239 protein-coding genes, 1 other RNA gene and 13 pseudogenes (1 of these 253 only partly in view) are annotated in these 230686 nt (G+C 44.1%); 225 read left to right on the forward strand and 28 right to left on the reverse strand.

Translation table 11 applies throughout. The features are described from left to right. The 96 genes from hslV to MKZ04_RS04670 all read left to right on the forward strand — a co-directional run. Positions 1-161: the final stretch of an ATP-dependent protease subunit HslV gene (gene hslV / locus MKZ04_RS04195; RefSeq protein WP_020451384.1), read on the forward strand. The gene continues 385 nt to the left of window position 1, outside the view; 161 of the gene's 546 nt are visible here — the last part of the coding sequence; the start codon falls outside the window, past its left edge; it ends in the stop codon at positions 159-161. A gap of 16 nt (positions 162-177) precedes the next feature. Then, positions 178-1581, forward strand: coding sequence for an HslU--HslV peptidase ATPase subunit (gene hslU, locus MKZ04_RS04200; RefSeq protein WP_025811384.1), 1404 nt, complete (start codon positions 178-180; stop codon positions 1579-1581). A 38-nt stretch (positions 1582-1619) separates the two neighbouring features. Further along, the gene (gene codY / locus MKZ04_RS04205; RefSeq protein ID WP_003181756.1) at positions 1620-2399 is read left to right on the forward strand and encodes a GTP-sensing pleiotropic transcriptional regulator CodY; all 780 of its coding nucleotides are present in this window, start codon (positions 1620-1622) and stop codon (positions 2397-2399) included. A gap of 351 nt (positions 2400-2750) precedes the next feature. Next, positions 2751-3140 carry a flagellar basal body rod protein FlgB gene (gene flgB, locus MKZ04_RS04210; RefSeq protein WP_020451387.1) on the forward strand — a complete coding sequence of 130 codons (390 nt, stop codon included), beginning with the start codon at positions 2751-2753 and terminating at the stop codon, positions 3138-3140. Continuing rightward, on the forward strand, positions 3140-3592 hold the full coding sequence (flgC, locus tag MKZ04_RS04215) for a flagellar basal body rod protein FlgC (RefSeq protein WP_025811385.1): 453 nt from the start codon (positions 3140-3142) through the stop codon (positions 3590-3592). The genes flgB and flgC overlap by 1 nt, the downstream gene beginning before the upstream one ends. Positions 3593-3605: 13 nt before the next feature. Then, positions 3606-3923, forward strand: coding sequence for a flagellar hook-basal body complex protein FliE (fliE, locus tag MKZ04_RS04220; protein ID WP_020451389.1), 318 nt, complete (start codon positions 3606-3608; stop codon positions 3921-3923). A 50-nt stretch (positions 3924-3973) separates the two neighbouring features. Next, entirely contained in the window at positions 3974-5575 is a 1602-nt protein-coding gene (gene fliF / locus MKZ04_RS04225; protein ID WP_020451390.1) for a flagellar basal-body MS-ring/collar protein FliF, read from the forward strand. Between the two features lie 13 nt (positions 5576-5588). Next, complete coding sequence (fliG, locus tag MKZ04_RS04230) at positions 5589-6605, forward strand: flagellar motor switch protein FliG (RefSeq protein ID WP_341045359.1); 1017 nt, start codon at positions 5589-5591, stop codon at positions 6603-6605. Beyond that, a complete protein-coding gene (gene fliH / locus MKZ04_RS04235; RefSeq protein ID WP_080131371.1) occupies positions 6589-7356 on the forward strand; it encodes a flagellar assembly protein FliH in 768 nt (255 codons plus the stop codon). The genes fliG and fliH overlap by 17 nt, the downstream gene beginning before the upstream one ends. Then, the gene (fliI, locus tag MKZ04_RS04240; protein WP_065644130.1) at positions 7356-8669 is read left to right on the forward strand and encodes a flagellar protein export ATPase FliI; all 1314 of its coding nucleotides are present in this window, start codon (positions 7356-7358) and stop codon (positions 8667-8669) included. The genes fliH and fliI overlap by 1 nt, the downstream gene beginning before the upstream one ends. 2 nt (positions 8670-8671) lie before the next feature. Further along, a complete protein-coding gene (gene fliJ / locus MKZ04_RS04245; protein ID WP_020451394.1) occupies positions 8672-9115 on the forward strand; it encodes a flagellar export protein FliJ in 444 nt (147 codons plus the stop codon). Between the two features lie 13 nt (positions 9116-9128). Beyond that, positions 9129-9743 carry a MotE family protein gene (locus tag MKZ04_RS04250; protein WP_080131372.1) on the forward strand — a complete coding sequence of 205 codons (615 nt, stop codon included), beginning with the start codon at positions 9129-9131 and terminating at the stop codon, positions 9741-9743. A gap of 1 nt (position 9744) precedes the next feature. Continuing rightward, positions 9745-11127: a flagellar hook-length control protein FliK gene (locus MKZ04_RS04255; RefSeq protein ID WP_080131373.1), complete on the forward strand. Its 1383-nt coding sequence runs from the start codon at positions 9745-9747 to the stop codon at positions 11125-11127. Continuing rightward, a complete protein-coding gene (gene flgD, locus MKZ04_RS04260; protein ID WP_146873486.1) occupies positions 11127-11594 on the forward strand; it encodes a flagellar hook assembly protein FlgD in 468 nt (155 codons plus the stop codon). Before MKZ04_RS04255 ends, flgD begins: the two co-directional genes overlap by 1 nt. A gap of 27 nt (positions 11595-11621) precedes the next feature. Continuing rightward, positions 11622-12422, forward strand: a complete 801-nt coding sequence (flgG, locus tag MKZ04_RS04265) for a flagellar basal body rod protein FlgG (protein WP_025811386.1) — start codon at positions 11622-11624, stop codon at positions 12420-12422. A 42-nt stretch (positions 12423-12464) separates the two neighbouring features. Beyond that, complete coding sequence (locus MKZ04_RS04270) at positions 12465-12680, forward strand: flagellar FlbD family protein (protein WP_003181786.1); 216 nt, start codon at positions 12465-12467, stop codon at positions 12678-12680. Next, the gene (gene fliL / locus MKZ04_RS04275; protein ID WP_020451399.1) at positions 12677-13108 is read left to right on the forward strand and encodes a flagellar basal body-associated protein FliL; all 432 of its coding nucleotides are present in this window, start codon (positions 12677-12679) and stop codon (positions 13106-13108) included. Before MKZ04_RS04270 ends, fliL begins: the two co-directional genes overlap by 4 nt. A 35-nt stretch (positions 13109-13143) precedes the next feature. Continuing rightward, positions 13144-14142 (forward strand): flagellar motor switch protein FliM, encoded by a 999-nt coding sequence (fliM, locus tag MKZ04_RS04280; RefSeq protein ID WP_020451400.1) that lies wholly within the window; start codon positions 13144-13146, stop codon positions 14140-14142. Beyond that, complete coding sequence (gene fliY / locus MKZ04_RS04285; RefSeq protein ID WP_020451401.1) at positions 14132-15268, forward strand: flagellar motor switch phosphatase FliY; 1137 nt, start codon at positions 14132-14134, stop codon at positions 15266-15268. The genes fliM and fliY overlap by 11 nt, the downstream gene beginning before the upstream one ends. A 26-nt stretch (positions 15269-15294) precedes the next feature. After that, entirely contained in the window at positions 15295-15657 is a 363-nt protein-coding gene (locus MKZ04_RS04290) for a response regulator (RefSeq protein WP_003181796.1), read from the forward strand. Positions 15658-15669: 12 nt separating this feature from the next. Further along, entirely contained in the window at positions 15670-16344 is a 675-nt protein-coding gene (gene fliZ, locus MKZ04_RS04295; RefSeq protein WP_146873743.1) for a flagella biosynthesis regulatory protein FliZ, read from the forward strand. Then, positions 16337-17002, forward strand: coding sequence for a flagellar type III secretion system pore protein FliP (fliP, locus tag MKZ04_RS04300; protein WP_020451403.1), 666 nt, complete (start codon positions 16337-16339; stop codon positions 17000-17002). The genes fliZ and fliP overlap by 8 nt, the downstream gene beginning before the upstream one ends. Before the next feature lie 15 nt (positions 17003-17017). Beyond that, positions 17018-17287: a flagellar biosynthesis protein FliQ gene (gene fliQ / locus MKZ04_RS04305; protein ID WP_020451404.1), complete on the forward strand. Its 270-nt coding sequence runs from the start codon at positions 17018-17020 to the stop codon at positions 17285-17287. A 7-nt stretch (positions 17288-17294) separates the two neighbouring features. Further along, positions 17295-18071: a flagellar biosynthetic protein FliR gene (gene fliR / locus MKZ04_RS04310; protein ID WP_020451405.1), complete on the forward strand. Its 777-nt coding sequence runs from the start codon at positions 17295-17297 to the stop codon at positions 18069-18071. Next, positions 18071-19150 carry a flagellar biosynthesis protein FlhB gene (gene flhB / locus MKZ04_RS04315; RefSeq protein ID WP_020451406.1) on the forward strand — a complete coding sequence of 360 codons (1080 nt, stop codon included), beginning with the start codon at positions 18071-18073 and terminating at the stop codon, positions 19148-19150. The genes fliR and flhB overlap by 1 nt, the downstream gene beginning before the upstream one ends. Before the next feature lie 33 nt (positions 19151-19183). Beyond that, the gene (flhA, locus tag MKZ04_RS04320) at positions 19184-21220 is read left to right on the forward strand and encodes a flagellar biosynthesis protein FlhA (RefSeq protein WP_020451407.1); all 2037 of its coding nucleotides are present in this window, start codon (positions 19184-19186) and stop codon (positions 21218-21220) included. Next, positions 21217-22329 (forward strand): flagellar biosynthesis protein FlhF, encoded by a 1113-nt coding sequence (flhF, locus tag MKZ04_RS04325; RefSeq protein ID WP_020451408.1) that lies wholly within the window; start codon positions 21217-21219, stop codon positions 22327-22329. Before flhA ends, flhF begins: the two co-directional genes overlap by 4 nt. Before the next feature lie 2 nt (positions 22330-22331). After that, the gene (locus MKZ04_RS04330) at positions 22332-23219 is read left to right on the forward strand and encodes a MinD/ParA family protein (protein WP_026579734.1); all 888 of its coding nucleotides are present in this window, start codon (positions 22332-22334) and stop codon (positions 23217-23219) included. Next, a complete protein-coding gene (locus MKZ04_RS04335) occupies positions 23216-24289 on the forward strand; it encodes a protein-glutamate methylesterase/protein-glutamine glutaminase (RefSeq protein WP_023857201.1) in 1074 nt (357 codons plus the stop codon). The genes MKZ04_RS04330 and MKZ04_RS04335 overlap by 4 nt, the downstream gene beginning before the upstream one ends. A 5-nt stretch (positions 24290-24294) precedes the next feature. Beyond that, positions 24295-26316: a chemotaxis protein CheA gene (locus tag MKZ04_RS04340; protein ID WP_095290479.1), complete on the forward strand. Its 2022-nt coding sequence runs from the start codon at positions 24295-24297 to the stop codon at positions 26314-26316. Positions 26317-26339: 23 nt separating this feature from the next. Continuing rightward, entirely contained in the window at positions 26340-26816 is a 477-nt protein-coding gene (locus tag MKZ04_RS04345) for a chemotaxis protein CheW (protein ID WP_003181816.1), read from the forward strand. Between the two features lie 10 nt (positions 26817-26826). Beyond that, complete coding sequence (locus tag MKZ04_RS04350; protein ID WP_003181818.1) at positions 26827-27456, forward strand: chemotaxis protein CheC; 630 nt, start codon at positions 26827-26829, stop codon at positions 27454-27456. Continuing rightward, on the forward strand, positions 27453-27959 hold the full coding sequence (locus MKZ04_RS04355; RefSeq protein WP_003181820.1) for a chemotaxis protein CheD: 507 nt from the start codon (positions 27453-27455) through the stop codon (positions 27957-27959). The genes MKZ04_RS04350 and MKZ04_RS04355 overlap by 4 nt, the downstream gene beginning before the upstream one ends. A 22-nt stretch (positions 27960-27981) precedes the next feature. Next, entirely contained in the window at positions 27982-28746 is a 765-nt protein-coding gene (locus MKZ04_RS04360; protein WP_003181822.1) for a FliA/WhiG family RNA polymerase sigma factor, read from the forward strand. Between the two features lie 95 nt (positions 28747-28841). Then, positions 28842-29351 (forward strand): DUF6115 domain-containing protein, encoded by a 510-nt coding sequence (locus MKZ04_RS04365; RefSeq protein WP_023857198.1) that lies wholly within the window; start codon positions 28842-28844, stop codon positions 29349-29351. Positions 29352-29504: 153 nt separating this feature from the next. Continuing rightward, a complete protein-coding gene (gene rpsB / locus MKZ04_RS04370; RefSeq protein ID WP_020451414.1) occupies positions 29505-30245 on the forward strand; it encodes a 30S ribosomal protein S2 in 741 nt (246 codons plus the stop codon). Positions 30246-30345: 100 nt separating this feature from the next. Then, complete coding sequence (tsf, locus tag MKZ04_RS04375) at positions 30346-31227, forward strand: translation elongation factor Ts (RefSeq protein WP_020451415.1); 882 nt, start codon at positions 30346-30348, stop codon at positions 31225-31227. A gap of 149 nt (positions 31228-31376) precedes the next feature. Beyond that, the gene (gene pyrH / locus MKZ04_RS04380; protein ID WP_020451416.1) at positions 31377-32099 is read left to right on the forward strand and encodes a UMP kinase; all 723 of its coding nucleotides are present in this window, start codon (positions 31377-31379) and stop codon (positions 32097-32099) included. Positions 32100-32115: 16 nt separating this feature from the next. Continuing rightward, on the forward strand, positions 32116-32658 hold the full coding sequence (gene frr, locus MKZ04_RS04385; RefSeq protein ID WP_154495759.1) for a ribosome recycling factor: 543 nt from the start codon (positions 32116-32118) through the stop codon (positions 32656-32658). Positions 32659-32787: 129 nt separating this feature from the next. Further along, positions 32788-33570: an isoprenyl transferase gene (locus MKZ04_RS04390; RefSeq protein WP_020451418.1), complete on the forward strand. Its 783-nt coding sequence runs from the start codon at positions 32788-32790 to the stop codon at positions 33568-33570. A gap of 12 nt (positions 33571-33582) precedes the next feature. Beyond that, positions 33583-34386 carry a phosphatidate cytidylyltransferase gene (locus MKZ04_RS04395; RefSeq protein ID WP_341045371.1) on the forward strand — a complete coding sequence of 268 codons (804 nt, stop codon included), beginning with the start codon at positions 33583-33585 and terminating at the stop codon, positions 34384-34386. A 46-nt stretch (positions 34387-34432) separates the two neighbouring features. Then, positions 34433-35584: a 1-deoxy-D-xylulose-5-phosphate reductoisomerase gene (gene dxr, locus MKZ04_RS04400; protein ID WP_026579731.1), complete on the forward strand. Its 1152-nt coding sequence runs from the start codon at positions 34433-34435 to the stop codon at positions 35582-35584. 6 nt (positions 35585-35590) lie between these two features. Next, positions 35591-36856: an RIP metalloprotease RseP gene (gene rseP, locus MKZ04_RS04405; protein ID WP_095323561.1), complete on the forward strand. Its 1266-nt coding sequence runs from the start codon at positions 35591-35593 to the stop codon at positions 36854-36856. Positions 36857-36964: 108 nt separating this feature from the next. After that, positions 36965-38683, forward strand: a complete 1719-nt coding sequence (locus MKZ04_RS04410; RefSeq protein WP_026579729.1) for a proline--tRNA ligase — start codon at positions 36965-36967, stop codon at positions 38681-38683. Positions 38684-38770: 87 nt separating this feature from the next. Next, complete coding sequence (locus tag MKZ04_RS04415; RefSeq protein ID WP_035338759.1) at positions 38771-43087, forward strand: PolC-type DNA polymerase III; 4317 nt, start codon at positions 38771-38773, stop codon at positions 43085-43087. A 391-nt stretch (positions 43088-43478) separates the two neighbouring features. Continuing rightward, a complete protein-coding gene (locus tag MKZ04_RS04420; RefSeq protein WP_341045374.1) occupies positions 43479-45440 on the forward strand; it encodes a glycoside hydrolase family 9 protein in 1962 nt (653 codons plus the stop codon). Positions 45441-45515: 75 nt separating this feature from the next. Continuing rightward, positions 45516-47630 (forward strand): glycoside hydrolase family 48 protein, encoded by a 2115-nt coding sequence (locus tag MKZ04_RS04425; RefSeq protein ID WP_277868612.1) that lies wholly within the window; start codon positions 45516-45518, stop codon positions 47628-47630. Positions 47631-47764: 134 nt separating this feature from the next. Beyond that, the gene (locus MKZ04_RS04430) at positions 47765-49447 is read left to right on the forward strand and encodes a cellulase family glycosylhydrolase (protein ID WP_341045376.1); all 1683 of its coding nucleotides are present in this window, start codon (positions 47765-47767) and stop codon (positions 49445-49447) included. 63 nt (positions 49448-49510) lie between these two features. Continuing rightward, the gene (locus MKZ04_RS04435) at positions 49511-50698 is read left to right on the forward strand and encodes a glycoside hydrolase 5 family protein (protein WP_341045377.1); all 1188 of its coding nucleotides are present in this window, start codon (positions 49511-49513) and stop codon (positions 50696-50698) included. A gap of 192 nt (positions 50699-50890) precedes the next feature. Continuing rightward, entirely contained in the window at positions 50891-51364 is a 474-nt protein-coding gene (gene rimP / locus MKZ04_RS04440) for a ribosome maturation factor RimP (protein ID WP_023857195.1), read from the forward strand. Between the two features lie 31 nt (positions 51365-51395). Further along, entirely contained in the window at positions 51396-52514 is a 1119-nt protein-coding gene (gene nusA / locus MKZ04_RS04445) for a transcription termination factor NusA (RefSeq protein WP_020451429.1), read from the forward strand. A gap of 13 nt (positions 52515-52527) precedes the next feature. After that, a complete protein-coding gene (gene rnpM, locus MKZ04_RS04450) occupies positions 52528-52800 on the forward strand; it encodes an RNase P modulator RnpM (protein ID WP_020451430.1) in 273 nt (90 codons plus the stop codon). Between the two features lie 4 nt (positions 52801-52804). Further along, entirely contained in the window at positions 52805-53107 is a 303-nt protein-coding gene (locus tag MKZ04_RS04455; RefSeq protein ID WP_020451431.1) for a YlxQ family RNA-binding protein, read from the forward strand. 19 nt (positions 53108-53126) lie between these two features. After that, a complete protein-coding gene (gene infB, locus MKZ04_RS04460; protein ID WP_020451432.1) occupies positions 53127-55283 on the forward strand; it encodes a translation initiation factor IF-2 in 2157 nt (718 codons plus the stop codon). Continuing rightward, positions 55280-55558 carry a DUF503 domain-containing protein gene (locus MKZ04_RS04465; protein WP_020451433.1) on the forward strand — a complete coding sequence of 93 codons (279 nt, stop codon included), beginning with the start codon at positions 55280-55282 and terminating at the stop codon, positions 55556-55558. The genes infB and MKZ04_RS04465 overlap by 4 nt, the downstream gene beginning before the upstream one ends. Before the next feature lie 18 nt (positions 55559-55576). Then, positions 55577-55930 (forward strand): 30S ribosome-binding factor RbfA, encoded by a 354-nt coding sequence (rbfA, locus tag MKZ04_RS04470; protein WP_003181873.1) that lies wholly within the window; start codon positions 55577-55579, stop codon positions 55928-55930. Positions 55931-56001: 71 nt separating this feature from the next. Then, positions 56002-56931, forward strand: coding sequence for a tRNA pseudouridine(55) synthase TruB (gene truB / locus MKZ04_RS04475; RefSeq protein WP_265144843.1), 930 nt, complete (start codon positions 56002-56004; stop codon positions 56929-56931). Positions 56932-56946: 15 nt separating this feature from the next. Then, on the forward strand, positions 56947-57906 hold the full coding sequence (ribF, locus tag MKZ04_RS04480) for a bifunctional riboflavin kinase/FAD synthetase (RefSeq protein WP_265144844.1): 960 nt from the start codon (positions 56947-56949) through the stop codon (positions 57904-57906). A gap of 184 nt (positions 57907-58090) precedes the next feature. Next, the gene (rpsO, locus tag MKZ04_RS04485) at positions 58091-58360 is read left to right on the forward strand and encodes a 30S ribosomal protein S15 (protein WP_003181879.1); all 270 of its coding nucleotides are present in this window, start codon (positions 58091-58093) and stop codon (positions 58358-58360) included. Between the two features lie 201 nt (positions 58361-58561). Next, a complete protein-coding gene (gene pnp / locus MKZ04_RS04490) occupies positions 58562-60679 on the forward strand; it encodes a polyribonucleotide nucleotidyltransferase (RefSeq protein WP_020451436.1) in 2118 nt (705 codons plus the stop codon). Positions 60680-60825: 146 nt separating this feature from the next. Continuing rightward, complete coding sequence (locus tag MKZ04_RS04495; RefSeq protein WP_026579722.1) at positions 60826-61788, forward strand: polysaccharide deacetylase family protein; 963 nt, start codon at positions 60826-60828, stop codon at positions 61786-61788. A 36-nt stretch (positions 61789-61824) separates the two neighbouring features. After that, the gene (locus tag MKZ04_RS04500) at positions 61825-63054 is read left to right on the forward strand and encodes a M16 family metallopeptidase (RefSeq protein ID WP_025811414.1); all 1230 of its coding nucleotides are present in this window, start codon (positions 61825-61827) and stop codon (positions 63052-63054) included. A gap of 84 nt (positions 63055-63138) precedes the next feature. Then, positions 63139-63399 carry a YlmC/YmxH family sporulation protein gene (locus MKZ04_RS04505; protein WP_003181887.1) on the forward strand — a complete coding sequence of 87 codons (261 nt, stop codon included), beginning with the start codon at positions 63139-63141 and terminating at the stop codon, positions 63397-63399. Between the two features lie 143 nt (positions 63400-63542). Continuing rightward, complete coding sequence (gene dpaA / locus MKZ04_RS04510; RefSeq protein ID WP_020451439.1) at positions 63543-64442, forward strand: dipicolinic acid synthetase subunit A; 900 nt, start codon at positions 63543-63545, stop codon at positions 64440-64442. Beyond that, positions 64439-65032: a dipicolinate synthase subunit B gene (gene dpaB, locus MKZ04_RS04515; protein WP_025811418.1), complete on the forward strand. Its 594-nt coding sequence runs from the start codon at positions 64439-64441 to the stop codon at positions 65030-65032. The genes dpaA and dpaB overlap by 4 nt, the downstream gene beginning before the upstream one ends. Before the next feature lie 126 nt (positions 65033-65158). Next, entirely contained in the window at positions 65159-66199 is a 1041-nt protein-coding gene (gene asd, locus MKZ04_RS04520; protein ID WP_035338749.1) for an aspartate-semialdehyde dehydrogenase, read from the forward strand. A 90-nt stretch (positions 66200-66289) separates the two neighbouring features. Next, positions 66290-67504: an aspartate kinase gene (gene dapG, locus MKZ04_RS04525; RefSeq protein WP_020451442.1), complete on the forward strand. Its 1215-nt coding sequence runs from the start codon at positions 66290-66292 to the stop codon at positions 67502-67504. A 30-nt stretch (positions 67505-67534) separates the two neighbouring features. Continuing rightward, complete coding sequence (dapA, locus tag MKZ04_RS04530; protein ID WP_020451443.1) at positions 67535-68404, forward strand: 4-hydroxy-tetrahydrodipicolinate synthase; 870 nt, start codon at positions 67535-67537, stop codon at positions 68402-68404. 147 nt (positions 68405-68551) lie between these two features. Next, a complete protein-coding gene (rnjB, locus tag MKZ04_RS04535) occupies positions 68552-70216 on the forward strand; it encodes a ribonuclease J2 (protein ID WP_020451444.1) in 1665 nt (554 codons plus the stop codon). 102 nt (positions 70217-70318) lie between these two features. Beyond that, positions 70319-71065 (forward strand): ClpP family protease, encoded by a 747-nt coding sequence (locus MKZ04_RS04540; protein ID WP_020451445.1) that lies wholly within the window; start codon positions 70319-70321, stop codon positions 71063-71065. Next, positions 71062-71277 (forward strand): YlzJ-like family protein, encoded by a 216-nt coding sequence (locus MKZ04_RS04545; RefSeq protein ID WP_003181904.1) that lies wholly within the window; start codon positions 71062-71064, stop codon positions 71275-71277. The genes MKZ04_RS04540 and MKZ04_RS04545 overlap by 4 nt, the downstream gene beginning before the upstream one ends. Positions 71278-71396: 119 nt before the next feature. Next, positions 71397-73745 carry a DNA translocase FtsK gene (locus tag MKZ04_RS04550; RefSeq protein WP_146873749.1) on the forward strand — a complete coding sequence of 783 codons (2349 nt, stop codon included), beginning with the start codon at positions 71397-71399 and terminating at the stop codon, positions 73743-73745. A gap of 132 nt (positions 73746-73877) precedes the next feature. Further along, entirely contained in the window at positions 73878-74603 is a 726-nt protein-coding gene (locus MKZ04_RS04555) for a GntR family transcriptional regulator (protein WP_020451447.1), read from the forward strand. Between the two features lie 138 nt (positions 74604-74741). Beyond that, positions 74742-75947, forward strand: a complete 1206-nt coding sequence (locus tag MKZ04_RS04560) for an MFS transporter (RefSeq protein WP_149208610.1) — start codon at positions 74742-74744, stop codon at positions 75945-75947. A 139-nt stretch (positions 75948-76086) separates the two neighbouring features. Further along, complete coding sequence (yfmF, locus tag MKZ04_RS04565) at positions 76087-77367, forward strand: EF-P 5-aminopentanol modification-associated protein YfmF (RefSeq protein WP_020451449.1); 1281 nt, start codon at positions 76087-76089, stop codon at positions 77365-77367. Further along, positions 77364-78650: an EF-P 5-aminopentanol modification-associated protein YfmH gene (gene yfmH, locus MKZ04_RS04570; protein ID WP_020451450.1), complete on the forward strand. Its 1287-nt coding sequence runs from the start codon at positions 77364-77366 to the stop codon at positions 78648-78650. Before yfmF ends, yfmH begins: the two co-directional genes overlap by 4 nt. Before the next feature lie 87 nt (positions 78651-78737). Next, the gene (gene ymfI, locus MKZ04_RS04575; RefSeq protein WP_341045386.1) at positions 78738-79469 is read left to right on the forward strand and encodes an elongation factor P 5-aminopentanone reductase; all 732 of its coding nucleotides are present in this window, start codon (positions 78738-78740) and stop codon (positions 79467-79469) included. 70 nt (positions 79470-79539) lie between these two features. Beyond that, positions 79540-79797: a DUF3243 domain-containing protein gene (locus tag MKZ04_RS04580; protein ID WP_020451452.1), complete on the forward strand. Its 258-nt coding sequence runs from the start codon at positions 79540-79542 to the stop codon at positions 79795-79797. Between the two features lie 247 nt (positions 79798-80044). Further along, positions 80045-80836: a YmfK family protein gene (locus MKZ04_RS04585; protein WP_003181917.1), complete on the forward strand. Its 792-nt coding sequence runs from the start codon at positions 80045-80047 to the stop codon at positions 80834-80836. Positions 80837-80853: 17 nt separating this feature from the next. Continuing rightward, on the forward strand, positions 80854-81756 hold the full coding sequence (locus tag MKZ04_RS04590; protein WP_020451454.1) for a helix-turn-helix domain-containing protein: 903 nt from the start codon (positions 80854-80856) through the stop codon (positions 81754-81756). Positions 81757-81822: 66 nt separating this feature from the next. Beyond that, positions 81823-82404 carry a CDP-diacylglycerol--glycerol-3-phosphate 3-phosphatidyltransferase gene (pgsA, locus tag MKZ04_RS04595; RefSeq protein ID WP_003181921.1) on the forward strand — a complete coding sequence of 194 codons (582 nt, stop codon included), beginning with the start codon at positions 81823-81825 and terminating at the stop codon, positions 82402-82404. A gap of 19 nt (positions 82405-82423) precedes the next feature. Next, a complete protein-coding gene (locus tag MKZ04_RS04600) occupies positions 82424-83674 on the forward strand; it encodes a competence/damage-inducible protein A (RefSeq protein ID WP_020451455.1) in 1251 nt (416 codons plus the stop codon). A gap of 168 nt (positions 83675-83842) precedes the next feature. Further along, entirely contained in the window at positions 83843-84889 is a 1047-nt protein-coding gene (gene recA / locus MKZ04_RS04605; protein WP_020451456.1) for a recombinase RecA, read from the forward strand. Between the two features lie 342 nt (positions 84890-85231). Next, the gene (gene rny, locus MKZ04_RS04610; RefSeq protein ID WP_020451457.1) at positions 85232-86791 is read left to right on the forward strand and encodes a ribonuclease Y; all 1560 of its coding nucleotides are present in this window, start codon (positions 85232-85234) and stop codon (positions 86789-86791) included. 86 nt (positions 86792-86877) lie between these two features. Further along, positions 86878-87675, forward strand: a complete 798-nt coding sequence (locus MKZ04_RS04615) for a TIGR00282 family metallophosphoesterase (protein ID WP_341045389.1) — start codon at positions 86878-86880, stop codon at positions 87673-87675. 201 nt (positions 87676-87876) lie between these two features. Then, positions 87877-88137, forward strand: coding sequence for a stage V sporulation protein SpoVS (spoVS, locus tag MKZ04_RS04620; RefSeq protein ID WP_003181955.1), 261 nt, complete (start codon positions 87877-87879; stop codon positions 88135-88137). Between the two features lie 105 nt (positions 88138-88242). After that, the gene (locus MKZ04_RS04625) at positions 88243-89163 is read left to right on the forward strand and encodes a dipeptidase (RefSeq protein ID WP_020451459.1); all 921 of its coding nucleotides are present in this window, start codon (positions 88243-88245) and stop codon (positions 89161-89163) included. A gap of 124 nt (positions 89164-89287) precedes the next feature. After that, positions 89288-90331, forward strand: a complete 1044-nt coding sequence (tdh, locus tag MKZ04_RS04630) for an L-threonine 3-dehydrogenase (protein WP_095290538.1) — start codon at positions 89288-89290, stop codon at positions 90329-90331. A gap of 14 nt (positions 90332-90345) precedes the next feature. Next, the gene (locus MKZ04_RS04635) at positions 90346-91521 is read left to right on the forward strand and encodes a glycine C-acetyltransferase (RefSeq protein WP_020451461.1); all 1176 of its coding nucleotides are present in this window, start codon (positions 90346-90348) and stop codon (positions 91519-91521) included. A gap of 143 nt (positions 91522-91664) precedes the next feature. Further along, positions 91665-93194, forward strand: a complete 1530-nt coding sequence (gene miaB / locus MKZ04_RS04640) for a tRNA (N6-isopentenyl adenosine(37)-C2)-methylthiotransferase MiaB (protein WP_020451462.1) — start codon at positions 91665-91667, stop codon at positions 93192-93194. Between the two features lies 1 nt (position 93195). After that, positions 93196-93627 carry a RicAFT regulatory complex protein RicA family protein gene (locus MKZ04_RS04645; RefSeq protein WP_020451463.1) on the forward strand — a complete coding sequence of 144 codons (432 nt, stop codon included), beginning with the start codon at positions 93196-93198 and terminating at the stop codon, positions 93625-93627. A 243-nt stretch (positions 93628-93870) separates the two neighbouring features. After that, positions 93871-94419 carry an outer spore coat protein CotE gene (gene cotE / locus MKZ04_RS04650; RefSeq protein WP_020451464.1) on the forward strand — a complete coding sequence of 183 codons (549 nt, stop codon included), beginning with the start codon at positions 93871-93873 and terminating at the stop codon, positions 94417-94419. Positions 94420-94529: 110 nt separating this feature from the next. Further along, positions 94530-97139 carry a DNA mismatch repair protein MutS gene (gene mutS, locus MKZ04_RS04655; protein ID WP_341045392.1) on the forward strand — a complete coding sequence of 870 codons (2610 nt, stop codon included), beginning with the start codon at positions 94530-94532 and terminating at the stop codon, positions 97137-97139. Between the two features lie 17 nt (positions 97140-97156). Then, positions 97157-99067 (forward strand): DNA mismatch repair endonuclease MutL, encoded by a 1911-nt coding sequence (gene mutL / locus MKZ04_RS04660; RefSeq protein ID WP_331837443.1) that lies wholly within the window; start codon positions 97157-97159, stop codon positions 99065-99067. A gap of 311 nt (positions 99068-99378) precedes the next feature. Continuing rightward, entirely contained in the window at positions 99379-99660 is a 282-nt protein-coding gene (locus MKZ04_RS04665) for a putative quinol monooxygenase (RefSeq protein ID WP_020451467.1), read from the forward strand. A 407-nt stretch (positions 99661-100067) separates the two neighbouring features. Continuing rightward, the gene (locus MKZ04_RS04670) at positions 100068-100529 is read left to right on the forward strand and encodes an SMI1/KNR4 family protein (RefSeq protein WP_025811450.1); all 462 of its coding nucleotides are present in this window, start codon (positions 100068-100070) and stop codon (positions 100527-100529) included. Between the two features lie 250 nt (positions 100530-100779). Here MKZ04_RS04670 and MKZ04_RS04675 read toward each other — a convergent pair whose 3' ends face one another. After that, positions 100780-101169 (reverse strand): hypothetical protein, encoded by a 390-nt coding sequence (locus tag MKZ04_RS04675; protein WP_020451469.1) that lies wholly within the window; start codon positions 101167-101169, stop codon positions 100780-100782. 192 nt (positions 101170-101361) lie between these two features. On the opposite strand from MKZ04_RS04675, the pseudogene MKZ04_RS04680 reads away from it, so the two are divergent. From MKZ04_RS04680 to MKZ04_RS04745, 14 genes and pseudogenes are all read left to right on the forward strand, one after another. After that, positions 101362-101475 (forward strand): annotated as a pseudogene (locus MKZ04_RS04680) (ArpU family transcriptional regulator); the annotation flags it as partial. A gap of 204 nt (positions 101476-101679) precedes the next feature. Next, positions 101680-102807 (forward strand): Rap family tetratricopeptide repeat protein, encoded by a 1128-nt coding sequence (locus tag MKZ04_RS04685; RefSeq protein ID WP_341045396.1) that lies wholly within the window; start codon positions 101680-101682, stop codon positions 102805-102807. A 329-nt stretch (positions 102808-103136) separates the two neighbouring features. Next, positions 103137-104936: a T7SS effector LXG polymorphic toxin gene (locus MKZ04_RS04690; protein ID WP_081303578.1), complete on the forward strand. Its 1800-nt coding sequence runs from the start codon at positions 103137-103139 to the stop codon at positions 104934-104936. 20 nt (positions 104937-104956) lie between these two features. Then, complete coding sequence (locus tag MKZ04_RS04695) at positions 104957-105289, forward strand: hypothetical protein (RefSeq protein ID WP_059230555.1); 333 nt, start codon at positions 104957-104959, stop codon at positions 105287-105289. A 435-nt stretch (positions 105290-105724) separates the two neighbouring features. Further along, a pseudogene (locus tag MKZ04_RS04700) lies at positions 105725-105991 on the forward strand (sigma-70 family RNA polymerase sigma factor); the annotation flags it as partial. Further along, positions 105987-107098, forward strand: a pseudogene (locus tag MKZ04_RS04705) (phage portal protein); the annotation flags it as partial. The pseudogenes MKZ04_RS04700 and MKZ04_RS04705, both read left to right, overlap by 5 nt. Further along, a pseudogene (locus tag MKZ04_RS04710) lies at positions 107091-108008 on the forward strand (phage head morphogenesis protein). The pseudogenes MKZ04_RS04705 and MKZ04_RS04710, both read left to right, overlap by 8 nt. Before the next feature lie 41 nt (positions 108009-108049). Beyond that, positions 108050-108943 carry a hypothetical protein gene (locus tag MKZ04_RS04715; RefSeq protein WP_146873761.1) on the forward strand — a complete coding sequence of 298 codons (894 nt, stop codon included), beginning with the start codon at positions 108050-108052 and terminating at the stop codon, positions 108941-108943. A 20-nt stretch (positions 108944-108963) separates the two neighbouring features. Further along, a pseudogene (locus MKZ04_RS04720) lies at positions 108964-109890 on the forward strand (XkdF-like putative serine protease domain-containing protein); the annotation flags it as partial. Between the two features lie 72 nt (positions 109891-109962). Continuing rightward, positions 109963-110483, forward strand: a pseudogene (locus MKZ04_RS04725) (transcriptional regulator). Positions 110484-110491: 8 nt separating this feature from the next. Then, positions 110492-110977: pseudogene (locus MKZ04_RS04730) on the forward strand (DNA cytosine methyltransferase); the annotation flags it as partial. Next, positions 110970-111182 (forward strand): annotated as a pseudogene (locus tag MKZ04_RS04735) (hypothetical protein); the annotation flags it as partial. The pseudogenes MKZ04_RS04730 and MKZ04_RS04735, both read left to right, overlap by 8 nt. 15 nt (positions 111183-111197) lie before the next feature. Further along, the gene (locus MKZ04_RS04740; protein ID WP_145624317.1) at positions 111198-111605 is read left to right on the forward strand and encodes a CDI toxin immunity protein; all 408 of its coding nucleotides are present in this window, start codon (positions 111198-111200) and stop codon (positions 111603-111605) included. 381 nt (positions 111606-111986) lie between these two features. Beyond that, complete coding sequence (locus MKZ04_RS04745; protein ID WP_145624319.1) at positions 111987-112616, forward strand: hypothetical protein; 630 nt, start codon at positions 111987-111989, stop codon at positions 112614-112616. A gap of 472 nt (positions 112617-113088) precedes the next feature. Here MKZ04_RS04745 and MKZ04_RS04750 read toward each other — a convergent pair whose 3' ends face one another. Then, positions 113089-114081, reverse strand: a complete 993-nt coding sequence (locus tag MKZ04_RS04750; protein ID WP_026579711.1) for a CobW family GTP-binding protein — start codon at positions 114079-114081, stop codon at positions 113089-113091. Positions 114082-114091: 10 nt separating this feature from the next. Beyond that, positions 114092-114484 carry a (2Fe-2S) ferredoxin domain-containing protein gene (locus tag MKZ04_RS04755; RefSeq protein WP_020451475.1) on the reverse strand — a complete coding sequence of 131 codons (393 nt, stop codon included), beginning with the start codon at positions 114482-114484 and terminating at the stop codon, positions 114092-114094. Between the two features lie 509 nt (positions 114485-114993). Here MKZ04_RS04755 and MKZ04_RS04760 point away from each other — a divergent pair. After that, positions 114994-115480, forward strand: a pseudogene (locus MKZ04_RS04760) (YjdF family protein). A gap of 182 nt (positions 115481-115662) precedes the next feature. Here MKZ04_RS04760 and MKZ04_RS04765 read toward each other — a convergent pair. Next, positions 115663-115773 carry a YjcZ family sporulation protein gene (locus MKZ04_RS04765; RefSeq protein WP_020451477.1) on the reverse strand — a complete coding sequence of 37 codons (111 nt, stop codon included), beginning with the start codon at positions 115771-115773 and terminating at the stop codon, positions 115663-115665. Between the two features lie 235 nt (positions 115774-116008). Here MKZ04_RS04765 and MKZ04_RS04770 point away from each other — a divergent pair, with 235 nt between their 5' ends. The 6 genes from MKZ04_RS04770 to MKZ04_RS04795 all read left to right on the forward strand — a co-directional run bounded on the left by MKZ04_RS04770 (position 116009) and on the right by MKZ04_RS04795 (position 123281). Beyond that, positions 116009-117427 (forward strand): flavin monoamine oxidase family protein, encoded by a 1419-nt coding sequence (locus tag MKZ04_RS04770; RefSeq protein WP_341047067.1) that lies wholly within the window; start codon positions 116009-116011, stop codon positions 117425-117427. A gap of 410 nt (positions 117428-117837) precedes the next feature. Next, on the forward strand, positions 117838-118515 hold the full coding sequence (locus MKZ04_RS04775; RefSeq protein ID WP_341045403.1) for a YoaK family protein: 678 nt from the start codon (positions 117838-117840) through the stop codon (positions 118513-118515). A 127-nt stretch (positions 118516-118642) separates the two neighbouring features. Continuing rightward, positions 118643-120112 carry a potassium/proton antiporter gene (locus MKZ04_RS04780; protein ID WP_035338707.1) on the forward strand — a complete coding sequence of 490 codons (1470 nt, stop codon included), beginning with the start codon at positions 118643-118645 and terminating at the stop codon, positions 120110-120112. Positions 120113-120405: 293 nt separating this feature from the next. After that, positions 120406-121776 carry an MFS transporter gene (locus MKZ04_RS04785; RefSeq protein ID WP_020451481.1) on the forward strand — a complete coding sequence of 457 codons (1371 nt, stop codon included), beginning with the start codon at positions 120406-120408 and terminating at the stop codon, positions 121774-121776. Positions 121777-122177: 401 nt separating this feature from the next. After that, complete coding sequence (locus MKZ04_RS04790) at positions 122178-122690, forward strand: ClbS/DfsB family four-helix bundle protein (protein WP_341047068.1); 513 nt, start codon at positions 122178-122180, stop codon at positions 122688-122690. Positions 122691-122969: 279 nt separating this feature from the next. Continuing rightward, positions 122970-123281, forward strand: a complete 312-nt coding sequence (locus tag MKZ04_RS04795) for a YbjQ family protein (RefSeq protein ID WP_003182008.1) — start codon at positions 122970-122972, stop codon at positions 123279-123281. A gap of 49 nt (positions 123282-123330) precedes the next feature. Here the strand turns inward: MKZ04_RS04795 and MKZ04_RS04800 are convergent, their stop codons facing one another. Together MKZ04_RS04800 and MKZ04_RS04805 are read right to left on the reverse strand one after the other, a co-directional pair. Beyond that, on the reverse strand, positions 123331-123981 hold the full coding sequence (locus MKZ04_RS04800; protein ID WP_020451483.1) for a TVP38/TMEM64 family protein: 651 nt from the start codon (positions 123979-123981) through the stop codon (positions 123331-123333). A 33-nt stretch (positions 123982-124014) separates the two neighbouring features. Then, positions 124015-125031: a serine hydrolase domain-containing protein gene (locus MKZ04_RS04805; protein ID WP_020451484.1), complete on the reverse strand. Its 1017-nt coding sequence runs from the start codon at positions 125029-125031 to the stop codon at positions 124015-124017. 454 nt (positions 125032-125485) lie between these two features. Here MKZ04_RS04805 and yjiC point away from each other — a divergent pair, with 454 nt between their 5' ends. Then, the gene (yjiC, locus tag MKZ04_RS04810; protein ID WP_020451485.1) at positions 125486-126676 is read left to right on the forward strand and encodes a UDP-glycosyltransferase YjiC; all 1191 of its coding nucleotides are present in this window, start codon (positions 125486-125488) and stop codon (positions 126674-126676) included. Positions 126677-126802: 126 nt separating this feature from the next. Beyond that, positions 126803-128380, forward strand: a complete 1578-nt coding sequence (locus MKZ04_RS04815; RefSeq protein ID WP_020451486.1) for an APC family permease — start codon at positions 126803-126805, stop codon at positions 128378-128380. A gap of 44 nt (positions 128381-128424) precedes the next feature. Here the strand turns inward: MKZ04_RS04815 and MKZ04_RS04820 are convergent, their stop codons facing one another. The 3 genes from MKZ04_RS04820 to MKZ04_RS04830 form a co-directional block, all read right to left on the reverse strand. Continuing rightward, a complete protein-coding gene (locus MKZ04_RS04820) occupies positions 128425-128724 on the reverse strand; it encodes a spore coat protein (RefSeq protein WP_020451487.1) in 300 nt (99 codons plus the stop codon). Continuing rightward, entirely contained in the window at positions 128721-128921 is a 201-nt protein-coding gene (locus MKZ04_RS04825) for a spore coat protein (RefSeq protein ID WP_023857660.1), read from the reverse strand. Before MKZ04_RS04825 ends, MKZ04_RS04820 begins: the two co-directional genes overlap by 4 nt. A 111-nt stretch (positions 128922-129032) precedes the next feature. Continuing rightward, entirely contained in the window at positions 129033-130292 is a 1260-nt protein-coding gene (locus MKZ04_RS04830; RefSeq protein WP_341045409.1) for a glycosyl hydrolase family 18 protein, read from the reverse strand. A 181-nt stretch (positions 130293-130473) separates the two neighbouring features. On the opposite strand from MKZ04_RS04830, the gene MKZ04_RS04835 reads away from it, so the two are divergent. From MKZ04_RS04835 to MKZ04_RS04845, 3 genes are all read left to right on the forward strand, one after another. Next, entirely contained in the window at positions 130474-131058 is a 585-nt protein-coding gene (locus MKZ04_RS04835; protein WP_020451490.1) for a TetR/AcrR family transcriptional regulator, read from the forward strand. A gap of 87 nt (positions 131059-131145) precedes the next feature. Continuing rightward, positions 131146-131562 (forward strand): nuclear transport factor 2 family protein, encoded by a 417-nt coding sequence (locus MKZ04_RS04840; RefSeq protein ID WP_020451491.1) that lies wholly within the window; start codon positions 131146-131148, stop codon positions 131560-131562. A 17-nt stretch (positions 131563-131579) separates the two neighbouring features. Beyond that, entirely contained in the window at positions 131580-132431 is an 852-nt protein-coding gene (locus MKZ04_RS04845; protein ID WP_025811475.1) for an NmrA family NAD(P)-binding protein, read from the forward strand. A gap of 54 nt (positions 132432-132485) precedes the next feature. Here MKZ04_RS04845 and MKZ04_RS04850 read toward each other — a convergent pair whose 3' ends face one another. Then, complete coding sequence (locus MKZ04_RS04850) at positions 132486-132791, reverse strand: hypothetical protein (protein WP_020451493.1); 306 nt, start codon at positions 132789-132791, stop codon at positions 132486-132488. Positions 132792-132956: 165 nt separating this feature from the next. Between MKZ04_RS04850 and MKZ04_RS04855 the strand changes: the two genes are divergently transcribed. Continuing rightward, positions 132957-133412 carry an OsmC family protein gene (locus MKZ04_RS04855; protein WP_020451494.1) on the forward strand — a complete coding sequence of 152 codons (456 nt, stop codon included), beginning with the start codon at positions 132957-132959 and terminating at the stop codon, positions 133410-133412. On the opposite strand, the gene erbB is transcribed toward MKZ04_RS04855, so the two are convergent. The 3 genes from erbB to MKZ04_RS04870 all read right to left on the reverse strand — a co-directional run bounded on the left by erbB (position 133409) and on the right by MKZ04_RS04870 (position 134715). Then, positions 133409-133768, reverse strand: a complete 360-nt coding sequence (erbB, locus tag MKZ04_RS04860) for an SMR family multidrug efflux transporter EbrB (RefSeq protein ID WP_020451495.1) — start codon at positions 133766-133768, stop codon at positions 133409-133411. The genes MKZ04_RS04855 and erbB overlap by 4 nt on opposite strands. Before the next feature lie 13 nt (positions 133769-133781). Beyond that, positions 133782-134120, reverse strand: coding sequence for an SMR family multidrug efflux transporter EbrA (gene erbA, locus MKZ04_RS04865; RefSeq protein WP_080131392.1), 339 nt, complete (start codon positions 134118-134120; stop codon positions 133782-133784). Positions 134121-134493: 373 nt separating this feature from the next. Further along, positions 134494-134715 carry a hypothetical protein gene (locus MKZ04_RS04870; RefSeq protein WP_020451497.1) on the reverse strand — a complete coding sequence of 74 codons (222 nt, stop codon included), beginning with the start codon at positions 134713-134715 and terminating at the stop codon, positions 134494-134496. 124 nt (positions 134716-134839) lie between these two features. Between MKZ04_RS04870 and MKZ04_RS04875 the strand changes: the two genes are divergently transcribed. The 8 genes from MKZ04_RS04875 (at position 134840) to MKZ04_RS04910 (ending at position 141514) form a co-directional block, all read left to right on the forward strand. Continuing rightward, positions 134840-135241 (forward strand): YmaF family protein, encoded by a 402-nt coding sequence (locus MKZ04_RS04875; RefSeq protein WP_020451498.1) that lies wholly within the window; start codon positions 134840-134842, stop codon positions 135239-135241. Between the two features lie 101 nt (positions 135242-135342). Continuing rightward, positions 135343-136287, forward strand: coding sequence for a tRNA (adenosine(37)-N6)-dimethylallyltransferase MiaA (gene miaA, locus MKZ04_RS04880; protein ID WP_020451499.1), 945 nt, complete (start codon positions 135343-135345; stop codon positions 136285-136287). 41 nt (positions 136288-136328) lie between these two features. Next, positions 136329-136550: an RNA chaperone Hfq gene (gene hfq, locus MKZ04_RS04885; protein ID WP_020451500.1), complete on the forward strand. Its 222-nt coding sequence runs from the start codon at positions 136329-136331 to the stop codon at positions 136548-136550. A 313-nt stretch (positions 136551-136863) separates the two neighbouring features. Further along, positions 136864-137076 carry a hypothetical protein gene (locus MKZ04_RS04890; protein WP_020451502.1) on the forward strand — a complete coding sequence of 71 codons (213 nt, stop codon included), beginning with the start codon at positions 136864-136866 and terminating at the stop codon, positions 137074-137076. 250 nt (positions 137077-137326) lie between these two features. Then, on the forward strand, positions 137327-137722 hold the full coding sequence (gene nrdI, locus MKZ04_RS04895) for a class Ib ribonucleoside-diphosphate reductase assembly flavoprotein NrdI (protein ID WP_020451503.1): 396 nt from the start codon (positions 137327-137329) through the stop codon (positions 137720-137722). After that, a complete protein-coding gene (gene nrdE, locus MKZ04_RS04900; protein ID WP_020451504.1) occupies positions 137679-139781 on the forward strand; it encodes a class 1b ribonucleoside-diphosphate reductase subunit alpha in 2103 nt (700 codons plus the stop codon). The genes nrdI and nrdE overlap by 44 nt, the downstream gene beginning before the upstream one ends. A gap of 20 nt (positions 139782-139801) precedes the next feature. After that, positions 139802-140779, forward strand: coding sequence for a class 1b ribonucleoside-diphosphate reductase subunit beta (nrdF, locus tag MKZ04_RS04905; RefSeq protein WP_020451505.1), 978 nt, complete (start codon positions 139802-139804; stop codon positions 140777-140779). A 117-nt stretch (positions 140780-140896) separates the two neighbouring features. Then, a complete protein-coding gene (locus MKZ04_RS04910) occupies positions 140897-141514 on the forward strand; it encodes a hypothetical protein (RefSeq protein ID WP_020451506.1) in 618 nt (205 codons plus the stop codon). 18 nt (positions 141515-141532) lie between these two features. On the opposite strand, the gene MKZ04_RS04915 is transcribed toward MKZ04_RS04910, so the two are convergent. Next, positions 141533-142333 (reverse strand): MBL fold metallo-hydrolase, encoded by an 801-nt coding sequence (locus tag MKZ04_RS04915; protein WP_020451507.1) that lies wholly within the window; start codon positions 142331-142333, stop codon positions 141533-141535. 202 nt (positions 142334-142535) lie between these two features. Between MKZ04_RS04915 and sufU the strand changes: the two genes are divergently transcribed. From sufU to MKZ04_RS04935, 4 genes are all read left to right on the forward strand, one after another. Further along, positions 142536-142967: a Fe-S cluster assembly sulfur transfer protein SufU gene (gene sufU, locus MKZ04_RS04920; protein ID WP_020451508.1), complete on the forward strand. Its 432-nt coding sequence runs from the start codon at positions 142536-142538 to the stop codon at positions 142965-142967. A 94-nt stretch (positions 142968-143061) separates the two neighbouring features. Next, positions 143062-143526 (forward strand): Fur family transcriptional regulator, encoded by a 465-nt coding sequence (locus tag MKZ04_RS04925; RefSeq protein WP_026579698.1) that lies wholly within the window; start codon positions 143062-143064, stop codon positions 143524-143526. A 44-nt stretch (positions 143527-143570) separates the two neighbouring features. Further along, positions 143571-144236, forward strand: a complete 666-nt coding sequence (locus tag MKZ04_RS04930; RefSeq protein ID WP_026579697.1) for a GntR family transcriptional regulator — start codon at positions 143571-143573, stop codon at positions 144234-144236. A gap of 7 nt (positions 144237-144243) precedes the next feature. Continuing rightward, a complete protein-coding gene (locus MKZ04_RS04935) occupies positions 144244-145218 on the forward strand; it encodes a DMT family transporter (protein WP_050820876.1) in 975 nt (324 codons plus the stop codon). A gap of 54 nt (positions 145219-145272) precedes the next feature. Here the strand turns inward: MKZ04_RS04935 and MKZ04_RS04940 are convergent, their stop codons facing one another. Further along, a complete protein-coding gene (locus MKZ04_RS04940) occupies positions 145273-146034 on the reverse strand; it encodes an N-acetylmuramoyl-L-alanine amidase (RefSeq protein ID WP_043054316.1) in 762 nt (253 codons plus the stop codon). A 159-nt stretch (positions 146035-146193) separates the two neighbouring features. Between MKZ04_RS04940 and ssrS the strand changes: the two genes are divergently transcribed. After that, positions 146194-146377: non-coding RNA, 6S RNA (gene ssrS / locus MKZ04_RS04945), on the forward strand. A gap of 147 nt (positions 146378-146524) precedes the next feature. Here the strand turns inward: ssrS and MKZ04_RS04950 are convergent. Both MKZ04_RS04950 and MKZ04_RS04955 read right to left on the reverse strand, forming a co-directional pair. Next, on the reverse strand, positions 146525-147010 hold the full coding sequence (locus MKZ04_RS04950) for a DMT family transporter (protein WP_020451514.1): 486 nt from the start codon (positions 147008-147010) through the stop codon (positions 146525-146527). Between the two features lie 21 nt (positions 147011-147031). Then, positions 147032-147481, reverse strand: a complete 450-nt coding sequence (locus MKZ04_RS04955; RefSeq protein WP_023857645.1) for a DMT family transporter — start codon at positions 147479-147481, stop codon at positions 147032-147034. Positions 147482-147923: 442 nt separating this feature from the next. On the opposite strand from MKZ04_RS04955, the pseudogene MKZ04_RS21790 reads away from it, so the two are divergent. The 17 genes and pseudogenes from MKZ04_RS21790 to MKZ04_RS05040 form a co-directional block, all read left to right on the forward strand. Continuing rightward, a pseudogene (locus MKZ04_RS21790) lies at positions 147924-148046 on the forward strand (hypothetical protein); the annotation flags it as partial. 298 nt (positions 148047-148344) lie between these two features. Then, a complete protein-coding gene (locus MKZ04_RS04965) occupies positions 148345-148968 on the forward strand; it encodes a TetR/AcrR family transcriptional regulator (RefSeq protein WP_095290553.1) in 624 nt (207 codons plus the stop codon). A gap of 2 nt (positions 148969-148970) precedes the next feature. Beyond that, the gene (locus MKZ04_RS04970) at positions 148971-149357 is read left to right on the forward strand and encodes an OsmC family protein (RefSeq protein ID WP_020451518.1); all 387 of its coding nucleotides are present in this window, start codon (positions 148971-148973) and stop codon (positions 149355-149357) included. A 32-nt stretch (positions 149358-149389) separates the two neighbouring features. Then, positions 149390-150739, forward strand: a complete 1350-nt coding sequence (locus MKZ04_RS04975) for a cytosine permease (RefSeq protein WP_341045418.1) — start codon at positions 149390-149392, stop codon at positions 150737-150739. Between the two features lie 24 nt (positions 150740-150763). After that, on the forward strand, positions 150764-152869 hold the full coding sequence (locus tag MKZ04_RS04980) for a hydantoinase/oxoprolinase family protein (protein ID WP_080131398.1): 2106 nt from the start codon (positions 150764-150766) through the stop codon (positions 152867-152869). Beyond that, positions 152866-154344 (forward strand): hydantoinase B/oxoprolinase family protein, encoded by a 1479-nt coding sequence (locus tag MKZ04_RS04985; RefSeq protein ID WP_095290557.1) that lies wholly within the window; start codon positions 152866-152868, stop codon positions 154342-154344. Before MKZ04_RS04980 ends, MKZ04_RS04985 begins: the two co-directional genes overlap by 4 nt. Further along, a complete protein-coding gene (locus MKZ04_RS04990) occupies positions 154341-156080 on the forward strand; it encodes a hydantoinase B/oxoprolinase family protein (RefSeq protein WP_103748997.1) in 1740 nt (579 codons plus the stop codon). The genes MKZ04_RS04985 and MKZ04_RS04990 overlap by 4 nt, the downstream gene beginning before the upstream one ends. A gap of 171 nt (positions 156081-156251) precedes the next feature. Continuing rightward, on the forward strand, positions 156252-156686 hold the full coding sequence (locus tag MKZ04_RS04995) for a DUF2243 domain-containing protein (protein WP_020451523.1): 435 nt from the start codon (positions 156252-156254) through the stop codon (positions 156684-156686). Between the two features lie 778 nt (positions 156687-157464). Continuing rightward, entirely contained in the window at positions 157465-158025 is a 561-nt protein-coding gene (locus MKZ04_RS05000) for an SMI1/KNR4 family protein (RefSeq protein ID WP_230459168.1), read from the forward strand. Between the two features lie 158 nt (positions 158026-158183). Then, on the forward strand, positions 158184-160094 hold the full coding sequence (locus MKZ04_RS05005) for a T7SS effector LXG polymorphic toxin (RefSeq protein WP_212791707.1): 1911 nt from the start codon (positions 158184-158186) through the stop codon (positions 160092-160094). Next, positions 160091-160540, forward strand: coding sequence for an SMI1/KNR4 family protein (locus tag MKZ04_RS05010; RefSeq protein ID WP_026579690.1), 450 nt, complete (start codon positions 160091-160093; stop codon positions 160538-160540). The genes MKZ04_RS05005 and MKZ04_RS05010 overlap by 4 nt, the downstream gene beginning before the upstream one ends. A gap of 267 nt (positions 160541-160807) precedes the next feature. Then, the gene (locus MKZ04_RS05015; protein ID WP_026579689.1) at positions 160808-161263 is read left to right on the forward strand and encodes a DUF4274 domain-containing protein; all 456 of its coding nucleotides are present in this window, start codon (positions 160808-160810) and stop codon (positions 161261-161263) included. A gap of 192 nt (positions 161264-161455) precedes the next feature. Beyond that, entirely contained in the window at positions 161456-161842 is a 387-nt protein-coding gene (locus MKZ04_RS05020; protein WP_026579688.1) for an immunity 22 family protein, read from the forward strand. After that, positions 161842-162261, forward strand: a complete 420-nt coding sequence (locus tag MKZ04_RS05025; RefSeq protein ID WP_025811516.1) for an SMI1/KNR4 family protein — start codon at positions 161842-161844, stop codon at positions 162259-162261. Before MKZ04_RS05020 ends, MKZ04_RS05025 begins: the two co-directional genes overlap by 1 nt. Before the next feature lie 205 nt (positions 162262-162466). Next, positions 162467-163720, forward strand: coding sequence for an MFS transporter (locus MKZ04_RS05030; protein WP_035338621.1), 1254 nt, complete (start codon positions 162467-162469; stop codon positions 163718-163720). Between the two features lie 60 nt (positions 163721-163780). Beyond that, positions 163781-164914: a Rap family tetratricopeptide repeat protein gene (locus tag MKZ04_RS05035; RefSeq protein WP_167511155.1), complete on the forward strand. Its 1134-nt coding sequence runs from the start codon at positions 163781-163783 to the stop codon at positions 164912-164914. 518 nt (positions 164915-165432) lie between these two features. Beyond that, complete coding sequence (locus MKZ04_RS05040; protein WP_020451531.1) at positions 165433-165684, forward strand: hypothetical protein; 252 nt, start codon at positions 165433-165435, stop codon at positions 165682-165684. 570 nt (positions 165685-166254) lie between these two features. Here the strand turns inward: MKZ04_RS05040 and MKZ04_RS05045 are convergent. Then, positions 166255-167199, reverse strand: a complete 945-nt coding sequence (locus MKZ04_RS05045) for an urea transporter (protein ID WP_035399870.1) — start codon at positions 167197-167199, stop codon at positions 166255-166257. A 240-nt stretch (positions 167200-167439) separates the two neighbouring features. Here MKZ04_RS05045 and MKZ04_RS05050 point away from each other — a divergent pair, with 240 nt between their 5' ends. The 26 genes and pseudogenes from MKZ04_RS05050 (at position 167440) to MKZ04_RS05180 (ending at position 190111) form a co-directional block, all read left to right on the forward strand. Continuing rightward, complete coding sequence (locus MKZ04_RS05050) at positions 167440-167742, forward strand: urease subunit gamma (protein WP_020451534.1); 303 nt, start codon at positions 167440-167442, stop codon at positions 167740-167742. A 21-nt stretch (positions 167743-167763) separates the two neighbouring features. Continuing rightward, positions 167764-168090 (forward strand): urease subunit beta, encoded by a 327-nt coding sequence (gene ureB, locus MKZ04_RS05055; protein ID WP_020451535.1) that lies wholly within the window; start codon positions 167764-167766, stop codon positions 168088-168090. Further along, positions 168087-169799 carry an urease subunit alpha gene (ureC, locus tag MKZ04_RS05060; RefSeq protein WP_105978853.1) on the forward strand — a complete coding sequence of 571 codons (1713 nt, stop codon included), beginning with the start codon at positions 168087-168089 and terminating at the stop codon, positions 169797-169799. Before ureB ends, ureC begins: the two co-directional genes overlap by 4 nt. A gap of 10 nt (positions 169800-169809) precedes the next feature. After that, on the forward strand, positions 169810-170265 hold the full coding sequence (ureE, locus tag MKZ04_RS05065; RefSeq protein WP_026579681.1) for an urease accessory protein UreE: 456 nt from the start codon (positions 169810-169812) through the stop codon (positions 170263-170265). Beyond that, positions 170258-170941, forward strand: coding sequence for an urease accessory protein UreF (locus MKZ04_RS05070; RefSeq protein WP_026579680.1), 684 nt, complete (start codon positions 170258-170260; stop codon positions 170939-170941). The genes ureE and MKZ04_RS05070 overlap by 8 nt, the downstream gene beginning before the upstream one ends. Positions 170942-170961: 20 nt before the next feature. Further along, a complete protein-coding gene (gene ureG, locus MKZ04_RS05075) occupies positions 170962-171573 on the forward strand; it encodes an urease accessory protein UreG (protein WP_020451539.1) in 612 nt (203 codons plus the stop codon). 1 nt (position 171574) lies between these two features. Beyond that, positions 171575-172399: an urease accessory protein UreD gene (locus MKZ04_RS05080; RefSeq protein ID WP_105980968.1), complete on the forward strand. Its 825-nt coding sequence runs from the start codon at positions 171575-171577 to the stop codon at positions 172397-172399. Between the two features lie 65 nt (positions 172400-172464). Continuing rightward, positions 172465-173157 (forward strand): HoxN/HupN/NixA family nickel/cobalt transporter, encoded by a 693-nt coding sequence (locus tag MKZ04_RS05085; protein WP_341045428.1) that lies wholly within the window; start codon positions 172465-172467, stop codon positions 173155-173157. Between the two features lie 35 nt (positions 173158-173192). Next, on the forward strand, positions 173193-173795 hold the full coding sequence (locus tag MKZ04_RS05090) for a PadR family transcriptional regulator (RefSeq protein ID WP_080131400.1): 603 nt from the start codon (positions 173193-173195) through the stop codon (positions 173793-173795). 449 nt (positions 173796-174244) lie between these two features. Next, positions 174245-174577, forward strand: a complete 333-nt coding sequence (locus MKZ04_RS05095) for a hypothetical protein (RefSeq protein ID WP_023857630.1) — start codon at positions 174245-174247, stop codon at positions 174575-174577. Positions 174578-174663: 86 nt separating this feature from the next. Further along, complete coding sequence (locus tag MKZ04_RS05100) at positions 174664-175362, forward strand: hypothetical protein (RefSeq protein ID WP_023857629.1); 699 nt, start codon at positions 174664-174666, stop codon at positions 175360-175362. A 1039-nt stretch (positions 175363-176401) separates the two neighbouring features. Next, a complete protein-coding gene (locus MKZ04_RS05105) occupies positions 176402-176557 on the forward strand; it encodes a hypothetical protein (protein ID WP_180806805.1) in 156 nt (51 codons plus the stop codon). Positions 176558-176592: 35 nt separating this feature from the next. Continuing rightward, positions 176593-176757 (forward strand): hypothetical protein, encoded by a 165-nt coding sequence (locus MKZ04_RS05110; protein ID WP_341045430.1) that lies wholly within the window; start codon positions 176593-176595, stop codon positions 176755-176757. Between the two features lie 243 nt (positions 176758-177000). Further along, positions 177001-177894, forward strand: coding sequence for a hypothetical protein (locus MKZ04_RS05115; protein WP_341045431.1), 894 nt, complete (start codon positions 177001-177003; stop codon positions 177892-177894). A gap of 15 nt (positions 177895-177909) precedes the next feature. Further along, positions 177910-178155, forward strand: a complete 246-nt coding sequence (locus tag MKZ04_RS05120) for a hypothetical protein (RefSeq protein WP_075754509.1) — start codon at positions 177910-177912, stop codon at positions 178153-178155. Positions 178156-178803: 648 nt separating this feature from the next. Continuing rightward, entirely contained in the window at positions 178804-179769 is a 966-nt protein-coding gene (gene spoVK, locus MKZ04_RS05125; protein ID WP_003182136.1) for a stage V sporulation protein K, read from the forward strand. A 122-nt stretch (positions 179770-179891) separates the two neighbouring features. Further along, positions 179892-181136: a GTPase HflX gene (hflX, locus tag MKZ04_RS05130; protein WP_020451548.1), complete on the forward strand. Its 1245-nt coding sequence runs from the start codon at positions 179892-179894 to the stop codon at positions 181134-181136. An 18-nt stretch (positions 181137-181154) separates the two neighbouring features. Continuing rightward, positions 181155-182420, forward strand: a complete 1266-nt coding sequence (locus MKZ04_RS05135; RefSeq protein ID WP_341045435.1) for a methionine gamma-lyase family protein — start codon at positions 181155-181157, stop codon at positions 182418-182420. A 102-nt stretch (positions 182421-182522) separates the two neighbouring features. Continuing rightward, positions 182523-182930 carry a MerR family transcriptional regulator gene (locus tag MKZ04_RS05140; RefSeq protein ID WP_026579672.1) on the forward strand — a complete coding sequence of 136 codons (408 nt, stop codon included), beginning with the start codon at positions 182523-182525 and terminating at the stop codon, positions 182928-182930. A 56-nt stretch (positions 182931-182986) separates the two neighbouring features. After that, entirely contained in the window at positions 182987-184321 is a 1335-nt protein-coding gene (glnA, locus tag MKZ04_RS05145; RefSeq protein WP_020451550.1) for a type I glutamate--ammonia ligase, read from the forward strand. Positions 184322-184878: 557 nt separating this feature from the next. Then, positions 184879-185133: pseudogene (locus MKZ04_RS05150) on the forward strand (peptidoglycan-binding domain-containing protein); the annotation flags it as partial. 157 nt (positions 185134-185290) lie between these two features. Further along, on the forward strand, positions 185291-185878 hold the full coding sequence (locus tag MKZ04_RS05155; RefSeq protein ID WP_105980972.1) for a hypothetical protein: 588 nt from the start codon (positions 185291-185293) through the stop codon (positions 185876-185878). Between the two features lie 394 nt (positions 185879-186272). Then, positions 186273-186569 (forward strand): annotated as a pseudogene (locus tag MKZ04_RS05165) (type I glutamate--ammonia ligase); the annotation flags it as partial. 356 nt (positions 186570-186925) lie between these two features. Continuing rightward, the gene (locus tag MKZ04_RS05170) at positions 186926-187129 is read left to right on the forward strand and encodes a hypothetical protein (protein WP_023857616.1); all 204 of its coding nucleotides are present in this window, start codon (positions 186926-186928) and stop codon (positions 187127-187129) included. 1076 nt (positions 187130-188205) lie between these two features. Next, on the forward strand, positions 188206-188673 hold the full coding sequence (locus MKZ04_RS05175; protein WP_020451555.1) for a DUF6323 family protein: 468 nt from the start codon (positions 188206-188208) through the stop codon (positions 188671-188673). Position 188674: 1 nt separating this feature from the next. Continuing rightward, entirely contained in the window at positions 188675-190111 is a 1437-nt protein-coding gene (locus tag MKZ04_RS05180) for a DUF6179 domain-containing protein (RefSeq protein WP_025810909.1), read from the forward strand. Between the two features lie 124 nt (positions 190112-190235). Here the strand turns inward: MKZ04_RS05180 and MKZ04_RS05185 are convergent. Then, positions 190236-190552, reverse strand: a pseudogene (locus MKZ04_RS05185) (hypothetical protein). A gap of 460 nt (positions 190553-191012) precedes the next feature. Further along, the gene (locus MKZ04_RS05190; RefSeq protein WP_020451558.1) at positions 191013-191867 is read right to left on the reverse strand and encodes a manganese catalase family protein; all 855 of its coding nucleotides are present in this window, start codon (positions 191865-191867) and stop codon (positions 191013-191015) included. 1305 nt (positions 191868-193172) lie between these two features. Between MKZ04_RS05190 and MKZ04_RS05195 the strand changes: the two genes are divergently transcribed. The 10 genes from MKZ04_RS05195 (at position 193173) to MKZ04_RS05235 (ending at position 200635) form a co-directional block, all read left to right on the forward strand. After that, positions 193173-193661 (forward strand): cation:proton antiporter regulatory subunit, encoded by a 489-nt coding sequence (locus tag MKZ04_RS05195; RefSeq protein ID WP_020451560.1) that lies wholly within the window; start codon positions 193173-193175, stop codon positions 193659-193661. A gap of 16 nt (positions 193662-193677) precedes the next feature. After that, positions 193678-194901, forward strand: a complete 1224-nt coding sequence (locus tag MKZ04_RS05200; protein ID WP_020451561.1) for a cation:proton antiporter — start codon at positions 193678-193680, stop codon at positions 194899-194901. A 1082-nt stretch (positions 194902-195983) separates the two neighbouring features. Next, complete coding sequence (locus MKZ04_RS05205) at positions 195984-196961, forward strand: alpha/beta hydrolase family protein (RefSeq protein WP_341045438.1); 978 nt, start codon at positions 195984-195986, stop codon at positions 196959-196961. Between the two features lie 60 nt (positions 196962-197021). Then, positions 197022-197249 carry a hypothetical protein gene (locus tag MKZ04_RS05210; RefSeq protein ID WP_023857612.1) on the forward strand — a complete coding sequence of 76 codons (228 nt, stop codon included), beginning with the start codon at positions 197022-197024 and terminating at the stop codon, positions 197247-197249. Between the two features lie 289 nt (positions 197250-197538). Next, the gene (locus tag MKZ04_RS21795; protein ID WP_436231765.1) at positions 197539-197784 is read left to right on the forward strand and encodes a DUF7878 domain-containing protein; all 246 of its coding nucleotides are present in this window, start codon (positions 197539-197541) and stop codon (positions 197782-197784) included. A 160-nt stretch (positions 197785-197944) separates the two neighbouring features. Next, positions 197945-198541 (forward strand): SAM-dependent methyltransferase, encoded by a 597-nt coding sequence (locus MKZ04_RS05215; RefSeq protein WP_145654418.1) that lies wholly within the window; start codon positions 197945-197947, stop codon positions 198539-198541. Between the two features lie 105 nt (positions 198542-198646). Beyond that, positions 198647-199129 carry a DUF4944 domain-containing protein gene (locus MKZ04_RS05220; RefSeq protein ID WP_026579661.1) on the forward strand — a complete coding sequence of 161 codons (483 nt, stop codon included), beginning with the start codon at positions 198647-198649 and terminating at the stop codon, positions 199127-199129. A gap of 33 nt (positions 199130-199162) precedes the next feature. Next, positions 199163-199735 (forward strand): GNAT family N-acetyltransferase, encoded by a 573-nt coding sequence (locus MKZ04_RS05225; RefSeq protein ID WP_020451567.1) that lies wholly within the window; start codon positions 199163-199165, stop codon positions 199733-199735. A gap of 130 nt (positions 199736-199865) precedes the next feature. Then, positions 199866-200342 carry a Rok-like winged helix domain-containing protein gene (locus MKZ04_RS05230; RefSeq protein ID WP_020451568.1) on the forward strand — a complete coding sequence of 159 codons (477 nt, stop codon included), beginning with the start codon at positions 199866-199868 and terminating at the stop codon, positions 200340-200342. A 119-nt stretch (positions 200343-200461) separates the two neighbouring features. After that, complete coding sequence (locus tag MKZ04_RS05235) at positions 200462-200635, forward strand: hypothetical protein (protein WP_020451569.1); 174 nt, start codon at positions 200462-200464, stop codon at positions 200633-200635. Between the two features lie 352 nt (positions 200636-200987). Here the strand turns inward: MKZ04_RS05235 and MKZ04_RS05240 are convergent, their stop codons facing one another. After that, on the reverse strand, positions 200988-201608 hold the full coding sequence (locus MKZ04_RS05240; protein ID WP_020451570.1) for a hypothetical protein: 621 nt from the start codon (positions 201606-201608) through the stop codon (positions 200988-200990). 561 nt (positions 201609-202169) lie between these two features. On the opposite strand from MKZ04_RS05240, the gene MKZ04_RS05245 reads away from it, so the two are divergent. The 4 genes from MKZ04_RS05245 to speG all read left to right on the forward strand — a co-directional run bounded on the left by MKZ04_RS05245 (position 202170) and on the right by speG (position 204058). Continuing rightward, positions 202170-202754, forward strand: a complete 585-nt coding sequence (locus tag MKZ04_RS05245; protein WP_020451571.1) for a TetR family transcriptional regulator — start codon at positions 202170-202172, stop codon at positions 202752-202754. 80 nt (positions 202755-202834) lie between these two features. After that, positions 202835-203167: a DMT family transporter gene (locus MKZ04_RS05250; protein ID WP_020451572.1), complete on the forward strand. Its 333-nt coding sequence runs from the start codon at positions 202835-202837 to the stop codon at positions 203165-203167. Positions 203168-203169: 2 nt separating this feature from the next. Further along, positions 203170-203487, forward strand: coding sequence for a DMT family transporter (locus tag MKZ04_RS05255; protein ID WP_020451573.1), 318 nt, complete (start codon positions 203170-203172; stop codon positions 203485-203487). 28 nt (positions 203488-203515) lie between these two features. Continuing rightward, on the forward strand, positions 203516-204058 hold the full coding sequence (gene speG, locus MKZ04_RS05260) for a spermidine N1-acetyltransferase (RefSeq protein WP_020451574.1): 543 nt from the start codon (positions 203516-203518) through the stop codon (positions 204056-204058). A 36-nt stretch (positions 204059-204094) separates the two neighbouring features. On the opposite strand, the gene MKZ04_RS05265 is transcribed toward speG, so the two are convergent. Beyond that, positions 204095-204421 carry a YxeA family protein gene (locus MKZ04_RS05265; RefSeq protein WP_229030014.1) on the reverse strand — a complete coding sequence of 109 codons (327 nt, stop codon included), beginning with the start codon at positions 204419-204421 and terminating at the stop codon, positions 204095-204097. A 209-nt stretch (positions 204422-204630) separates the two neighbouring features. Here MKZ04_RS05265 and MKZ04_RS05270 point away from each other — a divergent pair, with 209 nt between their 5' ends. The 16 genes from MKZ04_RS05270 (at position 204631) to MKZ04_RS05345 (ending at position 216518) form a co-directional block, all read left to right on the forward strand. Beyond that, the gene (locus tag MKZ04_RS05270) at positions 204631-205071 is read left to right on the forward strand and encodes a hypothetical protein (protein ID WP_341045444.1); all 441 of its coding nucleotides are present in this window, start codon (positions 204631-204633) and stop codon (positions 205069-205071) included. 61 nt (positions 205072-205132) lie between these two features. After that, positions 205133-205672 carry a thiol-disulfide oxidoreductase ResA gene (gene resA, locus MKZ04_RS05275; protein ID WP_025809929.1) on the forward strand — a complete coding sequence of 180 codons (540 nt, stop codon included), beginning with the start codon at positions 205133-205135 and terminating at the stop codon, positions 205670-205672. 76 nt (positions 205673-205748) lie between these two features. After that, entirely contained in the window at positions 205749-206612 is an 864-nt protein-coding gene (locus MKZ04_RS05280; RefSeq protein WP_020451578.1) for a manganese catalase family protein, read from the forward strand. Positions 206613-206694: 82 nt separating this feature from the next. Continuing rightward, positions 206695-207495, forward strand: a complete 801-nt coding sequence (locus MKZ04_RS05285; RefSeq protein ID WP_020451579.1) for a DUF2935 domain-containing protein — start codon at positions 206695-206697, stop codon at positions 207493-207495. A 131-nt stretch (positions 207496-207626) separates the two neighbouring features. Next, a complete protein-coding gene (locus MKZ04_RS05290) occupies positions 207627-208121 on the forward strand; it encodes a GNAT family N-acetyltransferase (protein WP_026579655.1) in 495 nt (164 codons plus the stop codon). Between the two features lie 16 nt (positions 208122-208137). After that, positions 208138-208440: a hypothetical protein gene (locus MKZ04_RS05295; RefSeq protein WP_020451581.1), complete on the forward strand. Its 303-nt coding sequence runs from the start codon at positions 208138-208140 to the stop codon at positions 208438-208440. 323 nt (positions 208441-208763) lie between these two features. Continuing rightward, positions 208764-209369, forward strand: coding sequence for a TetR/AcrR family transcriptional regulator (locus MKZ04_RS05300; protein ID WP_023857600.1), 606 nt, complete (start codon positions 208764-208766; stop codon positions 209367-209369). Positions 209370-209584: 215 nt separating this feature from the next. Beyond that, complete coding sequence (locus tag MKZ04_RS05305; protein ID WP_020451583.1) at positions 209585-210040, forward strand: MarR family winged helix-turn-helix transcriptional regulator; 456 nt, start codon at positions 209585-209587, stop codon at positions 210038-210040. A 346-nt stretch (positions 210041-210386) separates the two neighbouring features. Next, a complete protein-coding gene (locus tag MKZ04_RS05310; RefSeq protein ID WP_026579654.1) occupies positions 210387-211325 on the forward strand; it encodes a ring-cleaving dioxygenase in 939 nt (312 codons plus the stop codon). A gap of 21 nt (positions 211326-211346) precedes the next feature. Next, the gene (locus MKZ04_RS05315) at positions 211347-211955 is read left to right on the forward strand and encodes a flavin reductase family protein (RefSeq protein WP_212110215.1); all 609 of its coding nucleotides are present in this window, start codon (positions 211347-211349) and stop codon (positions 211953-211955) included. Positions 211956-212156: 201 nt separating this feature from the next. Continuing rightward, positions 212157-212771 carry an NAD(P)H:quinone oxidoreductase gene (gene wrbA / locus MKZ04_RS05320; protein WP_020451586.1) on the forward strand — a complete coding sequence of 205 codons (615 nt, stop codon included), beginning with the start codon at positions 212157-212159 and terminating at the stop codon, positions 212769-212771. A 309-nt stretch (positions 212772-213080) separates the two neighbouring features. Next, positions 213081-213221 (forward strand): hypothetical protein, encoded by a 141-nt coding sequence (locus MKZ04_RS05325; RefSeq protein WP_023857597.1) that lies wholly within the window; start codon positions 213081-213083, stop codon positions 213219-213221. Next, positions 213214-214047 carry a prohibitin family protein gene (locus MKZ04_RS05330; protein WP_020451587.1) on the forward strand — a complete coding sequence of 278 codons (834 nt, stop codon included), beginning with the start codon at positions 213214-213216 and terminating at the stop codon, positions 214045-214047. Before MKZ04_RS05325 ends, MKZ04_RS05330 begins: the two co-directional genes overlap by 8 nt. A gap of 88 nt (positions 214048-214135) precedes the next feature. Next, the gene (locus tag MKZ04_RS05335) at positions 214136-214897 is read left to right on the forward strand and encodes a hypothetical protein (protein WP_145624234.1); all 762 of its coding nucleotides are present in this window, start codon (positions 214136-214138) and stop codon (positions 214895-214897) included. A 59-nt stretch (positions 214898-214956) separates the two neighbouring features. Continuing rightward, positions 214957-215796 carry a thymidylate synthase gene (locus MKZ04_RS05340; protein ID WP_145624236.1) on the forward strand — a complete coding sequence of 280 codons (840 nt, stop codon included), beginning with the start codon at positions 214957-214959 and terminating at the stop codon, positions 215794-215796. 293 nt (positions 215797-216089) lie between these two features. Then, positions 216090-216518 (forward strand): NucA/NucB deoxyribonuclease domain-containing protein, encoded by a 429-nt coding sequence (locus MKZ04_RS05345; RefSeq protein WP_318601990.1) that lies wholly within the window; start codon positions 216090-216092, stop codon positions 216516-216518. A 199-nt stretch (positions 216519-216717) separates the two neighbouring features. Here the strand turns inward: MKZ04_RS05345 and lexA are convergent, their stop codons facing one another. Next, on the reverse strand, positions 216718-217341 hold the full coding sequence (lexA, locus tag MKZ04_RS05350) for a transcriptional repressor LexA (RefSeq protein ID WP_020451591.1): 624 nt from the start codon (positions 217339-217341) through the stop codon (positions 216718-216720). A 152-nt stretch (positions 217342-217493) separates the two neighbouring features. On the opposite strand from lexA, the gene yneA reads away from it, so the two are divergent. The 6 genes from yneA (at position 217494) to MKZ04_RS05380 (ending at position 221832) form a co-directional block, all read left to right on the forward strand. Next, a complete protein-coding gene (gene yneA / locus MKZ04_RS05355) occupies positions 217494-217805 on the forward strand; it encodes a cell division suppressor protein YneA (RefSeq protein ID WP_020451592.1) in 312 nt (103 codons plus the stop codon). Between the two features lie 18 nt (positions 217806-217823). Further along, positions 217824-218471 (forward strand): YneB family resolvase-like protein, encoded by a 648-nt coding sequence (locus MKZ04_RS05360; protein ID WP_020451593.1) that lies wholly within the window; start codon positions 217824-217826, stop codon positions 218469-218471. A 65-nt stretch (positions 218472-218536) separates the two neighbouring features. Further along, positions 218537-218770 carry a DUF896 domain-containing protein gene (locus MKZ04_RS05365; protein ID WP_020451594.1) on the forward strand — a complete coding sequence of 78 codons (234 nt, stop codon included), beginning with the start codon at positions 218537-218539 and terminating at the stop codon, positions 218768-218770. 163 nt (positions 218771-218933) lie between these two features. Next, positions 218934-220937: a transketolase gene (gene tkt, locus MKZ04_RS05370; RefSeq protein ID WP_105980976.1), complete on the forward strand. Its 2004-nt coding sequence runs from the start codon at positions 218934-218936 to the stop codon at positions 220935-220937. A 154-nt stretch (positions 220938-221091) separates the two neighbouring features. Further along, positions 221092-221529 carry a sporulation inhibitor of replication protein SirA gene (gene sirA, locus MKZ04_RS05375; protein WP_020451596.1) on the forward strand — a complete coding sequence of 146 codons (438 nt, stop codon included), beginning with the start codon at positions 221092-221094 and terminating at the stop codon, positions 221527-221529. Positions 221530-221613: 84 nt separating this feature from the next. After that, the gene (locus MKZ04_RS05380) at positions 221614-221832 is read left to right on the forward strand and encodes a YneF family protein (RefSeq protein ID WP_003182236.1); all 219 of its coding nucleotides are present in this window, start codon (positions 221614-221616) and stop codon (positions 221830-221832) included. Positions 221833-221912: 80 nt separating this feature from the next. On the opposite strand, the gene MKZ04_RS05385 is transcribed toward MKZ04_RS05380, so the two are convergent. Next, on the reverse strand, positions 221913-222074 hold the full coding sequence (locus MKZ04_RS05385; RefSeq protein WP_020451597.1) for an aspartyl-phosphate phosphatase Spo0E family protein: 162 nt from the start codon (positions 222072-222074) through the stop codon (positions 221913-221915). Positions 222075-222316: 242 nt separating this feature from the next. On the opposite strand from MKZ04_RS05385, the gene MKZ04_RS05390 reads away from it, so the two are divergent. From MKZ04_RS05390 to MKZ04_RS05400, 3 genes are all read left to right on the forward strand, one after another. After that, positions 222317-223024, forward strand: coding sequence for a cytochrome c biogenesis protein CcdA (locus tag MKZ04_RS05390; protein WP_020451598.1), 708 nt, complete (start codon positions 222317-222319; stop codon positions 223022-223024). A gap of 83 nt (positions 223025-223107) precedes the next feature. Then, positions 223108-223479: a response regulator gene (locus MKZ04_RS05395; RefSeq protein WP_025809950.1), complete on the forward strand. Its 372-nt coding sequence runs from the start codon at positions 223108-223110 to the stop codon at positions 223477-223479. Positions 223480-223552: 73 nt separating this feature from the next. Then, positions 223553-224047, forward strand: a complete 495-nt coding sequence (locus MKZ04_RS05400; RefSeq protein WP_020451600.1) for a CcdC family protein — start codon at positions 223553-223555, stop codon at positions 224045-224047. A 35-nt stretch (positions 224048-224082) separates the two neighbouring features. Here the strand turns inward: MKZ04_RS05400 and MKZ04_RS05405 are convergent, their stop codons facing one another. From MKZ04_RS05405 to sspO, 4 genes are all read right to left on the reverse strand, one after another. Then, complete coding sequence (locus MKZ04_RS05405; protein ID WP_020451601.1) at positions 224083-224511, reverse strand: DUF2621 family protein; 429 nt, start codon at positions 224509-224511, stop codon at positions 224083-224085. A 204-nt stretch (positions 224512-224715) separates the two neighbouring features. Then, a complete protein-coding gene (locus MKZ04_RS05410; protein WP_020451602.1) occupies positions 224716-225123 on the reverse strand; it encodes an Hsp20/alpha crystallin family protein in 408 nt (135 codons plus the stop codon). Between the two features lie 136 nt (positions 225124-225259). Then, positions 225260-225406 (reverse strand): small acid-soluble spore protein P, encoded by a 147-nt coding sequence (locus MKZ04_RS05415; RefSeq protein WP_003182250.1) that lies wholly within the window; start codon positions 225404-225406, stop codon positions 225260-225262. A gap of 41 nt (positions 225407-225447) precedes the next feature. Further along, positions 225448-225594, reverse strand: coding sequence for a small acid-soluble spore protein O (gene sspO, locus MKZ04_RS05420; RefSeq protein ID WP_020451603.1), 147 nt, complete (start codon positions 225592-225594; stop codon positions 225448-225450). A 234-nt stretch (positions 225595-225828) separates the two neighbouring features. Between sspO and acnA the strand changes: the two genes are divergently transcribed. The 7 genes from acnA (at position 225829) to MKZ04_RS05455 (ending at position 230625) form a co-directional block, all read left to right on the forward strand. Next, a complete protein-coding gene (acnA, locus tag MKZ04_RS05425; RefSeq protein WP_023857591.1) occupies positions 225829-228555 on the forward strand; it encodes an aconitate hydratase AcnA in 2727 nt (908 codons plus the stop codon). Between the two features lie 69 nt (positions 228556-228624). Continuing rightward, positions 228625-229131, forward strand: a complete 507-nt coding sequence (locus MKZ04_RS05430; protein WP_025809953.1) for a redoxin domain-containing protein — start codon at positions 228625-228627, stop codon at positions 229129-229131. Positions 229132-229202: 71 nt separating this feature from the next. Beyond that, on the forward strand, positions 229203-229328 hold the full coding sequence (locus MKZ04_RS05435; RefSeq protein WP_023857590.1) for an FbpB family small basic protein: 126 nt from the start codon (positions 229203-229205) through the stop codon (positions 229326-229328). Between the two features lie 68 nt (positions 229329-229396). Further along, the gene (locus tag MKZ04_RS05440; RefSeq protein ID WP_003182261.1) at positions 229397-229540 is read left to right on the forward strand and encodes an acid-soluble spore protein N; all 144 of its coding nucleotides are present in this window, start codon (positions 229397-229399) and stop codon (positions 229538-229540) included. 25 nt (positions 229541-229565) lie between these two features. After that, positions 229566-229802 carry a small acid-soluble spore protein Tlp gene (gene tlp, locus MKZ04_RS05445; protein ID WP_023857589.1) on the forward strand — a complete coding sequence of 79 codons (237 nt, stop codon included), beginning with the start codon at positions 229566-229568 and terminating at the stop codon, positions 229800-229802. Between the two features lie 104 nt (positions 229803-229906). Beyond that, on the forward strand, positions 229907-230323 hold the full coding sequence (locus MKZ04_RS05450; protein WP_020451607.1) for a YbgC/FadM family acyl-CoA thioesterase: 417 nt from the start codon (positions 229907-229909) through the stop codon (positions 230321-230323). Next, positions 230323-230625, forward strand: coding sequence for a hypothetical protein (locus MKZ04_RS05455; protein WP_075213277.1), 303 nt, complete (start codon positions 230323-230325; stop codon positions 230623-230625). Before MKZ04_RS05450 ends, MKZ04_RS05455 begins: the two co-directional genes overlap by 1 nt. Positions 230626-230686 lie beyond the last annotated feature (61 nt).

The following is a 230686-nucleotide window of genomic DNA, read 5'->3' on the forward strand; positions in this document are numbered from 1 at the left end:
TCGGCTCAGGCGGAAACTATGCCCTGGCAGCCGGAAGGGCGTTGAAACGTCATGCAGGCGGCCAGCTTGACGCAAGAGCGATTGCGAGGGCCTCACTTGAAACCGCGGGCGAAATCTGTGTGTATACGAACGATCAGATCATTGTAGAAGAACTTGAATAGAAAGGATATGAGGCATATGGAAAAAAAGCCGCTGACTCCTAGGCAGATCGTCGAAAGGCTTGATCAATACATCGTCGGCCAGCTCGATGCGAAAAAAGCGGTCGCCGTGGCATTGAGGAACCGCTACAGAAGAAGTCTTCTTGATGAAAAACTGCGCGAAGAAATCGTTCCGAAAAACATATTGATGATGGGTCCGACAGGTGTGGGAAAAACCGAGATTGCAAGGCGAATCGCGAAGCTCGTCGGCGCTCCGTTCGTCAAAATCGAAGCGACGAAGTTCACGGAAGTCGGTTATGTGGGCAGAGATGTTGAATCGATGGTCAGGGATCTTGTGGAAACGTCAATCCGCCTCGTCAAAGAGGAAAAAATGAACGAAGTGAAAGGCATCGCCGAAGAAAACGCAAATAAACGCCTCGTCCGCCTCCTTGTACCGGGAAGGAAAAAACAGTCAGGTGCGAAAAATCCTTTTGAAATGCTTTTTGGCGGAAATCAGGATCAAGAGACGAATGAAGCGGAAAAGCATGAAGACACGGATATCGAAAACAACCGGAAGCGGATTGCACATCAGCTTGCTCTCGGCGAGCTTGAAGACCATTATGTCACCGTGGAGGTGGAGGAGCAGCAGCCATCCATGTTTGATATGCTCCAAGGCTCGGGTATGGAACAGATGGGCATGAACATGCAGGATGCGCTCAGCAGCCTGATGCCGAAAAAGAAAAAGCGCCGCAAGCTGACGGTCAGGGAAGCACGAAAAGTGCTGACGAATGAAGAAGCGGCAAAGCTCATCGATATGGACGAAGCTGCCCAGGAGGCCGTCCTGAGAGCCGAACAGTCGGGAATCATCTTTATCGATGAGATCGATAAAATCGCCAAAAAGAGCGGTGCTTCTTCATCGGCCGACGTCTCAAGAGAGGGCGTGCAGCGCGATATTCTTCCGATTGTAGAAGGCTCTACCGTCATGACAAAGTACGGTGCGGTCAAAACGGATCACGTGCTGTTCATCGCTGCAGGTGCATTCCATATGGCGAAGCCTTCAGATCTAATTCCAGAGCTGCAGGGACGCTTTCCGATCCGCGTTGAGCTTCAAAAGCTGAGCATCGATGATTTTGTGAAAATCTTAACTGAGCCTGACAACGCTCTTCTAAAGCAGTATAAGGCTTTATTGAAGACGGAAGGTATATCTCTTGAATTTTCTGACGATGCTATTCGTAAGATTGCAGAAGTGGCTTATCATGTGAACCAGGACACAGACAATATCGGGGCGAGAAGGCTTCACACCATTTTGGAACGGCTTTTGGAAGAACTGTCATTCGAGGCTCCGGATGTGATGATGGAGGAAGTTGTCATCACGCCTCAATATGTTGAAGAAAAGCTCGGTTCGATCGCTAAGAATAAGGATTTAAGCCAGTTTATTTTATAAACAATTAAATAAGAGTAATTTAGGAGGATCAATTTATTATGGCTTTATTACAAAAAACAAGAAAGATTAATGCAATGCTGCAAAATGCGGCAGGGAAGCCGGTTAATTTTAAAGAAATGGCCGAAACGCTTCGCGATGTGATTGATTCGAACATTTTCGTTGTCAGCCGCAGAGGAAAGCTTCTCGGTTTCTCGATCAACCAGCAGATCGAAAATGACCGGATGAAAAAAATGCTTGAAGAGCGCCAGTTTCCTGAAGACTATACAAAAAGTCTGTTCAACATTCCGGAAACTTCATCCAACCTTGACATTAACAGCGAATATACGGCTTTCCCTGTGGAAAACCGCGATTTGTTCCAAGCGGGTCTGACCACAGTCGTTCCGATCATCGGAGGGGGCGAAAGACTCGGCACCTTGATTCTGTCCCGCCTTCAGGAGAAATTCGAGGATGACGATCTGATCCTTGCCGAATATGGCGCAACGGTCGTAGGAATGGAAATTCTCAGAGAGAAAGCTGAAGAGATCGAAGAGGAAGCACGCAGCAAAGCGGTCGTTCAAATGGCGATCAGTTCATTATCTTACAGTGAGCTTGAAGCAATTGAACATATTTTTGAAGAGCTTGACGGAAATGAAGGTCTGCTTGTCGCAAGTAAAATTGCAGATCGCGTTGGCATCACCCGCTCGGTCATTGTCAATGCGCTGCGCAAACTTGAAAGCGCCGGTGTCATTGAATCAAGGTCATTAGGGATGAAAGGCACATACATTAAAGTCCTGAACAACAAATTTTTAATGGAATTAGAAAAACTAAAGTCTCATTAAAAGACGAAAGCCGCAGAACATGCCGTTCTGCGGCTTTTTTTATTTCACATTTTAAACTATATTATCGTAATTTTTTCATATCAAAAACAACTAAAATGCGGTGCTGAATCAATGCGTTGCTTGAATAAAAAATATACTAACATAATGTTTTGAAACTTTAACAAACGTAACATTACATAGTTCTTATAATCTAGGTCGAAATACCTATTCATAAAATAGATATTTATTACGATTTTTTTTTGCGTCCAGATCATAGACTTTAAGCCTATTATTCCTTACAATAGGCTTATGGTTTTTACAATTCTCGACAAGATTTTGAGACAGATGGAAAAAGATTGGAGGTATTTGGCGATGGATATATTTTCAGGAACAATACATAGACTAGAGGGAGCCTTGAATCAAGCGAACATTAAGCAAAAAGTCATAACGAACAATCTGGCCAATGTAGACACACCGAACTACAAGGCGAAAAAAGTATCCTTCAAAAATGTGCTGAATGAGGAGTCCTCCCGAATTAACGCTATAAAAACAGACTATAGACACATTGACTTCAAAGGGAATGAGTCAAATTATTCAGTTGTGTCGAGAAAGAATACAAGTTATCAGGAAAACGGGAACAACGTGGACGTTGATCAGGAAATGAGTGAAATGGCGAAAAATCAAATCCAGTATCAAGCGCTGGTTGAAAGAATAAGCGGCAAATTCAACTCACTGCGGACCGCGATTACAGGAGGTAAATAATGGGGGTATTCAATAGCATCAACATCTCAGCTTCGGCGTTGACTGCACAGAGAGTCAGAATGGATACCGTTTCATCCAACCTGGCAAACATGGACACAACAAGAGCGAAGCTGGTCGACGGACAGTGGCAGCCGTATAGGAGAAAGCTTGTATCGACGGCTCCGAAAGGCGAATCTTTTTCATCCGTGCTCCAATCATCGATGAATGCATCGGCGAGAGTCGGTGAAGGGGTAAAGGTGACCAAGATCACCGAAGACAAAACACCGTTTAAACTCGTTTATGATCCGACCCATCCCGACGCAAACGAAGACGGATACGTGCAGATGCCGAATGTCGATCCGCTAAAAGAGATGGTTGATTTAATGGGCAGCACAAGGTCATATGAAGCGAATGTCACAGCGATGAACGCGACAAAAGGAATGCTGATGAAAGCACTAGAAATCGGAAAGTAGGGTGATGACACGAATGGTTAATGGAATCTCTCCATTTGGAATTCAACCCGTGCAGGCGGGAACGAATGCAACAAATCAGATTACGAACAAGCAGGACGGTTCAGAGAACCAAGTCAGCTTTTCCAACGTGCTGAAAGATTCTATCAATGCTTTGAATCAATCTCAAAATGAATCTGATAAACTGACAAACGCGCTTGCTCTCGGTCAGGATGTCAACCTTGATGAAGTGATGGTTGCAGCCCAGAAGGCAAATATTACATTGACGGCTGCGACGGAATTCCGCAACAAAGCGGTTGAAGCTTATCAGGAAATCATGAGAATGCAAATGTAAGAAAGGAGTCTGAAAGCGAAGAGAATTAGTGTAACTACCGGGGGAGTAAGATGAATCGTACTTTATTGCAAATCAAAACGAAAATAACAGATTTTTGGAAAAACAGATCAAAGCTGCAGAAGTTTTTGATGATCGGCATCGTCGCTCTGGCAGTGATCCTGTCAATCATCATTGGAATTGTTGCTTCGTCGAATAAAATGGTGCCGCTCTATAAAGACTTGTCAGCTGAAGAAACCGGCCAAATCAAAAAAGTGCTTGATGAAAAAGGTGTTCCATCTGAGGTTGCAGCTGACGGTTCAGTCATTAAAGTTCCGGAAGAAAAAGTCGACGGGCTGAAAGTCGATCTTGCGGCAGAGGGTCTTCCGAAAAGCGGAAGCATCGATTATTCGTTCTTTGGTCAAAATGCCGGTTTCGGTATGACGGACAACGAATTTGACGTATTGAAAGTGAAAGCAACGCAAACCGAGCTTTCCAACCTCATCAAAGGAATAGACGGGATTAAAGATTCAAAGGTCATGATTAACCTGCCGAAGGAATCCGTCTTTGTCGGAGAGGAAAAGCCGGAAGCATCCGCTTCGATTGTTCTTCAGGTGAAGCCCGGCCACACGCTTGATCAAAATGAAATCAACGGCCTTTATCATCTCGTATCGAAAAGCGTGCCGAACCTTGATCCGGAAAACATCGTGATCATGGATCAAAACTCCACGTATTACGATCAAACCGGCAAAGATTCAGGTTCATACGCTGACAGCTACTCTTCACAAAGGCAAGTCAAAGCTCAGATCGAAAAGGACCTGCAGAGACAAATTCAAACCATGCTCGGCACGATGATGGGACAGGATAAAGTAGTTGTATCCGTCACATCCGACATCGACTTCACAAAAGAAAACAGGACGGAAGATCTGGTTGAACCTGTCGACAAAGAAAATATGGAAGGGATCACGGTCAGCGCAGAGCGCGTCAGTGAAACGTATTCCGGACAGGGAGCACAAGCTGGAGGCGTCAACGGAACAGGTGAAAACGATGTAACAAACTATGCGGAGACAGAAGGCGGAACAGGCAACGGAGACTACGAAAAAAGCGAAGAACGAATCAACAATGAAGTCAACAAAATCCATAAAGAAATCGCCGAAAGTCCGTACAAAATCAGAGATCTGGGCGTCCAGGTCATGGTTGAACCGCCTGATGCGAAGAACCCGCAGTCACTGCCTGCTGAAAGAGAAGATGATATTAAAAAAATCCTCTCAACCATTGTGAAAACATCGATCGACAAGAAGTATGAAGAAGAACCGCTGACAGATGAGGATATTGAAAATAAAATCGTTGTTTCTGTCCAATCGTTCGACGGCAAGCAGACAATCGATGAAGGAACGGAAACAGGCGGCATACCGATGTGGATTTACATCGCAGGCGGAGCAGCGCTTGTTGCTGTAATCGGCCTCATCATCTGGCTTGTCAGAAGACGTAAAAATAGAGATGACGAATACGAGGAAGAATGGTATGAAACGCCTCAGGAACCGATTCGTGTTGCTGATGTGAACAATGAAAAAGAGACGGAAGAAACTGTCAGACGAAAACAGCTTGAAAAAATGGCGAAAGATAAGCCTGAAGAATTCGCCAAATTGTTGCGCAGCTGGCTGACCGAGGATTAGGAGGAGTATTGAAATGGCAAAAATGAAACAAGACAGGCTTACAGGCAAACAAAAAGCGGCCATTCTCATGATATCCTTAGGGCTTGATGTGTCAGCTTCCGTTTACAAGCATTTAACAGATGAAGAAATCGAAAGGCTGACGCTTGAAATATCAAATGTCAGAGCTGTATCACCAGAGAAAAAAGATGAAATTATTCAGGAATTTCATGAAACGGCTATTGCTCAAGAATATATATCACAAGGCGGCATTCACTACGCCAAGCAGGTGCTTGACAAAGCGCTCGGCGAAGACAAAGCCGCCCGCATTATCAACAGGTTGACATCGTCTCTTCAAGTCAGACCGTTCGATTTTGCCAGAAAAGCGGATCCCGAGCAGATTCTGAACTTTATCCAGCATGAACATCCGCAGACGATCGCATTGATTCTGTCTTATCTCGATCCCGTGCAATCCGGTCAGATATTGTCAGAACTAAATCAGGATGTGCAGGCAGAGGTTGCAAGACGGATCGCTGTCATGGACAGGACGTCGCCGGAAATCATCAATGAAGTCGAACAGATTCTGGAGCAAAAGCTATCCTCCACATTCACTCAGGACTACACGCAGACCGGCGGCATTGAAGCCGTTGTCGAAGTGTTGAACGGAGTTGACAGAGGTACAGAGAAAACGATCCTTGACTCCCTTGAAATCCAGGATCCTGAGCTTGCCGACGAGATTAAAAAGCGGATGTTCGTCTTTGAAGATATCGTTACGCTTGATAACCGCGCCATTCAAAGGGTTATCCGCGATGTGGAAAACGACGATCTGCTTCTCTCCCTCAAAGTGGCCAGCGAAGAGGTCAAAGACATCGTCTTCAGCAATATGTCGCAGCGTATGGCTGAAACATTTAAAGAAGAAATGGAGTTCATGGGTCCTGTGCGTCTGCGTGACGTAGAAGAAGCTCAATCCAGAATCGTAAGCGTCATCCGAAGACTTGAAGAAGCAGGTGAGATCGTAATCGCCAGAGGCGGAGGAGATGATATCATTGTCTAACATTATTAAACAGCGATTATCATCAATACCGCCAAAAGAAAGGCGGACGATTTCATTAAAGGAAGTCAAACTTCCTGAAACAGAAACTGAACTTGATACCGGACAGGATCCGGAATTCCTCCTCGATCATGCCAGACAGGAAGCAGGGAAAATATACGAAAAAGCGAACGCTGAACTCGAACAGGTCAGACGGCAAATCGAAGAGGAAAGGATAAGCTGGGAAACAGAACGCGAAGCGCTGATAGACCAGGCGAAACAAGAAGGCTTTCAAGCGGGGTTTGAACAGGGAAAGGCCGAGGCCCAAAGCACTTATCAATCCTATTTGGATGAAGCCAACGCCATCGTCGGAGCGGCGAGGCGTGACTATGAAGAAAAAATCGAACAATCTTCCGAAGAAATTGTCGAACTTGCCGTGTCGCTGGCTAAAAAAGTTTGGAATCAAAAGGCTGACGACAAAGAAGCTTTTTCAGCCCTCGTCAAACAGGTGCTGTCCGAAATGAAGGAGTTCGATGACATTGCCGTCTATGTGGATCCGGAGTATTACACAGAGGTTCAAAGCCACAAAAACGAACTTGAGCAGCTCCTCCAATATGGCGCCCATCTCGCGATATACGCCGATGAAAAAGCGTCAAAGGGAACGTGCTATGTTGAAACGGCTTTCGGAAGAATTGATGCAGGAATCGACACTCAATTACAGCAGCTGAAACAAAAACTGCTCAGCCTGCTTGAAACGGCAGGTGTTGTCCAGTGATGCTTGAGCAGCTGCTTGAATGTATAGAAACCGCAGACTCCTACAAACGTTACGGAAAAGTCAAACAAGCGGTCGGCCTGATGATTGAATCCAAAGGACCTGAATGCTCAATCGGCGATGTCTGCAAAATCTATACAAAAGGTGACGGGCCAAAGGCCATCAAAGCTGAGGTCGTCGGCTTCAAAGACCAAAATATTCTTCTGATGCCATATTTGGAAGCGGCCAATATTGCACCCGGCAGCATTGTCGAAGCGACGGGAGAATCGCTCAGAGTCAAAGTCGGCTCCGGCTTGATTGGGCAAGTTGTCGATGCATTCGGCAATCCGCTCGACGGCAGCGCGCTTCCGAAAGGTTTGGCTCAAGTTTCGACAGACCAGGCGCCGCCTAATCCGATGAAAAGGCCGCCAATCAGAGAAAAAATGGCGGTCGGCGTCAGATCAATCGACAGTCTGCTGACCGTCGGAAAAGGACAACGTGTCGGGATATTCGCCGGAAGCGGCGTCGGAAAAAGCACGCTCATGGGCATGATTGCAAGAGAGACGGCCGCAGACTTGAATGTCATCGCTCTTGTCGGAGAGCGGGGCCGCGAAGTCAGGGAGTTCATTGAGAAAGATCTCGGCGAAGAAGGGCTGAAGCGCACGATCGTTGTAGTGGCTACTTCTGACCAGCCGGCATTGATGCGGCTGAAAGCGGCCTATACAGCAACAGCGATTGCCGAGTACTTCCGCGACAAAGGACAAAACGTGATGTTCATGATGGACTCGGTGACAAGGGTTGCCATGGCTCAGAGGGAAATCGGCCTGGCGACGGGCGAACCGCCGACGACGAAAGGTTATACACCCTCAGTGTTCGCTATTTTACCTAAGCTCTTAGAACGAACAGGAACGACGGAAAACGGGTCAATAACTGCTTTCTATACGGTTCTTGTCGACGGTGATGATATGAATGAACCGATCGCCGATACTGTCAGGGGAATCTTGGACGGTCATATCGTTCTTGACCGGAGCCTTGCGAATAAAGGCCAGTTTCCGGCAGTCAACATTTTAAAAAGCATCAGCAGGGTGATGTCAAACATCGCCGGGAAAGATCATATAAGAGCAGCGAACCGGTTCAGGGAAATGCTGTCAACCTATCAAAACTCAGAGGACCTGATCAACATAGGAGCCTATAAAAAAGGGTCTTCCAGAGAAATTGATGAGGCCATACAATTCCACCCTAAGCTGATCAGCTTCCTCAAGCAGGAAGTGGATGAAGCGGCGTCGCTGGAAGAGAGCATTTCTTTATTAAAGAGTCTTACAGGAAGAGAGGATTAAGAATGGCTTATTCATTTAAATTTCAAAAGCTCCTCGAGCTTAAAGAAAATGAAAAAGACCAATCATTCGCTGAATATCAGCACTCAGTTTCCGAATTCGAAAAGGTCGCGGAAAAGCTGTATGAAAGTATGAACCAAAAAGAAACGCTAGAAAAAAACAAGGAAATCAAGATGCAGACAGGAATGAGCGTTCAGGAAATGCGGCATTATCAGCAATTTGTCACAAATCTTGAAACGACTATCTACCATTATCAAAAGCTCGTCATGATGAAGAGAAATGAAATGAATGAAAAACAGCACGATCTGACGGAAAAAAATATCGAGCTGAAAAAATTTGAAAAAATGAAAGAAAAGCAGTTTGAAATGTATTCGCTGCAAAACAAAGCAAATGAGTTAAAGGAAATGGACGATATCTCCATTGCCCAGTACATAACTCAAGGAAGCTAGGGGTAGAAAAACGATGACCGAAGAAAAAAAAGCCGGTAAATTTCAGACATTTTTGTTTGTCATCGTCATTCCGCTGATCTTTTTAATCGTTGCAGCGTTTGTCGGCATGTGGCTTTTGGGCGTCAATTTCCAGGATGCAGCCTCCAAAATCCCCGTTGTTAAAGAGCTTGTGAAAAACGGCGAGGATCAGGACAAAGATCACGCAGCAAAGCAGCAGGAGAACAAAGCAGAAAAGCTCCAAAAGACGATCGATGAACAAAAAAGCGAAATCGAAACGCTGACGAGTGACTTGAAAACGAGTGATCAAGAGATTAAAAGACTGAAACAAAAAATCAGCTCGTTCGAAAAAACGGAAAAAGATGAAAAAGAGCAGAAAGAAAAGAACGCCGAAGGTCAAGGAGACGGAAAAAAAGTCGTCAAAATTTATGAAAGCATGCAAAGCAATAAAGCTGCAAAAATTTTAAGCGAATTAAAAGAAGAAGAGGCAATCAACATTTTAGATTCTTTAAGCAAAAAGAAAGTGACTGAGATCCTCTCCAAAATGTCTCCTGATAAAGCGGCTGTATTCACAGAAAAGCTTGTGAAAAACGAAGCGAAAAATGAAAAGAAAAAAGAAGGGGGGGAATAGCTTGAGGCTTTTTGACGCAATCTCTTTTGATGCCAAGCCTGCGGCGGATACCGCAACTGCAAAAACGAGCAGGACGCCTCTGGGCGGACTCTTTCAAAATGTGCTCCAAAAGGAAAACAGCTCACTTTCCCCTTTTCAAAAGGGAGAAGAACCTTCTCAGGACACGTCATTGGAAGGGCTTTTGCATGAACTGAAGCAATGGCTTTTAAATAATGAAGGCGGCTCCTTCAATGAAGACTGGTTGAATTCCCTCCAGCATGTTGAAGAGCTGAATCCATCTCCGGATGAACTCGCATTGGCAGAACAGCTGTTACAGCAAATAAAAGAGCTGCTTGAAAATGCCGCTCTGCCTGGACAATCAGGCAAAACAGCTGATGCTATTGAAGCTGTGCCTGCTGACGAAAGCGGGACAGAAGAGCCGAAACTGACTGACCTGCAAATTCTTGGTCAGATTCAGCAGCTGCTCGCTGTGATCGTAAATGAAAATCAACCGGCACTCAAAACTTCACAAATCGCAGAAATATTGAAACAAGCGCCGGAATTTCTCGCCGCTCTTCAGACAAAGGCGGGAACAGAAGGGCTGATTGATGAACTTAAACGCCAATTTTTCACAAAAGATCCGGGTGAGTCGCAGCTTTTGTCCATGTCAAACGCTGAGTTGAAAAGCTTGAAAAGTATAATGGAGCAGATGATGAGCGCAAACGCTGAACCGGATCCAAAAGAGTGGAAAATGGCGGAAAGCGAACTAAAGGCAATGCTCATGAGCAAAAAAACCGATGTCTCTCTTTCTGAGAAGCCGTTGTCCTTTGTTTTGAACGGAAGGGAAATTCAAACTGAAGGAAAGCAAGGCCAAAAGGAACAGCCGATTCAGTCCTCTGTACTGGCCAATCATCGGACAGGCGCAGTGCTGATCCAGGGTCTCCAAACCGCGGCGGCAGAGGAATCTTCCGCTCAGCCGAAAAGCTTTTCAGAACAAATTCTCAGCTCATGGAAACAGATGAAGTATACACCGTTCGGCAGATCGACAGGCAGTTTCACGATCCGCCTGAATCCTGAAAATCTTGGCTTTATCACGATCAAACTCGTCAAACAGCACGGGATGTTTTCGAGCAAAATCATCGCATCGACCCAGTCGGCTAAAGAGCTGCTCGAACACAATCTCGCGCACCTTAAACAGGCGCTGCCCAACATGTCTGTACAAATTGACCGCTTCGGTGTGCCGCTTCAAAACGGCGATCAGACCTTCGGACAGCTGGCGGACGAACAGAAAAACCAACATCAGCCGAAGGAAGATCAGCAAAAAGAGCAGGAAAATGAGGATTTTCAGGAGTTTCTGGATGATCTTATCGAGACTCGATCACAGGACAGCGAGGAGGAGATCTAATGTCTGACACTTCAATTGATGCAAGAACTGTTTTAGGAACAACAAACACGAAATCGACGACACCCGATTTTTTATCCGAGGCAAAAAAAGCCGAGAAAGCAGGGAGCGGCTCCAACCTTGGCAAGGATGAATTTTTGAAACTGCTCATGAAACAACTGCAGTACCAAGACCCCTTAAACCCGATGGAAGACCGTGAATTCATTGCGCAAATGGCGACCTTTTCAAGCCTTGAGCAACTAACGAATCTAAACTCAACGATGTCGACGTTCGTCGGACTTCAGGACCCGATGACGATGTATGTCAGCTGGATCGGAAAAGAAGTCACCTATGAAGGCGAAGACAGCGAAGAGAAAACGGCGCTCGTCAAATCAGTTAAAAGCTCAGACGGACAGTATCTGCTTGTCCTTGACGATGGAACCGAAGTCAATCCGTGGAATGTGACGGCGGTAAGCCATTCTGATAAATAAAAACAGACAATTCAGGGAGGAATAATTATGTTACGTTCACTATACTCAGGAATCAGCGGCATGAAAAACTTTCAGACAAAGCTTGATGTCGTGGCAAACAACATTTCGAATGTCAATACGGCAGGCTATAAGAAAAGCCGGATTACGTTTAAAGATATTGTCAGCCAACAGCTTTCCGGTGCGACGTCGTCTACTGCAAACCGCGGCTCTGTCAACGGCCAGCAGGTCGGGCTCGGTGCGACGACCGGATCGATCGATATCATTCACACAAACGCAGCGCCTTCAACAACAGGCCGCCAGCTAGACATGACTATTACAGGAGACGGCTATTTCCGTGTCGGATTGGGAGACGGAGATTATGAAGTGTACTTTACAAGATCCGGGAACTTCTACCGCTCTGATGAAGGTGATCTCGTCACTGCTGACGGGCTGTTCGTCTTAACGCCTGATAACGGGAGAATCAATATTCCGCAAGACGCGCAAAGCTTCAGCATCGGACCTGACGGAACGGTGACTTATGTCGACAAAAACAACGAGAGCCAGCCCGCCGGCCAAATCTCGCTCGCGACATTCAACAATACATCCGGTTTAACAAAAACGGGGGACAACCTTTACCGCGAAACATTGAGTTCTGGAGCTCCGCAAGTCGTTGTGCCTGGAGAAGACGGCTCAGGAAAGATTCAAACGAGTGCGCTTGAAATGTCGAACGTCGACCTTTCAGAAGAGTTTTCCGAAATGATTATCGCGCAGCGCGGCTTCCAGTCCAATGCGAAAATCATTACAACCTCTGATGAAATTCTTCAGGAACTCGTCAATCTGAAGCGATAGGAGGGAAGGAGGCGCCCTCGTAAAGGCGCCTCTTGAAAACACATGATCAAAGTTACGCGATTAAACGGACAGCCTTTTATTCTGAACGCGCTATTCATTGAGCAAATTGAATGTTTTCCGGATACGACAATTACGCTGTCAAACGGAAAAAAGTTTGTTGTCAAAGAAGATGAAGATACAGTTGTGGATACAATCGTGTCATTCTATCAAAAAATCCAAATACTTTCTTGTGACCAAAGAATTGAGGAATCTGAATGAATAAAAAACTTCTAGGAATTATGCTGACGATTATTCTGGCAATTGCTGTGTTAGGAACCGCTGCGTTCTTTGTCATTAAGGGAAGCGCAAGTGAAAAAGATCAAACGAAAGAACCTTCGATCGATGAAGTGGTCGAATCATCAGTTGAAGTCGCCGAAATCACGACAAACTTGAAATCGGACAATGTGGTCCGTTTGTCAATCAAGCTTGAAACCGATTCGAAAGAGGCGAAAGAAGAGCTTGAAAAGCGGGATTTCCAAATTAAAGATTCAGTCATCTCCCTTTTGGCAAACACGAACGCAGATGATCTTGAAGGACAAAAAGGAAAAGAAAAATTTAAAGAGCAGCTGAAAGAAAAGCTGAACACGAACTACATGAAAGAGGGAAAAGTGAAAACTGTATACATTACCTCCTTTAATCTGCAGTAGGAACATAGATGACAGAACCATGGAGGTGAAAACAGATGGCAGGAGAAGTACTCTCCCAAAATGAAATCGATGCACTGCTTTCAGCGATATCGACAGGTGAAATGGACGCCGACGAGCTGAAAAAAGAAGAGTCCGTTAAAAAAGTAAAAGTCTATGACTTTAAACGGGCGCTCCGCTTTTCAAAGGATCAGATCCGCAGCTTGACAAGGATTCACGATAACTTTGCAAGGCTGCTAACGACTTATTTCTCGGCTCAGCTGAGAACCTATATCCAGATCTCGGTCAGCTCGGTTGATCAGGTTCCTTATGAGGAATTCATCAGATCCATTCCGAATATGACGATTCTCAATCTGTTTGAGGTTCGCCCTCTTGAAGGAAGAATCATGATGGAGATCAACCCGACCATCGCCTATACGATGATGGACCGGGTGATGGGCGGGATCGGTTCGAGCCACAACAAAATTGACAGCATGACAGAAATTGAGACGAAAATCATGTCCAATTTATTTGAAAGCTGCCTCTCGAATTATAAAGATGCGTGGGAATCCATCACGGAAATCGAGCCGGAAATGTCCGATTTTGAAGTGAATCCGCAGTTTGTGCAAATGGTATCGCCGAATGAGACGGTCGTTGTCATTTCGCTGAACACGCAAATAGGAGACATAAGCGGGGTTATCAACCTGTGCATCCCGCACGTCGTCCTGGAACCGATCATTCCTAAGCTTTCCGTTCACTACTGGATGCAATCAGACAGAATTGAACCAAAACCGGAGGAAACAAAGTCGATAGAAAAGCGGATTATGACGGCGCGAATTCCAATCGTCGCAGAACTCGGATCATCGGAATTAACCATTGAAGAGTTTTTAAATTTAGAAATTGGAGATTGTATCACTTTGGACAAATCAGTAGCAGAACCTCTTACTGTTTTGGTCGGAGATAAACCGAAATTTCTAGCACAAGCCGGCCGAATGAATCGAAAGACTGCGATTCAAATTCTAGATCACGACATAAGAGGTGAAGAATATGGAGAATAACAATAGGTTATCACAGGATGAAATTGATGCGCTGCTTAAAGGCGGCGATGATACGGCTCAAGAGCAGCCGGAATCAGGGTTGTCCCTGATGGAACAGGATACGATCGGGGAAATCGGAAACATTTCCTTTGGGAGCTCTGCAACAGCTTTGTCCACTTTATTGAATCAAAAAGTCGAAATTACAACACCGACTGTTTCGGTGATTGAAAAAAGCCATTTAAATGATGAGTTCCCGCACCCGTATGTTTCAATCGGTGTGAGCTATACGGAAGGTTTTTCAGGAAACAATCTTCTCGTCATCAAGCAGGAAGATGCCGCGATCATCGCTGATTTGATGATGGGTGGAGACGGGACGAACGCAGATCCGTCGCTTGGCGAAATTCATCTAAGCGCCGTTCAGGAAGCGATGAACCAAATGATGGGTTCCGCAGCGACGTCGATGTCCACCGTCTTCAGCAAGAAGATTGATATTTCTCCGCCGGAAGTTGACCTCCTTGATGTGAATGAAGGGGAAGGAACAGAGCAAATTCCGAAAGAGGACCCGCTCGTCAAAGTATCTTTCAGACTGAAAGTCGGAGAACTGATCGATTCGCATATTATGCAGCTTTATCCGCTGACCTTTGCAAAAGACCTGATCGATGAATTAACGAATCAGGACGGCGGAGAAGAGCCTGTGCAGACTGAAGAGGTAAAGCAGCCGCCCGTACAGGAAAACCCGGCGCCTAGTCCGAGTCCGGCACCTGCTCAGACACAAAGACAGGAGCCTGCGCCTAAACGGCAAGGGACGGCAAAAGTTTCAGAGCCTGTGCAGGTGGCACCGGCAGAGTTTCAATCCTTTGCCCCTCAGACTGACGCGCAGCCGCACCTTCAAAACCTTGACATGCTCATGGATATTCCTTTGTCCGTCACAGTCGAGCTGGGGAGGACAAACCGCAGCGTCAAAGAGGTGCTTGAACTGTCAACCGGCAGTATCATTGAGCTTGACAAACTCGCAGGCGAGCCTGTCGACATCCTGGTCAACCAGCGCGTCGTTGCCAAAGGCGAAGTCGTCGTCATCGATGAAAACTTTGGCGTCAGGGTGACAGACATTTTAAGTCAGGCGGAACGAATCAGCAAATTACGATAATAACAGATTGATTGGAGAGATTAATAATGGCTTACAAGATTTTAGTAGTTGATGATGCAGCATTTATGAGAATGATGATTAAAGACATTTTAGTGAAAAACGGCTTTGAAGTCGTCGCAGAAGCGCAAGACGGAGCGCAGGCTGTTGAAAAATATAAAGAGCATTCACCTGATCTTGTCACAATGGATATCACGATGCCGGAAAAAGACGGAATCACGGCTCTTAAAGAAATCAAGGAAATCGATCCGCAGGCAAAAATCATCATGTGTTCGGCAATGGGCCAGCAATCGATGGTTATCGACGCTATTCAGGCGGGAGCGAAAGACTTTATCGTCAAACCGTTCCAGGCTGACCGCGTCATGGAAGCGATCAATAAAACGCTAAGCTAAAGGGTGTACAACTTGTTTAAGAAACCTCTTATTTTCATAGCCGGCCTTTGTCTATTTGCCTTTCTCGTGCTGCCGTACGCTCCGGCTCTCGCAGAGGAATCGGGGGATCAGACCGTTGACCATCTGTTTGAGCAAAAAGGTGCGGGCAAAGAGAAAGAAAAAGCAAAAGACAAAGACAAAACCGAGGAAAAAAATTCTCTTAAGGAAGAGGCGGAGGCCGAACCCCCGTCTCCTTCCGTTTCCATATTTGATTTTGTGAAAATGATCGGCGCGTTACTGTTTGTCATTTTTCTGATCTACGCTTTGGTCAAATTCATGAATAAACGCAACCGCCTGTTAAAACCCTTCCAGTATGTCGAAAACATCGGCGGAACTTCGCTCGGGCAAAACAAGTCCGTACAGCTGATTAAAGTAGGGAACAGGGTGCTGGTCGTCGGTGTCGGCGATAATATCCAGCTGCTGAAAGAGATCGATGATGAAAAGGAATATAAAGAAATTCTCACGCAGCATGAAGCTGCGATGAACAGCAAGATTGAATGGCAGAAATGGATGGATCAAGTCAAAGTTCCAGGCGTGCAAAAGCAAAGCGGCACGGCATCTTTTTCCGAGTCGTTAAAAGCACAGCTCGCGGAACTGAAACAAAATCGCGCAGAAGGCAGAAAGAAAGGCCAAAATCAACATGAATGAGTTTATGGATTTATTTAATTCAAGCGATGCGGCAAACGTCAGCGCCAGCGTCCGGCTCTTGCTGCTTTTGACAGTATTTTCGATCGCTCCGGGGATCTTGATCCTGATGACGTGTTTCACAAGGGTTGTCATCGTATTGTCCTTTGTCCGGACATCGCTGGCAACACAGTCAATGCCCCCAAACCAGGTGCTGATCGGACTTGCACTGTTTCTGACATTTTTCATTATGGGGCCGACTTTTTCCGAGATTAATAAAGAAGCGCTGACGCCGTTAATGAACAATAAAATCACCTTGGATGAAGCTTACACAAAAGCGGAAACCCCGATCAAAACCTTTATGAGCAAGCATACAAGACAGAAGGATCTGGCTTTATTTATGAATTACGCAAAGATGGAGACGCCTGAATCCATTAAAGATATTCCGCTTTCAACGATGGTTCCCGCGTTTGTCATCTCGGAATTGAAAACCGCGTTTCAAATGGGATTTATGATATTTATACCGTTTCTGATTATCGATATGGTTGTGGCAAGTGTTTTGATGTCGATGGGGATGATGATGCTTCCGCCGGTCATGATTTCACTGCCGTTTAAGATTTTGCTGTTTGTGCTTGTAGATGGCTGGTATTTAATCGTTAAATCTTTGCTGCAAAGCTTTTAGAGTAGGTGCTAATACATGAATTCAGAATTTGTTATATCGATGGCTGAAAGGGCTGTATACGTTACATTGCTTATCAGCGGGCCGCTTTTGGCGCTCGCTCTTCTCGTCGGGCTGATCGTCAGCGTTTTTCAGGCAACCACCCAAATACAGGAACAGACTCTTGCATTCATTCCGAAAATCGTCGCCGTTTTGGTCGGGCTCGTCATTTTCGGCCCGTGGATGCTGTCGACGATTTTATCATTCGCGACTGAGCTGTTCTCTAATTTAAACCGTTTTGCAGGGTAGTTTTAACATGTCAATAATTGAATCATTTCCAGCCTTTTTACTTGTATTTGTCAGAATCACAGCATTCTATGTAACGGTGCCTCTATTTTCTTATCGGTCAATTCCTGCCGTTCATAAAATAGGTTTTGCATTTTTTCTTGCGCTCGTCAGTTTTCAGGCGATTGAAAAGCCTCCTCAGCTTGATGTTGACGGAGTTTACATGATGTTGGCCATGAAGGAAGCGCTGATCGGGCTTCTGCTTGGGCTGATCGCCTACATGATGATCTCGGCCGTTCAAATCGCCGGATCATTCATCGATTTTCAAATGGGATTTGCGGTGGCGAATGTGATCGATCCCCAGACAGGAGCGCAAAGCCCGCTTGTCGGCCAGTTTTTATATACGTTGGCGCTGCTCCTCATGCTGAGCCTGAATGCGCATCATCTCCTGCTTGACGGGATTTATTACAGCTATCAATACATCCCGGTCGATAAGATGGCGCTGTCGTTTGGAAGCGAAGGATTTGCCGAGTTTATTGCAAAGAGCTTCAACACGATGTTTATAACAGCATTTCAATTGTCTGCGCCTGTTGTGGCTTGTTTGTTTTTAGTCGATCTGGCATTGGGGATTGTGGCGAGAACGGTGCCGCAGCTCAACGTGTTTGTCGTCGGGCTTCCTTTGAAAATCGCAATCACCTTTATCATGCTCATCATCTGCATGGCCGTTATGTTCAGCATGATGCAGCACGTCTTCGAATTTGCCATTCGGACAATGAGAGATCTATTAACTTTGCTTGGGGTGGCATGATGAAGCTGACGTTGGATTTGCAATTTTTCGCAGGTGAAAAAACGGAAAAAGCGACGCCGAAAAAACGGCGGGAAAGCAGAAAAAAAGGACAGGTTGCCAAAAGCGCAGATGTCAATACAGCGGTTACGCTTCTTATCGTGTTTTTAGCGTTTTTATTCGTCGGACCTTTTATGAGAGACCGCCTGCTCGCACTGATCGAAAAGTATTACAAAGAGTTGATCACGATGAAGGTGTCAGTCGCCAATATTCCCGGCCTGTTTCAAAGTCTTGTGCTTGAATCGGGCTTCATTATGGCACCGCTTTTGCTGACAGCCGTCGTCTCCGGGGTCTTGAGCAACTATATGCAAGTCGGGTTTTTATTTTCCCCTGAAGCGATCAAGCCTGATTTGAAAAAGCTTGACCCGCTTAAAGGATTCAAGCGGATTTACAGCATCAGAGCGATCGTTGAACTGCTTAAATCGATTTTAAAAATCGTGATTGTCGGCGGCGTGACATTCGCCGTTCTATGGCTGAACTTTGACAAAATTCTCAGAATCCCGGCGCTGTCCGCGGGCGAGGCTTTGTCATATGTCGGCTGGCTCACCTTTTTAATGGGGGTTTCCGCTGCAGTCGCCCTGATTTTTCTCGCGGTGCTCGATTACCTCTATCAAAAATTTGATTATGAAAAAAATATTCGCATGTCAAAACAGGACATTAAAGACGAATACAAAAAAACCGAAGGCGATCCTCTGATTAAGTCGAAGATCAAGCAGAAGCAAAAGGAAATGGCGATGCGCCGCATGATGCAGGATGTGCCAAAAGCGGATGTCATCATCACAAACCCGACCCATTACGCCGTCGCGCTGAAATATGACGAAAACAAAATGGATGCGCCGTTTATCATCGCAAAAGGGGTCGATCTGATGGCTCTGAAAATCAGGCAGATCGCCAAAGAACACGATGTCATGACAGTCGAAAACAGACCTTTGGCGAGGGCGCTTTATGACCAGGTTGAGATCGATCAGGCCGTTCCGGAAGAATTCTTTAAGGCCGTAGCCGAAATCCTGGCGTATGTTTACAAAACAAAGCAAAAAATCTAGTGAATTTTTCAGTTTTAAAAGGAGAGAAACAGCATGTCAGCAAGAGATTTATCAGTTTTATCAGGCGTTGTCCTCATTGTGGCAATGCTTATCATACCCTTTCCACCATGGTTGTTGAGCGTTTTAATTATCGTGAATATTTCTCTTGCGTTAATCGTGCTTCTCACCACAATGAACATGCAAGAACCGCTGCAATTTTCGATATTTCCTTCTTTGCTGCTCCTCTTGACGCTGTTCCGCCTCGGGCTGAATGTATCGACGACACGTTCGATTCTGTCCAACGGAGATGCGGGAAAAGTAGTCGAGACGTTCGGGTCTTTCGTTGTCGGCGGAAACGTTTTGGTCGGTCTCGTTGTCTTTATCATTTTGATCATTATCCAATTTATCGTCATAACGAAAGGGGCGGAACGGGTTTCTGAAGTTGCTGCCAGATTCACGCTCGACGCCATGCCGGGGAAACAGATGAGCATTGATGCCGATTTGAACGCCGGAATGGTGACCGAACAGGAAGCGAAAGTGCGCCGTGAGAAAGTGGCCCGTGAAGCCGACTTCTACGGCGCGATGGACGGTGCGAGCAAATTCGTGAAAGGGGATGCGATCGCAGGGATCATCATCGTCCTCATTAACGTCCTTTTCGGAATTGTCATCGGCATGCTGCAAAAACAAATGAGCATTCAGGAAGCCGCTTCACACTTTACGCTCTTGTCTGTAGGCGACGGGATCGTATCTCAGCTGCCTGCGCTCTTGATCTCAACGGCGACGGGTATCGTCGTCACAAGAGCAGCGTCGGACGGGAACCTCGGACACGATATTACAGGCCAGCTGTTTGCTTATCCAAAGCTTTTGTATGTGACGGCGGGAACGATTTTGCTGCTCGGGATTTTCACACCGATCGGCATTCTCCTGACAGGTCCTCTGGCTCTTCTTCTCGCCATCGGCGGCTATACGCTCTCCAAAGCCGGTGAAGAGAAGGAAAAAGTGGAGGATATCCTTGAGGAAGAAGCTGAAGTGGACGAATTAAAAAGTCCCGAAAGCGTCGTTCATCTGCTCGATATTGATCCGATCGAATTTGAATTCGGCTACGGATTGATTCCGCTTGCAGATGCAAATCAAGGCGGCGACCTTTTAGACAGAATCGTCATGATCAGGCGTCAGCTTGCGCTTGAACTCGGTCTCGTCATTCCGGTCGTCAGAATCAGGGATAACATCGCTCTTCAGCCGAACGAGTACAGGCTCAAAATTAAAGGAAACGAAGTCGCAAAAGGCGAGCTTCTCCTCGATCACTTTTTGGCGATGTCTCCGACAGGCGAAGACGATCAGATCGAAGGAATTGACACGATCGAACCGTCCTTCGGCCTCCCGGCAAAATGGATACCGGAATCTCAGAAAGATCAGGCCGAAATGCTCGGATATACGGTTGTCGATCCGGCTTCAGTCGTGTCGACCCACATTACAGAGCAGGTGAAAAAGCACGCTCATGAACTGATCGGAAGACAGGAAACAAAACAGCTGATCGACCACTTGAAAGAATCTTATCCTGTACTGGTCGAAGAGGTCTCGCCGAATCCGCTGTCTGTCGGTGATATTCAGAAAGTGCTGGCCAAACTTCTGAAAGAAAAAGTATCGATCAGGAACTTGGTGACAATCTTTGAAACACTGGCCGACTACGGAAAGCTGACGACGGATTCAGATATGCTGACCGAGTATGTAAGACAGGCGCTTGCCAAGCAGATCACCGCCCAATATGCGAAGGAAAATGAGACGCTGAAAGTGGTGACGTGTTCGGGCCGCGTCGAAAAGGCCGTGGCGGAAGGAATTCAGCAGACTGAACACGGCAACTTTTTATCTCTTGAACCTGCATTATCCGAAAATATCATTCAATCTGTAGCAAGAGAAATCGAACAGCTCTCATTAAGGCAGGAAGTGCCGATCCTTCTATGTTCACCGCCTGTCAGAATGTATGTCAAACAGCTGTTAGAGCGCTATTTCCCTGATCTGCCGGTTCTTTCTTATAACGAACTGGAAGCCAATGTAGAAGTTCAAAGCATCGGAGTGGTGGATATTCAATGAAAATTAAAAAATTTGTAGCTGGTTCTATGCAGGAAGCCACAAAGCAAATTATACAAGAGCTCGGGAATGACGCCGTAATCTTGAATTCTAAAAAAATTCATACGAGAAAATTTCTCGGCTTTGTGAAAAAAGCCGGGGTTGAAGTGATTGCGGTTGTCGACCAGGACTTTTCCGACGCGAGGAAACCGGAGCGGCAAAAGCCAGTTTTACGTGAACAAAGCCCTTCGCCTGTCCCGCAGCCGGACCACCTCGATTTGGCAAGCCAAGTGAAAGAGCTGAAAGAACTGCTGGAAATGCGGCATCATGAGCAGCCTGTTGATGTGCTGCCTGAGCCGCTGAAAAAGGCGGACCAGCTTCTGGCAAAGCAAGGGGTATCGCCGGCCATCCGTACGAAAGCGCTCGGCCGGTTGATCAGCACTTCTTTAAAAAACGGCGAAGAATGGACGGATGAAAAGGCGCTGGCCCACTTAACAGATGCTTTGGCCGATCTTCTTCCCGATAATCGGGAACAGGACGTGGCGATTCATTCCCAATATGTCGTGCTCTTCGGATCGACCGGAGTCGGCAAAACGACGACATTGGCAAAGCTTGCCGCTTCTTCCGTGCTGGAAAAGCAGAAAAAAATCGCTTTTATCACGACGGATACGTACCGGATTGCAGCGGTTGAACAGCTCAGGACATATGCCGAGCTTCTGAATGCGCCGCTCGAGGTGTGCTACACGAAAGAAGAATTTAAAGCGGCCCAGCAAAAGTTCGCCGATTTTGACCACGTCTTCATCGATACGGCGGGCCGGAATTTCAAAGACGGGCAATATGTCAGGGAGCTGAAGGAAATCATTCCGTTTGAGCGTAAGATACAGGCGTTTCTCGTCATGTCCGCGACGAGCAAGTACGAGGATATGAAGGAGCTCATTAAGCAGTTCTCAAGCATTCCGATCGATCAGTTGATATTCACGAAAGTGGATGAAACCGATTCATTGGGAAGCGTCATGAATCTGCTCGCCGAATCGAGAATCGGCCTCGGCTATATGACAAACGGACAAAATGTTCCGGAAGATATCCGCTACTTGTCAAATGCATCATTTGTCAGACTGCTTACGGGGTGTTGAACATGGATCAGGCAGAAAGCTTACGAAGGCGGATGGGGCAGCGCTTCGCCGAACCGCCCGCCCCTGTCGCTCATCCAAAAGCGAAAACGCTCGCTGTTATGAGTGGAAAAGGAGGCGTCGGGAAGTCGAATATATCGCTGAATACGGCTCTCGCCTTCTTAGAAAAAGGAAAGAGCGTGCTGTTGATCGATCTAGATGTCGGAATGGGGAACATCGATATTTTGATCGGCCGGCAATCGCTCTGCACCGTGATGGATCTCCTTCAGCAAAAAATACCGTTTGAGCGCGCCTTGTCAGCCGGTCCGCGTGGCCTTCAATACATTTCGGGCGGAACGGGACTGGATGCGATGTTCGAATTGAACGGGGAAAACTGGGCGTTCTTTCTGAAAGAATTAACGCGGGCTTTGACAAGCTTCGATTATGTCATATTTGATATGGGAGCAGGGCTGTCGAAAGATCAGCTGCCATTCGTCCTGTCAGCGGATGAAATTCTGGTTGTCACCACGCCGGAGCCGACATCGATTATGGACGCTTACAGCGCGATCAAGCATTTGGCATTAACGGGACGCGATCTTCAGCTGAAAGTCGCTGTCAATCGCTGTACAACCCAAAAAGACGGAATTTCCGCCTTTCTCCGCCTTTCCAACACGGTAAACGCTTTTTTACAGCAAAAGCTTGCATATGCAGGGCCGATTCCTGAGGATCCCCTGGTACCAAGAGCCGTTGTGGAGCAGCAGCCGTTTCTGATGAAGAACCCGCGTTCCAAGCCGAGCAGGGCGGTTTACCTGCTGGCAGAATCGCTGCTTGATAACGGCAGAACGGAAATAGGCGAAAACCGGTCCTTTATCGATAAATTATCTTCATTCCTGAGGAGGGGCAATACATTATGATTCGTGTTCTTGTCGTTGACGACTCTGCTTTTATGAGAAACATGATCACCAAGTTTTTAACATCCAATCACGAGATTGCTGTAGCAGGAACGGCAAGAAACGGCGAGGAAGCGCTCCAAAAAATCAAGGAGCTCCGCCCGGATGTGATCACATTGGATATTGAAATGCCTGTGATGAACGGAAAAGAAACATTGAAAAGGATCATGGCGAGCGATCCGCTTCCGGTTGTTATGGTATCGAGTCTGACGCAGCAGGGGGCTGATATCACGATCGAATGTCTTGAGCTGGGGGCGATCGATTTCGTCGCAAAGCCGTCGGGTTCAATTTCAATTGATTTATATAAAGTAAGAGACATGCTGATTGAGAAAGTGTTGACAGCAGGGCGGGTGAAACTGAAAGGCCGGCCTGTTCCGATTTCAAAACCCGCCATCGAGACGGCAAAGCGGCCGCCGGTGAGCGGCAGCGATTCAGTCAGTGTTCGGGCTGGAAAACAGCTCATCTGCATCGGTACATCGACAGGGGGACCGAGAGCGCTGCAAAGAGTGCTTCCCAAGCTTCCCAAAACGTTGAAGGCGCCTGTTTTTGTCGTTCAGCACATGCCAAAGGGGTTTACAGCCTCATTAGCGAACAGGCTGAACCACCTCTCAGAAGTAACCGTGAAGGAGGCTGAAAACGGTGAGAGAGCGAAAGACGGCTGGGTTTACATTGCCCCCGGAGGGAAAAACATGGCAGTCGGCCTTGAAAAGGGCGAATTGGTGATCACGCTCGATGACCGCGACACAGAGAGCCGTCACAAGCCTTCTGTTGACTATTTGTTCCATTCCCTGGCCTCACTTCGGGAGTTTGAAAAAATCGCCGTCATTATGACGGGGATGGGAAGCGACGGAACAGAAGGCGTAAAAGGCCTTTTGAAACATGGAAGCGGAACGGTGATCGCCGAAGCAGCCGAGTCGTCCGTCGTTTTCGGAATGCCGAAATCGGTCATTAACAACGGGCTTGCAAACGACATCAAGCATGTTGATGAGATTGCCGCAGCCATTATGACGTATATGAAAAAAGAGAGGGCGTGACTCATATGGATATGAATCAATATTTAGACGTCTTTATTGAAGAAAGCAGAGAACATTTGCAAACCTGTAACGAAAAATTGCTCGAACTCGAAAAAAATCCGACAGACCTGCAGCTTGTCCATGATATTTTCAGAGCGGCTCATACTTTGAAAGGGATGAGCGCTACGATGGGCTATGAAGATATGGCTCATTTAACGCACAGTCTGGAAAACGTGCTGGACGCGATCCGTAATGAAGAAATGACCATTACGTCAGAGTGGATGGACGTCATGTTTGAAGCGCTCGATGACCTTGAAGCGATTGTCCTTTCGATCATTGAAGGGGGCGACGGCAAAAGAGACGTTTCAGAAGTCTGCGCCAAGCTTGATGTGACAGGCGCAAACAAGGAGGCGGCCGCATCGGCAGAAGCGCCTGAAGCTGCGTCGTCTGAAACGAAATGGGCCTATGACGAATTTCAGCGGACGGTCATCGCCGAAGCTGAGGAACAAGGCTTTAAATGTTACGAAATCAATGTTGCGTTGAAAGAGGACTGCCTGTTGAAGGGCGTTCGGGTGTACATGGTATTTGAACAGCTGAACGAAATCGGCGAAGTCGTCAAAACGATTCCGGAAACGGAAGTTCTCGAGTCGGAAGATTTTGATTCCGAATTCGTCGTGTGCTTTTTAAGCAAACACGGGGAAGAAGAGATTTTCAACAAAATCAACGGCGTATCTGAAATCGAAAAAATTGAAGTAACCGAGCTGAAAAACGATTTTTCGGCACAGGAAGAAGCCGCGCCTGCAGCGCCTGAAAAAGAAACCGCACCGAAAGACGCGGAGAAAACCCCGGCTAAGCAGCCGGACGGCAAAAAAGAAGCGGCGAAACCTGCAGCAGGCGGCGGAACGAAGACGATCCGCGTCAACATCGACCGCCTCGATTCATTAATGAACCTGTTTGAGGAGCTGGTCATTGACAGAGGGCGCTTAGAGCAGATCGCCAAAGAGCTTGAACACGGCGAATTAACAGATACCGTTGAACGGATGACAAGAATTTCAGGCGACCTGCAATCGATCATCCTCAACATGAGAATGGTTCCGGTAGAAACGGTGTTCAACCGCTTCCCGCGCATGGTCCGCCAGCTGACAAAAGAATTAAATAAAAAGATCGAGCTGTCGATTTTCGGGGCGGAAACCGAGCTTGACAGAACGGTAATAGACGAGATCGGCGACCCGCTTGTCCACCTCTTGAGAAACAGCCTTGATCACGGGATCGAGGCGCCTGAAGTCAGGGTGAAAAATGGTAAGCCTGAAACGGGTCAAGTCCGTCTGAAAGCATATCACAGCGGGAACCACGTCTTTATCGAGGTCGAGGATGACGGAGCCGGCATCAACCGCAAAAAGGTGCTTGAAAAAGCGCTTGAACGCAACGTCATTACCGAACGTGACGCCGAAACGATCGAAGATCATGAAATCGACGCACTCATTTTTGCACCGGGATTCTCAACCGCAGATCAAATCTCGGATATTTCAGGACGCGGGGTCGGCTTGGACGTTGTCAAAAGCAAGCTGGAATCTTTGGGCGGTTCTGTCAGCATCAGGTCGAGCGAAGGCGAAGGTTCGCTTTTCTCCATTCAGCTTCCGCTTACACTGTCGATCATATCCGTGCTGCTAGTCAAACTTGAAAACGAAACGTTTGCGATACCGATTTCTTCTATTATAGAAACGGCTGTCATCGATAAGAAAGATATTCTTCAGACGCACGACCGCGAAGTGATCGATTTCAGGGGCCATATCGTACCGGTGGTTTACCTGAAAGAACAGTTTAATGTTGAGGATTCTTCGGATGATCTTGATCAGCTTCACGCCATCGTCGTGAAAAAAGGAGACAAGCTGACGGCATTTGTTGTCGACTCCTTTATCGGCCAGCAGGAAGTCGTACTAAAATCACTCGGCGATTATTTAACAAACGTCTTTGCCATTTCCGGCGCGACGATTTTGGGAGACGGACAAGTAGCCCTGATCATCGACTGCAACGCCCTTATCAAATAGAAAGCGAAAGGAGAGCGATCCTCTTGACCACACAGACTACCACCGGTGAAAAAATGATTGTGTTCAAAGTAAATCATAAAGAGTATGCCATCTCTGTATCCGAAGTGATGTCCATTGAAAAATGGCAGCAGCCAACAAGGGTGCCGGGAGTGGAACCGTATATTTGCGGCGTCATTAATTTGAGAGGTGTTGTCACGCCTGTCATCGATTTAAGAAAGCGGATTGAAGCGCCTGGAGATACGATTACAGATGAAACGAGAATCATCATCATCACCCATCAGGACATTGAAGTCGGCTGGGTGGTGGACGAGGCGAACGATGTCATCACCGTCGAGGAAGAGGAAATTGAATCGGCTCCCGAAACGGTAGGAAAAGACGGCAGGCAATGGATTAAAGGCATCGTCAAGCAAGGGTCCAGACTTCTCAATCTGATTGACTCTGAAGCTGTTTTAAACCGGAAGTCGAGCCTTGCCGCCGCTTCTGAAAATGTGAAGAAATAAGGAGCCTATGATGAGCGTATTTAACGGAATTAGAGAAGAGCATCTTGATATATTGCGGGAAGTCGGGAATATCGGAGCGGGTCATTCCGCTTCTGCCCTGGCTCTATTGCTGAACAGGAAAATCGAAATGGAAGTGCCGTTTGTCAAGCTGATGTCGTTTGATGAGCTTGTCAACCTATTCGGCGGTGCAGACCTTCCTGTCGCAAGCATCTTTTTGCGCATGGAAGGGGATTTTCCCGGTTCTATGTTCGTGATCATGCCTTTTTCAGAGGCCGAGCAGCTGATCAGGGAGCTTGTCGGCAATCCGGAATTCGAGATTGACAGCATGACGCCGAATGATATCGGAGCCTCCGCCCTGCACGAACTCGGGAATATTATGGCGGGATCTTATTTGACCGCTCTCGCTGATTTGACAAACCGGCAAATGTACCCGAGCGTCCCTGAACTGACGCTTGATATGTTCGGAGCCGTCATCAGCGAAGGGCTGATCGAGCTCAGCCAAGTTGGAGACCAGGTTATCGTGATCGACAACTCCATTTTTGATGAGGAGCACAACCGGAAAGTAAAAGCGCATTTGTTCCTTCTGCCGGACTATGATTCTTTTGAAAAGCTCTTTCATGCATTGGGTGCAGCTCTATGAAAATCTTAGAAAAAGAAACATCGATTATCAGAGTGGGAATTGCCGATGTGAAAATAGTCCGCACTCCCGACAAGATCAGGACATCGGGTCTCGGTTCGTGCGTCGGACTCGTGCTCTATGATTTGGAAGCGAAGACGGCCGGTCTCGTCCACGTCATGCTTCCCGACTCTTCCTTATCCAAGACACCGGACATCAATGTGGCAAAGTACGCGGACACAGCTGTCGAAGCGACGGTCAAGATGCTGCTTGAAGCCGGATGCCGAAAATACGCTTTGAAAGCGAAAATGGCCGGAGGAGCCGAAATGTTTAAATTTAAGATGACAAATGATTTGATGAAAGTCGGGCCAAGAAATGTGCTTGCGATTAAAAAACATCTATCTCTCTTAAACATTCCGATTGTAAGCGAGGATACAGGCGGAAACAGCGGAAGAACGATCGAGTTCGATCCGCAGTCAGCCGAACTTGTCATCCGGACAGTTAAACAAGGTGTAACGACGATTTAATATGCAATATAGGGGGATAAAGATGCAATCCTTGAACTATGAAGATCAGATGCTTTGGTCGCGGTGGAAAGAATGGAAAGATCCTCAGGCAGGCGATGATTTAATCCGCCGCTATATGCCGCTTGTGACATATCATGTCGGCCGGATAGCCGTCGGCTTGCCCAAGTCCGTTCATAAAGACGATTTGGTCAGCCTTGGCATGCTGGGTTTGTATGACGCCCTTGAAAAATTTGATCCGGGAAGGGATTTGAAGTTTGATACATACGCTTCCTTCAGAATCAGAGGCGCTATTATCGATGGCCTTCGCAAAGAAGACTGGCTTCCGAGAACATCCCGTGAAAAAACGAAGAAAGTGGAAGCTGCGATCGAAAAGCTCGAACAGCGCTACTTAAGAAATGTTTCGCCGAGCGAAATCGCCGCTGAGCTGGGAATGAGCGAGCAAGACGTCGTGACCACAATCAATGAAGGTTTCTTTGCGAATCTCCTTTCAATTGATGAGAAGCTTCACGACCATGAAGACGGGGAGAACGTCCAGGTGATGATCAGGGACGACAAAACGAGCACGCCGGAAGAAAAAATGCTCAAAGACGAACTGATCTCCCAGCTTGCGGAAAAAATAAACGAGCTTTCAGAAAAAGAACAGCTCGTGATCAGCTTATTCTATAAAGAAGAGCTGACCCTGACGGAAATCGGACAGGTTTTGAATTTGTCGACTTCCCGCATTTCACAGATTCACTCCAAGGCGCTTTTGAAACTGAAGCATCTGCTGGATAAAGTGGTACAATAACATGTAAGCTGCCGGCATAAAACCGGCAGCATTTTTTAAGCGTCCGACAGGGAAGTCTTTTTTTGATTAAATTTCATGGTTAGCGAGTGAAAAATATGTCAACAATATTATGGCTTGTGAGCTTTACGCTCCACGGTATATTGATTTATTTCGTCATCATTCTGAATGCGAGGCTCAGCGCTTTTAAGGCGGCGGAGAAAGAGCAAAAACAGCTTTTGGAAGAAACCGAGAATACATTGACCGCTTTTTTGATGGAGCTAAAAGACGAAAATGAAAAACTCGTTCGCGAGATTCGGGCGAATGCCGAAGAAGAGCCGCAAAGAGTGCAAACACAGCCTGACATTCCTGCTCAAACCCCCGCCCTTCCGGAAGCGGACGAATCGCGCGATCTGCCGCTTCACATCGAAGCGATGATCAATGAGGTGGAGCAGGAAGAGGATGAGCTCAATCAAAAAGAGCAGGAATCCGTATCCTATGAAGAAGAAGCTCTCGCATTATATGAAAAGGGGCTCTCTCCGGAGGAAATCGCAAGACAGCTGAAAAGCGGGAAAACAGAAATCGAGCTTTTCTTAAAATTTCGCGGAAAGCTGAAAAACGATTCTTGATTGTCGAGAAAGCTTATGTTATATTATTTCTTGGTGTTAATTACACACGCTTAACGATTTATGCAAGCGGTGCTGTGCGGTTCTCGCGTGCAGTCCTGCATAAAAATGACCTAAGCGGAGGAAAAAAACCATTATATTAGGAGGAAATAACACATGTCAGTCATTTCTATGAAGCAATTGCTTGAAGCTGGTGTTCACTTCGGCCACCAAACGCGCCGCTGGAACCCAAAAATGAAGCGTTACATCTTCACGGAGCGTAACGGAATCTACATCATCGATCTTCAAAAAACAGTCAAAAAAGTTGAAGAAGCATACAACTTCACGAAAAACCTTGCAGCTGACGGAGGAAAAATCCTTTTCGTCGGTACGAAAAAGCAAGCTCAAGACTCTGTTAAAGAAGAAGCGGAACGTTCTGGAATGTACTATGTCAACCAACGTTGGCTTGGCGGTACGTTAACAAACTTTGAAACGATCCAAAAGCGTATCAAACGCCTTAAAGATATCGAAAAAATGCAGGAAAACGGCACATTTGACGTACTTCCTAAAAAAGAAGTCGTTCAATTGAAAAAAGAATTAGAGCGTCTTGAAAAATTCCTCGGCGGAATCAAAGAAATGAAAGAGCTTCCTGACGCACTGTTCATCATCGATCCTCGCAAAGAGCGCATCGCGGTTGCAGAAGCGCGCAAGCTGAACATTCCGATCATCGGAATCGTTGACACAAACTGTGATCCTGATGAAATCGATGTTGTCATCCCTGCGAACGATGACGCCATCCGCGCTGTTAAATTGCTGACTTCTAAAATGGCAGATGCCATCCTTGAAGCAAAACAAGGTGAAGAAGTAGCTGAAACAGAAGCGAAAGAAGCAGAAACAACTGAAACAACAACTGCTTAACCTGGTCAAAAGGTGATAAGGGGGTCTGCCTTTTATCACCTTTTTTTTCACCAGATCAACACTTACATATTTTGTTTGATATATAAGGAGGAAATCAAAAATGGCAATTACTGCACAAATGGTAAAAGAGCTTCGTGAAAAAACTGGCGCAGGCATGATGGACTGCAAGAAAGCGTTAACTGAAACTGACGGCAACATGGATAAAGCGATCGATCTTCTAAGAGAAAAAGGAATCGCAAAGGCTGCCAAAAAAGCTGACCGCATCGCGGCTGAAGGTTTGACTTTGATCAAAACCGACGGCAACACAGGCGTTATTCTTGAAGTGAACTCCGAAACGGACTTCGTTGCGAAAAACGAAGGCTTCAAAGAGCTTTTGAACGACCTTGCTGACCACATTCTTGCTGAAAAGCCTGAAAGCGTTGAAGCTGCTATGGCTCAAAAAATGGCTAACGGTTCAACTGTAGAAGAATACATCACAAGCGCGGTTGCTAAAATCGGAGAAAAAATCACGCTTCGCCGCTTCACTGTCCTGACAAAAGGCGATGACGCTGCATTCGGCGCATACCTGCACATGGGCGGAAAAATCGGCGTATTGACTGTCCTTAACGGCACAACTGACGAAGAAACAGCAAGAGACATCGCGATGCACGTTGCAGCTGTAAACCCTCGCTTCATTTCCCGTGACCAAGTGTCAGAAGAAGAAGCGAACCGCGAGCGCGAAATCTTGACTCAGCAGGCGCTTCAAGAAGGAAAGCCTGAAAACATCGTCGCAAAAATGGTTGAAGGCCGCCTGAACAAATACTTCGAAGAAATCTGCCTGCTTGATCAAGCATTCGTTAAAAACCCGGATGAAAAAGTGAAACAGGTCGTTGCTGCGAAAAATGCAACAGTTGAAACATTCGTCCGCTACGAAGTTGGAGAAGGTATCGAAAAACGCCAAGAAAACTTTGCTGAAGAAGTTATGAACCAAGTGAAAAAATAAGATTGAAAAGCCGCTTGCCTTAAAACACACGGCAGGATCTTTTCAAAGAAAATAGGGGACACAATTTGTGTCCCTATTTTTAAAACAGTTTACAAACCTTTTTTTCTCTTGCATAATAAATAACGGCAAGCATGCACTTGGAGGTTATTATGGAAAAACCAAAGTATAATCGTATCGTATTAAAGCTTAGCGGAGAAGCCCTTGCGGGTGAACAGGGAAACGGCATCAACCCTACCGTGATCCAGTCCATCGCCAAACAGGTGAAAGAAATCGCCGAGCTTGATGTTGAAGTGGCGGTCGTCGTCGGCGGCGGCAACCTGTGGCGCGGAAAAACGGGCAGCGATCTCGGAATGGACCGCGCAACAGCGGACTACATGGGAATGCTTGCAACGGTCATGAATTCCCTTGCGCTGCAAGACAGCCTTGAAACGCTCGGCATTCAATCAAGAGTTCAGACATCCATCGAAATGCGGCAGGTCGCTGAGCCATACATAAGAAGAAAAGCGATTCGCCATCTTGAAAAGAAGCGCGTCGTCATCTTCGCTGCCGGTACAGGCAATCCATACTTCTCAACGGATACGACCGCAGCGCTCAGAGCGGCTGAAATCGAAGCCGACGTCATCTTAATGGCTAAAAATAATGTCGACGGTGTATACAATGCCGATCCTCGAACTGACGAAACAGCCGTAAAATATGAAAAATTGTCTTATCTCGATGTGTTAAAAGACGGTTTGGCCGTCATGGATTCAACCGCCTCTTCACTTTGCATGGATAACGACATCCCGCTGATCGTCTTTTCTATTATGGAAGAAGGAAATATTAAAAAAGCCGTTTTAGGCGAACAAATCGGTACAATCGTAAGGGGGAAATAACGTGTCAACTCAAGTGATGAATGAAACAAAAGAACGGATGGAAAAAGCGATAGGCGCTTATCAGCGCGAATTGGCGACTGTACGTGCAGGACGTGCAAATCCGTCTTTGCTGGACAAAGTGACAGTTGAATACTACGGAGCGCAGACGCCTTTAAACCAGATCGCGTCCATTACGGTTCCGGAAGCGCGCATGCTTCTCATCACACCATATGACAAAACAGCGCTCGGCGATATTGAAAAAGCGATTCAAAAAGCCGACCTCGGCATAACTCCGTCAAACGACGGCAACATCATCCGGATCACGATCCCTCCTCTAACTGAGGAGCGCAGAAAAGAGCTTGCCAAGCTCGTGAAAAAATATTCGGAAGATGCTAAAGTCGCGGTCCGCAACATCCGCCGCGATGCCAATGACGATCTGAAAAAACTAGAGAAAAATGGTGAAATGACTGAGGATGAATTGCGCTCTTCAACGGAAGACGTACAAAAGCTGACAGATGAATATGTGTCAAAAATTGATGAGATCACAAAAGATAAAGAGAAAGAAATCATGGAAGTTTAATGAAAAACTCTGTACAATAGATAATAGTGAAAAGACCCTCTCATGTTTACAGGGGGTTTTTTTGTTAATACTGTTGTTATCAAGAACGATATAACAGGAAAGCAACCTTTTGGGTGATGGAGGACTCTCATGCTCAATATACTCAAAAATTGGAAGAATCAGCATTCAGCTGCTTCCAACATGGAATGTTACACAAAAGAAAATATTTTAAAAGGAGAAATTCCTGAACATATCGCCATTATTATGGACGGAAACGGCCGTTGGGCAAAGAAACGGGCGATGCCCCGCATCGCGGGTCATCACGAAGGCATGAAGGTAGTCAGACAGACGACAAAGCTTGCCAATGAGCTCGGTGTCAAAGCGTTGACGCTGTATGCCTTTTCGACGGAAAATTGGAAGCGTCCTAAGTTTGAGGTTGACTTTCTGATGAAGCTGCCTGAAGAGTTCCTGGGAACGTATCTCCCGGAGCTGGTCGAAGAAAATGTCCGGGTCCGCTTGACAGGCGATAGGGAAGGACTGCCGCCCCACACGATCCGCGCGGTTGAAAAAGCCATCCGTGATACGGAGAACAATGACGGACTTATTCTTAATTTTGCATTGAATTACGGGGGACGTGCAGAAATCGTCAGAGCCGCAAAGAGAATTGCCGAAGAAGCGAAAAAAGGCACATTGAATACCGAGGAAATCGACGAAAAGCTATTTTCCGATTATTTAATGACAGAAGCTTTGCAGGACCCTGATTTGCTGATTCGCACAAGCGGCGAGATCAGGCTGAGCAACTTCATGCTTTGGCAGCTTGCCTACAGCGAATTTTTATTTACCGATGTATTGTGGCCTGATTTTAAAGACGTTCACTTGCTTCAGGCTATCGGAGAATATCAGCGTCGCGGGAGAAGGTTTGGCGGAATTTAGAGGATGGTGCAGATGAAACAGAGAATATTGACGGGTGTGATCGCGGCAGTGGTTTTTCTGCCGCTCGTGATTTTCGGCAAGCTGCCGTTCACCCTGCTAGTTTATGCAATAGGTATACTCGCTCTATTTGAACTTTTAAGAATGAAAGGCCTGAAGCTTATCAGCGCTCCGGGTATCATCAGCCTGCTGCTTTTGGCGGTTTTGCTGTATCCAAGCCAATATGCGGAAGACGCGGGGCTGGGCATAACCAAAGGGGAGGTCGTCTTTTTGGCCGTCCTTTTGCTTTTGGCATACACGGTGCTCAGCAAAAACTCGTTTACTTTTGACGAAGCGGCATTCGTGGCGCTGGCAGCAGTTTATATCGGATTCGGGTTTTATTACTTTATTGAAATCAGAAACATCGGACTCAGCTATGTCTTTTTTGCAATCGGCGTCGTCTGGTCAACGGATTCCGGCGCTTATTTTATCGGAAAGGCGTTTGGAAAGCGGAAGCTCTGGCCTGAAATCAGCCCTAACAAAACGGTTGAAGGCTTTTGGGGCGGAATTTTGACAGCGGTCGTTTTTTCCGCGATTTATCAGGCTGCCACAGGTTTTCCGCACGCTTATCTGTTTGTGCTGATCATTACCGTGCTTTTATCAATCGTCGGTCAGATCGGCGATTTGGCCGAGTCTGCGTTCAAAAGGCACTACAAAGTGAAAGACTCGGGCCGGATCCTTCCGGGACACGGCGGAATGCTGGACCGCTTTGACAGCTTTTTATTTGTCATGCCGGTTCTATACTTCCTGCTTGTTCTTTTTCAGCCGTTCGGGCTATGATAGAAAAGGGTACTGATAGCTAGAAAGAAACAGAGGTGCGGCAATTTTGAAGAACATATGTCTATTGGGGGCGACAGGCTCCATAGGAGAACAGACGCTTGATGTGATCAAAGCGCATGACGATAAGTTTCAGCTGACCGCCATGTCTTTCGGAAAAAACGCCGAAAAAGCGGCAGAAATCATTGAAACATTTAAACCGAAGTATGTATCTGTAGGGGATGAGCATACATATGAAGCATTAAAACAGCATTCTTTTTCTTATACCTTTAAAACAGGGATCGGGGAGGAATCTTTAATCGAAGCGGCCGTTAGTCCGGAAGCGGATGTCGTCGTCAATGCTCTCGTCGGCAGCGTCGGTCTTCTGCCGACTTTAAAGGCGATGGAGCATAAAAAAACAGTCGCGCTTGCAAATAAGGAAACTCTCGTGACAGCCGGTCATATAGTGAAAGAACACGCCCAAACATACGATGTCCCGCTCTTGCCAGTCGACAGCGAGCATTCTGCGATTTTCCAGGCGCTCCAGGGGGAAAATCCGAAGCATATTAAACGGCTGATCGTCACGGCTTCAGGCGGCAGCTTCAGGGACAGAACAAGGCAGGAACTTGAAGGGGTCACAGTGGAAGAAGCCCTCAATCATCCAAATTGGTCGATGGGTGCAAAAATCACGATCGATTCGGCTACAATGATGAATAAAGGGCTCGAGGTCATTGAAGCGCACTGGCTGTTTGATCTGCCTTATGACCGGATCGATGTCCTCCTTCACAAAGAAAGCATCATTCATTCAATGGTGGAATTCCACGACCGAAGCGTCATCGCCCAGCTTGGCACACCTGATATGAGAGTGCCGATTCAATACGCGCTCAGTTATCCGGAACGCCTGCCGTTTGATGAAGCCAAATCACTCGAACTCTGGGAAGTCGGACAGCTGAATTTTGCCCAAGCTGATTTTGAAAGGTTCCGCTGCTTACAATTCGCTTATGAATCAGGTAAAATAGGCGGTACAATGCCGACTGTTTTAAACGCGGCCAACGAGGAAGCCGTTGCGGCATTTCTTTCAGGCAGGATTTCCTTTCTCGGGATTGAAGACATCATTGAAAAAGCTTTGGAACGCCATCAGGTGATCGCAAAGCCGAGCCTTCAAGAGATCCGTGAAGTGGACAAAGACGCCAGAAAGTTTGTCCAAACATTACTCACATAAGGTGGTATGTTCGTGAATACTGTGATCGCGTTTATTCTTATTTTTGGAACGCTCGTATTTTTCCATGAGCTTGGTCATCTCATCCTTGCTCAAAGAGCCGGAATACTGTGCCGGGAGTTTGCTATCGGCTTCGGTCCGAAAATCTTTTCTTTTAAGAAAAATGAGACCGTTTATACGATCAGGCTTCTTCCGATCGGCGGCTTTGTCAGAATGGCCGGCGAAGATCCTGAGATGATTGAAGTGAAACCCGGTTATACGGTCGGGCTGTTGTTCGACAGCGAAAACAAAGTCGAAAAGATCATTATCAACCAAAAAGAAAAGTATCCTGACGCATTGGTCATCGAAGTGGAGCAGGCTGACCTGGAGCATCAGATGAGGATTACGGGCTATGAGCACGGCAATGAAGATCATCTCTCATCCTTTTCTGTCAGTGAAACGTCCTTTTTCATCGTAGACGGGGAAGAAGTCCAGATCGCTCCTTACAACCGCCAATTCCATTCAAAAACGGTTTGGCAGCGTATAAAGGCGATTGCGGCCGGCCCGATCATGAACTTTATTTTGGCTTATGTCATTCTCGTAATGCTCGGCCTGATGCAGGGAGTGCCGTCTGACGAGCCGGTGCTCGGCAAGTTGATAGACAACGGACGGGCGGCGGAAGCGGGACTCCAGGAAGGAGACCGCATTCAAACGATCAACGGGGAGAACATGAGATCTTGGACGGATATTGTCAACACGGTCAGGGAACACCCTGAAAAAGAACTGAAAATCGTTGTGATGCGCGACAACGTCAAGGTGACGAAATACGTAACACCTGAAGCAGTCAAGGCAGGGGACGAAACCGTCGGCAGATTCGGCGCTTACAATCCGGTGAAAACAGGAATCCTGACATCAATTTCCTACGGTGCGACCGAAACGGCGACAGTAGCGCAGAGCATCGTGACCAATCTCGGAAAGCTTGTCACGGGACAATTCTCAATCGACATGCTGGCCGGTCCTGTCGGCATTTATGACATGACAGACCAAGTGGCCAAGACAGGCGTTATCAACCTGCTGAAGCTGGCCGCATTTTTAAGCATTAACCTCGGGATCGTCAACCTTCTGCCAATCCCTGCGCTGGACGGCGGCAGACTGTTGTTCCTGTTTATTGAAGCGATCCGCGGAAAGCCGATCAACCGAGAAAAAGAAGCGTTTGTCGTCTTTGTCGGCGTCGCATTTTTGATGCTCTTAATGCTTGTCGTCACATGGAACGATATCCAGCGCTTATTTCTGTAAAACCAATTGCCTTTTTTAAGTGCAGCCAAGCCTTTTAAAAGGCTCTTTTTTAGGGACGCCGTTCCCGACTCAAAAAGTAACCAACTGAAACAAATGAGGTGCGAACGAATGAGACAGAGCAGGACTTTAATTCCTACGCTCCGCGAAGTGCCGGCTGATGCTGAAGCAAAAAGCCATCAGCTTCTTCTCAGAGCGGGGTTTATCAGACAAAACACAAGCGGTGTATACAGCTATATGCCTCTTGCCAATAAAGTCATTCATAAAATCCAGAGCATTGTCCGCCAAGAAATGGAGAAAATCAATGCCGTCGAAATGCTGATGCCGGCGCTCCAGCAGGCGGAAACTTGGCAGGAATCGGGAAGATGGTACACGTACGGTCCTGAGCTCATGAGGCTGAAAGACCGCCACGGCCGCGAATTTGCCCTTGGCGCGACACACGAAGAGGTCATCACAAGCATCGTCAGAGATGAAGTGAAATCGTACAAGCGCCTTCCGCTGACCCTTTACCAGATCCAATCGAAATTCCGCGATGAAAAGCGCCCGCGCTTCGGTCTGTTGAGAGGCCGGGAATTCATCATGAAGGATGCGTATTCCTTCCATTCTTCCGCCGAAAGCCTTGATGAAACGTACAATGATATGTACCAGGCGTATACGAATGTGTTTACGCGCTGCGGCTTGAATTTCAGACCGGTCATTGCAGATTCAGGCGCGATGGGCGGAAAGGATACCCATGAATTTATGGCATTGTCCGATGTCGGTGAAGATACAATTGCGTATTCTGATCAGTCTTCATACGCTGCCAACATCGAAATGGCTGAAGTGAAGGAAGCCGGTGCTGGCGAGAAGGCTGAAATGAAAGAGCTCCAGGAAGTCCACACACCTTCGGTCAAAACGATCGAAGAAGTTGCCGCATTTCTTGGCATATCCCCGTCAGACTGCGTGAAATCAATGCTCATGAAAGCAGACGGACGTTTTGTCCTCGTGTTGACGAGAGGGGATCATGAAGTCAACGATATTAAGGTGAAGAATCTGCTCCAAGCAGAAACGATCGAATTCGCGAGCGCCGAAGAGGTTGCTGAGATAACAGGTACTGAGCCTGGCTTTGTCGGACCGGTGGGGCTTGACAGCGAAATCGAAATCTTTGCAGACTTTGCTGTGAAGGCGATGGCAAACGCAGCAGCAGGAGCGAATAAAACAGATTACCATTATCAAAACGTGAATATCAGCCGGGATGTGCACAATGTGACATTCGCCGATCTCCGCTTGATCCAGGAAGGAGACCCTTCACCGGATGGAAACGGAACGATCCGTTTTGCAAAAGGAATCGAAGTCGGACAAGTTTTTAAACTCGGCACCCGCTATTCTGAAGCGATGGACGCAACATACCTTGACGAAAACGGACGCGCTCAGCCGATGCTGATGGGCTGCTATGGAATCGGGATTTCCCGGACACTTTCGGCCATCGTTGAGCAGCATCATGACGATAAAGGCTTGATCTGGCCGCTGGAAGTGACGCCGTATGACCTGCACATCCTCGCGCTTAACATGAAAAATGACGCGCAGGTTCAGCTTGCCGAAAAGCTGTATGAAGATTTTAAAGCGAACGGCTATGACGTATTGTTTGATGACCGTGCTGAACGGGCCGGCGTTAAATTTGCAGATTCCGATTTGATCGGTCTGCCGATCCGCATCACGGTCGGAAAAAGAGCTGATGAAGGCGTTGTCGAAGTGAAGATCCGCAAAACCGGAGAATCATTTGAAGTCGCCGCTGAAGAGCTTTTGGACTTTATCGAAAAACAAGTCAAGAGCTTATCTTCTCACTCTTAAAGATGTTAAACTAGAGTAAAGGAAGGTACCTCGGGAATCGTCCCAAGGTACCTTCAATTATGATTTTCTTTTAGGGAGGAATCTGTCTTGGAAGACCAGCTTTCTGTCAACAGAAGACAGTTTCAAATTCTTCTGCAGCAGCTGAATGTAACGGAAGATACGATGATCCGTCACCTTGAAGGCGGACAAATCATAAAGCTGACCGTTCATAAAAACAAGAAGACATGGCACTTTCACTTTAAATTGAAAAATGTCCTGCCTTATCAAATCTTCGAACGGTTTCACACCCAGCTGACCCGCACCTTTTCCCATATCGCTCAGGTCACCTGTTCCATCGAGGCGGAAAACCCTTCGATTGACGAGCAGCTTGTTCAGGATTACTGGACGCGCTGCATCCAGGAACTCGATGGTATTTCCCCGCCGATTTTGACGCTTTTGAACGACCAAAAGCCCAAGCTTATGGGGAACAAAATCCTGCTTAAAACGAAAACAGATACAGAAGCATCCGCTTTAAAAAAGAAATACAGCTCACTCATCCAGTCAAGCTACTGCACATTCGGTTTTCCTGAGCTCCAGCTCGACACAGAAATCTTTGTGTCAGATCAAGAGATTCAGAAATTCAGAGAGCAAAAAATGGCCGAAGATCAAGAGAGAGCCCTTCAGGCTTTAATCGAAATGGAAAAGCAGGATAAGGAAGCCCAAGACGATGAAGCGCCGTCAGGCCCTCTTCAGATCGGCTACCAGATTAAAGACTCTGAAGAGATCAGAACGCTTGACAGCATCATGGATGAAGAGCGGAGAATTACGGTGCAAGGCTATGTATTCGACGCTGAAACAAGAGAGCTGAAAAGCGGCAGAACGCTTTGTATCTTTAAGATAACCGACTATACAAACAGCATTCTCGTCAAAATGTTCGCACGTGAAAAAGAGGACGCTGTTTTGATGAAGTCCCTGAAAAAAGGGATGTGGGTAAAGGCGAGAGGAAGCATACAAAACGATACATTCGTCCGCGATTTGGTGATGATCGCCAACGATGTCAATGAAATCAAAGGGAAAACCCGTGAGGATACAGCACCGGAGGACGAAAAACGTGTCGAGCTCCACCTCCATTCACCGATGAGCCAGATGGATGCCGTATCAAGTATCGGCAAGCTTGTCGAACAGGCGAAAAAATGGGGGCATCCGGCTATCGCGCTCACTGATCACGCTGTTGTCCAATCGTTTCCTGATGCATTCGCGGCGAGCAAAAAGCATGGCGTGAAAATGATCTACGGACTTGAAGCCAACCTCGTCGACGACGGCGTGCCGATTGCCTACAATCCGGTGCACCGTCTGCTTGAAGAGGAGACATATGTCGTGTTCGACGTCGAGACGACGGGGCTGTCGGCCGTCTATGATACGATCATCGAGCTGGCCGCCGTAAAAGTAAAAGGCGGGGAGATCATCGAACGCTTTGAAAGGTTTGCAAACCCGCATCGCCCTTTATCGGCTACGATCATCGAGCTGACTGGGATTACCGATGATATGCTGAAAGATGCGCCTGAAGCCGAAGAGGTCATCCGAGATTTTAAAGAATGGGTCGGAGATCACACGCTTGTCGCTCACAATGCAAGCTTTGACATCGGCTTCATCAATGTCGCCTACAAGCGTCTGCTGAATTCGGAGAAAGTGCAGAACCCGGTCATTGACACACTTGAGCTGGGCCGTTTTCTTTATCCGGAATTCAAAAACCACAGGCTGAATACGCTTTGTAAAAAGTTTGACATCGAGCTCACCCAGCACCACAGGGCGATTTATGATACCGAAGCGACGGGCTATCTCCTTGTGAAAATGCTGAAAGACGCGGCCGAAAAAAATATCATGTACCACGATCAGCTGAATGAAAATATGGGGCAGTCCAATGCCTATCAGCGTTCAAGGCCATATCACGCGACCCTTTTGGCAGTTAATGAGACAGGTTTGAAAAACCTTTTCAAACTCGTGTCGCTTTCACATATCCATTATTTTTACAGGGTGCCGAGGATCCCAAGGTCACAGCTTGAAAAGTACAGAGAAGGCCTTTTAATCGGTTCGGCATGCGACAAAGGCGAAGTATTCGAAGGCATGATGCAGAAATCGCCGGAAGAGGTCGAAGACATCGCTTCATTTTATGACTATCTTGAAGTCATGCCGCCTGAAGTCTACCGGCACCTGCTCCAGCTTGAACTCGTCAGGGATGAAAAAGCGTTAAAAGAAATCATCGCCAACATCACAAAGCTCGGCGAGAAACTGAATATTCCGGTAGTAGCTACGGGGAATGTTCATTACCTGAACCCTGAGGATAAAATTTACCGCAAGATTCTGGTTTCCTCACAAGGCGGCGCAAATCCGCTCAACAGGCACGAACTGCCGAACGTTCATTTCCGTTCGACGGATGAAATGCTTGAGGCCTTTTCATTTTTGGGTGAGGAAAAAGCGAAAGAAATCGTCGTCAAGAACACCCGTTTGATCAGCGAGCGAATCGAAGAAATCAAGCCGATCAAAGACGATCTTTACACACCGAAGATCGAAGGCGCAGATGACGAAATCCGCCGCATGAGCTATGAGAAAGCAAAAAGCATTTACGGCGACGACCTTCCGGAAATCGTCGAAAAGCGGATCGAAAAAGAGCTGAAAAGCATTATCGGCCATGGATTCGCCGTCATCTATCTGATCTCTCATAAGCTTGTAAAACGCTCCCTTGATGACGGCTATCTTGTCGGTTCAAGGGGATCGGTCGGTTCTTCCCTTGTCGCAACATTGACGGAAATTACCGAGGTCAACCCGCTGCCGCCGCATTACGTCTGTCCGGATTGCCGCCATTCCGAGTTTTTCAACGATGGATCGGTCGGTTCGGGATTTGATTTGCCTGACAAAGACTGTCCGAAGTGTGGAGCGGCCTACAGAAAAGACGGCCACGACATACCGTTCGAGACGTTTCTGGGGTTTAAAGGGGACAAGGTTCCTGATATCGACTTGAACTTCTCGGGCGAATATCAGCCGCACGCCCACAACTACACGAAAGTCCTGTTCGGAGAGGATAACGTCTACCGTGCGGGAACGATCGGCACAGTCGCCGAAAAAACGGCTTACGGGTATGTCAAAGGGTATGCTAACGACAACAATTTGCATATGCGCGGGGCGGAAATCGACCGCCTTGTCCAAGGCTGTACAGGCGTCAAGCGGACAACAGGGCAGCACCCGGGCGGAATCATCGTTGTGCCTGATTACATGGATATTTACGACTTTTCACCAATCCAGTTTCCGGCGGATGCCACCGATTCCGAATGGAAGACGACGCACTTTGACTTCCATTCCATCCATGACAACCTGCTGAAGCTGGATATTCTCGGACACGATGATCCGACGGTCATCCGTATGCTCCAGGATCTGAGCGGGATTGACCCGAAGACGATTCCGACCGATGATCCCGAAGTGATGAAAATTTTCCAAGGGACAGAATCTTTAGGGGTAACCGAAGAGCAGATCGGCTGTAAAACCGGAACGCTTGGCATCCCTGAATTCGGAACCCGCTTTGTCAGACAGATGCTCGAAGACACCAAGCCGACGACATTTTCCGAGCTCGTTCAGATTTCCGGCCTGTCACACGGTACGGACGTATGGCTCGGCAACGCGCAGGAGCTGATTCACAATAATATTTGTGAACTGAGCGAAGTGATCGGCTGCCGTGATGATATTATGGTGTACTTAATCTACCAGGGGCTTGAGCCATCCCTCGCCTTTAAGATTATGGAATTTGTCCGTAAAGGTAAGGGACTGACACCTGAATGGGAAGAAGAAATGAAGAATAATAATGTTCCGGACTGGTATATCGACTCGTGTAAAAAAATCAAATACATGTTCCCGAAAGCCCACGCTGCGGCATATGTTTTGATGGCGGTCAGAATCGCTTATTTTAAAGTCCATCATCCGCTGCTCTACTACGCAGCATACTTTACGGTGCGGGCCGATGACTTTGATATCGAAACGATGATCAAAGGGTCGACAGCGATTAAAGCCGTCATGGATGACATCAACTCTAAAGGCCTTGACGCTTCTCCGAAAGAGAAAAGTTTGCTCACGGTGCTTGAGCTGGCGCTTGAAATGTGCGAAAGGGGCTTCTCTTTCCAAAAAGTCGACTTATACAGATCGAGCGCTTCCGAATTCATCATTGACGGAAACAGCTTGATTCCGCCGTTTAATTCAATACCGGGGCTTGGAACAAACGCCGCTTTGAATATTGTCAAAGCAAGGGAAGAAGGCGAATTTCTTTCCAAAGAAGATTTGCAAAAAAGAGGCAAGGTGTCAAAAACGATCATGGAATACTTGGAGCGCCACGGCTGTCTCGAGTCGCTCCCAGATCAGAACCAGCTGTCTTTATTTTAAAGGCTGCCGACTTATTCGGCAGTCTCTTTTTTGTTTTCTAACCCAGCGCGTTCTTCGAAGATTCAGAGGCGCGTATAGTGCGGAAAGTTTGTCAGATTGATTGACAATAAAAATACATTAATGTTAATATTTTCAAAATGATATTATTCTATAAAGAAGTTCACTTTTTCAGTGAACAGAAGTTAGTTTCTTGATTAAACAAACAAAGTTCTTCGTTCCTCCGGCAAACATTGAACCTGCGTGAATCTGCAGCACATCTTCAAATTTCAAAAATTCAATCAGTCTCTTCTCCGCTTACCGAAAGACACCATTTGTCCGTCACTAAAGGAGGTGAGTGTCATGTAAACATCGGCTGTTTTGAAGGAAAACAAAATGAGGAGGAAGGAGTCCGTTGAAAGAGAAAGCTTTTTGGAAAATGAAAGCGTTTTTCTTTGTTTTACTGCTTACGTTTGCGATGTTGTTCATGCCGGCTTCCGGCAAGGCGGACATTGCATTTGCGAAAGAGAGCCAAAATTATGCGGAATTGCTGCAAAAATCAATTCTTTTCTATGAGGCGCAGCGCTCCGGAAAGCTTCCGGAAAGCAGCCGTCTGAATTGGAGAGGGGACTCTGCTCTTGAGGATGGAAAAGATGTCGGCCATGATTTGACAGGCGGATGGTATGATGCCGGAGATCACGTGAAGTTCGGCCTTCCAATGGCTTATTCTGCGGCCGTTCTGTCGTGGTCCGTCTATGAGTACCGCGATGCCTATGAAGCGGCCGGACAGCTTGATGCGATATTAGACAATATCAGATGGGCGACAGACTATTTTATTAAAGCGCATACAGATCGTTATGAGTTTTGGGGCCAAGTCGGCAATGGGGCCCAAGATCACGCCTGGTGGGGCCCGGCCGAAGTGATGCCTATGAAGCGGCCGGCCTATAAGATAGATGCAGCCTGTCCCGGGTCAGACCTTGCCGGCGGTACAGCAGCAGCCCTAGCTTCTGCATCAATCATCTTCAAGCCGACAGATGCTTCTTATTCAAATAAACTATTGGCCCATGCCAAGGAATTATACGATTTTGCCGACCGCTACCGCGGCAAATATTCAGACTGCATTACAGACGCGCAGCAATATTATAATTCGTGGAGCGGATATAAAGATGAACTGACATGGGGAGCTGTCTGGCTCTACTTGGCAACCGGCGATCAAAAATATTTGGATAAAGCGCTTGCTTCGGTCTCAGATTGGGGCGATCCCGCAAACTGGCCTTACCGCTGGACGCTTTCCTGGGATGACGTCACTTACGGAGCACAGCTGCTGCTCGCTCGTCTGACGAACGAATCCCGATTCACCGCATCTGTCGAACGCAATCTTGATTATTGGTCGACAGGCTACAATCATAATGGAAGCACAGAGCGTATCACTTATACACCAGGCGGGCTGGCATGGCTTGAGCAGTGGGGATCGCTGCGCTACGCTTCAAACGCCGCTTTTCTCGCTTTTGTTTATTCAGATTGGGTAAAAGATGCCGGCAAAGCAAAAAGGTATCGGGATTTTGCGGTTCAGCAAATGAACTATATGCTTGGGGATAATCCGCAACAGCGCAGCTTTATCGTCGGGTACGGAACAAATCCGCCGAAGCACCCGCATCACCGCACCGCACACGGTTCATGGGCCGATCATATGAATGTGCCTGAAAACCACCGCCATACCCTTTACGGCGCGTTAGTAGGCGGACCGGGAAAAGATGATTCGTACCGGGACGAAACAAATGATTATGTGTCAAACGAAGTTGCGATCGATTACAATGCGGCTTTCACGGGCAATGCAGCCAAAATGTTTCAACTGTATGGTGCCGGGCAATCACCGCTGCCTCATTTTCCCGAAAAGGAAACACCAGAAGATGAATTTTTTGCGGAGGCATCCATAAACAGCTCGGGAAACAACTACTCAGAAATCAGAGTGCAGCTTAATAACCGATCAGGATGGCCGGCAAAGAAAACCGATAAGCTGTCTTTCCGCTATTACGTGGACCTGACTGAAGCGGTGAATGCCGGATTTTCTTCGGAAGATATAAAGATCTCAACCGGATACAACGAAGGGGCGTCGGTGTCCCAGCTGAAGCCATATCACATCGGCGAACACATTTACTATACGGAAGTCAGCTTCAGCGGGGTTATGATATACCCCGGGGGTCAATCCGCCCACAAGAAAGAAGTTCAGTTCCGCCTAGCGGCTCCGGCGGGGACGTCTTTTTGGAATCCGAAAAATGACCACTCTTACCGGGGGCTGTCACACACGCTGGCAAAAACCCGGTATATACCAGTATATGATGAAGGCCGGCTTGTTTTTGGAAATGAGCCCGACTAAAAAACACCCGGATTCAATCCCCGGCAGTCCCATCATATGAAACGAAAGCTTGAAGCTTTAAAAGGAGGACGCATCATGGACAATAAAACACGCTTTATGCAATTGTATGAGCAAATTAAAAATCCGCAAAACGGCTATTTTTCGCCTGAAGGCATTCCTTATCATTCAGTTGAAACGCTCATATGCGAAGCGCCTGATTACGGCCATATGACAACATCTGAAGCATACAGTTATTGGCTGTGGCTTGAAGCGATGTACGGCCGATACACACAGGACTGGTCAAAGCTAGAAGCCGCCTGGGACAATATGGAGAAATATATCATCCCGGTCAATGAAGGCGATGGAAACGAAGAACAGCCGACGATGAACTATTATAACCCCTCAAGCCCTGCCACATATGCCGCCGAACACCGCTACCCAGATCTTTATCCTTCGGCTTTGACCGGACAATATCCGGCCGGAAACGATCCGCTTGACAGTGAGCTTAGATCCACATACGGAAGCAATGAAACGTATTTAATGCACTGGCTGCTTGATGTCGATAACTGGTATGGATTCGGGAACCTGTTGAACCCATCACACACCGCCGTTTATGTGAACACTTACCAGCGCGGTGAACAGGAGTCTGTTTGGGAAACGGTTCCGCACCCCTCTCAAGATAATCAGACGTTTGGAAAACCGAATGAAGGGTTTATGAGTCTGTTTACAAAAGAAAATCAGGCTCCTGCCCCGCAATGGCGCTACACTAATGCGACCGACGCCGATGCGCGCGCTGTTCAGGCGATGTACTGGGCAAGGCAATGGGGCTACAGCAATACTAAGTATTTAGAAAAAGCTAAAAAAATGGGGGACTTTCTCCGTTACGGCATGTATGACAAATACTTTCAAGAGATTGGAAGCGCTGCTGACGGCTCGCCTTCCCGCGGAACTGGAAAAAATGCCTGTCATTATTTAATGGCATGGTACACTGCTTGGGGAGGCGGATTGGGACAGTATGCCAACTGGGCGTGGCGGATCGGTGCGAGTCATGTGCACCAAGGTTATCAAAACCCTGTCGCTTCTTATGCACTGTCAACAGCTGAAGGCGGATTGATTCCAAATTCATCCACGGCGCGCAGCGATTGGGAAAAGGCGCTGAAAAGGCAGCTTGAACTTTACACATGGCTGCTTTCTTCAGAAGGAGCTGTTGCAGGCGGCGCCACGAATAGCTGGAACGGCAGCTACAGCGCATATCCGCAGAATGTCAGCACATTTTACGGAATGGCATACACAGAAGCGCCTGTATATCACGATCCGCCTTCTAACAATTGGTTCGGGATGCAAGTCTGGCCGCTGGAAAGGGTGGCGGAACTGTATTACATTTTCGCAGAGAAAGGTGACAAATCGTCTGAAAACTTCCAAATGGCAAAGCATGTGATTGAAAAATGGATCGCGTATTCGCTTGATTATGTGTTTGTGGGCGAACGGCCTGTTACGGATGAAGAAGGCTATTATTTAAATGAAGCGGGAGAACGCGTCCTTGGCGGCCAAAACCCGCAGATCGCCGTACAATCCGATCCAGGCGAGTTTTGGATTCCGGCAAACCTTGAATGGAGCGGCCAGCCTGATCCGTGGAAGGGATTTGATTCATTTACCGGAAATCCGGGACTGCATGTCACGACGAAGAATCCTTCTCAAGATGTCGGTGTTCTCGGCAGCTATATTAAAACGCTTGTCTTCTTTGCAGCCGGAACAAAAGCCGAAACCGGCGGCTTTACCACTCTTGGAAACAAGGCCAAAAACGTGGCAAAAGAACTGCTTGATGCAGCATGGAATAAAAATGACGGAATCGGTATCGCAGCAGAGGAAGAACATGAAGATTATATCCGCTACTTTACGAAGGAAGTCTATTTTCCGAATGGCTGGAGCGGCAAAAACGGGCAGGGCAACACCATTCCTGGTTCCAACACTGTGCCGTCTGATCCGGCAAAGGGCGGTAACGGCGTCTATATCAGTCATGCCGACCTCCGTCCGAAAATTAAAAACGATCCGATGTGGCCTTATTTGGAAAATAAATATCAGACCTCGTGGAATCCGAATACAGGCAAATGGGAAAACGGTCTGCCGACTTTTGTGTATCACCGCTTCTGGTCTCAGGTCGATATGGCGACAGCTTACGCTGAGTATGACCGTTTAATCGGAAATGCATAACAATCTGTAAGAGAATGTCAGATTGATATGCGCTTGAACGTTTGGGAAAAGGCGGCGTTCAGCCGCCTTTTTTAAATTGAGGGATTTTAGCCAGTGTTTTGCACGATCATCTAATAAAAAAGGAGTTCAAAAGTTTGAGAGAAAAATGGTTAGCCTTGTGTTTAAAGTCGATCATTCTGTTCGTTTTGATCATGGGAACCGTTCTTTTATCCACAGTTCCGAAAGCTTCGGGAACAAGCGGGCCAGCAAAGCAAGAAAAGCAGAGCATCATCACCCCGGCAGACCTTTTGGAAAACATGAGTCCCGGATGGAACCTTGGCAACACGCTGGATGCTGTTCCGACAGAAGGCTCTTGGAACAATCCGCCGGTTCGCGAGCATACTTTTGATGATATTCGCGACGCGGGGTTTAAAAGCGTCCGGATTCCGGTGACATGGGACTCCCACATCGGCAGCGCTCCCGGGTATCTGATCGACACCGCTTGGATGAACCGGGTGGAAGAAGTGACGGATTGGGCATTGGAAAGAGAATTTTATGTCGTGTTAAATATTCACCACGATTCTTGGCTATGGATCAGCCGCATGGGAAACAGCCAGCAGGAGACATTAGATAAGCTGGGGAAAGTCTGGAAGCAAATTGCCGAGCGTTTTAAAAACAAAAGTGAACGCCTCCTGTTTGAAATCGTCAATGAACCGACTGGAATGAACGCATATCAAATGAATCTGCTTAACCGCGAGATGCTGAACATCATCCGTTCGACCGACGGCAACAACAGCCAGCGGCTCGTGATCGTCGGGGGGCTTGAAGATAACAAAGATGAATTGCTTCATTCATTTGAACCGCCTGATGATGACCGGATTGTCCTCACATATCACTACTATTCTCCGTGGGATTACGTATCAAACTGGTGGGGCCGGACGACTTGGGGATCGGCAGCCGAAATCTCCGAGATGGAGGAGGATATCAAACCGGTTTATGAAAAATTTGTAAGGGAAGGATACCCGGTTATCATCGGCGAATACGGTACCCTCGGCGCCAATGAAAATCATTCAAAGCGGCTCTATCATGATACGTTTGTCCGCCTTGCCCACAAATATCAAATGGTCCCGATGTGGTGGGACAACGGGAATGACCAGTTTGACCGGACTGAGAGACAGTGGCGCGATCCTGTTGTTAAAGAGATTGTCATTCAGGCGGGACGCGGCGTTCCCAATGCGATCATCAAACCGGCAGATCTTTTTATAAAAAAAGGTCAAAACCTCAGCGATCAGACGGTGGACATTCAGCTGAACGGCAATGTGCTGACCGGCATTTATCAGAAATACGAACCATTAAAGGAAGGCAGTGATTATACAGTTGATAATGCCGGAAAAACGGTCTCTATTAAGGAATCCTGCTTGGCAAAGCTGCTGAACGGGTCCGGGCAGCCTGGGGTAAAAGCGCAGCTCACGTTTACGTTTCATAAAGGAGCCAGCCAGGTTATGGATATCATTCTTTATGATGACCCGAAGCTTGAAAAAAGCGAATTCACCGTCAGTCAATCGGCAATCAGCGGTGATCTCAAAATCCCGGCGTCACTGAACGGAACGAAGCTGGCTACGGTTAAAGGAGTCGTCGATTCTACAGGAAGGCCGGTTCTTGAAGAAGTATGGTCATGGACGCCCTACTTGAACTATGACGAGGATTTTTACGAAAAAGACGGGGATTTGTATTTGAGAGAGCGGGTTTTAAAGTATTTGAAAAGCGATTCCACCTTTACATTTGAACTGTGGCCGAAAGGCGTCGAGACGGTCGTGAAGGTGAAAGTCACGCCTTGAACGGCCTGCTAATCTCTGAATGGCGCCGTCCATGGATCTTCTTTATGAAAGCAGGGAAAAATAATGATGACGAAAAAGTTTTTTTTGACACTGCTGATACCGTTTTTGCTTGCGCTTTCCGCCATTCAATTTGGCAATCCCCGGCCGGCACTAGCTGCGTCTCCTTTTGTTGTGACATCCGGAACATCGTTCATTTTAAATGGAAAAGACTTTTATTTTGCCGGGACGAATAACTATTATTTCCATTATAAATCTAAAAAAATGGTCGACGATGTGTTCGAAGATATGAAAGCGATGAAATTGAAAGTGATCCGCATCTGGGGATTTCTTGACGGCCAGCCGCAGGAAAATACCGTCATGCAGCCAAGGCCGGGCATATATGATGAATCAGGCTTTTCAAAGCTTGACTATGCCATTTATAAAGCGGGACAGACAGGGATAAAACTAGTCATCCCTTTTGTGAACAACTGGGATGATTTCGGCGGAATGAATCAATATGTCAGGTGGTTTCAGGCGGATGGACATGACGCCTTTTATACTCATCCGGACATTAAAGAGGCGTATAAAAATTATGTATCCTATATGCTGAACCGAGTCAACACATATAATGGCGTCAAATATAAAGATGATCCCGCGATTATGGCGTGGGAGCTTGCCAATGAACCAAGGGTCCAGTCTGACAGAACCGGAAATACACTTGTCGAATGGGCGGATGAGATGAGCGAATTTATTAAATCCATTGATCAGAACCATCTTGTAGCGGTTGGAGATGAAGGATTTTATCATATAGAAGGGCACCCTGATTGGCATTACAGCGGCGGAGAAGGTGTGGATTGGAAAAGGCTGACTGCTCTTAAGCATATTGATTACGGCACATATCACCTCTATCCGGATCATTGGGGCAAAACGGCCGAATGGGGAAATCAGTGGATCACAGACCATATTTGCGATGGAAAAGAAATCGGCAAGCCGGTCGTTTTAGAAGAGTACGGCTATCAGGATAAGTCCAGAAGGGACGACGTCTACAGAACATGGCTTGAACTCATAGAAAAGCAGGGCGGAGCGGGCAGCCAATTTTGGATTTTGACCGGTATTCAGGATGACGGGACCCTTTATCCGGATTATGACGGTTTTCGGATCGTTTATCCGAGCTCTGCCGCTTCTGTCATTTCAGAACATGCGAAGCGGATGAATGAAAAATCATCCGCTTCCGAAATGCGTCAGACTAAACGCTGTCATGATTTGCAATAAAAATATGGTTATGGTATAGTTTTATTGGAAATGCTAACGATAGCCGAGGCGAAGAGTGGGGAAACCCGCTCTTTTGTATTGAACAGGCAATTTTGTCTCGACATGTTCATCGTTTTTTCTAAATCCCCTGCTTTTGAAGCAGGGTTTTTACGAGGGAGCTGATGAATGGGAGCCTGCACAAGGAGGAAAAGTATGAGTAACAAAGTGATCGATACCGTCAGCGAAATGGTCCAGCCTATACTAGACAATCTTCAGCTTGAACTCGTTGACATCGAATTTGTCAAGGAAGGTCCGAGCTGGTTTCTTCGCGTGTTTATTGATTCAGATGACGGCGTGGACATCGAGGAATGTGCCAAGGTTAGCGAAGCTCTTAGTGAAAAGCTCGACGAGGCTGACCCGATCAAGCAAAACTATTTTCTTGAAGTATCGTCACCTGGAGCTGAGAGGCCTTTAAAGAAAGAAGCCGATTTCATGAAAGCGCTCGGAAAAAACGTATATATTAAAACGTACGAACCTATTGAAGGCAATAAAGAGTTTGAAGGCGAGCTTTCCGCATTTGACGGTGAAAACGTGGAAGTCGCGGTGATGATCAAAACACGCCGGAAAACGATCAATATTCCATATGATAAAGTAGCCAAAGCAAGGCTGGCTGTTTCGTTCAATTAATTTTTGACTGTTTAAGGGGGAAACCATAAACATGAGTAGTGAGTTGTTAGATGCCCTGACTGTTCTTGAAAAAGAAAAGGGAATCAGTAAGGACATTATTATTGAAGCAATTGAAGCTGCGCTCATTTCCGCTTATAAGCGGAACTTCAACCAGGCGCAGAACGTCAGGGTAGATTTAAATCGCGACACCGGTTCAATCCGCGTTTTCGCCCGCAAAGATGTCGTGGATGAAGTGTATGATCCGCGCCTTGAAATCTCGATTGAAGATGCCGTAAACATCAATCCGAACTACATTGTCGGAGATGTCGTGGAAATCGAAGTGACGCCGAAGGATTTCGGCCGCATCGCTGCCCAGACGGCAAAGCAGGTCGTGACTCAGCGCGTCCGCGAAGCGGAGCGCGGCGTCATCTATTCTGAATTCATCGATCGCGAAGAAGATATCATGACAGGCATCGTTCAGCGGATCGACAATAAGTTCATCTATGTCTCTTTAGGAAAAATCGAGGCCCTTCTGCCGGTTTCAGAACAGATGCCGAATGAAGTCTACAAGCCCCATGACCGGATCAAAGTGTTCATTACAAAAGTCGAAAAAACGACGAAGGGTCCGCAGATTTACGTTTCAAGAACTCATCCAGGTTTATTAAAACGTCTCTTTGAAATCGAAGTCCCGGAAATTTACGATGGAACGGTCGAGCTCAAATCCGTGGCGAGAGAAGCGGGAGACCGCTCGAAGATTTCCGTGCGCACGGATAATCCCGACATCGATCCCGTCGGCGCCTGCGTCGGACCGAAGGGTCAGCGCGTTCAGGCGATCGTCAATGAATTGAAAGGCGAGAAAATTGATATTGTTCATTGGTCAAACGACCCGGTTGAATTCGTCGCCAATGCGCTGAGCCCTTCAAAAGTGCTCGACGTCATCGTCAATGAAGAGGATAAGGCGACAACGGTTGTCGTTCCTGACTACCAGCTGTCGCTCGCCATCGGAAAAAGAGGTCAAAACGCCCGCCTGGCAGCCAAGCTGACAAGCTGGAAGATCGATATTAAAAGCGAAACAGATGCAAGAGAGCTTGGAATTTATCCAAGGGAGCTTGAAGAAGAGGAGCCGGAAGAGCTTTTCTTTGAAAGCGAAACTCCAGAATCGGATGAATAAGAGGTGACCTTTGGTGAAAAGCCGAAAGAAGATCCCGCTTAGAAAATGCGTCGTAACAGGGGAAATGAAGCCTAAAAAGGAGCTCATCCGCGTCGTCCGTTCGAAAGAAGGGGAAGTTTCCGTAGACCCGACCGGCAAGAAAAACGGCCGGGGAGCCTACCTTACTCTTGATAAAGACGTCATTTTAACTGCAAAAAAGAAAAACAGCTTAGCAAATCAGCTTCAAGCACAGATTGATGATCAGATTTTTGATGAACTGCTGGAACTGGCGGAAAAGGAGAATTAGATAAATGTCGGAATCAGAATGGTTTTCCTTGCTGGGTCTGGCGAATCGAGCTCGAAAGGTCGTGTCCGGAGAAGACCTGGTTGTGAAAGAAATCAGGCATTCGCGCGCAAAGCTTGTTTTGCTTGCAGACGACGCATCGGCTAACACGGAGAAAAAAGTAACCGACAAATGCAGGCACTACGATGTACCGGTGAAAAAAGTCGGAGATCGTATGCTTTTGGGCCGTTCAATCGGCAAAGAATCCCGTGTGGTTGTTGCTGTCACTGATCAAGGTTTTGCGAATACGTTGCTCCGAAAGCTCGATTAATTTTTTTGGGGGTGAACGAATGGCTAAAATGAGAGTTTATGAATATGCAAAAGCCATAAATGTTTCAAGTAAGGATATTATCGCGGCATTGAAAGATATGAATATCGAAGTCAATAACCATATGGCGATGATCGAAGAAAATGCGATCAAACAGCTCGATCAAAAATTCAAGAAGAGCGCTAAACCTGCGGGAAATAAAAAGGATGCCGGTACAGGCGGACAAAAGCCGCAGCAAGAAGCCGCAAAACAGAATGCCGGAAGTAAGCCAAACAAAAATCGAGACGGAAAGAAGAATAACGTGCAGAATACTCAATTTAACAATAAAAACAAGAAGAAAAACAACAACAACAATAACAAAAAGAACAAGCGCGGTAAAAATCATCAATCTCCGCAGGAGAAGCAGTTCAAGCCGAAAAAAGAACTGCCTGAAAAAATCGAATTTACCAACTCAATGTCGGTCGGGCAGCTTGCCGAAGAGCTCGGAAAAGAACCGTCAGAAATCATTAAAAAATTAATGCTTCTCGGCACTATGGCAACGATCAACCAAGATCTTGACAAAGATACCGTTGAGCTGATCGCTTCAGAATACGGCGTCGACGTCGAAGAAGTGATCGTCCTTGAAGAAACCGAGCTCGAAAAATACGAAGAGCCGGATCAAGAAGAAGACCTTGAAATCCGTCCTCCTGTCGTAACAATCATGGGCCACGTCGACCACGGAAAAACAACGCTTCTTGACAGCATCAGAAAAACGAAGGTCGTCGAAGGCGAAGCCGGAGGCATCACACAGCATATTGGCGCTTATCAGATCGAGGAAAACGGCAAAAAGATCACCTTCCTTGACACTCCGGGCCACGCCGCATTCACAACGATGCGCGCACGCGGTGCGGAAGTTACGGATATTACGATTCTCGTCGTAGCTGCAGATGACGGGGTCATGCCGCAGACGGTCGAAGCGATCAACCATGCGAAAGCGGCTGAAGTGCCGATCATCGTCGCTGTCAACAAAATCGACAAACCGACGGCAAACCCTGACCGGGTGATGCAGGAGCTGACAGAGCACGGTCTTGTTCCTGAAGCATGGGGAGGCGAGACGATTTTCGTTCCTCTTTCAGCACTGTCAGGAGAGGGAATCGATGAGCTGATCGAAATGATCCTGCTCGTCAGCGAGGTCGAGGAGCTCAAAGCGAATCCGAACCGCAGAGCAAAAGGAACGGTCATCGAAGCCGAGCTTGATAAAGGAAAAGGTTCTGTCGCAACACTGCTCGTTCAAAACGGAACGCTTCACGTCGGAGATCCGATTGTCGTCGGGAACACATTTGGCCGCGTTCGCGCGATGGTCAATGATGTCGGCAGACGCGTTAAATCGGCGGGGCCGTCAACACCTGTTGAAATCACCGGATTGAACGAAGTTCCGAACGCAGGGGATCAGTTCCTTGTGTTCAAAGACGAAAAAACAGCCCGTTCAGTCGGCGAAGCCCGCGCTACCAAACAGCTTGAAGAACAGCGCAGCGATAAAGCGAAGCTCAGCCTTGATGACTTGTTTGAACAGATTAAACAAGGCGATGTCAAAGACATTAATCTCGTTGTCAAAGCTGATGTTCAAGGCTCTGCTGAAGCTCTCGTTGCAGCACTGCAAAAAATAGAAGTCGAAGGCGTCAGAGTCAAAATCATCCACACAGGCGTAGGTGCGATTACCGAATCAGACATTATTTTAGCTTCTGCTTCAAATGCAATCGTGATTGGGTTTAATGTCAGACCTGACGGAAATGCTAAGAGTACCGCCGAAGCCGAAAATGTGGATATCCGCCTTCACCGCATCATTTATAAAGTCATCGATGAGATCGAAGCAGCCATGAAAGGCATGCTTGATCCTGAGTATGAAGAAAAAGTGATCGGCATGGTTGAAGTCCGTCAAACATTCAAAGTCTCTAAAATCGGAACGATTGCCGGAGGCTATGTAACGGAAGGTACGATCACACGTGACAGCGGAATCCGCTTAATCCGCGACGGCGTCGTCATCTATGAAGGGGAAGTCGATGTGCTGAAACGCTTTAAAGATGATGTGAAAGAAGTTTCACAAGGATATGAATGTGGTATCACCATTAAGAAATACAACGACATTCGCGAAGGCGATATGATCGAAGCGTATGTCATGCAAGAAATTGAAAGAAAGTGATCGGTTTCGTTGAATGCGAATGCATCATTTACGATGCATCATCACTCAAGGAAAAACGGGCGGTGCTGAAGCGGGTGATCACAAGAATCCGCGCAAAGTTCAACGTTTCTGTTTCAGAAATTGACTACCAGGACACTTGGCAGCGCACAAGCTTTGGTATCGCCGCCGTTTCTTCCTCTCGCGTGCAAACGGAAAAAGAGCTGCAACGGGTTCTAAGCTTTATCGACTCTTTTCCGGAAATTGAACGGACGATTACGAGAACAGAGTGGTTTTAACGTAGAGGTGGTATGGTCATGACGATGAGAGCTACCCGTGTGGGTGAGCAGATGAAAAAAGAACTTGGTGACATTATCGGCAGAAAGCTGAAAGATCCGCGGATCGGATTTTTAACAGTCACTGATGTCAGGGTCTCAGGTGATTTGCAAATTGCTAAAGTGTATATTTCCGTTTTAGGCGATGAAAAGAAACGGGAAGAAACGCTCAAAGGCCTGGCAAAAGCAAAGGGCTTTATTCGTTCCGAACTTGGAAACCGAATCAGGCTTCGCAAAACACCTGAAATCCATTTTGAGTTTGATGAATCGATCGATTACGGAAACCGTATCGAAACATTGATTCACGAGCTGAACGCAAACAAAGAAGAATCATAAGCTGAAAAAGGATAGGCGGGCGACTGCCTGTCCTTTTTAGCTCCAAATGAGAAAGGGGCGAAGAAACACGAATGTATAACGGAGTCCTTCTGTTACATAAACCGGTCGGCATGACTTCGCACGACTGCGTCATGAAGATCCGCAAACTGTTGAAAACAAAAAAGGTCGGCCATACCGGCACATTGGATCCCGAGGTGTCGGGCGTTCTCCCGATCTGCGTCGGGAGAGCAACCAAAGTCGTCGAGTATTTGACGGAAAAGTCCAAAACATATGATGCAGAGGTCACGCTTGGCTGTTCCACGGAGACAGAAGACCAGACGGGGCAAGTCACGGAAAAGAAACCCGTCTTAGCGCCGCCTGATGAACAGGCCGTGCAGAGCGTCCTGAGATCTCTTGAAGGAACGATTGAGCAAGTCCCGCCGATGTATTCCGCTGTCAAGGTAGGCGGCAAAAAGCTGTATGAATACGCGCGGGCCGGAATCGAGGTTGAACGGCCGAAGCGGGCCATCACCATCCATCATATCGAACTGACATCCGAGATTCGCCATGAGCAGGATAAAGCCCGCTTTCGGTTTGTTGTGACATGTTCAAAAGGCACATATGTCAGGACCTTGGCGGTAACAATCGGGGAGAAGCTCGGATATCCCGCGTATATGTCCAACCTGGTCAGGACCGCATCAGGCCCTTTTACCCTTGATGAATGCTTGACCTTTGAAGACGTTGAAGGCTTGATTGCTGGCGGAACATTGTCCGAAAAGCTCGTCCCCATCGAACGTGCGCTTGATCATTTGCCGAAATGGATAATTAGTGATACATTAGCTAAGAAAGTGGAAAATGGAGCGGTGCTTGAAACGCCCGGCAGCTTTTCTCATTTGACGAGCGAAGACCGCATTGCGGTCTTTACGGAAGCAGGCCGGTGCACAGCCGTCTATTATCCGCATCCGACCAAAACCGGCCTGTTGAAGCCGGCAAAAGTACTCGTGCAAAAAAGCGAACAATAGAAAAGGTGACCGTTCTTGAAGACGATACATATTTCCCACCCACACGACTTGAAGCGTGAGGATTTTCCGACATCAGTTATGGCATTAGGCTATTTTGACGGTGTTCACCTGGGACATCAGCAAGTGATTCTTACAGCAAAAAACACCGCGGCAAGAGAAGGGGTCAAAACGGCCGTGATGACCTTTCATCCCCACCCTTCTGCCGTGCTCAAAAAAGGCCGGGAGCCAAAAGATTTAATCACGCCTTTGCAGGACAAAATCAGCATCATTGAAGATTTAGGGGTCGATTTTTTATACGTTGTCACATTTACCCCTGAATTCGCTTCTCTATCGCCTGAAGAATTTATCGATCAATATATACTCGGCTTTCACGTTACTCATGTTGTAGCCGGGTTTGACTTTACCTTCGGGAAATTCGGCAAAGGCACAATGGAAAACTTCCAAGAGTATGCGAAAGGCCGTGTCAAAAGCACGTCTGTCGCAAAATACTCCAATCAGGACCAAAAGGTGAGCTCCACGAGAATCCGCACCGTCCTGGGAGCCGGAGACGTCGAGTACGCCGCTGAACTGCTCGGCAGGCCGTACCATGTGAAAGGCTTTGTGATCCACGGCGATAAAAGGGGCCGAACGATCGGATTTCCGACTGCCAATATCGGCCTTAAAGACACATACATCGTCCCGCCGACAGGTGTGTATGCCGTTAAAGCCGAAATCGGCGGCGCTGTCTACAACGGCGTCTGCAATGTCGGATACAAGCCGACGTTTTACGAAAAACGGCCGGGGCAGCCATCAATCGAAGTCAACTTATTCGATTTTGACCGTGACATATACGGGTCCGAAATTAAGGTCGAATGGTATAAGCGGCTGAGGAGCGAAAAAAAATTCGGCAGCGTTGCCGAGCTTGTCGAACAGATTTCTAGAGACAAAGAAGAAGCGATCCGCTTCTTCAGAGAGCGGAAGCCGGCCGAAATCTAGATGTATGGAAACGGCAATACGCGTCAACAATGGTGATAATAGCTAAACTTCATCATAAATGGTTGCATTAGGCCCGCATTTCTAGTATCATATTGTCTGTAGCTTTAAAACCGTTCACTTGGCAAATCGAATCACCGGCGTTTGCTAGGTAATCGGGGCTAATATTATATGGAGGTGAAACAGGATGGCAATTACTCAAGAGCGTAAAACACAACTCATCAATGAGTTCAAAACCCACGAATCTGACACGGGATCACCGGAAGTTCAGATCGCTATCCTAACAGATCAAATCAACAACTTGAACGAGCATTTACGCACTCACAAGAAAGACCATCACTCACGTCGCGGTCTTCTTAAAATGGTAGGTAAACGTCGTAATCTTCTTACGTATCTTCGTAACAAAGACGTAACTCGTTACCGTGAGTTGATCAACAAACTAGGATTACGTCGATAATCGTAAAAAGCGGGAGGATTCCCGCTTTTTTATCGTATAAGAACGAATATCCGGCAACTCTAAAACGCGTTGTTCATATAAATGATTTTAAATGACACCGATTCATTCTTTACATAGCACTTTGCCATTGATATGTTCAATTCATTTCGTTCATAATAGGAGTAACGTAAAAACTATCCGAAGAGAGGAGTTCATATAAGAATGGGACAAGAGAAACATGTCTTTTCCATAGATTGGGCCGGCCGCAAGCTGACGGTAGAAACCGGCCAGCTTGCAAAACAAGCAAACGGAGCTGTCATGGTGCGTTATGGAGACACCGCTGTTCTCAGCACCGCAACGGCTTCAAAAGAACCTAAAACCGTAGATTTCTTCCCGTTAACCGTGAATTATGAAGAAAGACTTTACGCCGTCGGAAAGATTCCGGGCGGGTTTATTAAAAGAGAGGGCAGACCGAGCGAAAAAGCGATTCTCGCCAGCCGGTTAATCGACCGGCCGATTCGTCCGCTGTTCGCAGACGGCTTCCGGAATGAAGTTCAAGTCGTCAGCATCGTCATGAGTGTTGACCAGGATTGTTCGTCGGAAATGGCGGCAATGTTCGGATCGTCTCTTGCGCTGTCCGTATCGGACATCCCGTTTGAAGGGCCGATCGCCGGAGTGACGGTAGGCCGGGTTGACAACGAATTTATTATTAATCCGACACTTGAACAGCTTGAAAAAAGCGACATTCACCTCGTCGTAGCGGGAACGAAAGATGCGATCAACATGGTTGAAGCAGGAGCAGACGAAGTTCCGGAAGAGATCATGCTTGAAGCGATCATGTTCGGTCACGAGGAGATCAAGCGGCTTATTGCGTTCCAGGAGGAAATCGTCGCCGCTGTCGGGAAAGAAAAATCAGAAATCACCCTGTATGAGATCGATTCCGATCTGAAAGAAAAAGTGCGGGGAATGGCCGAATCAAACCTCTTAAAAGCGATCCAGGTTCATGAAAAGCACGCGCGCGAGGACGCGATCAGCGAAGTGAAAAACGAGGTATTGGCCAAGTTTGAAGAAGAGGAACACGATGAAGACACGCTGAAACAAGTGAAAGACATTTTGTCGCAGCTTGTTAAAAATGAAGTGCGCCGTCTGATCACGGAGGAAAAAGTTCGTCCTGACGGCCGGGCAGTCGATGAGATCCGCCCGCTTTCTTCAGAAGTCGGACTCCTTCCGAGAACACACGGTTCAGGCCTTTTCACACGGGGGCAGACGCAGGCGCTCAGCATTTGTACGCTCGGTGCGCTTGGCGATGTACAAATTTTGGACGGTCTCGGTGTCGAGGAATCAAAACGCTTTATGCACCATTACAACTTCCCGCAGTTCAGCGTCGGGGAAACAGGGCCGATGCGCGGACCGGGACGCCGCGAAATCGGGCACGGAGCCCTCGGGGAACGTGCGCTTGAGCCGATTGTTCCGTCTGAAAAAGACTTCCCGTACACCATCCGCCTCGTCTCTGAAGTGCTTGAATCAAACGGTTCAACTTCCCAGGCGAGCATTTGTGCAAGCACGCTTGCTATGATGGATGCAGGGGTGCCGATTAAAGCTCCGGTGGCCGGAATCGCAATGGGTCTTGTTAAATCAGGTGACAACTACACGGTCCTAACCGATATTCAAGGTATGGAAGACCATCTCGGAGATATGGACTTTAAAGTAGCGGGAACGTCCAAAGGCGTCACAGCTCTGCAAATGGATATTAAAATTGAAGGCCTATCAAGAGAGATTTTGGAAGAGGCTCTTCAGCAGGCGAAAAAAGGCAGAATGGAAATTCTTGAAAGCATGCTGAGCACATTGGCTGAATCAAGAAAAGAACTTTCTCCTTATGCGCCGAAAATCTTGACGATGTCGATCAATCCGGATAAAATCCGCGACGTCATCGGACCAAGCGGAAAACAAATCAATAAGATCATTGAAGATACAGGTGTTAAAATCGATATTGAACAAGACGGCACAATCTTCATCTCTTCCACCGATGAAAGCATGAACCAAAAAGCGAAGAAAATTATCGAAGACCTTGTCAGAGAAGTTGAGGTCGGACAGCTTTACTTAGGTAAAGTAAAGCGGATTGAAAAATTCGGAGCTTTCGTTGAACTGTTCAGCGGAAAAGACGGTTTGGTCCATATTTCAGAGCTTGCGCTCGAACGGGTAGGAAAAGTCGAAGATGTCGTCAAAATCGGCGACGAGCTCCTTGTTAAGGTTACCGAAATCGATAAACAAGGACGCGTTAACTTATCAAGAAAAGCTGTACTGCGTGAACAGAAGGAAAAAGAAGAACAAAAATCGTAAAAAACGGTGTTTTATCTTGCTTCTGTCTTCGTCTTCAAAGCAAAAGGAAGCCTGGGTAACCCGGCTTCTTTGTTTTAAGCCGTGAAAACGGTCCGGTTCTATCTTGTCCTTTTCTCACATATTTTGTGGGGAAGGGAGGAATACAATTGAAAAGAACGATTGTTCGTGTTTCCGTTTTTTTCTTTCTTTTGCTGATGTCCTATCAGATGATGAACCGTCCGTATTCACAACATTACATAGATGCGATGAAAAAAGATGCGGTCACGGTTGCCGCTCAGAAGGACGAATTGTACCAGGAGCTTTTGCAAAAAGCGCCTGAATATGAAGTAAAGGCCCAAAATGCGAAAATTGATCAAATATGGAAAGCGATTCCCGGCTACAACGGCTTAAAAGTAAACATCGAAAAATCGTACAAAAAAATGAAACGGGCCGGAGCATTTGATGAGAAGCTGCTCGTTTATGATCAAGTGAAACCTGATGTTCATTTAGAATCCTTAAAGCCTGAGCCGATCTACCGCGGACACCCGGATAAACCGATGGTATCGTTTATTATCAATGTCGCCTGGGGTAATGAATATTTGCAGGAGATGCTTCCCGTTTTAGAAAAGCATCGTGTCAAAGCCACCTTTTTTTTGGAGGGCAGATGGGTGAAACATCACTCCGAGCTCGCAAAAGCCATCCAAAACGGCGGACATGAAATCGGAAACCATTCATACAATCATCCGGATATGAGCAAACTGACGAGAGAACGTATTTCAGAACAGCTGCGGATGACAAATGAACAAATAGAGGAAACGCTCGGCGTCAAGCCGAAATGGTTCGCCCCGCCGAGCGGCAGCTTCCGCAAAGAGGTTGTGGATCAGGCTCACAAGATGGGGATGGGAACGATCATGTGGACAGTTGATACGATCGATTGGCAGAAACCGCAGCCGGCCGTCTTACAGCAACGGGTATTAAGCAAAGTACATAACGGCGCCATGATATTAATGCATCCGACAGATCCAACTGCAAAAAGTCTTGCCGTTTTGATACAGAACCTTCATGAAAAAGGCTATCAAATCGGAACTGTCTCACAGCTGATGAATGAAAAAAGGCTTGTTGAAGAATAGGATGTGCGGCCCGTTCTTTGAATAGGAGGAACAAATTTGATTAAACGGTATACTTGTCAAAATGGGGTAAGAATCGTATTCGAAAACAATCCCACTGTCCGGTCTGTGGCCATCGGAGTTTGGATTGGAACCGGATCAAGACATGAAACACCTGAAATTAACGGTATTTCGCACTTTCTTGAGCACATGTTTTTCAAAGGGACTAAAACGCGCACTGCAAGGGACATCGCAGAGTCTTTCGACAGAATCGGCGGACAGGTCAACGCGTTTACCTCAAAGGAATATACGTGCTATTACGCCAAAGTTCTCGATGAGCATGCAAGCTATGCTCTGGAAGTGCTTTCTGACATGTTCTTTCATTCATCATTTGACGAGGAAGAATTGAAAAAAGAAAAAAACGTCGTCTATGAAGAGATTAAAATGTATGAGGACACGCCTGACGACATCGTCCACGATCTCTTGAGCAAAGCGTCATTCGGCAGCCATTCCCTCGGTTATCCGATCCTCGGCACAGAGGAGACGCTTGCTGAATTTGACGGAGATTCGCTCAGAAAATATATGGACGAATATTACACGCCTGACCGCGTCGTCATTTCGATAGCCGGAAATGTGCCGGAAGCTTTTATAAAAGAAGCTGAAAAGCACTTTGGCTCATATGAAGCCAAAGGCAAAAGAACCGGCATGACAAAACCGGATTTTCATCATGAGAAAATGACGCGCAAAAAAGAAACCGAACAGGCTCACCTCTGTCTCGGCTTTAACGGGCTGGAAGCAGGTCACCCGGAAATCTACGATTTGATCGTTCTCAATAATATTTTGGGAGGGAGCATGAGCAGCCGCCTCTTTCAGGATGTCCGGGAAGATAAAGGTCTTGCATATTCCGTGTTCAGCTACCACACTTCCTATGAAGACAGCGGCATGATGACGATCTACGCCGGAACCGGCGCAAATCAGCTTCAGCTTCTGTCAGAAACGATTCATGAAACACTGCGTGTGCTGAAAAGCGACGGAATTACACCGAAAGAGCTTGAAAACAGCAAAGAGCAAATGAAAGGCAGCCTGATGCTCAGTCTCGAAAGCACAAACAGCAAAATGAGCCGCAACGGCAAAAATGAGCTTTTGCTCGGCAAACACCGGACGCTTGATGAAATCATCGAAAAGTTGAATGCCGTCAGCCTTGAGCGTGTGAACAATCTTGCCAACCGGATTTTCACCGATGATTACTCGTCTGCATTGATCAGCCCGTCGGGTGAGCTGCCGAAATAATACCTCGTTAAAACATGCTTGTCTTTTTAGGCAGGCATGTTTTTTGTTATCGGTTCATACATCATAACAAAAGGGGGTTTTTTCATGAGGCTGAGTGAGCTTTCGGGAAAAGAAATCGTCGATGTTAAGCGGGCTGAACGGCTTGGCGTACTGGGGCAGACGGATCTTGAGATCAATGAGCAGGACGGACAGATTACCGCTCTTATTATCCCTTCTGTAAAATGGTTCGGACTTGGCAGAAAACAGGGGAATGACATCAAGGTGCCCTGGTCGCAAATTCAAAAAATCGGATCGGATATGATCATTTTGGATGTGCCGGAAAGCAGCGTGACAAAAGAAGAATAAGCAAGCCTAGAACACCCGCCCGTCCCTTGGGGCGGGCTTTTTGTTTTTCTGGATTTCAATTCACCGCTATTTCCTTTTTGTCATATGATGAAATTAGCTTATGAATTAGATCCTTGTCAAAAAAGAAGGTGAATGTTAGAGCCATGTTAACCGGATTAACGATTGCAATCATCGGCGGCGATGCAAGGCAGCTCGAGATCATCCGCAAGCTGACGGAACAGGATGCAAAGGTCTTTTTAATCGGTTTTGACCAGCTTGATCACGGGTTTACCGGAGCTACAAAACTAAAGCTGAACGAACTCGACTTTGGCACAATAGACAGCATTATTCTGCCTGTATCAGGCACATCGATGGAAGGAACGGTTGCGACTGTTTTTTCCAATGAAAAAGTGGTGTTAAAACAGGAACATTTAGAAAAAACTCCGCCTCACTGTGCGATTTATTCAGGGATTTCAAACCAGTATTTAGACGGCATGGCCAAAGGGGCAAACCGCCGTCTTGTCAAGCTCTTTGAAAGAGACGATATTGCGATTTACAACTCGATACCTACAGTCGAAGGTGCCATTATGATGGCCATACAGCATACAGACTTTACGATTCACGGCTCGAATGTGATGGTTCTCGGGCTCGGGCGGACGGGAATGAGCATCAGCCGGTCGTTCTCGGCGCTCGGAGCACGCGTAAAAGTCGGAGCGCGCGACTCCGCCCACCTCGCCAGAATCTTGGAGATGGGCCTCACTCCTTTCCACACAAACGAACTTGCAGAGCATGTTGAAAATATCGACATTTGCATCAATACCATTCCAAGCCTGATTCTCGATAAACACGTCCTCTCACGAATGACACCCAGAACATTAATTCTCGATTTAGCAACCCGTCCCGGAGGCACCGATTTTGATTTTGCTGAAAAGCAAGGCATTAAAGCGCTGCTTGCTCCGGGACTCCCCGGGATCGTCGCGCCTAAAACGGCGGGACAGATTATTGCCAATGTTTTGTGCAACCTTTTGTCTGAATTAACAACCGACCGAAAGGGGCTGTCATAATGTCGATCAAAGGAAAAAGAATCGGATTTGGTCTGACGGGTTCACATTGCACGTATGATGCTGTATTTCCGCAAATCGAAGCGCTGATCAACAATGGAGCTGAAGTGAGACCGGTCGTCACACATACTGTCAAATCGACGGACACACGCTTTGGAGAAGGAGAAGAATGGGTCAGGAGAATAGAGGAACTGACTGGATTTAAAGTCATTGATTCCATTCCGAAAGCGGAGCCTCTCGGACCGAAAACTCCGCTGGACTGCATGGTTGTTGCGCCACTGACGGGAAATTCGATGAGCAAGCTCGCAAACGCCCAGACGGACAGTCCGGTTCTCATGGCGGCCAAGGCGACGATGAGAAACTCCCGTCCCGTTGTCCTCGGTATTTCAACGAATGATGCGCTCGGCTTGAACGGCGTCAACTTAATGAGGCTGATGGCGGCAAAAAACGTTTACTTTATTCCGTTCGGCCAGGATGATCCTTATAAAAAGCCGAATTCGCTCGTCGCCAAAATGGATCTTTTAGTGCCGGCGGTCGAAGAAGCGCTCTCCCATAAACAAATGCAGCCTATCCTGGTCCACAGTGATCAATAAATCTTTTGAAAATAAAGTTGTAACAAAAAATATCAATCACCACGGCACACATCTATGTTAAAATAAAATGTAAAATGCATAGTCAACCAATCGTTTACGACGATTAAGGTGGAAGGAGTTTTACAATTGGGCAGAGGATTACATGTAGCAGTAGTTGGTGCGACAGGCGCTGTAGGACAGCAAATGTTAAAAACACTAGAAGACAGGAATTTTGAACTGGATAAACTGACTTTATTATCCTCAAAACGTTCAGCAGGTACGAAGCAGACTTTCAAAGGCGAAGAGTACACTGTAGAAGAAGCTCGTCCAGAGAGCTTTGAAGGCGTCAACATCGCGCTTTTCAGCGCTGGGGGAAGCGTTTCGCAGGCGCTTGCTCACGAGGCTGTCAAACGCGGGGCGATCGTTATTGATAATACGAGCGCGTTCCGAATGGACCAAAACACTCCGCTCGTCGTACCTGAGGTCAATGAGGCAGATTTGCACAAGCACAACGGCATTATTGCAAATCCGAACTGTTCAACAATCCAGATGGTTGTTGCGCTCGAACCGATCCGCAAGGCTTTCGGTTTAAACAAAATCATCGTGTCGACTTATCAGGCGGTGTCGGGAGCCGGAAACGAAGCGGTAAAAGAGCTCTACGGGCAAACCGAAGCCATTTTGAACGACAAACCGTTCGAGCCTGAGATCATGCCGGTGAAGAGTGATGAAAAACACTACCAAATCGCATTTAACGCTATTCCTCAAATCGATAAATTTCAGGAAAACGGCTTTACGTTTGAGGAAATGAAAATGATAAATGAAACGAAAAAAATCATGCACATGCCTGAGCTTCAAGTTTCAGCCACATGTGTCAGACTGCCGGTTGCAACAGGGCATTCAGAATCCGTCTACATCGAAACAGACCGTAATGATGTGACAGCAGAAGATATTAAAAATCTGTTAAAAGAAGCTCCAGGCGTCGTTCTGCAGGATGATCCGGCTGAACAGGTCTATCCGATGCCTGCAGATGCAGTAGGAAAAAGAGACGTGTTTGTCGGCCGGGTGAGAAAAGACCTTGACCGCCCGAACGGTTTCCATCTGTGGATCGTTTCCGACAACCTGCTGAAAGGCGCAGCATGGAATTCCGTACAAATCGCAGAAAGCCTAAAAGCTTTAAATTTAGTTTAAGATTTCTAACGGGATGTGAGAAGAGAGTGAGGCAAAAATGAAAGCCTGCTCTCTTCTGTTACGTCCGAAATCAACTTGGAGTGAAATAAAGTGAAAATCATCGTTCAAAAATTCGGCGGAACGTCTGTAAAAGATGACCGCGGCAGAAAGCTTGCCTTAAGCCATATTCAGGAAGCGGTCAATGAAGGATACAAAGCGGTTGTCGTCGTATCGGCCATGGGCCGGAAAGGCGATCCGTATGCGACTGATTCATTGCTTGATCTGCTTTACGGCGGACAGGATACGATTACCGAGCGCGAGCAGGATATGCTTTTATCATGCGGAGAAACGATTTCCTCTGTTGTGTTCGCCAGCATGCTTTTGGAAAACGGGATTAAAGCAGCTGCTTTAACCGGTGCGCAAGCGGGCTTTTTAACGGACAACAACCATACGAATGCAAAGATTCTCGAAATGAAGCCGGAGCGGCTTGTCAGCATGCTGGCCGACCATGATGCGGTTGTCGTCGCAGGCTTCCAAGGCGCGACTGCAAAAGGGGACATTACAACGATCGGCCGCGGCGGAAGCGATACATCGGCCGCTGCGCTCGGCGCGGCGCTGGACGCGGAATTTATCGATATTTATACAGATGTCGAAGGCGTCATGACCGCTGATCCGCGCATCGTTGAAAAAGCGAAGCCGCTGCCTGTGATTACCTATACGGAAATCTGTAATTTAGCCTATCAGGGGGCCAAGGTGATCCACCCGAGAGCCGTTGAAATCGCAATGCAGGCGAAAGTGCCGATCCGCGTGCGTTCAACCTATTCAAACGAGACGGGCACGCTCGTCACAAGCCATCACAACTCAAAAGCCGGAAGCGACGTTTTTGAGCGGCTTATCACTGGCATCGCCCATGTGAAAGACGTGACACAGTTTAAAGTCCCGGCAAAAGAAGGACAATATAACGTACAGACTGAAGTGTTTAAAGCGATGGCGAATGCCGGCATCAGCGTCGATTTCTTCAATATTACACCAAGTGAAATTGTCTACACGGTGGCTGGAAACATGACCGACCGCGCCTCTGGCATCCTGAAAGAATTGGGCTATGAACCGGCCGTGACAAGAAATTGCGCGAAAGTGTCAGCAGTTGGCGCGGGAATTATGGGCGTTCCGGGCGTTACCTCAAAAATCGTTACCGCTTTATCAGAAAAAGGCATTCCGATCTTGCAGTCTGCTGACAGCCATACGACGATATGGGTGCTCGTGCACGAGAAAAATATGGCGACGGCCGTGAATGCGTTGCATGAAGTGTTTGAACTGTCAAAATAAATATGATTGAATCATGATGAGGTGAAAAAAATGAATTTCGGAAATATCGCAACCGCAATGGTTACGCCCTTTGACAAAAATGAAAATATCGATTTTCAAAAACTGTCAAAGCTGATCGATTATTTAATAAACAATGGGACGGATTCCCTGGTGGTTGCCGGAACAACCGGAGAATCGCCGACGCTTTCCGAAGAAGAAAAGGTAGCGCTCATTCAATATTCCGTCAAGGAAGCGGCAGGCCGCGTCCCGATCATCGCCGGCACGGGAAGCAACAACACGAAAGCGTCGATCAAGCTGACGAAAAAAGCTGAAGAAGCCGGCGCTGACGCCGTCATGCTCGTCACTCCGTACTACAACAAGCCTTCTCAGGAAGGCATGTACCGCCATTTCAGAGCGATTGCGGAGGAAACGTCACTGCCTGTCATGCTTTATAATGTACCGGGAAGAACGGCTGCTTCGCTCGCACCGGAAACGACGATCCGCCTTGCGGAGATCCCGAATATCATTGCGATTAAAGAAGCGAGCGGCGACTTAGATGCGATTACAAAAATCGTAGCTGAAACCCCTGAGGACTTTGCCGTTTATTCAGGAGATGACAGCCTGACACTGCCGGCCTTGTCCGTAGGAGCGAGAGGAATCGTTTCCGTTGCATCACATATCATCGGACCGGAAATGCAGGAAATGATCAAACATTATACAGAGGGGAACACGGCTCAGGCTGCTTTGATCCACCAAAAGCTGCTTCCGCTGATGAAAGGGCTTTTTGCCGCACCGAATCCGTCTCCATTAAAGACGGCTCTTCAGCTGAAGGGTCTTGATGTCGGGTCCGTCCGGCTCCCTTTGATTCCGCTAAATGAAGATGAACGACTCCGTTTAAGCAGCCTGATGAACGGCCTGTAAAAAACAATACGGACGAAAACGGTCATTCTCTTTTGGAGGGGATGACCGTTTGTCATATACATAATGGTTCTTGTTTTCTAAATTTAGATTCAGGTATAATAGGGACAAGTGATGATGGACGGGTACTTAGATTAGGAGGATTACAATTTGAAAAAAAATACAGAAAATATTAGAATCATCGCCTTAGGAGGCGTCGGAGAGATCGGAAAAAACCTTTATGTCATTGAAATCGATTCTGACATATTCGTGGTTGACGCCGGTCTCATGCATCCAGAAAATGAAATGCTGGGTATCGATGTGGTCATTCCTGACATTTCATATTTAATTGAACGATCTGACCGCGTAAAGGCGATTTTTCTCACACACGGGCATGAGGAAAACATCGGCGGCGTATTTTACTGCCTGAACAAACTTTCTGTGCCTGTTTACGGAACGAAGCTGACGCTCGCCCTTTTAAAGGAAACGCTGAAGCAGTACGGTGTAAACAAAAAGCCCGATTTAAGAGAAATTCATTCAAAATCTGTTATTACATTTGAATCGACAAAGGTGTCATTCTTTAAAACAAATCACAGCATTCCGGATTCCGTCGGTGTCAGCTTTAAAACATCCCTCGGGTCCATCGTGTGCACTGGCGATTTTAAATTTGACCAGACACCTGTTTTAAACCAGACAAGCGACATCGGCGAAATTGCCAAAATCGGCAACAGCGGTGTGCTGTGCCTGCTTTCCGACAGTGCCAATGCTGAGAAACCGGGCTATACGCCTTCAGAAGCAGTCGTCGGCGGAGAGATATCCGATGTAATGTACAATGCCGAAAACCGCGTCATTATTGCCGTGTTCGCGTCTAACTTTAACCGGATTCAGCAGGTCATTGATGCTGCGCTCCAAAACGGCAGGAAGCTTGCGGTTTCAGGAAAAAATATTTCGACGATACTCCAGCTGGCGATGAAGCTCGGGTATGTCACGGCAGATGAAGATCTGTTCATCCCTGTCCAGGAAGTTAAAAAGTATCCGAAAAGAGAAGTCGCGATTTTGACAGGGGACAACCATGGAGAGCCGCTCGCCGCATTGACCAGGATCGCAAAACAAGGGCATAAGCAGCTCGACATTGAGAAAGGGGATACCGTCCTGATCGCATCCTCCCCTATTCCGGGTCAGGAGCTTGTCTACTCCAAAGCGGTCGACCTCTTAACAAGAGCGGGCGCGCAGGTCGTTTTCGCCCAAAAACGCGTCCATGTATCAGGCCATGGCTGTCAGGAAGAACTGAAGCTGATGCTCAACCTGCTGAAGCCGAAGTATTTAATCCCCGTAAACGGTGAATACAGAATGCAAAAAGCGCATTCCAAGCTTGCCGAAGAAATCGGTATGAAACGGAGCGACATTTTCCTGATTGAAAAAGGAGACGTCGTGGAATTCCGCGGACAAAACGTGAAAATCGGCGATAAAGTGCATTCAGGCAATATTTTGATCGATGGACTCGGTGTCGGCGACATCGGCAATATCGTGCTCAGAGACCGCCGTCTTCTGTCCCAGGACGGAATCTTAATCGTTGTGATTACCCTTGATAAAAAGAAAAAACATCTTGTATCAGGACCCGAAATTATCACGAGAGGTTTTGTCTATGTCAGAGAATCTGAACAGCTGATCGTTGAAGCGACGGAACTTGTCAGGGAACTCGTCAACGAAAGCACAGAAAACGCCGTCGTCGAATGGTCCGCCTTAAAACAGGCGATGCGTGACGCACTAAACCAGTTCCTATACGAAAAAACGAAACGAAAACCAATGATCATTCCAATCATCATGGAAGTATAAAACCAAGAGATTTCTCTTGGTTTTTTTTCATGCCTTTTGCGTTGAATGAAAAAAACGCCATTGTCCATAATACAAAAGAAACTCGAGAAAGAGGTGAGCCAGATGGACTCAAACCGGATACAAAACGGGGACAGCCAGGGGGAGCAGCCGGCTAAGCCGGACGCAAAAGACAGTCTCGTCAACAAAATCCAGCAGCTCGGCGAAACGACACTCCCGCAAATGGGTCAGGATACCAACATTCACTGTCTGACCATTATCGGGCAAATTGAAGGTCACGTACAGCTTCCTCCCCAAAATAAAACAACAAAATATGAACACGTGATTCCCCAGATCGTTGCAGTAGAGCAGAATCCTAAAATCGAAGGGCTGCTCATCATCTTAAACACGGTCGGAGGAGACGTTGAAGCGGGTCTCGCGATTGCGGAAATGCTGGCGTCTCTGTCAAAGCCGACGGTCTCTATCGTGCTGGGCGGCGGACATTCAATCGGAGTTCCAATTGCGGTGTCCTGCGACCACAGCTATATCGCTGAAACAGCGACGATGACGATCCATCCGGTCAGACTGACAGGGCTTGTCATCGGTGTGCCGCAGACATTTGAGTATCTCGATAAAATGCAGGAAAGGGTCATCAATTTCGTGACAAGTCATTCGAACATATCGGAAGACAAATTTAAAGAACTGATGTTTTCAAAAGGCAATTTGACCCGCGATATCGGGACGAATGTCGTAGGAAACGATGCCGTGAAATACGGATTAATCGATGAAACCGGCGGAGTCGGACAGGCGATTCAAAAGCTGAATGAATTAATCGAACAAAACAAAGGCGCCCAGGAAGGGATGATCCAATGATTCTGTATACAACAATGCCGCAGGAAATCGTGTTCGCAGGGCAGGCGGAAAACTCGAACTTAAAACAGATCGATGTCAACGGCGTGCCCCTTTTAGTCGAAATGAACGGAGAGGAAGCAAGAGTCGTCCAAGTTCTCAGCACGAACCCGATGGATTTTTTAAAACAAGAAACAGCACCTGGGCAGACGCTTAAACTGACATTTTATAAATAGCTGAAGTGTCGCAAGGATAAATATGCTATAATAGGGGAATCCAGAGGAAAATCGCAGCCGAAAAAAGGCTGCTTTCTCTTTGTTTTTACATTTTTTAACACGCAGTAAGGTGATGGAACATGGCAAAAAGAAAACGAAAATCAACAAAGAAACAAAAACAAGGAAAAAAACGGATTCATCTTAAATTTGAATTGTACGGATTAATCTGTATCGCCATCTCGATTATTGCGATTTTGCAGCTTGGCGTAGCAGGACAAACGTTCATTTACATGTTCCGCTTTTTCGCCGGTGAATGGTTCATCCTTTGCTTTCTCGGCCTTTTTTTAACGGGTGTGTCTTTATTTTGGAAGAAGAAAACACCCAGTTTTTTAACAAGGAGAAAAGCGGGCCTTTACTGCATCATCGCAAGCATGCTGCTTCTTTCCCATGTCCAGCTGTTTCAGCATTTGACCGAAAGGGGAATCGTTCAGTCTCCGAGCGTAATCCAAAATACGTGGGAGCTGTTTCTGATGGATGTAAAAGGCGAGACAGGATCACCTGATCTTGGAGGCGGAATGATTGGAGCGGTTTTATTTGCGGCGTCATACTTTCTGTTTGCATCTGCAGGGTCTAAAATCATCGCCGTCTTCCTGATCTTGATCGGCCTTCTTTTGATTACGGACCGTTCGTTGCAGGAGACGCTGATCAAATGGATGACCCCGGTCGCCTCCTTCATTAAAAACCAGTGGCAGGCCTTTTTAGCAGACATTAAACAATTGAAAAGCAGCTCGCCCAAAAAGAAATCAGGAAAAAAACAAAAGGCGCAGAGAAAACCGAAAGTGTCTGAAGAGCCTGTACAAGAAGCGGAGCTTGATCCAGATCCGGTGATTCAGTCAGAACCGATTATTTCAAGCTTTTCCGACCGTGATGAAAAACCCGAAGTTCAAGCGTACGAAGCTCAGGCGCCTGCCCCTGCCGAGCATTCTCCTGAGCCTGAAGCCGGTGAGGACATGCAGGCTACAGGCGCGCCCGAGATCACGTTCACAGAGCTTGAAAACAAGGATTATCAGCTTCCGTCGATTCAATTGCTGGATGAGCCGAAGCACACAGGGCAGCAGGCGGATAAAAAGAATATTTACGACAATGCCAGGAAGCTGGAAAAGACGTTTCAAAGCTTTGGAGTTAAGGCGAAAGTCACCCAGGTTCATCTCGGCCCGGCCGTAACGAAATATGAAGTCTATCCTGATGTGGGCGTCAAAGTCAGCAAAATTGTCAATTTAAGTGATGACTTGGCTCTTGCGCTCGCGGCCAAAGATATCCGCATCGAAGCCCCGATTCCCGGAAAATCGGCGATTGGAATCGAAGTCCCGAATGCGGAAGTCGCGATGGTTTCCTTGAAAGAAGTGCTCGAATCGAAACTGAATGACCGGCCGGATGCAAAGCTGATGATAGGACTCGGCCGGAACATTTCCGGAGAAGCTGTATTGGCAGAGCTGAACAAAATGCCCCATCTTCTTGTTGCAGGAGCGACAGGAAGCGGGAAAAGCGTCTGTGTCAACGGGATTATTACAAGCATTTTGATGAGGGCAAAGCCCCACGAAGTGAAGATGATGATGATCGACCCGAAAATGGTCGAGCTCAACGTCTACAACGGGATTCCGCATTTGCTCGCGCCCGTCGTGACAGATCCGAAAAAAGCATCGCAGGCTTTGAAGAAAGTCGTCAACGAAATGGAGCGGCGCTACGAATTGTTTTCTCACACGGGAACGAGAAATATCGAAGGGTATAACGACTATATTAAACGGATGAATGCCGCAGAAGAAGCAAAGCAGCCGGAGCTGCCATACATCATTGTGATCGTGGACGAGCTTGCCGACCTGATGATGGTCGCTTCCTCTGATGTGGAAGACTCGATCACAAGGCTTTCGCAAATGGCAAGGGCGGCGGGAATCCATCTGATCATCGCGACGCAGCGGCCTTCGGTCGATGTCATTACAGGGGTTATTAAAGCCAATATTCCGTCAAGGATCGCTTTCAGCGTATCGTCGCAGACAGACTCCAGAACGATTCTTGATATGGGAGGCGCTGAAAAACTTCTCGGCAGAGGGGACATGCTGTTCCTGCCTGTCGGCGCCAACAAACCGCTCCGCGTCCAAGGGGCCTTCCTGTCAGATGAAGAAGTTGAAAAAGTTGTCGATCACGTCATCACCCAGCAAAAAGCCCAATACCAAGAAGAAATGATTCCAGAAGAGACGCAGGAAACGGTCAGCGAAGTGACAGACGATCTTTACGACGAAGCGGTTGCGCTTGTCGTCAGCATGCAGACGGCGTCCGTGTCCATGCTGCAAAGGAGATTCCGCATCGGCTACACAAGAGCGGCGCGGCTTATCGATGCCATGGAAGAGCGGGGAATCGTCGGCCCTTATGAAGGTTCAAAGCCCCGTGAAGTCCTCTTGTCAAAAGAGCAATATGAAGAACTCTCTTCTTAAGAAGAGAGTTCTTGTTTTACATAATTTCATTATGTAAACTGGAAAACGTCTATTTATTTATTTGACAAAACATGATATAGTTATCCTCAATTAAAGGTAATTTGAATCTGATCTGTCAGACGGAGGGAAAACATGTCGATAAAAGCTGACAATCAACGGTTATGTTTAAAAGTGATTGATCGGATAAAAGATGATATTCAAAATGGGGTCTTTTGCGAGAATGAACGGCTCCCGTCTGAGTTTGAGCTGTCAAAGATGCTTGGTGTGAGCAGAACGGCTTTGCGTGAAGCGCTTAGAATGCTGGAAGAAGAAAACGTCATCATCAGAAGGCACGGGGTCGGATGCTTTGTAAATGCCAGACCGTTATTTCTATCTGGTATTGAGCAGCTGAACAGCGTCACAAAAATGATCGAGCAGGCAAGCATGACGCCGGGAACCATTTTTATGTCTTCACAGGTTACCGCTCCTACCGAAGAAGATATGCTCCGGTTTCAATATGCGGAAGAAACCGAGATCTTTTTGCTTGAGCGGGTGAGAACGGCAAATGGAATGCCTGTTGTCTACTGTCTTGATAAAATACCTGTGGATATCCTCCCGGAAGGCTTTTCACACGAGCAGGAATCGATGTTTGAATGGCTTGAGGACAAATCCGGCGCCGTGATCAGCTATGCTGTTGCCGATATTGTGCCGATCGGGTATCACGACACCATTTCTCAAATTCTCGAATGCGATCCTGAAACATCTTTGCTGCTGCTCAAACAGACTCATTATGACCAAAACGATAAGCCCGTTTTATATTCTTTAAACTATTTTCGGGCCGATAAATTCAGATTTCACGTCGTCAGAAAACGTTTTTGATATACGGGCGCTCGATTAGGAGCGGCTGTTTTTTTTTTGCCCATTAGCGCCCATACATAAATAAGCCCGCAACACGGAACAATAACAGATGGAAATACTGATGAATTGGGTGAAAAAAAGTTGAGCAGAAAAAAAGACATGAAAAGCATTGTTGCGCTGTCTTCGGTCCCGCTTGTGATGACGCTAGGCAATTCGATGTTGATTCCGGTTTTGCCGATGATCGAAAAAAAATTAAACATTTCTTCGTTCCAAGTGTCGCTGATCATCACGGTTTACTCTATCGTGGCGATTTTATGCATCCCGATTACCGGCTATATGTCAGACCGGTTCGGAAGAAAAAAGATCATGCTCCCATGTCTTGTAATCGCGGGAGCTGGAGGAGCTTTGGCAGGTTTGGCTTCAACTTTTTTCGAAGATCCGTTTGCGATGATTTTAGCCGGGCGCGTCCTTCAAGGTATCGGATCAGCCGGCGCAGCGCCGATCGTCATGCCGTTTATCGGCGATCTTTTTCAAAATGATGAAGAAATCAGCGCGGGACTCGGAGATATAGAGACGGCCAATACTGCCGGTAAAGTATTAAGCCCGATATTAGGGGCTTTTTTAGCATCTTGGGTTTGGTACATGCCATTTTGGTTTATTCCGGTCGTGTCTCTTGCCAGCTTTTTTCTCGTCTTGTTCTTTGTTCCCAAACCGAAGGACAAAGATGATGAAAAGCAAACATTAAAAAACTTCGCAAAAAACGTAAAGGAGATATTTAAACGGGAAGGACGATGGCTTGTTTCCATTTTTGTCATCGGCGGGATCATTATGTTTCTTTTATTCGGAGTTCTCTTCTACCTGTCGGATACATTGGAGAAGCAGCATCAAATTGACGGGATTGCAAAAGGAGCGCTTCTCAGCATTCCGCTGCTTTTCCTTTCCGTCAGCTCCTACCTTGCCGGAAAGCTGATCGGAAACGACAAAATCAGAATGAAGGCCTGCGTACTGACCGGCATGGTCCTGCTGTCTCTGTCGTTTGCCGGTTTGTGGTGGAACCACAGCTTTTACCCGCTGTTTTTATTTATGTCCATCGGCGGCATCGGGATCGGAATTGCACTCCCTTCTTTGGATGCGCTGATTACCGAGGGAATTGAAAAAGAAGAACGCGGCACGATATCTTCGTTTTACAACAGTATGCGGTTTATCGGGGTTGCGCTCGGACCGCCGGTTTTCGCCTATATGATGACAAATGCGGATTGGCTGATATTCATCGTATCGCTTTTGTGCGGTTTAGCCGCCTTAGCGCTTGTGCTGTTTAATATCGACCCGAAAGAAGACGAAAGTGAAGCGGCAAAGACGGTGTAAATCTGCACCGTCTTTTTCATAAGGTTTTTAGTTTCCTTAAATCTCCTCCAGTTGATATAATTACAACCATACAGTCCAAGCGCATATGCTGAAATGTGGTCATAATACATAATATAAACAAGGACGAAGGAGGTTCTATATGACATACCTTAACGAAATAAAAAGAAAGCACCGCGGATTGACAAGCCACATCGTCAAAACGGAAAAATTCAAAACCGTCTCGATTATTTTTAAAATGCTTGCTCCTTTAACAAAGGAAGATGTGACAGAGAGGGCGCTTTTTCCGCATGTGCTTTTGCGGGGAACGGGCACCCGCCCCAAAACTTCAGAACTCAGAATGTATCTTGATGAACTTTACGGCACTTCCGTATCATGCGATCTCTCCAAAAAAGGGGAAATGCATGTTATTACATTCAGGCTCGATATCGCAAACGAAAAATTTTTAAAGGATCAGACACCGCTTCTGGAAAAAGGGCTCGAGCTTTTGTCAGAGATCATTTTTTCGCCGGCGCTTGAAGACGGAGCTTTTCTGCCGCTGTACGTGTCTCAGGAAAAACGCACACTAAAGCAAAGAATACAGGCGGTATATAACGACAAAATGCGTTATTCAAATTTGAGGCTGATTCAGGTGATGTGCAAAGATGAGCCATACGCGCTTCACGTCAACGGAGAGCTTGATGATGTGGACGGCATCACGCCTCAAAGCCTGTATGAAGCTTATCAAAAAGCGGTCACAGAAGACCAGCTCGACATTTACGTCGTTGGGGATGTGGATGAACAGCAGGTGGATTCGTACATTTCCAAATACTTCGAAGTAAACGAGCGGGAGCTGAGACCCGTTCCCAAGCTTGAGCAAATCCGCGCAAAGGAGCCTCAGGAAGTCGTCGAGGATGCGGATGTCAAGCAAGGCAAGCTGAACATGGGATTTCGGACGGGAACGCATTTTACGGATGATGATTATCCGGCGCTTCAGCTGTTTAACGGTTTGTTTGGCGGATTTTCACATTCAAAGCTGTTTATTAATGTCAGGGAAAAGGCCAGCCTTGCGTATTATGCGGCTTCCAGAATCGAAAGCTTTAAAGGGCTGATGATGGTGATGTCGGGGATTGAAGTCGGCAATTATCAAAAAGCCGTCGACATCATCAAGGAGCAGTTCCAGGAAATGAAAAAAGGCAGCTTTACAGAAGAAGCGATCGACCAGACGAAAGCGGTCATTAAAAACCAGATTCTTGAAACGCTTGATACACCGTACGGCTTAGTCGAATTTATTTATCAGCAGGCTGCCGCCCAAACCGAATTTTCTCTTGAAGACTGGCTTGGACGAATCGACAACGTCAGAAAAGCCGAGATTATCGAAGTCGGGAAGAAAATCGATTTGGATACAACGTACTTTCTCAAAGGGACGGAGGGAGCATCTTGACGAAAACGATCGAATTTAAACAGCTGAAGGAATCATTATATTACGAAAAAATGCCTGGCGGCCTCGATGTCTATGTTCTTCCGAAAGAAGGATTTAACAAGACATATGCGGTCTTTACAACAAAATACGGATCGATTGACAATCAATTTGTCCCGCTCGGAAAAGAAGAAATGGTCCGTGTGCCTGACGGAATCGCACACTTTTTGGAGCATAAGCTCTTCGAAAAAGAAGACGGCGATGTTTTTCAGCAATTCAGCAGGCAGGGAGCTTCGGCAAATGCGTTTACCTCCTTTACCAGAACGGCCTACCTGTTTTCGAGCACGTCCAACGTGGAAGAAAACTTGGAAACGCTCGTCGATTTTGTGCAGGACCCTTACTTTACGGAAAAAACGGTTGAGAAGGAAAAAGGCATCATCGGGCAGGAAATCAACATGTATGACGACAACCCAGACTGGCGTCTGTTTTTCGGCTTGATCGAAAACATGTACCAGGAGCATCCTGTCCGGATTGATATCGCAGGCACGATCGAAAGCATCTCGCATATTACAAAAGACCTTTTGTACGAATGCTATGAGACGTTCTATCACCCGAGCAATATGCTGCTGTTTGTCGTTGGTCCGGTCGATCCCGAAGCGATCATCCGCCAGGTCCGCGAAAATCAGCAGAAAAAGCCGTATACAGACCAGCCTGAAATCGTTCGCAAAGAAGTTGAAGAGCCTGGAGCCGTATTCAAAAAAGAACAGGAAATTAAAATGAATGTTCAAAGCTCAAAGTGCCTCGTCGGTTTAAAAAGCGCTCATCCGATGAATACGGGAGAAGCCCTGCTGAAGCATGAGCTGACCATCAACCTCATTCTCGAGTGCCTGTTCGGCAAAAGCTCCAGCGATTATGAAAGAATTTATGAAAAAGGATATATCGATGAGACATTCAGCTATGACTATACTGAAGAACACGGATTTGGTTTCGTTTCTGTCGGCGGCGATACGCCTGAGCCCGACAAGCTTGCCGAGGAGCTGAAACAAGTGCTGTTCAAGGCGAAAGAAACGATCACAGCCGAAAAGCTGGAGCTGGCTAGAAAGAAAAAAATCGGCAATTTCTTAAAATCGATGAATTCGCCTGAGTATATCGCCAACCAGTTTACACGGTACGCTTTTCTGGAGACGAGTCTGTTTGATATCGTCACTGTACTCGAATCGATTACGCTTGAGGACGTTCACCGCGTCATCCAGGAAGAAATCGAAGAAGACAGAATCACCGTCTGCAAAGTCGTTCCAAAATCATAAAGCAAGGTCTGAAAGTTCAGCGTGTCAGGAGATTTTCCGATGCACGCTGAACCTTTCTTCTTTTGAACGGAAAGGTGGAAACATAGTATGACAAAACTCGCTCTTATCACCGGTGCAAGCGGCGGAATCGGGCAAAGCATCAGCGAAAAGCTGGCGCAAAACGGGTATGATCTTCTCCTCCATTACCATACAAATGAGCAGGCAGCCGCAGCACTTGCAGAAAGGCTGTCACATACATACGGCATTCACGCCGAAATCATTCACGGCGACCTAGCCGACCCCGGCGGCGCAAAAGCCGTTTCCGCTTCCATCGGCGGGCGGGCGCTTGACGGCATCGTCTTAAACAGCGGTCAAAGCTTTCGCGGGCTTGTGACAGACATGACTGATGAGGCTGTGCAGGACATGGTGCAGCTCCATGTCTCAAGCCCGTTTCTGTTGACGAGGAATCTGCTGCCGGCGATGATCAGGAAAAAATCCGGCGCAATTGTAGCTGTCAGCTCCATTTGGGGTGAAACAGGGGCGTCGTGCGAAGTTTTATACAGCATGACAAAAGGCGCGCAAAATGTGTTTGTCAAAGCCCTCGCAAAAGAGCTTGCGCCAAGCGGCATCAGAGTCAACGCCGTTTCTCCGGGCGCTGTGAAAACAAGGATGATGGGCTCGTTTTCAAAAGAGGAAGAAGAGATGATCGCCGATGAGATTCCGATGGGAAGGCTCGCCGAAGCCGAAGAGGTTGCGGACGCCGTGCTGTTTCTGCTCTCGGCTAAGGCATCTTATATCACGGGTCAAATTTTGTCAGTTAATGGCGGCTGGCATTGTTAAAAACATGTATAGTTTGCGGTCCCCCAGAGAATAATAAGGCTGTAACTTCAAGAGAATGGAGGGGCCTGATATGTCCGTACTGGATAATTGGGATCAGTGGAAAAACTTTTTGGGCGACCGTTTGAACTATGCCCAAGAAAGAGGAATGTCAAACGAAACCATCTCAGATCTCGCATATGAGATCGGCGATTATTTGGCCGGTGAGGTTGATTCAAAAAACCATCAAGAACGAGTGCTCGCGGACCTTTGGAGCGTGGCTTCCGAAGAAGAGCAGCGCGCCATTGCGAATGTGATGGTTAAGCTTGTTGAAAACAACGGCTCGCATTAAGGAGAGAGTGTGTTCACTCTCTCTTTTTTATAGGCGCGGCTTTGTCAGCGGCACCGCTTTTGTTGTTTGCTTTCCGCCCCGATAGGGTAAACATCATCCAGGCGCCGTTACAGCGGGTTTTTCCCGATTATGGGAAACGGACGTTTTTCTTATTTAATCACAACATTCTGCTTTCTAATTGAGACAAAATGCTTTATGATAAAGGAAGGTAAATTTTTGCCACGATGATGGGTAGGGAGGTTATCATTTGGCAAAGCTCGAATGGTACTTAGAATATGAAATACAAGTCAACCGTCCCGGACTTCTGGGAGATATATCCTCTTTATTGGGGATGCTTTCAATTAATATTGTGACCATTAACGGCGTCGATACTCAAAGAAGAGGCCTCTTGTTAAAATGCCGTCATATAGATCAGATTAAGCGACTGGAATCGATTCTGAACACGATGGATACGATTAAAGTGACGAAGCTCCGCGAGCCGAAGCTTCGTGACCGTCTCGCTGTAAGGCACGGCCGCTATATCCAGCGGGATGCAGACGATAAAAAAACGTTCCGGTTTGAACGCGACGAGCTTGGCTTGCTTGTCGATTTTATGGCTGAGCTGTTTAAAAAAGACGGGCACAAGCTGATCGGGATCAGGGGAATGCCCCGCGTCGGCAAGACGGAATCAATTGTCGCTTCAAGTGTCTGTGCAAGCAAAAGGTGGCTTTTTGTTTCTTCGACACTGCTGAAGCAAACGATCAGAAGCCAGCTGATTGCCGATGAGTACAGTCCGGAGAATGTTTTCATTTTGGACGGCATTGTGTCGACGAGAAGAGGATCTGAACGCCATTTGCAGCTCGTCAGTGAGATCATGCGGCTGCCTGCGACCAAAGTTGTCGAGCATCCGGACATTTTCGTGCAAAATACGGAATATACGATGGACGATTTTGATTACATCATCGAATTGCGTAACAGCCCCGATGAGGTGATTACATATGAACATGCTGAAGAACCGCAGATGTTTGACCATTCAGGTTTTTCCGGCTTTGATTTTTAAAATGGAAGGTGTTTGTTGTGACTGAACTAGGAAATCGGCTGAAAGAAGCCAGAGAGGAAAAAGGGATGTCATTGGACGATCTTCAGGCGGCCACAAAGATCCAAAAAAGGTATTTAACGGCCCTTGAAGAAGGAAACTATGATATCATTCCGGGAAAATTTTATGTGCGGGCTTTTATCAAGCAGTACGCCGAAGCTGTCGGCCTCGACTCGGAGCTCTTGTTTGAAGAGTTTAAAAAAGATATCCCTAATTCTTACAATGATGAGGTTTCTGAGAAGCTTTCTTCAATCAAGCCGCAGAGAGAGCTGCCAAAGTCTGCCTCAAAAGCGCTTGAACTTTTGCCTACCCTGCTTGTGGCAGCCGGCGTTATCGTTGTGATCGCGATCATTTACGTCATCGTTCAGGCTGTAAACGGCGGAGGCAACCAGCAGGCTGAAGAGCCTAAGACAGAGGAATCGCAAAGCAAGTATGACGTCTCAAAAGATTCCCCGCTGACAAAGGGAAATCAACAGAACACGGATGCGCAGAAAGACAGCGCTGAAGGCGACAAAGAAAAAAAGGATCAGCAGTCTGATGAGAACGACAAGCTGACCATGAAAGCGACCGCAAGCGAAGGCTCTTCCACAACTTATGAAGTATCAGGATCCGACAAGCTGGAGCTTGAAGTAAAGGCAAACGCAAACTCATGGGTCAGGGTGCGCGACGAGAAAGGAAGCTCCCTTAAAGAAGGAATGATGAAAAAAGGAGAAACCTTTCAAAAGAATATTACCGATCAATCGCAAATTGATTTGCGGATCGGATATGCGCCGGGCGTTGAAATTAAAATCAACGGAGAAGTTCTTTCTTACAAGCTCGATCCTAAGACTGTGATGACACAAAACATAACGATTCAAAATAAAAAGGAGGAAAAGTCATCTTAATTGCACAGATGACTTTTTCTTGCGTTCATCATCATTAGGAAAACATACATATCTGGAGGAACCTTTATGTTTAATCTACCGAATAAAATCACGCTTTCTAGAATCGCATTAATTCCTGTTTTTATGGTCATCATGCTTGTGCCGTTTCAGTGGGGGGCTGTCTCCTTCGGCAGCGAGTCGATTCCGGTCACCCATTTGATCGGCGCACTGTTGTTTATTTTTGCTTCTGTCACCGATTGGGTTGACGGCTATTACGCGAGAAAGCTGAACCTTGTAACAAACTTTGGAAAATTTCTTGACCCGCTTGCAGACAAGCTGCTCGTGTCTTCCGCTTTAATTATTCTGGTGCATTACCATCTTGCTCCGGCCTGGATGGCCATTGTCATTATCAGCCGGGAATTTGCCGTAACGGGACTGCGGCTCGTCCTTGCGGGAACAGGGGAAGTCGTCGCGGCCAACATGCTTGGAAAAGTGAAAACATGGGCTCAGATCATCGCCATCTCTGCTCTTTTGCTTCACAATCTTCCATTTGAGCTTGTATCCTTCCCGTTCGGATCGCTTGCTTTATGGGTGGCTGTCTTTTTCACAGTCGTATCAGGATGGGATTATTTCGCTAAAAACTGGGATGCTTTAAAAACATCGAACTAAACGTGGGGAAGTGGAAACAATGAAGTTGGAAAGAAAAGCGGAAATTATCGCTGTCGGTTCTGAGCTTCTGCTCGGACAAATCGCTAATACAAATGCTCAGTTTATCAGCAGGCATTTGGCCGAAATCGGCATTAACGTCTTTTATCACACGGCGGTGGGAGATAACCCGGAACGCCTTAAACAAGTCATTCAGACAGCTCAGAAAAGGTCTGACTTCATCATTTTTTCTGGAGGCCTCGGACCGACGAAAGACGATTTGACAAAAGAAACGATCGCTGAAGTTGTCGGGCGCCCTCTTAAGCTCGACGATGAAGCCTTCGAATCGATTCAGGATTACTTCAGAAAAACGAACCGGGAGATGTCGCCGAACAACCGCAAACAGGCGTTGATCCTCGAAGGATCCGATGTTCTGCCGAACCGCTTCGGGATGGCTCCGGGAATGCTGCTTGAGCATGAATCGCGCTTTTATATGCTCTTGCCGGGACCTCCGAAAGAGCTGGAGCCGATGTTTGAAAACGAAGCGAAGCCGCTGATTTTGGAAAAGCTCGGCTCGAAGGAAAAGATCGTGTCAAGGGTGCTGCGGTTCTTCGGCATCGGAGAATCCCAGCTTGAAACCGATTTGGAAGATCTCATCGATGCGCAGACTAATCCGACAATCGCCCCGCTTGCGGCCGACGGGGAAGTCACGCTCAGGCTCACGGCAAAGCATGCGGATCCGAAGGAGACAAACCGCTTGTTAAAAGAAACGGAAGACCTCATCCTGGAGCGGGTCGGAGAGTTCTTTTACGGGTATGATGATACATCTCTTGCAGAAGAGCTTGCGAAAGCATGCAGGAGCAAGGGAATGACCTTGGCCGCTGCGGAAAGCTTTACAGGCGGGCTTTTTTCCACCTGGCTGACGGAAATGAGCGGCGCTTCCGAATATTTCAAAGGCGGCGCCGTCTGCTACACAAACGAATTGAAAGTTTCAGCGGCCGGCGTTGCTGAAGACACGCTGCAGCGCTACGGTGCGGTCAGCGCGCAATGCGCAAAAGAGCTCGCCGCAGGCATCAGAGTGAAAACAGGAAGCGATATCGGCATCAGCTTTACTGGAGTAGCCGGGCCGAATACGCAAGAAGGCCATCCGGCAGGAAAGGTGTTTATCGGCATCTCCGTGAAGGACCAGGCTGAAGAAGCGTTCGAATTTCAGTTCGCCGGATCCAGGTCTGCGGTGCGAAAGCGTTCTGCCAAATACGGCTGCCATCTGCTGCTGAAAATGATGGAAAAATAAGCGGAAAACGGATTTTCGGTATATCTTTCTTATGAAAAAAGTCATTCCATTTTAGGAGATCGATTTTTTCCTCTTAAAAAAATCGAATATGCGTTCGCTTTTTTCTTGGCAAATCCGCGCAAACAAGGTATAGTAGATATAGCGGAAGTGATAAAGGAGGAAAATAGAATGAGTGATCGTCAGGCAGCCTTAGATATGGCGCTTAAACAAATAGAAAAGCAGTTTGGTAAAGGTTCGATTATGAAACTCGGCGAACAAACTGAAACGAGAATTTCAACAGTTCCGAGCGGTTCTTTAGCGCTCGACACGGCTCTTGGAGTGGGCGGATACCCGCGCGGCCGGATTATTGAAGTATACGGGCCTGAAAGCTCCGGTAAAACGACGGTGGCGCTTCATGCGATTGCCGAAGTTCAGCAGCAGGGCGGACAGGCGGCGTTCATCGACGCCGAGCACGCGCTCGACCCCGTCTATGCACAAAAGCTGGGCGTCAACATTGATGAGCTTTTGCTGTCACAGCCTGATACGGGCGAGCAGGCGCTTGAAATCGCCGAAGCTCTTGTCAGAAGCGGAGCGGTGGATATCGTTGTCATCGACTCTGTGGCAGCGCTTGTGCCGAAAGCTGAAATCGAAGGAGATATGGGGGATTCCCACGTCGGTTTGCAGGCCAGACTGATGTCTCAAGCGCTTCGTAAGCTTTCCGGAGCGATCAATAAATCGAAGACCATCGCGATCTTTATTAACCAGATTCGTGAAAAAGTCGGCGTCATGTTTGGAAATCCTGAGACGACGCCAGGCGGAAGAGCGCTGAAATTCTACTCTTCTGTCCGCCTTGAAGTGCGCCGCGCAGAGCAGCTGAAACAAGGCAACGATGTCATGGGGAACAAGACGAAAATCAAAGTCGTGAAAAACAAAGTGGCCCCTCCATTCCGGACTGCCGAAGTGGACATTATGTACGGGGAAGGGATTTCAAAAGAAGGGGAAATCATCGATCTCGGAACAGAGCTTGACATCGTTCAGAAGAGCGGTGCATGGTACTCTTATCAGGAGGAACGTCTTGGACAAGGCCGTGAAAATGCCAAACAGTTCCTGAAAGAAAACAAGGACATCCTTTTGATGATTCAAGAGCAGATCCGGGAGCACTACGGTTTGGACACTGGAGGCGTTGCTCCTGCTCAGGAAGACGAGGCCCAAGCTCAAGAAGAACTCGAATTTTAATCATGAAACATGTGAAAGGCTGCCGGCCCGATCGGCAGCCTTTTCCTTTCATCTGCGCATTCAGACGCAGCTCCTTTGTCCATCACTTTCATCCGCGCCGTTTGGAAAAGGCGCTTAATCCGGAAACGTTAAGACCGTAAGCTTGACAAGTATTTCCCACACAATTACAATGAAATTGTATCACTTGTTTTTCTTAACATGATTGATAAACATTTAAACTTGACAAGGGCTGTGAAGCCGCTTCACTCCCTGTGAAGGTTCTGTATGTTGAGAAGAAGTACAATGTACATGCCGACACTTACTTTTAGCAAGACAAGTTCATAGCAAGAGGAGGTGAAAGTTATGAATCCTTTAGCAATTCTCATCTCCATTTTGCTGAGCCTATTCTGTTTAGTTGTTGGCTACTATGTTCGTAAAATCATTGCCGAAGCAAAAATTTCAGGTGCGCGAAATGCAGCCGAACAAATTCTTGGAGACGCAAAGCGGGATGCTGAAGCGTTGAAAAAAGAAGCCCTTCTTGAAGCAAAGGACGAGATTCATACGCTTCGGATAGAAGCTGAACAAGAAGTTCGTGAAAGACGAAATGAGCTTCAAAAACAAGAAAACCGTTTACTTCAAAAGGAAGAGAACCTTGACCGAAAAGATGAATCATTAGATAAACGGGAAGCGATGTTGGAGAAGAAAGATCATTCTCTGAATGAACGACAACAACATATTGAAGAGATGGAAAGCAAAGTGGATGAAATGATTCGTATGCAGCAGTCAGAGTTGGAGCGTATTTCAAGTCTGACGCGAGATGAAGCGAAGCAAATCATTCTGGAACGGGTTGAAAACGAGCTTTCCCATGACATCGCGATCATGACGAAAGAAAGTGAAAATCGAGCGAAAGAAGAGGCTGATAAAAAAGCGAAAAATATTCTTTCATTGGCTTTACAGCGCTGTGCGGCAGATCATGTGGCCGAGACGACGGTTTCAGTTGTCAACCTTCCAAATGATGAGATGAAAGGCCGCATTATCGGACGTGAAGGACGTAATATCCGTACATTGGAAACATTGACGGGGATCGATCTGATCATCGACGATACGCCGGAAGCCGTTATCCTTTCAGGATTTGATCCGATCAGGCGTGAAACAGCCAGGATCGCTCTTGATAAACTCGTTCAGGATGGCCGCATTCATCCTGCCAGAATCGAAGAAATGGTTGAGAAATCCCGCCGTGAAGTGGATGATTACATCCGCGAAATGGGTGAACAGACGACGTTTGAAGTTGGAGTTCACGGTCTTCATCCCGATTTAATCAAAATCCTCGGCCGCTTGAAGTTCAGAACGAGCTACGGACAGAATGTACTGAAACATTCAATGGAAGTGGCGTTTCTGACAGGCCTGATGGCTTCAGAGCTCGGGGAAGACGTGACGCTCGCAAAAAGGGCAGGACTTCTTCATGATATCGGGAAAGCGATTGACCATGAGGTGGAAGGAAGCCACGTTGAAATCGGTGTGGAACTGGCCACTAAGTATAAAGAGCATCCAGTTGTCATCAACAGTATCGCATCTCACCACGGAGATCAGGAGCCGACTTCCATCATCGCCGTGCTCGTGGCCGCAGCCGATGCGCTGTCCGCCGCAAGACCAGGCGCAAGAAGCGAAACGCTCGAAAACTATATTCGCAGGCTTGAAAAGCTGGAAGAAATCTCTGAATCGTACGAAGGTGTTGAAAAATCATTCGCGATACAAGCGGGACGAGAGGTGCGGATCATGGTCAAACCTGACTCAATCAACGATCTTGAAGCCCATCGTTTGGCGCGTGATATTCGAAAACGAATCGAGGACGAGCTTGACTACCCTGGACACATCAAGGTAACCGTGATCAGGGAAACGAGAGCCGTTGAATACGCAAAATAAAGTGGTGCGAATGCGCCACTTTATTTTTTTGTTTCCTTGTGTAACACTATGATTAAAACCTATTTAAAAAAAGAAAGGGTCAAATTATGAGAATTTTATTTATTGGAGATGTTGTCGGTTCGCCCGGCAGAGACATGATCAAAACCTATTTGCCGAAGCTGAAGCTGAAATATAAACCGAACGCCGTCATCGTCAACGGAGAAAACGCCGCACACGGAAAAGGCATTACCGAAAAAATATACCACCAGCTCATTCAAGAGGGAGCCGACGTTCTCACAATGGGAAACCACACATGGGATAAAAGGGAAATATTTGATTTTATTGATGATGCGCCGCAGATCGTCAGACCCGCCAATTTTCCCGAAGGCACGCCTGGAAAAGGCATCACATACATAAAAACAAACGGTTCGAAGGAACTGGCTGTGATCAATTTGCAAGGCCGCACATTTCTGCCTGCGATTGATTGCCCTTTTCGAAAAGCTGATGAATTAATAGAAGAAGCGTCAAAAAGAACACCGTTCATCTTTATCGATTTTCATGCCGAAGCGACAAGCGAAAAGCAGGCGATCGGCTGGTATACGGACGGCCGCGTGTCAGCAGTTGTCGGAACGCATACGCATGTTCAGACAGCTGACAACCGCATTCTTCCGAAAGGCACGGCATATATAACAGACGTAGGGATGACAGGGCCTTACGACGGGATTCTCGGCGTCGACCGCGAGACGATTATCAAGCGATTTAAAACGAGCCTGCCCGTTCGTTTTGAGATTGCCGAAGGACGCACAACACTGAGCGGAGTTGTCATTGACATTGACGAACAGAGCAAGAAAGCCGTTAAAATTGACCGGATATTAATTAATGATGACCACATGTTTTTTGAATGACTGAACAGAAAATCATTTTAGAAAAATATTAAAAGGAAAGCAGGAATATCCCGGTCCTATAGTGAATATAGTAAAAATGGAAGGTACCCTGCTATTTTTGAAAAGCAATTAAAAGGGGATGGCTTTGAAAATAGCAACATCTAATAATGATTGTTCTAATGAACACTCACTTATCCATTGTAAACTTAAGGGGGAGCAGGAATGGAAATATTAAAGGTTTCAGCAAAATCAAATCCAAACTCGGTCGCAGGTGCGCTCGCAGGAGTCTTGAGGGAACGAGGAGCTGCAGAAATTCAAGCAATCGGAGCCGGAGCATTAAATCAGGCTGTTAAAGCGGTAGCGATTGCACGGGGATTTGTAGCACCGAGCGGTGTCGATCTGATTTGCATTCCGGCGTTTACGGACATTCAAATTGACGGTGAAGAACGAACAGCGATTAAGCTAATCGTAGAGCCTCGCTGATAGAAAAATCACTCTTTTTCAAATGCTTCAACCTGCTTACTTTCACGTAAGCGGGTTGTTTTTGGTTTAGCCGTTTTTGAAAAATGCAGCCGGGAGAGGATGAACGTGAAAATTTTTGATGCCCATTCTGATTTGCTGCTGAAGCTCTGGAAAAATCCGAAGCTTAATGAGTACAGTGACCCGTCGCTTCAAACGCCGGTTCAGGCTCTGTTAAACGGAAAGGCGAAAGTGCAGTGTCTGGCGATTTTTCTGCCCGAAACCGTACCCGACACAATAAGGCTTGAAATGGCGCTCGTGCAGATCCGGCTGTTTCACGAAAAAATTGCAAAGTACAAGCGGATCAAACTGATCAAACATAAAGCCGATATCGACAAGCTCAAAAGCGATGAAACCGGCATCATTCTAACGATGGAAGGCTGTGAGCCGATCTCAAAAAACTTAAGGCTGTTTGACATCTTTTTTCAGCTCGGAGTCAGAAGTTTCGGCCTGACGTGGAACTGGGCCAATACGTTCGCAGACGGCGCTTTAGAAGAAAGAAACGCAGGTTTGACTTCTTACGGGGAAAGGCTGATTCGCAAGGCGAACAAAAACCGGGCATGGACCGATCTCTCCCATTTATCAGAGAAAAGCTTTTGGGGTGCGGTTGAAACGGCAGCGTATCCGATCGCCTCTCATTCGAATGCGCACAGCCTTTGCCCTCATCCGAGAAATTTAAAAGACGATCAAATCAAAGCGCTTATTGAAAAGAACGGCGTCATCGGTTTGACATTTGTCCCTGAATTCGTGAGAAACGGAAAAACGCCTGTGATCAAAGATATCCTCTCACATATTGACCATGTCTGCTCTTTGGGAGGCGAGCGGCATATCGGATTCGGATCTGATTTTGACGGCATCGACCGGGTCATTCCGGGTCTGGAAGCCCACAAAGATTACGGGAATCTGATCGAAGCTTTGCAGCGCTCATATACACCAAGTCAAGTCGACGGATTTCTCTTTCAAAATTTCTTCAGCCGCATCCCATTTTAAAAAAATATCATACATTTTTCAGAGGGTGTTCATCTGTTTTTATCAGGAGGACACAGGTGTTTACCAATATGAATTATCGTGCTACAATCCTTTTGTAAAGCGATTTTGCAAAGGGGGTCTGTTCATCTTGGACGGAAATATGAAGGCGCTTATCAAGAAGCCGGGGGAGCCAGGCGCCAGCTTCGAGCTCGTCCCGATACCGAAGATCGACAAACACGAGGTGCTGATCAAAGTCAAAGCCGCATCGATTTGCGGAACGGATGTCCATATTTATAATTGGGATGAATGGGCGAAAAGCAGGGTGAAACCGCCTTATGTGTTTGGCCACGAATTTTCCGGCGAGGTTGTACTAGTGGGGGAAAATGTGACTGCGGTACAAGAAGGGGAGTATGTTTCGGCAGAAACGCACATCGTTTGCGGAAAGTGCCTGCCGTGTTTGACCGGAAAAGAGCATGTCTGCAGAAAAACGCTGATTCTCGGTGTCGATACAGACGGCTGTTTTGCTGAATATGTCAAAGTGCCTGCCGCAAACATTTGGAAAAATCCGGACGGCATGCCTGAGGATCTCGCTTCTATTCAAGAACCGCTCGGAAACGCCGTGCATACGGTTCTGACGGGAATGACAGCTGGAGTGAAAGTCGCTGTCGTCGGCTGCGGACCGATCGGATTGATGGCCGTGGCAGTTGCAAAAGCGTCAGGCGCGTCACAAGTGATCGCCATCGATAAAAACGAATACAGGCTCGACCTTGCATTGCAAATGGGGGCAACCGATATCATCTCCGTTGAAAAAGAAGATCCGCTCAAAAATGTAAGCGCTTTAACAGGCGGTGAAGGGGCGGACTTGGTTTGCGAAATGTCAGGCCATCCGACGGCCATCCGCCAAAGTTTAAAAATGGCTGCGAACGGAGGGCGGGTGCATGTCTTAAGTCTGCCCGAGCATCCCGTATGCATCGATATGACAAATGATATCGTCTTTAAAGGATTGACGGTTCAGGGAATTACCGGCCGCAAAATGTTTGAAACGTGGAGGCAGGTCAGCGGTCTTCTCCAGTCCGGTACGATTCAAATCAAGCCTGTCATCACCCACCGTTTCCCGATGGAAGAGTTTGAAAAAGGCTTTGAACTGATGAGAAAAGGGCAATGCGGAAAAGTCGTATTGATACCGTGAAGGGAGAGATGGATATGAAAGAATTTAATTTTTTAGCTTCCGAGCTTGATACAATGAAAGAAAACGGAACTTTTCAGGAACTGCCGATCATCGAATCGCTGCAAGGATCAACTGTCAAAATGAAGGGAAAAGACATCATTCAGCTTTCATCCAATAACTATCTCGGGTTGACGTCACATCCGCGCCTCCAAAAAGCGGCCGAAGAGGCGGTAAAACGGTACGGAGCTGGAACGGGATCGGTCCGGACAATAGCCGGAACATTCACCATGCATGATGAGCTCGAAAAGAAGCTCGCTTCATTTAAAAATACTGAAGCTGCGCTCGTATTCCAGTCCGGTTTCACCGCAAATCAAGGCATTCTTTCAAGCATTCTTACCAAAGATGATATCGTCATCTCAGACGAATTAAACCATGCTTCCATCATTGACGGCATCAGACTTACCAAAGCGGGCAAAAAAGTATATCAGCATGCGGACATGGAAGATTTAGAAAAGATTTTAAAAAAATCAATGAATTACAGAATGCGGCTTATCGTTACAGACGGCGTGTTTTCAATGGACGGAGACATCGCGCCGCTTCCCGAAATCGTCCGGCTCGCTGAACAGTATGACGCATTTGTCATGGTCGACGACGCGCATGCGTCCGGCGTTCTCGGCGAGAACGGACGCGGAACGGTTCACCATTTCGGGCTGGACGGGAAGGTTCACATTCAAGTCGGCACGCTCAGCAAGGCGATCGGTGTTTTAGGAGGCTATGCGGCCGGTTCCAAGGTGCTGATCGACTATTTAAAGCATAAAGGCAGACCGTTTCTCTTCAGTACTTCCCATCCGCCGGCCGTCACTGCGGCATGCATTGAAGCGGTCAATGTGCTGATGGAGGAACCTTCATTAATTAAAAAGCTTTGGGACAATACTTCGTACTTCAAAAAAGAGCTTGAAAAAATCGGCCTTCCGCTGATTAAGAGCGAAACGCCGATCACGCCGATTTTAATAGGTGATGAAGCCGAGGCATGCCGCTTTTCAAGCACGCTTTTCGAGCTCGGTTTATTTGCCCAGGCCATTGTATTTCCGACCGTCCCGAAAGGCAAAGCGCGGATCAGAACGATCATGACCGCCCAGCATTCGAAAGAAGAACTTGATAAAGCCCTTGAAATCATTGAAACCGGCGCCAAAAAAGCGGGTCTGCTTTAAACTCGTCGATTTCTTTTTAAACAAAGCAAATAACCATTGATAATCATTTTCAGTTAGTGTACAATGATAGGTTCTGGGTTGTGCTGACAACCGAGAACCTTTATACTGAAGAGTGGAGCTTTGTTTGAAAGGAGATCAAAAACATGAATGAGAAACAGCGCATTGAAAGCGGACAGGTCAATCCATCGGACAAAAAATCCGAGAAGGATTACAGCAAGTACTTCGAAGCTGTTTATGTTCCGCCTTCCTTAAAAGATGCGAAAAAACGCGGCAAAGAAGAGGTTAAATACCATAGCGATTTTAAAATTTCCGAGCAGTACAAAGGGATGGGTGAAGGACGGAAGTTCTACATCCGCACATACGGCTGCCAGATGAATGAACACGATACAGAAGTCATGGCCGGTATTTTCATGACCCTCGGCTATGAGCCGACGGATTCGACTGAAGACGCTAATGTGATTCTGTTAAACACATGCGCCATTCGCGAAAATGCGGAAAACAAAGTATTCGGTGAAATCGGCCATTTAAAAGCTTTGAAAAAAGACAATCCGGATTTGATCCTTGGCGTATGCGGATGTATGTCCCAGGAAGAATCAGTCGTCAACCGGATTTTAAAGAAACATCCGTTCGTCGATCTGATTTTCGGTACACACAATATCCACCGCTTGCCGGAACTTTTGTCAGAAGCTTATCTGTCAAAAGAAATGGTCATCGAAGTGTGGTCTAAAGAAGGCGATGTCATTGAAAACCTTCCGAAAGTCCGCACCGGCAAAATTAAAGGCTGGGTCAACATCATGTACGGCTGCGACAAGTTCTGTACGTACTGCATCGTGCCGTACACAAGAGGAAAAGAACGAAGCAGACGTCCCGAAGAAATCATTCAGGAAGTGAGACGACTTGCGGCTGAAGGCTATAAAGAAATCACGCTTCTCGGACAGAACGTCAACGCTTACGGCAAAGATTTCGAGGATATGGAATACGGACTCGGACACTTGATGGATGAGCTCCGCAAAATCAATATTCCGCGAATCCGCTTCACGACAAGCCATCCGCGTGATTTTGACGATCATCTGATCGAGGTGCTCGCAAAAGGCGGGAACCTTCTGGACCACATCCACCTGCCTGTTCAGTCTGGAAGCTCGGATGTCTTGAAACTGATGGCGCGCAAATACGACCGGGAACGCTATCTCGAGCTTGTCGCCAAAATTAAAAAAGCGATGCCGAACGCGTCTTTAACAACAGACATTATCGTCGGCTTCCCGAACGAAACTGATGAGCAATTTGAAGAAACGCTTTCCTTATACAGAGAAGTTGAATTTGACAGCGCCTATACGTTCATTTACTCGCCTCGCGAAGGAACGCCAGCTGCAAAAATGAAAGACAATGTTCCGATGCGCGTGAAAAAAGAACGGCTTCAGCGATTAAATGAAGTGGTCAACGAAATTTCCGCGAAGAAAATGAAGGAATATGAGGGGCAGGTTGTCGAAGTGTTAGTAGAGGGTGAAAGTAAAAACAACCCTGATATCCTTGCCGGCTATACACGGAAAAACAAGCTTGTTAACTTCAAAGGACCAAAAGAAGCGATCGGCCAGCTTGTCAACGTGAAAATCCACCAGGCGAAAACTTGGTCGCTTGACGGAGAAATGGTAGGAGAAGCAATCGAGGTGAAATAAAGTGACGCTTTATACGAAAAAAGAGATTGTTGCAAAAGCGCGGGAGCTCGCAAAAATGATTGCCGAAACGGAAGAAGTCGACTTTTTCAAAAAAGCGGAGGCACAGATTAATGAGAATGCCAAAATAACTGGCATAATCAACCAAATCAAAGCCCTGCAAAAGCAAGCCGTCAACTTTAAACATTACGAAAAGCACGAAGCGCTTAAACAAACGGAAGCAAAGATTGACGCGCTTCAGGAAGAGCTTGACGAGATCCCGATCATTCAAGAGTTCAGAGACTCCCAAATGGAAGTCAACGACCTTCTTCAGCTCGTCGCGCATACAATATCAAACCAAGTGACAAACGAGATCATCACATCAACCGGTGGAGACCTGCTGAAAGGCGAGACCGGTTCAAGAGTAAAAAATTCATCACCGAGCTGTTCTCTATAATTTGGCGGCGCCTTTTAAAGGCGTCGTTTTTTTGAATGCAATTTCCCGCCGCGACGGCTAATTGAAAAGATTCGGTTTTCGGTCTGTCTTTTTCTTTTCTGATTTAAGTCAAGTTTATCCTTTTATCTGCATACACTTAAACAGATTCATTATATGGGATGTTATTTTGATTTCTCAAGGAACGCACATTAGACGAATGCCCAGCATAGGATAATACGAGGAAAAACAAGGAGGCATGACCGAATGTCTGAATACAGGGAAATTATTACTAAAGCGGTGGTCGCGAAAGGCCGGAAATTCACCCAGTCCACTCATACAATCTCCCCTTCGCAAAAGCCAACCAGTATTTTAGGCGGTTGGATTATCAATCATAAGTATGACGCCGAAAAAATCGGAAAAACCGTGGAAATTGAAGGGACATATGATATCAACGTCTGGTATTCATATGCGGACAACACCAAAACCGAAGTTGTGACAGAACGCGTTTCCTATGTTGATGTTATTAAGCTCCGGTATCGCGACAAAAATTACTTAGATGATGAACACGAAGTGATTGCGAAGGTGCTTCAGCAGCCGAACTGCCTTGAAGTGACCATTTCTCCGAACGGAAACAAAGTGGTTGTACAGGCGGAAAGGGAATTTTTGTCAGAGGTTGTCGGCGAGACGAAGGTCGTCGTTGAGGTCAATTCTGATTGGACGGAAAGCGATGAGGAAGAAGCGTGGGAAGAAGAACTTGATGAAGAACTTGAGGATATCAATCCGGAGTTTTTGGTCGGAGATCCAGAAGAATAAAAGGAAGCTAGGGAAACACCGCCCTAGTTTCTTTTTTTTCAGCATGAATCTTTATGGTATAATGAGTGTTGGAATCAATAGAAACGTTTATACATAGTGAGGGATTAAATATGACAGGCTACACGCCTATGATACAGCAATATTTAAAGATTAAGGCAGAGTATCAGGATGCCTTTTTATTTTTTCGTCTTGGAGACTTTTATGAAATGTTTTTTGAAGATGCCAAAAAGGCGTCTCAGGAACTCGAAATCACGCTGACGAGCAGAGACGGTGGATCGAGCGAAAGAATCCCGATGTGCGGGGTTCCTTATCATTCATGCTCTTCATATATCGAACAGCTCATTAAAAAAGGCTATAAAGTCGCGATCTGTGAGCAGGTGGAGGACCCTAAATCGGCCAAAGGAGTCGTCAAAAGGGAGGTCGTGCAGCTGATCACACCCGGCACCGTGATGGACGGAAAAGGAATTCATGAAAATGAAAACAACTTTATCGCCTCTGTCAGTGAATTTCAGCATACATACGGGCTCGCTTTTTCTGATTTGACGACGGGCGAGAACTTAGTGACGATTATCGAAAGGCTTGATGATGTCGTTTCCGAGATTTACTCTGTCGGAGCAAGGGAAATCGTCGTCAGCCGCAACTTTGACGAGAAAGATGTCGCGCTACTGAAAGAGCGCTGCGGCGCCACGATTTCTTTCGAGGATGAACAAGCAGATGAAGTGCCTGACATTGTGAACGGACTGGCGTCCAAAGAGCTTGTCGATACGTTTATGAGGCTTTACGTCTACTTGAAGCGGACGCAGAAAAGAAGCCTTGACCACCTTCAAAACGTTCAGGCTTACGAGCTCGAAGAAGCGATGAAAATCGATTTGTATTCGAAACGCAATCTCGAGCTGACGGAAACGATCCGTTCGAAAAACAAAAAAGGCTCGCTTCTTTGGCTTTTGGATGAAACGAAAACGGCAATGGGAGGGCGGCTGTTAAAGCAATGGATCGACAGGCCGCTGATCAGAAAGGGACAGATTGAAGAGCGCCAGGAAATCGTCGAAACGCTGATCGCCCATTTGTTTGAGCGGGAAGATTTGCGCGAACGGCTGAAGGAAGTATACGATCTCGAGCGGCTCGCCGGAAGGGTCGCTTACGGCAACGTCAATGCCCGAGATTTGATCCAGCTAAAGGAATCGCTGAAACAAGTGCCGGCCATCAAACAGCTTGTCGGCTCCCTCGACCATCCGAAAGCAAAAGCGCGCGCCGAGAAAATCGATCCGTGCGGCGATCTTTTGAATCTTTTGGAAGATGCGCTATACGAGAATCCGCCGCTTTCATTAAAAGAGGGGAACTTGATCAAAGACGGCTATCACGAGAAGCTGGATGAATACAGGGACGCAAGCAAGAACGGAAAGGACTGGATCGCAAGGCTTGAGCAGCAGGAACGCGAGTACACGGGAATCCGCTCTTTAAAAGTCGGCTTTAACAAGGTGTTCGGCTATTATATTGAAGTGACGAAAGCCAACATCCATCTGCTTGAAGAAGGCCGCTATGAACGGAAGCAGACGCTGACCAATGCAGAACGCTATATCACGCCGGAGCTGAAAGAAAAAGAAGCGCTGATTCTCGAAGCAGAAAACAATATTTGCGAGCTGGAGTATGAGCTGTTTTCCGAGCTTCGCAGCAAGGTGAAGGAATATATTCCGCGCCTGCAGCAGCTGGCAAAAATGATGAGCGAGCTTGATGTGCTCCAATGTTTTGCGACGATCAGCGAAAGCCGCCACTATGTTAAACCGGAGTTTTCCGAGGACGTCGTTCAGGTGATCGACGGACGGCATCCGGTCGTAGAAAAGGTGATGGACAGCCAGTCTTACGTTCCGAACAGCTGCGAAATGGGCAAAGGCAGACAGATGCTTTTAATCACCGGGCCGAATATGTCAGGGAAAAGCACGTATATGAGACAGATGGCGCTGATCTCCATTTTGGCGCAGATCGGCTGTTTTGTTCCTGCCAAAAAAGCGGTGCTGCCGATCTTTGATCAGATCTTTACAAGAATCGGTGCTGCGGATGATCTTATATCCGGACAGAGCACGTTTATGGTGGAAATGCTTGAAGCCAAAAATGCGATCGTTCATGCGACGAAAAACAGCTTGATTCTATTTGACGAAATCGGCCGGGGTACGTCTACTTACGACGGAATGGCGCTTGCGCAGGCGATCATCGAGTACGTTCACGAGCACATCGGCGCGAAGACTTTATTTTCCACTCACTATCACGAGCTGACAACCCTTGAAGAAAAGCTTGCCGACTTGAAGAATGTTCACGTTCGTGCGGAAGAATACGAAGGAAAGGTCGTATTCCTTCACCAGATAAAAGAAGGCGCAGCAGATAAAAGCTACGGTATCCATGTCGCGCAGCTTGCCGAATTGCCCGACGGTTTGATCAGCAGGGCGAAAACGATCCTGAAAGAGCTTGAATCCGGCGCCAAAGAAGCGGTTCCATCAACGGCTCCGAATACGGTAAAAGAGGCGGCGGAAGAAGTCGCGGCAACTGTTGCAGATCAACCGGCCCAGCTGTCATTTTTTGAAACGGACAAGCCGAAAGAAAAAGAGACGAAGCTCTCCAAAAAAGAGCAGGCTGTTTTAGCCGAATTTAAAACGATGGATCTGCTCGATATGACGCCTATACAAGTCATGAATGAACTGTACAGGCTGCAAAAAAAATTAAAGTAACAAAGAGGTGACCCAACTTGGCAAAAATTGTTCAGCTGCCAGACGATTTATCGAATAAAATCGCGGCGGGTGAAGTAGTGGAAAGGCCTGCGTCGGTCGTCAAAGAGCTTGTCGAAAATGCAATCGATGCGAACAGCTCCGTGATTGAAATCGATGTTGAAGAAGCGGGTCTCGCCTCGATTAAAGTGCTTGACGACGGCGAAGGGATGGATGCAGAAGACTGCAGAACGGCTTTTTTGCGTCATGCCACAAGCAAAATCAAAGACGAAAACGATCTGTTTCGCGTCAGAACGCTCGGATTTCGCGGAGAAGCTTTGCCAAGTATCGCGTCTGTCTCACATCTAAGCATTAAAACGAGCACCGGAGAAGGAGCAGGCACCCATTTGACGCTTCAGGGGGGAAGAATCATTTCCGAGCAAAAAGCGTCAAGCCGCAGAGGAACCGAAATTACGGTTACCAATCTGTTTTTTAATACGCCGGCAAGGCTGAAATATATGAAAACGATCCATACGGAGCTTGGCAACATTACAGATGTGGTCAACAGAATTGCCCTTGCCCACCCGGAAGTTTCGATCAGGCTGCGTCATCAAGGGAAAACGCTTCTGCAGACAAACGGAAACGGCGATGTCCGCCACGTGCTTGCGGCGATTTACGGCACGTCGGTTGCCAAAAAAATGCTCCCGCTTGAAGCGAGATCTCTTGATTTTGAAGTGAAAGGCTATATCGCCCTTCCCGAAATTACGCGTGCATCGCGAAATTACATGTCATCTGTCGTCAACGGCAGATACATTAAAAATTTTCCGCTCGTGAAAGCGATCCACGAGGGCTACCATACGCTTCTTCCGATCGGCCGCCATCCGATCACGTTTATTGAAATCAACATGGACCCGCTGCTTGTGGATGTCAACGTGCATCCGTCAAAGCTGGAGGTCAGGCTGAGCAAAGAGACGGAGCTTCACGAACTGATTCGCGACGCCATCAAAGACGTCTTTAAACAGCAGCAGCTCATTCCAAGTGTGCAAGTTCCGAAAAAAACCGCACCTCTGATCAATAAACCGGAACAGCAAAAGCTTGATTTCGACCAGGTACGAGAGCCGGCACCTCTTTCTGATCCTGATGTTGAAAGAGAATATAAGCCGGAGCCATCGTTTTCGGCGATGAAATTAAGCTCGGTTGTCAAAGACCCGCCTCCTCCCGCTCCCGCAGAGCGCGAAGAAAGCATTATGCAGGACACCGAACCTGAATGGCCTGGAGTGGAAGAGTATACGCCGGAAGCCGAACCGGCCGTACAAGCCGAACCTGAACAGGCAGGCGAAAACGCCCATGACGAAGATACGCCAAAAGAAAGGGTGCCGATCATGTATCCGATCGGCCAAATGCACGGCACCTACATTCTCGCCCAAAATGAAAACGGGCTGTACATCATCGATCAGCACGCCGCACAGGAGCGGATCAAATACGAATATTTCCGTGAAAAAGTCGGAGAAGTCGAACCGGAAGTCCAGGATCTGCTTGTGCCGCTGACATTCCATTATTCAAAAAATGAAGCGCTGACGATCGACCAGCACTTGGACGATTTAGCCAAAGTCGGCGTCTTTCTCGAATCGTTCGGCGCCGGCAGCTATATCGTCCGATGCCACCCGACTTGGTTTCCAAAAGGGGAAGAAACGACGATCATTGAAGACATCATTCAACAGGTCCTTGATGACCGCACGATCGACATCAAAAAACTGCGCGAAGAAGCCGCAATCATGATGAGCTGCAAAGGCTCCATCAAAGCCAACCATCATCTGCGGGACGACGAAATCACCGCCCTGCTCGATGAGCTGCGCAGAACATCCGACCCATTCACATGCCCGCACGGCCGGCCGATTATCATCCACTACTCCACCTATGAGATGGAGAAGATGTTTAAGCGGGTCATGTAAATATCTAATCGCTCACAGCCTATGCTATATCAACGGCTGAGAGCGATTTTCATTTTATTGGCCACATTTTGACCACTTTTAGACGGATTGTTTCAACACCCATTAAAAAGTTTAGTGTCCAGAACATCAGGAAGCGGCGCGTATATCGTCCGGTTATTCTCAAGATAGGGAAAAAGGGCTTCATCTCATAGAGAGCCCTTTTTTAAGTGGAAACCCATAAGGCAGCCATTAGACAAATTTCGCAGTTGTTTTCATTTTTTGAGAAAATGTTATAATGAAAGGCTATGAAATGATTTGAAGGGGGAATTTGGATGCATTACATAACGGCATGCTTAAAAATTATCAGTGATAAAGACCTCAATGAAATAATGAAGGAATTCAAAATACTTGAGGAAGAAACGAACAAAGAAGAAGGATGCATTAAATTCCATGCGTATCCCCTTGAACCATCAGAACGCAAAATCATGCTCTGGGAGATTTGGGAAAACGAAGAAGCTCTTAAGGTCCATTTCACAAAAAAACACACAAAAGACGTTCAAAAACAAGAATTAACGGAAGTAGAATGGTTAATGAAAAGCAATGTGAAAGATTAAAAGGCTCCTTGAGATTTATATGGAGATGGCCTTAAAAGGAGAAATACGATCAAATAAAACGGCGGGTCAATTTACAATCTCACGACAGCTCTCGGATAATCCCGAGGGCTGTTAAGAACAAAAAAGCAGAACCTTTAGGAGTCCGCTTCAGTCATTGAAACACTGATTTAATTTTTTAGCCGGTGATTGCTTTTTCGGCAACATGAAACCCTTGCTCTTCCCCAAAAATTGGAGCGCATTTAGCATTTTGGCTAGCCTCTCGAATTGAAGCAAAATCAGATCAAATGTTTAATAAGCTGTTTGTATCTATCAAGAAAGTAATAAGTTTGGCTGGAGTAACAGAATTAAAAAATCACGAAGAAAAAAGAATGAAACAATTTGAGAATCAAGATTAAGAGGTGATTTCTGTGAACTATTCGGAAGTTGAACAATTCATAAAAGAAAATGCTGAAGATGATGATTTTACAGGTGGCATTAGCATCGAAAAAATTAATGATATTCAAGAAAACCTAAATGTAAAACTACCCGAAAGTTATAAATGGTTTTTAAAAAACTATGGGTCCGGTGGAATTTACGGTGTAGATATTTTAGGTCATGGAAAAGTTTCAAGAGTAGTAACAGTTACTGAAGATTACAGAGATCACTATGGTTTAATTGATGGTATCGTAGTCATTGAATACGTAGATGAATTCTCTTATTGTCTTGATACAAACAGGATGGTAGATGGTGAATGCCCAGTTATACTTTGGGATAATCAAGAGGGTTATGGTCGAACAGTAGCTACTAATTTTCTAGAGTTTTTCATAGAAAACCTTAAGGAGTCTAAAGAAAACTGGGAAGAAGACGAAGAGTGGGACGATGAAGAATAATTGCATATAGCAAGCACTCGATCTCTAATTGAGTACTTTTTAAAAGGGGATAAAATGGTGGGCTTTTGGCTATTCTGCTTTGTCATACGTTAAAGACAAGAAAAACGAACGTGAAGAGCGAGTCCATGACGGAGAGCCTGCTGACACTATTTGTGCACGGGTTGTATCCGCTTTTAATGGCCCTTCTCCCCTAATAATGCATGGTTTGAATGTGATTCTGATTCTACTTTAATGAAGCAAATTCTAACAATTAAGGCTCTATAGGTCGAACCATTCCCTGTAGCGCGGCGACAACCTGATCGACATGTCTTTTAGCCTCTTCATCAGTAGTACATTCAGCAAGAACGGTTTCCTCGTAACTTCTGCCCTCAAGGTGTTTATGATAAATCCAGATTTCACATAGCTCTTGGTAGGCTGTACCGGGTCTTTGGCCTGTAACTCCTAGATTATTAAATTGATCCACTCCAATTCTGACTAATACATACCCCATCCTGCCCAATAAACGAACAATATTTCTGCGAAGGTGGTCAAGATCTCTAAATGCTCGCATATTCCGAACATAGGTACTGGATTCAATTCCAAATGGCCGATGAAAAGATGGGAATGAAAACGGGTTTACAGGATATTGATCATAAAACAAGCCCTATCACTCCTTTTTATCTTACGATTTATAATAAAGAATTATATTCGACTATTTTTGGACTGGAAATTTGTCTATACATAATTGTATATTTGCCTAGAAATCGGTGATGCAATCTTCAACGTTCAAAAAAGGCCATTATATAAAGTTTATGATTAGGTAGAAGTATATGAATTCCCAGCCTGTTGCTCTCAAAAAATAAAGGACATTGAGATTTATATGGAGATGGGGTTGAAAAAGGACAAATTTTATCTGGTCAAACGGCGAGCCATTTACAAATTTTCGACAGCTCTTGGGATTATATAGCGCTCCCTTTTAAAAAGCCGCAATAGCATCTAACTTTAATCACCTAAAATCACCCCCATTAAATCAATAGTTCTTAATCCTTTCTCAAATTGCTGTTGCGGGGGGAACCGAAAATTTAATTGCGGTGGCCCGAACGTCTTTTTCGAATGATGAAATATTGTTAAAATTTACATCATTAGTATAGTTAAGGGAAGGGTGAAAAGGTTGGATAGAATCTCATCTGCAGAAGTGGGGATGAAAATTACTGAGTGGCACCAGCATATTCAAAAATTCAATGTGACAGACGCCGAAATGCTTAAAGCTGAAATTGAAAGGGATATAGAGGTTATGGAAGAAGATCAGGATTTACTAATCTATTATCAGTTGATGGCTTTCCGCCACAGTATAATGATTGAATATATAGCACCTTCGGGTGAAAAACAGATGGAATTATCAGAATATTTGAAGAGAATTGAAGGGAATAAACGAAAATTAGATCATATGCTTACGTATTATTATCATTTTTTTCGAGGGATGTACGAATTCAGGAATGGAGAATATACGAAGGCAATTACTTATTATAAAAGAGCGGAACGTCAATTTCCTGCTATATCAGATTCGATTGAAAAAGCGGAATTTCACTTTAAAATGGCTGAAGTCTATTACCACATGAAAATGACCCACGTTTCGATGTACTTTGCAGAGCGTGCATATAACATTTACAAAAAATATGAACTCTATTCTGTTCGCCTTATTCAGTGTCATTTTGTCATTGCTGGGAATTATGATGATTTAGAGAATCATGAAAAGGCTCTTCCACACCTAAATCAAGCACTTAGAGGCGCAGAACTATTAAAAAAGAAAAATCCACAGATATACGCTTCTGCTTTTTACAACCTTGGCAACTGCTATCACAAAATGGACAACTTAAATAAGGCTGCAAGATATATTGAACAAGCTCTCATTCAATATAAAAAATTAAAATCAAAAAATTTGCCGCAAGCATATCAGGACTTGGCACTAATCAATTTCAAACAAAATAAGCATGATAAAGCCAAGGATTATTACCGAAAAGGGCTTAGAAGTGCTGTGGAGCTTAAAGATCATCTGTTTATAAGCCTTTTTGAAGCTCTCGAGTCACTTTATATAAGACGGGGTGAAACTACATCACTTTTTAAAATTTTCAACCGACTGGAAACAAGCAAAGGATTTCCGTATTTGGAAGAGCTGGCATTGTTAGCCGGCACCTATCTAGATTATAATGGAAAAACAGAGGATAGTCTCATCTGTCTTAAAAAGATGGTCTATGCTCAAAAGCAAATATTGAAGGGGGAATGTTTGTATGAAGTCTAAAATGAAGATCGGTTTAGGGATTATGATAATTGGACTTGGCTTTCTCAGTCATTTTTCGAACAACGATGATATCAACACAGCTTCAAGAAACATCACAAGCGCACCCAATCATTATTTTGTTATTTAATCTAAAAAAGAGTTTTTGGAATATCCTTTTAGCCGTTTAATTAGCGGCTTTTTTTATGTATTTCAATCCCTTAACAAATAGGTTCAATGACCTAATCTAAAAGATTCATTTTCATGGATTGACAGGTTTTATTCACCAATTCTTTTCTATAAAGTGGTAAAATATCTCGAGATATGTCACTTTAGTATTAGAGGAGAATGCTATGAAGACTCTGGATGTTCAAGCGTTGCACAAAGCCATTGATCAAACGCTGGAACAATTAAAACATCAATCAGACGAAATCGCCAAAGTTAAAAAAAGTGTTGAGGGCATTACATCACTTGATGATGCTTTAAAGGGGAAAGGGGGAGACGCGATACGTAACTTTTATGAAGAATGCCATACTCCATTCCTTCAGTTTTACGAAACTCTTATTGGGGAATATCAGTCTGCATTGAAAAAAATCAAAAATGCGCTGAATTCCTTTGAACCGAATCATAACGGATTTATATCGCAAACCTTTCTCGAACACGAGCTCGACCAAGGGGTGAATTCAGCCGACCGCACAACGAAGCGTTTGGTATCTAAAACAAACGCCACGATCGCAAAAGTCAGCCACATTGTCGATTTGCCTGATTTGAATGACAGCGGCTTTCACGAACAGAATCAGAAAGCCTTAAAGGAAATCAATCAGACAATTGAAAAGCTGTATACGTTCGACAGGGAACAGACAAGCGCTCTTAAAACCGCTGAAAACGACCTGGAAACGATGCAGAGATACATAACCAGGCTTGAAAAAATGTACACAGGGCCTAAAATTGAAATTACCGGCTATCAAAAAGGTTCCATTTTAAAGTCGGATGATAACTCTAAAATAAACGGACTAGCTGGCGGACTGCAGAGCCAACTGAAGAATACCGAACCGTCTCCGATGGAGATGATGCTTGAAAAGCTCAACAAAAATAAACGATCCAATGTGGATACGGTGATTAGGGAAGACAATGAAGAAAACATCAATCAAGACGTTCATACGAACGATTTTGATTTGAATGCATTGCAAAAAGAACTTGCGAAACATCCAAAGGTTTATGGAGATATCCGGGTTATTGATGGTAAACTATATAATCATAAAGGATGGAAAGTAGTCAAAGATATTCATATTCCAGACGAAGCTGTACGAGATCATTCAGATCCAAGTTTTATTGGCGGCAGATATCGTGTATATGAAAATGGCCAGATTGTACGCACCTATATAGCAAATGACAAAGAAGAAGTGATGGTTGTGGATCGTATTCCAGAAGCCAGAGGTGCTGCATCAGCTAAAATAAATGACTCATACTTTGAAGGAACGCCATTGGAAATTTTAGAGTATCTTAACCTCGGTAATGCAGGTAGAACTCTGACAACCAAAGCAATAAAAAAGGTTGGAAAAGGCCTTGAAAAAGAAGCTGAAAAGCTAGTAAAGAATGAAGTGAAATCAGAAGTCGCTAAAAAGGAAGCTAAGAACGTTTCTCAAACAGCCGAAAAAAATACAAGTACTAAAAAAGCAGAGACTGTTATTGCAGAAAGAGTTAAAAACTTTGATTTGGCAGAACACCCTGTGCAATTTAAACAAGTTGGTGTCAAAAAATTAAAGGAACTTAAATCCAAAATAGACAATAGGACTATTACTCGAGAAGAATACAAAGTATATACTTGGAATAAGAAGTTTGCAGCTAAGCGAGATAAAGGTGTTAAGGCTTTTTGGAAACAAGAAAAAACAAGAATACTTAATGGTGAAGCTCCAACAAGAAATTGGTCAAAAGAGCAAGCACAAGATATTTTAAAAAATAAGAGGCCAAAATATGAAGGGAAAACGATGCAAGGACATCACAGTTATAGCGCTTCTAAATTCCCTCATTTAAGTGACAAAGGAGAAGTTATCTATCCTGCAACAATAAGGGAACATTTATACGGGTGGCACGGAGGAAATTATAAAAATAGCCTCCCTGGAAAACCCATTAAGGATATTAAAGATTTTTAATCTAAAGGGGAGTTATTATGATGGACTTGATTTATGTGGAAGTACTCAATGATTCAAATATTACTAAGTACATTTCGTTATTAAGGAAAACATCATCTAAACCTATTAAGGAACTAAAGCAGGCCATTGAATTAGGAAAACCTGTTATTGAATGTGATTATTATGACACGGAAGAATTGAAATCATTAGTAATCATTATAGAACAGCTACTCTCATTGGGAGCTAGCGTTAAAATCTATGAAAATGACAGAGAAATAACACTTGAGATGTTAAAGAACCTGATCGAAACTTATGAAGGCATTGCAAAAGACCGAGAAGAAATGGATGAGTTACTATTTGGTGATGATGATTAATACTTATTGAATGATGAATTGAAAATATAAATAATATGTATCTCTTCTGCCTTGATTGGCTATTGCCTTTCAAGGTTTTTTATGTTTATATCCGAGAAAAAGAGGGACTTTTTTTATTCCATTTTCTCATGCGATAGAGGCAAGAAAAACGAACGCGAATATCGAGTCCAAGAAGGTGCGCCTACGGACCCTGATCTTATAGCATCTTCGCTGTTTGTTTGGTGTCCGTTTTTTATTTTCGCAACTTTTCAGTCACACCCCGCGATCACTAGGGTGTCAAAAGGAATCTGAAATATGAAAAAGACAAAAAAGCACACACAAAGAAAGCCGGAGAAATTCACTGAACGGGATTTAAGGAACCTGATGGATACAAACAAGCCTATCTACAAAAGAGCCAAAGGCGGGGCATTCAGACAACGATAAGGGGGATTGATCATGAATAAGAAAGAGATCGAAAAGTTGATTAGTAGCTATCATTGGATGGCAAAAGAGGTCCGGAGGTTGCAAATGGTGCTTTACGGTTCTGATATCCCTATGCGGAGCTGGGGCGTTGCTCAATACGGTTTAGAGGCAGCCATGCCACAGGGAAGCCCCGGCAAGAGTCAGGACGTGCTAAGGGATATGTATTTGAGAGAAGAACGGCTTTTTAAACGTCTTGAATATTTTGAGGTCCGCGTATATGCGATTGAAGTAGCAGGCGAGAGTTGAATATCTTGACGTTAAAAACATGAGGGTGTGCTACTATACGGAGCCGATCGAAGTAGAATTCACATTTCGGGAGCACAATGAAATCAAAACGATGAAGCGGAAGAAAAGATTCCGGAAGTACGTTCAGATGGTAGATGGAAAACAGGTCTTCTTCAAGGAATACGGGGATCCGCGAATTATGAATTTGCGGACTGGCAAATATGAAGCCAACACTCCAGAGGAGCTTCAAGCTAACGAAGTCATTCACTTCAAGCTCGGCAGCGGTGCTTATGGCGTTCCCCGTTGGATTGGGCATATCGTAAATCTATACGGGGCTAGAAAAGCGGAAGAACTGAATTACATGTACTTTAAGCAAGGCAGGCATATCCCGGCAGCCATCACGGTGGAAAATGGGATGCTTTCCGAAGCATCTTATCAACAGCTGCAGGAGTACATGAATGATCTCGAAGGCACAGAAAACGCTCATAAATTCCTTCTGCTTGAAGTAGAGGGCATACCAACTGAAAAAGGCATTACCGGGGAAGAGGATGTTTCATCCGTCAAAGTTGATATTAAGTCCCTGGGCGAAATTCTACAGCAAGACGCCCTATTCCTTGAATATGACGAGAAAAGCAGAAGCAAGCTTCGTTCTGCCTTCCGCTTGCCACCGCTTTATACAGGGGAAGCACACGAGTATAACAAGGCGACCGCGGACACCGCTCGAAAAATCACAGAAGAACAAGTCTTTCAGCCAGAAAGATCATAACCGGTAAACTGAATAATTTGTTTCTGTCAGATTTGAATATTTATCATGCTCAGCTTACTTTAAAAGGTCCAGACTTCCGTGATCCGATGGAGATTGCCAAAGTGTTGGGACCTTTTATTAATGCCGGCGCTGTATCTCCCAACGATCTACGGGATCTGGCTGGCCGTGTGCTTGGGAAAACACTTGAAGAATGGCCGGAGGATGAATACAGTCGGCCGCTTGGGAAAGCACAAAACAATTCTTCTGATCCGCTGCAGGCTTTTTTTCAAAAATCAAAAGACAATCGGTCAGAGGATTTGATCATGTTGCTGAAGGATATGAGGGATGTCCTCGAGGAGCTGAAGCAAAATGAATAAGACCGATCAGCTATTAAACAGTCTGAACACCTTTATTCAAAAAGCCGAGGAAGATGATGAAAAATCACTCGTGGAGGTTATACCTGATTTCCCCGGCCTTTCTAAAATACCCGGTTATGTCCAGGAATATGAAAAAAAGGTCGCCAGATTACTCAGAAGCCAGCGTAAGAAGTTTTTAAGTGGTCTGAATGATTTTAAGCAAAGACTCAAAAGAGACGTTAGAAGCCATTCTGGTGTATTTTACGCAGAATCTATTTGCAGGGGATGACTTCGAGGAGCAATTTCAGGAGCTGACAGAAGGTTTCCTTCAGCAGACCATTGAGGAGCTGGCTTCTGTCATCATGGATTCATTGGATCCGGAAGTCCGGTTTAAAGCTATTTCGAGTCGTTCAACTAACTGGAGCAAAGGTTGGTCTGAGGAGCTGGCCGAAATCATGAAATTAAATACCCATGAAGCGGTAGAAAATGTTCTGACAGAAGCCATCGAGAACGGTTCTTCTATTCAGGACATTGAATTGACTCTCCGGGACATGCCGCAGTTTGATAGATCGCGAGCGCGGACAACGACCATAACTGAAGTGCTTGCCGCTTCCCCTGCAGCGCAGCAGGAGGCTTATTCTCAATCACCAGCTGTCATCGGGAAAAAGTGGAGGCACAGCGGAGGAAAGAAAAACAATCCTCGGGAAAATCATATGGCTCTCGATGGAATGATTGTTGGAGTAGATGAAGAATTTACGATCCCGGGGAGCGGTGAAACCTGCATGCATCCGAGGGATTTTTAAAGCTGTCAGCAAAGGAACGAGTCAACTGTCATTGTGTTTTATCACCTGTGGTTGATAACAAAATTTTAGGGTTGTCAGCTGAGGAAAAAGAAGAGATTCGAAGAGAAGCCTTAGCAAATATGGAATAAAGTAGTATAATAGCCTCATTATATAATAGTGGGGTTTTAATATGGATTGGAATGCTTTTGTTGGGTTTATAAAGGAATACTTACCTGTTATTACTGTAGTTTTATCAGCGTTTATTGCATTTATTTCAACTATTCGACACAAAGACCTTGAAAGGTTTTATAAAAATGCTGAAAATAACTTAGAAAAAGTAATCGAACCTATGTATCTTAAGGTTAAAAACATCGAGAATATCAAGGATGGACAACATAAAATTGAGCTGATTAAAGACTTTTTCGATATTTATGATTCGAAAAAAATGAATATCTCAAAGCTTGGGAATAGACAGTTGATTAATAAATTTTTTGAGACTGAGAAGGCATTTAATCAATATATTCTTAAATTTGATGAAGAAAGTTTGAAATCATTATTCTTTAAAGTAAGGAGTCTAAAATATAATCTTGAAAAAGAGTATTGGAGGCTGTTTGAGACTATATATAAGGACTACAACTGGTATAAAAAAACTGTAGATATGAATTATTTATTTCGCTTTTTTTTAAGAATCTCTTTTTTTATTGAAAGTACCTTATATGCAGTTACTTGGATATCATTTGGTTTTGTAATGTTTGTAATTTTTGACGGAGTGTCTGTTAGTGAAGCAGTTTGGGTTGAAAACTTTAAAGAAGATTTTTTTTCTGCACTTATAATTTTCATTTCGTCTCTTGCCACCCTTTATATTTCTATGTTTATTAATTTTGCTTTTGCAGACGATACAAAACAGAAAAAAAAATTCGTCGATTATGCATCGGCAGGTTTAACTTATGTATGGAATAAGATGTCTTTAAAAATTCGAGAATGGAAAGAAGAACGAGCTAATCGCAAAGTAGAAAGAGAACGAGAAAGAGCTAATCTCAAAGAAGAAAGAGAACGTGCTGCCCGCTCAGAGGAAAATGATTAGGCTTGAAAGGAGGTGAAACAATGCCTCGAGAATTGGTAAACGCAAAAATTACACACGTTTCTTACGTTGACAAGGCTGCTAATCAAAAGCAGTTCTTTTTTATGAAATCAGAAAAACAGCCGGACTTTCAGAAAGAAATCAAGGTCCTGACAAAAGCGGATGATGAAAAAAAGCTTGTATACGGGATTGTATATGAACCAGATACGCCAGACGCTCATGGAGATTTCATGACAGCTGTCGAAATCGAGAAAGCCGCCCATGGATTCCTGAAGGATGCCAGGCAGATTGATAAGCAACATGATTTTCAAGGCGGCGTCGGTGAAGTGGTGGAATCCTATGTCGCGCCGACGGACTTTGAGATCAATGGTGAAACCATAAAAAAGGTTTCTTGGGTGCTTGTCACAAAAGCTTCAGATGAGGTCTGGGAACGGATCAAAAAAGGCGACATCACCGGTTATTCAATGGCCGGGACCGCCGAAACAATCGAAAAACAAAAAGAGAAGCCTTTTTCTCCTTATGCCAATGAAGAGAAAGGGCTTTTTAATTTGCTTAAAAATTTCTTTTTAGGCAAACATGAGGAGCCACAAACACCAGTAGGAAAAGCCGGCCGGAAGTTTTCGGCCTCCAACCTGAATGAAATCAAAAACGCTCATGCCGCTCTCGGCAATTTGCTGAGTCAGGCAGAAGCAGAAAAGGAGGAAGACGAGTTGAAAAAAGAAGATATTGAGAAATTGCTTGATGACAAATTAAACCCGATCACCAAGCGACCTGCTGAAATTGAAAAGGAAGCGGAATCTGCAGAGGGCGACGGAGAGGATGAAAAACAAGAACAGTCCGTCATCAAGCAAATGGATGAGCTGCTTGAACAAAAGCTCTCGCCTATTCAAGACCGGCTGGAAGCTGTTGAAAAGAGCCGCGGTATTTCAAAACAAGCGGGATCTGATCAAGAATCAGAAGAGTACATAAAAATACCAGACACCTTACTAAATAAGGTGTTTTTTTATTGGAGGCGATACATCATGGATATTAGAACTATACCAGTAGAAAAGATTAACCCTGCTCCATATAATCCGCGCATTGATCTGCAGCCAGATGATCCGGAATACGAAGCACTGAAACAATCTATGAAACGGTTTGGAGCAGTTGAACCGTTAGTTTGGAATGAAAAGACGGGAAACCTTGTCGGCGGTCATCAGCGGTTTAAAATTCACATGGAGGAGAAGCCGCGTACTCTCCAGGTGTCAGTTGTAAATCTGGATGAATCCGAAGAAAAAGCGTTAAACCTGGCTCTTAATAAAATTAGCGGCGATTGGGACGATTACAAACTTGAACAGGTTTTGGAAGACCTGCAGCACAATAATTTTGATCTATCCCTTACAGGCTTCTCAGAAAGTGAAATAGATGAAATCTTGGGAGAGCTGGCTGAGCATGAAGGCAACGAAGGAAAATCAATGACAGCCAGGAATTAGACCTGGATGATTATGAAGATGATCATTTCCAACATACCTGCCCCAAATGCGGATTTTCATTTAATGAATAGATGATTACATGGAAAAGAAAGAGTACCGTTGGAAGTTGGGCGATTTAAAAAACATCAAGAAAAATGGCCTTAAAGTATTCAGTACATTCTCTTGCGGCGGGGGTTCCTCTATGGGCTATAAGCTCGCCGGCTACGATCTTTTGGGGAACTGTGAGATCGATCCGCAAATGATGAAGATTTACAGGAAGAATCATAATCCGAAATATCCTTTTCTTATGGACATCAGAGACTTTAACAAAATGGAAAATCTGCCTGATGAATTGTTCGATTTAGATATTTTTGATGGTTCCCCGCCCTGTAGCGTATTTTCTATTGCGGGTGATCGGGAAAAGGCTTGGGGAAAAGAAAAAGCCTTTCGTGAAGGACAGGCCAAACAGTCACTTGATGATCTATTTTTTCATTACCTTGATGCTGTTGAAAGGTTGCGGCCAAAAATCTTTGTGGCCGAGAATGTCAAAGGAATGGTCAGTGGAAATGCAAAAGGTTATAGGAAAGAGTGCAGGATTTGGTAAAGTAACAGGAAGAATTTCTGCTGATCATAAAGTACTTTGGAGGCTAGATTACGATCCTGAAAAGGGATCTCATATAAATGTTGAAGATTATCGAAATGGAAAGGGAGACAAAGCAAAAAAAGTTTATATTCCTTTTGAGGGTAATGAAAAAACATACAAAACCCTTTTAAGACATTTAAATAAATAAGGAAGTGTTTAATATATGACTTTGTATGAAGAATGTTTAGAAGCATTAGGGGATCATAAAAAAGTTTTATCAAACGAAACAACAGAGAAATTTCATCAAGAACTTGCATCAAAATATCCATTTACATCTTGGGGAAGAATTCAATGGGAGTTAGTGAAGAATCACAAGTCTATTGAGTATGCCGAGGATATAGATGACTGGTTGACTGAGAATAATATAGAGGATAAAGAAATCATTCTACTATGGAGTTTCGGTGATTATCCAGCGATTAAAACAGAGTTAGATAATGCATTAAAGGTTATTGATGATGTAACTGCAGTGGGCTCAGACACTTTCATGTACAGTCCATATGGATTTGTAATTGAGTTTTTTCATGATGGAGATGTAACCATTGGTATGGCTAATAATTATAGAACCGACTGATGGTATCGTTCTGCGTTTTAAAAAGCATTTAATCCCTGATTAAGTGCTTTTTTAAATCCGAGAGAAAGGGGAACTTTTTCCGGACCTTTTTGTCATGCGAAATTGATGATGAAGGTCGTCTGCTTCACAGGAGGAGCGGCTGAAGTCTCTACAGTATCGAACGCAAGCGTTGATATTTCATTACGATGTTTATTTGCTAAGAAGAGACTCTGCATGCTCAATCCAAAATTGGAAAACCAGATAGGCTGCCAGATGATAATGACGGAGGACATTTAATTGATTCTAACTTGGGCATCTTTCCTGATCATGAAGATAAGCTCGCCCTATATGAAGGAGTTGCTGTTTAAGGGTTAGTAGAATATTATCTAAGTAGGTGAAGAAATGAAATTAGCAACAACAGAATTATTAAAAGAGTTGTCAGAATACCAATTTTTCAACTGGGAAGATGATGAACAAAACGAATTTAATTTAATTATTGGTATGCCAGATGAAAAATTGAAGAAAAAAGACTTTTACAGTTCTTTTGGATTTGAATCAGTCGAGAACCCCTATTCTGAAATTTGCATTGAATCAAAAGAATGGATTGAGTTAGAAGATCAATTCTTTAAATGGGTCACCCCTTATTTAACCAATTTTGAAAATACAATAATTACTCCTTTTTTAAGTGCGTATTGGGAAGGAGAAATAGATTTAGAAGATATAGATGATCAAGATCAAGAGCTTAGCATCGCGTATAAAGAGTATAAAAATTTTCTGATTTCTAAAGGGTTATACAGTATGGAACCAACTTTGCTTGAAACATGTAGAGGATATAAGATCGAAAATATTAATGAATATTCCATTATTGGGAAGATGGCGGCAAGATCAAATCAATACCTATTCTTTTCAGATCATAATAAAGTTTTTATGTTTACTGACGCTCTTACATTGAAAATTTATTTTAAAGATCAGGATGTTATGGAAAAAGAAAAGGATTTGATTAATAAAACCTTGAATCCTAAGTTTTTATAAAGGCTAAGACAAACAACTTGCGGACACTGAACTTACGCTTGATGCGTTCGTTTGGTGTCTCTTTTTATATTAAGGAGGGGGTTATAATGTCTGCTGAACATTTGTCTTTTCTGCCATCCATAGACGAGAAAGAAACAAATACGGAGCTGAAAAAATTTGTCAGGTAGACAGGGCGCTCAAATACAGCCTTGATGATGAGTAAAGATCATAAAGGCCAAGTATCCCCTCTGAAAAATCAAGGACTTTGAAATTGATATGGGGATCGGGCTAAAAAAAGATAAATCAGATCAAGTGCCAAACCATTTATCATTTGGCAACAGCCCCTCGGAATTACTTGAGGGCTGTTGTTTTAAGAACAAAAAAGCAGGCAAATAACCTGCTTAAAAACTCATTTTGCCCTTGAAAAAGACTCGCAAAATCAAATCTCGGGTCTTTCTATTAAGCAAAGAGAGGGCCAACAAAGCGAGAAATGTTACTTTGCGATGCAATTTTTAAATTGCCGCTCCAGCTCCTCTTTGTCCAAGTTCTTTCCAATGAAAACAAGTTCGCTTTGTTTTGTCTCGTTTTCGTTCCACTTGCGATCCGGACGTCCTGAAAACAGCATATGCAACCCTTGGAATACGATTCGATATTCTTCCCCTTTAATAGAAAGGATCCCTTTATAACGTAATAAATCTTCGCCTTTTTCCCGTACGAGATAACTCATCCAATGATCCACTTTTGCCAAATCAAGAGGCTTCTCTTCCCGAAAAGCAATAGAAGACACTTTATCATCATGATGATGGTGATGATGATCCTCTAGAAAATGAGGGTCGATTTCAAGTTTTCGATTGACGTCAAACGTATTGATCCCCAGGATATCTTTTAAATTGATCTTGCAATCTCTGGCATGCAGCCTCTTAGCCGCAGGATTAATGTTGACAAGTCTTTGCTCCAAGGATTCCAAATCGTCATTTGATACTAAATCTGTTTTATTGAGGATGATGACGTCAGCAAAAGCAATTTGTTCTTGAGCTTCATCCTGATCATCCAGATGTCTGGCGATATGCTTGCTGTCTACTACCGTGACGATGCTGTCAACTTCAAATATGTCGGACAGCAGCTCATCCATAAAAAAAGTCTGGGCAACAGGTGCTGGGTCAGCCAGTCCTGTTGTTTCGATTATAACCCGGTCGAATGCAACTTTCCCTTGATCCATTGAGAATACAAGAGTTCTCAGAATGCGAATCAAATCTCCGCGGACCGTGCAACAGATACAGCCGTTGTTCATTTCCAAAATTTCTTCTTCAGAATCAACGACGAGCTGATTGTCTATCCCGACTTCTCCGTACTCATTGACAATAACCGCAATCTTTTGATTGTGTTTTTCTGTAAGTATTCGATTTAAAAGTGTGGTTTTCCCGGCGCCTAAATATCCAGTGAGAATAGTGACAGGAATTTTCTTTTTAGTTAAAGGCATGATCATTCGACCTCATTTACAATTTTTTTGATACTTTGATTACTTTTTCTTTGTCTTTTGGAATCCCGGCGATGACGCCAGATGAACGTTCGAAACGTTGGCCATCATACAAATGACTTGCTTTTTCTTGATAATCTTCATTGGTACAAAGCGAGTCAATCAGGAGGGGGACATCCTCCGGTTTTAAATCTTTATACCATGTTCCTTTCGGATAGTGGATGACCACGCACTTATCTTGGCATCTTCCATTACACCGCGTGCGCGTTGTATGAATGACATCGTCAAGCTCCCGGTCTGAAATTTCTTGCCGAATCACTTGAGTCAGTTCCTCAGCTCCGACCCGATTGCAGCTGCTGCCGTTGCATATAAAGATATGATGTTTCATATTACTTAAATCCCATGTCGCCATATGTATCTTTCCTCCAGGTAAAACAGAATTATTACGATTTGAAAGCGGTAAAATGATAAAGAACTAAGTAAGCCCCGGTCGATAACTGTCCCGAAAGGTGAAACCGATAACCGGGGAGACAGTGGGGTAAGCTCCGCATTTCATCGTCACCTTGAGCTTTTCACTCCTTTCGCAAGCTCTCTATTCAGCCTTCTCTTGCCGCCTTTGGTTGTTTATTTATATGGTCTCTCTTTCAATACGGCAAACAAAACGTAATTATTACGATTTAAAAATCATTTTATCTCTTTTTCAAGTCAAACGCAAATAGAAGAGGTTAAACGGTGCCAATGAGATCTGAGCAGCTTCTTTTTCAGCCAGAGCCTATCTGGCTCAGGGGAGGGTTTGCATTATATTATTGTACTGAATATAAAAGAACTTTACCCCTTTTCCTAAGCTGGAAAAATTGATAAAATTTTTAGCGGAGAATGAAAAAACACGATTCGGTTGGTAGTCCGGATGCATGATTGATCATGCCAGTAACCTTCCCCTCCTCGGGATGTCCGTCATTCTCTGAAGTACATGTTGATGGAGGAGGGAATCGTTATGAAATTAACGGTTTACTATGATGGTCAGTTTTGGATAGGAGTCATTGAAGTTGTGATTGAAGGTAAGCTGAGAGCCGTCCGGCATTTGTTTGGCAAAGAGCCGAAGGATTCGGAAGTTTTGCATTTTGTTCATCATCAACTTTTACAGGCACTGTCACAAGCAGATCAGGAAGGAGTTAGGCTGGACGCCCGCCGCCCGCGCAAAATAAATCCGAAAAGGCTGCAGCGGCAAGTGTCTAAAGAATTGAAAAATGCTGGTGTGTCTCATAAGGCGCAAGAAGCGATAAAACAAGAGCTGGAAGCAAGAAAACGAAAGAAAAAGCGGCTGACAAAAGAGCAGCGGGAAAAGGAAAAAGAACAAAAGTATTTACTCAGAAAGCAAAAAGCGAAACAAAAGCATAGTGGAAAATAGAATTTCTTTGGAGCAAAGTGAAGCTCAATAGAGGCGCGTTTTCCTGTATTGTATTAAAAAAAGGCTCTTTTTAAAAAGAGCCTTTCATAATGGAGTCAATAACGATAAGCAAGAGGGGAGAACATGTAAAATAAGGAGAAGGTCATAGGTTATTGCTTTTTAAAACAGAACCATTTTAGAACTTAATAGCCTCCATAACCACCGCCGAACCAGCTGGCACCAATGATGATTAAGAGAATGAACAGGACAACAATTAAAGCAAAACCGCTTCCGTATCCGTAACCTCCGCTCATTTGTTTCACCTCCCTAAAGATACATAGTTTATCCTATGTATCTTTATCAATTCGGTATAGGATATTGATTTACATTTTTAAAAATAGTTGACCCATTTGCAACTGCGCCCTCATGCGGAGTCTTCGTGCAGAGAGGATGAAAATGGTGATTGGCGTCCTTTAAACGGAATATAATGCAATAAATCCACCGAAAAGGGCGCTGAGTAAATTGAATTTTCAATTAACTGAGGGAGACATGCTTTATATCATTAGAAACGGCCTTCAAACAACACAGTATCCCAAGCAAGTAATGATCGTTGGTGCCGGGTTGTCCGGGCTTGTCGCAGCGTCTTTATTAAAGAGTGCCGGGCACAGAGTGACGATCGTGGAAGCGAATGACAGAGTGGGAGGACGTGTTTTTACTTCCCGTGCGCCCTTTAGCGAAGGGTTGTATTTCAATGCCGGTCCGATGCGCATCCCCGATATTCATACTTTAACGATAGAATACATTAAGAAATTTAATCTGCCTGTCAATGAGTTTATCAACAGAACCCCCATGGATATTCTTTACGTCAACGGCGTGAAAACTCGTCTTCATGAGTTTGAAAGATATCCGGGTGTTTTAAGATTCCCGGCTGCTCCCCATGAGCAGGGGAAAACGGCTGAACAGCTGATGCTTTCTGCATTGCAGCCTATCCTCAATTTTATCAGCCAAGATCCGGCGAGAAATTGGCGTATTGTTGAAAAACAATACAGAAACGAATCGTTGGGCTCTTTTCTCAACACTCATTTTTCACACGGCTCCATTGATATGATTGGTGTGCTTTTGGACATGGAAGCGTACATGGGATTGTCACTTGTCGAAGTATTAAGGGAATCGATCTTTTTTACATCGCCGTCTCGTTTCTATGAGATTACAGGTGGCATGGACTTGCTGACGCAAGCTTTTCTTCCGCAATTAAAGGGCGATATTTTATTTGGTCATAAATTGATGAAAATATCTCAAACTGAAAACAATGTGACAGCCCATTGTATCCACCAACAGTCGGCAGAACATTCAGCTCTGACAAGTGATTTCACAATCGTAACAATTCCTTTTTCAACTTTGCGATTTGTGACCTTTGAGCCGTTTGATTCGTTTTCCTACCATAAGCGGAGAGCGATTCGGGAGCTTAACTATATTGCCGCGACAAAAATAGGAATCGAATTTAAGAGCAGGTTTTGGGAAAGAGTCGGGCAGCGCGGCGGGAGATCCATTACCGATTTGCCGATTCGCTTTTCATATTACCCAAGCAGCGGCATAGGGGCACACGGTCATGCTGTTATTTTAGCGAGCTATACGTGGGCTGATGAAGCGCTGATATGGGACAGTCAGCCGGAAGAAGAGCGGATCCGCTATACGCTGAAAAATTTAGCGAGAATATATGGAGATATCGTGTATTCCGAGTTTGTATCAGGCGCTTCTTTCAGCTGGACGCAAAATCCTTTTTCAGCGGGAGCATTTACAGCTTTCGAACCTGGTCAGGAATTGGAGCTGTATCCTTATATTCCTATGCCTGAGGGAAGGGTGTATTTTGCCGGGGAGCACGCTTCCCTCACTCACGGGTGGATGCAGGGAGCGATTGAATCGGGAATACGGGCGGCATATGAAGTGAATCAGTCCTCCCGCGTGTAACCATGAACTTTGCAAGTATTGAAGGAATGGGAAAGAGTCGCTTTTAAAAGGCGGCTCGTTCGTTTTTATTTAAGGCAAACAGACGGATCATGCAATAAACGCCGATCGGCTGCTTCCTAAACAGTAAGAAATGTGTTCCCCTTTCTTAAAAACAAGTTTTTAAGAACTTCATTTATAAAAAATTTTAATGCTTATGATACAATTGAATTGTAGATGTAACACGATGAGCGATAAGTGTTTTGCTGAGGTGCATGATCGGATCGCCCGCATTTTTTCGTTAAGAACCCCTCTTTTTCTAACAATAAAAAAGCCCCCAAATCGAGTTTTCCCTTAGGAAAGGCTCATGACATACCGGATGGAATGGTTTAACATTCCGCCGGGCAGAATAGCTTCGAAAGGATTGAATCACATTGAATGCTGCTCATGAACGAAACATCATGCTTTTGCTTCTCTGTTTGACAGCAGGTATTGTAGATGTGATTGGGTACTTAAGTATCGGTCACGTATTTACTGCTAATATGACCGGGAATATCGTACTGTTAGGATTATCAATCGGCAATTCTCTTCATGCGACCGCCGTGTACTCGCTGATCGCATTGTTCGGATTTATCATCGGCGTGATTATTTCAGCAGCCATTGTCGGAAAACAGGAAAAATCGTTCTGGCCGTCAGGCGTCACGATTGCACTTGCTGTTGAAGCAGCCGTATTGCTTCTATTTGCTTGTCTGACTTTCTATGAAAGTTCGCCAAACTTTTTGATCTTGCTGTTAAGCATGGCGATGGGGCTTCAGACTACAGCAGCCAGAAAGCTCGGCATAGCAGGGATTTCCACTACTGTCCTAACGGGGACGCTCGCAAACTTTTTCGAAGATGTGACAAAACGGTTCCTCAGCAAAAACGACCAAAAGGTCATCCATAAGGACGCATGGCTTCGCGCTTTGACGATTGTGCTCTATTGCCTGGGGGCCGTCATCGCCGCACTTGCTGAGCCTGCGCATCCGTTTGCCGTGATTTGGATTCCAATCGCAATCATTATTGGGATTATTGCGATTGCAGGCACAAAGTTTCACGGATGGAGTGAAGACTGAAGGACGGGTCCCATACACGAGCATACGCGAACATCGTTTGTTACATACGTTTTATGAGGGTGCCTGTTCGGGTAAAAGAACGGGGGACAGCACCAGTATCGGTTAAGATTGGGAGGAGGATAAATGGTTGGAACACATTAATATGGAGCAGTTTATTTTATTAGCGGCCTTATTGCTGATTATCGGTGTACTGACAACGAAATTTTCGACAAGGCTCGGAGTGCCCGCTCTCGTCTTGTTCTTGATTGTCGGGATGGTCATGGGGAGCGACGGTCTCGGAATTATTTATTTTAATAATCCCGAGTTAGCCCAGCTGATCGGAGTTATCGCACTCGTCGTCATCCTTTTTGAAGGCGGTCTGCAAACAAAATGGTCTTCAATCAAAGCGGTCGCCGTTCCTTCATTGTCGCTCGCAACGATTGGCGTTTTGCTGACCACCTGTGTGGTTGCGGTTGCGGCCAAACTGATTTTTAATGTTTCCTGGATGGAAGGCTTTTTATTCGGAGCGATTGTCGGTTCTACAGATGCGGCCGCGATTTTCGCCGTTTTGAAAGGCCAGAATATTAGAGACAGATTGAGCTCTACACTGGAAGCAGAGTCGGGTACAAATGATCCGATGGCGATGTTTTTGACTTTATCGCTCATCCAGCTGCTGACGGCTGATCATTCATCTTATTTCATGCTTGTGATTTCATTTTTCTGGCAGATGGGAATGGGGCTTTTGCTCGGATATGTACTCGGGCGGTTCGCCAGCTTTGCCATCAATAAAATCAACTTGGATTCAAGCGGACTTTATCCGATCTTTGCTCTTGCTTTTGCGCTTCTTACCTACAGTCTTACAGATGTCATCGGGGCGAGCGGCTTGCTTGCCGTCTACATTGCTGCGCTTGTCATCGGAAATCAAGATTTGACTTACCGACATTCTATTTTCAGGTTTAATGAAGGCTTTGCCTGGATGATGCAGATTTTGATGTTTATTATTCTAGGATTATTGGTTTTTCCTGCCCAATTTTTATCTTTCGATATCATTTTCAAAGGCTTCCTGCTTTCGCTGATTTTAATTTTTATCGCCAGACCGGTTGCCGTTTTTCTGTCGACCATCAAAATGGGCTTTCATTTTAACGAAAAAATCTTCTTGTCGTGGGCCGGATTAAAAGGGGCCGTTCCGATCGTTCTCGCAACATTCCCCATGACGATGGGGCTTGAAAACAGCCAATTGGTCTTCAATGTCGTATTCTTCGTCGTTTTAACATCTGCTTTGATCCAAGGATCAACCATATCGGTCTTCGCAGAAAAATTGAAATTGAACGGACCGCAGAAAGTCGAAGCGCCGCATTCGCTCGAGCTTGTTTCCATCGGCAAGGCGAACGCCGAAATTATCGAATTTGAAGTCGATGACCAAACAGCCATCACCGGGCAGGCACTGAAAGACATCAGCTTTCCGAAAGATGCCCTGATCAATGCGATCATCCGAAACGGGGATTTGGTCACGCCGCACGGAGAAACGAAAATTAAATCAGGCGATATTTTGTATATTCTCGTATCGAAAAAACAAAAAAAGGAACTGAAAAAATTATTAAACAGGGAATTTGATTAAGCTTTCGGAAAAGCACAGGACAAGGCTGGCTTGCTCAGTATGTCACGAATAAAGGTCAATGAAGGGTACTGCACCGGTATTCTTCATTGGCCTTTTTTTGCAATGTGAAAGTTCAGCTTATGTTCCTTACATTGATCCCTTTGTTGATCAATTGTATAATTTAAAAATCAAATATGAGGAGGCGCATGAATGATGAAGTGCAAAAAAATAAATGGGTTAACATTTGAGGGGAAAGCGCATCATTAACCCTATAAACTGCGTGATTCCCCTATAATTTTGGGGGTATCATTCAATTGAAAAACAGTAAAATGCAGTCCTTCAAGCATCAAAAGAAGGCGTTTTGGTGGCTTAGCTTTGTCGCTTTCTTCAGTGTGATGAACGAAACCGTATTTAATGTTGCATTGCCGGACATAAAAAATCAATTTGGCGTGTCGCCTGCCGCGGCAAATTGGGTGAATACGAGTTTTATCATTTCCTTTGCTGCTGGTTCGGTCGTTTACAGCAGGCTTTCTGATATGTATGGTGTCAGAAAGCTGTTTGTGGCCGGACTAATCATCTATGGCGGAGGTTCATTAATAGGTCTTTCGGCTCAGTCTTATTTCACGGCCGTGATCTTTGCGCGCTTTGTTCAAGGAGCCGGGGCTTCCGCTGTACCCGCGCTTATCCTGGTCATCATTACACGCTATGTTCGTCCGGAGGGCCGGGGCAAAGCGTTCGGCCTTGTCGGATCACTAGTGGCAATGGGCGAGGGAATAGGTCCGGCTATCGGCGGAATGATTGTACATCATATTCATTGGTCGTTTCTGTTCCTTCTTCCGATGGCGGCGCTGATGTCGATTCCTTTCTTCCTCAGAAATATGCCTGCTGAAGCCGCTGTAAAAGCAAATCTGGATATCATTGGGATCGTCCTGCTGACAATCAGCATTGTGATGTTCGCTGTATATATATCGCTGTATCATGTCTTTTATTTAGCGGCGGGCATTTTTTGCTTGATTGGAGCTGCGGTTCATACCCGATATGCGGAACATCCTTTTATTGACCGGTCTTTAATCAAGAATCGCAGATATATAGGCGTCGTTTTGGCAGGATGTGTCGTATTGGGAAGCGTTGCGGGAATCGTCTCTGTCGTTCCATATATGATGAGAGTCTTGTTCAGTTTAAATGCCGATATTATCGGAAGCGGCATTATGCTTCCGGGTAGTGTGGGCGTTATCTTTTTCGGCGTCGCGGGGGGAGCCCTTACCGATCGCTTCGGCAGCCGGTTTGTTTTTACTCTTGGATGGTTATTGATCTTGGCAACCATAGCGGCCGCGTCACAGTTCGGTGACCGGACACCATGGTTGATGACGATGCTGCTCGTGTTTATATTTGGCGGTCTTTCATTTGTGAAGACGTCGATTTCCAATAGTGCCGCAGAAAGCTTGGAAGAAGAGGCTGCAGGCGCTGGAATGGGGATGCTGAATTTTGCCTGTTTTTTATCTGAAGGAATAGGCGTGGCATTTGCAGGAGGCTTGATGGCAGTGCGCGGGTTCGGCTATTCTGCGCTTCCGGCAATGGACAATGCCTGGGGCGCTGTATTCAGCCGCTCGTTTGCCATATTCACAGTCTTTGTATTGGCTGGCGGATTGCTATATTTATTGACTTGCAAACGCAAAAAATCTTAACATATTCGAATGGTTGGGCGGGACCGCCCAGCCGTTTTTTATGTTGTATGGATTTTCTGAAACATGATGAAAGTAAAGGATGAAGAAATTATGAAAGAAGCATCGGCACCTTTGAAATTGACGGACTGACAATTGAATATTCGCGAATAGGTGAAGGGAAGCCGATTCTAGTGATGCATGGAGGCATTTGAATTGAATTTGGGTATCAAGAGAGGTTGACGTAGAGTCGACGGCAGGGGAGCCGATTCACATTACCTCATATTGAAGCGGGAACCGTCGAACAAATTAATATACATGCAATGTAAGGGAAGTCTCGCAAACTGCTCTTAAAAGTTCATGATTTGTTTTAAAATAAGGCGGACAATCCGTGTAGTGTACACTATAGTTGATATCAAGGAGGGATTACGGTGTACGAGTCCAAGAAACATTTAAAAGAAGAAATTCATAAGCGTTATTTGTTACTAGATGGGGAGTTTGACGATATCCCCGATCAGTTTAGAGATGTTCGGGATCAAGACGTAGATCGAACGCCAGGGGAAATCCTTGCTTATCAGCTCGGATGGTTAAACCTGTTGATGAGCTGGGACAGGGATGAGCGCTTGGGAAAAACCGTTGTCACTCCCTCTCCTCATTATAAATGGAACCAACTGGGTGCTCTTTATCAATCTTTTTACGATATGTATTCTTACTTTTCGTTAACTGAGCTTCGCCAAGAATTCAAGAAAGCAGAGGCACAACTTCAGTCTTGGATTGATACGCTCACGGATGAAGAATTATTCACCCAAGGTACTTTGAATTGGACAGGTGAAAACCCGAAGTGGCCTGCTATAAGGTTCATTCACGTCAACTCTGTGGCTCCATTTAAAAACTTCAGGACTAAAATAAGGAAGTGGAAGAAGAATCAACTGGGATGAAAGAGTGTTAACATGAAGAAGTGCATTCAAAAGATACTCAATTTTTCTTATGAAGCTGAAATTAACAATGCTATAAAGTTATCTATATTCACTTCTTTCGAGGCATTTTCCATTTTGTGAAAAGCCCGCGATTGAAACGATGCGGCTATGCAATGTGGTAAAACTTTGCATAAAAAACTTAACATTTTAAAAATCCAGCCGATATGATGGATAAATAACTGCACGCTTCCGGCGTATATGGTATGGTAGCTAGTAAGTATAGGAAAAGGGAGGATATGAATGATCATCGTCACAACAGATACAATCGCGAATCAAAATATCGTCGAAGTCAAAGGGCTTGTCACCAGCAGCATCGTTCAGTCGCGGAATATCGGAAAAGATATTCTGTCAGGATTGAAGTCGGTCATTGGCGGAGAATTAAAAAATTACACCCAAATGCTTGAGGATTCGAAAAAAGCTGTGAGGGAACGGCTCGTGAATCAAGCTGAAGAACTCGGAGCAAACGCGATCGTCGGTCTAAGGTTCGAACTATCTGCAGGCCAGGGTACCTCCGAACTAATCGGATATGGTACGGCTGTTGTAATCGGCTGACGTTCAACCGAAAAACGAAGGCGGCGGCTATCATTGCCGCCTCAGCGGGTCAAGAAGGCTTCCCTGTCTGTTTGGTCTCTTTATGTTTTTGAGTCAGATGGGGATACTTTCTGTAGATGACAAGCGCTATGATCGCCATGTATAAGCCGTAGACACCGATAGAGATCAGCTTGTTTTCACTGAAATTGGCACCTGCGATCGAGACGACGAGAACGTTAGGGATTTTTCCAAGTGTCGAAGCCGCGAAAAAGACAGCCCATTTCACCTTGCTTAATCCGCAGACAATATTCATGACAACGGCGGGGATAACGGGGATCAGTCTGCCCAATAGTACGGCTGTAAAAGCATTTTGGTTAAAATAGGCTTCATATTCGCTCATTTTCGGGTATTTCGTTAAGCGTTTGCGAGCCAAATCTCTGAATCCGTAACGTGAGAGGAAGAACAAGAGCATGGTGCCGAGCATCGACCCTGTCAGCGTGATCAGCACGCCGTCTGCGATTCCGAACAAAGCGCCGTTTAATCCGGCAATGAGCGCAAACGGGACGATCGGGAAAAATACACAGGCCGCCACAAGCAGCATGCTGAATAGCACCGAATAAACGCCTCCGTCCCTGATGACGCCGAGCCAGGAATCTTTGCAGACGAATCCGACCGCGATGATACTTGCCATGATGATGATAGTGAATAGTTTTTTGATCATACCGCTCCCGCTGCCTTTCTTTGTTTTTAGCTTCTATATTTGCAATAAAGCTTCTTCCACGTTTGCCAAAATCTCGTCTGTTTTTGACAGGTTGCAATTGCTGAGCATAATCAGCACTTTTTTCTCGTTTATGTATCGGTTAATCGAGCTGATAAAACCGTGGATTTCTCCATCATGCCATATTTTATACTTGTTTTGATGATTAATAAACCATCCGTATCCGATCGAATTGTTTTGAATGAGTGCCGGAGAAGGGCCTTCGGCTGCAAAAGCCGGTTTTTTGACACAGCTGTAAAGCGCTTCTTTCAAAGCGCCTTTTGTGACAAGCTTTTCAGTGTAAAGCGCCCTGTCCCATAAGTACAAGTCTTCAACGGTTGAATACAGCCCGCTTTCCCCGTAGCCGTATACGATAGGCGCTTTGATCATTTCGCGATTCAGGCATAAGTATCCGACTGTGGGCGAAATATCTTCCGGGGAAGCGAAGAAACCGGAGTTTTTCATGCCTAAAGGGTCAAAGATCAATTCTTGAATGACATCTCCATAAGCTTCATTTGTGATTGTTTCAATGATTTTTGTGAGTAATATGTATCCTGAATTGCTGTAATTAAACCTTTGTCCCGGGCGAAATTCGAGCGGTTTGTCAATAAACCGGCCGATAAATTGGTCTAACGGTGCGCGCTCCAGCTCAATATCGAGCAATTCTTCCTCTAGAAAATCAGGAATTCCGGACGTATGGCTTAATAAATGTTTGATGGTAATGCTGTCGCCGTTCGGATAGCCTTCTAAATAGTTTTGTACCGGATCATCAGTACGAAGCAGCCCCTTTTCTTGCAGCTGCATGACCGCTATGGCTGTGAATTGCTTTGTCAGCGAAGCAATTTGGTAGCGTGTAGACGGTTTATTCTTCACTTTGTCCTTGCAATTAGCATAACCGTATCCTTTCGATAGCAGAATACCGTTTGAGTCTGCCAGCAAAATGCTGCCGTGAAAATGATTGTTGGATGCTTGTTCCATTAAATAATCATCAAGATGTTCCGCTGTATATACCAATAACAACAGTCCTTTCATATCTAATTATGATGAGAAGGAAACGATAAACGATAGTTTTGAAAGGAAATGAAGCAGGAAGCGCGACAAAATAACATTATAAAAATTTTTTTGTATTTACCATCATTTACAGAATAATTTAAACTAAATTTAAAATATGGCAATTTCATGACATCCGTTAAAACGAGTGCTGTTTTGACGGTTGTTTTTTGGTTTAAAACGATTGAAATATAAGTCGGCAGTATCGAAAAGGGGAATAAAGTCGAGTACGGCCTTAAACTAAGGTCTAAAGTTTGGTGTTTTTTTGTGAGAAAAAGGACTATATTAGTATTTTTTAATTTTAATTTAATTTTGAAGGGTTTTTCCTTTATTATCTATAATATGTTGTTTAACATAGTGAAAGAGATTTAAAATCATCGTTACTGTTATGAAGCGAAAAATAACGGGAGGTTAAAAAATGGGCCAAAAACATATCGCGATTTTTAATATTCCCGCTCACGGGCATATTAATCCGACGCTTGCTTTAACGGCAAGCCTTGTCAAACGCGGTTATCGGGTAACATATCCGGTAACGGATGAGTTTGTGAAAGCTGTTGAGGAAACTGGGGCAGAGCCGCTCAACTACCGCTCAACTTTAAATATCGATCCGCAGCAAATTCGGGAGCTGATGAAAAATAAAAAAGATATGACGCAGGCTCCGATGATGTTTATGAAAGAAATGGAGGAGGTTCTTCCTCAGCTTGAAGCGCTTTATGAGAATGACAAGCCTGACCTCATCCTTTTTGACTTTATGGCCATGGCGGGAAAAATGCTGGCTGAGAAGTTTGGAATAGAGGCGGTTCGCCTTTGTTCTACATATGCACAGAACGAACATTTTTCATTCAAATCAATGTCTGAAGAGTTTAAGATCGAGCTCACGCCTGAGCAAGAAGCCGCTTTGAAAAATGCGAATCTTCCGTCATTTAATTTTGAAGAGATGTTCGAACCGGCAAAATTGAACATTGTCTTTATGCCTCGTGCTTTTCAGCCTTACGGCGAAACGTTTGATGAACGGTTCTCTTTTGTCGGTCCTTCTCTAGCCAAACGCAAGTTTCAGGAAAAAGACACGCCGGTTATTTCGGACAGCGGCCGTCCTGTCATGCTGATTTCTTTAGGGACGGCGTTCAATGCCTGGCCGGAATTTTATCATATGTGCATCGAAGCATTCAGGGACACGAAGTGGCAGGTGATCATGGCTGTCGGCACGACAATCGATCCTGAAAGCTTTGACGACATACCTGATAACTTTTCGATTCATCAGCGCGTTCCCCAGCTGGAAATCCTGAAGAAAGCAGAGCTTTTCATCACCCATGGGGGTATGAACAGTACGATGGAAGGATTGAATGCCGGTGTACCGCTTGTTGCCGTCCCGCAAATGCCTGAACAGGAAATCACTGCCCGCCGCGTCGAAGAACTCGGGCTTGGCAAGCATTTGCAGCCGGAGGACACAACAGTTGCTTCATTGCGGGAAGCCGTCTCCCAGACAGACGGTAACCTGGATGTCCTGAAACGCGTAAAGGACATGCAAGAGCACATTAAACAAGCAGGAGGAGCCGAGAAAGCCGCAGATGAAATTGAGTCATTTTTAGCACCGGCAGGAGTGAAATAACCATATGAAGGAACCCGGGAAATCCCCGGGTTTTTTGTTGCAGCCGAAAGGAAGCGGGAAAAGTATACAGAGGCGCTTTTTGAACATACTACCTTCTATTAAATGTATTAAAAAGGAGGAAGTGATTTGTCAAATCAGGGCAATTTCAAAAAAACGATCTCTCTGCTTGACCTGATTTTGATCGGCATGGGAGCGATATTCGGCTCGGCTTGGCTGTTTGCCGTCAGCAATGTCGCTTCAAAAGCCGGGCCCGCGGGAAGCTTTTCGTGGATTATCGGCGGCGTCATTATCCTTTTAATCGGCCTCGTTTATGCCGAGCTGGGAGCTGCTTTGCCGCGGACGGGCGGGATTATCCGCTATCCGGTGTATACCCACGGCCACCTTGTCGGATACTTGATTTCATTTATCACGATCGTTGCCTATACAAGCCTGATTTCAATCGAAGTGACCGCTGTCAGGCAATACGTAGCTTATTGGTTTCCCGGTTTGACGATAAAAGGTTCTGAATCGCCGACGATTATCGGCTGGCTTTTGCAGTTTGTGCTGCTTTGTTTGTTCTTTTTACTCAATTATTGGAGTGTCAAAGCGTTTGCGAAATCAAATTTAATCATTTCGGTTTTTAAGTATTTTGTTCCTTTGACGATCATTGTCGTATTGATATTCCATTTTAAGTCGGCCAACTTTGCGGGAGAATTTGCCCCGTTTGGCTTTGACGGGGTGCAGGCGTCCATTTCGACCGGCGGGGTGATGTTTGCATACCTCGGTCTTCATCCGATCGTTTCGGTCGCCGGTGAAGTGAAAAATCCGCAGCGGAACATCCCGGTCGCTCTGCTGATTTGCATCATTGTTTCGGCTTGCATTTATACGATACTGCAAGTGGTGTTTATCGGAGCCATCCCGACTGATATGCTGAATGACGGCTGGAAAGCGATCGGCAAGGAATTTTCTCTTCCATTCAAAGACATCGCGGTGCTTCTTGGGATGGGCTGGCTTGCCACTCTTGTCGTTCTGGATGCGATCTTATCACCCGGCGGAAACGGCAATATTTTTATGAATACGACGTCGCGCTTGGTTTATGCATGGGCGCGGAACGGCACGTTGTTCAAAGTGTTTGCCAAGGTGAATAAATCGACGGGAATTCCGCGTCCGTCGTTGTGGCTGTCGTTCGCGCTCGCCGTTTTTTGGACGCTTCCTTTTCCGTCTTGGGACGCGCTCGTCAATGTTTGCTCTGTAGCCTTGATTCTTTCCTATGCGATTGCTCCGGTTTCAGCGGCAGCGCTGAATGTGAATGCCAAGCAACTCAACAAGCCTCTGCAAATCAAGGGGATGGCTGTCATTGCTCCTGTCTCCTTCGTATTTGCGTCGTATATCGTCTATTGGTCAGGCTGGAACACCGTGTCATGGCTGCTCGGATCGCAGCTCGTGATGTTTGCCGTTTATTGCGCGTGTAAAAAATATGTTCCCCAAGACGATGTTTCGTTTGCACAGCAGCTTAAATCAAGCTGGTGGATTGTCGGTTATTATGTCATGCTCTTGATTTTGTCGTATCTCGGCTCATTCGGTAATGGCGTGGGCCTATTGAGGACACCGGTCGATTTAATCTTGATCGCAGCAGGATCGATTGCGGTATTTTACTGGGCGAAATATACGGCCCTTCCAAAGGCAGTCATTGATTATGATGAGAAAAAAGAAGAAACCGTTTAAATAAGAATCCCCCGCGTATGGACTGCGGGGGATTCACGTTTTCATTACAGTTGCGGAAGATCTTTAGCTGTTTCGGCAGCTTTGGTATCAACTTGAATTTGTTGAGATAAATTGGCAGGATGGTAATAACCTTTTGACATCATATAGTTTGTGATCTGTTCATGAGTATCAATCGCGTCGTTTAAATACTGCTTAAGCGTTTCACGCACTTCTGGAGAAGATGTTTCTGTGATAGCAGTGGCAATGTTTTTGACACCGGTTTTCGCTGAGATTAAAAAGTCGGTCGCTATCACTTGTTCAGTCATCGCGCCCATTCCTGTCATGTTTTGGATGAATTCGTTCATACGGTTTCACCTCTCATTGACAGCAGTCCTTGCAAATGCTCGATCTGATGCTTTGTTTGGGAAGCATCCCGTTCCAAGATGTCGCGAAGCTCTTGATCCTGCACCATTCCCGTCATTGTTGATGACTTAGTCAGGCAAAGGTTTTTAAACATTAACAGCTCATGCAGTTCCAATGTTTCATGAATCCCATTATTCAATTGCAAACATTCCTTTCAGATTTGTTATTGTGTGAAGGACACATCATTAGTATCAAGGTTCATTAGCGGGATTATTCTGTTTGCTGTTTTACAATAAATTACATGTTGCTGTCAGGCTTTTCTGACGCGAAAGAATTTGGTCAAGAGCCAGGTTCCTTGCGGAAAACTGAGCGTGAGCTGCCAGACACCGCCGCCGCCAAGTCCGTATTCGATGATGAGTTGCAGTTTTTTTCCAATACTGCGTGCGTCTTCAAACCATATGATGTGCCTTCTGCCTTGTTCATCTGTGTATTGGAGAAAAGGGGACTCAGACTTTGTATCATATTGAATCGGTACCTGGTGCTTCATGGCGAGCTGAACGGCGCCTTGGTTGGCGATTCCCGGGTATACGGTACCAGGCTGATAGGGCAGCGTCCAGTTATAGCCGTAAAGCGGAAAGCCGAGAATGATTTTTTCTTTTGGAATATGGCGAAGGGCAAATTGAATCGTCTGCCGGACTTCATTGATCGGAGCGACGGGGCCGGGTTCGCTTGTTCCGTGGTGCCAGTCGTATGCCATGATAAAGACAAGGTCGCTCACTGCGCCGATTCCGCCATAGTCATACCCTTTCAGCCAGGCGATATTTTCATTTGTTTTCGGCGGAACGGCAACCGTCAACACATAACCGGAAGGCTTCAGCCGCTCTTTCAACAGGCGGAGAAAACCTGAAAATAAATCTCTGTCTTCCTCCACAATCTGTTCGAAATCAATATTGACGCCAGCATATCCTTTTCTGGAAATCGTTTGAACAATATTGTCGATGAGTCGGTTTCTTACGTCAGGCTGATTTAATACGCGGTGCGCAAGAGACGGACTAAAGCCTGTTTCTGTCAGATTGGTGACTGTCATGAGGGGAGGAACGCGCCGCCTCCAGGCCGTTTGTACCGCCGGTGAATCATTCAGCTCGCTTAACGATCCGTCGCTTGAAATATGGTATTCAAAAAATGCCAGATATGTGGCGTAGGGGGCAAAATTATGAATCAATTCCTGGTCTAAGCCGGGGTTTCTCAATGTGTAATATCCTAAAGCGGTGATCGGTTTTTTCGGCAATTCCGGAATCGTCACTTTCATCCCCGGCCTCATATTGGCAGGCGTTACAGACGGATTTGCTTTTTGCAATGCTTCGGCGGATACAAACGTCCAGCGGGCGATCGAATCATAATTGTCTCCCTGCTGAACCGTATATGTATAAAGCGGTATTAAAAGAGCCTGTCCGGGGACAATGTTTGTTTCGACCAACCCGTTTGCCAATCGGATCTGGTCAATCGAAATTCCGAACCTGGCACCGATGACAAATAATGAATCTCCCGGCTGAACCGTATAAATAAACAACGGGCACACTTCCTTTTATTCCTCTGTATGTGACAGGGGTTTTATGCTATGTCTATGACCGGAGCTGAAGGATCATGCGCCGATTTTCTCAATCGGAATGGTGAATAGATCCGTGAAGCGGATAATTCTTGACTGATCGATCTAAAAAGTGTATTCTTCAAATAAAGGAGGTGATAAAGGCTTGGGAAGAAGCAAAGAATTCGATACCGCCCTCGTCCTTCATAAAGCAATGGAGGTTTTCGGCCAATTCGGCTATGAAGGCGCATCGATGCAAGAGCTGCTCAGCCGCCTGGGAATTGCCAGGCAAAGTCTGTACAATACATTCGGCACGAAACGGGATCTGTTTATTGCCGCTCTTACAAGATATCTTGATGATAAAAATGCTCAAGTAATCGCCAGGCTTGAAAGCCCCGGCTCAGTGAAGCAATCGGTTCGGCAGATCTTTCAGGAAAGCTTAAACGCTCTGAAAGACCCCGAGCGCTCAAAGGCATGCTATATCATCAACAGTGCAATTGAACAAATTCCCCGTGATCAAGAGGTTGCCGAATACTTTGATAAGCAGACAAAGCAACTGGAAACCGCCTTTTACAAAGCGCTTGTCCGGGCCGAGTCACAGGGGGAACTAAAGAAGGGAGGTCAAGATCTTTCAGCAGTTGCCCGTTTTTTAAATCAAACCCGGCTGTCGCTCACGTTTCAGGCGAAGTTAACGGGGGACTTTGACGCCCTTCAGGATTTGATCGATGTCAGCCTGTCTGTTCTTGATTAAAGAATTTTTTCGTCAAGGAAGATGGGCTGCCGCTCGTTTTTATCACTATTTTTGACCAAGTGGTCAAAAAAGAATGGGGGAAAGAAAATGGCGCATACGATAACCGATGTGATGGAACAATTTTTGCAGTCGATGCTCGAAAAGGATATGGAAAAGTGGATACAGCTTTGGGATCAAGACGCGGTGTTTGAGCATCCATATGCACCGCCAGGTTTTCCTAAAAAACTAGAAGGAAAGTCGGCGATTTACGAATATATAAAGGATTTTCCCGAAAAGATCGATATTGTCCGCTTCACAGCACCCACTATTCATCAAATGGCAAATACGGGCTATGCAGCTGTCGAATTTGAATGTGAAGGCACGGTGTGCGAGACGGGGCTTCCTTATAACCAACAGTACATCAGCCTTGTAAACATGAAAGAGGGCAAAATTGTCCACTACAAAGATTATTGGAATCCTCTGACTGTCATCGAATCGTTCGGGGGACGGCTGCAGACTTTTTAATGACGTAACAAGGAGTGATAAAAGTGGAGAAAAAAATATTGATTACCGGCGGAACCGGCACGACTGGAAGCCGAATCGCCAAACGGCTTGTACGTTTGGGGGCCGGTGTCCGGATCGCAAGCCGGAGAATGCCTGCAATGGCCGGAACGGAACATGTGTATTTTGACTGGAATGATCAAAAAACTTACAGAGACGCATTAAAAAACACGAACTCATTGTATTTGGTTGCGCCTGTCGGTGTATTCGAACCGTCGCCGCTCGTTGTGCCGTTTTTGGAAATGGCAGCGGCATCCGGCGTCCGCCGCATTGTTCTGCTCAGCGCTGCCATTATTGATGAAGACGGACCCGTATTCGGGAAGCTTCATCACGCGGTCAGGCGATATGTTCCTGAATGGACGGTGCTAAAGCCTTCATATTTCATGCAGAATTTTGACCATCAGCATGGCGCTTCGATTCGGAAGAAAAATGAAATCGTCACGGCGTCAGGCAGCGGCAAAGTCGGGTTTATAGAGGCAGACGATATTGCTGAAGTGGCTGTGCGCGCATTGCTTGATCAAAAGCCGCATAATACGAGCCATATCTTGACCGGGCCGGAAGCCTTGAGTTATGCTGAAGCCGCGGCAATCATCGGCAGAGCGGCAGGCCGCGACGTCAGGCATGTCAATGTCGAAGTGTCCGCTTTGAGGGAAAGGTATATAAAAGCAGGATTATCTCCCGATTATGCCGGATTCATGTCGGAACTAGACGAGAAAATCAAGAATGGCAAAGAAAACCGCATCACAGATACAGTGGAACGCATCACGGGAAAAAAACCGCGTTCACTGGCTGATTTCGCCAATGAACACGCCGGACGCTGGCGTCTGCTTTAACCCGTTCCTGAGACTGAACGGTCTTTTCTCTTTATTTTTGACCGTTCAGTCTAATTAGTAGAATGTTTCGTTGATTTCCCATGACTCAACTGTACAGTAGGCCAAGTGAGGGTCCATACCCATGCCCATTAAATAAGCCATTGCCGCTACTTCTTCCATGGCGTGGTGATAGGAAGTGGTTTGCGCTTCATTTAAACCGTAATGAACAAAAGGCGCAACTGTGCACAACGTCTTATGTTTCAAGTGCGGAAACAACGGACATTTGATGTGGTGCACGGCTGCTTCGGCGTGCTGATACTGGGGGATATGCATATGCTGTTCGGGAGCCGGTGTCTGCTGTAAATGTTCTACATTCTCCATTTCTTTTCGTCCTTTCTTGCGCGGATTTTCGTTGTATTCTATGTTCCGCTCATGCCCCGTGTGTTAGACGGCTGTCACGGTTTACCGGTTTTTTAGGCAAATCAACAGACAGAAAGGTCAAATACCGGTAGACTTTAAGCAGGATAAAAAAAGGAGGTATTTTTTATGGCTAAACATCATTTTTACCTTCAGGCAGACTGGCCTGGAAAACGTAACGACATCGGAAGGATTGAAAGCGGGAATTTAAAAACAGAAATTTCAATTCCAAAGGAAATGGACGGTCCGGGGGCAGGGACAAACCCTGACGAAATGCTGCTCGGCGCCGCTGCGACTTGCTATATCATCACGCTTGCAGCCATGATGGAAAGAAGCGGATTGGAAAAAGAGAGCCTGACGATGGAATCCGAGGCTGTTGTCGATGTGACAGGCGGGGTGTTTACGTACGAAAAAATCATTCACAGACCTCTGATCCGCCTTCCGAAAGAAGCGGCGGAAAAAGAGGTCCAACTTGCCGGAAGGCTGGCTGAAAAGGCGGAGACATCCTGTATGATATCAAGGGCGGTTCAGGGCAATGTCGCCATTGAATTAGACCCGAAGATTGTCGTCTCCAAAGCGGATTAGATTTCGATCGTGAGCTGAGCCTTTTGGTCTGCGGCGTCAGCATGCTTTGAATTGAGCAAAAAGACGCCGCAGATGATCAATACAAGCCCAATAAGAGTTTTGAGATTGAATGGCTCCTGAAATATAAAATACCCGATCGCAGCTGTCAAAGCCGTCCCGGTGCCGGCCCAAGTCGCATAAGCCGCAGATAGAGGCAGTGTTTTTAATGAAAAGCTCAGAAACGTAAAAGAAGCCGCAAAACCGATTATGACACCGGCCGCGGGCAGGGGGGCGCTAAAGCCTTCTGACAGCTTCAGCATCGTGCTTCCGAATACTTCGGACAAAATGGCAGCCGCCAAAAAGATCATGCCTTTCATGACATTCTCCTCCTTATGACAGATTGATCAGGACAACGCCTGACACGAGACAAATAATGCCGGCGATATTTCGCCGGTTCAGCTTTTCTTGAAACCACAAGACGCCGATGATTGCAGTCAGAACGGTGCCAGCTCCGCTCCAAGTCGCATAGGAGAGGCTTAGCGGGATGACCTGCAATGTGAGCGACATCATGTAAAATGCGAGACCGTAGCCGATCACTACGAGAACCGACGGCCGCCAGCGCGCGAACCCGTCAGAGATTTTCAGCATGGCGGCTGCCGCCGCTTCTGACAAGATGGCGATCAGCAGAAAAATGTAGCCTGCAATCATATGAAATCCTCCTCTATCAATGTTATTCCATGATTCAAAAGGAGAGCTTTCTCTTCGTCAGCCAGCAGTTCCAATTGAAACAAAAGACTTTGACCATTTGCCAGCGCTCTTTTCACACAACTCACGCTGCGGTTTAAGACATGCTGCCGCAGCAAGGGCGCTTGTACAAAGTTAGTTTTCATTCGAATATCAAAAAACGCAGCCCATAAACGATCTTAAAGTGTTAAAGGTGTATTCCGCAATCGTCATGAGGCCGCTTCAAAGATTTCTTCTTTTTTAGACATAAAAAAAACCCGTATTACTAACCGGTTGGTAAAATCCATCTTAATTGATGCAAAAGTTCTAAGTCAAGAAAAAAGTTATGTAAAAAGGCCCCTGGAAGAGCCTTTATCTGTCAGAAAAAAGGATAGTAAGGATACGGCGGATACGGATATCCCCAAGGGCCGAGAAGCGCTCCGGCAGTAAGTCCGCCCAAAAAACCTCCGAAGAAGGGGCCCGGACCGAAAAACGGACGCGGGCCGAAAAACGGGCGCCCAAAAGGTCCGCCAAAGAAAGGTCTGCCGATGATGCGCTGGTTGTCGTCGCCGTATACAGGAGCGTGCTCGAAATGATTCATAAAAAAATCCCTCCAATAATAAAATGAAACCTGACTAACATCACTGTATTCTGCCCAGCCGTTTTTGCTTGGGCGCCCGTCGTATTTTTTAGTGAAGCCGCCCTTAAAAAGGAGTGAATGAAACATGACGCTGTATCAGTCGGATTGGTCAAAAGCGCCTCCCCATGCCCACGCCTACAGGGCGAGAACATCGACTGCCAATGGCCATTACCACCTAATTGAAGGCTTTTCCCAGCCGGCAAACGGGAGCAATACAGATGGGCACGTTCATTTTTATTCCGGCATCACTTCTTTCGATAAGGGACATTATCACAGGTATTACGCGATTACGGGGCCCGCGATTCCGCGGGCGGACGGCACGCATTATCATGAAATCGGGGGCACGACCTATCTGGCATATTCTGCGGCTCCCCCGATCAGATTTGGCGGAGTCGTGTATGTAAGCGATGGAATAAAGGAGAGGCACCGGCATACTTTTAAGGGTTCCACAAGAGAAATCGTGGGGAATGAGCCGATAGGGTGGTGAGGGAATGTTTGGAAAACAATGAAAACGGGTAAAATGAAATGGGTGTTTTTGAACGTGAAATGGTATAATGGGAGGAGCTTGTTTAAAGAGAGTGATCAGCAGTGAATAAAACGAAACCGCCGGTCATCGTTTTGATCGGACCGACCGCTGTCGGTAAAACAAAATTAAGCGTGATGCTGGCCGAGCATTTGAATGCGGAAATTATCAGCGGAGATTCGATGCAGATTTACAAAAGAATGGATATCGGCACAGCAAAAATTAAAGAAGAAGAAATGAACGGGGTTCCGCATCACTTGATCGATATTAAAGAACCGACGGAATCTTTCTCGGTTGCTGAATATCAGGAGATCGTCAGACAAAAAATCGCAGAGATTGGCAGGCGAGGGAAGCTTCCGATGATTGTGGGGGGGACAGGGCTCTATATCCAGTCTGTCCTTTACGACTATTCATTCACAGAGGAAGCGGGCGACCCTGAGTTCCGAGCGGAGATGGAGGCGCTCTCTGACAAGAGAGGAGCCGAATATGTTCACTGTCTATTGAAAGAGCGCGATCCCGGAGCGGCAAAAGCCATTCATCCAAACAATAAACGAAGGGTCATCAGGGCGCTTGAAATTTTCCATACGACAGGAAAAACGATGTCTGAACATATGGAAGGACAGCGGAAAGAGCTTTTATACACCACGGCTCTCATCGGTTTGACGATGGAGCGGGAAGTGCTGTATGACAGGATCAACAGCCGCGTAGACCAGATGATGGATGAGGGGCTGCTGAATGAAGTGAAACAGCTTTATGATGAAAACATAAGAAATTGCCAGTCTGTTCAGGCCATCGGGTACAAAGAGCTTTATGCGCACCTTGAAGGCAGAGCGTCCTTGGAAGAGGCGGTTGAGACGTTGAAGCGGAATTCGAGACGCTACGCCAAAAGACAGCTGACATGGTTCAGAAATCAAATGGATGTCGCCTGGTATGACATGACGCCCCCTGTCAATATCGAGCAGAAAAAACAGGAAATTTTCACTTACATAGCAGGAAAGCTCGAACTTTAATCGAAACAGTATGGTATAGAGAAACAAGGAGGACCAGAAACATGAAATCGATAAATATTCAAGATCAGTTTTTGAATCAGATTCGGAAAGAAAGTACATTTGTCACGGTCTTTTTACTGAATGGATTTCAGCTGCGCGGACAAGTAAAAGGATTTGACAACTTTACAGTGTTGATTGAATCGGAAGGAAAGCAGCAGCTTATATACAAACATGCCATTTCCACATTTGCACCGCAAAAAAACGTTCAACTCGAACTCGAATAGCGATTTACGGCTAAAAGACCATGCCTGGCATGGTCTTTTCAGATTGCCTGACAAAATCCTGAAACAGTTTACTGTTTTGGGATTTTGTCGTTTTCGAGGCGACTTTACAATCAACTGCGGCCGTTGCCGGTCCGAGCAGGAGTATGGGAATAAAAGGAACGGAGACCAATTGCCTGACATCCTGTCTAAAACGCCGCCGTCATCACGTCCTGTGAAAGACCGAGGCATTCAAATTTACAAAGCGGCATCTAATCGCTAAACTAAGTAGTGTTTACATCAATTCAGTTTGAAAATGAAAAGGAATGAGCGAACAATGAAACCTAAGATCGTCATCAACCATTGGGAAGAGACGTGTGAAGATGATTCCTGCTATGAATACGGCACAAGTATTCTCGTCAACGGAAAAGAACTTGTCAGGGAAGCGTCGATCATGACGGCTGTTCAGTCGGTTCTTAAGGAACTCGGCATCGAAGCCGATATTAAAGAGGTATGCGAGAACAAGTGCTGTGACACTTACAAAAAATAAGCGAAAAAGTCTAGTCTACTAACTCAATTTTTTTCGTGTTATGATAGATTTCGGTTTGTGAGTAGGATGAGCGAACGGCTCTCATTCTACTCATATTTCTTTGGCCTTAGGCCTCCTAAGCTGAAGCAAATTGTGAACTTTCATCAACCTGAGCACAATATATTGTGTTTTCTTGAATGATAGTATACTATATATTGTGTAAGGTTCGAGTTGAAAGACTCGGAAACAATTTTACTAGGTCGTGATAATGATGATTCAGATCGTATTTGATTCAAAAACGGGAAACGTTCAGCGCTTTGTGGATAAGACGCCTTTTCGCAATAAACGGAAAGTCAGCACAGAGGAGTATCTAGACGAACCGTTTGTTTTGATCACGTACACGACAGGGTTTGGGGAAGTTCCGAAAACGACTGAGATGTTTCTTGAGAAAAACGCCCATCTTCTTTTGGGAGTTGCGGCAAGCGGAAACAGAGTGTGGGGAGACAATTTTGCGAAAAGCGCAGAAAAAATCTCGAAGCAGTATCAGGTTCCGATTCTCGGCAAATTTGAGCTCAGCGGGACGGCCAAAGACGTTGAACTGTTTACTCAGGAGGTAGAAAGAATTGTCACAAAATCAAGTGCCAAAATGGATCCAGTTAAACAATGAGATCATGATCCAAAAAGACGGGAAATTCCAGTTTGATAAAGATAAAGAAGCTGTACATAGTTATTTTGTAGACTATATCAACCAAAATACGGTATTTTTCCATGATCTGAAAGAGAAAATCGATTACTTAATCAAGAATGACTACTATGAAGAAGAGTTTTTAAGCCGCTACACGTTCGAAGAAATCAAGGAAGTGTTCAAAGAGGCTTACGCTAAAAAATTCAGATTCCCGTCCTTTATGAGCGCTTTTAAGTTTTACAATGACTATGCGCTGAAGACAAACGACAAGAAAAAAATTCTTGAACGCTATGAAGACAGAATCTCTATCGTAGCTTTATTTTTTGCAAACGGGGATAAGGAGAAGGCGAAGGAATTCGTCAGAATGATGATCAACCAGGAGTATCAGCCGAGCACGCCGACGTTCTTAAATGCCGGCCGCAAACGCCGCGGAGAGCTGGTCAGCTGCTTCCTCTTGGAAGTCAATGATTCCTTGAACGACATCTCGAGAGCGATTGATATTTCAATGCAGCTGTCAAAGCTAGGCGGAGGCGTATCGTTGAACCTTTCAAAACTGCGTGCGAAAGGCGAAGCGATCAAAGATGTCGAAAACGCGACTAAAGGCGTTGTCGGCGTGATGAAGCTTCTTGACAACGCATTCCGTTACGCTGATCAGATGGGACAAAGACAAGGCTCAGGGGCTGCATACTTAAACATTTTCCACCGCGACATCAACGATTTCCTCGATACGAAGAAGATTTCCGCTGATGAGGATGTCCGGGTGAAAACATTGTCCATCGGAGTCGTCATTCCAGATAAATTCATCGAGCTTGCAAGAGAGGATAAAGCGGCATACGTATTCTATCCGCACACCGTTTATAAAGCGTACGGCGAGCACCTCGATGAAATGGACATGAACGAGATGTACGACCGGCTTGTGGAAGATCCGCGCGTCAAAAAAGAAAAAATCCACCCGCGCAAGATGCTCGAAAAGCTTGCGATGTTAAGATCGGAATCAGGATATCCGTACATTATGTTCCAGGACAATGTCAACAACGCGCATGCGAACAATCATATTTCCAAGGTTAAATTTTCCAACCTTTGCTCAGAGGTTCTTCAGGCTTCACAGGTTTCTTCATACACAGACTACGGTCAAGAAGATGAGATCGGCCTTGACATCTCCTGCAACCTTGGTTCATTGAACATATTGAACGTCATGAAAAACAAATCGCTTGAGCAGACGGTTAAGCTTGCAACCGATTCGCTGACGCACGTTTCTGAAACGACGAACATTACAAACGCACCGGCGGTCAAAAAAGCGAACAAAGCGATGAAATCCATCGGCCTTGGAGCGATGAACCTGCACGGATTCCTGGCACAGAACAATATCGCCTACGAAAGTGAGGAAGCGAGGGACTTCGCGAACACTTTCTTTATGATGATGAACTTTTACTCGATTGAACGGTCTGCCGAAATCGCCAAAGAAAAAGGTGAGACGTACCATAACTACGAAGGTTCGGCTTACGCAACGGGTGAATACTTCGAAAAGTATGTTACACAAGATTTCTCGCCTAAATTCGAAAAAGTGGCCAAGCTTTTTGAAGGCATGCACATCCCGACAAAAGAAGACTGGGAACAGCTGAAACAGTTTGTCAAAGAACACGGATTGTACCACAGCTACAGACTGTGCATCGCACCGACCGGGTCCATTTCATATGTACAGTCAAGCACGGCATCAGTCATGCCGATCATGGAGCGGATTGAAGAAAGAACCTACGGCAACTCCAAGACGTACTATCCGATGCCTGGACTTGCGCCGAGCAACTGGTTCTACTATAAAGAAGCGTATGATATGGACATGTTCAGAGTTGTCGACATGATCTCGACGATTCAGCAGCACGTTGACCAAGGCATAAGCTTTACATTGTTCCTGAAAGATACAATGACGACACGCGATCTGAACCGGATCGATCTTTATGCCCACCATAAAGGAATCAAAACACTTTACTATGCAAGAACGAAGGATACAGGGCAAGAAGGCTGCCTTTCTTGTGTCGTTTGATTAAAGGAGAGTATGCGAAAGTGACGAAAATTTATGATGCAGCAAACTGGTCAAAGCATGAAGATGATTTTACCCAAATGTTTTACAACCAAAATGTGAAGCAATTTTGGCTTCCGGAAGAGATTGCGCTTAATGGAGACCTTCTGACATGGAAGTACTTGGGTAAAAATGAACAGGACACATACATGAAGGTGCTCGCGGGGCTGACGCTTCTCGATACAGAGCAGGGGAACACGGGAATGCCCCTTGTCGCTGAGCATGTAGAAGGGCATCAGCGCAAAGCGGTGCTGAACTTCATGGCGATGATGGAAAACGCGGTCCACGCCAAGTCCTATTCAAACATTTTCATGACGCTTGCCCCGACAGAGACGATCAACGAAGTCTTTGAATGGGTTAAACAAAACAAATATTTGCAGAAAAAAGCTCAGGTCATTGTCGGACTCTATGAGAAAATCCGCCAGGGTGATAAAATTTCGCTGTTTAAAGCGATGGTCGCATCCGTTTATTTAGAAAGCTTCCTGTTCTACAGCGGCTTCTACTACCCGCTTTATTTTTACGGACAGGGCAAGCTGATGCAAAGCGGCGAAATCATCAACCTGATCTTGCGGGACGAAGCGATTCACGGCGTCTATGTCGGCCTGCTCGCTCAGGAAATTTACAATCAGCAGACACCTGAGAAAAAAGAAGAGCTGTACGCGTTTGCCATTGATCTATTAAAAGAGCTTTATGAAAATGAGCTTGAATATACAGAAGATCTGTACGACCAGGTCGGCCTTTCACACGACGTGAAGAAGTTCATCCGCTATAATGCCAACAAAGCGCTGATGAACCTTGGCTTTGAAGCTTATTTTGAAGAAGAAGAGATCAATCCGATCGTGTTGAACGGGTTGAATACGAAAACAAAGTCACACGACTTCTTCTCAATGAAAGGGAACGGCTACAAAAAAGCAACAGTTGAACCGATAAGAGACGACGATTTTTACTTTGACGATAAGTAAGCCGGCCGGGCTAAAAGGGCGCATCCGCGCCCAAGCCCCGCCTTTCAGTTATAGATACACGGCAAAATGAGAGCAGAACGAATCTGCTCTTTTCACTTTGAGGAGGAAACGGATACAATGGGAAAAATGGATGAAATCATTCTCGTGGTCCCGCGGGAAAACGTATTTGCAAATGAAACGCTGACCTTCCAAGGCGTCAACAGCGACGGTGAGAAGGTCGGGAAGATCATGGCGCATATTGAACAGCACTTTAGTGAAATGAGAAGGGGAGACGCCGAAGAAGATCCTGCGTTTAAACAGCCGATCCCTTATGTTGTCATCAAAAGAGAAGACGAAATATTTGTATACGAGCGGCTCGAAGGCGGAGGGGAAGCGCGGCTTCACAACAAGCTGTCACTCGGCTTCGGCGGCCACATGAACTTTGCCGAAGGGCTTGATTTTTCCGGTATTCTGAAGTTAAACACAGACCGTGAACTTGATGAAGAGCTTCTGATTGAGGAATCAGATAAAGAAAAAATGGTGACGCTCGGACTGATTAATGATGATGAAAACAGCGTCGGAAAAGTACATATCGGAATCCTTTCAGCGCTTGAATTAAAACCGGGCGCACACGTTGAAGTTAAAGAAAAGGAGCAGATTGCCGGCCGGTGGATGAAAGCCAGTGATCTGAAAGATAAAAGCGTCTATGACAGACTTGAATCTTGGTCACAGTTTGTCGTTGATATCTTAGTTTAAATGGGAAAACTCGCTGATTCAGCGAGTTTTCTTTTCGTATTGGACCGGTTTCCATTGAAAAAGTGAGCCCTGCTTTTCGATTAACCCGAAACCAGGGTAGGGGAAATGACACCCGTGGAGCAGGACCTGTCCGTTATAAGCCTGCCGGGCCAGCAGTCTTCTTGTCTTTTCTCCCTCTTTAGGGTCATGCTCAAGCGAAACCCGCAGCTTTGGATTGGAGATGCTTTCGGGAATGTGAAATGCGTCATTGATGATCTGACAGACCCCGTCTTTTGTCTGTAATTCAATAGTCAAGTGTCCAGGCGTATGTCCGGGCGTATGGATCAGCTTCAGTCCGGGAAGCAGTTCGGTATCTTCTGTCAGCAGCTTCAGAAGCGGCCGGACAGTGGAGAGAATGCGAAACTGTTTAGAAGCCGGCGTTTGTTTTGCGTACAGCCATTCTGCTTCACTGATCAGATGAACAGCGTTTGGAAAAGCGGGTTTCCCGTTATTCAGAAGACCTCCCGTATGATCTAAATGACTGTGTGACAAAATGACATAGTCTATGGAGTCAGGCATAATTCCCGCCTGTGTCAGGTGATGAATCAAGTGCCCGCTTTCTTGTCCGCCTGTTTCGCCAAATCCCGTATCAATCAGTATCCGTTTTTCGTTCGTTTCCAGGCAGATAAAGTTCAGCGCTACTTCAAATTCTTCAGGATAATGTTCTGCTTCATGAGGGTCTCCTCCCGCCAAAAAGAAATCCCTTGAAACTCGAAATGCTCCATCAGATAAAATTGTCATTTGAAAAGAATCGAGTTGAATGCGGTCTGGCTCCTTCATAATAAATCTTCCCCCTTTGCGTTTGACCGATCTGTCTCTTTATTAGAAGAGGCAGTTTCATTGTGTCTTTTCATTTGCGGTGAGCTTCTTGATCGGTTATTATTAAATCGTAATGATTACGATTTAATAACGGAAGTATAACTAAATCCGTTTGTTCTTTCAACCAAAATACAACTGTTTAAAAGGGAAGGAGCATCATTTCATGCCAAAACTGGAAGAGCTGTATCGGTCCGTCATTATGGATCATGCAAGATACAGGCGAAATTTTCGAAAAATCGATAAACACAGCGCGTATTACGTCCATTACAAAAATCCAACATGCGGTGATGTGATGACTTTGTTTATCGACATTAAAAATGAAAAGATCGAAGACGCAGCTTTTATCGGAGATGGGTGCAGCATCAGCATGGCTTCCTCATCAATCATGACTGAACTGATAAAAGGAAAGACGTTAAAAGAAGCCGGGCTAATGCGTGAAGCGATGGAAAATATGATCAGAAAAGGAGAAGAACCGGCAGAGGATCTGCTGGGAGATGCCGTTTCCCTGATTGGCGTCCATCCGTTACGGGCCCGCCATAACTGTGCCCTGATGCCTTGGCAGGCGCTCGATCGGATCAAGGAGAACGTTTATTAAATGAACATCACATCTAAAGCACTCCGTTTCTAAGGCAGCCAGGCAAAGAATATCGGAAGATTCAAGGGAAAAAAGGGGCAGTGACGAAACAGGTATGGAAAACGAAACGAATGTAAAGCAGGAAGCGATGGCGCAGCTTAAACGGAAAGGCATTCGAATGACGCCGCAGCGGCTGGCCATCTACCATTATTTTTTAGCCAACAGGAACCACCCTACAATAGCTGAAATTCAACAATCATTGAGGGAGATATATCCTGCCGTCAGTACAGCGACGATATACAACACCATCCGCTATTTTAAACAAGAGGGCCTTATAAAAGAAATGGGGTTTACCGATCCGCTTCGTTTTGATCTGGCTCTAGAGGAACATGATCATGTCATATGCGAAGTATGCGGGAAAATCGTCGATTTTCATTGTCCGCAACTGGAGAAAGTAAAAGACATTGCGGCACGGCTGACCGGATTTAAAGTGACACATCACCGATTGGAACTGTACGGCATCTGCAAAGATTGCCAGGCGAAAAGAAAATACGCCGCTAAAGAGAAAGGGGTTAGATAAAAAATTTGGTTGTGCATAAAACCAAAATCCGATATATTGGTTTTATGATGAAAAATAACATTAAACGAATCAAACGAATTTCGCTTCGGGAAGAAGTGTATCAAACGCTGAAGCGCACCATCGTACATTTGGAACTAAAGCCGGGGGAGCGCTTGCATGATCAGGAGCTTGCAGAGCAGTTTGGCATCAGCCGCACACCTGTCAGGGAGGCGCTCAAACGCCTGGAAGATGAAGGACTTGTTGAAACTGTTCCGGGTTCAGCAACACGTGTAGCACCGTTAAATCGCGAGGAAGCTGAACATGCTTTTACAGTCACTGCAGCACTGCATGCGCTGGCTGTCAAGCTGTCGTTTCCTTTTTTAACGGATTCAGACCTTGATCAACTGGAGGCGCATAATCAAACGTTGCAGCAAGCGATTCAAAAAGAAGACATTATCGAAGCAATCGAATCGGATGCTGCTTTTCATGAGGTGTTTTTACAAGCATCAAAAAACCCGGAAATTACCCGGGCATTGGAGAGAATTTCTTCAAAAATTTACCGCCTTGAGATGTCGCAGTTTTCCTCGATCGGCAGCTTGAAATCTGTCGAACAGCATCAGAACATCATCGATGCCTGCAGACAGGGGGATCGGAATGCGGCCATCAAGCTTGCCGAGGAAAACTGGCTCAGTCTCGGAGACCGATTGGCCGGACATCAGGAAAAGGAGTGAGGGGATTGTGAGGCCGATTATACTGGGCGTTTTTGCAGCCTTCTTTTTTGCTTTTACATTCGTTTTAAACAGGGCGATGGAGCTTGAAGGGGGAAGCTGGATCTGGAGCGCATCGCTAAGATTTATCTTTATGGCGCCTCTTTTATTTGTCATTGTTTGGCTGAGGGGGAACGTAAAAGAACTTTTTCAGGAAATCAAAAAAGCACCGGGTATTTGGCTGAGATGGAGCATCGTCGGCTTCGGCCTCTTTTATGCGCCGCTCTGTTTTGCGGCGGCTTACGGGCCGGGCTGGCTGATTGCAGGAACATGGCAAATCACGATTATTTCCGGCTCCCTTATGGCGCCGCTTTTTTACGAAACCATCCAAACAAAAACAGGTCCCGTACAGATGAGGGGCAAAATTCCCTGTAAAGGGCTGGCGATGTCGTTGATCATTTTAATCGGGGTGGCGCTGATGCAGGCTGAGCATGCGGCACAGCTTTCTTTGCATGAGATGCTGCTGTGCGTCGTGCCGGTTATGTTGGCTTCATTTGCATATCCGCTTGGGAACAGAAAAATGATGGAAGCATGCGCCGGGCGCCTTGATGCTTATCAGCGGGTATTGGGGATGACGTTGGCAAGCCTTCCGTTTTGGCTGATCCTCTCACTGTACGGGCTGGCATCGGCGGGTGCGCCCAGCCGGGGACAAGTCATTCAGTCAGGTTTGGTGGCTGTCTTTTCCGGAATATGCGCAACTGTGCTGTTCTTTGCCGCAACCGATCTTGTAAAAGGGGATATGCGAAAATTAGGGGCTGTCGAGGCCACACAATCGTTTGAAGTGCTGTTTGCTGCCGCTGGTGAAATTTTGCTTCTTTCAAGTCCGCTTCCTGGTGCCATCTCATGGAGCGGCATGGCACTTGTGATTATCGGAATGGTGTTGAACAGCCATGCATCGAATCAAACGCAAAAGCCGGCGATTCAAAGTAAAGCTGCAAAAGCATAAAAAAAGCCTGCGATCTATACGAGACAGATCGCGGGCTTTTCTTGATGATTGTCCCTATTCCTGGTAAATGAAAGCGTCAAATCCGGCGTTTTTGGCTTGCTGAACGAGCGCTTCGGCATTTTCTTTTGAAGAAAAAGCGCCAATTTGCACTTTGTAAAGGCTGTCCCTGTAAATCACAAGGGCATCAAACCCTTTCGCTTCCGCTTGAGCGGCAAGCGAATCGGCATTGGCTTTGGTCCTGAAAGCGCCGATCTGCACTTTATAGAGAGCTGCTGCGTTTTTGGAAAGGTTAAATGCCCTTGCGAGTCCGTTGGCGTGTCCTCTGGCAATGGATTGAATAAACGCGGAAGACTTCAGTTTCTCGGCGTCGCTTGTATTGTCTACAAAGCCATTTTCCGTAAGGAGTGCGGGCATGGCTGTTTCTCTTAGAACATGAAAATTGGCCGTTTTCTTGCCGCGATCCCTGAAATCGACAACTTTTAAAATCTCTTCATGCATGATATCCCGATAGGTGGTGGTAGGTGCGCCGACGCCGGGATAAATGTAATCCTCGAAACCTGTCCCGCCCCCGGCATTCATGTGAATCGATAGAAAGTAGTCCGCTCCCCAGCTGTTCGCGGCGTTCGTGCGTTGCGTCAGACTGACGGTTTGGTCGCTTGTCCTGCTCAACAGGACTGAAACATTTTGATATTCATTCAGCAGCATGTTTCTTAAAGCCAAGGCGGTTTGCAATGTTAACTGTTTTTCTTGCAAACCATTAGCTGAAGCACCTGTATCAGTCCCCCCATGGCCGGGATCGATAAAAATTTTTACCACAAGACATCACCTCAATAGACAGTCTATGAACAGATGGACATGAAGGGTTGTACGAACGCCACGATATTGCAGAATTTTGTAAATATTCAACTTATTATAGAGCGTCATATTCTCTTCAGGCAAGAGGTTGCATTTTTAATGTTTTTATCATATAATTCAATTACGCTGCATTGTACGTAATGATAATTAAGTTTTAACCTTTAAGCTGTAATAGGGAGTTTTATATCGGAACCGGAATGTCATGCCTTCCTCGAAAGGACGACAGGAACGTTTCTGCAGACACCCACTTTGAGGAGTGTGGTTTAAAACTTTCTTACTTGCATACGGCAATTGCAGCACTTCACTTAAGTCATTTGAATAAAATGGCTTTTTTTATTTGCTTAAAATCGGTTTACTGTAAATGTTTTATGTAAACTAACTTGCTGTAAATAAAGGGCGGACACCGCCCTTTTATTCATTTTAAAGGTAGAAGGTGCAAAAATGACTGGCATCAAAAATGCTGAATGATGATAATTCCCGTGATCATCAGGACAATTCCCAGCATGCGCTGCACATTTAAGCGGTGTTTGGGGGTTCCGAACCAGCCAAAATGATCGATGATGAGGGCGATGATCATTTGGCCGCTTAAAGCCAAAACAACAGTAAGTGACGCTCCGACAATCGGCAAAAGCAAAATATTGGATGTGATAAAGATGACGCCAAGTATTCCACCAGTCCAGAGCCACCAAGGGCTGCCCGTGATAAAGGTTTTTGCTGTATGTAAATTGTTTAAATGAAATAACCGCCGATGTTCAATGATCGACGTAAGAAAGAGAAGAATGACCATTCCAACCAAAAACGAAATAAGTGAAGCGATAAAAGGTGATTGGAGAGCATTTCTCAGCTCTGAATTAATAGATGTTTGAATCGGTGATGCCATTCCGGCAAAAAGCCCGAGCATCATGTAAAGAAAAACGTTCATAGTGTTGTTTTTCATCGTTGATGAACTCCCTTGCTATTAATATTTTTTGATAATGAAAACCCCGGAGATGATGAACAAAATGCCGATGATTCTAGGAAAGTTTAATTCATGAACGGGAATATGAAACCATCCGAAGTGATCGATGGCCAGAGCCATCACCATCTGTCCAAGCAAAGTGACGACAACTGTCAGTGCTGATCCAAGACGCGGAAGCAACAAAATATTTGAAGTTAAATAAAAAACGCCTAAACATCCGCCTCCAATGAGGATCCACAAGGGGATGGAAGGGAGAAGTCCGATGATAGACAAAAAATGGCGCTCTGTCACTAAGGCGACAATGACCAGGATAAGCGTACCGGCAAAAAAAGATATGGCCGCCGCCCCGTAAGGAGACCCGATCTTCATGCCTAGCCGTGAATTAATTGAGGTTTGAACAGGAATGGCCATTCCGGCCAAAATCCCGGCTATAAGTATTAAAATGATCATATTTTTAAAAACTCCTTTTTGCGGTAATTGGAACGATTATTTCAAAGCTGAAAGTCTTGCTGTTTTTGAGGGACACTTTGTATTTTGGCGAAAAGGAGTTCATGATGCAAGTGCTGATTGATGAAAAGAATTCAAAATTTGCAGCTTTGTATCTATATCATGTTTTTCTTTTTTGAAAATCATGTTTCAAGAAGATTTTGAGATTCAATAAGGCGATGTAGCGATACAAAAACCAAAGAGGACTCCGGCTGAGTTCTCTTTGGTTTTTGTAAGTCCGGTTCCTCGTGTTCAAAGCCGTAAAATCTCTCCATAAAAAGTAAGTTGGAATCCCGGCAAAATTCAGCTCATCCAAATCGTACAAGCAAATTTTCATGAAAGAAGAATTGTTAAACTGAAAAAAGTCCTATAAACTACAAGTAATATTTTGTTAGGGGGTGGGAACGTGTTCAACGAAAGAGAGGCGCTCCGATTAAGACTGGAACAACTGAACAATGCCGAGATACAAGCCATACGCGAACTCCAAAATGAGCGGAAAGACATTTATTCCAGGCTGCGGGAATTAGATTGTCAAAAAGTTTCATCATCACATCATAAAAAAACGTTATTAGAATTAGTCGATGAAACTGTAAATCTCTTGAAAAAATAAACCAAAAGCCGTTTGATCCAGTGGCCGTGAGGGGGATGAAAGAATGAAATAGAGGTGTTGCTTTGCTCATATTTTGTAATTGCGCGAAAAATGGAAAGGTTAGCAACTTGACTAGGAAAAGAACATTGTATAAGATTATTCTTACAAATCCAATAGGAATAACGACCCTAAAACTGACTGACTTGTCAATCGAGATTCCGGGTAAGGAGGAAAACACTTGGGAAATACGGATACAAGAGAGGAATTGCTACATATCGCGCTTGAGATTTTTGCTACGAAAGGATATCATGCGACAAAAATATCAGACATCGTAAAACAGGCTGGCGTTGCACAGGGAACTTTTTACTGGCACTTCAAAAGCAAAGAAGAAATCGCCAAGGAAATCATAGACAAGGGGAAAGAAAACCTTCTTGCAGCCATTCATCAAGGCTACAGGCAGACGTTTGCTCTTACAGATGATATGATCCAATCCACGACAGCCCTTATGAAAAGAATTTTTACGTTTGCACAGGAGAACCGAAACTTAATGACGTTTTTATTAGTCAAGGGACAAGGCGCCGATCCGGAAATCAGGGAGGCAATCGAAGAGGCGCTGATCAGTGTTGAACAAGCATTTAAAAAGAACATCCAAAGGGCTACAGAGCTTGGCATGCTAAATTCCTCCCATAATACTGATCTGCAGGCCACCATGTTAACAAGTCTTGTGATGGGCACACTATCAAAATGGCTGTTTGGACCAAAGCATGATCTGAATTATGTCCCTAAGTTTTCAGTTGATGAAATGACTGAAGAATTGGTTCATTTTGAATTTTTCGGGCTGATTGGCCAAAGGAGGAATTAAATTTGTCTATTATCCAAAAAACAAATGGAGAGTTTGGGATTTTTCATGAAGCCGGTATGCAGGCCAAGGGGTCTTTCACTCCGAATTCAGACGGCCTTTCGCCGATTGAGCTGTTGGAAGCTTCATTAGGGATGTGTATCACCATTTCTTTGCAAAGGATGTTTGAAAGGGACGGCATAGAAGTGCAGGAGGATGAATTTTCAGTTTCTGTTTCCGCTGCTAAAGCGCCCGATGGCCCGTCCCGTGTTGAAAAATGTACGGTTAGCGTCAAATTGCCCGAGCATCTTCCGACCGACTATAAAAAGAAATTAATCACCTCTGCTGAAAGGGCATGTACAATCGGCAATACGTTAAAACGAGGGGTAACGATTGATACGAATATGGTGTAACAACCTACATGATGAAACGAAGGAGCATGAAAATGGAAAACAACAGTAAAAAACCTTCCTATACAAATGCTGATGATTTTGCTGTTACATCAGTGCCTGAAAATAAAAGAAAATCGATTTTTAACATTACGATTACAAGCTGTGCCTGGATTATCTCATTGTCGACGATTGTGACTGGAGGAGCGCTGATCCAGGGATTGAATTTTGCGCACGCCGTTTTGGCTGCCGTCTTAGGTATGCTGATTCTTGCGGTCTATGGCTTTTTTCAAGGTGTAATGGGTGGAAAATACGGAATATCGACAACCGTTCTTGCCCGTCAGGCTTTTGGACGCTACGGATCGGGCCTTTTTGGAATCGTCTTGGCGCTGACGCTGGGAATCGGCTGGTTTGGCTGGCAGGTTGCTTTTTTCGGCACGACCATTTCTGAAATGTTTCCGGGTGTTTGGCTTGCGAAGCCTGAAGTCGCCATCGTTTGGGGCGGTATTTTAATGATCCTTACCGCTTTTATAGGATATCGCGGACTTGCCGCTTTAAGCTTTATCGCTGTACCTTTAGTCGTCATCTTTTCTATATGGGGCATTGTGAGTGCTGTCAATTATTCTGGAAGCTGGCATAACTTGCTGACGTTTCATCCGACAGGGGACCCTATGACGATATTTGCCGGAATTACAATCGTAGTTGGAAATGCTGCATTGGGTGCGGTTGTTTTTCCTGATGTGACGAGATATGCAAAAGGAGCGGTTTCAGGAGGAATAGGTGCGTCTGTCGGTTATTTCCTTGGAGGTGTTTTCTGTCTTGTTGCAGGAGCGGCAATGGCCATTGCTGCGAATGTTCCGGATATCGGGTCAACACCGAATATTCCTGCCGCGATGAGCAAGCTCGGACTTGGATTTTTGGCATTTTTCATCATCGTTTTTGCACAGTGGACGACGAATGATAACAATTTGTATACCGGATCTCTGGGGCTTCGCAATGTTGTGAACATTCCTAAGAAAGCACTTGTGGCGATCATGGGCGTGATCGGCATCATGATTGCATTATTAGGTGTCCAGAATATGTTTGTGCCATTCTTAACATTTTTAGGTTTGTATGTTCCGCCGATCGCAGGCGTGATGATCGCAGATCATTGGATCACAGCACCTGTCATCAAGAAAAAACAATATCGATTCGGGGCTGGAACAACTTATTCGAAGCTGAATGTTGCGGCGATTCTTTCGGTGATCATCGGGGGTTTTACCGCTTCAAAGGTAACATTCGGCATCGGACCGATTAACTCTACTGTACTTGCATTTTTGATTTATATCGTTTTTACATTTATTTTCACAAAATTAAATCTCCGTTACGAAATCGGAGAAGCGACAGAGGAATCGTCTGGTTTTTAAGCGGATAAGGAGGAAAGGTTTTCAATGATGAATGAAAAAAACCAATGGGTATTTGGAATTGATGTCGGCGGGACGTTTACAGATTTAGTGGCTGTCAACAAGGGAGGGAAAATGGTTTCGACGAAGACGCCTTCAACCCCTGATCAGTCTGATGGTGTCATGAACGGAATTAAAAAAATGGCTGAAATCATCGGAATAGACGTAAAGGACCTGTTAGCCAATAGTCCATTAGTGGTCCATGGAACAACAGTTGCCACTAACGCTTTGCTGGAATATAACGGAGCAAAGGTGGGGCTTCTCACAACGGAAGGCTTTCGGGACGAAATCGAATTCCGCCGCGCGTACAAAGAAAGCGTGTTTTCTCCGCGCTTGGAAGCACCTTATCAAATTGTCCCAAGAAGATATCGTGTGGGGATTCCTGAACGACTGGATCATACAGGAAATGTCGTAACTGAGCTTGATGAAGAAGCCGTCCGCCGGGCAGTCCGAGGGTTTATCCAAGAGGGGATCGAGGCGATTGCTGTATGCTTTCTGTTCAGCTTCATGAATCCTTCGCACGAAGTCCGCGTTAAAGAGATTATTCAAGAGGAAGCTCCCGGCATGTTTGTATCGTTATCGTATGAAGTGCTGCCGCAGATTCGGGAATTTGAACGGGTGAGCACGACCATTGTCAACGCGTTTACCGGCCCTTCCATGCAAAGCTACTTGAACCATCTTGACGAACGGCTTCGCGAAGACGGATTTGCCGGAGAACTGTTTGTCATGCAATCTAACGGCGGGGTCCAAAATGTCATTCAAAGCGGAAAATTTGCCGCAGGAGGCCTTCTCTCAGGTCCAGCCGGAGGAGTGACGGCTGCTTCCTTTATCGGAGAAAAATCGGGCTACGAGAACGTCATTACCGTAGACATGGGCGGAACAAGCTACGATGTCTCGGTTATCGAAAAGTTAAATCCGGCGATCACGACTGAGAACTGGATCAGCAGATACCGGGTTGCCCTGCCGATGATGGATATTCACACGATCGGCTCCGGCGGCGGAAGCATCGCCTGGATTGACAGCGGCGGAGCTTTACAAGTCGGCCCGCGAAGCGCAGGCTCCAATCCGGGGCCGGCCTGCTACGGAAGAGGCGGAGAAGAACCGACAGTTACGGACGTGAATGTTTTCTTAGGCTATATTAACCCAGATAACTTTCTAGGTGGAGAAATGAAGCTTGACCGTTCACTGGCTGAAAAGGCGATCCGCACACGAATTGCCGAACCGCTCGGAATATCGACAGTGGAAGCCGCTCTTGCAATCTCACAAATCGTCAATAGCGATATGTCAAATGCAGTCCACTTTGTGACGACACAACGGGGTCATGATCCAAGGAATTTCGCCCTAATGGCTGTCGGCGGCGCCGGAGCCATCCATGCAGGCAAGCAGGCGGAAGACCTCGGCATTAAAACCGTTATTGTTCCGTCCCTTGCCCCGGTCTTCTGTGCGCTCGGCGATGTGGCAGCAAACCTTAAAGTAACGGAGCTCAGGACGCGCTTTGAAAGTCTGAAAAACGTTGACCTGCAAGCGATGAATGCCGATTTTGAAAAGATGGAACAGACGGCCCGCGAAAAACTTGGAGGCCAGTCGGTCACCAATCAATATGAAACCCGCCGCTTTATCGATATGCGCTACGCCGGGGAAGTCCATGAAGTAACCGTACCGGTAAAATCGAGGACGCGGAGGATTACAGAATTGAATCTTGAAGCAACGGCGGCAGATTTCCATGACCTTCATGAAAGAATGTTTGCCCATAAAGATCCCGAGCACGACATTGAAATTTTAAATCTCCGCCTTGACCTGGTTGGCGTCAGAGAGCCGTTAAAGCTTAAAGAGGAGCCGTTTGAGCAGGAGGACCCTTCAAAAGCGAAAACAGGTGAACGCGATATGTATTTTGACATCGAACCGACGAGGACGCCTATTTTCAACGGATCAATGCTTGAGCCGGGCAACTTGATTGTCGGTCCGGCCATCATTGAGCAATGGGGTACGACCATTGTTGTTTATCCGGGACATGAGGCTCTAATCGATTCTTACCGCAACTGTGTCATTGAAGTAAAGCACTCTCAGCAGACGACTAGAGGTGGAAATGCATGATCCAAGCTCAAATTCTTTATAGCAAGCTGCAATCGATCGGCAGAGAAATCGGGGATAATTTGCAGCGAATCTCCCGTTCCCCTTTGCTTTCGCAAGACCGGGCATTTGCTACAGCGATTTTTACGAATGAGCTGAAAATCGCGGTTCAACATCAATATGAGCCTGAACATTTGTTCGCATTAAAAGAAAGCGTGGAAAATCTGTTCGACTATTTTTCATTTGATATCGCAGATGGAGATGTGTTGCTCGTCGCAGATCCATACAGCGGCGGAACGAAAGGACAGTCGCTCACCATGGCGGCGCCGTTATTTCTTGAAGGGGAGCTCGTACTCTTCCCCGCTGTCCGCGCTCAGATGATCGATTTGGCCGGCGAGTATCCGGGCGGATTCCATCCCGATGCATTTGAAGTATGGCAGGAAAATATCAGAATTACACCTGTTAAGCTTTATAAGCAAGGCGTTCTACAGACCGATATTCTTCGTTTCTTATTATCAAACAGCCGGGTGCCCGCTTCTTTTAAAGCGGATTTGGAAGCCATGTATACATGTTTGCATGGCGCCAAACAGCAATTGAAAACGTTTCTTGGCAGCTACGGCCAGAAAACAGTGACCGAATCGATCGACAGCATGTTTGAATACAGCCGCAAAAGGGTTGAGCACCATGTCTCTTATCTGCCTGAAACAGAAATGAGCGCTGTCCAGGAGTTTGAAGTTTCCGAAGGAAGCAAGAGTACAATTCATGTGCAAATTTCAAAGAAGGACGATGCGGTTGAAATCGATTTGAGCAGATCATCGGTACAATCCGTAAAGCCGGTTAATTCGCCTGCCGCTTTAACGAAGGCGTTTGCCGTTTGGCCGTTCCTGGCGAGAATTGCCGATGAAATACCGATCAATGAAGGAACGCTTCAACCTTTTCAAACGAAGACGAGGCTGGGTACGATTTTGGATCCGGAATTTCCTGCAGCGACAGCATTAGCTCCAAGCATTACCGGCCATTTCATCGCTGAAGCGGTATATAAAGCCATTCAAAACGGACAAAGCACGAATGAAGAATTTCCGCCGATTTACGGGACAGGTCCGCAGGCCGTTTTTTATCCGGAGCTTGGCGCGGAAGCAGAAACGAAATCAATCGTTTTGGCGCCCGGGTATCCATCAGCTTCAAAAGGCTTCGGGCCGCCTGCTTTATTTGGTCAACGGATGCTTGTCTCTGCAGAGGAATTGGAGCTTTACCACGGTTTTAAAATGGTTTCCCGGGAGTGGACGGACAATGGGGAGGAAATGAAAGTGTCTCTGCTTAACCAGGAGGACGATATTTATTTCAACCTTCTTCTGCCTTTTAGTGAAAGGGGAGAATACGGGTCTCTGTCAAGAACGGGAGATCGTGACGAAATCTTTTATGAAAGCACGGTAAACCAACATGTGAAAAAAGGCGAGCTCCTCGTCTTTACGTACTCTCAAAAGGAGGAGCTGCTATGATTAATCAGGACTTTATTCTATCACAGGTGGTCGGCGGTTCCCTTGATGCGGTTGCCAGGGAAATGAGCGCCACTGTTACGAGAACGGCCCGTTCACCATTGTTTAACGAAGCACACGATTTTACGACGGGCGTCTTTGACCTTTCTGGCAAAAAATCGCGCCTTGTCGCGCAAGCCCCGGGCTGTACGCTGCACCTTTATGCGGTAGTAGGCGCAGTTGACCATTTATTGGACGCTTTTCGGTACGATCTTCATCCCGGAGATATTCTCCTGGTGAATGATCCGTATCATGGAGGCTCGCACAGCCTTGACTGGACGATCGTCATGCCGGTTTTTTATAATCGCAAGCCGATCCTGCTTCCTGCTGTCCGAAGCCATATGGCCGATAATGGAGGGCCGGTTGCCGGAGGGTACAATCCGCGCTCAAAAGACATTTGGCATGACGGGCTGCGGATTCCGCCATTAAAAATTTATGAGCGGGGAGAAAAGCGCAGGGATGTATTCGATTTAATTGTTGCAAACAACAGGCTTTCCCATTGGCTTGAAGGCGACTTAAACGCGATGATCGGGGCATGCAAGGTCGCTGCCTCCCGAATCCAAACGATGCTGGATAAGTATGGCGCCGAGAAGGTGATTACGGCCATTGACAACCGGATTCAATATACAGAAAACAGGGTTCGCGATGAAATCACCAGCTGGCCGGACGGCACCTATGTCGGTGAAACATTTGCTGACCACGACTTTCAAGGCAACCGCGATATTAAGGTTCGCGCAACGGTGACCGTCAAAGGCAGCGATCTTCACATTGACTTTACCGGCTCCTCTCCGCAAGTAAAGGGCTTCATCAACAGCCCGCTTTCAAATACGACTTCATTTGCTTTTGTCGGTATTTCGACTTGCTGTGATGAGGATATTCCGATCAATGAAGGATATATGAATCCGGTAACAGTAACTGCACCTGTAGGAACAGTTGTGAACCCGCAGCTGCCGGCACCGTGCGGACACGCAACTGCGTGCGTAGGAGCAGAAATAGCCGAGGCTGTTCTCCAGGCCATTTCCCAATGTGCGCCAAAACGCGTCGGAGTGAACGCCCATAAGCTTCCTCTCGCTTATTCCCACGGAAAATACGACGACGGGAAGCCGTGGGTGAACCTGAATTTTTACGGCTATACCGGCGGTGCGGGGGCTGCATACGAAACGGACGGATGGGGGCTTTATCCGCCTGTTATGACAGGAGTTATTCTGCCATCTATTGAAATGACTGAAGTTCAATACCCGAGCCGTGTATTAAAGCATGAATATACGAGCGATTTTACGGGAGCAGGCCGATGGAGAGGCACCCCCGGGTTGGATGTTCAGATCCAGCACTTAAAGGAAAGCCGCACAAGCGTCATGATGGCAGGGGTCCGAAATACAACAAAAGGCTTCTGCGGAGCTGGCGATGCACCAAGCAACAAGGTGATCGTCGGGTATGGAACAGACGAAGCCAAAGAGATCGAGGAAACGGCTTTTGAAGTCAAAATGCCTGCGGGCGGCATCATCCAATTTTACCGTGCAGGCGGCGGAGGCTGGGGAAATCCGCTGGAACGTGAACCCGAAAAGGTGCTGGACGACGTCTTCAACGAGTTTGTCAGAATTGAATCAGCATTGCAAGATTACGGTGTCGTGATTGACCCTGAGACACTTACCATTAATGAAATGGAAACAAATCGTGTGCGGGCTTCCCGCCTTTCATAAATAAAAAAGCTGATCTGAAAGGAATGAAGACACCTTTTCGGATCAGCTTTTTAAATACTCATATGGTAAAAAGAGGATAATCGCTTTCAGGAGAGAATGTAAACATAACCGGTTTGATCTTTTAAGCCGGCGGGTACATAACAGATTAGCAAGTAAAGGAGGACAAATCATATGAAAAACAAAAAAGCGTTTTGGGGACCTTTTCTGTTCGGTGTGGGTATCATCGCCATGATCGATGGCATTGTTTTTCACCAATTGCTTCAATGGCACAGCGTGTACATGGACACAGACCGCTCTCACCAAATTATGAGCGACGGACTGTTTCATCTGTTTTCGCTCGTCATTCTTTTTATCGGCGGGATCCTGTTGTGGAACAGAGGTGACTTGAGCAGCAGCCGGCCGCAACACATCTTTTGGGGAGCCTCTTTGCTGGGAGCGGGCTGGTTTAATTTCCTCGAGGGCATCATCAATCATCATCTTCTTCAGATTCACCACGTCAACCCGCTAAGCCCGAACCGCCTCTTATTCGACCTTGCCTATGACGCATCAGGCCTTTTGATCATTCTGGCCGGATGGCTGATCTACAGAAAAGGCAAACAGAAATGAAAAATTGGTTTGACTCGCACAATTATTTCTCGGGAAAGCGCAGGTTTCAACAAGACCTGCCCTGTTTTTGTCAAAATTTGAAGAAATAAAAAACTCCATTTTAAAAGTTGATATGATCAGTGACCGCCGCTTGAAGAATTCGTTTTATGTAACAAGTTTTTAAAGAGCGGCAAAGTGCAACTGTTCACTCAAGCAAAAAGGGGATTCACATATTCAATGGAAAAAGGTGTCTATATCGTTTGACTGCCATCTTTTAATAGGAGGTTTCCATATAAAATGTTAAGTGTGCTGCTGCCTAATTAGCTTATCCTTTCCGCTATCATTTTATTTTTATGTTACATGATCGTATTGGTAAAGGAAAACAAGATAAATCGCAAACAAAACGAGGAAACTCAACAGTTGCTTAGGGAGATATTAAAGGAAGTGAAAAGCAAAGATTTAGAGCGGAAATAAAAGATATTATATTTCTAGAGTGATTTAGTTGTGCCTCAGAGGAAACATTTGAGGATAAGACTGTACCTTTTGTTCAAGTGAAAGTCGGGTTTAGATTTGCAAGGAGGCTGTTTCATGCAGCTATTGGTTTGCTGCTGTGTACCCTAAACTTTTAAATAAAATAACCTTAATTATTCCGAATTCACATAATACGGTAATTGGAAATCCTTAAAAGACAAACTTGTGATGATTACGACATCCTGAACAATTTGCTTCCTCTTCAAATAGATGCTCATAAGAAAGATTCATGTTGTTGGAGAAATAAATAATCTGTAAATGCGAGGGGATGCACTTGACAAGTTTTGTTCAGAATACCGTGCATGGTTTAAAGAGCTTATTAGATCAAAATGGAGTCATTAGGATTCTTGGCTCTGAAGGTGAAATTACAGATGCTCTTGTCACATTCTCTGGCAGCGGAGCCTCTCAAAGCGATATACGAGCTTTCGAAACACATCACCAATTATCTCTTCCTGATGATTATAAAAAATTTTTAACTCTACATAATGGAGCTAGAATTTTTGATAGTCTTTTAGATGGAGTGAATATTGGCGGAGGTCTGCATTTATTTAACATCAAGGAAATCGACACAGAACTAAAAGATGAAGAATTGTATGAGGATGTTAGCGGTATTCCAATTGGACATTTGCTGGAAGAGTGCGATCTAATGATTGACAGAGACAGGCTCAAGGAAGGAGATCCCAACTACCTTTATTTACTTGAGGATGGTCTTGAGTATAAGCCTCTCGATTTAAATTTTGAGATATTTTTAGACCGATATGTTATGTGTCATGGGCAGCCATTTTGGGAGTGGAGATATTACACAGCGGAGAATTATTATAGAATATGACGACCCGATTTCTGGTCGTCTTTTTTGAATTCGAACAGGTTATTCATCCTAATTCTAAGGATTCATTTTCATGGGTGATCAGGATTTATTCCCCAATTCCCTTCTATAAAGTGGTAAACTCTAAAATGATTGTAACTTTAGTATTAGAGGAGAGTGCCATGAAGACTTTGGACGTGCAGGCGTTGCACAAAGCCATTGATCAAACGCTGGAACAATTAAAACATCAATCAGACGAAATCGCCAAAGTCCAAAAAAGCGTTGAGGAAATCGCATCACTTGATGATGCTTTAAAAGGAAAAGGCGGCGACGCGATCCGCGCCTTTTACGAGGAATGCCACACTCCTTTTCTACAGTTCTATGATACTTTCATAGAGGAATACAGTTCCACGCTGAAGAAAATGAAAACCGCGTTGAATTCTCTGGAACCTAACCATAATGGGTTTATTTCGCAAAACTTTCTTGAGCACGAGCTAGAACAAGGATTGAATGCAGCCGATCGAACAACCAAACACCTGGTGTCTAAATCAAACGCCACGATCTCAAAAGTCAGCCATATTGTTGATTTGCCGGATTTAAACGACAGCGACTTTCATGAACAGAATCAGAAATCCTTAAAGGAAATCAATCAGACAATTGAAAAGCTGCATACGTTCGACAGGGAACAGACAAATGCTCTTAAAACCGCTGAAAACGACCTGGAAACAATGCAGAGATACATAACCAGGCTTGAAAAAATGTACACAGGGCCTAAAATTGAAATTACCGGCTATCAAAAAGGCTCGATTTTAAAACCAGATGAGATAGATGCTTTGCGTGGTGGCCAAGACACATCGATGGGCGTCATGATGGATAAGCTGGACAAGAGATCGAAGCTTGAAAAAGAAGTTAGCGAGGTTAGCAAACAGGATAATAAAATTGCTAAACTAAAGGAGAAGCTTGATGATTACAATTTTTCAACAGCTTCAGAGTTTTACGAGATGGCTGCGGAAATTGGGTACGAAAACCTTTCCCCTTGGCAACAGCGATATTTCAATCAAATTGAAGGCGCTCGTGATTTTGGCAACGCAATTAAAGGAAGTGCTGAAGGACTCAAAAATGCAGTCGTCGATACTGCGGTAGGCCTATGGGACATGGTCGTTCACGCAGACGAAACGATTGAGGGCATTAACTTTACACTTCATCATCCTGATGTCACATTCAATATTATAAAAAAAGGAATTGAAGACTCGTATCAACGAGATGTCGTCAATGGTGATTCTTACACCCAAGCCAGATGGTTTAGCTATGCCGTTGGAATGGTCGGGACATCGATTGTTGGCTCTAAAGGCGTTGACAAAGCAGCAAAAGCCGCCAAAGCGGGGAAGGTAGGGCAGGTCGCTGCCAAAGCAACTAAAGCTTCTAAAAAAGTATCGAAACAAGCTTTGGAAAAAAGCGTAGCGTCTTTCAAGAAATCGATGCAAAGGGTCGCTTCAAACATAAAAGGAATTCAAATACACAACCCTTTTGCGCCGCAAGTTCAGCTTGCAGGCGGGGGTAAAGTTCCTTATCATGCACTTAATGGGGAGCATATAAAAGACAGTCTTATTCAGTTTGCGAAGAAAGTCTCTGATATAAGCAGAAAACCGTTTACAGGTGGTAATATCTCAGTACCATGGTTAAATAAAGAAAAGTACAATGCAGTTGAAGTTAAAGGTAAAGTAAAACCAAAAGGAAATTTGAAAGATGTTGACAGAAGAATTTATCAACTTAAAAACATTGACTTCAACATGAAGCATCCAAATAAAAATATAACTAATTTAGAATTAATGAAAAGCGGAAAAGCGCCCATTGGGGAAGATGGCAAACCAATTAATTTACATCATTTAATACAAAAAGAGCCAGGGACGATGTTGGAGATACTTCATACCACTCATAAAAAATACCATAAAGTACTGCACCAGTTAGTGGAGAAGGGGGATAGCTTTAGAAATAATCCTGAACTGCAACAACAATACGATAGTTTCAGAAGAAAATACTGGATGTGGAGAGCTGAACAATATGAAAAGAGCTTGAAAGGTGGATCTCAATGAATACTAAAGAATTAATTATAGACTTTATAAACAAACATGCTACTCCCCATGATTTTACAGGAGGAATTAATGAGGAAAAAATCAAAAAAATTGAAAATGACTTACAAACCACTCTTCCTGAAAGTTATAAATGGTTTTTAAGAAACTATGGCTCAGGTGGCTCTTTTGGCGTCGAAATATTGGGTCATGGACTTGTATCCCCGGAAGTCGTAGAGTTCACCAAAGACTATAGGGAGCTCTACGACTTACCAAATCACATTGTAGTAGTCGTTGATGTAGATGCATTTGCTTATTGCTTAGATACACAAAAAATGGATAACGGAGAATGTCCTGTAGTTACATGGGTTTATCAAAGCGGATATGATCACCAAAAGGCTCCTAACTTCCTTGAGTTTTTATGGGAATATTTAAATCAAGCTAAAGAAGATTGGTACGAGGAAGAATAATATATTAAATCTCAAGCACTTAATCTTTGATTGGGTGCTTTTTTGTTTAAATCGAGAAAAATCCGAGATGGACATCATCTTCATATAAGAAGTGGTCTGAAATCTATGCAATTTTCCTAATGATGAAAATAACATTAGGTTCTTAGAACAGTATTTAAATTCAAATAGTCCTTCATAATAAGCTCCCTAAGGGAACTTATTATGAAGGAGAAAGCTTAAACAATTGGTCTAATATTTAAAGTGTTTTTGTTAGGAGGTAAAACAGTATTGGATAAGAAAGATATTAAGTTCCTCGAGGAGCTGCTTTATAATACAGATAAAGACGATCTAGTAAGAGTGATGAGAAATATTGAAAACCCTGTTATTCTTCACGTTTTTGCAGCGAATTATAATTGGAATAGTGGTTTTGAAGTTCCAAAAGCAATTCTAGAGAATGAAAATTGCGATTATGGTACGGGGTTATTAATGTTCCATTATGCAGACGGTTATCGTATGCTCGAAAGCCCAGACGATGTTTCAGCATCTGCTTTAGAAGAATGGAAGGATTTTTTAATTCAAACATATCAAAAGCTTATAAATTTGCAGTTTAATTCTCAAAATATTTCATTCGATCCTGAAATAACAAGGGTTCATAGGTTTAAGTTGAAAAAAAATAACCCGCATATTCCCGATGCTTTACTTGATAAGTCACCAGGGGTTTTGATTGAACTTCCAAAAATTTGATGCGTTTTTCACCTTGAACGGCAGTGCCTTTCAAGGTTTTTGAACAAATTGGAGAAACCCAGCAAGGAATAGGGCGGAATTATAGGCGTTTTGGGAAGAAGCCGGGTGAGATGTTTTAAATATGGCTACCGGAATGGTTGCTACGTCTGTCGTCGGCACTAAAGGCGCAGCTATAGAAGAGGAGGTAGCTTTATGCAAAAAGAAGAGTTTGTATCACTTTGGGTAGGCAGTATCAGTTCTCCAGAAGAATTAGAAAAGATTCTTAAAACTTCTTATACTGAAGATGGTGATTTTATTCCTTCAATATTTGCTCATAGCTTTAATATAGAAAGGTATGACGAGTCTGTTCGTGAAGCAGATTTTTATGAAGAGTCTAGTAACTCAGTAAGTCGATTATTAGAAGACTTCTCTTACGATCATACGATTATCCCCGAATTTATTTCAGTATGTGGAGAGCACCTGACAAAAAATTATAATGCGGTGGTACTCTTATATAATTTCGACTATAAAGGTGTCAAAAAGAAGGTATCTATTGGTGGCGGTGAATTTAAATTTTTAGGTTCAGTTAAATATATGTAATGAATACTCAAATTTCAATGATGATAAATGAATATATAGAAAAAGATGATTTTTTCGGAGCAGTACCCGATGAAGATATTTCGAGGGCTGAAGAGAAATTAGGATGCAAATTTCCAAGGCAATATAAAGAGTTTGTTAAAGCATATGGCTCAGGAGGAATATGTGGAGTTGAGGTCTTAGGAGTAGAGGGAAATGGATATGCTTCAGTAGTTGATGCTACAGAAAGATTTAGAAAATTTGGTTTACCTGAGGAATACTTAGTTATTGAAAATGTGGACGAGTTTGTTTATTGTCTCAATACTGGAGAAAATCATTGTGTAATAAGGTGGGATGACATAAGCAAAAAGGAGATTGAAAGATATTCTAGCTTTGATGATTATTTACAAGACAGTTTTCAAGAAGCAATAGATAACTGGTAAGGAAAAGCCAAGATTTAAAACTCCACCTCTAAAAAGGGCGGGGTTTTTGTTTTAGAAGGGAGACGATTAATTGTGAAAGCCCTTTTTACCTTAATGTTTCTTAAATTATTCCTCTCCTACATTGACCAAGAAACCAAATATAGGATATGCTTTGGTGAGAGACCTGTAAAAATGAGGGATTTTTGTAAGGGGGATTTTTTGAGGAATGAATAGTGGCTCCACTGTGTGGCAAAGAAATTTTTCCTTTCTGTTTGTCTCTAAAATGGTGAAAATAACCGCAGACAGCTTTGCTTTTACTTCTATTTTGTGGTTTCTCATTTTAGATGGAAAAGGGGCTGTCGGAACAGGTATGCTAATAGCTGTCACCCTTCTTCCCCAAGCTTTAATAGGACCGTTGATTTCACCTTTTATGAAACCAAAAACTCTTAAGTTCTGGATGTTCTCCGCAGATATAACAAGGGCTTCATTGATGCTGATCATTCCAATTTTTTATTTTAGTGGATTTTCACCATTATGGTTCATTATTTCACTAATGCTGATACATTCGGCAACTGGGGCTTCTTATGATCCTGCATCCATTTCCATGATTCCGCAAATTGTTAAGAATGAACTTATTCAAAAAGCTAATGCCACCATAGAATCTTCAGCCCAAATTGTAAAATTGGTCTCGTTAATGGTTTGCGGTATATTGATTGCTGTAATAGGCGCTGCTTATACAATGCTTATTATATTTCCATTTTACATCGCTTCAGCCTGTTTAGTTCTGTGTATAAAATTTAGCTCGAAAGAAGAAGGGGCTCAGGAACAGAAACCAAAAGGCGCATATTTTAAAAAGCTAAAAAGAGGTTTTGTACTTGTTCGAAATCATCATATTTTGCTTCCGCTAGCCGTATACTGCATTTTGTTGAATATCGGTTCAGCTCCTTGGGAGGCGCTTTCAGCGATCTATCTGTCAGAAGATTTAGGCGGCGGTTCGGTCATTCATTCTTTCATAAGAGTAGCAACAGCTACCGGAGCCTTTTTAATGGGGTTTATCTTAACTAAAGTAAGAGTGAACCGATATGGACTATTGTTTGTCTCCGCTGGAATTATAGAAGGAATTGCACTTTTCATAACAGGAATGAATTCAGTTTTATTACTACTTCTTCTCACAGCATTTGTTTTGGGGGCTACCATTAGTGCCATAAACGTACCTGAACACACCATTATTCAAACCTCAGTTGCAGATGAAGATCAGCCGCAGGTATTTGCTGTTATTAGAATGATCTCTCATGTGATGGTACCATTAGGGGCTTTAATTAGCGGCTATGCAGCCGCTGCCTTTGGTGCAGGAAAAGTTATCGCTTTCGGCGGACTGATTGAAATTCTAGCTGGAATGGCGATATTAACTCTTACGAAACTAAGTAAAACCAATCGTTCAGACATGATAAGGGATAAAGAAGAAAGTTTAAAAATGTAAGAAAATTCACACGTTTAAATGCCGAATATTTCAAAATGATTAAGAAAAGGGGTTTTTATTTTGGTATATAAAAGCGTAATACCTTATGATCTAGTGGCAACGAAAATGAATTATTGGTATGTAGCTCTTAAAAATGACTGGGTTGATGAAGCTGAAAAAATGAAATCTGAGGTTAAACAAGAGATCGCTATAATGGAAGAAAATCAGGATGTCCTTATATATTTTTCATTGCTTGAATTCCGTCATAAGCTGATGTTGGATTACATTTGTCCAGAAGCAGCAAAAGATATACAGGTTCATTATGAAGAGTTAAGGGAAAAGACTAAAGGCGGGAGAAATTTGAATGGTATGCTCGAATATTATTACTATTTCTTCACAGCAATGTATCATTTTAGACAGAAAGAACTTCTTCATGCTTTAGCTTACTACCAAAATGCCGAAAATCAATTGAATTCATTTGAAAGCGATGATGTTGAAAAGGCAGAATTTTATTTCAAATTGTCAGAAATTTATTACTATATGAAACAAACATATTTTTCAATGTATTATGCTAATCATGCATATAAGATTTATTTAAAACAGCCAACATATGGACAGCGTAGAGTACAATGCCAATTTTTAATGACTGGTAACTGGCTGGATAAAATGAATCCTGAAAAAGCCCTGGAGCATACCAGCAAAGCACTGTCAGATGCAAAGGAATTACAAGTTGATTATTTAATTGGTTCTTCACACTTGAATATTGGAATATGTTATAATCAACTTGAAGAACTTTACAAAGCAGAAAATCATTTTCAAATGGCTGCTGAACTTTATAAAAATGAAAAGCACAGCTTTTTGCCAAAAGCCCTCTTTAATATTTCGCACGTTAAAGCGAAACAAGAGAAGTGGATTGAAGCAGAAGATCGGTACTTTGAGGGTATGGAATGGGCTCAAAAATTTGAGGACCAAGAATTCCTTACAAAGCTGAAAATGATTTACGGGTTGTATTTATCATTTGACCTTGACACAGTTCGAGATTCCTTTGAGTTCTTCAGTGAAAAAGGTATGTATGCAGACATAGAAGAGTATGGAGTCATCACGGCAGAACTTCTACAAGGAAAAGAAATGCTACATGATTCACTTGAGTTTTACCGCAGAGTAGTTGAGGCAAGAAGACAAATACAAAGGAGTGGGACAGTACATGAAAGCTAAGTTGCTAATTTGCTCTATTCTGTTATTAGGTGCAGTTGGTTTATTGGGCACTTCTTACGATCAATCAACAAATACAGCATATCATGTTGCTGACAGGGTAGCAATTTAACTCTGAGACTGCTAAATTAATATATAGAACCTTTAAAAGAGACCAGTTCGTGAAACTCACTGTGAGTTTATGGGCTGGTCTTTTTCATTTCTGAAATATCGATTAGTTTTCCGGATTTCACCAATATATTCAAGCCAGTAAAGAAGCGGCTCTCAAATATACTCCCAACACCAGAATTGCCTCTAGAAAAAATGGAAGGATTGATGCTGAGGAATGCAATTAAAGTAAATCCTAAGTGAAAAGTGATTAAAGTTATGGCTAATCAATTGTAAAAATGTGTATTATTTTTGAATTATTTTTCAATTCTACACCATTTGACAATTTTTTCATCCTTTTGGTGTTAAGCTCAAGGTGTCTATTAAATGGACAAGCATTTAATAGTTAAACAAAACGAAAAGGGGATGTGTTTATGTTTAAAAACAAACTCAAAAAAGTAGCGGGAGCGGTTGCAGTTGCTGGGGCTCTGTTGGTATCCGGATTACCTGCAAGTGCTGCGCCGGATTTAACTCCGATTCGAGACAAGTATCCAGACGCCTATCAATTCCAATGGAATGGCAACAATACTGTAACTGTTTTCTTTAGAGACAGCCAAGGTAAATCTTATCATGAAACATATACATGTGTTACGGTTATACAAGGAACTTGCTACGTGTATAAGTAAACCGTAAGACAAAATTCTGTCTCAATCGTTTGTATTCTTATTCTTTCTGAGACAGAATTTTTTTCATTAACCAAATCAGTTACTTTCACCTCTCTGTGTCCAAATCCTCTTTATTTATGCCCCTCTCGTTGATCAATGAAAACAAAGCTGGAACAGTTTTCATCGGCACCATCAGAATATGCTTGCGCCAATATGAGTTTTTCACAGTTTACAGGGGAGAGCTGAACAGCGGCCGCAGCACACCTTCAGACTGACTGGCCTAAGGGTCTTATCTAGCGAATAATGTCGGAGACGCTCTCATAGCATCATTATTGAAAAATAAGTCTGTTTCATGTGGTAATCGATTGATTCCAGATATTTCTGAAGTGAGAGTGTCAATGAAATGGAACATTCCTATCAAAGTCCCGGCATTCCTGTAAGTTTTTAGCTCACCATCGTTTTTCACAAGTTATCATTCATTAATGTCTAAACGCGAGTAGATTCGTATAGTAAGACATCATGGGTTTCTTCCATGACTTTTATTTCTTGCGTAACCACTAAGCGGCTGATTTACATCATCAATAGGCAATGCTATAAGTTTGGCAGAACCTTTCTTGCACCTAAAAACAGCCATGAACAAAGAACAAACGGCATTGTTAGCGCGGGGAGTCCATATGGCAAAAGATATGTGCTGAGTCCCGCTGTTATAGGCACCGTCAGACAAGCTGAAATGATCCCTGACAAAAATGAAAACCGGTTATGTTCACTTTTAAAAATGGCAGATACGGCCAGGATTGTTAAAATTGCATTATACCCGTAAAGACCCAATGTGATGAGAGAACGCTCTCCTCCTAAAAGGAATGCAATGATGATGGCAACTGCATTTCCGGTAACTGCATAAAGTCCTAGTTTTCTTCCTGCCCAAAATACGGCGAGAAAAATTAAAATCCCGGATACTGTGTTATTCAGAAAAAATACTTGTCCAATTCCATGAAAGACCCCGTCTATTAAATTGACTTCCCCTGCTGTCTTTAGTTCCCAGTGTGTTAAATCCTGAGGTATCAGGGCAGAGCTTAATTTAATCCCATTTAATTTGTATGAAGCCAGCAATATAAACCACGTCAGGATAACAAAGGGGAATGTAAGAATTGGAACTTCGGTTCTTTTCGTAAAATGCATCATGGCGGCTGTAAAAATGGCTGCTAAGGCTGATCCAATTAAAGCGACAAGCCACATGTAAGGGCCAGTTAAGAATGATGCCAATGCCATTCCTGTTAACACAGAATTATATCCTAATAGTCCCTCATTTATAATCTTTTCATCTGCCGCTCCCAATTTCCCTACTAAAGTACCGATAACAGCGGACAACAAAGCGATTATACCTAAATAATAGGAAAAAATAGTAATGGCTATAAGGATTAGAAAGCCGGTCATCACATTCTCAATCAGGATGACTTGAGAGATGCCTTTGAGAGAAGCTGTTATTAAACGGAAAAACACCCCCTCGCTTAATAAATGGAGTTTGTTTTTTCGCATAATGAATATTCTCCTTTCTTTTCAAGGTTATATATCTTCAGTGTATCATATATAAATTTTTGAATATATAAATTGACATATATGTAAAAAATGATATACATTTAAAACAGAAGCAGGGGAATCAAATATATTTTCAGTTTTTTAGTTTTTGCGCTTTCAGCTCAGAATGTTAATGAACTTGCTCCCCCTTATATGAATGCTCACCGTTTGGTCGTAATAAAAATACAGGGAGGTTTTGTGATGCAACTATTACCGCGTGAAGTAGACAAGCTTATGATTGTTGTCGCAGCAGATCTTGCGAAGCGACGTAAAGAACGGGGATTAAAATTGAATCACCCGGAAGCAGTAGCCCTGATAACGTATGAAGTGTTGGAAGGAGCACGGGATGGAAAAACAGTTGCGGAGTTGATGGAATATGGAACAACCATATTGTCGCGGGAAGATGTAATGGAAGGCATTCCGGAAATGATTGATGATATCCAGGTAGAAGCTACATTTCCAGACGGCACAAAGCTTGTAACTGTACATAGTCCAATTAAATAAAATGGATAGGAGGCTATTGAAATGGAACCGGGGCAACTATTTTTAAAAGAAACGGATATCATTTGTAATGTCGGAAGAGCGGCGTCCAAATTGAATGTAACGAATACAGGTGACCGCCCAGTTCAAGTAGGTTCACATTTTCATTTTTATGAAGCGAATGAAGCGCTTCAATTCAAACGAGAAGAAGCATTTGGAAAGCGACTAAACATTCCGGCAGGAGCAGCTGTGCGTTTTGAGCCCGGTGATGAAAAAGAAGTGGAATTAGTGCCTTACGCCGGCGAACGCCGGGTATACGGATTTAATAATAAAGTGGACGGATCATTGGAAAAAGAGGGGAACCAATCATGAGTTTCAAGATGCCAAGAAAGCAATACGCTGAAATGTACGGCCCGACTACAGGGGACTCTATTCGTCTGGCAGATACAGATTTGCTCATCGAAATTGAGAAAGACTACACGACATATGGAGATGAAGTGGTATTCGGCGGCGGTAAAGTTATTCGTGATGGAATGGGACAACACCCTTTAGTTACACGTGGAGAGGGAATAGCAGATGTTGTCATTACGAATGCTGTTGTCTTAGATTACACTGGTATTTATAAAGCGGACATTGGAATTCGTGATGGCAAAATCGCTGGAATCGGGAAAGCAGGTAATCCGCTAATCATGGACAATGTGGATATTGTGATTGGCTCTGGTACAGAAGTTATTGCTGCTGAAGGTATGATTGTAACTGCGGGCGGAATTGACACTCACGTCCATTTTATTAATCCGGAGCAAATCAGAACAGCATTAGCTTCAGGTCTTACTACCCTAATTGGAGGAGGAACAGGCCCTGCTGCAGGTTCAAAGGCTACCACGGTTACACCGGGCGAGTGGCATATGCACCGAATGCTTGAAGCGGCAGAGGGCATGCCGATTAATGTTGGGTTTACAGGAAAAGGACAAGCCGCTTCAGAAGCTCCGCTGGTAGAGCAAATACGCGCCGGCGCCATTGGACTGAAAGTTCATGAGGACTGGGGCGCTACAGCTTCAGCTATCGATCATGCGCTAAGTGTGGCTGACAAATATGATGTTCAGGTTGCCCTTCACGCGGATACATTAAATGAAGGCGGATTTATGGAAAATACAATGGCAGCTATTAAAAATCGCGTCATTCATATGTACCATACAGAGGGTGCAGGGGGAGGACATGCTCCTGACTTAATTAAATCGGCCAGCTTTAACAATGTTCTGCCGTCATCTACGAACCCGACATTACCTTATACAGTCAATACGGTAGATGAGCACTTAGATATGTTAATGGTCTGTCACCACTTGAATCCATCTATTCCGGAAGATTTGGCGTTTGCTGACTCACGTATCAGACGCGAAACGATTGCAGCTGAGGATATTCTCCAGGATATGGGTGTATTCAGTATGACTAGTTCGGATGCCCAAGCGATGGGACGGATTGGAGAAGTCATTTTACGTACATGGCAAGTAGCCGATAAGATGAAAAAACAAAGAGGAACAATGGCGGGCGACAGCGAGCTTTCGGACAACAACCGCGTAAAACGTTATATTGCCAAATATACAATTAATCCTGCCATTACTCATGGTATTTCCGAATATGTCGGTTCTATCGAGAGAGGGAAGATGGCCGATCTCGTTGTCTGGAATCCAGCATTTTTCGGTGTGAAGCCTGAAATGGTGATGAAAAGCGGCTTTGTTGCAGAGAGCTTAATGGGAGATGCTAACGCCTCTATCCCGACACCGCAGCCTGTTATTTACCGTCAAATGTATGGACAGTTTGGCAAGGCGCTGTCCAGCACTTCCATTACGTTTATTTCCCAGGCAGCTTTCGATGACAAAGTGCATGAGAAGCTTGGGTTGCAAAAAATCATTCTTCCGGTTCGCGGCATTCGCAAACTAACGAAAAAAGATATGAAGCTGAATTGCGAAACTCCTGAAATAACGGTCGATCCACAAACATATGAAGTAAAAGTAAATGGCCAATTAATTACATGTGACCCTGTTGATAAGGTGCCAATGGGTCAACGATATTTCCTATTCTGAGGTGAGAGTCATGATCATTGAACAAATCGTAACAAATCTTGAAAACATGGAAAAAGAGGAAATTGAAAAACGCCATATTGAAAAAGTTTACCTTGAAAGTGCTTATTTAGTAAAACGAATCCAACGGGTGAAAACAGATCATGGCAACGAAATTGGAATACGCTTAAAAGAAGCGCGTGACCTTGTCGCTGGTGATGTTTTGTATATGGACGATAAAAATATGGTCGTCATCGATGTACTGTCCGATGATTTATTAGTTATCAAACCGCGCACCTTGAATGAAATGGGAACGATCGCTCATCAATTAGGAAATCGCCACCTGCCGGCGCAGTTTGAAGAGGACGAAATGCTTGTTCAATATGATTATCTTGTAGAAGAGTTACTTCAAGACCTGCAAATTCCATATAAACGTGAAGACCGAAAAGTAAAACAGGCTTTCCGCCATATCGGTCATAGCCATGATTAATATTTTATCTTTACTCCAACTATGTGATTCAAATTTCCCTATAGGGGCTTTTAGTCATTCGTATGGTCTTGAGACCTATATTCAAGAAGATAAAGTCCATGATCAAGCAACGTTCGTACAATGGCTTCATACGTATGTAAACGAGCAGCTCATCTATTCAGATGGGTTGGCTTCCCGTCTTGTATATGAAGCTTTAGAGAACGAAGATTTACAAACAGTATGGAAATTAGATCGCATGTTGACTGTTCAAAGTTTGCCGCGTGAAACAAGAGAAGGAACCCAAAGGATGGGCGAGCGGATGTTAAATCTTATTGAATCCCTATATGATATACCCATTCTTTCAACATATCGGGAGCGTATAGATCAAAAGCAATCGTTTGGACATCCCTCCATTGTATTTACGATTGTAGGTCATCATCTTGGTGTCCCTTCATCAACGACTACACTGTACTATTTGTATTCAGCAGTCTCAAATCTTGTTCAAAATGCGGTACGGGCTGTCCCTCTAGGGCAAGTGGCAGGTCAAAAGACAATTCAAGAATTTCAGACTGTTTTAATCGAAGCAACAGAAAAAATTCAAAGTTTAAATGAAGAAGAATTCGGGATTGTTTCTCCCGGTTTAGAATTATCTCAAATGATGCACGAGCGTGTAAATATTCGTATTTTCATGTCCTAATAAAAAAGGAAGTGTTAGGTATGAAACCAATTAGGATCGGTGTAGGAGGACCTGTAGGAGCAGGGAAAACGATGTTAGTCGAAAAATTAACCCGGCATTTGCAAGATGAAATGAGTATGGCAGTTGTGACAAACGACATTTATACAAAAGAAGATGCCAAGTTTTTAATGAACAACGGGGTGCTTCCCGCAGATCGGATTATAGGTGTGGAAACAGGCGGCTGCCCTCATACGGCAATACGCGAAGACGCATCAATGAACTTTGCAGCCATTGATGAGCTAGTGAAGAAGAATCCAGACGTTGAACTTATTTTCGTTGAAAGCGGCGGAGATAATCTGGCAGCTACATTCAGCCCTGAACTTGTTGACTTTTCAATCTATATTATTGATGTGGCCCAAGGGGAGAAAATACCGCGAAAAGGCGGTCAAGGAATGATTAAATCTGATTTGTTTATCATCAATAAAACAGATTTAGCGCCTTTCGTTGGAGCAAATCTGGACGTTATGGCATCTGATACGAAGGTTTTCCGCGGAGACAAGCCGTTCGCTTTTACAAATTTAAAAACGAATGAAGGTCTTGATCAAGTCATTGACTGGATTAAGGAAAATGCACTATTAAAAGGACTGGAGTAAGATGGGGGACTGGACAGGCGTTTTGCGTTTGAGCGCTGAAGAAAAAAATGGAAAGACCATTGCGAAAAATGTGTATTTTCAGGGGGCGTATAAAGTCATGCGTCCTATTTATCATGATGAATCAGGACAAGCCTGTTATTATATTTTAAACCCCGGCGGCGGTTATTTAGACGGTGATCGCTATCAAATGAAGATTTCACTGGAGAAACAAGCAAGATTAACATTAACAACCCAATCGGCAACTAAAATATATAAGACACCGCATACACATGCATATCAGGAAACGGAATTTAACCTTAAGGAAGGCAGTTATCTTGAGTACATTCCCGATCCGCTTATCGGCTATCAAAATGCACGGTATAAACAAAAAAATATAGTATATATTGAAAAAGGATGTACGTTCCTTTATTCAGATATTGTGACTCCTGGATGGTCTCCTAGTGGAGAAAAGTTTACCTATGAGATGCTTCAATTCATTAATGAAATCTATATGGAAAATGAGCTGGCAGTCTATGACCATATCAAACTATGCCCGGCCAAACAAAATATAGATGGTCTGGGTTTAATGGAAGGCTATTCTCACTTAGGTTCCATGATTGTGATCAATGAACAAGTAGATCATGACCTTCTTGATCGTTTATATCAGGCCGTGGATACTCAGACAAAAGAATATAAAATAGGCATATCTTTATTGCCTGTCCCTGGGTTTTCCGTACGGGTATTAGCAAATCAAACACAGATCATCGAAAGTCTGTTTTCCGAATTTCATCATCTCCTCAACCAAGTATGGTTTAACAAAACCCCAAGTTTTTTAAGAAAATATTAACGGTTAAAAAACCAGCAACTGTTCAATTGTTGGTTTTTTTCAGATTCAAGAAGGGGCTGTATTTTGTGGAAGGTACATTATTCTCGGTTTTAATGCTGGCATTAATTTTAGGAATCAAGCATGCGATTGAACCTGACCATGTGATTGCGGTATCGACAATTGCAAGTCAAAGTAAAAAGTTATGGCAAGCTTCTTTAGCGGGCATATTTTGGGGCATTGGCCATACTGTAACATTGTTTATAGTTGGAATCATTGTCATTGTAATGAAGGGGCAAATATCAGAAAAATGGTCGATGTCCTTAGAATTTTTAGTAGGAGTCATGCTTGTTTATTTAGGGATTAAAATGATTCTTTCTTTCAAGAATAGCCCTGTACATACGCATCAACACAAATATCTCCACACCCATCAAAGCAGCGGCGACCATAAGCGCCGCAATAAAAACGTAACGTACTTAAGATCAACATTCATCGGTTTAGTTCATGGTCTTGCAGGAAGTGGAGCCATGGTCTTATTAACGATAAGTACTGTCAAGAGTGTAGAGGAAGCGGCAATATATATTCTTATATTCGGGGCAGGAACAGTTATTGGTATGCTTTTCTTTACAACAATCATTGGAATTCCCTTTGTGCTGAGTAAGAAGCGAGGGGCAATCAGCGGAACACTAGGGATGACGACGGGTGTAATAAGTGCTGTTTTTGGTGTATACTATATGTATAACTTGGGTATTAATGAGGGTTTATTTAACCTTTGGATTTAAAAATAGTATAAAGTAACCGCCATTTAAAGATTGAGGTGAATGATATAAATACTTTAGGGTATGCCATTCTGAGCGTTCTCGGCAGAAGACCTTGTTCAGGATATGAGTTAGTCCAGTACCTGGAGGTAGTGTGGCCGGCAAAACATAGTCAAATATATCCTTTGCTAAATAAAATGGAACAAGAAGAATTTCTTGAATACGAGCATGTAGAGCAAATAGGGAAACCTGATAAAAAAATATACTCCATTACTGAAAAGGGAAAAGAAGCGTTAGAAGATTGGATCGCTGTATCTCCTTCAGATCCAATAAATAGGGACGAATTTCTTATTAAAGTATATTCGATTTGGTTGTTGGAAGAGGAAGATTCCGTAAAATTGATTCAGGATCGAATCAAAAATTTAGAAAAAACAATTGATACCCAATTGAACAAAATGGCGGAGCTAGAAAACAAGGAATCGGATAGCATGTCTAAAAACTTTGGCCGTTATATCTTGATTGATCGCAAATTCAGACTGGCTAAAGAAGAAAAAACATGGTGTCAAAAGGTTTTAAATCTAATAAAAGATAAGAAATTTAATTTTCCCTTTCTGTGTTATGTCAGTGTAGAAGGGATAAATGGAGCGTCACTGCTTATCTAGACAGAAAACGAATGTCACGTACATAAAATAAGGCGCTTCAATATAACACAGTGAGAACGCCGCATGTTCACGCCCGCGTTCAAAACTAACGAATGGTGCAGAAAAACGAAACGTGCCATTTTTGTTAAACAAGCGAGGGAACTGCCGGACTGCCCCACAAGATGAGACAAATAAAAAACACCTTCGAGTTTGAAATCGGATCAATCTTATCCGAAATATGACTTGGAGGTGTTTTTAAATGAGAATCGGGTTACATGGTTTGGTGATGGAAACGTGACTGAAGGAGAACTGAAGATGGTTGGTGAAAAAACATTTGCTGTTCATTTTGATGATGGAAGCTATCATTAGGACGCAATAAAGAAAATTTAAAATAAGAAAGAAGAGCACAGAATGCAATCACGGGAAAAAAAAGACAACATCAATATATAGATAATCCAATAATCAAATTCGTGGATAAATTAATAGAACTCATAAAAAAAGCGTTTTATGAAATTGCTGGCGTTCTTCTAGCTTTAGCAGTTATAGCAGTCCTTTTCTTACCTGGATCTGGGGGATACAAAGCTGGAGATGAAACTGAGATTCTCAGGAATATTCATGGTGCTAAGTCTATCGAGATGTTAGAGAAGAACTACGGCAGTATATCTGAATTAAGAAGTGATGGAGTAAATACAATTGATATACCAAGGTATAAAAGAACAAAAATTATTAAAACCATGGATGATCGTGATCTGGCATTAATAGAAGTTTTAAGCGGATCTTATAGGAGCACTCACTGGTGGTAAAAAAATTATCCATTGAAAGAAAGCGTGCCGATCATAGATATTAGAATAAAATTACGAATTTATCCTGAGCAAAGAGAGGTGTAAAAATGGTAAATGTCTTAACTAATATCTTAAAAAATGACAGATTGGATGTATATCCGTTATTTAAAAAGTTTTGTTCCCTCAAAGAAAAAGGGTTGCGTAAGGAATCCTTTAAATCATTATCTTCCTTTATTGATGAAGCAAAGATGTGGGATGATAATGCACAACAGAATTTTGCTTGTTGGCTGTTTGCTTTATTTGAAACATCAGAAGATATTCACCATGTACTCGTTCATCCATTGGAAAAGGAACTTTTAAAGCCTTTACTTGAGAGATGGATGAAGAGTAATCCCGAAGATCCAAGACCATATAGGTGGTATGGCGTGTTTTTAAATACTGAAAAACGTGTCGATTACTTACATAATGCACTTAGACTTGGTGGCAGCAATGAACAATTATCCTTATTAACGCTAATCGATATTAATTTGAACGCCCTTTGGTATTCATTCCATCATATATCCGAAGATTTATATCTTGGCGATATTAAAGAAGATACAGCACTTCTTGCTAAGTCCCGGGAGTTAAACAACAAGGTAGAGTGTCAACAAACAAGAAAAAACAATAACGAAGCACTTAACTATTATCAAGATCTATTGAATGACTGGGTGATGTTTACAAAAGAACAATCAAAGGGATTTGTTGAATGGTGTGAACATAAGGGGAGAAACTATTATTGGGTCAAAGCTTATTATTACGAAAAATAACAATATGAAAAAGGACACAGCTAAGGAAATGAAATGCTGCAACAAGTATCCATTGACTGCACATTTTTTAATTAATTGCAAGCTTTAATTTTAAATAAACGAACTGAATAGGGTCTAAAACATTTTAAGGAGGATTATACGTGATTTGGTGGGCTAAACAAGGATGGCAGCTAATCTTAGGGTTTATTGTTGTTGCTGCGCTTTTTAGTTGACTAGAGATTCCGATTTCTGATTTTTTTGGAAAGATGTTTGGATTAGCGTTCCTTTATTAAGCTTATCGGTCGATACTAAATTTAGCAACTGCTGATGAATACAATGAAAACGGCGAACGGGTATTGTTTTCAAACTTTGGGAAGATAATTACAGCAATTTTTATGCCTGTTATAGTCTTTTATTGTATTAGCATGTTTGTTCCATATTCACTTTTAACTTTGCATTTTTTATATTGTAGCATAGAGCACACCAAGGAAAAACAAAGATGCTAAAGACTTATCCAAAGATTGATTAAGATAATGAAAAGATTGCTGTATATAAAGATGGCAATATTGAAATATATGTAAGTTATCTGTTTCCAGACAAATAACAAACTGGAAGAGGAGAACAAACTTGTAAAGACATCACTTTAGTTACTTTATTCTATTAACATGTCTACACACGTTAGCAGCATGTAGCCAAACAAGTAAAGAAAATGAATCGTCAGACGACCAGGAAACTGTAAGCAGAAAACAGCCTCACAATACACTTTATAATCGTAACAGTGGATGTGTCATATCCTTTTGTTTCAAACTCTTTCTCCATTAAATCACCTTCAGATATAAGTTTCGACTTTACGATGATTTAATCTTTTTGGTGCGATGAGCGCAGGGATAGGAATCATATTATTTGTTTCTCAGTTTGGCCAATAATTCTTTCCTTTGTTGTATAATGGAACCAAAACACAGGTTTCGTATGTCTTACGTTTTAGTTTCTTAAGTGCCCATTGTTTAGACGACTCGAAAATAGGTTCATACTTTGGTTTTGGCGAAAGGGGAGCCTAATAATGAAAATGGATGAGAAGAGGAAAGAGCTTCAAGAAAAATATAGGGAGGAAATGAAAAAGAAGAAAAATCACAAAACCTATACTATCGAAACAATTATTGTAATAGCAATTGTTCTGTTGTTTATTGCTTTAAATTTAATAATTGATGAATTTTAGCTCTAATAATCATTTTACGTAGAGAGGGGTTAATTTTGGTACTCAAAGAAAGAGGGCAAATAGATCAAGAATTTGGTGCTGAAGAAATCGCTGATTATTTAAGATTAAGAGGCTTTAAGCCGAAAGTAGATGTAATGCATTTTGGAGACCATTCCGGGGGAAGCGTTACTTTTGGCACAGACTCAGAAGATATTATATAGCTCTTGTTCAGTTCGATAAACCAGGAGATAAAGATCCATTAAGCAGCAAAAATGGCTTTACTCAATTAGGAATGGATTCTAAAGGACGAGCAGAAGAGATAATGATGCATTTGGTAGCATATTTTAATGGATGGTATCGTACAAATAAGGAGCCATTCCCAGAGGAAGAAGAATGGCTTAACTTACAATGAATGCGAATAAAAACCATCGTTTTATCTAGATATTAGAAAGGTTAAAGATATAATGAAAGTAAACACTAAAATCTCAATAATTAATTGGTTCATCAGATTAAAACTACCAATAACAATTGTCACCCTGTTGCTAATCTATTTATTAATAGTTAGGTTGCTCCCTACATTACATGTGCAATTTTCTTCAATTAATAATATTTTAAACAATTCAAGTGTAATCGGATTGTTAGGTGTTCTTATAGGGAGTGTATTATCTTTAGTAGGAACTTTTCTATTAAATTCCCATCAAGTTAAGATAAAGGGTATTATTAAACGAAAGAATGTTATTTATTCTCCATTATATGATGAACTAACAAAATTTTATTCGGAGTTAAGGAAAATTAATTATCCTCAAAAAATAATTACTAAACAAATTGATCTGGAGTTGCTTCGATATCAAGAAACAGTTCCTTGTTTTACGGCTTGGAATAGAATAATGTCTGATGTAAGAGGGATAGAAGTACCATTACATATTAAAAAGTACTTTAATAAGTTAATAAGTAAATCTAATAATTATATGTTTTGTATAGATGAAGCATATATAGAAATAGAGGCCAAGTTAAAAAACGTTCTACTCCATGAAGAAAAAAATCAGTTTTTTGAGGGACGTTTAGAAAGGAACAGAAATAGCATACAGCAGCGAATTATGACCGACATTTTATTAAATGATTCAACATTTGATAGTTCATTGTCACCTATATTCTTTCTTGGAGATGAGGATTTGAAAAATCAAATGATGGGAGAAATTAAACAAATTTTAATTGAAAGTAAAAGTTTAGCTTCTGTGTTAAGAATTAAAAAAGAATATGAAGATCTTAAAGAGTACACAGCAGATCTTACACTAGGAATTGCAAAAGTAATAAATTTTATACAGATAAGATATGAAAATAAAAGTCGATTAATATAAGAACGAGGTGTCCTTGTGAATTATAATACGTATATGTTAAATGAAAATGAGATTAAAGGCATTATTGAGTCAAAAGTAAAACAGAATCCTGATATACTTTATTATATTGATGATTATTACATGCAAAAGATTATAAATTTGATTATAGAAGGTGTAGCAGAAGCTATTGCAAAAAGTAATGAAGAAATATTAAAGAATATTGGAAAGATGCAAGCCGATGAAATCAAACTGGAGTCATTTAAGTCGGGTATTCGCTATTAATTTAAAGATAGGTGCATCATGGATAAATATGATCATTTTAAGTTAAAAATAGATGCTAAACCTTCATTATTACATAAGCAAACTGTTAGGAAGGCAGTAGGAGGAGCATTGTGGGGTGAAATCAGAAAAGAAGTTCTACAGAACCGCGAGTCCCCATGTAGTATATGGGGTTATCAACCTCATATTGACCAAACACTTAATCGGAGTATGATTTTGATAACATAGTAGTTAAATTAATTGATCTTGATTTAATATGCGTTAATTGCCACGCATTTCATCACTTAGGATTTACTCAATCAAAAGCTAACAAAGAGAAGATGAAAGAACTGAGCCGAGCAACAGCCGCAGCATATCTTCAGACGGATTGGATCCATTTTCCAAAGGACCTCATCATTCATCATTTTCTTCCGATTTAACATGTCAACCCGTTAAGCATTTACCAAAAAGGCAAATAGAAATAAAAAATTGGTTTGTCCGCACAGCTTACTTGAATACAATAAGAAATAAAGTATTTCTCGGGAAAGCGCAGGTTTCAACAAGACCTGCCCCGTCCTTCTCAAAAAACATCGGAATGCGCAGTCATGTGGGCGTCTGTCACGGCTTAAGCGCGCCATGAATAGGATATAAAGAGAGAATGGTGAGGTGAGTGTGTTGGAAAGGGCTGTTACTTATAAAAACAACGGACAAATCAATATCATACTGAACGGTCAAAAGCAGGTTTTGGCCAATTCAGAGGCTGAAGCCGAATATCAGGCCGCACTGCAAAAAAATGAAGCCAAACACAGCATTCTGAAGGAAATTGAAAGGGAAATGAACACCCTGGTCGGGATGGAGGAAATGAAGCGCAATATTAAGGAAATCTACGCCTGGATTTTCGTCAATAAAAAGCGTGAAGAACAAGGCCTTAAAGCTGGAAAACAGGCGCTACACATGATGTTCAAAGGAAACCCGGGAACCGGAAAAACGACCGTCGCCAGGCTGATCGGCAGGCTTTTTTACGAGATGAATGTTCTCTCAAAAGGCCATCTGATCGAGGCGGAGCGCGCCGATCTTGTCGGTGAGTACATCGGTCATACGGCGCAAAAAACGAGGGATTTAATCAAAAAAGCGATGGGCGGAATCCTGTTCATCGATGAAGCCTATTCCCTTGCCAGAGGTGGAGAGAAAGACTTCGGCAAGGAGGCAATCGATACATTAGTCAAACATATGGAAGATAAGCGGAACGAATTTATTTTAATCCTCGCTGGATATTCGCGGGAAATGGATCATTTTCTTTCATTAAATCCAGGCCTTCAGTCAAGGTTTCCGATCAGCATCGATTTTCCCGATTACTCAGTCAGCCAGCTGATGGACATTGCGAAACGGATGATGGCGGAAAGGGAATATCAGTTCAGCCCTGAGGCCGAATGGAAGTTGAAAGATCATCTGATGGCCGTCAAAAGCACGGTCAGCCCCGCGAAGTTCAGCAACGGCCGCTTCGTCCGCAACCTGATCGAAAAATCCATCCGGTCGCAGGCGATGAGACTGCTGATGGGAGACTGCTATTTAAAGAATGATCTGATAACCATCAAAAGCCAGGATCTCGACTTGAAGGAAGACGCGCCGCACGTATAATGGCGCGTTCTTTTTTTATTTTCGAGGATTTCTGGCAACCGCTCCCTTCGTTTGTTATGATAGTACTGCTTAATTGACTAACGTTAAGAAAGGAACATGATCATTTGAACGGACAGGACGTCATGAAAGAGAAAGCCATATTAGTCGGATGCCAGCTTCCGCACGTATCTGATGAGCGTTTTTCATACTCGATGGAAGAGCTCGCCGCGCTGACGAAAACGGCCGATGGAACGGTTGTTTCCACGGTCACGCAGAAGCGGAACCGTGTGGATGCTGCTACATATATCGGAAAAGGAAAAGTAGATGAATTGTCGGTGCTCTGTGAAGAGCTGTCGCCCGATGTTTTAATTTTTAATGATGAATTGTCGCCGAGTCAGCTGAAAGCGCTTGTCACAACGCTTGACGTGAAAATTATCGATAGGACGCAGTTGATCCTCGATATTTTCGCCAAACGCGCGCGGACAAGGGAAGGAAAGCTGCAAATTGAGCTGGCGCAGCTGCAATACGCCCTCCCGCGGTTAAGCGGCCAGGGAATCAACCTGTCAAGGCAAGGCGGCGGAATCGGAACAAGAGGTCCCGGAGAGACAAAGCTGGAAACCGACCGGCGCCATATCCGAAACCGGATTCATGAAATCAATGTTCAGCTGTCTACCGTCATTCGCCACAGAAGCAGATACAGAGAAAGAAGAAAGAAAAACGGCGTACTGCAAATCGCGCTCGTCGGCTACACCAATGCAGGGAAATCGACATGGTTTAACAGGCTTACAGACGCCGACAGCTATGAAGAAAACCTGCTGTTTGCCACACTTGACCCGATGACCCGCAAAATGACGCTTCCGAGCGGATACAGCGTGCTGCTCTCAGATACGGTCGGGTTTATTCAGGATCTGCCGACGACTTTGATCGCGGCTTTCAGATCGACGCTCGAAGAAGTAAAAGAAGCCGATCTGATTCTTCATATGATCGATTCTTCACACGAAGACTACGAGGGCCACGAAGCGACGGTCAAGCGCCTTCTTGAAGAACTTGAAGCCGACGATATTCCCGTTTTAACCGTCTATAACAAAAGAGACCGGAAGCGGCCGGATTTCATCCCTTCTTCAGGGAGAGGGCATATCATGACGAGCGCCAAAATAGACGGAGACTTGCGGCTGTTTAAGCAGGCGGTTGAAGACTATCTGAAAAAGGAACTGCTCGTTCCGTATGACGTAAGGATTCCCGCTTCAGAAGGAAGGCTATTGTCGAGAATCAAGTCTGAGACAATGGCGAACAGCACTGTTTTTGACGAAGATCGCGAAGTATATGAAGTAGAAGGATATATTCTCCCTGACCAAAACATTTTGGGAGAGCTGAAGAAGTATATGTAGGAAAGGACACTGTAGAACATGTTTGAGACATTAAAACACGGAGATCTACTAAAAAAAACGGCGGTGGAGGGTGAAACCGATATCGCTCAGATCCATAAAACAATTGATGAAATCAGTGAACGAAATGAGTGGAGGGTGCTTGAAAGCTACAGAAAGCACAAAGTATCGGACACGCATTTCACACCATCGACTGGCTACGGCTACGATGACATCGGCCGCGATACACTGGAAAAAGTCTATGCCGACGTCTTCGGCGGTCAAGCGGCCCTTGTCAGACCGCAGATCATCTCGGGAACCCATGCGATATCAATTGCTTTATTCGGCGTTCTCCGTCCGGGAGATGAACTTCTTTACATCACAGGCAAACCGTACGATACCCTCGAAGAGATTGTCGGCGTCAGAGGTGAGGAAAACTCGGGGTCTTTGAAAGATTTCCAGATCGGATACAGCCATGTCGAGCTGACTGAAGAAGGAGCCGTTGATTTTGACCGCGTGGCAGAGTCCGTCACACCGCAGACAAAGGTCGTCGGAATCCAGCGCTCAAAAGGCTACGCCGATCGTCCGTCTTTTACAATTGATGAGATTGAGAAGATGATTCGCTTTGTTAAAGAAATAAACGAAAACATCATCGTTTTCGTCGACAACTGCTACGGCGAATTTGTAGAAGAGCGTGAGCCGTGCCATGTTGGAGCGGATCTGATGGCAGGCTCGCTGATTAAAAACCCGGGAGGCGGCCTCGCTAAAACAGGCGGCTATATCACCGGCAAGGAAAAATGGGTGAAAGCCTGCTCCTACAGAATGACGTCACCTGGAATCGGAAGTGAAGCCGGTGCGTCGTTGTACACCCTTCAGGAAATGTACCAGGGCTTTTTCCTTGCGCCGCATGTTGTCTCCCAGGCATTAAAAGGAGCCGTGTTCACAGCCCGCTTTCTTGAAAAGCTCGGCTTTAGGACGAATCCTTCGTGGGACAGCAAGCGGACCGATTTGATCCAGTCTGTCGAATTTTCCACCCCGGAGCAGATGATCGCGTTTTGTCAGGCGATTCAGTACGCTTCTCCTGTCAATGCCCATGTGACACCATATCCGAGCTATATGCCGGGCTATGAAGACGATGTTATTATGGCGGCCGGCACTTTTGTACAGGGAGCAAGCATTGAACTATCAGCGGATGGCCCTATAAGACCGCCTTATGTGGCATATGTTCAAGGCGGATTAACCTATTCCCATGTGAAGAATGCGATATGCAGTGCTGTGGATGCGCTCATGAAGCAGGGGTTAATGTAAAGAAAATAAAGAATATTTTCATGTAAAGAATCCTTACATCGTGTTGACACATTATATAACATCACATATAATAAATTTATATAAGAAAAGGAGGAAATTGAGATGAGTGATAAAATTCGCCGCTCAATGCCCTTATTTCCGATAGGTATCGTCATGCAGCTGACCGAACTGTCCGCAAGACAAATTCGGTATTATGAGGAAAATGGACTGGTATTTCCTGCAAGAAGTGAAGGGAACAGACGTTTATTTTCATTCCATGATGTAGATAAGCTGCTCGAAATTAAAGATTTGATCGAACAAGGTGTAAACATGGCGGGGATCAAACAAATTTTCGCCAAAACAGAAAACGAACGAAAAGAAGACAAACAAGACAAGCCGAAAAAAGCAGAGAAACACAACTTGTCGGATGAAGAACTGAGAAAACTGCTGAAAAACGAGCTTATCCAAGCAGGCCGTTTCCAAAGAGGGACGACATTCCGCCAGGGAGACATGTCCAGGTTTTTTCATTAATTTGTTAGCAACTGCATTGCTATATACATTTACCTTTTAGAGGAGGAGTTTTACGAATGGCAAAGTATACAAGAGACGATATTGTTAAACTAGTAAATGAGGAGAATGTAAAATATATTCGCCTTCAGTTTACAGACATTCTTGGAACGATTAAAAACGTTGAAATTCCTGTGAGCCAGCTGGAAAAAGCACTTGATAATAAGGTTATGTTCGACGGCTCTTCAATCGAAGGATTCGTCCGCATTGAAGAATCCGATATGTACTTGTACCCTGATTTAGATACATTTGTGATTTTCCCGTGGACCGCCGAAAAAGGTAAAGTAGCCCGCTTCATCTGCGATATTTATAATCCGGACGGCACGCCGTTTCAAGGCGATCCGCGCAACAACTTGAAGCGCATTTTGAAAGAAATGGAAGACATGGGCTTCTCAGATTTCAATCTTGGACCGGAGCCGGAATTCTTCCTGTTCAAGCTTGACGAAAAAGGCGAGCCTACCCTTGAACTGAACGACAAAGGCGGATACTTCGACCTTGCGCCGACTGACCTTGGCGAAAACTGCCGCCGCGACATCGTACTTGAGCTCGAAGAAATGGGTTTTGAAATCGAAGCGTCTCACCACGAAGTTGCACCTGGACAGCACGAGATCGACTTTAAATACGCTGGAGCCATCCGCGCTTGCGATGATATCCAAACGTTCAAGCTCGTCGTTAAAACAATCGCGCGCAAACACGGCCTGCACGCAACATTCATGCCAAAACCGTTGTTCGGCGTAAACGGATCAGGCATGCACTGCAATCTATCACTCTTCCGAAACGGCGCCAACGCTTTCTTTGACAAAGACACTGACCTTCAGCTGAGTGAAACGGCAAAGCAATTCATCGCCGGCATCGTCAAGCACGCAACAAGCTTTACAGCTGTGACAAACCCGACTGTCAACTCTTACAAGCGCCTAGTTCCAGGCTATGAAGCACCTTGCTATGTGGCATGGAGCGCGCAAAACAGAAGCCCATTGATCCGTATCCCGGCTTCCCGCGGCATCAGCACGCGCGTAGAAGTCAGAAGCGTAGACCCTTCTGCGAACCCGTACCTTGCTTTGAGCGTACTTCTTGCAGCAGGACTTGACGGCATCAAAAACAAGCTTGAAGCACCGGCTCCGATCGACCGCAACATCTATGTGATGACAAAAGAAGAGCGCCTCGAAAACGGAATCGTCGACCTTCCTGCGACACTCGCAGACGCTCTCGAAGAATTCAAATCAAACGAAGTCATGGTCAAAGCCCTCGGCGACCATCTATTCGAACACTTCGTCGAAGCAAAAGAAATCGAATGGGATATGTTCCGCACACAAGTCCACCCTTGGGAGCGCGAGCAGTATATGTCTCAGTATTAATCTAGGAATCCCTTGGCACCAGTGGTGTCAGGGGGTTTTTTGTTTTTGTGGGTATTTTTAATATTTTAAGAGGGAACATTAATCACCCACAAATCACCCACAAAAAATCAATAAAAAAATTACTCCATTATCGTGGAGATATACTCTTCATATCTATTCATTGAATCCATGTCGATCCTGTCCGGCTCCGTCGGTAAGCGATTCAAGCCATCTGGCGGCATTCAGGAAAAAAGTTAATGCTCTGTTTGGGAATAAAACTGTGTCAAAGACAACATCATCTACGAGCCAGTCAAGCAAATCCACAGGGACCATTCTGGAAAAAAGGGTCGTCCGGTTCCAAGGTCAAGTCGCTGCAGAAACGCTTGAATGCCGCTGGCTTCTTTCTGCCGAAATACGGGGCCGATGAGTCTTAAGGGGATGAATCTGTGCAAGCTGTTAAAGCTCTGCAAAAGAAGGCGGGTATCGCGTTGGATGGAATTTACAGACCGGCTACAGAAAAAGCGCTCGTAGCTATTGAAGCGAAAAAGAAAAAGCCTTCCTCAAACGGCAAAAAATCATCCTACCCGCTGCCGTCTGGCATCTATAAGGTAAAAAGCCCATTGATGAAAGGCACAGCTGTCCGTCAGATTCAGGAGGCTTTAGCTGCCCTCTATTTCTATCCAGACAAAGGAGCAAAGAATAACGGCATAGATGGTTATTACGGGCCGAAAACGGCGAATGCGGTCAAACGGTTCTAGCTGATGCATGGGCTGTCTGTTGACGGTATTTACGGGCCAAAAACGAAGGCAAAACTCGAATCATTATTGAAGTGAAGACAAGGTCTTCTATCTTGAGGGTCTTCTTATACTAACCTTTTATCAGATAGAAAATTAAAAGTTTGTAAAATTCTTAAAAACAGCAGTTACAAATAGTTGGTTTATATGTTAATATATTACTTGTAAATATAAACTATAGGAGGTTGTTTTTGGTATGAAAAGTATGAAGGCTAGGGTGTTAATGGTTCTTTCAGCATTTGCACTTCTAACCACAGTAGTATTGACTACGCCAGCGGCTACCGTACAAGCAAAAAATGCAACAGAAAGTTTGATCAATCATCAAGAAGTTAGCAATGTCGTGCAAAATGTTGATGAAAAAGACATGGAAAAAGCGAAAAAGTTTGTAGAAGAAGCATTGAAAACCAATGAGAATTTTACATATTCTGTAGACCGTCAAAAAGCACTCCAAATTGGTTTTGCTGTAGATCAGGTAACAAATATGGCGATGTTTTATGAAAACTTGCCAACAGAACAAGTGAAATTTTTAGAGGAAGGGAAACAGGTTGCGGTAAAAGGCGATAATCAAATCAAGCCTATGTTTGTGCCTGCGTTACCTTGGGTTGTTTACATTTCATTGCAAGAATTAATCGCACTTTTGACAGCACTTGGATTAGCGGGAGTGGCACAACAGTTTTTAAAAGATGTTTATACACATGGGATCAAACAAGCATGCAAAAAGTTTTCAAAGAAACATAAGAAGATTAAAGACTTCTGTAAAAATAATGGATATCCTACGAAGTAAGAAAAGCTCCTGGAAATATTCCAGGAGCCTTTTATAAATAAATCGTACAAAAACCCGCAAAAACACCCATTACGAAGTAATCGTTACTATCTAATTTCTTACCGTTTTTAACAAATACATTTAAAGCCCAATTCAATTTTGTACCATCAGCCGTTTTTGTAATCAATTTTTTGCTGATACTGTAGTACATTACTTTGAAGAGGGCGAATGCAATTGTACCGAACAAATAGAACAAGATAAACTTACCAAAAAACAAAAGCATTGCTGGTCACTCCCACTTTTTGAATTCTTCAACCAACAACTTGATTTTACCAAAAATGTTTATAATAGAAAAGGAGACGTTTGTAACATCTTCACCTGTCAAAAGAGGAATTTTTTCGTGATAACTATAGACTTGAGTATACAGTTTGTAGCAGGACTTGGCGGCATCAAAAACAAGCTCGAAGCACCGGCTCCGATCGACCGCAACATCTATGTGATGACAAAAGAAGAGCGCCTCGAAAACGGAATCGTCGACCTTCCTGCGACACTCGCAGACGCTCTCGAAGAATTCAAATCAAACGAAGTCATGGTCAAAGCCCTCGGCGACCATCTATTCGAACACTTCGTCGAAGCAAAAGAAATCGAATGGGATATGTTCCGCACACAAGTCCACCCTTGGGAGCGCGAACAGTATATGTCTCAGTATTAATCTAGGAATCCCCCCTGGCACCACTGGTGCCAGGGGGGATGAATTTTGGTCAAAAGATTGGGTGACCAAAATATGACCAAAAAAATTTGAAGTTTCAATCTAACTCCATAATCGATGAAACATAACCTTCGTAATCTTCGATTCTATCTTGGTCAAGTTTCTTACTGATATTGGGAGTAAACATCAGCTGCTTTTCTTAATATATTTCATGTCTGTACCTGAATTCCAAGAGTAAAACCACGTGTGTTAGGCGAAAAGTGTGGTCAGCTTGGAATGACGCGGCAAAAGTGACCAAATACTGATTGGAATGAATATGTTATATTTAGGGGAACAATAAGCGAAGGGGAAACTATTAAATGTTTGAGTTGGATAAGATGATAAACAAAGTAAACGGCCTTAAAGAAGAGCACGCAAAGGGAACCCTTAAGGTTATTTGCGGAAAACTGGATAATCTAAAACACGCGGGTGGTCAATATACAGAGAAAGAATTTGTTGAAGATATTCGATCAATGATTGAGGATTTTCCAGAATTGGATAATAAAGAAGAGAATAATGAATAAAAAACCCTTCTTGCAAGAAGGATTTTTTTTATAACAATACCACACCGACGACATATACGATCGATTTAGTTATAAACAATTTTTTTAAAACGGGAGGTTTTGAAAAAGCGAAATAGTAATAACTAAGGTTGATAAAGAGCCCAAAGATATCAAAGATACAATTTTTCGGTTGTTTTGCTTTTTTGGAGATTTACTTAATTCATAGATTAATGCACTCCATAAAAGTATGGATGCCAAAATAATAATACTCATATACACATAATCCTCCTTTTTATGGTTAACATTGTCATCGATTTTACCACATTTAGGATTGAGATGTCGATGAAATAAGCATCTTTATTTCATTCTTTGACTGAAGAACAAAACCGTTTGTTTTCAACTCGGACATTATAGTTCCTTCGGAGTTCTCACTATGAACACTGGCATTCACTTACTCTCTAGTATGAGTTCCTTATTGAAATGTCTTTATTTCTTTTGTTGTCGAAAATGAAATGAAAACCTATCATATCCAGAACAGAAAGAGGCATTGAAACAAAAAGGTTAACAAAATGAGGTTGCAAGCTGCAGCCTTTTTAGTTTGAAAAAAGTTAGTACAAATGGAAAGAAATCATCCAACACACTGTTGGCCGGCATCTTTAAAGTGACAAACGCATGAAATGAAAGGAGCGGCTGTACGTCAGGTTCAGGAAACGTTGGCTGTTCTTTAGCTCTAAGAGAGCAAGGTATTGACGGCAATACGGTCAGAAAGCGGCGGGACCGTCACTGATGGTATTTACGGGTCTAAGACAAAAAATAGAAAAGTTAAATTACACAACAATTAATAGAATGAAGTATAAGCAGATAAAAATTTTGAACGAAATCTGTTGAGTTGAAGGGAAATTAAATTGGTCTTGAGGAATAAAAAGCTGATTTAAGAGGGAAAGAAACAATGCTGCTGAAAAACAACTATTGACATATGTAAGTAAATAGAATAAATTAATTATTGTTATAAAAAACACCTAATTTTATTATAGCACACAAGATATAAAAAGTCAATGTTTTTTTAAAAAAAGATGCTTTTGAAAGGAAGAGAGGTTATGAACTTATCTCGTTTTTTGAATTCCATTCAATTATCCCCTCAATCAAAACCTATGATGGAACTGCTTGAATTAAATGAAAAAACAAAAGAGCATGGCTTGATCTTAACACCCAGCGATATCAAAACATTAATCGTTTATAGAAATAAAGTGCTTCATGATCATGGACGTATAGAGCTGGGGATTGAAGTACTAAAGGAATTAATTGAGGTGTTTGCTGCTTCACCCTATATGGATGAGGATCATGATGTCGAAACGTTAATCGAGCTTCAGGAGATTTTTTATTATCTCAGAAATGAAACAGAAGATAAGATAGGTGACATGAAACTGATTCATCAGATGATGGAGTGTTTTAACGGACCTTCTGCGGGGTCTTTAGAGTTATTAAGAAGTAAAATGGAGGAACTCGCGGAGAGTTTCAGAAGAAATACGATGAGAAGTGAGTCTTTATATAAAGGTGATGAATAACATGGGAAAAGAAAATACTTTAAATCGCTATGATTTGGTTTCAAATTTTACGATTGATAAATCAAAGTTAAAGCAAAGCCAATTTATGTTGTCGCTTCTAAAAGAAGGCCAAAGGGTTGGAGTTATTACCAGCGAAAAAGCTTACAAGATACAGGTAGAGATTATGCAAATCCTGCAACGATTGATAGGCCAGTATACCAAAGGGGAAAGTACGTCGGTTACTACAGAAACGGCGGAAGGGATTATGGTTTCCCTCATGTATGCAATAGATGCTTATGCTCTCCATTTTGAGAAACCTGAAGAGGTTATCGTACATTTACGTTCTGATAGTATAAAAAAAATATATACCAAAGGTGTCGAATTACTTCACTGTTATTTTGAAGAAGCTAAACAATTGTATCAAGACGTAAAAAAATTAAAGTTAGATGTGCCTGTTGATGCTTATAATTTAACCATTGACGAATCGTTACCTGTATTTATGAATCATTATAATATTATTTTTGAAGCTCAAAATACGATGGCGAGCATTGACTATCCTTTAGCTATTGACAACATGGAACTGCAAGGTGTTTTTTATATTAAACAGTATTTAGAGCGACTGCTGATAGAAACGAGATTCTGTCACTTTTTTAACCATCACGATCTAATGTATATCTTGACAAACTTCGGGAGAATATGCCGCTTTAATTATCGCATAGAACTTTTTAATATTTTTGAGTTAATGATAAACAATGCTGTTTTTTCACTGCTATCCGGGGGCGAAGCCAATCAAGTCAGAATTTCTGAAGTTCAATATGACAGGTTGAGTCGGTTGTTAAGTGATTGCCATGCTGATAAAAGGGCAAACTTGATTAACGAAGCATTTGATCGGTTACAGCGGGATTTAAAGACAGATCAAACGATTACTGATTATATCAATTTGTATCGCAATGAATGTATTCAAAGGGTAAATAACGCTGCGGAAATTGATGGCTTCAAAATGTTGATCATCAGAGAAATTGAAGAGAGAGAAAAACCAATAGCGTTAATGTTAAATGAAAATGATCGCATGAGTGATATTGAAATGCGGAAATTGGTGGATTGCATCATGGAAAGAAAAAACACAGCAGAAAAAATATCGCTGATCCGCGATCATTTTGTTTCACTGCATGATTATTTGGATTTGCTAAATTCGGGATGTCTGTTTGACGACGAATATAACGCACTTTTTGCTACGTTTGGGAATTTTGAATTGGCCATTTTTGCGAAAATTGTATTTTATGAAGAATTAAGAGGGGGAATCCTCAATTTCATTGACATTGTTGCTGACTGCTCTGAAGCAAAGAGCGAGTGGGAAACATATTATATGAAATTTATTAAACAATTAGAAGATGAGCGCATTGCAACGATTGGACAGCTCATCAATGATATTGACTATGAGGAGATATCGTTTTATTAAGTTAAAGACGTTTTTATAAGTTTTTACAAAGGAGAGTCTAAAGAAAGACGAAGATAAATAACAGCACTCGATAAATGCAATCTTATCCCGCCAAGAAAGTTATTTTTCAACACAACTTAAAAGCTTAAAGTAATTCTACTCCAACTTGCTTAGTGAATTTTACTTTTATTCTCTCTTCTTCTCCAATACTTACAACCATGAAATTTTCAACTTTCTTAATGCTAGTTACGTTTTGAAAAACACCTGTAAATACCGCGAAATCTTTATAGGTTATATCCAGGCTGCAAGTTAGTTGATAAACATCCAGCGTCAAGATTAACTTGAAGTTTTGATTATCTTTATAAGTATAAATAAATTCGCCAGCCTCTGGATCATCAGCTATACTGACTAGCTCGCTCTCAAAAAGTTCCAGTAAATCGTATTCTTATATTTTATAAACATCCAAGTGACTCCTTAAAAATAGTGATATTACTGTAATAGCGTCTCTATTTTCACTTGAAACTACTTTAATCTCTTTTGTTTCATGGAAAAAGCATAATAATGAATAATTTAATACGAAGGATTTAGTAATAAACAAATTAAAACGGAAGTTTTTGAAAAAGCGAAATAGTAATAACTAAAGTTGATAAAGAGCCCAAAGATATCAAAGATACAATTTTTCGGTTGTTTTGCTTTTTTGAAGATTTACTTAGTTCATAAATTAATGCACCCCAAAAAAGCATGGATGCTAAAATAATAATACTCATATACACATAATTCTCCTTTTTATGGTTAACATCGGCATCGATTTTACCACATTTAGGATTGAGATGTCGATGAAATATTCATCTCTATATCATAGCATAATCAATCAAAATTAAAGGTGCTCAAGAGATTTCTTGAGCACTTTCATACATCCTGATCAGGCATTCATATCGCCTAACCCGGGACTATGTTCATTCGGTATTTCCGGAAGCACGGGGACAGGAAATCCTGCGGGAGGCTCTGTTACTTTTAACTCTCCGCCATTACGGCTTGGAGATTTTCCTTGATAGATTTCTCCGATTCTTGTCTCATCCAACCTGAAGTTAAACTGGGCATTGTGGTAGCCTAATTCAACAAACTTTCTGCACTCGGGATATTTATTAATGTCGTAATTCGGCACAGGAAAAAGGTTCGCCCAGTCAACCCCCAATGTCTCAAGGGCTTTGGCAAACGCATTTTGGTGAGCATTGTCGCGTACAATAAGAAAAGCAAGGGTCTCCCGAAATGTCTGATTAGAGCTCATTTCATAGATCCTTGTTTTTTGCAGCACGCCTGTCGACTCAAGAACCAAGTTATCCAGCAGGTCGGCAATTAAGTTTCCGTGGTTATACACCCAAGATCCATTCCACGGATTCCCCCCTGCATCAACGGGAAGAGAGCTTTGCGCCCCGATAATATAATGATGAGGATTAGCATTTTTAATCGCTTCATTGAGGGGAGCCTGATCTGCACCTTGATTGCCGGCTCCTTCGCCGCCTGATTCATCTAATAAAGCATTAATTGTACTTTGTACCAGTTCAACATGAGCAATTTCCTCTAAGAAAATGCCCCGGAGCAGGTCACGGTATTGTTTCTGTTTTCCCCTGAAATTTGAGCTTTGAAAAAAAAACTGCATCATCGTACGCATTTCTCCAAAATGTCCGCCTAAAATTTCCTGCAACACTTTAGCGGCTGCCGGGTCTGGCTTGTCCGGTTTAATGATATTTATAAGTTCCTCTTTGTAGTAATACACAACATACCTCGCTTTTAAATGATTGATTTCTTATATCATTTGTAAGAGAAGATAAAATATACAGATATTTTCTTCTCAGCAAGAAATAAAACCAGAATGAAAAAATCACAAATAAAACACGAAAAAAATATATAAACAAGAGAGCCGCAAAATAATTCCTATTTGAACCCGACTTATTCGAATTTTCGGAAAGAGAAAACGGCGAAATTGATAGACGGAATGGGCGGATTGATGAACTTACAAAAAATCCCCCTGGATTTTCAAGGTTTTTTTGTTAGTTAAACTGGTCCCGAAATGCTCATATCGATCATAAAAGTCTGGATTTTCGTTGGTAGTTCATTAGAAATGGGTTTTTATAGCCAGCGGCTAATTATTTGCGGATTGAAATTTAGTCCAGACCAAAAAGGACTTTCATAACCGAACATTGGAATGCTGGTTCCTTTTAGAAAAAGAATTGGCTATGTTGGTTTTAAAAGGAGAGAAACTTTTTTTGAAATCTTAAGTTCAGTCATGTCTGTCGTAATCGTTTATTAAAAACCTTAAACAAAGGTGTAGACACTGGTCAATGTACAATATCAGGATCGTACTAAAAAACAGCAATTTTCCAACACAAGCTACATATTTTATTCAGCATTCTATGCAAAGTTCCTCTTGAAAAAGAGATGACTACAACTTGTCAATTCTGTTCATTTTTCCATAATTTCTGACTATCCACTATGTATACTGCATTTGGGGGATTATCATATACTGAGCTTAAATTATAAAAAGTATTCAACCAGGTTATTTTTGCATGCAGCTTTAGTAAGTTTATCAAGCAACTGTTCCCTGAATCCCTCTTCAATTACCTAAAACTACCTGTTAATTGAAATGGAATCCAGCGATTAAGTGAGCATTTGTGAGATAATCGTATAAAACCGAGGGAGGCGAAGTAACTTTAATCAAGTGTTGGCTTTTTACATAATCTTTGGCGTTTGCATTGTTACACAACAATACTATAATGGTATTGAGTGACATGGATCAAGAAGGTTAATTAAGTAATATGTGTAAATTATATTGAGTGAGTTTGTTTGTAAAATATGTAAAAAATTGAACATTCTTACCTTCTTTATTGTCTTCACGTATAAATATTAAAATTATTTGAAAAAGAAGGGGCAATAGGGAAGGAGGTTGCTTTCGAAGGCGATTTCACGATTCGCCCTTCTGAGTCGTTCAGATGTCTTTGGATTTAAGGAAAGCAAAATTGAAGTCAATCTTTAGAATAGCCCTAATCCATATCCATTATTGTTTTCAGAGGAGGAATATTAAATGAACATTCGGGAAATCGAGCTTCCGGGAATCGGATATAAGTTTGAAATCTTTACAAAAAATCAGGATAAGTTGGTCATTGTAATCCATGATGACGGCCGCAGAGAAATTTATCATTTTGATGCTGACGATCATGAAGAGGTTTTGGTCAGTGCTACTTTTAATGATTCTGAAGCCAGAAAAATTGCAAGTATATTAGGAGGTATGGCATATAAACCTAAAGCTTTAGAAACTGTAGAATTTGCCTTTGACGATACAATCATTGAATGGTATCAAGTAGAACCCAATGCACCTGCTGTAAATAAAACGATTGGCGAAATTGATATTAGAAATAACTTTGGAGTTACTGTTATTGCTGTTAAGAAAAAGAACAGCAAAAAGTCACACAATCCGGGATCTGATACAGTTATTGAAGCTGGCGACACATTGGTTGTTTCAGGAGAAAGGCAGCAGATTAAAGAATTAATTAAAAAGCTGTTATCAACCTAAGGAGTGGAGATTATAGATGGATCACTTAGTATTTGAAGTTGGTACGGCACTTGTTATAGTTGCGATTGGGGCTGTTGTTGCAAATAGACTAAAGTTTTCAATCATCCCCTTTCTAATTATTCTTGGGATGATTGTAGGCCCGCATGCTCCGACGATTGGGATCATCGATTTAACATTTATCGAAAGTAATGAGATTATTCAATTTCTAGGCCGAATAGGTGTGCTTTTTTTACTTTTCTATTTAGGGCTTGAATTTTCCGTTGGCAAACTGGTCAAATCAGGTCAAAACATCGTAGTAGGCGGCAGTATCTATGTAGCCATTAACTTTATTTTAGGTCTCCTGTATGGATTAATCGCAGGCATGCCTTGGATGGAAACACTCATTATTGCTGGACTGCTTAGTGTATCTTCCAGTGCGATTGTAGCCAAAGTTCTTGTCGATTTAAAAAGAACAGCGAATCCAGAAACAGAGCTCATCCTGGGGATTATTTTATTTGACGATATCTTTCTGGCTTTATTTTTAACAACTGTATCAGGAGTTTTGCTTGCAGGGTCTACATCCTTTCTCGGTATCTTCACCTCTGTACTTATTTCTGTTGCTTATATGTTACTGTTCTTTATTATCGCTCGAAAAGGAGCTTCGTTATTAAATAAATGGTTAAACATAAAATCAGATGAAATTTTTATCATTGTGATATTCTCGATCTTATTTTTTGTTGCGGGATTTTCAGAAACGCTTCACGTGGCAGAAGCGATTGGTGCCTTATTGTTAGGTTTAGTTTTTTCTGAGACCGAGCATCGGGATCGCATTGAACATCTTGTCGTTCCATTCAGGGATTTCTTTGGCGCAATTTTCTTTTTCAGCTTTGGATTAAGTATTGATCCATCAACATTAGCAGATGCCATTTGGCTGGCATTAGGGGCAGCTTTACTTACGATAATAAGCAATTTTGTGGCTGGAATGATTTCTGGACGGAAAGCGGGGCTATCCCATAAGGCCTCTAGTAATATCGGATTAACCATCATGGCTCGGGGAGAGTTTTCTATCATTGTAGCAAATTTAGGGGTCGCTGCAGGATTAAATCCTATTTTAACTCCTTTTACCGCGCTTTATGTTCTCATTCTGGCAATTTCAGGACCATTTATGGCAAAAGAAAGTAAGAATGTTTATAAACATTTAAACAAAATTTTCAAGTGGAGCAAACCTCCGGAAAAGAGCAAAATGAAAACACCCATTTAATCTATATGCCTATCTTCCGTAGCGGCATCAGCTATTTCTCTTAAACTTACACGATCAACATAAAATTTCAATTCGTCGCTTTTCTTCAATAAAAATCAGTTTCTTTCTTCTTTAAAAAAGCTACGTTGCTTTGCACTATTGGTGTGAGAGCTGCAGCGGATGACTTCACTGTATACATTTACCTTTTTTGTTTTATAGAAGCTTAGGCTGATACATTCGGCAACTGGGGCCTCGTGCGATCCTGCTTCATCCTATTTCAAAGTAGTGCCGCAATTGATTGTGAAATCATTCTCATTAATGTTTTGCGGCATCCTGCTTGCCATAATGGGGGACGTAAAGCAATAAAATGAATGAACTGCAGTCGCCATTGGTTACTAAAAAGGCGGATACAAATAGAAGTGTTAGACATCATCCTTCCGCTATGCAGTAAATTAAGCTATTAGTTTGGCATTTTAGAACGGCGTCTGTCATTAAACTACTGATTGAAATGTAAGGGAGTAAATTATGTTTTTAATAGGTCTTGCTTTGGCGTACTTTATCAAGCAGCCGATATTAAGTTTTGGAACGGTTTTTCTTTTCATCTATGGACTTAGATTTTCTTCCAAAGGTATTAATGCTGAAAAATATGATTACTATATCAACCTATACAGACTTATATTTTGCTTTATAATACCTTTCCTTAACTTTTTTATGTATTGGTCAACAATAGGTGGAAATGCGGGATTCGGGTTTACGTTTAGTCCGCTTACCATACTGCAAAAGCTGTCTTTCTTGTCACAGGTTATCTTGATATTCTTACCCGAGATTTGCAAATTTTTATCTCGTAAAAACTTAATTCAAATTGATGAAAAGAAACAAAAATTAGCATCAGCTTTTTATCCAATTGCTTTAATCCTAACAATTTGTATGGCGTATAATTAAGGGGCTTAAACAGCGGCGTTGCTCTAACAAAAAATATTGAAGTTGCGAGAGGCAAGCGATAAGAATATAAAAGCAGTTTGTGAAAGTTAAAGGAGCTCCTCTTTTGGCCAAACGTCTCGTCCATAAAAGCGCTATTACTAAAATCTTCAGGAGGGCAAAAAGTGTTTTTTGCAAAGATCATCGATCGTTTAGCTTTATATGATTTGCACAGAAAAAGAAGTAAAGATCAACATTTTTCCGCTTTTTCATTGAATTTGATTGACAGGGGGGAATTCTATCAAGCAAAAGCGGCTGATGTCGCCATTATGCTTCATGAATCAAGAAAAAACTATTTGGCTGGACATTTCAGCTATGAATCTTTAATTCCATCCGGGGACCCTGTCAATGATGTTTTAAAAGGCGAGGTTTTTTTTATTAAAAATGATATAAATCAGCCTAATGTTATTTTTGTGCACGGCTGGCGAATGGATTCATACGACAGAATAAAAAAGATATTTCATGATCGTATCATGAACGATTTAGGCTGGAACATGTACTACTATCCTCTTCCGTATCATTTTGAAAGAGAGCCGGAACATTCACTTTACAGCGGAGAATTGATGATAAGCGCGAATTTGAATCGTACGGTTGATTCGGCGAGACAAGCTATCGTCGATTTACGGGCTCTCATTCACTGGATCAAAGCAAATAAAACCGGCCCTGTTATTATAGTGGGCGTCAGTTTAGGAGGGTGGATGACAAATTTACTGGCTGCCCTTGAGACTGAAATCGACATCGTGGTATCGATATTTTATGCCAATCGTCTTTCTTATGCGATATGGAATACCATCCCGGGTAAATTCATAAGAGAAGAATTGGAACAGCACGGTGTGACATATGAAGATTTACAAACATATTGGGAAATTACAGATCCCAGCCAGGCTGTGCCGAAAGTTAATAAAGATAATATTTTGCTGATTTCCGCGGCACATGATCAATATGTTCATATACAGGATGCTGATGATTTGTGGGAAAGCTGGGGGAAGCCCGAAAGACGTCTCTACAATTGCGGCCATGCCGGAATTGTTCTTTGCCGCAAAAAGCTGGCATTAGATACGATTTCTTTCATCCGAAAAAAATTAAAGCAGATTCATAAGTAATTTCAATATTAATAAGCGGGCAATTTCCAGAATGCTAAATCATTATATAGGAGGCTTTTTATGTACTTTGTTTCCGGATTTGTTTCAGTTTTGTTTGGTCTCGTCATGCTATTTATCTTACGGTTGTTATCTGTTGCTTTTCCTCATGATATAACTGATGCAGCTGGCAATGATGAAGCTTCAGCTTATTTTCAATCATCTGTATTATTTTATCCGGTGCTGCTGCTTATTTTAGGCGTAGTCTTGATTATCGTTCATTTGCGAACAAATGATAAGGAGAAGGATTAGTTCAAAGGGGAGTGAAAAATGGCTAATCCGTAATATTGGGCCAAGGTGAGCGGAGTGGTGAGACAGTTTGTTTCGATCTAAACATACTATCTCAAAAGTTTATAAGTTCACATCTGATGAATCAGATATCCCAATGAAAATGAGAAAAGCCCCTTCCATAGCAATGAGAGTAGAGGGAGAACTTGAAATCAAAATAAATGAATTACATATTTCAAAAAAATATCGCCTTATTGGAATTTTATGTTTCTCTAAATGAGTGGATTAAAAAGATCAAGAAAAAAACAAAGTTATGGAGTATAGATATCACACCACGGAGTATGAAAAGGGCGAACCCATTATTTCATTGATACCATTTGATTATAAGGCTCGACTAACGACCATTTGGGAAACTCAACAATCATATAATGTATTCGACCTTGATTACATCACCGGAAAAATGGAAATTTTACACGAAAAACTTGGACGTGATATTGAACATCATTATAGGATTTCATTGAAAAGCATTGTTGGTAAGATCCCATTAAGAAAATATTGATTTATCCTAAAGGCTAAAAACAGGGGCCGAGTTTAAAAACACCTTATCTGCGATGTGAAAATAAAATGCATATTCTAAAAGAAGCGGGTATATCAATGGCTATGAACGACGAATCACAATACCATTGATATGGAAGCATCCAAAAAAGGAGAACAAAACAATGAACTTTTGGCACGAGCGCTTTCAAGATGAGAACTATGTGTATGGAACGGAACCGAATGCGTTTTTGGCAGATTCGCAGAAAAAACTTCAATTGTCGGGTGATGCTTTAGCCATTGCAGAAGGCGAGGGGCGCAATGCGGTTTTTTTAGCAGAACAAGGGATGAACGTCACGTCATGGGATTATGCCGAGTCAGGGTTGGAGAAAACGAAAAAGCTTGCTGAAACCCGTCCTGTATCGGTGAAGACGGAGCTTGTTGACTTAAATGAAGCGTCTTGGAATCAAGGGCAGTGGGACGAGATTGTATGTATTTTTGGACATTTTCCAGAAGAGCTGCGTCGAAAAACACTTCTTGGAGTAAAAGAAGCCGTGAAGCCCGGGGGATTTTTCGTGACGGAAGTGTATTCGACGCACCAAATTCCTTACAAAAGCGGCGGGCCGCAGGATCCGAAGCTTTTATATACACCGGAAGAATTTTTACAAACCTTTTCAGATTGGCGTATTGTCCACTTTTTTATGGGGGAAGTCGTTCGTCATGAAGGGGCTTGGCACAACGGCCTGTCTCATGTCATTCAATTTATTGGTCAAAAGCGCTGAATACTCCGAGGAAATATGATTTTAAAAAGGTGCCGTTTATGGCGCCTTTTTTGCGTAACTTTTTTCACCGTCATCACTACTATTGTGATGAAAGCGGGGGAAATGATGAAAAACAAAAATGGACTCAAACGGCTGCTGATAATCAGCAGCGCATTTCTGCTTTTAATTGGCGGGGGATATGTCAGTGCAATGATCTTCGGAAAGAAAGTGGTGTATGAAGGAGAGGGGGAAAGCGGTCTGTGGCATGCTTCGATTGAGAAATCAGATAAAACGTCAATCGGGCCTAATTATTTTTTGAATTTGTATTGGGATGGCGCGAAAGAAGATGCGAAAAGAACGATTGTGAAAACAATCACCTTATACATAGACGGCAAAAAGTATGATGATAGAGGAGAATACGATCTTTCTGAGTATACCGGAGAGGAAATGGATGACGGAGGCCATATGGAAGATCATATCGCGACTTTTGATTTTATGCCTGAAGAGGATGTCATCGGGCATGCGTTATCAGTCAAAGTGGAGTGGAAAACCGGAGATGAAGAGAACGCAGAAATAATGAAATTAACCAAGATTCCGTGGTATAAATGAAACGACAATCACTGAATAAGGAAGTGATTTAAAATGAATGAAATTGAGATCAGAAGGCCGCAAATTGACGACGTTGAAGAGCTGAATCAGTTTTTCAGAATCGTGGTCGAGGATACTTTTGCTAAAGAGGGGATATCCGATCTGCTTGATGATCAAGAAAGTGAAATTGAAAGTAAGAGGCAATACTTGAAAGCAGACTTAGACAGCAAAGGGAAGAGCCGGCACTTTTTTATCGCTTCAGATCAACGTCTGAATAAAATCATCGGTACAATCGAATATGGCCCTGCAAGCGAATTGATCGATATTTGTACGGATGGGGCTTTAAAGGATTTATATGAGGTAGGGACGGTATTTGTCCACCCGGATTATCAAAGACGCGGAATCGGGTCTTTGCTGTTCAACGTTATGTTATTGACCTTTCTGAATCGGGGAGTGAAGGAATTTTGTTTGGACAGCGGTTATCCCGGTGCACAGAAAATATGGAAGAAGAAATTCGGCGAGCCTGACTATATGCTGAAGGATTATTGGGGGAAAGGATATGATCATATGATTTGGAGGAGACGGACGAAGGATATGCCGATTGATACAAGAACATCAATAACGTAATCATCCTTTATATTCCATATACGTTTTAACGATAAAAAGAACTTTTCTTGAATTTATTTTTAAATAAATTGTTAAAGTTAAAAAAGTCCTATAAACTATAATGGAATCTTAATTTTAGGATGTGGGAGATATGTTCGACGAAAGAGAAGCGTTGCGTTTGAGACTTGAACAGCTAGGTGATGCGGAGATTCAGGTGATGCGGGAATTGCGAAAAGAACGACAGGACATTTATTCGAAGCTGCGTGAATTGGACCGGGAGAGTGATCCCGCAATTAATAAAAAATCTTCATTGATCGACTTGGCAAGCGCTGCAGCAGAGGAATTAAAACAATCCCAAATTGCCGCTGACAAACATCCGCCCATCAAGACTCCATCTCATACTATTTTCCAATCAAAAACAACCATACAGCGCGAGGCTGCCTTAAACATTTTAAGCCGCTATGAAGAGGGCTTGAAAGGCATTAAGCTCAAAACTGAAATCGAGAAAGAAACCGGCTTTCCGATTAAAAACATGACGACATTTATGAAGAGCTTAATGAAACATCGCCCAGATATTAAAAAGCCTGCCCGCGGCCATTATATTTTGCATAAAGAAAAAGACCTTTGAGGTTTTCGTCATAATTCTAGATTCATATATGTCATAAATCAGAGCGGAATCTTTAAAAATTGAAACCAAACAGCACTTATATCGTATCGTTAGCTAAAATCAATGTAAGGGTGTTTTACATGTTGGATAAAAAGAAATACTTCATGATTATGGTACCGGCTTTAATTTTAGCGTTTTTATTTCAATTTTTTGTTCCCTCAGAACAAAGGTACTTGGGGATTGTGTTTATTTTAGCAGGCGGGGTGATTTATTATCTTTGGGTGCATATAGAAAAGGACAAACAGAAAGATTGAGCGCATCCTTTGATTTGCGAATCCACTAAAAAAACGTCTATATAGACGTTTTTTTGTTATTGATATCCATTGTTAGCCAACCTGCTGGGCGGCAACCGACTGAGCCGGTAAACAAATGCTCAAGCAGCCGTTTCTCCCAGATTTTATCGATCTTTTAACTTTAAGGCGTAAGCTTTGAACTGTTAAGAGCTTTGATACTTAAGCTGTAAACGCTGAACGTTGAGCTTTGAGCTTTTATCTCAATGTTGGCACAGCGTCTCTTTGGCTGTGCAGATGAAATAAAAGGAGGGAGTCACCTTTCCCTCGGAAGGTGTTTAGTTTTATCGGTTTTCGGTTGGCTAACAATCGGCTGTTAATCGATTTTGATTTTGGTGAGTGTATTGCTCTCGGACAATGCAAAGTCAACTTCCATTTCAAAGTCCTCGATCTTTTTTGACAAGGAATCGATCTTCTCTTTTAGGTTCAGCGGATCGATGATTTTTGCTTCATTTTCAGCGAGGAAAGATTTGACGATTTCCTGGTTTTCAGCCGCTTTTACTTTGCCGTCTTTTCCGAAAAGAGTCTCCAGATGTTTGTCTAGTCTTTCTGTTACTTTTTGATTGACGCTCTCGGCCTCGTCGACTAAATCAGCGTACACTTCTTTCAGCTTATCCAAAAGCTGAATGTCGTAGCTGATGGAGGTTTTTCTTTCGATGGCTTCAGCCACAGTCATCTTGACTCCGGCCACTTCGATTTTGGTCGTCGCGTTGGATACAACAATGGCAGACTTAATGGCATTTCGCCTTTTGATTAAGGCTTCAATTGATTGATAATCGGCTTTCGCCCTAGTTTCCAAGTCTTCGGCTGTCCGAAATCCGTTCGGCAGTTTCTTTCCGATCATCAAACCTCCGAATGTGCTCTCATTTACGGCCCGCTTGATTCTTTTATCCAACATTTTGAGTTCGCTTAGTGCTCTGGTGATCGTAAGTTCCATTCTATAGCCCCTTCGTCGTTTATATATTTAAAAAAGCTCTTTATTTACTCATTAGAGTAATGATTATATCATATTGATTTTCCAAGTGTTATATTTTTTGTGCATATTTTTCATATAGCATAATAGTCCAAAAAGATTCATAGAAAGCTGTAGGAGGTCTAATCGATTATTCGATTTCATGATCACTATGCATTGCATTTCTCTTTAAAATGAACAGGGAGATCAACAAAAAAACTTTTAGCAAAAGAAAAGCTTTGCTGAGAACTTTTCCTAATTCCTATTGTTTGTCTTTGCTCCGTTTCACTGCAAAACATATTGCGAGGACGGCTGCGATAAGAGAGGCAGCTCCGCATGCCAGCTTGATCAGCGGTTTCAACAATATCAACTCCATCTGTTTTCGGTATATGTGTAAAGTATAAAAGGGATTCATATCCAAAGACAGCTTATGCTTAGGATTTTAAAGAAATTTTAAGGAAATAAGTCCTGCGCCGCCCGGTTGACAATGAAAAGCCGCTCCACTAAAATGAATGATAGTCATTCATTTTTAGGGAGGTCTGCAACATGCCAAAGCAAACGTCCGGGAAATATGAAAAGATTTTGCAGGCGGCCATTGAAGTCATTTCTGAAAAGGGGCTGGATAAGGCGTCGATTTCAGATATCGTGAAAAAAGCAGGTACTGCGCAGGGCACTTTTTATCTTTATTTCTCATCCAAAAATGCATTGATTCCCGCGATCGCGGAAAATCTTCTGACACATTCTTTGGACCATATTAAGAGCAAGGTCGACGGAACCATGTCTTTCTGGACCGCCTTGGACATCATGATCGATGAGACGTTCAACATGACGGAACTTCATCAGGATATTATCGTTCTTTGCTACTCAGGTCTTGCCTTTGACCATTCGATGGAAAAATGGGAGGCGATCTATCAGCCTTATTATTCCTGGCTTGAAGGACTTATTGAAAAAGCAGTTGAGAAAAACGAGGTCATTCCGGACATCAATGTGCGCTGGACGGCCAGAACGATTATCAACTTTGTCGAAAACACAGCGGAACGTTATTACATCGGGGCGGAAAAAGACGAAGAGCTCAGTGTGTTCAAAAAAGAAATATTTACTTTTCTGAAGAGAAGCATAGGAACCAAGTGAAAAATGACCGGCTGCAGCTGTTCATTTTTTATCGGCCTAAAAATGACTGACGTTCATTCACAACAGGAAGGGTGTTATCATTGAGTTGGCTCCTCGTCATTATTGCGGGTTTTTTGGAAGTGGTTTGGGCCTCAGGTCTTAAACATGCGGATTCCTTCGCCGATTGGCTGATGATCTTTGTACTGATCGCGGCAAGTTTTCTCATGCTGATACGATCTTACAGGAACATTCCGATGGCGTCGGCTTATACCGTATTTGTCGGAATCGGAACGGCCGGCACATATGTGACGGGTGTTTTTATGGGCGAACCCTTTTCAGGAGGGCAAATATTTTTTTTGATCGTGCTGTTGGGAGGCATTATTGGCATGAAAATGTTTACAAAAGAGAACAATACCCAGTCAGGGGGTGATTGATCATGCCGTGGTTATTTTTGGTGATTTCTGGAATCGAAGAGGTCATTGCCGCCATCGCTATGAAATATGTAGACGGCACAAGAAAAAAATGGCCGATTATTGTCATGGTATTGGGGTTTGCTTTGTCTTTTTTCTGCCTTTCGAAAGCCATGCAGGCACTTTCAGCCGGTGTTGCCTATGCCGTTTGGACCGGGATCGGCAGCATCGGCATTACGGCAGTCAGCTTATTTTGGTTTAAGGAGCGGATTCGCGCTCCGCAGCTCATCTCACTTGGCTTTATTATAATCGGGGTGATCGGCCTGCGCCTTACATCATCTTAAATTTTAATTTATATTGGAGGTTGCTGATATGTTCAATCAGCTTAAATTGCGTCCGCTCGAAAGAGAAGACCTTCCGTTTGTCCACCGTCTTAACAACGATGCGAAGATTATGTCGTATTGGTTTGAAGAACCGTATGAGACTTTTGTTGAGCTGCAGGATTTGTTTGACAAACACATTCATGACCAAAGCGAACGGCGCTTTATCATAGAGAAAGAGACTGAGATGATCGGATTGGTTGAGCTGGTCGAAATTGATTATATTCACAGACGGGCGGAGTTTCAAATCATCATTGATCCCGAGCATCAAGGGAACGGGTATTCGTCAAGCGCAACGTATTTGGCGATGAACTACGCGTTTTCCGTTTTGAATTTGCACAAATTGTATTTGATCGTCGACGAAGATAATGCAAAAGCGATTCACTTGTATAAAAAGGCAGGGTTCACAATCGAGAGCGAGCTGCAGGATGAATTTTTCGTTGACGGCTATTATCGTAACGCTATTAGAATGTGCATTTTTCAGGATGAATTTTTATCACTTAAAAAAAGCAAAAAGGAAGGCATGCAAGGATAAACAAAAGAGATGGCGCCGCCATCTCCCGCATGTTTTTTAATTTTTCACACCTAATCGATCTTTGGCTTTGTCGGGAATATCGTCTTTTTCAACCTCTTCCCACGATTTCACGCCTTTATTTTCAGAATAGAAAAGCCGTAAAAACGCGCCTGTACGAAGGTTTTTATCAGATGTGAATTCCATTGTTTTTTCTTGACCGTCCTCATCAAAACCGGCCAGTTCATATTTGAAGACGGAGTATTCCTCGCCGTCGTCAAACTTCGACGTGTCTTCCTTCCCGTTTCCGGTAATGTGAACATAATATTCGTCTGTTCCCACACGGTTTAAGTTACATCCGCTTAATAATGCGGTAAATATGATCATCAGGCTGATCCATACGATATGCTTTTTCACAATTTCACCTCATTTATCATTCTAAGATTCATTGTCTGATAAAAAAATCGAATAACGTGACATGAACATTACACTTTTGTAAGGGATCGTTCGGCACACTCATCTTGAAACGGGAGATTAAATTTCAATATCCTTTTTATTCAATAAAGTTTATAATATGGAAAAAGGGAGGGGCGCCAATGAAAAAAAATTTATTTTTGATGTTGTTTTCAATCATGATGGCCTGCAGTTTTCATATTCAGCCTGCTGATGCCGCGGTTACAAAAGATGAGAAAAAGACGACCATGACAATGACTGAAGATCAAGTGGGATTTTTTATGGCGGACAGCACCAATGTAAATTACTACCCGACATGGCTGTATTATAAGTTTACGATTTTTAATGCAGAAGGCTGTACACTCAACATCAAGCTGCAGAGAATCACGTTAACAGGACATGCGATCACTTTAAGCGAGAAAGAATTTACTGGAAATCATCTTCATTTAAGTGCTGCAGATAAAGTGAGCGGGACGCCGCACCGCAATCATTTCCTGGATATCACAAAAGTGTCAGGCTGCGGAGAAGTTGGAATTACAGGCTTTTACGGCTTTGAGCATGAAATGCCGGACTACTCATCATAAAGAAAGCCCAGCAGAGGAGAGTCCTTTTTTCATATTAGGGCTAACATATCGGGAGAAAAAAATGAAAAAACAAACGCTGCTTTTATTGAGAGGCGCCATCCTCTTGCTCCTATGTTGTGCGGCTGGTTATGCTCTTTATCAGCATATTGCCGGAGGCCGGAATGAACAGGCAGGCACTGCCCTTCATCAGCAGGCATTACATTTTAAATTATCGACTTTAGAGGGCGGTGACATCGAACTGAAAAAATTACGGGGAAAGGCGGTGGTTGTCAACTTTTGGGGGACTTTTTGTACACCGTGCCAAGAGGAGATGCCGGTCATGCAAAAAGCTTATGACCGTTTTAAAGGAGACGGTTTTGAAATCATCGCTGTCAATGTGCGTGAATCGAAAGGTGCAGTAAAGAGCTTTGTCGACCGCCATGGCTTAACTTTTCCGGTCGCTTTGGATCAATCGGCTGAAGTTTACCGTTCTTGGGAAATTTATTATTTGCCTACAAGTATATTCATTAATCGGGAAGGAAGACCAGAGCGGATGTATGTCGGAGGAATGTCTGAGCGGCAAGTTGATATGTGGATTGAAGACCTTCTTAGCGGTTCATAGAAACTCATTTAAAAGGGATAGACAAACACCTATTGTTCTTATCGTTCATAAGGTAGCTCAGGAGAGGAGCGATCTTATGTTTTTTCATATTAAAGAACTGCAGTATCATGCAAAGCCTGAAAAACCCGATCCATTATTTGCGAAAAAGCTGCAGGAAATACTGGGAGGACAGTTCGGCGAAATATCAGTAGCTCTGCAATATCTTTTTCAAGGCTGGAGTGTCAGAGGAAACGGCAAGTACAAAGATCTGCTGATGGATACAGGAGCTGAAGAGCTCGCCCATATCGAGATGCTGGCGACGATGATTGCAAGGCTTTTGGACGGTGCGCCGGTCGGCGATCTTGAAAAAGCGGCAAAAGATCCGGTGCTCGGCGCCATTCTCGGAGGGATGAATCCGCAGCATGCCATCGTATCAGGATTAGGGGCGATGCCGGCCGACAGCGTGGGAAACCGCTGGACTGCCGATTATATTATTGCAAGCGGAAATTTGCTTGCCGACTTTCGGGCAAATTTAAACGCGGAATCACAGGGACGCCTGCAGGCGGTCCGCCTTTATGAAGAGACGACGGACCGCGGTGTCAAAGATATGCTGTCCTGGCTGATTGCAAGGGATACGATGCATCAAAACCAGTGGCTTGCAGCCATTAAAGAACTGGAAGCGAAAGAAAATGTCGTCGTCCCAAGCACGTTTCCGCGCCATCTGGAAAAAAGGGAAGTCTCCCATGTATTATTTAATTTTTCAAGAGGCAACGAGAGCGCTGCAGGCAGATGGGCGAAGGGACCGAGCATGGATGGGGAAGGCGTTTTTCAGTATGTTGAACATCCTCAGCCCCTTGCGAAAAAACCAGTGCTAAAACCTGCGCCTGCATATATTCATGATACGCCGCCATCGGTTATTCAACATCCCCGGGATGACATACTGCCTCCGAATCTTTATTGATCAGCTTCTATTTGCATGATCATATTTCGGGCTTGCAGCGAATAGCCATAGTGAAGAATGGTATTTAAAGGGAGGCGCAAGCTTGAAAACTTATAAGGAGACGGCCGTTTTTGAACATAAATTTTGGCTTCAAGTTTTGGGTGATCATGCGCGTTTTATTTTGGATTCTTTGGCTGAAAGGGAAAAAGAAGATATTCAAAAGGCGAAGCAGTTCAAGCAGACGTTTGATGTTTTGCTGAAAAAAGTGAATGCTTCGCCTGATTTGTATTCATTAACGCTTGAAGCTGAAGAATATGCCCTTCAATTCAGGAAATTTAAACTCTCCATCATTAAAAGGCACCTGACAGGCGATATTAAAATTCACCTTCCCCCGACTTTTATCAACCATATGGTAAATGAACTGGAGGAGTACTTGCTTGTGCTAAAATACTTAAAAAAACGGGAAGTGCCGCCTGTTTTCCACGAGTTGCACCACCATATGCTGTGGCTGATGGATGCCGCCGGACATGCTGGAGCAATTGCCGATGACCTGGATGCGGTGGAAAAACGGTTGAAAGAGAAGAGCAGGGAGTTTGTCAAACACTTTGAACAGTTCTATATTAAATCCGTTGAATTGACGGGGTATCTCAGAGCGAATGTTGAATCTTTTCCCGCTCTCAGAAGGATGAATAAAGACGTGAAGCTTGAGATTGAGCTGTTTCGTACCTTTTTGAAAGAAGTGGAGGAGCTGGAGCTTACAGATCAGATGCTCGGTACGTTCTCCGCGCTGATGGCAGACCACATGATGAGGGAAGAATGCTATTATTTAATGAAAATCGCCGAATCGACAAATACGCAAAAACCTGCGTGCGACCCTGCGAAACCGAGGCTGCTTGAAAAGTAATGCCGACGGTTTTGCTATTTTTTTTGATGAAGCCGCGAATCGATCTTGGCACCTGCGGTTTGCACAGCCTTTTTCATGCGATTATAATTCAGAATATATAGATAATCTAAAAACTGTTTGGAGGGCCTTTCTTGCATATCAGAAAATTAACAGCTTCAGATGCAGAAAACTATCTGAAGCTTTGTGAAACGATCGATGAAGAATCTGAATTCATGCTGTTTGAACCGGGTGAACGAAAGCTTCAGGCACAACGTCAAATCAAACAGATCCAATCCGGCGTGTGTGAAGTTTTTGTTTGTGCGGCTGATGACGGAAGCTTAGTCGGATATGTTGCAGCAGTCAGAGGACAGGTTCAGAGAACACGCCACCGTGCCCATATCATCATTGGCATACGCCAAACATATATTGGACAAGGTATTGGAGTAAAGCTGTTTCAGGCATTGGAAAAATGGGCCTGTGAAGAAAAGCTTCACAGACTTGAGCTGACTGTCATGACCCATCATATAGCCGCCGTGCGTTTATACAAAAAAATGGGTTTTATCATTGAAGGCACTAAAAAGCACGCTTTGAAAGTAAAAGGACAATATGTTGATGAATATGTCATGTCCAAATTAATCAACGAATAGCAAATGGAGGTTTCAAATGAAAGACGGGTGCCATCAGGCCATCGCCGCTGTCAGCTACTACAAAACAGAACGGACGATTGATTTTAACCGGCAAACCTATACAAAAAAGCATAATCAAATGTACCTGTACAACGATAAAATTTTAACGGCAAGCCGCCAGTATCGCCTTGAGCACGTCCACGATGTATCATACAGACCTTTTTCCGAGGCCGGTTTGCTTTACCTCCATACGAACCAAGGGGTATTTGCTTATGAAGTGGATGCGGACCCCGGGTATTTCATAGAGGCTTTTAAAAAACAGAAAAATCCAATTAAATAAATTACAATATATATGAAGTTTTTAGCAGTAAATGCTAGAATGAATGTTGGGAATTTTGCAAGGAAAGGAACATACGGCTACCGGCCTGTTAGGGCGATTGACCTTGTTGACTTACCGGGCTAATGTCACTTGGCGGTGTTTATATGTCACTGCTATGCTTGATGAAAGAACGTCCGCTTAGGCTGCAAGTGTATGTTTGAGCAAAAGATTTTAAGCGTCTTTTTCCAATTTTCTTTAACATAACGAGTCCTTGACGTTCCCAGTATATCTCAATACATAGATGGTTAACTTAATTAGAGAAGTAGAGAGGACAGGACAGCTTAATGAAAAAGAAGACACAGAATACGGTTCAAAAGATCGTAGAAGCCGGATATCATCTGTTCGCCCAAAATGGATATTCGGCAACCTCTGTAGATGAAATTATGAAAGAAGCCGGATTTTCTAAAGCTACGTTTTATTTGTATTTCAAGTCAAAGGAGATGCTGTTTCTCCATATTATGAATGAGCAAATGGAAGATCGCTTTCAAACCAGCATGAATTGTTTTCGAAAAAAGACGCTGAGGGGATTGCTCGCAGGGATTGAACACTTGATTCAAACATCAAATAAAGAGCATTCGACAGCTTTGTTTTTGGAATTTATGGCAAATAGTCATAGATATCCTGAGATTCAAAGAAAAGTAGCCCTTCTGTATGAACAGTGGAGGGAGTTTTTTGTCGAACTGATCGAGCAGCTCCAGGAAGAAGGCATCGTTCAGAAACAGCTCAATCCGAAGGTGATGGCCACCACGCTGATTGCAATCTTTAACGGATACAACCATCAACACCACGCGGATCCCTCGATTAATAAACAGGAACAGCTTCAGTCCATTATTTTCTTGCTGAATCCGAAGCTGCATCTCCAGATAAAAGACAAACTATTTCATGCATGACAAGACTTCTGAAACAGCCGGCGCTGCCGACCTTGAGTCGGCGGTTTTTTGTGTTAGATCCGAATCCTGCTTCGGCAATGGAAATGCATCCGTTTAACAATTCTGTCTCATCTGTTTTAACTCGTAATAACATAAACCGTTTTAAAAAGTTGACAACAGCAAATCGTTATTATACAATTATCTCGAATTCGAGATAATTAAAAAGGATGAATACCGTGGGCAGTCAGGAAATGGAGAGATACGAAGAGGAGTTGTCTTTAAAGGCATTTATTGTCTTGTCTCGTGCACTGCAATCGATTAAAAAGCGCGTGGAAGAGGATATTAAATGTTTAGGACTAAACCCAACTGAGTTTGCTGTTCTAGAATTAGTCTATAGTAAAGGCGATCAGCCGATCCAAAAAATAGGCGAAAAAGTATTAATCGCAAGCAGCAGCATTACCTATGTTGTAGATAAGTTGGAGAAGAAAAAGTTAATAGAGAGAAGGCCTTGTCCTAAAGATCGCCGTATAACATACGCTGCTTTAACGAATGAAGGAACTGCACTGATGAACAATCTTTTTCCAAAACATAAAACAGCTATGAAAGGCATTTTCGGCGGCTTAGACATAAAAGAAAAAGAAGTTCTAATTGAAAAGTTAAAAAAACTTGGCTTCCATGCCCAAAGCATGTAAATTTTTTTATAATAATATCTCGAATTCGAAATATATGAATTCATGATAATGAGAAATAAATATTGAACTGGGTATTCTATTTCTGAACAGGAGCTTCATGACATAACAAGATCCTGGGCTCATCGGCAGTCATCATCGTTAGCAAGCAACAGAAATCTACGAAGGTTGAAAACTGCCCGGAGTCCTATAAAGAAAAAGGCAGGGATGCTTGTCCATTGATTTTGATCTTTTAAAGAAGGAAAAAATAAAAAGCAGAAAAATCACGGGGATTTAGAAAACCTGTAAATGAATTTGTAACGTATATCTCATCATAAAGCTATGTTTCATGAAAGAGGAGTAAAATGGAATGAAAAAGAAAACAACTGGAATCCATCACATTACAGCGATTGTCGGCCATCCGCAAGAGAACGTGGATTTTTACGCTGGCGTTCTTGGTTTACGTTTAGTGAAAAAAACCGTTAATTTTGATGATCCGGGAACATATCACCTCTATTTTGGCAATGAAGGCGGGAAACCGGGAACGATTATTACATTCTTTCCTTGGGCAGGTGCCCGTCGAGGAGTCATTGGAGATGGTCAAGTGGGAGTGACTTCTTACGTCGTTCCTAAAGGCGCTATGGCTTTTTGGGAAAACAGATTAGCAAAATTCAATGTGCCTTATACAAAAATGAACCGTTTTGGAGAGGAATACTTGGAGTTCGATGATCCTCATGGTCTTCATCTGGAAATTGTCGAAAGAGAACAAGGGGAAAAGAACAGCTGGAAAGTAGGGGAAATAACACCGGACAATGCAATCAAAGGATTTGGCGGAGCAACACTGTTATCCAAACAACCCGAAAAAACGGCTGAATTATTAGAAAAGGTCATGGGACTTGAAAAAGTTGGAGAAGAAGGAGATTTTGTACGTTTTCGTTCTGCTGGTGACATAGGAAATATGATTGATTTGAAATTAACAACTATAGGAAGCGGACAAATGGGGACGGGTACAGTTCACCATATTGCCTGGAGAGCCATTGATGACAATGATCAATTGGAATGGCAAAAATATGTTGCGGAAAACGGATACCGTGTTACACCTGTGCAAGACAGAAATTATTTTAACGCGATTTATTTCAGAGAACACGGGGAAATCTTATTTGAAATTGCAACAGATCCACCAGGATTCGCCCATGATGAATCATATGAAACAATGGGAGAACAGTTAATGCTGCCGGCCCAGTATGAACACTACAGAGAGCAGTTAGAAAGAAGATTAATTCCTGTAACAGTGAAGGCGCTGGATTAATTTTTGTAAGGAAGTGATTCGATGCTGTCCATTGATCCCAATACAAAAACAGAAAGAGAGAACTACAAGTTTTTAATCGGGAGTATTATACCGAGACCGGTTGCATTTGTTACAAGTTTATCAGAGGAGGGCGTCTTAAACGGAGCTCCTTTTAGCTACTTTAATATTGTATCTTCAAATCCTCCGATGATCTCCCTTTCTATTCAACGTTTTGCAGGGAGCCAAAAGGATACAGCGAGAAACATTTTGAACAGCAAAGAATTTGTGGTCCATATCGTTGATGAACAAAACGTTGAAAAAATGAATTTAACGGCCGCCAGCCTACCACCAAGTCAAAGTGAAGTTCAGTTAGCGGAGTTAACCCCCGTTGAAAGTGTGAATGTCTCGGTGCCGGGCGTGAAAGAAGCAAAAGTGCGTATGGAATGTGTTCTGGAGTACTCATTAGAGTTGGGAGATAAGCACTCTGACGGATGCGATTTCATGATAGGCAGAGTCGTTCAATATCATATCGAAAGCGGCATCTATGAAAATGGAAAAATCGATCCAAGAGGCCTCGGCGCCATCAGTCGTTTAGCCGGGCATGATTACGCAAAGATTGGCGAAATCTTCACCAGAAAAAGACCGAAGTAATATAACCATCCATAATATCTTGAAGTTGAGATTCATTAAATTGAAATGTTTTAAGTTTATTCTAGCAAGGAATAATAATGGCAGCGAAACACTTCAAGGGGGTGGTTCTTAAAAGGTTTGCCGAAAAGAAAACAAAAAAGCAGGTGTTAAAACATGGGGTTTTTAGACAAACTATTTAGAAAATCAAAGGAGCTGGATCATATGTCAAATGTAAAATTAGCTGTAGTTTTTTATAGTATGGGCGGAACAAACTATCAATTAGCCAAATGGGCTGCAGAAGGTGCAGAAGAAGCAGGTGCTGAAGTCAGAGTTTTAAAAGTACAAGAATTGGCTCCGCAATCAGCCATTGAGGGAAATGAAGTGTGGAAATCCACTGTTGATGCAACAAAGGACATTCCAGTCGTATCCTCAGAAGATATAGAGTGGGCAGATGCTATTATATTCAGTACACCAACACGCTTTGGCAATATGGCATCCCAAATGAAACAGTTTCTTGATACACAAGGCGGACTTTGGGCAAACGGAAAGACAGTAAATAAGGTTGTAAGCGCAATGTCCTCCGCTCAAAATCCACATGGTGGTCAAGAAGCAACAATCTTGTCCTTATATACTTCAATGATGCACTGGGGAGCTATTATTGCTTCTCCTGGATACACTGATCCTGTCCTCTTCGGGGCTGGCGGAAATCCATATGGAACGAGTGTTACAGTCGATCAAAACGGGAAGATGATTGAAGACGTGGAAGCTGCAGTGAAACATCAAGCTAAACGCACAGTGACAGTAGCTGAATGGGTTAAAAAGGGCAATCAACAATAATTGAAATTTAATATTTTTAAAAGAGCCAATCATTTGGCTCTTTTTTTGTATGTGCCCAGCTGATAGTTGGTTCGGCATGCCGCTTCGTCTTCATTTGACTGCGAACACGCCATGATATACGCGGCATAAAGAGTAAGATATCCGACATATCCTTTAACGATGCCATTGATTTCGCAATTGCAATGATAAAATTTTTTCTATTACATTTTAAAAAAATGAAACTTTAAGTTCATATGAACGTAAACATAAGTGAAATGATTTTATTTAGTCATACGATCAATCAACAAATGCAAAAGGGGTGAAACAAAAGTGAAAGTCATGATTGGTTCGATCATATTGCTATCCATTATAGGGTTTGGCGTATGGCTTATGTTAAGCCCGCTTTTTAAAAAAGTCGGAAGCGGGGCGAGCAAAATAAAGAAAACGCTGGAGGATGACAAAGATGAATGAAAAACAACCAAAGAAGAATAAAAACAAAACGCTGCTCGGCGGAATCATTGTCGCTGTTGCTTTAATTATCGGAGGATTCACAGCTTCCTTGTTCATCGAGAAAATTCCGAACGGATATGTCGGCGTCGTTTATTCTCCGAATGGCGGGGTGAAATCGGAAACGCTTGATCAAGGCTGGCATTTAGTCGGACTGTTTGACAAAGTCACAAGATATCCGGTGCGGATGCAGACTGTAAACAATCAGGATATTCAAGTGGCTACTTCTGACGGCAAAAACATCTCAATGGACATCGCCTACAACTATGTCGTTCAGCCTGATAAAGTCGTAGAATTGTTTAATAAATTCGGAGCGGTCGATATTGAATCAATCGAAAACAGCTACTTGAAAACAAGGCTGTGGGACGCTGCAAGAAAGTCGATTTCCAAATACTCCGTCATTGATACATACGGACAAAAATCATCTGATGCCGCCGCAGAAATCCAAAAAACATTTGCAGATGATATGAAGGGGCTCGGCTTTGTCATTGACGATTTAACACTCGGTGTGCCAAAGCCTGATAAAGCGACCCAGGAAGCGATTGACGCGCGCGTGAAGTCTTCGCAGGAACTGGAAAGAACGCAGACAGAGCTGAAGATCGCCGAAGCGGAAGCGAAAAAGAAAAAGATCGAAGCCCAAGGTATTGCCGAGTATAATGAAATTATTAAAAAATCGATGTCAGATGAAATGATCAAGTATCAATGGATCCAAAAATGGGACGGAAAAATGCCTAAAGCGACAGGATCGAATTCCCTGATCCAGATTCCGACTGATGAGAAAGGAAAATAAAACGAAAAAATCCCTTGCTAAGGGATTTTTTTCGTCTCGGTCGCCCGTATATAATAGTGTTAACAATCGCTTATGGACAGGGGGGGAGATGATGTTTGCTCCGGATGCCATTCTCCGTACGTGGAGAAGATTCGACGCTTTTCCGATGGAAACGCTGACAAAGGCATGGTTTTATCATCAGGGAGGGGATCAGAAACAGCGGAACGTCTCAATGATGAAGGAACACCACCAAGAGTACGGCATTGCCGGCAATTGCTTTGACCTTTCGATTTGGCTGCTGGACGAGTTTACAAAAGACGGAGTGGAAGCTTTTCCGATCGGCCGTTCGTTCAAAACAGAACGCGCGCATGCCGCAGTCATCGCGCTTGATGAAAGAGGACGGCGCTTTTTATGTGATCTGGGAGATCAATGGCTGCAGCCGATTCTGATCGACTGCGAATGTGAAGATTATACCAGTGAAAAGCTGGACGGTTTTTTCCCGGCAGCACAAATTCAAGTCAAGCCGACAACCGGCGGAGTTAAGGTTCTTTACCATCGGCCGAACGGAAAGGTGTCAACTCAAGTCTACTCTACAGAGCCTGTTGACATGTCCGTTTTTTGGGAGGCGGCTGAATACTCGCAAGCGGCATTGAAGCCTGCGCCATTACTGGAATGCAGAATTCCGTTTCAACATGAAATCGCGCATTGGGAATTCAGCGGCTGGGACATATATCTTAGCACGAGCAAAGGATTATACAGAGAAGCGAAGCCGGACACAATCGAAGGCTGGACTGAGAAAATCCATGATGTCACTGGATACGATAAAAATGTTATCAAGAAAGCGTTGGAGATTTATCAAACCCGCGCATGATCTTAAACCTTGAAAAAAACTCATTTTATACATATCATGTGGAAAGAGGAGAGGATAAGATGAGCCATTATGACCAGCAATACAATGCTATCATTCAAAAAATTATTGAATCAGGGATCTCCGATGAAGAATATCAGGTCCGGACGAAGTGGGATTCAGACGGAACGCCGGCTCATACGCTGAGCATCATGAGCGAAAAAATGCGGTTTGACAATTCGGAAGTGCCGATTTTGACGACGAAGAAGGTGGCGTGGAAAACGGCCATCAAAGAGCTGCTTTGGATCTGGCAGCTGAAATCCAATGATGTCCAAGTTCTGAACGATATGGGGGTTCATATTTGGGATCAATGGCGGCTTGAAGACGGCACAATCGGAGCAGCCTACGGCTATCAATTAGCAAAGAAAAACAGAACGGTTAACGGGCAGAAAGCCGATCAAGTGGATTATTTGCTCCATCAGTTAAAGCATAATCCGTCTTCACGCAGGCATTTGACCATGCTGTGGAATCCCGATGACTTGGACGGCATGGCCTTGACGCCCTGCGTCTATGAGACGCAATGGTATGTGAAAGAAGGAAAGCTCTCTTTGGAAGTAAGAGCGAGAAGCAATGACATGGCGCTTGGCAACCCGTTCAATGTGTTCCAATATAACATCTTGCAGCGCATGATCGCCCAAGTCCTCGGTTATGAGCTGGGCGAATACATCTTCAATATCGGCGACTGTCACATCTATACCCGTCACATCGATAATTTAAACATTCAGATGAAACGCGAGCAATATGAAGCGCCGAAGCTGTGGATCAACCCGGACATCAAAAACTTTTATGACTTTACAATCGATGATTTTAAATTAATTGACTATAAGCACGGCGACAAGCTGACATTTGAAGTTGCCGTATAAACAGGCGGATTTTCCGCCTGTTTTTTTGTTGTGTGAATGAATCATTTTTAAAAAATACAACGATGAAAAAATTTGCATATCCGGCTGCCGCATGTTTCCTGATGGCAGCCGTGTATATGTTTAGAGTGGACGCAAAAAGCACATGCAGTTTTTCACGGGTATGACCCGAGCATTTAACTTACGTTTATTTATACAATCTAAACGTCTTTTTCACAAAGAGCCCGAAAAGCAAAAACAATTCTCTCTTAATCTGTTAGTGACACCAGCATATACAAGAGGAGGTTGTTTTTGTCATGATCAAAAAATGGGCGGTTCATCTGCTGTTTTCCGCATTGGTGCTGCTTGGGCTTTCGGGAGGGGCTGCATATTCTCCTCAGCATGCCGAAGGCGTTGCAAGGTATGATGACGTATTGTATTTTCCGGCATCGCGCTATCCTGAAACAGGTGCTCATATAAGCGATGCGATCAAAGCGGGCCATTCAGATGTCTGCACAATTGAAAGATCGGGAGCGGATAAGCGCCGTCAGGAATCATTAAAGGGGATTCCGACTAAGCCGGGCTTTGACCGTGACGAATGGCCGATGGCCATGTGTGAAGAAGGGGGAAAAGGAGCGTCGGTCAGATATGTCAGCTCATCGGATAACCGCGGAGCCGGCTCCTGGGTCGGGAACAGGCTGAGCGATTACGCTGACGGGACGAGAATTTTGTTTATCGTTCGATAAAAGGGAGACAATGAAAAATGTTTCCTCAAGGAAACATTTTTGTTGACAAGAAAACTCGTTTGGGGGATAATGGTAATGTAAGCATATGATCAATCCCTCTGTTTCAGGCTCGCATCCTTCATTTCCGTATGGATGTGAGCCTGTTTTTTCGTGTAAAAAAAAACCGCCGACCGGCGGTTTTGCTGATGAGTCCGTTTTTTTAATGAACCGTGCGGAATACGCCAATGACTTTTCCGAGAATCGTCACATTCTGGAGGATGATCGGTTCCATCGTCGGGTTTTCCGGCTGAAGGCGGATATGGGTTTCTTCCTTGAAAAACCGCTTAACAGTCGCTTCGTCGTCTTCGGTCATCGCAACGACGATATCTCCGTTGTTTGCGGTGTTCTGCTGTTTGACTATCACATAATCCTGATCAAGAATTCCGGCATCGATCATGCTTTCGCCCATGATCTCCAGCATAAAGACATGCTCATCCGGCGGCGCCAGGCGGTCTGGAAGCGGAAAGTATTCCTCAATGTTTTCGACTGCGGTAATCGGCGTACCGGCCGTCACCTTTCCGATGACCGGGACATTGACAACCTGGTTTTTCGGAATGTGAATTTCTTCCTCTGTATCGAGAATTTCGATCGCTCTCGGCTTCGTCGGATCCCTTCTGATCAATCCCTTCGTTTCAAGCCTTGCCAAGTGGCCGTGTACCGTTGAACTTGACGCCAGGCCGACCGCTTCTCCGATCTCCCTGACGGAAGGCGGATAGCCTTTGCGTTTCACTTCTTCTTTAATGAAACGCAAAATATCAAGTTGTCTTTTTGATAGCTTCGTCATTTTTTGCACCTCAAAACGTCGATTTTAGCTAGATTATAGCATGTTTTTCCTTTGAGTACAAACATAGGTTCGAAAAAAAACGATTGACAGAAACATTTGTTCGTATATATACTGAAATCATAAAACCGAACAAACATTCTGGGGTGATGGATATGAAAAGAGAATCATTGATTTTTGTCAGTCTGTTTACTGCTGTGATCAGCTGCTGTATTCTGTTTGTGTCTTTTGCCGGTAAAATCGAAGAAAGAAAGCAATATGTTAAAATAGAAGTGCAGGAAGGCGATACATTGTGGGAGCTGGCCGACCGGATCAAAGGCGGAAAACCCGCTGACAAACAAAAATTCATCGAATGGGTCGCCGATAAAAACAATCTGCCGACCTCCGTTATTAAACCGGGCGATGTTTTGGTCCTGCCGGTAGCCAAACAGCACTCCGATCAATATCAGCTTGCAGTTGTAGAATAAATGATTGAGGGGATTTCCATGAATGCGATTATTTACACCAGGGTAAGCACTGCGAAGGAGCAGCAGGAAACCTCATTAAAACGGCAGGCTGAAGAGCTCCAGTCGCTTGCCGCCGAGCACGGGATGAACGTCGTGAACGTCATTTCCGAACAGGCGAGCGGATATGAGATGGACCGCGACGGCGTCTTCGATCTGCTCGAGGAAATCAAAACATCAGACATTGACGCGGTTTTAATACAGGATGATACGCGGCTTGGAAGAGGGAATGCCAAAATTGCCCTTCTTCACTGTTTATATAAAGAAGGCGTTCAAATCTACACGCTGGCTCACCGGGGAAAACTTGAGCTTTCCGAAGCGGATTCGATGGTTTTGGAGATTGTCGGCATTGTCGAAGAATACCAGCGGAAAATACATAACCTGAAGATTAAGCGGGGAATGAAGAAGGCGGTCGAAAACGGCTACCGCCCGGAGAGGAATCTGAAACACCGCAATGAAGGCGGCGGGAGAGAGCGGATCGAAGCGCCTCTTTCAGAAATCGTCAGGCTCAGGGAGAACAAGCTGACGTTTGCGGAAATTGCAGCCGTGTTGAGAGGGTTCGGATACAGCATTTCAAAAGCAACCGTTCACCGCCGCTACCAGGAGTATAAGGACGGCCTTGCAGACTAATCTGTTGTCAAACGAAAGCGGATTTAGTAGTATGATGGATATATACCGAATCAAAGGAGTATCTTATGATTTCTAATGAAAAAATAGCCAGAATTAACGAGCTTGCCAAAAAAGCAAAGAGCGGATCTTTAACAGACGAAGAAAAAGCAGAACAGCAGAAGCTTCGCCAGGAATATCTTCAAGGCGTCCGCGCGTCTATGAAAAACACGTTGAAAACTGTGACGATTGTTGATCCTGAAGGTAATGATGTGACGCCTGAAAAGCTCAAACAGGAAAAAAGAAACCGCCGATTGCATTAATTTGGGGAATACGCCGATATCGTATTCCCTTTTTGTATATACTACAATTTAAAATGAAGGCAAAGATTCGTCATTTTTCACTGCTTTTGAGCTGAAATGGTTGTGAAAACCGATGGGTAGATTTATGATAAGAAAGTAGAGTCCATACAGGAAGGGGATCATAATGAAAACGATTGAATTAAAATCTGTCGCAACAATACGAACACTCTCCATAGACGCGATTGAAAAAGCTAAATCCGGTCACCCCGGCATGCCGATGGGGACTGCTCCGATGGCTTATGCGCTTTGGACAAAAATGATGAATGTCAGCCCTGAAAATCCGAATTGGTTTAACAGGGACCGTTTTGTGCTGTCCGCCGGACACGGATCAATGCTTCTGTACAGCATGCTTCACTTAAGCGGATATGACGTTTCAATTGAAGACCTCAAGAATTTCCGCCAATGGGGAAGCAAAACGCCTGGACATCCGGAATTCGGACATACTCCGGGTGTAGATGCGACGACAGGCCCGCTTGGCCAAGGAATCGGAATGGCTGTCGGAATGGCGCTTGCTGAACGTCACCTTGCGGAAACTTACAACCGTGACGACTATCGCGTCGTTGATCATTATACATACAGCATTTGCGGTGACGGAGACTTGATGGAGGGAATTTCATCGGAAGCGGCTTCGCTTGCGGGACATTTGAAACTCGGCCGTCTCATCGTGCTTTATGATTCAAATGACATTTCGCTTGACGGTGAATTAAACCGCTCATTCTCTGAAAATGTGAAGCAGCGTTTTGAAGCGATGAATTGGGAAGTGCTTTATGTTGAAGACGGCAATAACATTGCCGAGATTACGGCGGCCGTCGAGAAAGCGAAACAAAATGAAAAGCAGCCGACATTAATTGAAGTGAAAACAACGATCGGTTTCGGCTCTCCAAACCGCGCGGGAACATCCGGCGTTCACGGTGCTCCGCTTGGCTCAGAAGAGGCGAAATTAACGAAGGAAGCGTATGAGTGGACATACGAAGAAGATTTTCATGTCCCTTCTGAAGTGTACGAACACTTTAACGAAACAGTGAAAGAAGCGGGCAAGAAAAAAGAGGCGGAATGGAACGAGCTGTTCTCCGCATACAAGAAAGCCCACCCGGAACTTGCCGAAGAGCTTGAACTTGCGATGAAGGGCGAGCTTCCTGAAGGTTGGGATCAGAAAGTACCTGCGTATGAGAAAGGAAGCAGCCTTGCTTCGCGTGCATCCTCAGGGGAAGTATTAAACGGAATCGCACAACAAGTGCCGTTCTTCTTTGGCGGATCCGCTGACTTGGCCGGCTCCAACAAAACGACAATCAAAAACGGCGGAGATTTTTCAGCGAGAGATTACGCCGGCAGAAATATCTGGTTCGGTGTACGTGAATTTGCGATGGGAGCAGCTTTGAACGGAATGGCTCTCCACGGTGGCCTTCGCGTATTCGGCGGAACGTTCTTCGTTTTCTCCGACTATCTGAGACCTGCGATCCGTCTTGCGGCATTAATGGGGCTTCCTGTCACATATGTGTTTACACATGACAGCATTGCCGTCGGAGAAGACGGACCGACTCATGAGCCGATTGAACAGCTGGCATCACTTCGTGCGATGCCGAACTTGTCCGTCATCAGACCTGCAGACGGAAATGAAACAGCAGCAGCCTGGAAACTGGCGCTTCAATCAAAAAGTCAGCCGACTGCGCTTGTGTTGACACGTCAAAACTTGCCGACAATCGATCAGTCTCCTGAAGCAGCTTATGAAGGCGTTGAAAAAGGTGGATATGTCGTTTCGAAAAGCCAAAACGAAAAACCGCAAGCGATCTTGCTTGCGAGCGGATCTGAAGTTGGCCTTGCGCTTGAAGCACAAAGCGAGCTGAAAAAAGAAGGCATTGACGTATCCGTTGTCAGCGTTCCGTCTTGGGATCGTTTCGACAAGCAGCCGGCCGAATATAAAAACGCTGTTCTTCCAACTGATGTGACAAAGCGTCTCGCAATTGAAATGGGATCACCGCTCGGATGGGAGAGATATACCGGCACTGACGGGGACATTCTCGGAATCGACCATTTCGGTGCTTCAGCTCCCGGCGAAACGATCATGAAAGAATACGGTTTTACGCCTGCGAATGTAGTTGACCGGGTGAAAAAACTGTTAAATCGCTAATCGGGCATATGAAAGAGAATGATCTGCGGATCATTCTCTTTTTTTCATTTCGACAAAATTAGTCGCTTCTTTTATCATCATCAGACAATTATTTCTAACCCCCTTTTGTATAATAGAAAGCATATATTCTTCGATACAGGGGGATGAGACAGTGATGGAACGCCATTATTATACGTATTTGATAGAAGAGGAATTTGCCAGCCATTATTTTGGAAGAGAGTCTGTCATGTTCAAGCTGTTTTACGATTATCATTGGACGAGCCCCGATCAAAAGTCTCCATTAGCCGCCAAGCAGATCGAGTTCATTACAAAACCGATTCCCGCAGCCCATATACACAAAAGAATGAAAATGAACCTCTGCCGGGAAGACTATACACAAGTTGACTATGTATACAGATTGATTGTTCCAAAAGGAAGCGCTTCTTTTATTATCAAAGACCGACATATTGAGATTTTGGCGAAGGGTCCATTCGATGCCGAAACGGTATTCTTTGAGGTTTTGCGGAAAGTAAGTCCGTGTTTCCTTGCGATGGATTTTAATATGAAACGTTACGGCTGGCTGAACCCTGTGAAAGAAAGAAATTTTGTATAAAAAAAAGAATTTGGACTGTAAATGTTGTATAATAGCGTTTGGTTTAGTACACTTTATACGAGACAACATGAAGGAGGAAATTAAATGGATTTATGGGTTGTCATCCTAGTGGGCGTTTTAGCATTGCTCGCAGGTGTTGCACTCGGATTTTTTATTGCTCGTAAATATATGATGAACTATTTGAAAAAAAATCCGCCAATTAATGAACAAATGCTGCGCATGATGATGATGCAGATGGGTATGAAACCATCCCAGAAGAAAATTAATCAAATGATGAAAGCCATGGAAAATCAAACGAAATAATACGAATGCGATTATGACATAGAAGGAACATGGTTATAAAATAAAAAACCCGCTTCCGGGTTTTTTATTTTGATCTATGATTATTGTGTATGTCCGAGAGATAGTTTTTGGTATTCCAAAAGAAGGATATCCAGCTGCTGGCTGTGCTGAATGGTGATATGTGAAGTCATGCCGTTTGTCATGACGATTTTTAGCAGCTCTTTTCTTTTTTCCTCAATTTCATGAAGCAGATTTTCTTTCATCACAGGAATTTATCCTTTCTTCTGTAAAAATCATCTTTTTGTTGCCTACTAAATGTTATTATATCCATATATAGGTTCCTTTTCAATTCTGAAGGTGATAAGGGTAAATTGTCAAAATTGATTATATAAAGAAATTCGTGAAACCAACATCCTTTTTTGTGATATGTTAGGAAATTGAAATGTAATTGTCATATCAAATGATTTTCTTTCATAGTATTCCAAAAAATAGAAGGGAGAAAGAGATGGCTGATATCAACTATATTCTCGCTTTCGGTGCAGGGTTTCTATCGTTTATTTCGCCATGCTGCCTGCCGCTGTATCCCGCTTTTTTATCATATATTACAGGTGTCAGCATGAGTGAAATCCATTCTGACAGACTTATGTTTCAAAAAAGGAGCCTGATACATACGATCTTTTTCCTGATTGGCTTTTCGATGATCTTTGTGGCTCTCGGCTACAGCACATCGCTTGTCGGGTCCTTTTTTAAGGATTATCATCAGCTCATCAGGCAGCTTGGCGCGGTATTCATCATCTTTTTTGGATTTGTCACACTGGGGGTTTTTAAGCCTGAATTTTTAATGAAAGAAAGGCGCCTCCATTTTAAAAACAGGCCCGGCGGCCTGCTCGGTTCTGTCGGAATCGGAATGGCATTTGCCGCCGGCTGGACGCCCTGCACCGGTCCGATTCTTGCAGCGGTCATCACACTCGCCGGAACGAACCCGATGTCGGCCGTACCTTATATGGTGCTTTATGCGCTCGGATTCAGCCTGCCGTTTCTGCTCCTGTCTTTTTTCATGACAAAGATGAAATGGCTTCGAAAGCATCAGCTCATCATCATGAAGATCGGCGGAATTGCAATGATTGCAGTCGGAATCCTGCTGTTCTTTGACTGGATGACGAAAATCATTATCGTACTGTCAGGCCTGTTCGGCGATTTCAGAGGCTTTTAGATACCTGGCTAAGGACCGCCTTGGTTTTTTGTTATAATAGGACTTATTCACAGCAAAATTGAATAATGATGTTGGAGGGGAGTATGACAAGGGTTTTAATTGTTGATGATGCAAAATTTATGAGAGATAAAATCAGAGAAATACTTGAAACAGAAGACTTGCAAGTCGCGGGTGAAGCCGGGAACGGGGAAGAAGCTGTTTTGCTTTATCAAGAGCTGCAGCCGGACTTGGTTATCATGGATATTACAATGCCTGTGAAAAACGGGATTGAAGCTTTAAAGGACATGATCCAGCTGAACCCGAAGGTGAAAGTGATCATGTGTACGGCCATGCGGCAAAAGCGAATCGTTGTTGAAGCGATCGAAGCCGGAGCCAAGGACTTTATCGTCAAGCCTTTCGAGGAGACGAAAGTCGTCGAAGCGATTCGCCACGTGCTGGGAAATCCTTGCACCTGAAAAACCTGAACATGGTTTTTTTCTTCGTTTTGGAGTATAGTAACAAGTAGAGAAATTAGCTTTAGAAAAAGGGATGATATGTATGATGATCGTCGTTTCATCTATACTTGCCGTCGTGATGGCCGTCATTGTCATGGCTGTCAGAATCAAGTCATCTGAAAAACCGGCTACGGCCAAAAAAATTATACTGCCTCCGATTTTTATGAGCACCGGTGCTCTCATGTTTTTATTTCCGATGTTCCACGTGACCGGTGCCGAATTTTTGGAAGCTCTCACAGTGGGCATGATCTTTTCTATTTTCTTAATTAAAACCTCAAAATTTGAAATCCGCGATGATAAAATCTATATTAAACGCTCCAAATCGTTTGTGTTTATTTTAATTGCGCTGCTCGTCATCCGGATCGCGATGAAGAGCATATTAAGCACAACGATCGATTACGGCGCACTGAGCGGAATGTTTTGGATTCTGGCTTTCGGGATGATCGTTCCTTGGCGGATTGCCATGTTTTTATCGTTCAGAAAGCTTTCAAGCCAGATTGAAGCGTCAAATCACATACAGGTCAATTAAAACAAAACCTTTCCTTCTTTCAGGAAAGGTTTTGTTTATTTAAAAAGCTCTTGATAGGAAGAGTGATCAATGTTCTTTTCTTTTAAACGCTTTACGAGGAACTTATGGTCTTTTTTCGGTGTGGCCATAATATAGCCTCTGACGATTAAATCCCGGTCGATTGCGCCTGCTTTTTCCTTTAATGCGAGTTCTCCGATCTTTCCGGCGATTTTCGCTTTTGCTACATCGCGAAACAGTTCGGGTACGGGAGAAACTAATTCTTCAAGCAGTTCTTTTTCTTCTTCATTCCACAAATGCCTTGTCTGTTCAATATAATAATCCTGCCAGTCCAGCTCAGATTTCCCATCTTCTTTAGGCAGCCTTTTTAAAAATTTGCGAAACATGAAAAAACCGCCGATTGACAAGAGGACGATCATGATGACGATCCAAGCGAGCATCAGCCATAAAAACCATCCTTCCAGCATCTCTCATCACTCCTTTGTCTATAACCTATTTTACATGAAGGCGTTTTAGAAGAACATAGAAAAAATAATATAAAATGGGACACCGGCCTGATCAAAAGAGGTGCTAGAACATAATCTATTGTATAGCAATTCCCTAATCGGCCATAGAGAATTGCTAGCGGATATTTGACGAACGAACGGAAAAAACCCGGATGGCAAAGTGTTTTACGCGCTGTCCGGGTTCTGCTTGTTGTGCATGTATGATATAAAAGGAATATGAAATGAAAGCGAAACTTCATCTTGGCTTGCTTCCTTATTGATTTTAACTGCAAGAATGCTGTTCTCGCATTCCGCTTCGATCTGTTTGTCATTCAAAAAGAAAGGAAGCATCAGCGATTTTTCGTAATGCTGTTCATCGGTTTTAACCGCAAGCTTGAAATCGTAGCCGGAAAACGTCATGTCAAGGTGCCGGGCATTCAAGCGGCTTAAATCTGCTTCGATTATATATTCAGTGCTCGTTTCATAAAGGTCGATCGGAAAAGTCTCATCATAGAGGAGAAAAGGGTCGTCAACAAACTGTTTCATCCATTCTTTATCAAAATCTGCGGAATCGAAACGTTTTGTATTTGTCATTTGATCATTCCTCCATACCTAGCCTTACCGTTAGATTATGCACAGCTGTGAATTCATGTGAAGGAGGCGATTCGAAGGGGGTTGCATCGCCAGAGAGGTAAAGTAAAAAACCGCGCCGTGAAAGACGCGGAAAATGTTACATATCGTGACTGGAATTATGTTTTTGTCTCGTATGGTTCCGGTTTTTAACTTTTTTGCTTCCGCTCAAAGGCTCTGGCTGCCCAGGCTGAGCTCCTTTCGGTGCGTTTTTGCGCATATCTTTGCCGTCGTTTTTATTTGTCAATGTCTTAACCTCCTAAGCCATTCATGAAGGATTTTTAGGATTTATTGATTGGTCTTCCGTTTTTTGTTGTTTTGGCGTTCCGCCTCAGTGAGAATATGCTGGTCATCTTCAATATATCCCGCGCCGTTTCCTTGGCGTTTAGCATTGTTCATTCCATTGATGACATGATTTGCTTTTCGTTTGGCCAATTTCGATCACCTCAGACTGTAGTATAGCCTTAGCGGGTGTATTGTATAAAAAAATGTATTTCCAGTAAAATAAACTTTTTTCCTTATATAAGGCATTCTTATTGAATTTAATAAAAACATTGATATTTACTTATGTTTAAAATTGTTTTAAGATTAAATTGTGAGAAAATTGTGGTGAAATATGCCGATTTTTCTGGCGTATGATCTTGATCTTTAAAGGGGGATTTTGGAGAAATGGCGAATCAGCAACAAGTCGCAAAAAAAGACGCTTTTCAATCAAGAAAAACGTTTACAGTACAAGGCAAAACGTACAGCTATTATTCTTTAAAAGCATTAGAGGATCAAGGAATCGGAAACGTATCAAAACTGCCTTATTCCATTAAAGTTTTGCTCGAATCCGTTCTTCGTCAAGTAGACGGGAGAGTCATTACAAAGGAACACGTTGAAAACTTGGCAAAATGGGGCACTGCCGAATTAAAGGATATTGACGTTCCTTTCAAACCATCCCGCGTTATTTTGCAGGACTTTACCGGCGTTCCAGCCGTTGTAGACCTTGCTTCATTAAGAAAAGCGATGGCTTCAGTCGGCGGAGATCCGGATAAAATCAATCCTGAAATACCGGTAGACCTTGTCATCGACCACTCCGTACAAGTTGACAAAGCGGGTACGGAAGATGCATTGACAATTAATATGGACCTTGAATTCCAACGAAATGCAGAGCGTTACAAATTTTTAAGCTGGGCTAAGAAAGCGTTTAATAACTATCAGGCTGTTCCCCCTGCTACAGGTATTGTTCACCAGGTGAACCTTGAGTATTTGGCAAACGTTGTCCATGCTGTGGAAGAAGACGGCGAGATTGTCGCTTATCCTGACACGCTTGTCGGTACTGACTCCCATACAACGATGATCAACGGAATCGGCGTTCTCGGCTGGGGCGTCGGCGGAATTGAAGCTGAAGCGGGCATGCTCGGCCAGCCTTCATATTTCCCTGTACCTGAAGTAATCGGAGCGAAGCTTGTCGGAAAGCTGCCGAACGGCACGACGGCGACGGACTTGGCGCTTAAAGTAACACAGGTGCTGCGTGAAAAAGGCGTGGTCGGAAAGTTCGTCGAATTCTTCGGACCGGGTGTTGCAGAACTTCCGCTTGCAGACCGTGCGACAATCGCAAATATGGCTCCTGAATACGGCGCGACTTGCGGTTTCTTCCCTGTTGATGAGGAAGCATTGGAATACATGCGTTTAACAGGCCGTGATGAAGAACATATCAATGTGGTGAAAGAATATTGCCGTCAAAACGGATTGTTCTACACGCCTGATCAGGAAGATCCCGTATTTACCGATATCGTTGAAATTGACTTGTCAAAAGTTGAAGCGAATCTTTCAGGTCCGAAGCGTCCTCAGGATCTCATTCCGCTGACTGACATGAAAGAGACATTCCACAAACATTTGGCAAGCCCTGCAGGGAACCAGGGATTCGGTTTAAACGCGAGTGAGGCTGACAAAGAAATCAAATTTAAGCTTGAAAACGGCGAAGAAGCCGTCATGAAAACGGGTGCGATTGCGATTGCGGCGATCACCAGCTGCACAAATACATCAAACCCTTATGTCTTAATCGGTGCGGGCCTTGTCGCTAAAAAAGCGGTTGAACTGGGATTGAAAGTACCGAACTATGTGAAAACATCCCTGGCTCCGGGTTCAAAAGTCGTAACAGGCTACTTAGTCAATTCAGGCCTGCTTCCATATATGCGCGAGCTTGGATTTAACATCGTCGGATACGGCTGTACGACATGTATCGGGAACTCCGGACCGCTTGCGCCTGAAATCGAAAAAGCGGTTGCCGAAAATGACCTGCTGATTACGTCTGTCCTTTCCGGAAACCGTAACTTTGAAGGCCGGATTCATCCGCTTGTCAAAGGAAACTACCTGGCGTCTCCGCCGCTTGTCGTAGCCTATGCATTGGCGGGCACGGTAGATATTGACCTGAAAAACGAACCGATCGGCGTCGGAAAAGACGGTCAAAACGTATACTTCAACGATATTTGGCCGACGATGGACGAAATCAACTCCGTCGTGAAGCAAACCGTTACTCCTGAGTTGTTCAGAAAAGAATATGAGCGCGTGTTTGATGACAATGAACGCTGGAATGCGATTGAAACAACGGATGAAGCCCTGTATAAATGGGATGAAGAATCCACTTACATTCAAAACCCGCCGTTCTTTGAAAACATGTCAGTTGAGCCTGGTACGGTTGAACCGCTTAAAGGCTTGCGCATTGTCGGCAAATTCGGAGATTCTGTCACGACAGACCATATTTCTCCTGCGGGAGCGATCGGCAAAGACACGCCAGCCGGAAAATATCTGCAGGAAAAAGGCGTTTCTCCTAGAGACTTCAACTCATATGGTTCAAGACGCGGAAACCATGAAGTCATGATGAGGGGAACATTCGCCAACATCAGAATCAAAAACCAGATCGCTCCGGGTACAGAAGGCGGTTATACAACGTATTGGCCGACCGGAGAAGTAATGTCCATCTACGATGCCTGCATGAAGTATAAAGAAGACGGCACAGGTCTGGTCGTCATTGCCGGAAAAGACTACGGAATGGGTTCTTCCCGCGACTGGGCGGCAAAAGGAACAAATCTGCTCGGCATCAAAACCGTCATTGCAGAAAGCTTTGAAAGAATTCACAGAAGCAACCTTGTGCTGATGGGCGTTCTTCCGCTTCAATTTAAAGAGGGAGAAAACGCTGAAACGCTCGGTTTGACCGGGAAAGAAACGATTGAAGTTGACGTGAGTGAGACGGTTCGCCCGCGCGATCTCGTTCAAGTCAAAGCGATTGCCGAAGACGGCACAGTCAAGTCGTTTGAAGCTGTTGTACGCTTTGACAGCGAAGTAGAAATCGATTATTACCGTCACGGCGGAATCCTGCAAATGGTGCTCCGCAATAAAATGAAACAGTAATTGAATGAGGAGAGAAAGCCTTTAGCTTTCTCTTCTTTTTTCAGCGTGATCCTGAATTGGAGGATGCCGATGATGAAAAAATTGCTGGCTGCCGCGTTTCTTTTCGTTTTGGCCGGTCTTGCGGTATGGAACTTCACAGGGCAAAAGGAAGCCGAAATCGGCATTGCGAAAGGAGACAAGGCGCCTGATTTTACGCTTCCGTCTTTAAAGGATGGAAACGAAGTATCTTTATCAGACTTTAAAGGAAAAAAAGTGCTGTTGAATTTTTGGGCCACCTGGTGTAAACCGTGTGAAATAGAAATGCCTGCAATGGAAGAACTCCAAAACGAAAATCAGGACATTGCCGTTTTGGCCGTCAACTTTACCTCTTCCGAGAAAAACGAAGAGTCGGTCAAAACGTTTGCCGAAAGACACGGTTTACATTTCCCTATCGTCTTAGATCGAACGGGCATCAATGCGAAATACGAGATTTTTTCGTATCCGACAACATTTATTATTGATGAAAACGGAAAGATTCAGGATATCGTCCTTGGGACGATGTCGAAAAAGAATATGGAAGAAAAGCTGGGATTATAAAAAATCCCGGCTTTTTTGCTTATATCGCCCAAAAAATGGTGAAAATGAAAACAAGCTGGAGGTGATTCAACATGAAAAAAACGAAAAGGCGGACATTTGAAGAACTTGTCTTGGAAAACAAAAAGGAGCTCATGACCAACCAGGAGTTTCTTGATCGGCTGGAAGATAAGCTTGAAGAGAAATTTAAGCTGAAGTGACTTTTTAAAAATCGATTCATGTTTACGCTCCTTTTTGAGAATCCTAATGCTGAAAAGGAGGGATAGACATGCCGAGGGAACATGACAAACAGTCTAAATTTGCCCCGAGCCATCTTGGGACAAAACCGGTAGAATATAAGCGCAACAAAGGAAAAAAGATGCATGATAAATCAGGAGAAACGCCGATCATTATGCAGACAAAGGGCGAGTAAAGAAGAAAAGGAGGCAGAGACCCGCATGACACACCAAAAACATCATCCGGATGACAGATCAGACAACGTGGAGAAGCTTCAAGACATGGTGCAGAACACAATCGAAAATATCGAGGAGTCTGAGGAGCAGCTGTCTTTTGCCAACCAGGCGGAACAGGAGCAGATCCGCGAAAAAAATCAACGCCGAAATGAGAGCATTGAGGCGATGCGCAATGAAATCCATGACGAGGCGGAAGACCGCGAAAACGGATATCATCAATAAACCAGGGCGACCTGGTTTTTTTGCATGAAGCCGTCTGTCGTGTTTTTGCCCATTCTATATGCTAAGATTGGATTATATATATTGTGAAAAGGGAGTAGAGGAATTTGTACGTCTCAAAAAAAGAAATAGAAGTCCGCTATGCCGAAACAGACCAAATGGGCGTCGTCTATCACGCCAATTATTTGATTTGGATGGAGGTTGGACGGACGGCTTTAATTAAAGAACTCGGCTTCTCTTACGCCGAAATGGAGAAAGACGGCATCCTGTCGCCTGTCGTGGATATCAATGTCCGCTACGTCAAACCTCTTCGCTACGGTGAAACCGCGACGGTACATACATGGATTGAAGAATATAACGGCTTTAAGACGGTATATGGGTATGAAATCTTCAATTCCGCTGGCGAAACCGCTGTGAAGGCCACATCGTCCCATATTTGCGTTGACGGGGACAGCTTCAAACCGGTCCAGTTCCGTAAGCTTTATCCAAAGTGGCATGAAGCTTATGAAGAGGCCAAAAAGTAATGGCTTTCGGTATTAAAAGAAACGAGCTGAACGAATGGAAGCGCGCCGTTTTAAACGGCGAAGTTGCGTTCCTTACGCATTACTGGCTCGATGACAAGTATCCGGATGTCAATACCGTGACAAAAGCCGGATGCGGTAACATTGATAAGCTTGCAGAGTGGGGCAAACAGTACGGACTGAAAAAAGAGTGGATCCATAAAAGAAGCAAATTTCCTCACTTTGATTTATTGGGAGAGAAGCAGATCGAGATTTTAAAACAAGAAAAGCTCTCAAGCCATATCAAGCGTTTCAGGCTCGAATAATCCGGTGTTTTAGAGAAACCCGGACACCCTTGAAACAAGCAAGCATCGTCCTTGCTTGTTT

The sequence above is a fragment of the Bacillus sp. FSL W7-1354 genome (genome assembly GCF_038002405.1).
Taxonomy (GTDB): Bacteria; Bacillota; Bacilli; order Bacillales; family Bacillaceae; genus Bacillus; species Bacillus paralicheniformis.

Bases quoted from the DNA above. Each gene is read 5' to 3' on its own strand.
- MKZ04_RS04270 (WP_003181786.1), top strand. From the start codon at position 12,465: ATGATCAAAGTTACGCGATTAAACGGACAGCCTTTTATTCTGAACGCG.
- frr (WP_154495759.1), top strand. From the start codon at position 32,116: ATGAATGAAACAAAAGAACGGATGGAAAAAGCGATAGGCGCTTATCAG.
- flgC (WP_025811385.1), top strand. From the start codon at position 3,140: ATGGGGGTATTCAATAGCATCAACATCTCAGCTTCGGCGTTGACTGCA.
- ureB (WP_020451535.1), top strand. From the start codon at position 167,764: ATGGAACCGGGGCAACTATTTTTAAAAGAAACGGATATCATTTGTAAT.
- MKZ04_RS05390 (WP_020451598.1), top strand. From the start codon at position 222,317: ATGGCTGATATCAACTATATTCTCGCTTTCGGTGCAGGGTTTCTATCG.
- ymfI (WP_341045386.1), top strand. From the start codon at position 78,738: ATGACAAAACTCGCTCTTATCACCGGTGCAAGCGGCGGAATCGGGCAA.
- MKZ04_RS05455 (WP_075213277.1), top strand. From the start codon at position 230,323: ATGGCTTTCGGTATTAAAAGAAACGAGCTGAACGAATGGAAGCGCGCC.
- ureC (WP_105978853.1), top strand. From the start codon at position 168,087: ATGAGTTTCAAGATGCCAAGAAAGCAATACGCTGAAATGTACGGCCCG.
- fliL (WP_020451399.1), top strand. From the start codon at position 12,677: ATGAATAAAAAACTTCTAGGAATTATGCTGACGATTATTCTGGCAATT.
- erbB (WP_020451495.1), bottom strand. From the start codon at position 133,768: ATGAAAGGCATGATCTTTTTGGCGGCTGCCATTTTGTCCGAAGTATTC.
- MKZ04_RS04840 (WP_020451491.1), top strand. From the start codon at position 131,146: ATGGCGCATACGATAACCGATGTGATGGAACAATTTTTGCAGTCGATG.
- MKZ04_RS05040 (WP_020451531.1), top strand. From the start codon at position 165,433: ATGTTTAAAAACAAACTCAAAAAAGTAGCGGGAGCGGTTGCAGTTGCT.
- acnA (WP_023857591.1), top strand. From the start codon at position 225,829: ATGGCGAATCAGCAACAAGTCGCAAAAAAAGACGCTTTTCAATCAAGA.
- MKZ04_RS04795 (WP_003182008.1), top strand. From the start codon at position 122,970: ATGATCATCGTCACAACAGATACAATCGCGAATCAAAATATCGTCGAA.
- MKZ04_RS04690 (WP_081303578.1), top strand. From the start codon at position 103,137: ATGAAGACTCTGGATGTTCAAGCGTTGCACAAAGCCATTGATCAAACG.
- MKZ04_RS05180 (WP_025810909.1), top strand. From the start codon at position 188,675: ATGGGAAAAGAAAATACTTTAAATCGCTATGATTTGGTTTCAAATTTT.
- pgsA (WP_003181921.1), top strand. From the start codon at position 81,823: ATGTTTAATCTACCGAATAAAATCACGCTTTCTAGAATCGCATTAATT.
- MKZ04_RS04560 (WP_149208610.1), top strand. From the start codon at position 74,742: ATGAAAAGCATTGTTGCGCTGTCTTCGGTCCCGCTTGTGATGACGCTA.
- MKZ04_RS04395 (WP_341045371.1), top strand. From the start codon at position 33,583: ATGAAACAGAGAATATTGACGGGTGTGATCGCGGCAGTGGTTTTTCTG.
- ureG (WP_020451539.1), top strand. From the start codon at position 170,962: ATGAAACCAATTAGGATCGGTGTAGGAGGACCTGTAGGAGCAGGGAAA.
- rimP (WP_023857195.1), top strand. From the start codon at position 50,891: ATGAGTAACAAAGTGATCGATACCGTCAGCGAAATGGTCCAGCCTATA.
- flhF (WP_020451408.1), top strand. From the start codon at position 21,217: ATGAAAATTAAAAAATTTGTAGCTGGTTCTATGCAGGAAGCCACAAAG.
- MKZ04_RS05255 (WP_020451573.1), top strand. From the start codon at position 203,170: ATGCCGTGGTTATTTTTGGTGATTTCTGGAATCGAAGAGGTCATTGCC.
- flgG (WP_025811386.1), top strand. From the start codon at position 11,622: ATGTTACGTTCACTATACTCAGGAATCAGCGGCATGAAAAACTTTCAG.
- MKZ04_RS04455 (WP_020451431.1), top strand. From the start codon at position 52,805: ATGTCGGAATCAGAATGGTTTTCCTTGCTGGGTCTGGCGAATCGAGCT.
- MKZ04_RS05345 (WP_318601990.1), top strand. From the start codon at position 216,090: ATGATCAAAAAATGGGCGGTTCATCTGCTGTTTTCCGCATTGGTGCTG.
- MKZ04_RS04390 (WP_020451418.1), top strand. From the start codon at position 32,788: ATGCTCAATATACTCAAAAATTGGAAGAATCAGCATTCAGCTGCTTCC.
- rbfA (WP_003181873.1), top strand. From the start codon at position 55,577: ATGACGATGAGAGCTACCCGTGTGGGTGAGCAGATGAAAAAAGAACTT.
- fliI (WP_065644130.1), top strand. From the start codon at position 7,356: ATGCTTGAGCAGCTGCTTGAATGTATAGAAACCGCAGACTCCTACAAA.
- MKZ04_RS04330 (WP_026579734.1), top strand. From the start codon at position 22,332: ATGGATCAGGCAGAAAGCTTACGAAGGCGGATGGGGCAGCGCTTCGCC.
- MKZ04_RS04820 (WP_020451487.1), bottom strand. From the start codon at position 128,724: ATGAACGAATTCATCCAAAACATGACAGGAATGGGCGCGATGACTGAA.
- MKZ04_RS05030 (WP_035338621.1), top strand. From the start codon at position 162,467: ATGAATAGTGGCTCCACTGTGTGGCAAAGAAATTTTTCCTTTCTGTTT.
- MKZ04_RS05115 (WP_341045431.1), top strand. From the start codon at position 177,001: ATGAAAGTAAACACTAAAATCTCAATAATTAATTGGTTCATCAGATTA.
- MKZ04_RS05200 (WP_020451561.1), top strand. From the start codon at position 193,678: ATGGATCACTTAGTATTTGAAGTTGGTACGGCACTTGTTATAGTTGCG.
- spoVS (WP_003181955.1), top strand. From the start codon at position 87,877: ATGGAAATATTAAAGGTTTCAGCAAAATCAAATCCAAACTCGGTCGCA.
- MKZ04_RS05300 (WP_023857600.1), top strand. From the start codon at position 208,764: ATGAAAAAGAAGACACAGAATACGGTTCAAAAGATCGTAGAAGCCGGA.
- MKZ04_RS04340 (WP_095290479.1), top strand. From the start codon at position 24,295: ATGGATATGAATCAATATTTAGACGTCTTTATTGAAGAAAGCAGAGAA.
- flhA (WP_020451407.1), top strand. From the start codon at position 19,184: ATGTCAGCAAGAGATTTATCAGTTTTATCAGGCGTTGTCCTCATTGTG.
- MKZ04_RS05405 (WP_020451601.1), bottom strand. From the start codon at position 224,511: ATGCTGGAAGGATGGTTTTTATGGCTGATGCTCGCTTGGATCGTCATC.
- cotE (WP_020451464.1), top strand. From the start codon at position 93,871: ATGTCTGAATACAGGGAAATTATTACTAAAGCGGTGGTCGCGAAAGGC.
- MKZ04_RS04950 (WP_020451514.1), bottom strand. From the start codon at position 147,010: ATGAAAAACAACACTATGAACGTTTTTCTTTACATGATGCTCGGGCTT.
- dapA (WP_020451443.1), top strand. From the start codon at position 67,535: ATGAATTTCGGAAATATCGCAACCGCAATGGTTACGCCCTTTGACAAA.
- MKZ04_RS05010 (WP_026579690.1), top strand. From the start codon at position 160,091: ATGAATACTAAAGAATTAATTATAGACTTTATAAACAAACATGCTACT.
- fliQ (WP_020451404.1), top strand. From the start codon at position 17,018: ATGAATTCAGAATTTGTTATATCGATGGCTGAAAGGGCTGTATACGTT.
- MKZ04_RS04250 (WP_080131372.1), top strand. From the start codon at position 9,129: ATGACCGAAGAAAAAAAAGCCGGTAAATTTCAGACATTTTTGTTTGTC.
- tlp (WP_023857589.1), top strand. From the start codon at position 229,566: ATGACACACCAAAAACATCATCCGGATGACAGATCAGACAACGTGGAG.
- tsf (WP_020451415.1), top strand. From the start codon at position 30,346: ATGGCAATTACTGCACAAATGGTAAAAGAGCTTCGTGAAAAAACTGGC.
- MKZ04_RS04875 (WP_020451498.1), top strand. From the start codon at position 134,840: ATGACGCTGTATCAGTCGGATTGGTCAAAAGCGCCTCCCCATGCCCAC.
- MKZ04_RS05135 (WP_341045435.1), top strand. From the start codon at position 181,155: ATGTTTGAGACATTAAAACACGGAGATCTACTAAAAAAAACGGCGGTG.
- MKZ04_RS04870 (WP_020451497.1), bottom strand. From the start codon at position 134,715: ATGAATCATTTCGAGCACGCTCCTGTATACGGCGACGACAACCAGCGC.
- hfq (WP_020451500.1), top strand. From the start codon at position 136,329: ATGAAATCGATAAATATTCAAGATCAGTTTTTGAATCAGATTCGGAAA.
- MKZ04_RS05230 (WP_020451568.1), top strand. From the start codon at position 199,866: ATGTTCGACGAAAGAGAAGCGTTGCGTTTGAGACTTGAACAGCTAGGT.
- MKZ04_RS04425 (WP_277868612.1), top strand. From the start codon at position 45,516: ATGGACAATAAAACACGCTTTATGCAATTGTATGAGCAAATTAAAAAT.
- MKZ04_RS05155 (WP_105980972.1), top strand. From the start codon at position 185,291: ATGAAAAGTATGAAGGCTAGGGTGTTAATGGTTCTTTCAGCATTTGCA.
- nrdI (WP_020451503.1), top strand. From the start codon at position 137,327: ATGATTCAGATCGTATTTGATTCAAAAACGGGAAACGTTCAGCGCTTT.
- MKZ04_RS05105 (WP_180806805.1), top strand. From the start codon at position 176,402: ATGAAAATGGATGAGAAGAGGAAAGAGCTTCAAGAAAAATATAGGGAG.
- rny (WP_020451457.1), top strand. From the start codon at position 85,232: ATGAATCCTTTAGCAATTCTCATCTCCATTTTGCTGAGCCTATTCTGT.
- MKZ04_RS04855 (WP_020451494.1), top strand. From the start codon at position 132,957: ATGGCTAAACATCATTTTTACCTTCAGGCAGACTGGCCTGGAAAACGT.
- MKZ04_RS05365 (WP_020451594.1), top strand. From the start codon at position 218,537: ATGATTTCTAATGAAAAAATAGCCAGAATTAACGAGCTTGCCAAAAAA.
- fliM (WP_020451400.1), top strand. From the start codon at position 13,144: ATGGCAGGAGAAGTACTCTCCCAAAATGAAATCGATGCACTGCTTTCA.
- MKZ04_RS05385 (WP_020451597.1), bottom strand. From the start codon at position 222,074: ATGAAAGAAAATCTGCTTCATGAAATTGAGGAAAAAAGAAAAGAGCTG.
- infB (WP_020451432.1), top strand. From the start codon at position 53,127: ATGGCTAAAATGAGAGTTTATGAATATGCAAAAGCCATAAATGTTTCA.
- MKZ04_RS04350 (WP_003181818.1), top strand. From the start codon at position 26,827: ATGAGCGTATTTAACGGAATTAGAGAAGAGCATCTTGATATATTGCGG.
- pnp (WP_020451436.1), top strand. From the start codon at position 58,562: ATGGGACAAGAGAAACATGTCTTTTCCATAGATTGGGCCGGCCGCAAG.
- lexA (WP_020451591.1), bottom strand. From the start codon at position 217,341: ATGACGAAGCTATCAAAAAGACAACTTGATATTTTGCGTTTCATTAAA.
- MKZ04_RS05335 (WP_145624234.1), top strand. From the start codon at position 214,136: ATGATGTTTGCTCCGGATGCCATTCTCCGTACGTGGAGAAGATTCGAC.
- codY (WP_003181756.1), top strand. From the start codon at position 1,620: ATGGCTTTATTACAAAAAACAAGAAAGATTAATGCAATGCTGCAAAAT.
- MKZ04_RS04715 (WP_146873761.1), top strand. From the start codon at position 108,050: ATGGATTGGAATGCTTTTGTTGGGTTTATAAAGGAATACTTACCTGTT.
- truB (WP_265144843.1), top strand. From the start codon at position 56,002: ATGTATAACGGAGTCCTTCTGTTACATAAACCGGTCGGCATGACTTCG.
- pyrH (WP_020451416.1), top strand. From the start codon at position 31,377: ATGGAAAAACCAAAGTATAATCGTATCGTATTAAAGCTTAGCGGAGAA.
- fliY (WP_020451401.1), top strand. From the start codon at position 14,132: ATGGAGAATAACAATAGGTTATCACAGGATGAAATTGATGCGCTGCTT.
- MKZ04_RS05070 (WP_026579680.1), top strand. From the start codon at position 170,258: ATGATTAATATTTTATCTTTACTCCAACTATGTGATTCAAATTTCCCT.
- MKZ04_RS05380 (WP_003182236.1), top strand. From the start codon at position 221,614: ATGGATTTATGGGTTGTCATCCTAGTGGGCGTTTTAGCATTGCTCGCA.
- speG (WP_020451574.1), top strand. From the start codon at position 203,516: ATGTTCAATCAGCTTAAATTGCGTCCGCTCGAAAGAGAAGACCTTCCG.
- MKZ04_RS05360 (WP_020451593.1), top strand. From the start codon at position 217,824: ATGAATGCGATTATTTACACCAGGGTAAGCACTGCGAAGGAGCAGCAG.
- rseP (WP_095323561.1), top strand. From the start codon at position 35,591: ATGTTCGTGAATACTGTGATCGCGTTTATTCTTATTTTTGGAACGCTC.
- sufU (WP_020451508.1), top strand. From the start codon at position 142,536: ATGCCAAAACTGGAAGAGCTGTATCGGTCCGTCATTATGGATCATGCA.
- flgD (WP_146873486.1), top strand. From the start codon at position 11,127: ATGTCTGACACTTCAATTGATGCAAGAACTGTTTTAGGAACAACAAAC.
- MKZ04_RS21795 (WP_436231765.1), top strand. From the start codon at position 197,539: ATGGAGTATAGATATCACACCACGGAGTATGAAAAGGGCGAACCCATT.
- MKZ04_RS04665 (WP_020451467.1), top strand. From the start codon at position 99,379: ATGCATTACATAACGGCATGCTTAAAAATTATCAGTGATAAAGACCTC.
- MKZ04_RS05295 (WP_020451581.1), top strand. From the start codon at position 208,138: ATGAAAGACGGGTGCCATCAGGCCATCGCCGCTGTCAGCTACTACAAA.
- MKZ04_RS04365 (WP_023857198.1), top strand. From the start codon at position 28,842: ATGTCAACAATATTATGGCTTGTGAGCTTTACGCTCCACGGTATATTG.
- yneA (WP_020451592.1), top strand. From the start codon at position 217,494: ATGAAAAGAGAATCATTGATTTTTGTCAGTCTGTTTACTGCTGTGATC.
- fliE (WP_020451389.1), top strand. From the start codon at position 3,606: ATGGTTAATGGAATCTCTCCATTTGGAATTCAACCCGTGCAGGCGGGA.
- MKZ04_RS04800 (WP_020451483.1), bottom strand. From the start codon at position 123,981: ATGATCAAAAAACTATTCACTATCATCATCATGGCAAGTATCATCGCG.
- fliG (WP_341045359.1), top strand. From the start codon at position 5,589: ATGGCAAAAATGAAACAAGACAGGCTTACAGGCAAACAAAAAGCGGCC.
- MKZ04_RS04750 (WP_026579711.1), bottom strand. From the start codon at position 114,081: ATGATCATGCCTTTAACTAAAAAGAAAATTCCTGTCACTATTCTCACT.
- MKZ04_RS05395 (WP_025809950.1), top strand. From the start codon at position 223,108: ATGACAAGGGTTTTAATTGTTGATGATGCAAAATTTATGAGAGATAAA.
- flhB (WP_020451406.1), top strand. From the start codon at position 18,071: ATGAAGCTGACGTTGGATTTGCAATTTTTCGCAGGTGAAAAAACGGAA.
- MKZ04_RS05210 (WP_023857612.1), top strand. From the start codon at position 197,022: ATGTACTTTGTTTCCGGATTTGTTTCAGTTTTGTTTGGTCTCGTCATG.
- MKZ04_RS05100 (WP_023857629.1), top strand. From the start codon at position 174,664: ATGGTAAATGTCTTAACTAATATCTTAAAAAATGACAGATTGGATGTA.
- MKZ04_RS05195 (WP_020451560.1), top strand. From the start codon at position 193,173: ATGAACATTCGGGAAATCGAGCTTCCGGGAATCGGATATAAGTTTGAA.
- MKZ04_RS04615 (WP_341045389.1), top strand. From the start codon at position 86,878: ATGAGAATTTTATTTATTGGAGATGTTGTCGGTTCGCCCGGCAGAGAC.
- MKZ04_RS05025 (WP_025811516.1), top strand. From the start codon at position 161,842: ATGAATACTCAAATTTCAATGATGATAAATGAATATATAGAAAAAGAT.
- MKZ04_RS04740 (WP_145624317.1), top strand. From the start codon at position 111,198: ATGACTTTGTATGAAGAATGTTTAGAAGCATTAGGGGATCATAAAAAA.
- MKZ04_RS05440 (WP_003182261.1), top strand. From the start codon at position 229,397: ATGCCGAGGGAACATGACAAACAGTCTAAATTTGCCCCGAGCCATCTT.
- MKZ04_RS05340 (WP_145624236.1), top strand. From the start codon at position 214,957: ATGAGCCATTATGACCAGCAATACAATGCTATCATTCAAAAAATTATT.
- MKZ04_RS05330 (WP_020451587.1), top strand. From the start codon at position 213,214: ATGAATGAAAAACAACCAAAGAAGAATAAAAACAAAACGCTGCTCGGC.
- fliF (WP_020451390.1), top strand. From the start codon at position 3,974: ATGAATCGTACTTTATTGCAAATCAAAACGAAAATAACAGATTTTTGG.
- MKZ04_RS05225 (WP_020451567.1), top strand. From the start codon at position 199,163: ATGAATGAAATTGAGATCAGAAGGCCGCAAATTGACGACGTTGAAGAG.
- MKZ04_RS04985 (WP_095290557.1), top strand. From the start codon at position 152,866: ATGATCCAAGCTCAAATTCTTTATAGCAAGCTGCAATCGATCGGCAGA.
- MKZ04_RS04555 (WP_020451447.1), top strand. From the start codon at position 73,878: ATGTCGATAAAAGCTGACAATCAACGGTTATGTTTAAAAGTGATTGAT.
- MKZ04_RS04910 (WP_020451506.1), top strand. From the start codon at position 140,897: ATGGGAAAAATGGATGAAATCATTCTCGTGGTCCCGCGGGAAAACGTA.
- MKZ04_RS04355 (WP_003181820.1), top strand. From the start codon at position 27,453: ATGAAAATCTTAGAAAAAGAAACATCGATTATCAGAGTGGGAATTGCC.
- wrbA (WP_020451586.1), top strand. From the start codon at position 212,157: ATGTCAAATGTAAAATTAGCTGTAGTTTTTTATAGTATGGGCGGAACA.
- dpaA (WP_020451439.1), top strand. From the start codon at position 63,543: ATGTTAACCGGATTAACGATTGCAATCATCGGCGGCGATGCAAGGCAG.
- hslU (WP_025811384.1), top strand. From the start codon at position 178: ATGGAAAAAAAGCCGCTGACTCCTAGGCAGATCGTCGAAAGGCTTGAT.
- rpsO (WP_003181879.1), top strand. From the start codon at position 58,091: ATGGCAATTACTCAAGAGCGTAAAACACAACTCATCAATGAGTTCAAA.
- MKZ04_RS05245 (WP_020451571.1), top strand. From the start codon at position 202,170: ATGCCAAAGCAAACGTCCGGGAAATATGAAAAGATTTTGCAGGCGGCC.
- MKZ04_RS05235 (WP_020451569.1), top strand. From the start codon at position 200,462: ATGTTGGATAAAAAGAAATACTTCATGATTATGGTACCGGCTTTAATT.
- fliR (WP_020451405.1), top strand. From the start codon at position 17,295: ATGTCAATAATTGAATCATTTCCAGCCTTTTTACTTGTATTTGTCAGA.
- MKZ04_RS04545 (WP_003181904.1), top strand. From the start codon at position 71,062: ATGATTCTGTATACAACAATGCCGCAGGAAATCGTGTTCGCAGGGCAG.
- MKZ04_RS04975 (WP_341045418.1), top strand. From the start codon at position 149,390: ATGGAAAACAACAGTAAAAAACCTTCCTATACAAATGCTGATGATTTT.
- MKZ04_RS04980 (WP_080131398.1), top strand. From the start codon at position 150,764: ATGATGAATGAAAAAAACCAATGGGTATTTGGAATTGATGTCGGCGGG.
- MKZ04_RS04550 (WP_146873749.1), top strand. From the start codon at position 71,397: ATGGCAAAAAGAAAACGAAAATCAACAAAGAAACAAAAACAAGGAAAA.
- glnA (WP_020451550.1), top strand. From the start codon at position 182,987: ATGGCAAAGTATACAAGAGACGATATTGTTAAACTAGTAAATGAGGAG.
- MKZ04_RS04745 (WP_145624319.1), top strand. From the start codon at position 111,987: ATGAAATTAGCAACAACAGAATTATTAAAAGAGTTGTCAGAATACCAA.
- MKZ04_RS05400 (WP_020451600.1), top strand. From the start codon at position 223,553: ATGATATGTATGATGATCGTCGTTTCATCTATACTTGCCGTCGTGATG.
- MKZ04_RS05215 (WP_145654418.1), top strand. From the start codon at position 197,945: ATGAACTTTTGGCACGAGCGCTTTCAAGATGAGAACTATGTGTATGGA.
- MKZ04_RS04290 (WP_003181796.1), top strand. From the start codon at position 15,295: ATGGCTTACAAGATTTTAGTAGTTGATGATGCAGCATTTATGAGAATG.
- MKZ04_RS04995 (WP_020451523.1), top strand. From the start codon at position 156,252: ATGAAAAACAAAAAAGCGTTTTGGGGACCTTTTCTGTTCGGTGTGGGT.
- yfmF (WP_020451449.1), top strand. From the start codon at position 76,087: ATGACATACCTTAACGAAATAAAAAGAAAGCACCGCGGATTGACAAGC.
- MKZ04_RS05175 (WP_020451555.1), top strand. From the start codon at position 188,206: ATGAACTTATCTCGTTTTTTGAATTCCATTCAATTATCCCCTCAATCA.
- MKZ04_RS04770 (WP_341047067.1), top strand. From the start codon at position 116,009: ATGCTTTATATCATTAGAAACGGCCTTCAAACAACACAGTATCCCAAG.
- ureE (WP_026579681.1), top strand. From the start codon at position 169,810: ATGATCATTGAACAAATCGTAACAAATCTTGAAAACATGGAAAAAGAG.
- MKZ04_RS04925 (WP_026579698.1), top strand. From the start codon at position 143,062: ATGGAAAACGAAACGAATGTAAAGCAGGAAGCGATGGCGCAGCTTAAA.
- MKZ04_RS04505 (WP_003181887.1), top strand. From the start codon at position 63,139: ATGAGGCTGAGTGAGCTTTCGGGAAAAGAAATCGTCGATGTTAAGCGG.
- MKZ04_RS05265 (WP_229030014.1), bottom strand. From the start codon at position 204,421: ATGATCATATTTACCGCATTATTAAGCGGATGTAACTTAAACCGTGTG.
- resA (WP_025809929.1), top strand. From the start codon at position 205,133: ATGAAAAAACAAACGCTGCTTTTATTGAGAGGCGCCATCCTCTTGCTC.
- MKZ04_RS04360 (WP_003181822.1), top strand. From the start codon at position 27,982: ATGCAATCCTTGAACTATGAAGATCAGATGCTTTGGTCGCGGTGGAAA.
- MKZ04_RS04635 (WP_020451461.1), top strand. From the start codon at position 90,346: ATGAAAGAATTTAATTTTTTAGCTTCCGAGCTTGATACAATGAAAGAA.
- MKZ04_RS04410 (WP_026579729.1), top strand. From the start codon at position 36,965: ATGAGACAGAGCAGGACTTTAATTCCTACGCTCCGCGAAGTGCCGGCT.
- recA (WP_020451456.1), top strand. From the start codon at position 83,843: ATGAGTGATCGTCAGGCAGCCTTAGATATGGCGCTTAAACAAATAGAA.
- MKZ04_RS05435 (WP_023857590.1), top strand. From the start codon at position 229,203: ATGAAAAAAACGAAAAGGCGGACATTTGAAGAACTTGTCTTGGAAAAC.
- miaB (WP_020451462.1), top strand. From the start codon at position 91,665: ATGAATGAGAAACAGCGCATTGAAAGCGGACAGGTCAATCCATCGGAC.
- MKZ04_RS05000 (WP_230459168.1), top strand. From the start codon at position 157,465: ATGCACTTGACAAGTTTTGTTCAGAATACCGTGCATGGTTTAAAGAGC.
- fliP (WP_020451403.1), top strand. From the start codon at position 16,337: ATGAATGAGTTTATGGATTTATTTAATTCAAGCGATGCGGCAAACGTC.
- MKZ04_RS04990 (WP_103748997.1), top strand. From the start codon at position 154,341: ATGATTAATCAGGACTTTATTCTATCACAGGTGGTCGGCGGTTCCCTT.
- MKZ04_RS04580 (WP_020451452.1), top strand. From the start codon at position 79,540: ATGTCCGTACTGGATAATTGGGATCAGTGGAAAAACTTTTTGGGCGAC.
- MKZ04_RS05170 (WP_023857616.1), top strand. From the start codon at position 186,926: ATGTTTGAGTTGGATAAGATGATAAACAAAGTAAACGGCCTTAAAGAA.
- MKZ04_RS05140 (WP_026579672.1), top strand. From the start codon at position 182,523: ATGAGTGATAAAATTCGCCGCTCAATGCCCTTATTTCCGATAGGTATC.
- MKZ04_RS05410 (WP_020451602.1), bottom strand. From the start codon at position 225,123: ATGACAAATACAAAACGTTTCGATTCCGCAGATTTTGATAAAGAATGG.
- MKZ04_RS04435 (WP_341045377.1), top strand. From the start codon at position 49,511: ATGATGACGAAAAAGTTTTTTTTGACACTGCTGATACCGTTTTTGCTT.
- hflX (WP_020451548.1), top strand. From the start codon at position 179,892: ATGAAAGAGAAAGCCATATTAGTCGGATGCCAGCTTCCGCACGTATCT.
- fliJ (WP_020451394.1), top strand. From the start codon at position 8,672: ATGGCTTATTCATTTAAATTTCAAAAGCTCCTCGAGCTTAAAGAAAAT.
- flgB (WP_020451387.1), top strand. From the start codon at position 2,751: ATGGATATATTTTCAGGAACAATACATAGACTAGAGGGAGCCTTGAAT.
- fliH (WP_080131371.1), top strand. From the start codon at position 6,589: ATGATATCATTGTCTAACATTATTAAACAGCGATTATCATCAATACCG.
- MKZ04_RS05045 (WP_035399870.1), bottom strand. From the start codon at position 167,199: ATGCGAAAAAACAAACTCCATTTATTAAGCGAGGGGGTGTTTTTCCGT.
- MKZ04_RS05220 (WP_026579661.1), top strand. From the start codon at position 198,647: ATGAAAAACAAAAATGGACTCAAACGGCTGCTGATAATCAGCAGCGCA.
- MKZ04_RS04600 (WP_020451455.1), top strand. From the start codon at position 82,424: ATGAAGTTGGAAAGAAAAGCGGAAATTATCGCTGTCGGTTCTGAGCTT.
- MKZ04_RS04930 (WP_026579697.1), top strand. From the start codon at position 143,571: ATGATGAAAAATAACATTAAACGAATCAAACGAATTTCGCTTCGGGAA.
- nusA (WP_020451429.1), top strand. From the start codon at position 51,396: ATGAGTAGTGAGTTGTTAGATGCCCTGACTGTTCTTGAAAAAGAAAAG.
- MKZ04_RS04335 (WP_023857201.1), top strand. From the start codon at position 23,216: ATGATTCGTGTTCTTGTCGTTGACGACTCTGCTTTTATGAGAAACATG.
- MKZ04_RS05270 (WP_341045444.1), top strand. From the start codon at position 204,631: ATGAAAAAAAATTTATTTTTGATGTTGTTTTCAATCATGATGGCCTGC.
- MKZ04_RS04765 (WP_020451477.1), bottom strand. From the start codon at position 115,773: ATGAGCGGAGGTTACGGATACGGAAGCGGTTTTGCTTTAATTGTTGTC.
- MKZ04_RS05310 (WP_026579654.1), top strand. From the start codon at position 210,387: ATGAAAAAGAAAACAACTGGAATCCATCACATTACAGCGATTGTCGGC.
- MKZ04_RS04755 (WP_020451475.1), bottom strand. From the start codon at position 114,484: ATGGCGACATGGGATTTAAGTAATATGAAACATCATATCTTTATATGC.
- MKZ04_RS04850 (WP_020451493.1), bottom strand. From the start codon at position 132,791: ATGGAGAATGTAGAACATTTACAGCAGACACCGGCTCCCGAACAGCAT.
- MKZ04_RS04695 (WP_059230555.1), top strand. From the start codon at position 104,957: ATGGACTTGATTTATGTGGAAGTACTCAATGATTCAAATATTACTAAG.
- MKZ04_RS05315 (WP_212110215.1), top strand. From the start codon at position 211,347: ATGCTGTCCATTGATCCCAATACAAAAACAGAAAGAGAGAACTACAAG.
- MKZ04_RS04890 (WP_020451502.1), top strand. From the start codon at position 136,864: ATGAAACCTAAGATCGTCATCAACCATTGGGAAGAGACGTGTGAAGAT.
- sirA (WP_020451596.1), top strand. From the start codon at position 221,092: ATGGAACGCCATTATTATACGTATTTGATAGAAGAGGAATTTGCCAGC.
- mutS (WP_341045392.1), top strand. From the start codon at position 94,530: ATGACAGGCTACACGCCTATGATACAGCAATATTTAAAGATTAAGGCA.
- yjiC (WP_020451485.1), top strand. From the start codon at position 125,486: ATGGGCCAAAAACATATCGCGATTTTTAATATTCCCGCTCACGGGCAT.
- MKZ04_RS05280 (WP_020451578.1), top strand. From the start codon at position 205,749: ATGTTTTTTCATATTAAAGAACTGCAGTATCATGCAAAGCCTGAAAAA.
- MKZ04_RS05005 (WP_212791707.1), top strand. From the start codon at position 158,184: ATGAAGACTTTGGACGTGCAGGCGTTGCACAAAGCCATTGATCAAACG.
- MKZ04_RS05050 (WP_020451534.1), top strand. From the start codon at position 167,440: ATGCAACTATTACCGCGTGAAGTAGACAAGCTTATGATTGTTGTCGCA.
- MKZ04_RS04955 (WP_023857645.1), bottom strand. From the start codon at position 147,481: ATGATCATTTTAATACTTATAGCCGGGATTTTGGCCGGAATGGCCATT.
- MKZ04_RS04540 (WP_020451445.1), top strand. From the start codon at position 70,319: ATGGACTCAAACCGGATACAAAACGGGGACAGCCAGGGGGAGCAGCCG.
- MKZ04_RS05020 (WP_026579688.1), top strand. From the start codon at position 161,456: ATGCAAAAAGAAGAGTTTGTATCACTTTGGGTAGGCAGTATCAGTTCT.
- tkt (WP_105980976.1), top strand. From the start codon at position 218,934: ATGAAAACGATTGAATTAAAATCTGTCGCAACAATACGAACACTCTCC.
- MKZ04_RS05080 (WP_105980968.1), top strand. From the start codon at position 171,575: ATGGGGGACTGGACAGGCGTTTTGCGTTTGAGCGCTGAAGAAAAAAAT.
- MKZ04_RS04915 (WP_020451507.1), bottom strand. From the start codon at position 142,333: ATGAAGGAGCCAGACCGCATTCAACTCGATTCTTTTCAAATGACAATT.
- MKZ04_RS05430 (WP_025809953.1), top strand. From the start codon at position 228,625: ATGATGAAAAAATTGCTGGCTGCCGCGTTTCTTTTCGTTTTGGCCGGT.
- rpsB (WP_020451414.1), top strand. From the start codon at position 29,505: ATGTCAGTCATTTCTATGAAGCAATTGCTTGAAGCTGGTGTTCACTTC.
- MKZ04_RS05240 (WP_020451570.1), bottom strand. From the start codon at position 201,608: ATGGAACTTACGATCACCAGAGCACTAAGCGAACTCAAAATGTTGGAT.